The organism is Aeromicrobium sp. S22 (assembly GCF_009661045.1).
In the GTDB taxonomy this organism is placed as follows: Bacteria; Actinomycetota; Actinomycetes; order Propionibacteriales; family Nocardioidaceae; genus Aeromicrobium; species Aeromicrobium yanjiei.
The window spans coordinates 452,149-682,834 of the sequence record NZ_WJWV01000002.1 but is presented as its reverse complement, the minus strand read 5'-3'; the positions used below and the strand labels follow the sequence as shown (position 1 = coordinate 682,834).

The window sequence follows — 230,686 nt, the reverse complement described above, 5'->3', positions numbered from 1 at the left end:
GCTGCGGTGCAGGCCGAACGCGTGCGCATCGCCCGCGACCTGCACGACGTGGTCGCGCACCACGTCAGCGGCATCGGCGTCCAGGCGGCCGGCATCAGCCGGATCCTGCAGAAGCAGCCCGACGACGCCCGCGCGGCTCTTGGTGTCATCGAGCGCTCGTCGCGGCAGGCGGTGCAGCAGATGCACCAGCTGGTCGGGCTGTTGCGCTCGGACCGCGACCAGGACGAGCGTGGCCCCCAGCCGGGTCTGGACGAGCTCCACATGCTCGCGACGACCGAATCGGGGCAGGGATCGACGCCGGCGATCACGTTCCGTCAGGTGGGGGAGTCGTTCGCGGTGCCACCCACTGTCGGCCTCTCGCTCTTTCGGATCGCCCAGGAGGCGGTCGCGAACATCCGTCGTCATGCCCGCGCCGTCAGAGGCGAGGTGGTGATGCGCTTCGGGCCGGCCCAGGACGAGCGGCCGGCGTGGGTCGAGGTCGAGGTGATCGACGACGGGGACGGTGCCGAGTGGCCCGAGCCGGTTGCGGCCTCCGGGGGATTCGGCCTGACCGGGATCCGCGAACGGGCGGCCATGCACGGCGGGCTGTGCGAGATCGGGCCGCGGCCCGAGGGTGGGTTCAGGGTGCGGGTCCGCATCCCGGTGACCGCATGAGCACGATCCGTGTGCTGGTCGCCGACGACCAGGAGCTCGTACGCACCGGGTTCCGGATGATCCTCGGGGTCGAGGACGATCTGGAGGTCGTGGGGGAGGCCGCCGACGGCGCAGCCGCGGTCGAGCGTGCGCGGGAGCTGTCGCCCGACGTGGTCCTCATGGACGTCCAGATGCCTCGCATGGACGGCATCGAGGCGACGCGCCGCGTCGTCGCCCAGATGCCCGGCTGTCGCGTGCTCATCCTGACGACGTTCGACGACGACGAGTATCTCTTCGCCGCCCTGCAGGCGGGGGCGAGCGGGTTCCTGCTCAAGAACTGCCCGCCTGACGATCTCGTCTCGGCGATCCGGGTCGTGGCGCAGGGCCACTCGCTGCTCGCGCCCGAGGTGACCCAGCGCGTCATCGCGAGGTCGACCGAGCGTGAGCGCGGGCCACGTCCGTCCGGCCTGGACGAGCTGACCGAGCGCGAGCGGGGGGTGCTGGTCGCGATGGGCCGCGGGCTCAGCAACGGCGAGATCGCCGCCGAGCTCTACGTGAGCGAGGCGACGGTCAAGTCGCACGTCTCACGCGTGCTGGCCAAGCTCGCCGTCCGTGACCGGGTCCAGGCCGTCATCGTCGCCCACGAGTCGGGACTGATGGAGTCGCCGGACGTCTGAGCCCTCCGTCTCGAGGACGAGCCGGGTTCATCCTCGCGGCCGATGCGTGCGGGAGCCGTCCGCTCATAGCGTGGAGTCATGTTGGACATCTCGCACCTCAGTCGGTCGTACGGCGATGCGCTCGTCGTCGACGACGTGACCTTTTCCGTCCGGCCGGGCCGCACGACAGGCTTCGTCGGGGCCAACGGCGCCGGGAAGACCACGACGATGCGCATGATCCTCGGCGTCCTGGCGCCGACGTCGGGGGAGGTGCTGTGGAACGGCGAGCCCATCTCGACCGGCCAGCGCCGCCGCTTCGGCTACATGCCCGAGGAGCGCGGGCTCTATCCCCGCATGAGGCTGACCGACCAGCTCGTGTTCCTTGCCCGGCTGCACGGCATCGAGCGGGCGGAGGCACGGCGTCGCGCACTGGAGCTGCTGGAGCACTTCGACCTGGCGGACCGCGCCGACGACATGCTCGACACCTTGTCCCTGGGCAACCAGCAGCGCGTGCAGATCGCCGCCGCCCTGATCCACCGCCCGGAGGCGCTGGTGCTCGACGAGCCGTTCAGCGGGCTCGACCCGGTCGCCGTCGATGCCATGGCAGAGCTGCTCGCGAAGGAGGCGGGCGACAAGCCGATGCTGTTCTCCAGCCACCAGCTCGACCTGGTCGAGCGCTTGTGCGACGACCTGGTGATCCTGTCCCACGGGCGCGTCGTCGCGGCGGGTCCGGTCGACGAGCTGCGCGGCAAGGGTGCCGATCGCTATCGCGTCGTCCTCGACGGGACCGATGCCGCCTGGATCCGGGACCTGCGCGGCATCCAGGTGCGTGACGTCGCCGGTCCGGTCGCTCTGGTCGACCTCGACGGGACCACCCCGGCAGACCTGCTCGCAACGGTCATCGCCCGCGAGCCGGTCGTCGAGTTCAGCCCCGTCCGCCAACCCCTCTCCGCGATCTTCAAGGAGGTCATCCGATGAGCACGCTGACCCGAGAGCCCGACCGCGGAGCGCGCGGCGCCTGGCGCGTCGTCGCCGAGCGCGAGGTCATGACCCGCGTGCGCGAGAAGTCGTTCCTGTACGGGGTGCTCGCGATGGCAGCCGGCATCGTCGCGCTGGTGGTGCTGACCTCGATCCTCGGCGGACGGCCCACCGATCACACCGTGGCGGTCGTGGACCGGCAGGGCGCGGACCTGGTGTCGTCCGCCTCCGATCTCGTGGACCGCGCGGACGACGGCTCGAACGCGACGGCACGCTCGTACGAGTCGGTGTCCGCGGCCGAGAAGGCCGTCCGCGACGACGACGTCGACGCCGCCCTGATCGCCACCGACGAGGGCTACGAGATCGTCGGCGACCGGGAGGTGGACCCCACGCTGTCGAGCGCTCTCACAGCCGTCGCGTCCGCCTCCGCACTGGCCGACAACGCTGCGGCCCAGGGCGTCGACCTCGACGAGCTGCAGCGCGGCTCGGCGGTCGCCGAGCGGTTGCTGGACCCCGACGGCGAGGACGCGGGGCCTCGCCAGGCGACTGCGTTCGTCTTCGTGCTGCTGTTCTACCTCACCGCCGTCATCTTCGGCATGAACATCGCGCAGAGCGTCGTGCAGGAGAAGGAGAGCCGGGTCGTGGAGATCCTGGCCGCCGCCGTGCCGATCCGGGCGATGCTGTGGGGCAAGATCGTCGGCAACACGGCCCTGGCCCTCGGGCAGATCGTGGTGCTCGCGGTCGTGGGCGTCGCGTCCCTCGCGCTGACAGGCGAGACCTCGGTCCTCTCCGCGATCGGCCCTGCCGTGGCCTGGTACGTGCTGTTCTTCGTGCTGGGGTTCGTCGCACTGGCGGGCCTGTGGGCGGTTGCCGGCTCGCTGGCGTCCCGGCAGGAGGACCTGCAGTCGACCACGATGCCCGGCCAGGTGATCTTGTTCGCGCCCTACATCCTGGCCGTGACGGCCGGCGCGAGCGTCAAGACAGTCGTGTCGATGCTGCCGGTGGTCTCCGCGATGATGATGCCCTCCCGGATGGCCGAGGGCGGCGTGCCCGCCTGGCAGGTCGGGGTGGCCCTTGCGGTCAATGTCCTCGGCGCCGTCGTGCTCGTACGCTTCGCGGCCCGACTCTACGAGCGCACGCTCATGCGCACCGATCGCAAGATCGGCTTCGGGGAGGCGCTGCGGCTCAGCGAATGACGGGGGAGCCCACGGGGACCCGTGGCCCGATCTCGACCTGCTCGGCGAGGTCGGGCGACGGCGAGTAGGGCTCCCACGCCAGCAGCTCGGCCAGGTGGGGGGCCACGGCGCGCGCGGTCTCGCGGACCGTGACGTCGCGGCCCACCTCTGCTGACAGCGAGGTGACGCCGGCGTCGGCGATGCCGCACGGCACGAATCGCTCGTAGAACGCGAGGTCGACGTCGGCGTTGAGCGAGAAGCCGTGCATCGTGACGCCGCGCGAGACCCGGATGCCGATCGCGCCGACCTTGCGCTCGGGTCGGACCCCAGAGGCCGCGACCCAGACGCCCGAGCGTCCCTGCACGCGCCCGGTCGTGACGCCCAGGTCGGCGGCAGCGCGGATCATGGCTTCCTCGACGCGCCGGACGTAGTCGACCACCAGGACGTGCGAGGGCAGCTTGGTGATCGGATAGCCCACGAGCTGGCCGGGGCCGTGGAAGGTGATCTTGCCGCCCCGATCGACGTCGACGACCGGGGTGCCGTCGAACGGCCGCTCGTGCGGCTCGGTGCGGCGTCCCGCGGTGTAGACCGGGGGGTGCTCGAGGAACATCGCGGTGTCGCCGATCTCGTCCGCGACGCGCTGCGCGTGGAGGCTGCGCTGGATCTCCCAGGCATCCTCGTAGTCGATCGCGTTGGCGCCGTACCAGTCGTCGAGGATCTCGATCGTCGTCACCCGCCCAGACTATCCCCGCCGTCCACCACGGGCTGTGGACACGCGGACGCACGAACGGGTGGAGGCCGCGACAGTGGGGGCATGGACTGGATCTGGGTGATCGTGATGGCGCTGCGCCAGACCTCTCCCGCACCGGCCGACCAATGGGCCGTGCGGCTCGCGACGCTCGATGCGGATCGGGCTGCGGCGTTCGCGGAGGCAGACCCCACGAGGCTCGCCACGGTGTACGTCGCCGGGAGCCGGGCGATGGCCGCCGACGCAGCGACGATCCGCTCGTACGCGGATCGCGACGGCCGGGTGGTGGGCGCCCGGCTGCGCGTGCTCACGTGCCGGGTCGTGAGCACGGGTGCCGACAGGGCGACGCTCGACGTGGTCGACGTCCTGGCACCGGCCCAGGTCGAGTGGGGCGACGGCTCCGTGACCGACCTGCCCCGCGACCGGCCCTCACGGCACCGCGTGACGCTGCATCGCACACGCGACGGCTGGCGGATCGCGGGCAGTCGGCTCAGGTGACGGGTGAGGCCTCGTCAGCGCCGGCGTCGATCAGCTCGCGCACGATGTCGAGGTGACCCGCGTGGCGGGCGTGCTCCTGCATGACGTGGAACAAGATGCCGAGCAGCGTGGGCAGCTCATCGTCCGGGCCGAACATCCCTCCCTCACGCGCGCGTTCGTACGGACCGTGCTCGCCGACGATCTCCGCCGTCCGTCGGCCCACCTCGTCGAGGGCGTCGAGCAGCACGTCGATCGAGCGGTCGGTCACCCAGCGGCCGTCGGCGTCGCGATCGGCGCGCGGGGACGGGACGTCCTCGCCGAGGAAACCCCAGACCACCCACCTGCGCTCCATGTGCACCAGGTGCTCGACGAGCTGGGGGATCGTCCACCCGGACGGGACGAGCGTGGTGCCGAGGACGTCGGGGGAGAGCCCCGAGACCTGGCGGCGCACCTCCGAGCGGAAGAAGTCGAGATACTCCACGATCCGCGCTGCGGGGTCGGTGAGCGGCTCGTGCGGCTGGGGCGCGCTCACGACAGCGCAGTGGCCAGGGCAGCGGGGAGATCGGGCTCGGCGAAGGCGAAGCCCGCATCGGTCAGCGCGCTCGGGACGAGGCGCAGCGAGCCGAGCAGGTCCTCGGAGAGCCCGCCCAGCGCGGCCTTGACCGCGAACGACGGCACCGCCAGGAACGTCGGCCGGTGGACCGCGTCGCCCAGGGCGTCGGTGAACTCGGCGTTGGTCACCGGCACCGGCATCGCGAAGTTGAAGGGGCCGGAGAGCTCGTCGTTCACCAGCAGGTGCTCGACGCCGCGGACCCAGTCGTGCCGGGAGATGAAGGACATGTACTGCCGGCCGTTGCCGAGCTTGGCGCCACCGCCGAGCTTCCAGACGGGAAGCATGAGCGCGAGCATGCCGCCGTTGCCGTCCAGCACGAGGGACGTCCGGACGATGCAGGTGCGGGCGCCGGCCTCGACCGCGGGGGCCGCCGCGGCCTCCCACTGGTGGGAGACGTCGGCGAGGAAGCCGGTACCGGGAGTGCTGGACTCGGTCAGGACCTCCGCGCCCCGGTCGGTGCCGTACCAGGACATGCCCGAGCCGGAGACGAAGACCGTGGGCGTCGAGGAGGCGGCGACCGCCTTCGCGAGAGTGCTCGTCGCGGTCAGCCGTGAGTGCAGGATCTCCTGCTTGCGGGAGCTCGTGCGGGGCCACTGCGAGATCGAGGATCCTGACAGGTTGACCACCGCGTCGGCCCGGTCGACCAGGACCTGGTCGATCCGGCCGGCGGCCGGGTCCCACACCGACGTGTCGTCACCGGGGGGGCCGGTGCGGACGAGCCGTGTCACCCGGTGGCCCCGACCACGCAGGTGCGTGGTCAGGGCCGTGCCGAGGAAGCCGGACGCCCCACCGATGACGACATGCACGGGTCAGGATCCCAGCTCGGCCTCGAACGACCCGGCCTGGAGGCGCTGCTTGACCGCCGTCAGGAACCGACCTGCGTCGGCGCCGTCGATGACCCGGTGATCGTAGGTCAGCGCGAGGTAGGCCATGCTCCGCACGGAGATGCTGTCGTTGCCGTGGTCGTCGGTGATGACGACCGGGCGCTTCACGACGGCGCCGACACCCAGGATCGCGACCTGCGGCTGGTTGATGATCGGCGTGTCGAAAAGGGCGCCGTTGCTGCCGAGGTTGGTGATCGAGAACGTCGCACCGGAGAGCTCGTCGGGCGAGATCTTGTTGGTGCGGGTGCGCTCGGCCGAGTCGGCGATCTTGCGGGCCAGCCCGGCGATGGACAGGTCGCCCGCGTCCTTGATCGTCGGGACCAGCAGGCCGCGCTCGGTGTCGACCGCGATGCCGAGGTGCTCGCCGGCCGGGTACGTGATCGTGCCCGCCTCGAGGTCCAGCGCCGAGTTGAGCTGCGGGTAGGACTTCAGCGCCTCGACCGCGGCCTTGGCGAAGAAGGGCAGGAACGTCAGCTTGACGCCCTCGCGCTCGAGGAACGCGTCCTTGTGGCGGGCACGGAGACGTGCGACCTCGGTGACGTCGACCTCGTGGACCTGCGTCAGCTGGGCCGAGGTCTGCAGGGACTCGACGAGGCGGGCCGCGATGATCTTGCGCAGGCGGGTGACCTTCTCGGTCTTGCCACGCAGCTCGGACGGTGCAGCCGCGGGAGCGGAGGCCGCCGGAGCGGCCGGCTCGGCCGGCTTGGACGCAGCAGCAGCGGCGTCCAGCACGTCCTGCTTGCGGATGCGGCCGCCGACGCCGGTGCCGGTGATACCGGCGAGGTCGACGTCGTGCTGCTTGGCCAGCTTGCGAACGATCGGCGTGACGTACGAGTCGCCGTTGCTCTCGGCCGGGGCGGCCGGGGCGGGAGCGGACTCGGGGGCAGCCTGCGTCTCGGGCTGGGCCGGGGTGGGCTCAGGCGCGGCGGCGGGCTCGGGCTCGGGCGTCGGCTCGGGCTCGGGCTCGGGCGTCGGCTCGGGAGCCGGCGGCGGCGGGGGAGCCTGCTCCTTCTTCGGCTCGGGCTCCTTCGGCTCGGGTGCGTCGCCTTCGGCACCGATCACGGCGAGCACGGCACCGACCTCGACGGTCTCGTCCTCCTCGGCGCGGATCTCGAGCAGCTTGCCGGCCACGGGCGAGGGGATCTCGGTGTCGACCTTGTCGGTCGAGATCTCCAGGAGCGGCTCGTCGACCGCGACGTCGTCCCCGACGGCCTTGAGCCACTGGGTGACCGTGCCCTCGGTGACGCTCTCGCCGAGTGCAGGCAGGGTCACCTCGGTGCCGCCGCCGGATGCAGGGGCGGTCTCCGCCTGGGGTGCAGCAGCCGTCTCGGCCACGTCGTGGGCCTGCTCGGCGCTGTCGTCGGGGGTGACGGTGCGCTCCTCGGCCTCGGGCGCCGGCTCGGGTGCCTCGGCCGCAGGCTCCTCGGAGCCCTCGGACTCGGGGGCGGTGTCGCCTCCGGCGCTCTCGCCCTCCTCACCGATGATCGCGAGGACCGCACCGACCTCGACCGTGTCGTCCTCCTCGGCCTTGATCTCGAGCAGGACGCCCGCGACGGGGGAGGGGATCTCGGTGTCGACCTTGTCGGTCGAGATCTCCAGGAGCGGCTCGTCGACGGCGACGGTGTCGCCGACGGACTTCAGCCATTGCGTGACTGTGCCCTCGGTGACGCTTTCACCAAGAGCGGGAAGGGTGACAGACGTGGCCATGATGTCCTCTGGATCTCGGTCAGGCGTGGGAGTGGAGCGGTTTGCCGGCGAGGGCGAGCGCAGCTTCGCCGAGCGCCTCGTTCTGGGTGGGGTGAGCGTGGATGAACTGCGCGACGTCCTCGGGGTAGGCCTCCCAGTTCACGATCAGCGAGGCCTCACCGACCTGCTCGCCGTAGCGGGCGCCGATCATGTGGACACCGACGATCGGCCCGTCCTTCTCGCGGACGAGCTTGATGCTGCCCGTCGTGCCGAGGATCTGGGACTTGCCGTTGCCGCCGAGGCTGTACTCGACCGTCTCGACGCCGTCGTCGCCGAACTTCTCCCGGGCCTGGGGCTCGGTGATGCCGACCGACGCGATCTCGGGGTCGCAGTACGTCACGCGGGGGATGCCGGCGTCGATGACGGGCTGCGGGTTGAGGCCCGCGATCTCCTCGGCGACGAAGATGCCGTGGGCGAAGCCGCGGTGCGCGAGCTGCAGGCCGGGGACGAGGTCACCGACCGCGAACACGCCGTCGACGTTGGTCGCGAGGCGCTCGTTGGTGGGCACCCAGCCGCGGTCGACCGTGATGCCGGCCTCCTCGTAGCCCATGCCGGCGGAGTTGGGACCGCGGCCGACAGCGACGAGCACCAGGTCGGTGTCGATCGTGGTGCCGTCCTCGAGGGTCACGGTCACGCCGTTCTCGGTCTGCTTGACCGAGTCGAACTTGACGCCGGTCTTGAAGTTGATCTTGCGCTTGCGGAACGCGCGCTCGAGCTGCTTGCTCAGCGAGGGGTCCTCCAGCGGGACGAGCGTCGGCAGGCCCTCGATGATCGTGACGTCGGCGCCGAAGGACTTCCACACGGACGCGAACTCGACGCCGATGACGCTGCCGCCGATGATGACGACCCGCTCGGGGACCTCGGACATCTTCAGCGCCTCGGTCGAGGTGATGACCCGTCCGCCGATCTCCAGGCCGAGGGTGCGGGAGACCGAACCGGTGGCCAGGACGACGTTGGTGCCGGTGTAGCGCTCGCCGTTGACCTCGACGGTCTTGGGGTCGACCAGCTTGCCCTCACCCTCGACGACCGTGATGCCGCCGGACTTGATGAGGCCCTGCAGGCCCTTGTAGAGACGGTCGATGACGCCGTCCTTGTAGGAGTTGACCGCCGCCATGTCGATGCCCTCGAAGGTCGACTTCACGCCGAACTTGGCGCCTTCGCGGGCGCCGTCGGCGACCTCGGCCGCGTGCAGCATGGCCTTGGTCGGGATGCAGCCCCAGTGCAGGCAGGTGCCGCCGAGCTTGGACTTCTCGATGAGGGCCACAGACTTGCCCAGCTGGACGGCGCGGAGCGCGCAGGCGTAGCCGCCACTTCCGCCGCCGAGAATTACGATGTCGAAGTTGTTGCCGGCGACGTCCGCCACGGTGTCCTCCCAAAGACGATGTGCATCCACATCTTGTCACTCAAGGCAAGAACTGTGCCACTGGGGTTCGACGGGCGGCGCCCGGCGATCGGGCACACTTGTCGCATGGGAATTTTCCGTGGCCGGAAGGCCAGGACCGCCGGCGGGGCGTCGGTGTCCGACCGCAACGCGAGCCGGGCCGACCTCGAGGCGTTGCGCGAGTTCGCCGCCACCCGGCGCGGCGTGGAGGCATGGATCGAGCCGCAGACCGCGGTCACGCAGGCGACGCTGCTCCTCGTCGCGGACGATGGTGAGTCGATCCGGCGCCGGGTGGCCTCACCGCAGGCCGGTCACGACTTCGCCCGCAAGAAGCTCCAGGTGCCGGTCTACGACTCCAACCTCGTCCCGATCCCGTCCCGCAAGCGCGAGTACGACCTGCGCAAGGCCAGGGCCTCCTCGACGTCCTCCACGTCGTCGACCACGACCACTGCCCCCGTCGCGAAGACCCAGACGCCCCGCGAGCTGCGCGCGATCATGACGCTGGAGTCGATCGCGGGATCGGACCCGTTGCCGAGCAACCCGTCGTTCGACGACCTGATGCGCGTCTACCGCAAGGCCCGCAAGCAGGCCCACCCCGACCGCCTCGGCGGTCAGCGCGAGAAGTGGGACACCGTCGAGGACGCCGCCCGCGCCCTCGGCCTGCCGGACTGACCCCCGCCCCGATTTGCGCCCTCCTGCACGCTTTCGCGTGCGGATTCGGTGCAGGAGTCCGCACATCTGGGCGGGTTGCGGGGGAGGGCTAGTGCCAGCCCTGCGGGTCCACGCCGCCGGGGATCTCGACGGCGGGGTCGTACGGGGTGCGGGTGAACACGAAGCTGGCCAGGACGAGGCGCGCGGGGCGCCCCTGCTCGTCCCGCTCGACCGCCAGTGGCTCGCCGCGGTAGTAGCCCTCGAGCCCCGTCCAGCGGTCCCCGTCCCGGGTGAACCGGGCGCCCCGGCCCTGACCCGGCTCGCCGAGGCGCAGCCCGCCGTCGGCGCCGAGTGCGAGCGTGAACTCGTACGTGCCCCAGTACCAAGGCCCCACGAGATCGAGGGCGTCCGCCTGTGAGGCATCCGCGTGCCACGGCTTCGGCGCGACAGGCTCGCGGTCGCGGACGATCTCCAGCAGATCGGTCGTGGCCGTGCCCAGCCCGCTGGTGGCGTTCGTCATGAGGACGACGCCGTCACCGGTCTCCAGCTCGACGCGCAGGCCCGCGAGGAATCCGGGCATCGACCCGCCGTGGCCGGCGTACCGGCGTCCCTCCACGTTCCACATCTGCCACCCGAGTCCGTGCGCGCCGCCCCAAGTCGCACCGGGGACGTCGTTGACCGCGACGGGTCGCAGCATCTCCCGGAGCGTGGACTCCGCGAGGACGTCGTGGACACGGCCCGCGAGGAACGCCGCCCACGTCGCCAGGTCGTCGGCGGTGGACCACAGCTGCCCTGCGGGCGACATCGCGCCCGCATCGTGCTCGGGCTCGACGTGCAGCAGGTCCGCGAGCGGGTGGACCGCGAGGCCCGGCGCAGCTGCCCCCGTGGGGCGCGGCGTCGTGCGGTGCATGCCGAGGGGCTCAAGGATCTCGTCCCGGACGGCGTCCTGCCACGGGCGACCCCGCAGGCGGGCGACGAGCTCGCCCAGCACGCCATAGCCGAGGTTGGAGTAGTGGAACACGGTGCCCGGGGTGAAGCGCAGCGCGGTCCCGGACGCGAGCAGCTGGTCCCAGCTGCCGCCGGGTGTTCGCTCCCACCAGTCGCCGTCGGTCTCGGACTGCAGGCCCGACGTGTGGGTGAGCAGCTGGGCGATCGTCACCTGTCCGAAGGGGACCTCGGGCAGGTACGTCCCGATGGTGTCGCCGATCGCCAGCAGGCCCTCGTCGCGCAGCCGCATGACCTCCACGGCCACGAACGTCTTGGAGATCGAGCCGATCCGGTACTGGGTGTCCGTCGTCGCCGGCTCTCCTCCCGCGCGGCCGTCCACCGCGCCGACGGCGCCACTCCACGCGATCTCACCGGACCGGACGACGGCGGCCGCGACCGAGGGCAGGCGCCGCTCCGACTGCTCCTTGGCCAGTCGCCGGTCGAGAGCGGCGGTGGTCGCGACGTCGAACGTCATCGAGCCCCGGCCAGCTCCGTCGCGAGCCGCACGAGCGTCCGCACGCCGGTGCCGGTGCCGCCCACGGGGGTGTAGTCGAAGGCGCTGCCCTCGTTGAACGACGGACCCGCGATGTCCAGGTGCGCCCAGGGCACATCGCCCACGAACTCCCGCAGGAACGCCGCCGCGAACAGCGTGCCGCCGTACGGCTTGGGGTTGTGCTGGCGCAGGTCGCCGATGCTGGAGGACGTCACGACGCCCTTCATCTCCTCGGTGATCGGCAGTCGCCACATGGACTCGCCGGCGTCCCGGGACACGGCCAGCACGGTCTCGGAGAACTCCTCGTCGTTGCCCAGGATGCCAGTCGTGTGCTGGCCGAGCGCGACCATGCACGCGCCGGTCAGGGTCGCGACGTCGACGATGTGGTCGGGTGCGGTCTCGGCCGCGAGCGAGAGGCCGTCGGCCAGGACGAGGCGGCCCTCGGCATCGGTGTTGTGCACCTCGACGGTCGCCCCGCTGCGCATGCGCAGCACGTCACCGGGCCGGGTGGCCCGGCCGCTCGGCATGTTCTCGGCGACGCACGCGTAGGCGGTGACCTTGATCGGCAGGCCGAGGCGTGCGATCGCGACGGTCGCGGCGACGACGGCGGCCGCGCCGGCCATGTCGAGCTTCATGGTCTGCATCGAGGCGCCGGGCTTGATCGAGAGTCCTCCCGAGTCGAACGTGATGCCCTTGCCCACGAGCGCCAGGTGCGAGACGGCGTCCTCGGGCTCGTACGACAGGGTCAGCAGACGCGGAGGGCTGTCGGACCCCTGGCCGACGCCGAGGATGCCGCCACACCGCTCCTTCGCGAGCCGCTTCTCGTCCCAGACGGTCACCTTGACGTCGGTGCCCGCGTGCTGCGTGAACGCCTCGACGAGATCGGCAGGTCGCTTGTCGCCCGGCGGGGTGTTGACCCAGTCGCGCGCGGCGTTGACCGCGGCCGCGACGGTGGCGGCGCGCTCGAGCGCCCGGGTCGCGGTGCCTTGACGGGCGAAGGGGGTCAGGATGGCCGCCGAGGTGACCTCGCGAGCCTTCTTGTCGTTCTTCTTCGTCTTGTACGCCTCGTAGCGGTACGTGCCGAGCTCGATCCCCTCGGCGATGGCCTCGACCTCGTCGACGCCGGCCGGGTGGAGGGCGACCGCGACACTGGTCGCGTTCTTCGCGGCGCGTACGCCGTTGGCGGCGGCGCGGCGCAGGTCCTCGGCGGTGGGCTCGGCGGGCAGCGCGACCGCCACCACGACCGGCGCCTTGGCCAGTCCGCCCGACGGGAATCTCACGGTCTGGCCCTTCTCGCCGGAGAACCCCATCAGGTCGAGGGCCTCGGCGAGCTCGCCCTTGTCGTCGTCGTTGCGGATCCCGAGGACCAGGACGTCGGCGCGGGCGGTGGTCGGCTTCGATGTGCTGAGGGTGACGGTGGGCATGCCAGCCACTCTAAGGTCGCACCGGCGGACGTCGCGAGCCTGCTCTAGGTTGAGGACCATGGATCTGCTGCACTCACCCCTGCACGACCGTCACGTGGCGCTCGGCGCCAAGCTCGCCGAGTTCGGCGGCTGGGACATGCCGCTGGAGTACGCCGGTGGGGGAGTGCTGGCCGAGCACAAGGCGGTCCGTGAGGGGGTCGGCCTGTTCGACGTCAGCCACCTGGGCAAGGCCCTGGTGCGGGGCACGGGCGCGGCCGACTTCGTCAACGCGTGCTTCACGAACGACCTGAGGCGCATCCGGCCCGGCAAGGCGCAGTACACGCTGTGCTGCGACGAGGACGGTGGCACGGTCGACGACCTCATCGCCTACCTGCGCAGCGACTTCGAGGTGTTCCTGATCCCCAACGCGGCCAACACCGCGGCGGTCGTGGCCCGTCTTCGGGACGCTGCGCCGGAGGGCATCGAGGTCACCGACCTGCACCGCGACTACGCGATCCTCGCGATCCAGGGCCCGTCCAGCGACGAGGTGCTGCAGGCGCTCGACCTGCCGGTCGACCACGACTACATGTCGTTCGCGGATGCCCGCATCGCCGACCACGACATCACGGTCTGCCGCACGGGCTACACCGGCGAGCGCGGCTACGAGCTCGTGGTCCCGGCCGGATCGGCCACCTCGGTGTGGGACGCCGTGATGGCCGCCGGCGAGGCGTACGGCATCCGCGCCTGCGGACTGGGCGCCCGTGACACCCTGCGCACCGAGATGGGCTACCCCCTGCACGGTCACGAGCTGTCGGCCGAGATCAGCCCGGTCATGGCCCGCGCGGGCTGGGCCGTCGGATGGGACAAGGAGACGTTCTGGGGCAAGGCGGCGCTCGAGCGCCAGCGCGCCGAGAAGACGGTCCCCACGCTGCGCGGTCTGCTCGCGCAGGGACGCGGCATCCCGCGTCCCGGCATGCGCGTGGCTGATGCGGAGGGCAGCGAGCTCGGAGAGGTCACGTCGGGCACGTTCTCGCCGACCCTGCGTCAGGGCATCGCACTTGCGCTCCTCGACCCCGCCGTCGAGGATGGCGCGACAGTGGTCGTGGACGTGCGCGGCCGCTCCGAGGCGTTCACGGTGACCAAGCCGCCGTTCGTGCAACCGTCGACGAAGGAGTCATGACCATGGCGTGGACCTGGACGTTCGAGAGCTCGACGGGCGAGGTGACCGGTCGCTCCGAGGAGTTCGACAACCGCGGCGACGCCGAGTCGTGGGTCGGCGAGGCGTTCGGCGAGCTCCTCGAGCAGGGCATCGATCAGGTGCGCCTGTTCGATGGCGAGAGCGAGATCTACGGACCGATGTCGCTGCACGCCGAGAACAACTGAGCGGGGACCCGCCAGACGGGCTCAGCGGTAGTTGGTGCCGAGCTTCTCGCGGCGCGCGACCTGCGGCTTGGGCAGACGGAAGCGGCGCAGCTGCGTGCTGCGCAGCACCGCGTACATCACCGAGCCCTTGACCGACTCGGGCCCGAACCGGGCCTTGAGCTCCCTGCGGAGACCGCGGGTCATGATGACCTCGTCGATGACGGTCGCGACGATGATGGCGGGGTAGGCGACCGCCGTGAGCACCGAGGTGAGCGCGGTGCTGTCGCTGCCGACCGCGAACAGGACCAGCAGGACGACCAGGATCGGGAGCAGGAACTCCGCGACGTTGTAGCGGCGGTCGACCCAGTCGCGGGAGAAGCGGCGGACCGGTCCCTGCTCGCGAGCCGGCAGATAGCGCTCGTCGCCGCTCTTGAGGGCCTCGCGCTGCTTGAGACGGACCTGCTCGCGTGCGGCCGCGTCCCGCTTGCGCTGCTCCTTGCGGGACATCGGGGTCTTCATCTGCTTCTTGCGAGCGGCTTCGGCCTCCTTGCGCGTGGGTGTCGCGCGGCCCTTGCCTGCTTCTGTCTCGTCTACCACCCTCGCAACCCTACCCGTACGCTTGTGAGCATGAGCATCGGTCAACGCGTCACCCGTTGGTGGAGATCGCGCCGCGCGGACAGTGACGACCCCGGGGCACTGAAGGACAGGCTGGACGAGACCTACCGCAACCAGACGGCCCTGCTCCGGCAGGTGCGCCGTGGTGTCGCGGACGTCGCGACGAGCCGCAAGCGCGTCGAGCTGCAGCTCGCGTCGATCGCCCAGCAGGCGTCCCAGCTCGACGACCAGGCCCGTCAGGCGGTCGACCAGGGCAATGACGACGTGGCTCGCGCGTTCCTGACGCGCAAGGTGATGCTGGAGAAGACGGCCGCCGACCTCGAGGAGCGTCGCGCCAGCCTGAAGGCCGAGGAGGACAAGCTCGAGCTCGCGGCCATGAAGGTCGAGCAGGAGGTCGAGGGCTTCCGGGTCCGCAAGGACACCCTCGCCGCCCGGCACACCGCGGCCTCGGCGCGCGCAGAGATCAACAGCGCGACGACCGGGATCGGCTCGGCCGTGAGCGACGTCAACCAGGCGATGGAGTCGGCCGAGCGGCGTACGCGCGAGCTCGAGGCCCAGTCGGACGCAGTCGACGAGCTCGTCGCGGAGGGCATCGTGACCAAGGCGGGGGAGTCTCCCGACGACGCGCTGCGCCGCCAGTTCGACGCTGCGCTCGACGACGCCGAGGTCGACCGGCAGCTCGACCAGATCACGCACCGGAAGGACGACAGTGGCACGCACCCGATTTCGGAGTGACCGCGGACTGACCCTGCGGATGGGCGGTGTCAGCCTCGGGCTGGGCGCGCTCTACATCCTGTTCGCGGCGGTGCTGTACTCCTTCACGGACCTCGGCGTCCTCGCCCTCGTGATCGTCCTCGCGCTCGCGTGGGGCCAGTGGTACTTCTCGGACACGCTCGCGCTCAAGTCGATGAACGCCCAGGTCGTCGAGCCGCAGCAGGCGCCCGAGCTGCACGCGATGATCGATCGCCTGTGCGCGCTGGCCGACATGCCCAAGCCGCGGGTCGCGGTGGCCGTCACCGACATGCCCAACGCGTTCGCGACCGGACGCTCGCCCCGGCACTCGTCGGTCTGCGTCACGACCGGCATCATGCAGCGGCTGGACGCCGACGAGCTCGAGGGCGTCCTCGCGCACGAGCTGTCCCACGTCGCCAACCGCGATGTCACCGTCATGACCGTCGCGTCGTCGATCGGCCTGCTCGCGGGGTTCATCACCCGATGGGGCCTGTACGCGGGCAACATCTTCGGCAGCCGTGACAACAGGAACAGCGGCGCGGTCTTCGCGGTCGTGTTCCTCGTCAGCATGCTGGTGTACGCGCTCAGCTTCGTGCTGACCCGGTCGCTGTCGCGCTACCGCGAGCTCAGCGCGGACCGCAGCGGGGCGTACATGACCGGCCGCCCGTCCAAGCTGTCGTCGGCACTGGTCAAGATCTCCGGAGAGATGGCCAGGATCCCCAACCGGGACCTGCGCGAGAGCCAGGCCATCAGCGCGTTCTTCTTCGCGCCGGCGATCAACCGTCAGTCGGTCGGGGCGATGTTCTCGACCCACCCGCCGCTGCAGCAGCGCCTTGACCAGCTGGCCCAGGTCAGCGCAGAGCTCTCCGAGCAGGGCTAGTCTCGGCGCGTGGGAATCTTCGACTCGATCCTCGGCCGCAGCAAGCCGCCGCCGGCCGACCTGGACGTGCTGTTCGCCGTCCCCCAAGCTGTCATCTCGTTGCAGACGCAGGGCTTCACCCCGACAGGCTCGGGATCGGTCTGCTTCCGCGACGTCGAGGGCACCGCCGACGACCAGGTCATGGCCGAGGCCGAGCAGCTCATCACGTCGAGCGTCGGCTCCACGGTCACGCGCTCGGAGGACCGGTTCGGCTTCCACTGGTTGACCGTCACCCGCGCCGACGGCGACATCTCCGGCTTGGTAACCGATCTGCACGCAGTCAACTCCTCACTCGTGGACGCGGGTTTCGGCTCGTCCCTGCTGTGCTCGACGGTCGTCTTCACGACGCCGGCCGGCAAGCCGTACGGGCTGGTCTACCTCTACAAGCAGGGCACGTTCTACCCGTTCGCGCCCGACACCGGCGAGCGTCGCGACAACGCGGTGGAGCTCCAGACCCGTGGCCTGATCGCCGACGACGTCCCCGTCGAGCCCGATCTCAGCAAGTGGCTCGCGATCTGGGGCGCGCCCGGTCTGGGCTGATGCCCGGGCGGCCGAGAGGCTAGATTGGACGGGTGAGCTTCGACGAACTGACCCGTGACCAGATCCAGGCCATCCTCGACGAGCAGACGGCCAAACATCGAGCGCTCAAGGACAGCGGGCTCAAGCTCGACCTGACGCGCGGCAAGCCGTCGCCCGCCCAGCTGGACCTGTCCAACGAGCTGCTCCACCTGCCCGGTGACGACTTCACCGATGCGCAGGGCACCGACACCCGCAACTACGGCGGGCTGACCGGTCTGCTCGAGCTGCGCGAGATCTTCGCGCCCATCATGCAGGTGCCGGTCGAGCAGGTCGTCGCAGGAGACAACGCGAGCCTTGCGATCATGCACGACAACCTCGTCTTCGCGCTCTTCCACGGCGTCCCGGGCTCCGAGCAGCCGTGGGGAGTGGAGGAGTCGGTCAAGTTCGTGTGCCCCGTGCCCGGCTACGACCGTCACTTCGCCCTGCTCGAGGAGTACGGCATCGAGATGATCCCGGTCGCGCTCAACGACGACGGTCCGGACATGGAGGCCGTCCGCGAGGTGGTCAAGGATCCCGCGGTCAAGGGCATGTGGCTCGTCCCGACCTACGGCAACCCGACCGGCTCGGTCGTCAGCGAGGCCGTCGCCGCCGAGCTCGCGGCCCTCGACACCGCGGCCCCCGACTTCCGCATCTTCTGGGACAACGCCTACGCGGTGCACCACCTGACCCCGGAGCGGACCAAGACCGCCGACATTCTCGGCCTCTGCGTCGCGTCCGGGCACCCGGACCGCGCGGTGATCTTCGCCTCGACGTCCAAGATCACCTTCGCGGGTGCGGGAGTCTCGTTCCTCGGCAGCTCCGCGGACAACATCCGCTGGTACCTCAGCCACCTCGGCAAGCGCACGATCGGCCCCGACAAGGTCAACCAGCTGCGGCACGCTCGCTACCTCGGCAGCACCGACGGCGTGCACGCGTTGATGGACCGTCACCGCGAGATCCTCGCGCCCAAGTTCGAGGCGGTCGTGCGCATCCTGCGCGAGCGGCTGGGCGACTACGGCGTGGCGTCGTGGACCGAGCCCAAGGGTGGCTACTTCGTGAGCCTCGACGTCGTCGACGGCACCGCGAGCCGGGTGGTGGAGCTCACCCGTGAGGCAGGGGTCGCGATGACCCCGGCCGGTGCCGCCTTCCCGTACGGCGACGACCCGCGTGACCGCAACATCCGCATCGCGCCGTCGTACCCGTCGCCCGACGAGCTCGCGGTCGCGATCGACGTCCTCGCGACGAGCGTGCTGATCGCCGCTGCCGAGCAGGCGCTCGCCTAGAGCATGAGGGTGCTCGTGGCGCCCGACGCCTTCGGCGGCACGCTGTCGGCGCCCGAGGCGGCCCGCGCGATCGCCGAGGGGTGGCACCGTCACGCGCCGGACGACGTGCTGACGGTCGCCGCGATGTCGGACGGCGGCCCGGGGTTCGTCGACGTGCTGCACGCCGCGCTCGGGGGCGAGCTCGCGGTGGTGACGGTGCGCGGCCCCGTCGGGACCGAGGTGCCGGTGACGGTGCTGCACGCTGACGGCACGGCCTACGTCGAGAGCGCCCAGGCATGTGGGCTGCACCTCCTGGACCCCCTCGACCCGCTGCACGCCTCGACGTACGGCGTGGGCCAGGTCGTCGCGGAGGCAGTCGCCGCCGGTGCCGGTCGCGTCGTCGTGGGGCTCGGCGGCAGCGCGACCAACGACGGGGGAGCAGGCCTGCTGGCCGCCCTCGGGGCCACCGCCGACGTCCCCCTGGACGCGGGACCGGATGCGCTGGCGGGCGTGACCCGGGTCGACGTGACGGCGGCCCGGGAACGCCTCGCCGGCGTCGATCTCGTGATCGCGTCCGACGTGGATCTCGCACTGCTCGGGATGTTCGGGGCCACGAAGACGTTCGGCCCGCAGAAGGGGCTCACGGAGGAGCAGATCCTGCGTGTCGACGGGATTCTCGACGGTTTCGTCGGTGCGGTCTGCGGGCCGACCCCCGCCGAGCGAAGGGTCGCGGACGCCAAGGGGGCCGGCGCCGCCGGTGGGCTCGGCTTCGCGCTCATGCTGCTGGGCGGCTCGGTGGTCTCGGGCATCGACCTCGTGGCGGAGGCGGTCGGGCTGACCCGTCAGGCCGTCGACCACGACCTCGTCGTGACGGGGGAGGGCACGTACGACTTCTCGTCGCGCGCGGGCAAGGTGGTCTTCGGTGTCGCATCCGTCGCCCGCGAGGCCGCGCGGCCCTGCATCGTCCTGGCCGGGCAGGTGCAGGTGGGATCGCGCGAGATGCGCGCGATGGGGGTCGAGTCGGCGTACTCGGTCGCCGAGCGCGTCGGTGTCGAGGCGTCGATGAGCAAGCCGTACGCCCACCTGGCCGATCTCTCGGCCCGTGTGGCCCGGACGTGGTCGCCCCGATCTCAGGCGTGACGGCGTACGATGGAATGGAATCGTCGCCGCGTAGGTTGACCAGGGCGACGAGTCCACCAGACCAGATCCATGGGGAGTACGCATGACAGTCGAGACCGACCAGACCGCCGGAGAGACCAAGACCGGTGTGAGCCTGTCCGAGGGCGCCGCGTCCAAGGTTGCCAGCCTGCTCGCCCAGGAGGGCCGTGACGACCTGGCCCTGCGCATCGCGGTGCAGCCGGGTGGCTGCTCGGGCCTGCGCTACCAGCTGTTCTTCGACGAGCGTTCGCTCGACGGCGACCAGATCTTCGCCTTCGGCGGCGTCAACGTCGTCGTCGACCGCATGAGCCTGCCGTACCTCGGCGGCGCGACGATCGACTTCGTCGACACGATCGAGAAGCAGGGCTTCACGATCGACAACCCCGCGGCCACCGGTTCGTGCGCCTGCGGCGACTCGTTCCACTGAGCCCAGTCAGCCGGGCATGACCCGGACGTGTGTCACACGACGCCCTCCTGCAGACGCAGGAGGGCGTTGACTATTGTGTGGGGGTGCACCTCGCCATCACCGGTTCGATCGCCACTGACCACCTCATGACCTTCCCGGGCAAGTTCGCCGATTCACTCGTGCCGGACCAGCTCGACAAGATCTCGCTGTCGTTCCTCGTGGAGGACCTCGACGTCCGCCGCGGCGGGTGCGCCGCGAACATCTCCTTCGCGCTCGCCCAGCTGGGCCACCGCTCCCTCCTCGTCGGCTCCGTCGGGCGCGACTTCGACATCGAGTACCGCGGCTGGCTCGAGGAGGCGGGCGTCGACACCTCGGGCGTCCGTGTCTCCGAGACGCGCCACACGGCCCGCTTCGTCTGCACGACCGACGCCGATCTGGCGCAGTTCGCGGCGTTCTACGCCGGAGCGATGTCCGAGTCCCGCGACATCGACCTGTTCGCCCTCGGCAGTGACTTCGACCTGGTGCTCATCGGTCCCGACGACCCCGAGGGCATGCTGCGCCACACGCGCGCGTGCCGCGAGAAGGGCGTCCCGTTCGCCGCGGACGTCTCCCAGCAGCTCGCGTGGGCCGACGGTGACGTCATCCGCGACCTGATCGACGGCGCCGCGTACCTGTTCAGCAACGACTACGAGGCCGCCCTCATCGAGCAGAAGACGGGCTGGTCCACCGCGGACGTGCGCGCGCACGTCGGCACGCAGGTCATCACCCGCGGCAAGCACGGCGCGTCGGTCTTCCCCGAGGGCGGCGACGTCATCGAGGTCGGCGCGATCGAGGGCGTCGTGGCCGTCGACCCGACCGGGGTCGGCGACAGCTTCCGCGCAGGCTTCCTGGCCGGCGTCGCTGCGGGCCTCGACTTCGAGCGCTCGGCCCAGATCGGCTGCACGATCGCCGCGAGCGTCGTGGAGACCAAGGGCACGCAGGAGTACGTCCTGGAGCGCGAGGGATTCCTCAAGCGCATCGGCACGGCGTACGGCGAGATTGCCCGCGCCGACATCGACGCAGCCCTCTCGCTCGCATGAGTGCATACCGCACCGGGTCGGCGCGACGGACGCCTACCTCAGCGCGGCGACGCAGGGTCGCTGGGTTAGAGTTCTTGAAGTCATCAAATGACAATCATGGTTCAGAAAGGCGCCTCGTGGGTCGGATGAAGTGGGCGGTTCTCGTAGGGGCCGCCGTCGTAATGAGTGGCTGCTCCCCGGACAGCGACTCAGATCTCCAGCGCCTCGCGCTCCCCAAGGGAAGCACCGATCGCACTGATGACATCTGGGAGCTGTGGCTGGGAGCTTGGATCGCGGTCCTGGTCGTCTTCCTGGTGGTCTTCGGGCTCATCATCTACTCGGCGATCCGCTACCGCCGTCGTCACGACGACGAGATCCCGCCGCAGATCCGCTACAACCTGCCGATCGAGGCGCTCTACACGTTCGCGCCGGTCGTCATCGTCGCGGTGTTCTTCTTCCACACCGTCACGTCGCAGAACCGGGTGCTGGAGCGGGTCGACGAGCCCGACCACACGATCGAGGTCGTCGGCAGCAAGTGGCAGTGGGCGTTCAACTACATGGACGAGGACGCCGCCGACAACGAGGCAGTCTTCGACATCGGCACCCCGCAGCAGCCCGCCGAGCTCTGGCTCCCGGTCAACGAGTCGGTCCGGTTCGAGCTCAAGTCGCCCGACGTCGTGCACTCGTTCTGGATCCCCGAGTTCTACTTCAAGCTGGACGTCGTCCCCGGCAAGATCAACAGCTTCGACCTCTCGCCGACGCGCGAGGGGACGTTCACGGGCCGTTGCGCCGAGCTGTGCGGTGTCTACCACTCGCGCATGATCTTCAAGGTCAACGTGGTGTCGCGGGCCGACTACGACAAGCACATCGCTGAGCTCAAGGCCGATGGGCAGATCGGGGCCCCCGTGGGCTCCAAGGAAGCCGACAACATCGCCGGCGTCAAGGGCAAGGACAAGACCGGCCGCGTGGACGAGGTCCAGAGCGGTGCTGGTGACTACAAGGACGGAGCTGGCGACTGATGGCCACCGCAACATTCGACGATGCGTCGACACAGTTGAGGGCGGGGGTGCGCGAGCGCACCCTGGGCCAGAAGATCGTGACGGTGCTGACGACGACCGATCACAAGATCATCGGCAACATGTACCTCATCACGTCGTTCGCCTTCTTCATCATCGGCGGCATCCTGGCGCTGCTGATCCGCGCCGAGCTCGCCCAGCCGGGCACCCAGCTGGTCGACGACGAGACGTACAACCAGCTGTTCACGATGCACGGCACGATCATGCTGCTGATGTTCGCGACGCCGCTGTTCTTCGGTTTCGGCAACGCGATCATGCCCCTGCAGATCGGTGCGCCCGACGTCGCGTTCCCGCGCCTCAACATGTTCAGCTACTGGCTGTACCTGTTCGGCAGCACGATCGTCGTCTCGGGCTTCTTCGTCCCCGGCGGAGCCGCCAGCTTCGGCTGGTTCGCGTACGCCCCACTGAGCGACGCGGTCAACTCACCAGGCGTCGGCGGTGACCTGTGGGTCATGGGCCTGTGGATGTCGGGCCTCGGCACGATCCTCGGTGCGGTCAACTTCATCACCACGATCTTCACGATGCGCGCACCGGGCATGACCATGTTCCGCATGCCGATCTTCGTGTGGAACACGCTGGTCACCGGCATGCTCGTGATCATCGCGTTCCCGATCTTCGCGGCCGCGCTGCTCGCGCTCGAGGCCGATCGTCGCCTCGGCGCCAACGTGTTCGACCCCGCCAACGGCGGCCCGATCCTGTGGCAGCACCTGTTCTGGTTCTTCGGGCACCCTGAGGTCTACATCATCGCGCTGCCGTTCTTCGGCATCGTGACCGAGATCCTCCCGGTGTTCGCACGCAAGCCGATCTTCGGCTACGTCGGCCTGGTCGGCGCGACCCTCATGATCGCGGCCCTGTCGGTCGCGGTGTGGGCGCACCACATGTTCGTCACCGGATCGGTCGATCTCGCGTTCTTCTCCTTCATGACGTTCTTGATCGCGGTGCCGACAGGAGTCAAGTTCTTCAACTGGATCGGCACGTTGTGGGGCGGATCTCTGTCCTTCGACACCCCGCTGATCTTCTCGCTGGGCTTCCTCACGACCTTCCTGTTCGGTGGTCTGACCGGCGTCATCCTGGCCTCGCCGACGCTGGACTTCCAGCTCTCCGACAGCTACTTCGTGGTGGCGCACTTCCACTACGTGGTCTTCGGCACGGTGGTGTTCGCAATGTTCGCGGGCTTCTACTACTGGTGGCCCAAGTTCACCGGGCGCATGCTCGACGAGAAGCTCGGCAAGATCCACTTCTGGCTGCTGTTCATCGGCTTCCACCTGACGTTCCTGGTGCAGCACTGGCTCGGCGTCGAGGGCTTCCCGCGCCGCTACGCCGACTACGCACCCGGAGACGGCTTCACGACGCTCAACGAGATCTCCTCGATCGGTGCCTTCCTGCTGGGCGCCTCGACGCTGCCGTTCTTCTACAACGTGTGGAAGTCGCGCAAGTCGCCGCTCGTGGGCCTCGACGACCCGTGGGGCTGGGGACGTTCGCTCGAGTGGGCGACATCCTCCCCGCCGCCGCGACACAACTTCACCTCGCTGCCGCGCATCCGTTCCGAGAGCCCTGCCTTCGACCTGCACCACCCAGAGGTCGCCGCACTCGAGCTCGAGGACAACCCTGGCGAGACCTCGGTCTTCGCCGACGCACCGGATGTCAGTGGCAAGCGCGCACAGGTAGACGATCGCCGCTCGGGCGACTCGCACGACGAAGAGGGCGGTCACTGATCCATGAAGTCCGAGACTTGGACCATCATCGCGGTCGGGATCTTCTTCGCCCTGATCGCTCCCGTCTACTGGGTCCTGACGAAGGACCCGACCGGTACCACGGCGCTCGTCATGACGATGCTGCTGTGCGTCCTGCTGGGCTTCTACCTCTCCGTGGTCGCTCGGCAGATCCCCGATCGTCCCGAGGACCGCAGCGACGGCGAGATCGCCGATGGCGCCGGTGAGCAGGGCTTCTTCCCGCCCTACAGCTGGTGGCCGCTGTTCTGCGCGCTCGCGCTGGCGGTCGTCGTGCTGGGTGTCGTCATCGGCTGGTGGCTCTTCATCATCGGTGCCGTGATCCTCGCTGCCACGACGTGGGGCTGGGTCTTCGAGTACTACCGCGGCATCCACGCGCACTGAGTCGCGTACGCGCACTGAGTCACACTCGTCAGTCGGCGGAGCTCTTCACCACACCCTCTAAACTGGGGTGGTGATGAAGCTCCGTCGACTGACTGCTGCCCTGGGCACTGCTGCCCTGCTCTGTGTGGCCGGCTGCTCCGCGGACGGCGTCAAGGACGCCATCACGGGGGAGGAGAAGGACACCCCACCCGTGCCGGTGACGTTGACACCGAACGTCGAGCAGAAGGCCTCCGACGTCAAGGTCAGCACGCGCGTCAAGGTGCGTGCCGACAACGGCGAGGTGTCGAGCGTCCGGCTGCGCTCGGCCGACGGCAAGACAGAGATCAAGGGACGCACGGGCAGCAACGGGTGGACCGCTGCCGAACGGCTCGAGCCCGGCACGACGTACCAGCTCAAGGCCACCGGCGTGGGCGAGGACGGCACCTACAAGACCGTCCGGCGTACGTTCACGACCCAGCAGCTGACCCTGGCGCAGCAGACCTATCCGTCCGTCGCACCGCTGCAGGGCGAGACCGTGGGCGTCGGGATGCCGGTGATCGTCACGTTCGACGTCCCGGTCAAGAACCGGGCGCTGTTCGAGAAGCACATGTCGGTCACGACCAACAAGGACGTCGAGGGCTCCTGGAACTGGATGAGTGATCGGGAGGCGCACTTCCGTCCTGAGAAGTTCTGGCCGGCCCACACCAAGGTCAAGGTCGACCTGTCCCTCAACAGCTTGCCGGCGGGCAACGGGGTCTACGGCCAGCAGGACCAGAAGGTCGAGTTCGCCGTCGGCAAGAAGGCAGTGTCGATCGTCAACGTCGCGAGGCACCGGCTGACGTACACGGTCGACGGCAAGGCCATCCGCAAGATCCCCGTCACGACGGGCGATGACGGCCACCGCACGCGTGAGGGCATCAAGGTCGTCATGGAGAAGTTCGACTCCGTCGACATGGATGCCGCGACCACCGGTGTGGACTCCGAGGACCCCGGCTACTACAACATCTCCGACGTGCGCTGGGCGATGCGTGTCACCAACTCCGGTGAGTTCCTGCACGCCGCCCCCTGGTCGGTCGGTGCACAGGGCAACGCCAACGTCAGCCACGGGTGCACGGGCATGAGCACCGCCAACGCGAAGTGGCTCTACGACCGCTCCCGCCGTGGAGACGTCATCAAGTACGTCAACAGCCCCCGCGGGCTCGAGGACCAGAACGGCTGGACCGACTGGAACGTCCCGTGGGACAAGTGGAAGCAGGGCTCCGCCCTCCAGGCCGACGGCACCGGCGCCTAGCGCCCGCGAGTCACGTACAACCGCTGACGAGTCACGTACGGCGACCGACGAGTCACGTACGGAGACCGACGAGTCACGTACGGCGACCGACGAGTCCCGTACGGCCGCCCAGGAACCGCGGAGAGTGAACCGCCTGTGTGACATGGCCTGACCGTTTCGCGCGTTCGAACCGCTCCAGTCCTTTCACGATTCGCTGTGCGTGACTCGTCGACGCTTCTAGGTGACTCGCGAGCGTTCGTGCGTGACTCGTCAGCGACCGTAGGTGACTCGTCGGCGGCCGTAGGTGACTCGTCAGCGTCCGTACGTGACTCGTCAGCGGATGGGGCGGGCGCGGGGGAGGGGAGGGGAGAGAACGCGGGAGAGATAGGTGGGGACAAGACGAGGCCCCCACCAGCGGCTGCTGGTGGGGGCCTCGAGGGTCGTACAGGCGGTCAGTGGACCCGGGGGACACCCGTCTCCGACACGCCCTGGAACTCGTCACCCAGCTCGACGGGGTGACCGTCGTGGTGAGCCAGGTGCTCCTCGGCGTGGTGCACGTCCTCGACCGTCGGCTTGTCGACGACGCCGTGGTAGTAGCGCTTGTGCAGCCAGGCCTGCAGCTTGGCCTTGCGACCGTGCGGAGCCGCGACACCGTTCTTGTCCGTCTCGGCCGGAGCCTCGATGGCAGGACGACGATCGCGAGCCGTGAGCGTGTACTGGTCGCCGACCGGCAGGGGAGCGTGGCGCTCCGAGAAGCCGCCGTCAGGCGACCGCTCGATGACACCGGTCTCGTAGCCGTGCAGGATCCGGTTGGCGTCGGCGCGCTGCAGTCCGATGCAGATGCGCTTGGTGATCATGAAGCAGATGACCGGCAGCACGAAGAAGCCGATGCGCACGAACCAGGTGATCGCGTTGAGGCTGAGGTGGAACTGCGTCGCGATGATGTCGTTGCCACCACCGATCCACAGGACGCCGTACGCAGCCATGGCGGCGACGATGAACGACGTGCGGAACGGCGCGTTGCGCGGACGCTCCAGCAGGTGGTGCTCACGCTTGTCGCCCGTAATCCACTGCTCCACGAACGGCCACATGATGCCCACGATGATGAACAGCGTCGGCAGGATCACGCCGGGGATGAACACGTTCCAGCTGAACGTCCAGCCGAAGATGTTGGTCTCCCAGTTCGGGAACACGCGGACGGCACCCTCGACGAAGCCCATGTACCAGTCAGGCTGCGATCCGGCCGTGACCTCGGACGGGTTGTACGGACCGTATGCCCAGATCGGGTTGATCTGGATCAGGGCACCCATCAGGGCCAGGAAGCCGAAGACGACGAAGAAGAATCCGCCCGCCTTGGCCGCGTAGACCGGGAGCATCGGGTAGCCGACGACGTTCTTCTCGGTACGTCCGGGGCCTGCCCACTGCGTGTGCTTGTGGTAGATCAGCAGCAGCATGTGAGCGCCGATCAGACCCAGCAGGAGCGCAGGGATGAGAAGGATGTGCACCATGTAGAGGCGCGGAATGATGACGTCGCCCGGGAACTCGCCGCCGAAGATGAAGAACTCGAGGTACGAGCCGACCAGCGGGATCGAGCGGACCAGGCCGTCGACGAACCGAAGACCGGTGCCCGAGAGCAGGTCGTCGGGAAGCGAGTAGCCCGCGAAGCCCTCGATGATGCCGAGCAGCAGGAGCCCGATGCCGATGAGCCAGTTGACCTCACGCGGCTTGCGGTACGCGCCGGTGAACATGACGCGCAGCATGTGCACCATCATCGCGGCGACGAATAGGGCGGCGGCCCAGTGGTGGATCTGCCGCATGAGCAGTCCGCCACGGATGTCGAACGAGATGTCGAGCGTCGACTTGTACGCGCTGGACATCTCCAGGCCGTTGAACGGCATGTACGAGCCCGTGTACTCGACCTCGGCCATGCTCGGCTGGTACCAGAACGTCAGGAAGACGCCGGTCAGCAGCAGGACGACGAAGCTCCACAGTGCGATCTCGCCCAGCATGAACGACCAGTGCTCGGGGAAGACCTTGCGGAGGTTCTTCTTCGCGACGCCGGCCAGACCGAGACGGTCATCGAGCCAGCCGACGGGACCGGCGGCTTTCTTGCCGACCCCAGTTTCCTGGATCGGTGTGTATTCCTGCTCGGTGGTGCTCATGCCTTATCATCCAACTTCTTCTGGTCCCGCGCGAGTTCGGGGTAGCTCGGTCCGACGATCTCGGGGAAGTCGCTCATGGCGATGATGTAGCCCTCGTCATCCAGCCCGAGCGGCAGCTGCGGCAGGGGGCGGTGGGCCGGGCCGAAGATGACCTTGCCGTTGTCAGCCAGGTCGAACGTCGACTGGTGGCACGGGCAGAGAAGGTGGTGCGTCTGCTGCTCCCACAGGCTGATCGGGCAACCGACGTGCGTGCAGATCTTGGAGTAGCACAGGATGCCGTCGATGCCCCAGTTCTCGCGACCCTTCGAGGGCGTGATGTCCTCGGGACGCATGCGGACGACGATGATGGCCGCCTTGGACTTGACCGCCAGGAGCTCCTCACCGTGCAGCACCGGGTGACCCTCGTCGTCGACCGCGTAGACGATCGCGGGCTCGCCGTTGACGAGCTGGCCCACCTCGAGGTCGGACGGCTTGATCGGCGTGCCGGTCACGTCGTTGACCAGGCGCATGCCCTTCTTCCAGACCGTGGTGCTCTGGCCGTAGGGGAGCGGACCGAGGTCGCGCAGCAGGAAGATCGTGGGCAGGCCCAGTGCGCCCATCGCGCCGAGCAGGCTGTTGCGGATCATCGGGCGGCGGCCGAAGCCGGACTCGTTGATGCCGTCGTTGATGTCCTTCATGACCGCGACGCGGTCCTCCTCGGAGGACGCGGACGGGTGACGCATCTCGACCATCTCGTGGTCGCCCATGAGCTTCTTGGCCCACTGGATGATGCCGACGCCCATGAGCAGCATCGCGCCGCCCAGCGTCACGCCGAAGGTGAAGTTCTGTGCGGACCAGCCGAGGAACGTGGAGTCCTCGTCAATCGCGACGTAGCCGACGCAGAAGCCGATCAGCAGGATGGTCGCGAGCACGAACATGGCCGAGATCTGGCGCTCGGTACGACGGGCCTGCGACTCGTCAACGTCCTGCGGGCGGTACAGGTGCTCGGGCAGACCCGGGTCCCTGATGGGCTCGGTGTCCGGCTGGGTCTCCAGCTCGTCGCTCATGACTTCTTCACCCTTGCTCCGTGTGCGCCGATCCAGATGGCCGCGATGACCAGTCCGCCGATGCCGATCACCCAGATGAACAGACCGTCCACGACGGGGCCGAGACCACCGCCGCCCAGGCCGCCGTAGTTGGGCTGACCCTCGACTTCCTTGACGTACGCGATGATGTTGCGCTTGTCCTCGGGAGTGATGACGTCGTCGGAGAACACCGGCATCTGCTGCGGGCCGGTGATCATGGCCTCGGCGATGTGCGTCGCCGTGACGTTCTTCAGCGAGGGGGCGTAGCGGCCGTCGGGCAGGGCGCCACCGGCACCCACCGAGTTGTGGCACGCCGTGCAGTTGGAGCGGAACAGCTCTCCACCCTCACGGATGTCTTCCGCCTTGGCGGCGTCGACGTCGGTGTACTCCTTGCCGGGGATGGCCGGGCCGGGCCCGAGCGAGGCGACGTACGCAGCCAGCTGACGAGTCTCCTCGGCGTTGTACTCCGGCTTCTTGCGCGGGGCCTGCGGTGCCATCTGCGCCAGCGGCATGCGACCCGTGCCGACCTGGAAGTCGACCGAGGCAGCGCCGACACCGATCAGCGAGGGTCCGTAGACGCCGCCGCGCTTGGTGTCGATGCCGGTGCCGTTGACACCGTGGCAGCTCGCGCAGCCGATGAGGAACAGCTCGCGGCCGGCCTCGACATCGTTGGTCGTGGCTGTCTCCGCAGTGGCAGCCTTCGGCGCGACCGCCGCGTAGACGCCCCCGACCGAGAGGAGGGCCATCAGGAGCACGACGAAACCGGCGAGTGGATGCCGGCGTCTCGTGGACAATTTCCGCACCGAGAACCTCATTCCTAAAAGTGGTGCCAGCGTACCTAGCGATACGCCGTCAAGCTGAAGTGGGCCAAGCCTTATTTGATGAGGTAGATCGTGGCGAAGAGCCCGACCCACACGATGTCCACGAAGTGCCAGTAGTAGGACACGACGATGGCGGAGATCGCCTGCTCATGGGTGAACTTGCGGGCCGCGAAGGTGCGACCGATGACAAGCAGGAAGGCGATGAGACCACCGACGACGTGGAGGCCATGGAAGCCGGTAGCCAGGTAGAACAGGCTGCCGTAGGGGGAGCCGGCGATCGTGATGTTCTCGTGGACGAGCTCGGCGTACTCGTACGCCTGCCCGCCGATGAAGATCGCGCCCATGATGTACGTCAGCACGAACCACTCGCGCATGCCCCACTTGCCGATCTGCAGGAGCGAGCCGCTGCGACCGGGCTTGCCGCGCTCGGCGGCGAAGACGCCGAACTGGCAGGTCACCGACGACAACACGAGGATCGTCGTGTTGGCGGTGGCGAACGGGACGTTCAGCAGCTCGGTCGACTGCTCCCAGAGCTGGGGGGAGATGTTGCGGATCGTGAAGTACGCGGCGAACAGTCCCGCGAAGAACATGAGCTCGCTCGAGAGCCAGACGATCGTCCCGACGGTCACCATCGAGGGACGGCCTTCTTGGCCGTGAAGTCGGGATGCAGGAATCACTGATGTAGTCGCCACCCCCTCATTATGTACGATCGACTCGTGAGCGAGCACAAGCCCCTACGTGTCCTGGTCTACAGCGACGATCGAGACGTCCGGAGCGCTGTGCTGTCAGCCCTCGGGTCCCGGCCGCATCCGGATCTTCCGCCCTTCGAGTACGTCGAGTGCGCCACCGAGCCGGTCGTCTTCCAGCACCTCGACGCGGGTGGGATCGACCTGGTGATCCTGGACGGGGAGGCCGCCCCCGCGGGTGGTCTCGGCATCGCCCGTCAGATGAAGGACGAGATCTTCCAGGCGCCTCCCGTGCTCGTCCTGACCGGACGCCCGCAGGACGTCTGGCTCGCCACCTGGTCGCGCGCCGACGCGGCGCTCGCGCACCCGATCGAGCCGATCCGACTGGCCGAGGTCGTCATCGATCTCGCCCGCGGCGTCCTGCAGCCCGGCTGAGGGGCGGCGCCATGACGCACACCTGGCCCGAGATCCTCACCGGACTCGTGGCGAGGAGGGACCTCGACGTCTCCTCCACGTCGTGGGCGATGGACGAGATCCTCAGCGGCAACGCGACCGCCGCCCAGATCGCCGGATTCGCGATGGCCCTGCGCAGCAAGGGCGAGACGCTCGCCGAGCTGCAGGGGCTGGTCGACTCGATGCTCCAGCACGCGACCCTGCTGTCGGTGCCGGGACGGGTCGTCGACATCGTCGGCACGGGCGGCGACATGGCCAAGACCGTCAACATCTCGAGCATGGCTGCCGTCGTGACGGCCGGCGCCGGGATCGGCGTGGTCAAGCACGGCAACCGTGCGGCGTCGAGCTCGAGCGGCACGGCGGACGTCTTCGAGGTGCTCGGCGTCCGGCTGGACGTCCCGGCAAGCCGCATCGTGGAGGTGCTGGAGCGGACGGGCATCACGTTCTGCTTCGCCCCCGTGTTCCACCCGTCGTTCCGCCACACGGCTCCCGTACGACGTGAGCTCGGCGTGCCGACGACGTTCAACTTCCTCGGCCCGCTCGTGAACCCCGCGCAGCCCGGCGCCTCGGCGATCGGCTGTGCGGACGTCCGCATGGCTCCGCTGATGGCGGGCATCTTCGCCGACCGAGGTGCGGACGCCTTCGTGTTCCGCGGCGACGACGGTCTCGACGAGATCACGACGACCACGACGACCCGGGTCTGGGAGGTCTTCGGCGGCACCGTCACGGAGGGCGTGCTCGATCCGCGTGAGCTGGGCATGAGCCTGTCCTCGGCGGACGCTCTCCGTGGCGGCGACCCGACGTACAACGCGGACGTGTTCCACCGCATCGTGGGCGGCGAGGTGTCGCCGGTACGCGACGCGGTGCTGCTCAACGCGGGGGCGGCGATCGCGGCGCACACGGCCACGGCAGGCGCGCTGGTCGAGCGGATCGCGGCCGGGGTCGAGCGGGCGCGGGAGTCGATCGACTCCGGCGCGGCGGCGCAGACCCTCCGCCAGTGGTCCGTCGTCACCCAGGAGCTCGCGCCCCCTCGCTGACGCACGGGAGGCGCGCGTCAGCGGACGGGAGGCGCGCGTCGGCGGACGGGAGGCGCGCGTCAGCGGTCAGAGGCCGATGCTGAAGGCGTCCTCGAGGTCGTGCTGGCTGTACGCGCGGTAGGCGATCTGGGTCTGGGTCGAGACGACGCCGGCGACCTTGTTGAGCCGGTCGGCGACGACCGCCGCCACGTCGTCGATCTGGCGCACCCGCACCATCGCGACGAGGTCGAGCTCGCCGGTCACCGAGTAGACCTCGCTGACGCCGTCGATGTCGGCGATCTGCTCGGCGATGTCGCTGAGCCGCGAGACCTCGGCCTGGATGAAGACGATGGCGGTGATCATGGTGCCAGCGTATGCCCCTCGGGTCGCTCGCCGTGCAGCGTCAGCCCGGCTGCTGCAGCTCCTGCCACGAGGCGCTGGCCTGCTCGAACGGGGTGAGGTGCCGGGCCGCGCTCTCGCGCGGGGTCTGCCAGGCGCCCCGCACCATCCGCAGCCCGGGCGAGTCGAGCCAACGACGCACGGTCTCGGTCTCCTCGACCGTCGCGGCCGGGGCAGGACCGTGGCCGACGACGACAGTCTCGGCGGTGGCCAGCAGGGCGTCGGTCCAGCCCGCGGGGTGCACCCCGTGAGGCAGGATGCCCGCTCCCGCGAGGCGTCCGTGGCGGATCACGTGCACCTCCCAGCCCTGGGGGTGCGGACCGGCCGCGACGATCTCCTCGATCGAGGTGAGCTCTCGCAGCTGTTGGGTGCGCACGACCGCCCGCAGGAACGCCGTCAGGCGGTCGCGCCACACCGCGGCGTCCTCGAACCGCTCGGTGCGGGCGAGGTCGAGCATGCGTGAGCGGATGGCGGCGACGAGGTCCGCAGGGTCGCCCGTCATGGCGAGGCGGACCCGCTCGACCTCCGCGGCGTACTCCGCGGGGTCGGCCGAGCCGTCGCACGGTGACAGGCAGTGGCCCATCTCCGCGAGCGCGCAGGGGGAGGAGCGGGACTTCGCCGCGAGCCGTGGGGTGCACTGGCGGATGCGGAACGAGTCGTGCAGCGCGGTCAGGGCACTCTCGGCGGCCGCCCGGTTGCGGAACGGGCCGATGTAGTCGGCGTCGTCGTCGAGGATCGCGCGCACGATCGAGAGGCGGGGCCACGGCTCGCGGGTCAGCTTGAGCCAGCTCAGCCGGTCGGGGAACTTCGAGCGGCGGTTGTAGGGCGGGCGGTGCTTGCCGATCAGGCGCAGCTCGCGGACCTGCGCCTCCAGCGGTGTCGCGCACACGATGCCCTCGATGCGCTGCGCGAGCATGACCATCTCGCCCATGCGGGTGCGGGTCTCGGCCTTGGTGAAGTAGGAGCGGGTGCGGGTGCGCAGGTTGCGGGACGTGCCGACGTAGAGGATGTCGTCGGCCGCGTCGCGGAAGAGGTAGACGCCGGGAGCCTCGGGCATGTGGTCGGCGAGGTGCCGCTTGCGACGCTGCTCGGGCTTGACCTTCGCGGTGTACGTCGACACCTCCTCCAGCGTCGTGACCCCGAGGGGACCGAGCCGTTCGAAGAGGGCGTGCATGACGTCGACGGTCGCGCGGGCGTCGGACAGCGCGCGGTGGTTGGGCGTGGTCGAGGCCGAGAACGCCGCGGCGAGGGTCGACAGCTTGCAGTTGGGCACCTCCTCGCGGGTCAGCACGCGACGGGCCAGCGTCGCGGTGTCGAGCGTCTCGAAGCCCGGCCACGGGATCGCGAGCGCCGAGCTGAAGTGCTTCAGGAAGCCGACGTCGAACGGGGCGTTGTGGGCGACCAGCACCGTGCCGCGGGCGAACTCCAGGAAGCTCGGCAGCACCTCGGCGATGCGGGGTGCGTCGATGACCATCTGGTTGGTGATGCCGGTCAGCACCGTGATGTACGCCGGGATGACCTCGTCGGGGTTGACCAGGCTCTGGAACTCCCCGAGCACCTCCCCGCCGCGCACCTTGACCGCGCCGACCTCGGTGATCTTGGATCCCTTGGCGGCCGATCCGCCTGTCGTCTCCAGGTCGACGACACAGAACGTGACGTCTGCGAGATGACGGCCCAGCTCGTCGAACGTTCCTTGCACGGCTTCCACGTCGCACAGGCTAGGTGCGGGCTCGGACAAAGTGCGCCCGTGCCCGTGGTCTGCGGCGTTTCTGTCGGCGGACGCCCCTAGCGTCGTCGACAAGCCCCACGGTTCGGGGCCGCCACTTGCTCAGGAGGTCCGGAATGCACGAGTCACACCCCACCGACTCGGTGGTCGTCGACTGCGATCGTTGTCTCGTCCGCAGCCCCAGCGCGTGCGGCGACTGCGTGGTCACCTTCCTGCTCGGGGCACCGCCGGCCGGCATCGAGATCGACGCCGCCGAGATGTCGGCCCTCGAGGTCCTGTCCGATGCGGGGCTGACCCCGCCGCTGCGCCTCGTGACGCCACTGGCAGGTCCCGAGACGCAGGCCGGGTGACCCCGCCGACATCTGCGCGATTGAGTTGAATTGCCCCATGCCTGCACCTACAGTGATCAACTGTGCGTCCGGTGAACGCCGTCCCTCCAGGATGGTGTCGGACGCGCCGTCGAGTCGTCGCAGCCATGGGGAAGATGTCTGAGGCGAACCGGGGAACCACGTCAGTGGGGTGAATCGGTCCGTGCGTGCACGGATCGTAGGGCAATCCGCGGCCCGAACCCGTCAGCTCACCCGGTAGACGTCGAGGATGTAGGAGTTCTGCGTGCGCATGCACACCACCGTTGTCCAGCGTCGTCGTCAGGTCCGCCGCCGGGGCATCGCCGTCGCGGCTGCCCTGACCGTCTCCGGAGCGCTGTTCGCGTTCCCGTCGGCCCAGGCCGATCCGGCCGTGACCGCCAAGGACGTCGAGAAGGCGTTCCACGAGGTCGAGCTCATCAACGAGCAGGTCAACGCCCTCGGCGAGCAGACCAAGAAGACGCAGGCCGAGATCGACGACCTCACCGACGACATCGAGCGCCAGCTCACGACGTATCGCCGCCAGAAGCAGGCGCTCGGCGATGCGATCGTCCAGCAGCAGATCGATGCGCCCCTCGGCCCGACCGCGAGCCTCCTGGGCAGTGACAACCCCGAGCAGTTCCTCGAGGGACTCGGCGCAGTCCAGGCACTCAACAGCACGCGCGCCGACGAGCTCGCGACGTTCGGTCGCACGAGCAAGCAGCTCAAGAACCGGCGCGCCCAGCTGGAGGACCGGCGCAAGACGCTGCAGGCGGCCAAGAAGGAGACGGCCGCCAAGCGTGCCAAGATCCGCACGAAGTACGAGGCGGCCAAGGCTGAGCTCAACCGCCTGGACGCTGCCGAGAAGAAGAAGATGAACACCAGCAACACCACGGTCGACCCCAAGGTCACCGCCAACCTGAAGGGCTCGGGCAAGGGCAAGCAGGCGCTGGCCTTCGCGATGGCGCAGATCGGCGACCCCTACGTCTACGGCGGCACCGGACCCGACAGCTGGGACTGCTCAGGACTCGTCATGAAGTCGTGGGCCGCGGCCGGGGTCTCGATCCCGCGAGTGGTCGGACCGCAGATCGCGGCGGGCCAGGCCGTGCCGATGGACCAGCTGCAGCCCGGCGACATCGTCGCGTATGGCGACATGTCGCACGACGGCCTCTACCTCGGAGACGGCCGCGTCGTGCACGCGCCGCGTCCGGGCAAGAGCGTCGAGATCACCTCGCTGAGCGGGTTCACCCGCGCCGCCCGGGTCGGCTGACACCCGATTGGCCGAGCGCAGCCTGCGGCCGTCGCCCAATGCGGCGGCCGCGCTGGTGCTCGTGCTCCTCGTCGGAGCGCTCGTCCTCTGGCAGCGTCCGTGGTCCGAGGGGACCGGACGCCCCGGGGTCGTGCCCATCCCCGCTGACGCCCCGGCCCGCCTGACGGCACAGCTGCGCGAGCTGTCGGCCGCGTCCACCGAGGCCGACTTCGTGGCCGCCGCGGGCGATCTCGACCGGGGACGTTCCTTCGGCCGGCGGACCTGGGCCTCCCTGCGGGCGCTCGACGCCCGGGACGTCTCGTGGCGCTACATCAGCGGGGGAGACGTCGCAGACCGCTCGAACGGCTCCGCCCGCATGGTGGCGGAGGTGTCGTGGCGGCCGGGGCCGGACTCGGGGCTCGACGGCGGCGAGCTCCATCGCGCCGCGGTGGCGTTCCGCGTGCAGCCGCAGGACGACGGTGGGCTGTCGATCGTCGACGCGGCTCCGCGGACGGGCCTCCTGCCGATCTGGCTGGCCGGTGCGGTGACGGTCGAGGAGGCACCCGGCAGCGTCGTCCTGGCCGTCGACGGGGGAGACCAGCGGCTGCCCATCGCAGACATGGTGGACACCGCGCGACAGGCCGTGGAGCGCACCGTTCCTCGTGGTCGCGACGACGTCGTGGTCGTGTCGCCGCGCACGCAGGCGCAGATGGCCGACATCGTGGGCCAGCGCGTCGCGGACGTGCGACAGATCGCTGCGGTGACGACGCGCCTCGACCGCAGCACGGGGTCGTCGGCGCCCGTGATCGTGCTGAACCCCGCGGTCTTCGCGACGATGGACCGGCGGGCCGCCCAGGTCGTGCTGAGCCACGAGGCGACGCACCAGCTCACCCGCGCGGTGGGCAGCCCGGCGCAGAGCTGGGTCGTCGAGGGCTTCGCCGACTACGTCGCGCTGCGAGACGACACCGCGCCGCTGTCGGTCAGCGCGGGGCAGATCCTGGCCCAGGTCCGGGCCGGCACGGTGCCCCGGTCCCTGCCGACCAGCGCCGACTTCGACGGGGCGAGCCACGGTCTCGGCGCGGTCTACGAGTCCGCCTGGATGATCTTCCGCCTGCTGGACCGGGACCACGGCCGTGCCGCGGTCGTCCGTTTCTACGGCTCCGTCCTGGCGGGCACGCCGGTCGACACCGCGCTGCGAGACGTCTTCGGGCTGACCGAGGACGAGCTCACCGCGCGGTGGCGGGACTACCTGACGAAGAGCGCCTCGACCGTGTCGTGAAAGTCGCGCAGGACCAGGCTGCGCTTGACCTTGAACGAGGGGGTCAGGTAGCCGTTGTCCTCGGTCCAGTCCTCCGGGAGGATCTGGAACTTGCGGATCGACTCGGCCTGCGAGACCTGCGTGTTGGCGTCGTCGATCGCCTTCTGCACCTCGGCCCGGAGGGTGGGGTCGTCCAGGCTGCCGGTCCAGGTCTCGGTGTCGATGGTCACGAGCGCGGCGACGAAGGGCTTGCCGTCGCCGACCACCAGGCACTGGCTCACCAGGGCGTGGGCGCGCACGCGATCCTCGAGCGCAGCGGGCGCGACGTTCTTGCCGCCCGCCGTGACGATGATCTCCTTCTTGCGGCCGGTGATGCGGATGTAGCCGTCCTCGTCGATCTCACCGAGGTCGCCGGTCGCGAACCAGCCGTCGGGATCGAGCGCCTCGGCGGTCGCCTCGGGGTTGCGCCAGTAGCCCTTGAACACCTGGGGACCGCGGAAGCTGAGCTCGCCGTCGTCCGCGATGCGCACCTCGGTGCCCTTGAACGGCTTGCCGACCGTGCCCAGTCGCAGATCGCTCGGGCGGTTGGCGCAGAGCGCCGCGGTCGTCTCGGTCAGGCCGTAGCCCTCGATGATCGTGACGCCGATGCCGCGGTAGAAGTGGGCCAGGCGCTCGCCGAGGGGAGCGCCGCCGGAGACGGCGAACTCGGTGCGGCCGCCGAGGGCGTCACGCAGCTTGCCGTAGACGAGGCGGTCGAACAGGGCGTGCCGGGCGCGCAGGGCGAGCCCCGGCTTGCCGGAGTCGAGAGCCCGGCTGTAGCTGATCGCGGTCTGCGCCGCACGGTCGAAGATCTTGCCCTTGCCGTCGGCGTACGCCTTGCCGCTCGCGGAGTTGAACACCTTCTCGAAGACGCGGGGCACGCCGAGCACGAACGTCGGCTGGAAGGACCCGAGGTGCGTCACGAGGTCCTTGACGTCGGCGGTGTGGCCGAGCTTGGCGCCGACGCGGATCGCGCCGACCTGGATGATGCGGGCGAACACGTGGGCCAGCGGCAGGAACAACAGCGTCGAGCTGCCCGGGACGAACATCTCGGGGAGCTCGTCGAGGACGACGCCGAGCTCGTAGCGGAAGTTGCCGTGGGTCAGCTGGCAGCCCTTGGGGCGTCCGGTCGTGCCGGAGGTGTAGATGAGGGTGGCGAGGGTGTCGCTGGTCAGGGCGGCCCGGCGCTCCTCGAGCGCGGCGTCGCTGACGTCGGTCCCGAGCGAGCGGATCGTGTCGAGACCGCCGGCGTCGATCGTCCACACGTGCTGGAGATCGGGAGCCTCCTCGGCTGCCTCCTTGACGCGGGCAGCATGACCGTCGCTCTCGACGATCGCGGCCACGGCACCGGAGTCGGACAGGATCCACGCGATCTGCGACGTCGAGGACGTCTCGTAGATCGGCACGGTCGCCGCGCCGATCCACCAGATCGCGTAGTCCGCGACCGTCCACTCGTAGCGGGTCTTGGACAGCAGGGCCACGCGGTCACCGGCGGACACGCCCGCACCGATCAGGCCCTTGGCCACCGTCGTCACGTCGCGGTGGAACTCGGCAAGGGTGATGTCGGTCCAGGTGTCGCCGTCCATCCGGGCCAGTGCTGCCTCGTCGGCGTGTTCGGGGAGGCGGTCGAGGATGTCTTCGGTGAGGTTGCCCAGATCGGGCTCAGGAGGCTGCATCACGTACGGCAGGCTACTCTCACGACCCTGGCCGAACCCAACGGGCTGCGGCCCAGGACCCATGACTCCCGGCGCGGGTGCCCACCGCCGGAACCACTAGCATGGACCCACACCACGAGCCGACCGAGGAGGGCTGATGGCGCGCACCACGAGTGACATCGTCATCGACGCCACCCCCGACAGCATCATGGGCGTCATCGCCGACTTCGCGTCCTACCCCGTGTGGGCGACGGGCGTGAAGACCGCCGACGTCGTGGTCGAGGGAGAGCCCGGACGGGCCAAGCAGGTCCACTTCGTCCTGGACGCCTCCCCGATCCGCGACGAGTACGACCTCGGATACGTGTGGGACGGCAGCCGCACGGTCTCGTGGAGCCTCGTCGAGCCCGGCAAGATGCTGACCTCGATGGACGGCGCCTACGTTCTCGAGCCGCTCGGTGACGCGCAGACGCGGGTCACCTACCAGCTGGCCGTGGACGTCTCCGTGCCGCTGCTCGGGATGCTCAAGCGCAAGGCCGAGAAGGTCATCATCGACACCGCCCTCAAGGGGTTGAAGAAACAGGTCGAGGCCCTGTGACCGGATCAGGCCCCGCCGCGGACCTCGGTCCGGACCGGGACGAGCCCGTCGGCACGATCGCCGAGGAGGCGTTCAAGCCGTTCCGCGCCGTGACCGGCGGCTCCGAGGAGTCCGCCTCCGGCGCAGGAGGCTCGGACGGCCACACGTGCTCGACGACGTGGTGCCCGATCTGCCAGGTCGCCGACGTACTGCGTGACCATCCCGAGGCAGTCGCCTCGGTGACCCAGTCGGCGGCCGCCCTCGCCCGGTCGCTGCGCGACCTCGTGGACACCGCCCTCGCCCCTCAGGAGAAGCAGTGACCCTCGCCATCGGCGTCGACATCGGCGGGACCAAGATCGCGGCCGGACTGGTGTCGGACACGGGGACGATCGTGGAGTCCGTGTCCGAGCCGACCCCTGACGACGCGACCAAGATCCCGGCGATCGTCGCAGACCTCGTCGAGCGGCTCGCAGGTGATGAGCGTCCGGTGGGCGTCGGCATCGGCGCCGCGGGATTCGTGGGGGAGGACCGCGCCACCGTGCGGTTCGCGCCCAACATCGACTGGCGCGAGGAGCCGCTGGCCGCTCACGTGCGGGCGCTGGTCGATCTGCCGATCGTCGTCGAGAACGACGCCAACGCCGCCGCGTGGGGAGAGTTCCGCTTCGGCGCGGGCGAGGACACCGACGACCTGCTGCTCATCACGATCGGCACGGGCATCGGCGGCGGCATCGTCCACCACGGTCAGCTGTTCCGTGGCGGGTTCGGAGTCGCGGCCGAGATCGGTCACATGCGGGTCGTCCCGGACGGCATCCTGTGCGGCTGCGGCCAGCGCGGCTGCTACGAGCAGTACGGCAGCGGCAGCGCGCTCGTCCGCGACGCCCGCGAGCGGGTCTCCAACGGTGACCCCCGCGCAGCGTCGATCGCGGCCCTGGCCGACGGAGACCTGTCCCGCATCACCGGTCCCGCGGTGACCAAGCTCGCGCAGGACGGTGACCCCCTCGCTGTGGAGCTGCTCACCGAGCTCGGTCGCTGGATCGGCGAGGGCGCGGCCGTCCTCGCCGCGATCCTCGATCCCAGCGTGATCGCGATCGGCGGAGGGGTGGCCGCCGCGGGCGATCTGCTCCTCGAGCCGGTCGTCGCCGCGTTCGAGACCCATCTTCCGGCGCGGGCACACCGCCCGGAGGCCGCCCTTCGCCTGGCCGCCCTCGGCAACGAGGCGGGCATCATCGGAGCGGCCGACCTCGCGAGAGTGGAGCCCGCCTAGTGGCAGACAAGCTGGCCGTCGGCATCGACATCGGTGGCACCAAGATCGCCGCCGGAGTCGTCGACGAGGACGGGCACGTCCTGGCCCGACTGAAGCGGGAGACCCCGACCACCGAGCCCCTCGAGGTGATCGACGCGATCGCGGAGATCACCCAGGAGTTCCGTCGTGAGCACCACATCCGGGCGATCGGCGTCGGCGCGGCAGGCTTCGTGGACGCCACGCAGTCCACGGTGCTGTTCGCCCCCCACCTCGCGTGGCGCCACGAGCCGCTGCGTGACTCGGTCGCGCGGCGCACAGGGCTGCCGGTCCTGGTCGACAACGACGCCAACGCCGCGGGCTGGGCCGAGTGGCGCTTCGGTGCCGCCCAGAACGAGGCCGATCTCGTCCTCATCACGTTGGGAACGGGCATCGGCGGTGCGATCGTCATCGACGGCCAGCCCTACCGCGGACAGTTCGGCATCGCCGGGGAGTTCGGCCACATGCAGGTCGTGCCCAACGGCAACCAGTGCGAGTGCGGCAACCAGGGGTGCTGGGAGCAGTACGCGAGCGGTCGCGTGCTGACCCGCCGGGCTCGTGCCGCGGCCACCGACGGCACCGAGATCGGCAAGCTGTTCCTCTCCGAGGCCGGCGGCTCGGTCCAGCGCATCGAGGGTCACCTGGTCACCAAGCACGCCAAGGCCGGCAACGAGGAGGCGATCCAGTGGATCGCCGACGTCGGTGACTGGCTCGGGGTCGGCATCGCCAACCTGGCCGCAGCGCTGGACCCGGGGATGTTCGTGATCGGCGGCGGCGTCAGCGACGCGGACCAGCTGCTGATCGGCCCCGCACGAGCCGGGTTCGCGCGGACGCTGACCGGTCGCGGCTACCGCGCCGAGGCCCGCATCGTCCGCGCACACCTGGGCCCTGAGGCCGGTCTGATCGGCGCCGCCGACATGGCCCGGCTCACAGCACGGCGCCGTCGTCCGGCCAATCCCTCTGCGAAGGCCCGTGTTCGGGCAGCTGCAAGAAAAGGTATGTCGCCGAAGCCACGAAGATGAGTGCGGCGCCGGCGACCACCGACCGGCCCAGGTACACGTGGGCCACGGTCGCCAGCACCAGGAGCAGCGGGGCACCGATCACGCCGATCCACGCCAGCAGGACCCCGCGGCGACGCGGCATCAGGCCCGCAGGCTCGACCTGCCGGTAGAACGGCTCCTCGGCCGGCTCGGGGTCCTCGTCGTGCCGGTCCGCGTGCTGGGTGGGGGACGGCTGCGGGGCCGGGTCCGCGGGCTCGTCGGGGAACGACAGGTCGAGGTGGAGGCCCTCGACGATGCGGTCGAAGTCGTCCTTCTCAGCCACGGCTCGCGCCCACGTGCTGATCGATGAACGCGGCCGTGTGGTCGAAGATCCTCGGCGCGTCGTTGTCGAGGGTCGCGACGTGGAAGCTGTCGTGAAGGGTGATGAGCTCCTTCACCGGGGAGGCGACGCCGTCGAGGATGATCGCCTGGGAGGTCTCGTCCACGACGTGGTCGTCGGCGGACCGGAACAGCAGGAGCGGCGCGGTGACGCGGTCGAGGCCCGCGCGGACGTCCTTCCACATCTTCAGCTGCGAGGCCAGCGCCTTGAGCGGGGTGCGGTCGTAGCCGACCTCGTCCTGCCCGGGCCTCTTGATGTCATTGCCGATGCCGGGCATCGAGGGGATGACCCGCTGCAGGACGGGGACGAGCTTGACGTCGAGACGCTTGACGCTGACGGCGGGATTCACGAGCACCAGGGCCGCGACGTCGGCCGGACGTTGCTCAGCGAGTCGCAGCGCGAGGCAGCCGCCCATCGACAGCCCCGCGACGACCACCCGGTCGCAGGTCTGGTGCAGCTGCGTCAGGGCCGTGTCGACCTCGGCGTACCAGTCCTCCCAGCGGGTGGTGTTCATGTCCTGCCAGGTCGTGCCGTGCCCGGGCAGACGAGGGACGCGGACCGAGTGACCCCGCTCCACCAGGTCCTGCGCCCACGGCGTCATGGACGCGGGGGAGCCGGTGAATCCGTGGCTGAGCAGCACACCGGTGCGACCGCCGTCAGCGGCGTACGGCTCGGCTCCGGGCAGGAGGGCGGACGTCATGTCGTCCATCATCCATCATCCGTGGGCATGACGGCTCGTCCTGTGCGAAAGCCGCCTCGTTCGGAGTAGTGTCCTGTCCGTGTTCTATTGGTTCCTGAAGTTCCTCGCACTGGGTCCGTTGCTCAAGCTGATCTTCAGGCCATGGGCCGAGGGCACCGAGAACGTGCCCAAGGAGGGCGCCGCGATCCTGGCCAGCAACCACCTGTCCTACAGCGACTGGTTGTTCATGCCCCTGGTGATCCCGCGCCGCGTGACGTTCGTGGCCAAGGCGGAGTACTTCGAGGGGTCCGGGGTCAAGGGCTGGCTGCAGAAGACGTTCTTCTCCGGCGCGGGTCAGGTGCCCATCGACCGCACGAGCGGTTCGGCCGCGGCCGGCGCGATCAAGACCCAGCTGCGGCTGCTCGCCGACGGCGAGGTCTGCGGCATCTATCCCGAGGGCACCCGCTCGCACGACGGAAAGCTCTACCGCGGCCGCACCGGCGTCGCGCGGCTCGCGCTCGAGGCGGGCGTCCCCGTCATCCCGCTCGCGGTCATCGGCACCAACGTCGTCGCCCCTCCGGGCAAGATCTTCGGCCGCTACGCCCGCCCGGGCGTGCGGTTCGGCAAGCCGCTGGACTTCAGCCGCTACGAGGGCATGCAGGACGACCGCTACATCCTGCGCGCGATCACCGACGAGATCATGTACGAGATCATGCGCCTGTCGGGTCAGGAGTACGTCGACCTGTACGCGCAGGAGGCCAAGAAGCGCGACCAGGCACGGGAGAAGGAGGCGGCGACCGCCGCCGCCCGTGCCGAGGCCGACGAGGTCTGGGAAGAGATCCGCCCCGACTGACACCGGCACCCGACACCCACAGCTGCACCCACACGAGGAGGCCCCATGAAGGTCGGCATGCTCACCGGGGGAGGCGACTGCCCCGGTCTCAACGCAGTCATCCGGGGCGCGGTGCGCAAGGGGGTGTCCACGTACGGCCACGAGTTCATCGGGTTCCGGGACGGCTGGCGGGGCCCCCTCGAGAACGACACGATGCGGCTCGACGTCGACGCGGTGCGCGGCATCCTGCCCCGCGGCGGCACGATCCTCGGCTCGTCGCGCACCAACCCGTTCGCGATCGACGACGGGGTCGAGCAGATCAAGGACAATCTCGCGGCCAACGGCTGTGACGCGCTGATCGCGATCGGCGGCGAGGACACGCTCGGCGTCGCGACCAGGCTCGCCGATCTCGGCGTCAACGTGGTCGGCGTGCCGAAGACGATCGACAACGACCTGTCGGGCACCGACTTCACCTTCGGCTTCGACACCGCGGTCAACGTGGCCACCGAGGCGATCGACCGGCTCCACACGACCGCCGAGTCGCACCACCGCGTGCTGGTGGTCGAGGTGATGGGTCGCCACGCCGGCTGGATCGCCCTGCACAGCGGACTGGCCGGCGGCGCCAACATCATCTTGATCCCCGAGCGCCCCTTCGACATCGAGAAGGTCTGCGCCCAGGTCGAGAGCCGGTTCGCGACGCACTACGCGCCGATCATCGTGGTGTCCGAGGGTGCGGTGCCGGCCGAGGGCGGCGACATGTCGCTGGTCAGTGGCGACAAGGACGCCTTCGGCCACGTACGCCTCGGCGGCATCGGCGACCGGCTGGCCTCGGAGATCGAGCACCGCACCGGCAAGGAGGCGCGGGCCGTGGTGCTCGGGCACGTCCAGCGAGGCGGCGTGCCGACCGCGTTCGACCGCTGGCTCGCGACCCGGTTCGGCCTGCACGCGATCACCGCCGTCCACGAGGGCGACTACGGGACGATGATGGCGCTGCGCGGCACCGACATCGTCCGGGTGCCGCTCTCCGAGGGCACCGAGACGCTCAAGACCGTGCGACCCGAGCTCTACTCAGAGGCGGAAGTCCTCTTCGGCTGAGGGCCCAGGCCCGTACGCTCGAGAGATGATCTCTTCGCGCCCGGTCGAGAACGTCTGGGACTATCCGCGCCCCCCTTCGGTGGAGCCGAGCGACGAGAACATCGTCATCGAGCTGGGCGGCATGCGCATCGCGTGGACGTCCTCGAGCTTCCGAATCTGCGAGACCAGCCACCCGCCGGCGTACTACCTGCCGATCGAGGCTTTCGCGGGCGACGTGCTGCACGCGCTCCCGGGCAGGACGTGGTGCGAGTGGAAGGGCGCGGCGTCCTACTTCGACGTCGTGACGCCGGCACGGACCGTTCCGGCCGGGGCCTGGACGTACCGCATGCCCAGCCCGGGCTATGCCGACATCATCGATCACATCGCGGTGTACCCGGGCAAGATGGACCGCTGCCTCCTCGACGGCGAGCGGGTCCGCGCCCAGCCCGGAGACTTCTACGGCGGCTGGGTCACGTCCCGGGTGAGGGGCCCGTTCAAGGGCGGACCGGGCACGTCGAGCTGGTGACCGCGCGGCCCGTCTCACGCTCTCGGGGCGGGTCGGAGCACTGCGGATCGCGGCGTATCCTTGGGGCGTGAGCATTCCGACCCTAGACGACCTCCATGCGATGGGCGCTGTCCAGCAGCCGACGTATGTCGATCAGTCCGCCCGCGACGCCGCGGTGCAGACCCTGCGCAAGATGCCCCCGCTTGTCTTTGCGGGCGAGTGCGATGCGCTGCGCGGACGTCTCGCCGACGTCGCCCAGGGCAAGGCCTTCCTCCTGCAGGGCGGCGACTGCGCCGAGACCTTCGAGGGCGTCACCGCCGAGAACGTCCGCAACAAGCTGCGGGTCCTGCTCTCGATGGCGGTCGTGCTGACGTACGCCGCGAGCGTCCCGGTCGTCAAGGTCGGCCGTCTGGCCGGCCAGTACGCCAAGCCCCGCTCGAGCGACACCGAGACCCGCGACGGCGTGACGCTGCCGGCCTACCGCGGCGACGCCGTCAACGGCTTCGACTTCACGCCCGAGGCACGCGCGCACGACCCGCAGCGCCTCGTCGACGTCTACAACGCCTCGGCCGCGACGCTCAACCTCGCTCGCGCGTTCACGACCGGCGGCTACGCCGACCTGCGTCAGATGCACGCGTGGAACACCGACTTCGTCAAGAACAGTCCCGTGGGCGAGCGCTACGAGCGCATCGGCGCCGACATCGACCGCGCGCTCGCGTTCATGGACGCGATCGGTGTCGATCCCGACGAGTTCCACACGGTCGACTTCTTCTCTTCGCACGAGGCGCTCATCCTGGAGTACGAGCACGCCCTCACGCGCATCGACTCGCGCACCCAGCTGCCGTACGACGTCTCCAGCCACTTCGTCTGGATCGGCGAGCGGACCCGTCAGCTCGACGGTGCCCATGTCGAGCTGCTGAGCCGCATCGCCAACCCCGTGGGCGTCAAGCTCGGCCCCACGTCGACCGCTGACGACGCGATCGGGCTGTACGAGAGGCTCAACCCCGACCGAATCCCGGGCAAGGTCACCTTCATCACCCGCTTCGGCGCGGGCAAGATCCGCGACGGGCTGCCCAACCTGGTCGAGAAGGTCACGGCTGCGGGCATCGAGGTCGCGTGGGTGTGCGATCCGATGCACGGCAACACCTTCGAGACCAGCAACGGCTACAAGACGCGCGAGTTCGACGACGTCATCGACGAGGTCCGAGGCTTCTTCGAGGTGCACCGTGCGCTCGGCACCTGGCCGGGCGGCGTGCACGTCGAGCTCACGGGTGACGACGTCACCGAGTGCGTCGGCGGCGGCGCCAAGCTGTCGGCCGCCGATCTGACGCACCGCTACGAGACGCTGTGCGATCCGCGGCTCAACCGGGCGCAGTCGCTCGAGCTGGCCTTCCTCGTCGCGGAGATGCTCGCAGGTCGCTGACGCTCGTGCCGGGCGCGGGGACACCCCGCGCCCGGGTCAGAGCGGGAAGACGATGATGCGCGTGCCCCGGCGCACCTCGTCGCCGGCCGACGGGCTCTGTCGGCGGACGATGAAGTTGCCCGATCCGGGGATGTAGGGGGCGAAGAACTCCAGCCCGGCCTCGCGGATGATGCGGCGGGCCTCGCTCTTCTTCTTGCCGCGCACATTGGGCACCGTGACCAGGTCAGGTCCCTTGGAGACCGTCAGGGTGATCCTGTCGTTCCTGAACCGGGTGCCGTCGCGCGGGTCCTGCGAGATGACGGTGCCCTTGTCGACGTCATCGCTGAACTCCTTGGTCGTGGTGACCTCGAAGCCGGCCTCGCGCAGCGCGGTGGTCGCCTCGGCGGCGGGCCTGCCTGTGTAGTCCTCGACCGGGATGGGCTGGCGACCGAGGCTCACGAGCACGTCGACGCGGTCACCCTTGCGCAACGGCGTCGCGGAGGTGATGTTGTCCTTGGGCCCGATGACGCGGCCCTTCTTGATCGTCTCGCTGTACTGCTCCTCCTGGTCACCCAGCTCGAGGTTCTGCGCCGCGAGGGCCGCCGCGGCGCCCTTGATCGTGGAGTTCTTGAGGTTGTTCTTGGGGATGTAGTAGCGCTCGGGTCCCTTGGAGACGACCGCCTTGATCGTGCTGCCCGGCAGGATCTTCGCCCCGGGCTCGGGATCGGTGCTGATCACGACACCGGACGTCACGTCCTCGGAGAACGCGCGGCGGGCGATCGTGAACTCGAAGCCCTCGGCCTCGGCGTTCTTGGCCGCAGTGGTGGCCGCGCTGCCGGTCAGGACGGGCGTGTCGGTGTAGCGCAGGTCGGTGACGTACCAGGTGCCGAGGGCCGCGAGCACCGCGAGGACCAGGACCAGGATGAGCAGATTGCGTCCGCGTCGGGAGTGGCGTCTGGGCGCGGCCTGCGCGTACTGCTCGCGGGAGATCGGCGGATCGAGGCCGAGGGGCCGGGCGGGGTCGCGCGGGCCCCGCGGCGGGGGAGGCGGCGCGCCGGTCGTGGCGTTGCTCCACTGCATCGTGCGTTCGGACGTGGAGACGGCCTCGGTGGGGGTGGACATCGAGGCCGGCGCGGCCAGGCCGAACGCGGAGCGGGGCACCGCGACGGTGGGGGAGTCCTCGTCGATGCGGCCGCCCGGCGCCAGGTCGGCGACGAGCTCGGGGTCGTCGTCGAGGCCCGCGGCGAGGGCTCGCTGGACCGAGCGGACCTGCTGCAGCATGACCCGCGCATCGGTCGAGCGCTGGTCACGGTCGCGGACCGTCGCCCGCGCCACGAGCGCGTCGACGTAGGGCGGGATGCCGGGCTGCACCTCGGACGGGGGACCGATGTCCTCGTGGACGTGCTTGTACGCGACCTGGATCGGGGACTCGGCCGAGTGCGGCTTGACCCCCGTGAGCATCTCGTAGAGCATCGCGCCGCACGCGTACACGTCGGAGCGGGCGTCGGCGCCGTCGTTCGTCACGATCTCGGGCGCGAGGTAGGACACCGTGCCGATGAGCGTGCCGCCGGTCGCGGTGGTCGCGGCGCTGACCGCGCGCGCCAGGCCGAAGTCGGCGACCTTGACGTCGCCGTCGGGAGTGATGAGGACGTTCTCGGGCTTGACGTCGCGGTGGATGATCTTCGCGGCGTGGGCCGCGGACAACGCCACGAGCACCTGCTCGAGCAGCTCCAGCGCGCGGTACGCGGGCATCGGGGCCTCGTCGCGCATCAGATCGCGCAGCGTGCGGCCCGGGACGTACTCCATGACGAGGTAGGTGACCTCGCCGTCGGTGCCCTGGTCGAAGACCGAGACGACGTTGCGGTGGTTGAGCTTGGCCGCGGACTTGGCCTCGCGCACGAAGCGCTCGGTGAACTGCTCGTCGTCGCCGAGGCCGTGGTGCATGACCTTGATCGCGACCTCGCGGTCGAGCCGCTCGTCCATGGCGCGGAAGACGCTGGCCATGCCGCCGCGGGCGATCCGCTCCCCGATGAGGTAGCGGTCGTTGAGGACACGCCCGACGAGGGCTTCGTCGCCCGTCACTGGCATCCAGCTCTCCCTTTTCACGTCAGGTCCCGGCCAGGACCTGAACGCATTCTAGTGACTCTTCCACACAGGTCCGTGACCAGCGGGGACGCGTGTTGCCCGCGGCAGGTGATGTCGCCCACGTCGGGGCCGGGGGCGCCGGCCGTGCCCTCAGCTGGCGCGGCGGGTCGCGAGAAGGGCCAGCGGGCCGAGCACGGTCCGTGCCTGCGGCCCCAGGGCGTCGATCGCGGCGTCGGCCTGCTCCTCGAGGCGGGTGATGTCCGCCTCGACCGCCGCGAGCGCACCGCACGTGCGAATGAGGTCGGCCACGGGCTCGACGCCGTCGGACGTGCCGAGCCGCTCGCGCAGGACCTCGTGCCCCGCCGCGTCCGTGAGCTCGTACGCCCGAGCGATCAGGACCGTCCGCTTGCCCTCGCGCAGGTCGTCGCCGGCGGGCTTGCCGGTGACAGCTGGGTCGCCGAACACGCCGAGCACGTCGTCGCGCAGCTGGAACGCCTCGCCGAGCGGCAGGGCCACGGCGCTCAGCGCCTCGATGAGGTCCGGTGACGCCCCGGCGAGTGCCGCCCCGATGTGCAGGGGCCGCTCGACCGTGTACTTGGCGGACTTGAACCGGACGATCGCCATGGCCTCGTCGACCAGGATGCGGTCCTTGGTCTGCGCCGCCACGTCGAGGAACTGGCCGGCGACCACCTCGGTCTTGCACAGGTCGAGGTAGTGGCGGGCCGCGGCGACCCGGGGCGCCATGGTGGGGGAGTCCAGGATCGCGGTCGTCATCATCTCGTCGCACCACGAGAGCATCAGGTCGCCCAGCAGCACCGCGGTCGAGAGGCCGAACCCGGTGGCGTCGCCGGCCCGGTCCTCGTCGCGGTGGAGCTGCTCGAAGGCCCGGTGGATGCTGGGCCTGCCGCGGCGCGTGTCCGAGCCGTCCATCAGGTCGTCGTGCACGAGCGCGCTGCCCTGCAGCCACTCCAGCGATGCCGCGGCGGTGACGAGGTGCCCGTCGAGCGGCGTCCCGCCGGCCACGAGCCACCCCGCGTGGCAGAACTGCGGGCGCAGGCGCTTGCCGCCGCGGACGAAGTCGAGGGCGGCGCGGGTCAGGTGGTCCAGGTCGGGGCCGAGCACGCTGAGCGAGCGGGCCTTGGCCTCGGCGAAGGCCGCGAGACTGTGATCGACTCGTGTCCGGAACTCGGGATCGTCTGCGCGTGTCGTCACGCCTCGAACGATATCGTTGGAAGCATGCGTTCCGAAGCCACGTCCCTCCTCGCGGCCCTTCGTGCGCCCACGCCCACGTGCTCTTTCGAGTTCTTCCCGCCCAAGGACGACGAGGGCGAAGCCGTGCTCTGGCAGACCATCGCCGACCTCGAGCCCCTGAGCCCGACGTTCGTCTCGGTCACCTACGGCGCGGGTGGCACGAGCCAGGAGCGGACCGTGCGCATCACCGGCCGCATCGCCGAGCAGACCTCGATGCGACCGGTCGGCCACCTGACGCTGGTCGGGCAGACCCGCGGCGAGATCGAGGCCGTGCTCAAGCAGTACGCCACGGCGGGCGTCGACAACGTCCTGGTCCTGCGGGGCGACCCCAAGGGTGGCCCGCGAGCGCCGTGGGAGCCCTGTCCCGACGGCATGACGTACGCGATCGAACTCGTCGAGCTCGCCGCCGGCATGGGCGGCTTCGAGATCGGTGTGGCGGCCTTCCCCGAGGGACATCCCGACGCCGAGAGCCTCGAGCGCGACGCCGAGGTGCTGGTGGCCAAGTCCGCGGCCGGCGCCGAGTACGCCATCACGCAGCTGTTCTTCCGCGCCGAGGACTACTTCGGCCTCGTCGAGCGGGTGCGCGCCCTGGGCTGTGACATGCCGATCGTCCCCGGCATCATGCCGATCCTCAACTTCGCGCAGGTCGCCCGCATGGCAGAGCTGTCCGGTGCGGAGATGCCGTCGGAGGTGCTCGAGCAGATCGAGCCCATCCAGGACGACAAGGCCGCGGTGCGTGCCAAGGGCATCGAGCTCGCGACCCAGCTGTGCCGCGACCTGCTGGCAGGTGGCGCCCCCGGTCTGCACTTCATCACGCTCAACCGGTCCAAGGCGACGCGGGAGATCTTCGAGGCGCTGCGCGCCGACGGCCTGGTCTGACCCTCAGCGAGGGGCCGGGCCGACGTCCGCGGCGATCGCGGCCGTCGCCGTGCCGATCGCCTCGAGCGTGCCGCCCGGGTGCGCGTGCGCGCCGGCGAAGTACAGCCCGCCCGAGGGCGCGACGCCGGGCAGGTCCAGCGCGGTGGTCCAGGTGTTCCAGGCCCAGCCCCAGTGGCCCAGGACCACGAGATCGCTCGGCGCCAGGTCGGTGCGGTCGACGACGAACGCCCGCAGGTCGAGTCCGGTGCGGGCGAGCGCGCGCAGGGGATCCTCCCCGCTGCGGTGCTCGATCGTCCAGCGGCCCTCCCCGCCCGACCAGAGCCGGATCGGCGGGTTCGCGTGCACCAGCACCTCCTCGGGCATCGGCGGCGCCTCGGACGAGAGGGTCAGGAGGGTCCGGGACGCGGGGATGACGGGCAGCGCCCTCGGTGCGGGCAGGGGAGCGGGCCACGTGGGCGCCGCCCACACCACGATGTCGGCGGGGAGGGTGCGGCGCTCGGTCACGACACCCGTCACCTGTCCTGCCTCCAGGACCACCTCGTGGGCGGACTCGCCGAGCTCGAGCGTGACCCTGCGCTCGGCCAGTCGCCGTTCCAGCGCGGCAGCCAGGCCGGGCAGCCCACCCTCGAACCGCCAGCGGCCGAACGACCTCTCGACGTAGTGGACGACTGCGGTGAAGGCCGGCGTCGTCCGCCAGTCCTGGCCCGCGAGGCGGACGGGATCGAGGACGATCTTGGCGAGTCGCTCGTCGGCCAGCTCCTTGTCGAGGGCCCTGATGGTCCGGCGCGGCCTGAGCACCTTGCGCATGGGCCGGTCGACCGCCGGACGCCCGGGGAAGACCTGGTCGAGAGCGGTGCGGCGGATGACGTCCCAGGGCTCGGCGAACCGGTCGACCCAGGGGGACCACTCGTCCTCGCCGAGTGCCGCCGTGACGGCCTCGTGCTGGTCGCCCCGGTTGCCCAGGGGCAGGTCCAGGACCGTGCCGTCCTTGAAGACGTGGCGCCGGCCCTCGGTCTTGGTCAGCTCGAGCACGCGCTCGAGCGGTCGGCCGGACTTGCGGAACAGGTCGCGGAAGACGCCGGGCAACGTCACGGTGTCGACGTCCAACTGCCAGGTCGCCCCGTTCACGGTGTGCCCGTGCAGGCGGCCACCGAGCCGCTCGCTCGCCTCGACCAGCGTCACGTCGTGCCGCAGCTTGGCCAGCCGTGCCGCGGCGGTCAGACCGGCGAATCCACCACCCACGACCACCACGTTCGCCATGCGCGCAGACTACGCGGTGCGCTCGAGGGAGCAGCGACGGATCCGTCGACGTGACGCGCTCGCGACTGTGGCACAGTGTCCGCATGGGTCCGGTCCGCTCCGAGCTGATGTGGCAGGCGGTCGTCGACGCAGTCGAGATCGCCGGTTCCGGCGATCCGCTGGACGTCCTCGACCTGGGTGGCGGCACGGGCGGTGACGCGGTGCGCCTTGCGCAGCTGGGTCACCGTGTGACGGTGGTCGACCCGAGCCCGGACGCGCTCGCGTCCCTGCACCGCCGCGGGGTCGAGGCCGGTCTGGCCCGTCCCGTCCGCGCCGTGCAGGGCGACACCAACGACCTGCTGGACCACGTCGAGCCCGCGTCGTTCGACCTCGTGGTGTGCCACGGGGTGCTCGAGCACGTCGACGATCCCGGATTCGCGCTCTCGACCGTCGGCACAGTGCTGCGACCCGGCGGCCACGTCAGCGTCGTCGTCGCGGGACGCAATGCCGCCGTCGCGGCGCGTGCGCTCGCGGGCGACTTCGTCACGGCCCGCACGCTGCTCGGCCGCACGGCCGACACGTGGGACGTGCGCTCGATGGGCCCCCGCCGGTTCGTCCTGGACGAGCTCGAGGGGCTGCTCGCGGCAGGCGGGTTCAGGCCTCTCGCGGCCAACGGCCTGCGCGTCTTTGCCGACCTCGTGCCGAGCGCGATCGTCGACACCGAGCCCGGCGCGCGGGATGCGCTGTACGCGCTGGAGCGACTAGTGCGTACGTCCCCCGAGTTCTCAGGACTTTCGGCTGGTCTGCAATCGATCGCCCACCTAGACTCTGAAGAAGCACCACCGAATCCAGGAGGCAACAGTGCCACTCTCTGACGAAGAGGCCCGTCTGCTCCACCAGCTCGAGCAGTCCCTGGCCGCAGAGGACCCGGACTTCGCCTCGACCCTGCGTGGATCCAAGCTCATGGCGCACAACCGCCGTGTCGCACTGCTCGCGGTCCTGGGCTTCATCGCAGGCATCGCGATCCTGTTCGGGGGAGCGGTCAGCAAGCAGACCTGGCTGGGCGTCTTCGGCTTCGTCGCGATGCTCGCCTCCGCGTACGTGTTCACGATCGCCTGGCGACGCGGCATCGGCGGCCCCGAGGACCAGCACGGCACGCCGGCCGGCGGCGGCAGCCGCGGAGGTCGACCCGGACGCCAGAGCAAGCGCTCGGGCTCGTTCGTGGACCGCATGGAGGAGCGCTGGCAGCGCCGTCGTGACGGAGACGGCCTCTAGGGCGCTGCGGGAGGGGCCATTGCGCCCCACTTCGCTCCACCTCCACACCCACCGCCCCTTCGGGGGCGGTTTTTCTTTGCCCTGACAGGGGTTGTCGCGCTTCCCACACCGTGGGGAGCGCGCCTTCGTCTGCCCTCGAACACGCCGAATGTGTGGTTGATGTGGGGGATAGTGGAGTATGGTGGTGAGAAATGGAGCGATTGGCCGTCGACGAGGAGGAGCGAGGTGAACCCGGATGTCTCGAACTTCTTCGGCACCTACACCCCGCGTCTTGACGACAAGGGCCGGCTGTTCCTCCCGGCCAAGTTCCGTCCTCGCCTCGAGACCGGCATCGTCCTCACCCGCGGCCAGGAGAACTGCATCTACGGGTGGACGACCGAGTCGTTCAACGCCTTCACCGATCGCATCCGCAACACGCCCTTCACCAACCAGGCGGCGCGCAACTTCAACCGGATGTTCTTCTCCGGTGCGTCCTCGGAGGTGCCCGACAAGCAGGGGCGCATCTCGATCCCGCCCGTGCTGCGCACCTGGGCACAGCTCGACAAGGAGTGCACGGTCGTCGGCGCGATGGATCGCATCGAGATCTGGGACTCGCGCCGCTGGGACGAGTTCTCCGCAGCGCAGGAAGGTCCGTTCGCGGACATGTCGGAAGAAGTGATGCCCGGGATCTTCTGACGGCTCGTGCGGCGAGATCTGCGCCCGCATGGTTCTGACATCACTTCCCCGGTGTCAGACCCAGCGGTCGCGGATCTGGTCACACGAGCAGCAGCCGGGCACACGAGACAGGACGAGGGGACACGAGGGACATGAGGATCGACGACAGCACACGACGCGTACGCCACGAGGTGGCGGACGGGGTCCGCGTGATGGCGTTCTCGCTCGCCTCGTCGATCGTGCTGGCCACGCTGATCGCGATCGGGCTGGGCCAGCTGTGACGACTCCGAGCCACGTCCCGGTCCTCCTGGAGCGCGTCCTCGACCTCCTCGCGCCGGCGATCGTGGGGGACCGCCCCGTCGTCGTCGACGCGACCCTGGGGCTCGGCGGCCACACCGAGGCGATGCTCAACCGATTCCCCACGGTGCACGTCATCGGCATCGACCGCGATCCCGACGCCCTGGAGCGGGCCCGCACCCGCCTCGCCGGATTCGGCGACCGCGTCACGTACGCCCATGCGGTCTACGACGAGATCGCCGACGTGGTCCGCGAGGCCGGGTTCCGCTCGGTGTCCGGGGTGCTGTTCGACCTCGGCGTCTCCTCGATGCAGCTCGACGTCGCGGACCGCGGCTTCGCGTACGCGCAGGACGCGCCGCTCGACATGCGCATGAACCCCGAGGACGAGCTGACCGCCGCGGACATCCTCAACACGTACACCTCGAGGGACCTCGCCAGGGTGCTGCGCGAGTACGGCGAGGAGAAGTTCGCCAAGCGCATCGCCGACACCGTCGTGGCCGAGCGCGCCAAGGAGCCGTTCACCACGAGCGCCCGCCTGGTCGACCTGGTCCGCGACTGCATCCCGCAGGCTGCACGCCGCACCGGCGGCAACCCCGCCAAGCGCACGTTCCAGGCGCTGCGCATCGAGGTCAACGACGAGCTCGGCGTCTACCGCCGGGCCCTGCCGGCCGCGCTCGAGGTGCTGGCGCCCGGCGGCCGGGTGGTCGTGCTCTCGTACCACTCGCTCGAGGACCGCATCACCAAGCGGGCGTTCACCGAGGTCACCACGACCGACGTGCCGCGTGACCTGCCGTTCGTGCCCGAGGGCCACGAGGCGAAGTACCGCCTCGTCACCCGCGGTGCCGAGATGGCGACCGAAGCAGAGATCGACGACAACTCCCGGGCCCGCTCCGTGCGGCTCCGCGTGGCAGAACGGATCGCCGCATGAGCACACCGCTGACCCGGTCCTTCGCCCCCTCGCCGCGGCGCATCGAGGAGGCCAAGGCGGCCGGCCTCCGGCTCGTCCACCCGGTGCGCAGCCGCGCGAAGCGGGCACCGTTCGTCGTGATCGTCATGACGATCCTGTCGATCGGGCTCGTGGGTCTCATCCTCATGAGCACGGTCCTGCAGGCGCAGTCCTTCGAGGCCGCCCGGCTGCAGAGCGAGGCGACGACGCTGAAGACGCAGAAGCAGGCCCTCGCCCGCGACGTCGACCGGCTGCGGAGCCCCGCCCACGTCGCCCGTGAGGCGATCGCGATCGGCATGGTCCCCAACGCCAACCCCGCCTTCCTGCGCCTCTCCGACGGCCGGATCCTCGGTGTGCCCGAGGCCGCCAAGGCCGGCAGCAACATCCGGAGCGTGAACTGATGACCGCCAACCAGCTGCTGACGCGTCGCCGTCTGCGCGCGTGCCTCGTGCTGGTGATCGCCGTCTTCACGCTGTTCGGCGCCCGCCTGTTCCAGATCCAGGGACTCGACGCCAGCGCGTACGCCGCGCAGGCCGTCGCGTCCGGCACCCAGAAGAAGGTCGACCCCGCCCCGCGTGGCGCGATCCTGGACCGCAACGGCGAGCAGCTCGCGACGAGCGTGGACGGCTTGACGCTCATCGCGGACCCCAAGATGACCGTCGACAACGCACCGCAGATCGCCCGCATCCTGCGCGAGAAGCTCGGCGACGAGATCGACTACTTCGACATGATCGACAAGCTGCGCACGCCCAAGTCGCGCTACGTCCAGCTCGTCCGCGACCTGCCCAAGTGGACCGCGGACAAGGCAGTCACGGCGCTCGACAAGGCACGGCTGCCGGGAGTCTTCACCGAGAAGGAGACGCTGCGCACGTACCCGGGCGGCCGCCTCGCAGCGAACCTGCTGGGCTACACGAACGCCGCCGGAGAGGGCGTCGCGGGCATCGAGCAGCAGTACGACAAGATCCTCACCGGCACCGACGGCTCCAGCACGTACGAGGTGTCGCCGACGGGCCAGCGCATCCCGATGGCCGACAGCACCGTCAAGGAGATGGTGCCCGGCCGCGACGTGAAGACGACGATCGACCGCGACCTGCAGTGGTACGCCGATCAGCGCCTCGCCGACGCGGTGCGCGACTCCAGCGCTGACTGGGGCCTCGCGGTCACGATGGACGTCAAGACGTGCCAGATCGTGCAGATGTCGCAGGCGCCGACGTTCGACCCCGACACCCGCACCGGGATGACGGACGACCGGACGGTGTCGCGCGGCGTCCAGCACGTCTACGAGCCCGGCAGCGTCATGAAGACCGTGACGATGGCCGCACTCGCGGACCAGGGCAAGATCGCGGCCGACACCCCGATCGTGGTCCCGCCGAAGATGGTCATCGACAAGTACCCGATCGGCGACTACTGGCAGCACGGCACCCTGCGCCTCACCGCTGCCGGCGTCATCGCGAAGTCCTCCAACCTCGGCACGATCGTCGCTGCGCAGCAGATGAGCAACAAGACGATGCACGCGTACCTCAGCAAGTTCGGCTTCGGTGACAAGACCGGCGTCAACCTGCCGGGCGAGTCCAAGGGCATCCTGACCGACGGCGCGGGCTGGACCAAGGCCAACCACGCGACGATCTCGTTCGGCCAGGGCATCTCGGTCACCGCGATGCAGATGATGCGGGCGGTGGGCGCGATCGCGAACGCCGGCAAGATGTGCGAGCCGTCGGTCGTGACCGCCACGGTCGACGAGGACGGCACCACGACCCCCGTCGAGGCGACCGAGACGAAGCGGATCGTCTCCAAGGACGCCGCCGCGTCGGTCACCCGCATGATGGAGGCCGTCACGGCGCCCGACGGCACCGCCCCGGCAGCCGCGATCAAGGGCTACCGCGTCGCAGGCAAGACCGGCACGGCCTGGCGCGTGGACCCCACCACGGGGCGCTACATCCGCGGCCAGAACACGGTGTCGTTCATGGGCTTCGCGCCTGCGGACAACCCCCGCTTCCTGACCTACATCGTGCTCGACAAGCCCTACAGCAACGCAGGCGGCGGCTCGACCGCGGCGCCGGTGTTCCACGACGTCATGTCGATGGCGCTCGAGCGCTTCGGGGTCGCGCCGAGCGGCTCCAAGAGTCCGAAGGTGGCGCAGTCTTGGTAACCGGGGCGGCTTCGCCGCCTCGGTCGCTCGTTCCTCGCGACCTTTCCCCGTGCTCGCTGGCGCTCGCACGGGGCCGCTTGTCTCGCTTCGCTCGACCTGCTGATTGCGTTCTGGGGCCGCCGCCTCGCTTCGCTTGCGGCTCGAGGGGCTTTGGGGTTGGTCGACATGGGTGGGAGATAGGGTTGTTGGGTGAGTGACGTGATGCGGGTACGGCCTTCCACGACACCCCGATGGAGCCTCGGCGAGCTCGCCGCCCTGGTCGGGTCCGAGGCCTCCGACGAGGCCGTGGTCACGGGCATCGCCCTCAACACCGCGCAGATCGTCCCGGGCGACCTGTACGCCGCGCTGCCGGGTGCGAACACGCACGGCGCGACCTACGCGAGCGTGGCCCGCGACCACGGGGCGACCGCCGTGCTGACCGACGCCGAGGGCGCCGCGCTCGTCGGCGACGTGCTGCCTGTCGTCGTCGTCGACGAGCCGCGCCGGCGTCTCGCGGACCTCAGCGCCGCGTTCTACGAGCACCCGTCGGAGTCCTTCACGACCGTCGGCATCACGGGCACGCAGGGCAAGACCACCACCACGTACCTCGCCGAGGCCGCGATGGGCGAGCGTCGCTCCGCAGTCGTCGGCACGATCGGCACCCGCATCAACAAGGTGCCCGCCCCGTCGGCCCTCACCACGCCCGAGGCGCCCCAGCTGCAGGCCCTGTTCGCGGTCATGCGCGAGGAAGGCGTCGAGCTCTGCGCGATGGAGGTCTCGAGCCACTCGCTGGTCCAGGGCCGGGTCGACGGCTTCACGTTCGACGTCGCGGTGTTCCTCAACCTCGGCCGCGACCACCTCGACTTCCACCGCGACCTCGACGACTACTTCCTGGCCAAGGCCGCGTTGTTCACGCCCGAGCACGCGCGCCACGCCGTCATCAACATCGACGACGCCCACGGGCGGCGCCTGCGCGATCTGACGCCCCTGCCCGTCACGACGTTCTCGACCACGGGCGAGCCGGCCGACTGGCGCGCGGTCAACATCCGTCCCCACCGGCTCGGGACGGACCTGGAGGTGCTCGGCCCGGACGATCTCGCGATCGACCTGTCCGTGCCGCTCCCGGGCGTCTTCAACGTCTCCAACGCGCTGGCAGTCATGGCGGCCCTCACGACCGCGGGCCGCGACCCGCACGAGCTCGCCGCCGGGATCGCCGCGAGCCCGGGAGTGCCGGGACGCATGGAGCGCGTCGACGTGGGACAGCCGTTCACCGCGATCGTGGACTACGCCCACAAGCCCGACGCGGTCGCCGCGGTGCTCACCGCGCTGCGCCCCGTCACGGCGGGTCGCCTGATCGTCGTGATCGGCGCAGGTGGCGACCGCGACCACGGCAAGCGTCCGCTCATGGGCGAGATCGCCGCACGTCACGCGGACGTCGTGATCGTCACGGACGACAACCCCCGTACCGAGCCGCCCGCCGCGATCCGCGCTGCCGTGCTGGAGGGCGCCGCCGCCGGACCCGGCGTGGCCGTCGAGGTGCCAGGCCGCCGTGAGGCCATCGCCCACGCGGTCGCGATGGCACACCGCGGCGACACCCTCGTGGTGGCGGGCAAGGGCCACGAGCGCGGCCAGGAGATCGCGGGCGTCGTGCACCCCTTCGACGACCGGGACGTGCTGGCCGAGCTGATGGGTGCCCTGTCGTGATCCCCATGAGCCTGGAGGAGATCGCGGCGGTCACCGGCGGTGTCGTGAGCGGGGACGCCTCGATCGTCGTGGACGCGCCTGCGTCCGTCGACTCGCGCACGATCGAGGCCGGCGGGCTGTTCGCGGCGATCGCCGGTGAGCGCGTCGACGGGCACGCGTACGCCGAGACGGCCATCGCGTCGGGTGCCGCGGCCGTGCTGGGCTCGCGGGAGACCGGTGTGCCCACCGTGGTGGTCCCCGACGTGACCCGTGCGCTGGCCGACCTCGCCCGCCACGTGCTCGCACAGCTCGAGGACGTCGTGGTCGTGGCGATGACCGGGTCCAGCGGGAAGACCAGCGTCAAGGACCTGCTGGCCCATGCGCTCGCCCCCGACGGGGTGACGGTCGCGACCGCCGGCAACTTCAACAACGAGCTGGGCGTCCCGCTCACGGTGCTGCGTGCGGACGAGCTGACCCGCTATCTCGTCGTCGAGATGGGCGCCCGGCGCATCGGTGACATCACGGCGCTGTGCTCGATCGCCCCCCCGGACGTCGGGATGGTGCTGAACGTCGGTCACGCACACGTGGGGGAGTTCGGGTCCGTCGAGCGGATCGCCGTCGCGAAGGGGGAGATGGCCGAGTCGGTCGGCGCCGACGGAGTCGTGGTGCTCAACGCCGACGACCCACTGGTTGCGGCGATGGCGGCCTGCACCGAGGCGTCCGTGACGACGTTCGGTCGCGCAGGCGATGTCGCCCTCGGCGAGGTCACGATCGACGCGGACGGCTTCCCGCACTTCACCCTGACCCACGACGGGCGCACGGTCGAGGCGTCCGTCCCCCTGATCGGCGCCTATCAGGCGCTCAACGCGGCCGCGGTCGCGGCGGCCGCCCTGGCCCTCGGTGTCGACCTGACGACGACTGCCGCCCGGCTGGCGACTGCGCGATCCGCGTCCCCGATGCGGATGGACCGCCGGGTGCGCGCCGACGGTCTCGTCGTGATCAACGACGCGTACAACGCGAACCCCGAGTCGATGGAGGCGGCCCTCCGTGCGGTCGCTGCCGTCGGGCAGGGACGCGCCGTCGCGGTGCTGGGCGCGATGCTCGAGCTCGGCGACGACAGCGAGTCCGAGCACGCCCGCATCGGGCAGGTCGCGGCCGAGCTGGGCTTTCGGCGCGTCGTCGTCGTGGGGGAGGGGGCCGCGGGCATCGCGCACGGTGCAGGTGCCGTGGCCGAGCGCGTCGACGACGTCGATGTGGCAGTTCGCACACTCTCCGCGAGCCTGTCGGGGGACGAGGTCGTACTTGTGAAAGCATCGAGGGGCGAGCGACTCGAACGGGTCGCCCACGCACTGCTGCAGCCCTGACGTCACCCTCGTCGGCCCACTGAGGCACCCCTGGAACCTGGACCCTGGAAAGGACCCACGACGCGATGAAGGCAATCCTGATCGCGGGAGCGCTGTCGCTGCTGATCACCCTCATCGGGACCAGGTTCGCGATCTCCGTCCTCGTCAAGCAGGGCTACGGCCAGCTCATCCGCGACGACGGCCCGACCTCCCACCACACCAAGCGGGGGACGCCCACGATGGGCGGGCTCGTGGTGATCATCGCAGTCGTGATCGGCTACTTCGTGGCCAAGCTCGCCACCCAGACCGCGCCCAGCGCGTCGGCGCTGCTGCTGCTCTTCCTGTTCGTGGGGCTCGGGGCCATCGGCTTCCTCGACGACTTCATCAAGGTCTCCAAGCAGCGCAACCTCGGGCTGCGGAGCAAGGCCAAGCTCATCGGCCAGACCGTGGTCGGCCTGATCTTCGCGGTGCTCGCGATCGGCTGGGAGGACGACGCGGGCCGCACGCCGATCACCCACTACTTCTCGTTCACCCGCGACTTCGACTCCTGGCGCCTGCCGACCATCCTGCTGGTGCTGTGGGTGCTCGTGCTCGTGGCCGGGGCCAGCAACGGCGTCAACCTCACCGACGGCCTCGACGGCCTCGCGACCGGCGCCGCGATGATGGTCTTCGGCGCCTACGTCTTCATCAACATCTGGCAGAGCAACCAGAACTGCGCGACCAACCCCGGCATCAAGTGCTACGAGGTCCGTGATCCGCTCGACCTGGCGGTCGTCGCCGCCGCGCTGACCGGAGCGTGCTTCGGCTTCCTGTGGTGGAACGCGTCCCCGGCCAAGATCTTCATGGGCGACACCGGCTCGCTGTCGCTCGGCGGTGCGATGGCCGGCTTCGCGTTGATGACCCGCACCGAGCTGCTGCTGGTCATCATCGGTGGGCTGTTCGTCGCGATCACGATGTCGGTGATCCTGCAGGTCGGCTGGTTCAAGATCTCCGGCGGCAAGCGCATCTTCCGGATGGCACCGCTGCAGCATCACTTCGAGCTCCTCGGCTGGGCCGAGATCACGATCGTCGTCCGGTTCTGGATCATCAGCGGCCTGTGCGTCGCGACCGGGCTCGGCATCTTCTACAGCGAGTGGGTCACGGGCGTATGAGTGTGGATCTGGGTGCCCTCGGGCGCGAGACGTCCTGGCAGGGCGTACGGGCCGCGGTCGGCGGGCTCGGCGTGAGCGGCTTCGCGGCCGCCGACACGCTGCAGCACCTGGGCGCCGACGTGATCGTGCTCGACGACGGCGACGGCGACACCCTGCGCGAGAAGGCGACGCTGCTGGAGATCCTCGGCGTCGACGTCCGCCTCGGACCCGGCTCGACGGCGACGTTCCCCGAAGGCATCGACCTGTTCGTCACCTCGCCGGGGTGGGCGCCGACCACGCCGATGCTCGCCGACGCCGCAGCCCGGGGCATCCCGGTCTGGGGAGAGGTCGAGCTCGCGTGGCGTCTGCGCGGCGAGGGCGGCGCCCCGTGGCTCGCGGTCACCGGCACCAACGGCAAGACCACGACGGTCCAGATGCTCGAGTCGATCCTGCGTGCGCAGGGGCTCAACGCGCTCGCGGTCGGCAACGTGGGCACCCCCGTGCTCGAGGCCGTCATGAACCCCGAGCCGTTCGACGTCCTGGCCGTCGAGCTGTCGAGCTATCAGCTGCACTGGAGCCAGTCCATCTCGGCGCGGGCGAGCGCGGTGCTCAACCTGGCCCCCGACCACATCGACTGGCACGGCGGGATCGACGCCTACACGGCCGACAAGGGCCGCATCTACCAGAACACGCAGGTCGCCTGCGTCTACAACGTCGAGGACCCGGTGACCGAGCGGCTCGTCGAGGAGGCCGACGTCATCGAGGGGTGCCGCGCGATCGGGTTCACCCTCGGCATCCCCGCCCCGGGGATGATCGGACTGGTCGACGACGCGATCGCCGACCGCGCGTTCATCGCAGGCCGGGTCTCCAGCGCCGCCGAGCTCGGCACGATCCACGACATCGGGCTCGACGCCCACGGAGACCGTGACCGGGTGCCCGCCCCCCACATGGTCGCCAACGCCCTTGCCGCCGCTGCGCTCGCCCGCGCCCACGGGGTCGAGCCCCGCGCGGTCCGCGACGGCCTGCGAGCGTTCACCCCCGACGCGCACCGCATCGCCGAGGCCGGCGAGGTCGCCGGGGTCCGCTACGTCGACGACTCCAAGGCCACCAACCCCCACGCGGCGCAGGCGTCGCTGCGGGGCTTCGAGCACGTCGTGTGGATCGCGGGAGGCCTGGCCAAGGGTGCGACGTTCGACGAGCTCGTGAGCGGCGCCCGCGACCGCCTCCGAGGGGTCGTCCTGATCGGCGCCGACCGGGCGCTCATCGCCGAGGCGCTGCGCCGACACGCGCCCGACGTCCCCGTGGTCGAGGTCGACTCGGGCGAGACTGATCCCATGGATCGCGTCGTCGAGGTCGCGGCATCGCTCGCCCAGCCGGGTGACACGGTGCTGCTGGCTCCGGGGTGCGCGTCCATGGACCAGTTCGCCAACTACGCCGCACGCGGTGACAGCTTCGTCGCCGCGGTCCGTCGTCTGCGCGACCGGTCCTGACCAGCACGCACGGGCTGCAGAGTCCCCCAGGCAGAGGACGAGAATGAGCACGACGGAGGATCGGCGGACCCCGGCCATCGTCGAGGCCGCGCGGCGTACGCTCGAGCGGCCGCTCGCGTCCTATCAGCTGGTCCTCGGCGCGACGACGCTCCTGCTCGGCCTCGGCCTGATCATGGTGCTGAGCGCGAGCTCGATCTTCGCCCTGGTCAACTACGGCAACTCGTTCTCGATCGTCCTGCGCCAGATGATCTTCGCGGTGCTCGGCGTCATCGGCGCGATCATCGTGTCGCGCATGCCGCTGGCGACGCTGCGCCGGTTCATCACACCGTTCCTGGTCGTCTCGGTCCTGCTCGTCATGGCCACGTTCGTGCCCGGCGTGGGCCTGGAGCGCAACGGCAACCGCAACTGGCTGCCCTTGTTCGGCGGCTTCCAGCTGCAGCCCTCGGAGTTCGCGAAGCTGGCCCTGGTGCTCTGGATCGCCGACATCTACGCCCGCCGGCAGAAGTACCTCAACATCCCCCGCTACGTCATCACCCCCATGGTCCCGGTGGCCGGCAGCGTCGCGCTGCTCGTCGTGGGCCAGCACGACCTCGGCACCGCGCTGGTGCTGTTCGCCCTCATCATCGGCATGCTCTGGGTCGCCGGACTGCCGCGCAAGCAGATGGGCGCGCTGCTGGCGATGCTGTTCGTCGGCCTGGTGCTCGCGGTCGCGCAGTCGCCGCACCGCGTGCAGCGCCTGCTCAACTTCACCAACCCCGAGGCCGATCCCGACAGCGCCGGGTTCCAGGCCATCCACGGCATGATGGCGCTCGCGCGCGGCGGCTTCTGGGGCGTCGGTCTCGGCGGCAGCCGGCAGAAGTGGGGCTCCCTGCCCGAGGCCCACACCGACTTCATCCTGGCGGTGATCGGCGAGGAGATCGGCCTGGTCGGGGCGCTGGTCGTGCTCGTGCTGTTCATCGTGCTCGGCTTCGCCGGCCTGCGGATCGCGACCCGCACGCGCGAGCCCTTCGTGCGCTACACCGCCGCGGGCATCACGATCTGGATCATGATCCAGGCAGTCATCAACATCGGCATGGTGCTGGGCATGCTGCCGGTCATCGGCATCCCGTTGCCGCTCATCTCGTACGGTGGGTCGAGCCTGCTCGTCACGCTCGTGGCGCTGGGCATCCTGCTGAACTGCGCCAAGTCCGAGCCCGGCGCCCGCCGGGCCCTCGAGGCCGGGCGCGCCAACCGCAAGAAGAGGAAGTAATCCGTGCGCGTGCTGCTCGCCGGCGGGGGGACCGCCGGTCACACCTCGCCGCTCCTGGCCACCGCGGCCGTGCTGGCCGACGCCGGTGCCGAGATCACCTGTCTCGGGACCCCGCGAGGCCTCGAGGTGACCCTGATCCCGCAGGCCGGCTATCCGCTCGAGCTGGTCCCGCCCGTGCCGCTGCCGCGGCGTCCCGGCAAGGCCATGGTCCAGGTCCCCGGCAAGCTGCGGGCAGCGGTCAGGGCGACCCGCGAGGTCGTCGACCGCGTCCGTCCTGACGTCATCGTCGGCTTCGGCGGCTACGTCTCGGTGCCGGCCTATCTCGTGGCCCGTCGCCGCCACGTGCCGTTGGTCGTGCACGAGGGCAATGCGATCCCCGGCATCGCCAACAAGCTCGGTGCACGACTCACCACGCACGTCGCCACGAGCTTCCCCGACACCGACCTGCGCCACGCGCGCTACGTCGGGCTGCCGATCCGCCGGGAGATCTCCGCGGTGGACCGCGCCGCGCTGCGCGCCGAGGCACGGCAGTTCTTCGGCCTCGACGCCGACCGCCCGACGCTGCTGGTCACGGGCGGCTCGCAGGGCGCCCGACGCATCAACCAGACCCTCTCGGCCTCGGCGCGCGACCTGGCCGACGCGGGCGTGCAGGTCCTGCACGCCGCAGGACGTCCCGACGAGGTGCCGGTGCAGCCGCGCCCGGGCGATCCGCCGTACGTCGTGGTGCCGTTCATCGACCGCATGGACCTCGCCTACGCCGCCGCCGACCTGATCGTCTGCCGCTCCGGCGCCAACACCGTGACCGAGGTCGCCGCGGTCGGCCTGCCCGCGGCGTTCGTCCCGCTGCCCATCGGCAACGGGGAGCAGGCCCACAATGCACATCCCGTCGTGCAGGCCGGTGGAGCGCTGCTCATCGACGACGCCGCGCTCACGCCCACGTGGATCGGCAACGTGGTCGTCCCCCTGGTGTCCGATCCCGAGCGGCTGTCCGCGATGTCGGCCGCGGCGACGGGCATCGTGCGGCGCGACGCAGACGTCCGGCTCGCGGAGATGATCCGGGAGGCTGCCGGCGCATGAAGATCCCCGTACCGGCCGAGATCCCTGCGGCCGACGCGCTCGGTGCCGTCTTCTTCATCGGCATCGGCGGAGCCGGCCTCTCCGCGATCGCCCGCCTGATGGCCCAGCAGGGCGTGCAGGTCTCCGGGAGCGACGCCGCGGACTCGGCCGTGCTCCAGGCGCTCCGGGCCGAGGGCATCACGTGCCACGTGGGGCACGATCCGTCCCACCTCGAGGGCGTCGACACCGTGATCGCCTCGACCGCAGTTCGGGACGACAACCCCGAGATCGTCGAGGCCCAGCGGCGCGGGCTGCGTCTGTGGCCGCGCTCGGCCGGTCTCCGCGCCGTCATGGAGGGCCGGCGGACGATCGCGGTCGCAGGTACGCACGGCAAGACCACGACCACCGCGATGCTCACGTGCGCGCTCATCGCCGCCGGTGCCGAGCCGTCCTTCGCGATCGGGGCCGAGGTCGCGAGCCTCGGTGCCAACGCCCGCCTCGGCTCGGGCGACCTGCTCGTCGCCGAGGCGGACGAGAGCGACGGCGCGTTCCTGGTCTACGCCCCCGAGGGGGCGATCGTGACCAACGTCGACGCGGACCACCTCGACAACTACGGGACCGTCGAGGCCTACGACGCCGCCTTCGACGAGTTCATCGGGCATGTCGCCTCCTTCGTCGTCCTCAACGCGGACGACCCGGGAGCACGGCGTCTCGCGGCCCTCGCCCGTGACAGGGGGGTCGAGGTCGTCCTGGCCGGATTCGCCGAGGACGCCGACCTGCGGGGAACCGACCTGGACGTGCAGGGAACAGCCACGACCTTCCGGGCCCGCCTGCGCGGCACCGATCTCGGACCTCTGCGGCTCGCGGTCCCGGGGGCGCACTACGCGCTGGACGCGCTGCTGGCGCTCGCGGCAGGCCTCCACCTCGGCCACGACGTCGATCGGCTGGTCGCCGGGCTCGGCGCGTACACCGGCGCCAACCGCCGCATGCAGCCGCTGGGGGAGGCCGGCGGCGTGCGCGTCTACGACTCGTACGCCCATCATCCCACCGAGATCCGGGCCGATCTCGCCGCCGCTCGCGCGATCGCGGGCGATGACCGCTTGGTCGTGGCCTACCAGCCGCACCTGGTCAGTCGTACGCGCATCCACGGGGTCGAGATGGGGCGTGAGCTCTCCACCGCCGACCGGGTGGTCGTCGCCGACATCTATCTCGCCCGCGAGGACGCCGACCCGGCCGTGACCGCCGCGATCGTCGCGGACGCCGTCGACGGACCCGAGGTCACCCTCGGTGGACCCGTCGCGGGGCTCGCCGACGTCCTGCTGCCCGAGCTGCGTCCCGGTGATCTGCTGCTGACCCTCGGGGCCGGCGACATCACGACCGTCGGCCCGGCGGTGCTCGCGGCCCTGGACGGCCGGGCGTGACGGATCCACGTTTCGTCGACCGGGCCCGCCAGGACCGCCGGCGCAAGATCAAGCGGATCGCCCTGGCCGTCCTGGCCGTCGTCGTGGCGGCCGCGGTGGTGTGGACGATCTGGTTCTCCAGCCTGCTCGCTGTGCACGACGTGAAGGTCGCGGGACAGGCGACCTACAAGCCGGCCAAGATCCTGCGCGTGGCCGACGTCCCGGCAGGTCGACCGCTCGCCCGGGTGGACCTCGCGGCGATCGAGTCGCGGATCGCGGGGCTGGAGCGGATCGAGTCCGTCGACGTCTCCCGGTCGTGGCCCCGGACGATCTCGATCGACGTGGTCGAGCGTAAGGCGATCATCTGGGCGACGGTCTCGGGCCGCATCCGAGGCATCGACAAGGAGGGGATCGACTTCCGCTCCTACGGCTCCGAGCCGTCCCAGCTCGTGGAGGCCACGATCACGGTCACCGATCCGGCGCAGCGGCTCGAGACGACCCGATCGGTCGCGACGGTCGTGGACCGCATCGGACGCGAGGACCCGAGCCTGCGTCGGCAGCTGCAGTCCGTCAGCGCGGCGAGCAAGGACTCGATCGAGCTCGACCTGACCCGGGGACGCACCGTGGTGTGGGGGAGCGATGCGAAGGGTGCGCGCAAGCTCGAGGTGCTGCGGTCCCTCCTGGCGCTCGATGCGACGCGTTACGACGTCAGCGCACCGGACCAGCCGACGACACGTCAGTAGTCGCGGCGTGTCGCACGAGGTCTCGTGCGCGGTCCGCGTACCGTTCTGTTTAGGTCAGAGGTTGACATAACTATAACCCTTCACCTGACGGTTAGAGTTTCGCCTCCTGATCTCTCGTACCACCCAGATCAGATCATCCAGATCTCCACCAGCTTGCAGCACCAGAGCTCCACAACATCCTCGGAAGGGACACACGATGGCGGTCCAGAACTACCTCGCCGTGATCAAGGTCGTCGGCATCGGCGGAGGCGGCGTCAACGCCGTCAACCGCATGATCGAGGTGGGGCTCAAGGGAGTCGAGTTCATCGCGATCAACACCGACGCCCAGGCGCTCCTCATGAGCGACGCGGACGTCAAGCTCGACGTCGGTCGCGACTCCACCCGCGGCCTCGGCGCCGGCGCGAACCCCGAGATCGGCAAGCGTGCCGCCGAGGACCACGCCGAGGAGATCGAGGCGGCCATCAAGGGCGCCGACATGGTCTTCGTCACGGCGGGCGAGGGCGGTGGCACCGGCACCGGTGGCGCCCCCGTGGTCGCCCGCATCGCCCGCTCGCTGGGCGCGCTGACGATCGGCGTCGTGACCCGACCGTTCAAGTTCGAGGGCCGCAACCGGTCCAACCAGGCCGATCACGGCATCCAGGCGCTGCGCGACGAGGTCGACACCCTCATCGTGATCCCGAACGATCGCCTGCTGTCGATCAGCGATCCCAACGTCAGCCTGCTGGACTCGTTCCGCCAGGCCGACCAGGTCCTGCACCAGGGCGTGTCGGGCATCACCGACCTGATCACGACCCCGGGCCTGATCAACCTCGACTTCGCCGACGTCAAGTCGGTCATGTCCGACGCCGGCTCGGCGCTCATGGGCATCGGCTCGGCCCGCGGCGAGCAGCGCGCGGCGGTGGCCGCGGAGAGCGCGGTCTCGAGCCCGCTGCTGGAGGCCTCCATCGAGGGCGCCCGCGGCGTCCTGCTGTCGATCGCCGGTGGCTCCGACCTCGGCCTGTTCGAGATCAACGAGGCAGCCGGGCTCGTCGCGGACGCGGTGCACCCCGAGGCCAACATCATCTTCGGTGCGGTCATCGACGACGCCCTCGGCGACGAGGTGCGGGTGACGGTCATCGCCGCGGGCTTCGACGGTGGGGAGCCGATGCTGCGCGACGCGACCAAGCCCGCGCTGCTCAGGGACTCCCAGCAGGCCGGTGCGGCCGCGCCCGCCGTGGCCGACCCGCCGCCCGCGCAGACGTACCTGAAGCCGGATCCGTTCCTCGACGGCAAGAACGCGCCGCCCGAGGACGGGGCAGGCAACTCCACGATCCCGGCGGACCTGCCGCCGGCCGGCTACGGCGACGACCTCGACGTGCCCGACTTCCTGCGCTGAGTTGATCTGGCAGGCAGGACGACTCGGCCGAGTCGAGCTGGCGTTCACCGACCGGCTCGGCGGGTCGAGCGAGGGCCCGTGGGCGTCCCTCAACCTCGGGACGTCCAACGGCGACGATCCCGAACGGGTCGCCGACAACCTCGACCGGCTCGCCCGTGAGTTGGACGTCGAGCAGATCGTCCGGATGACCCAGGTGCACGGCGCCGAGGTCGCGTGGACCGACGAGCTCGAGCCTGGCGCGATCCCGGTGGCCGACGCGCTGCTGACCGGGACGCCCGGGACCGCCGTCCTGGTGCGCGTGGCGGACTGCGTGCCGATCGTCCTGTCCGCGCCCGCGCAGCCGCTGGCCGGTGTCGTGCACTGTGGCCGTGAGGGTCTCGTGCGTGGTGTCGTCCCGGCGGCCGTCGAGGCGATGCGAGCGCGGGGCGCATCGACGATCGAGGCCTGGCTGGGCCCGCGCGCGTGCGGTCGCTGCTACGAGCTGCCGAAGGAGATGGTGGACGCGGTCGCCTCGACCGTGCCCGAGGCGCGGTCCACGACGTCGTGGGGGACCCCGGCGATCGACGTGGGCGCCGGCGTCATGGCGCAGCTGACCGCCCTCGGCGTACGAGGCAACGACCTCGGGGCCGATGAGTGCACGATCGAGCACGAGCGGTGGTTCTCCTACCGGCGGCAGGGTCAGGACTCGGGCCGTTTCGGCGCCGTGGCGGTGATCCGCCCGTGACCCGGCTCGACGAGCTGCGGGACAACCTCGCGGCGACCGAGCAGCGGATCGCGGCAGCCTGTGCCGACGCTGGACGCGACCGCAGCGAGATCACGCTCGTGGCCGTCACCAAGACGTACCCCGCCTCCGACGTCGAGCTGCTCGCGCAGCTGGGCGTCACCGACGTGGGGGAGAACCGCCACCCCGAGGCCGGTGACAAGGCCGCGGCGGTCGAGGCCGCGGTCCGCTGGCACTTCCTCGGCGGCCTGCAGACCAACAAGGCGGGCGCGGTCGCGCGCTACGCCGACGTCGTGCACAGCGTCGACCGGGCCAAGCTGGTCGCTGCGCTGTCGCGCGGGGCCGAGGCCGCGGGTCGGACCCTCACCTGCCTGGTGCAGGTCGACTTCGACGCAACGGATCCCGGCCGGGCCGGGGTCGTCCCTGACGGCGTCCCCGACCTGGCCGGCGCGATCGCGAACGCCCCCGGGCTCGTGCTCGGCGGCCTGATGACCGTGGCGCCCCTCGGTGACGACCCCGCGCCGCACTTCGACCACCTCGCGCGACTGTCGGCATCGCTGCGCGAGGACCACCCCGATGCCGGCATCATCTCGGCAGGCATGAGCGGCGACTTCGAGGCAGCCATCCGCGCAGGCGCGACACACCTGCGCATCGGGCGCTCGATACTCGGCGCACGGCCTTCCACCGGGTAATCTCAGTAATGTCATTTCCGATCACGCACACACGGAGCAACCATGGCTGGCGCAATGCGTAAGGTCGGCGAGTACCTCGGTCTCGTCGAACAGGCTGACTTCGACGACGAGCTCGACGAGGACTTCGACACGCCCGAGCAGGGCTCGCGTCAGCCGGTCGCCCGTCAGTCGGTGACCCACCAGCCCGCGACCCGCCAGCCCGCCGTCGTGCGTCCGGCCCCGGTGGCCAGCATCGACGAGCGCCGCCGGACCGAGCCGCGGCCCGAGCGCCGTGCGTCGACCCCCTCGGACCTGGCTCGCATCGAGACGGTGACCCCGCGCACGTACAACGACGCGCGCACCGTCGGCGAGCACTACCGCTCCGGCGTGCCCGTCATCATGAACCTCTCGGAGATCGACGACGACGACGCCAAGCGGCTCGTCGACTTCGCCGCCGGACTGGTGTTCGCCGTGCACGGCTCGATCAACCGCGTCACCGCGAAGGTCTTCCTGCTGTCGCCGGAGAACATCATGGTGACCGACGAGGACAAGCAGCGCATCGCCGCCGGCGGCTTCTTCAACCAGAGCTGAGCGCGCGTGGAAACAGTTGGATATGCCCTCAACCTGGTGTTGTGGATCGCGCTGGTCCTGCTCATCGCGCGCTTCGTGCTGGACTGGGTGCAGCTGCTCGCGCGCAACTGGCGACCCCGCGGAATCGTGCTCGTGATCTGTGAAGGGCTGTACTCGCTGACCGACCCGCCGCTGCGTGCGGTGAGGGGTGTGATCCCGCCTCTGAGGCTCGGTCAGGTCGTGCTCGATCTCTCCCCGATGATCCTCATCATCGCCATCTACATCCTCCAGGCCATCGTCCGCGCCGTTTTCTTCTAGTGCCTCATGCGGACGTGTCCACGGCCACGTGAACGCGTCGGTAGGGCTGTGGCAGAAGTGATCCGCTACGGAGTACGGTGGAGGCTCAGAGTCCCCAGGACTAACCCCCGCAACCCGAGGTGTACTCATGCCACTGACGCCAGAGGACGTGCGTAACAAGCGTTTCACGCCCGTCCGTCTTCGCGAAGGCTATGACATGGGCGAAGTTGACCAGTTCCTCGATGAGGTCGAGGCCGAGCTCGAGCGTCTCACGGTCGAGAACGAAGAACTTCGCGCCAAGGTAGCCGCCGCATCGACAGGTGAACCGACCGGGCTGATTCCGGCCGTCTCTTCGTCGTCGACCCCCGCCCAGCAGACGCCGCCCACCCCGGCGGTGCAGGAGCCGGCCAAGTACACGGCGCCGACTCCTGAGCCCGAGCCCACCCCCGAGCCCGAGCCGGAGCCGGCTCCCGCACCGGTGGCTCGCAAGTCGTCGATGGGCGATGCGTCGTCCGCGGCAGCGCGCCTGCTCGAGATCGCCTCCACCAACGCCGACCAGCTCATGGACGCGGCGAAGGAAGAGGCCGACCGCATCGTGGGTGAGGCTCGTGTGAAGGCAGAGCGTCTGACCAACGAGGCCCGCGGCAAGGCCGACCGACTCGAGACCGACGCCCGCATCCGCGCGCAGAAGCTCGACGAGGAGACCAACGAGCGTCGTACGCAGGCCGTCGCGACGATCGAGCGCGAGCGTTACGAGATCCAGCGCGAGGTCGAGCACCTGCGTGCGTACGAGCGTGAGTACCGGGCCCGGCTCAAGAACTACTTCCAGAGCCAGCTCGACCAGCTCGCGGCCAACGAGAGCACGACCAGCTCGACTCCCGTCCAGGCACCGTCGGATGCGGCCCCGCGCCGTCTCCGCTCGCTGCTCGGCGACGACGAGAGCTTCTGAGACACACCCGCTGCACCAGAACGGCCCGCCTCCTCGGAGGCGGGCCGTTCTGCGTCCGGCGGGGGACCGATCTTTCGACGTTCGCGCTGCCTGAGCAGCACGAACGCAGACACGTCCGTGCGCTGGCGGACCGATCTGTCGACGTTCGCGCCGCCTGAGCAGCACGAACGTCGAAAGATCGGTCCTCCTGCCCGCTGCGCGCGGGCGGGGCGGTCAGGCCTTGCTGAGCGAGAAGGCCAGGCCGAGGTCGTCGTCGGTGAACGACGGCGTGTCGACGCCCTCGGTGATGCTGGTCGCGAGGACCTCGTCGGCGATCAGGTCCGAGTGGGCGCGGATGGCCTCGCCCATCGGTCCGTCCGCGGTCCACGACAGCGTGATGCGGTCGGAGACCTCGAGCCCGGAGGACTTGCGGGCCTCCTGGATGACGCGGATGGCCTCACGGGCGAAGCCGGCGCGACGCAGCTCGTCGTCGAGCTCGAGGTCCAGCGCGACGGTCTCGCCCTGGTCGTTGACGACCGACCAGCCCTCGCGGGGGTGCTCGGCGATGATGACGTCGTCCGGACCGACCGAGACCTGCTCGCCGCCGACCTCGACCGTCGCGGTGCCGGTCGCGGAGAGATCGGCGGCCAGACGACCCGCGTCCGCAGCGGCGATCGCGCCGGCGACCTGGGGGGTCTGCTTGCCGAAGCGCTTGCCGAGGTTGCGGAAGTTGCCCTTGGCCGAGTGGTCGACCAGGTCGCCGGTCGTCTCGAACGACTCCAGCGCGCGGACGTTGAGCTCCTCGGCGATCTCGCTGCGAAGCTCCTCGCTGAGCAGGGCGTACGCCTGGGAGCCCACGACCGCCCGCCGCAGCGGCTGACGGGTCTTGGCCTTGGCCTCGGCCCGGGCCGCACGGCCGAGCTCGACGACACGACGCGCCAGGCGCATCTGCCGGTCGAGGTCGTCGTCGACCAGCGAGGCGTCCGCCTCGGGCCACGACGCGAGGTGCACCGACCGCGGCAGCTCGTCCGAGGTCGCGGCGAACATGTCCTGCCAGACCCGCTCGGTGATGAACGGGGTGAGCGGGGCCATCACGAGGGTCACCAGGTGCAGCACCTCGTGCAGGGTCGCGAGCGCCGAGGCGTCACCGGCCCAGAAGCGGCGGCGCGAACGACGGACGTACCAGTTGGAGAGCAGGTCGACGTACGCCGCGATCTGCGCGCCCGCACGCTGGGTGTCGAACTCCTCCAGTGCGTCGGTCACCTGCTGCGTGAGGCGGTGGGCCTCGCCGAGGATCCACCGGTCCATCGCCGGCCGGTCGGCGAACGCGGGGGCGGGGCTCGACGGCGTCCAGTCGTTCGCGCCGGCGTACAGGACGTGGAACGCCGTGGTGTTCCAGTAGGTCAGCAGCACCTTGCGGACGATCTCGGACAGGGCGGTGTGCCCGATGCGCCGCGGCGCCCAGGGCGAGCCCGAGCAGGCCATGAACCAGCGCAGCGCGTCGGCCCCGTGCTCGTCCATCAACGGCATCGGCAGCAAGATGTTGCCGAGGTGCTTGCTCATCTTCTTGCCGTCCTCGGCCAGGATGTGGCCGAGGCAGACGACGTTCTCGTACGAGCTCTGGTCGAAGACCAGCGTGCCGACCGCCATCAGCGAGTAGAACCACCCGCGGGTCTGGTCGATCGCCTCGCAGATGTACTGCGCGGGGTAGGCCTGCTCGAACTTCTCGACCGAGCCGGGCACGTGCGGGTAGCCCCACTGCGCGAACGGCATCGAGCCGGAGTCGAACCACGCGTCGATCACGTCGGGGACGCGGCGGTACGTGCCGGACTCGCCGTCCTTGGTGAACGTGACGTCGTCGATGAAGGGCCGGTGCGGGTCCAGGCCCGACAGATCGCGGCCGGTCAGCTTGGACAGCTCGGCCAGCGACTCGATGCACACGAGCTTGGTCGGGTCCTCGTCGTTGCGCCAGATCGGCAGCGGCGTGCCCCAGTAGCGGCTGCGCGAGAGGGACCAGTCGATGTTGTTGTTGAGCCAGTCGCCGAAGCGGCCGTTCTTGATCGTCTCGGGGAACCAGTTGGTGTCCTGGTTCTCGGCCAGCAGCCGGTCCTTGACCGCGGTGGTGCGGATGTACCACGCGGGCAGCGCGTAGTACATCAGCGGCGTGTGGCAACGCCAGCAGTGCGGGTAGGAGTGCTCGTACGCGAGCTCGTTGAACATCAGGCCGCGCGAGATCAGGTCGTCCGCCAGCGCCCGGTCGGCGGTCTTGAAGAACTGGCCGCCGACCAGCGGCACGTCGTCCTCGAAGTGGCCGTCGGGGCGGATCGGGTTGACGACGGGCAGGTCGTACGCCTTGCAGACCGCCATGTCGTCGGCGCCGAACGCGGGGGACTGGTGCACCAGGCCGGTGCCGTCCTCGATCGTGACGTAGTCGGCGAGGACCACGAAGTGCGCCTCGCTCGGGAACTCGATCAGCTCGAACGGGCGCTGGTACGTCCAGCGCTCCATGTCACGTCCGGAGACGGTCTCGCCGGTCAGCGTCCAACCCTCGCCGAGCGCCTTGCCGACCAGCGGCTCGGCGACGACGAGCGTCTCGGTGCCGTCGGTCGCCAGGACGTACGTGACCTCGGGGTTGACCGCGACCGCGGTGTTGGAGACGAGCGTCCACGGGGTGGTGGTCCACACGAGCAGCGAGGCCTGGCCGGCGTACGGGCCGGAGGTCAGGGGGAAGCGGACGTAGACCGACGGGTCGGTGATGGTCTCGTAGCCCTGCGCGAGCTCGTGGTCGGACAGCGTCGTGCCGCAGCGCGGGCAGTAGGGCGCGACCCGGAAGTCCTCGGTCAGCAGCCCCTTCTTGAAGATCGAGGACAGCGCCCACCAGACGCTCTCGACGTAGGAGGGCTCCATGGTCCGGTAGGGGTGGGCCATGTCGACCCAGTAGCCCATCCGGTCGGTCATCTCCTCGAAGAGGTCGACGTTGCGCACGACGGCCTCGCGGCACTTGGCGTTGAACTCCGCGATGCCGTACGCCTCGATGTCGGGCTTGCCGTTGAAGCCGAGCTCCTTCTCCACCGCGATCTCGACCGGGAGGCCGTGGCAGTCCCAGCCGGCCTTGCGGTCGACGTGGTAGCCCTGCATGGTCTTGAAGCGCGGGAAGACGTCCTTGAACACGCGCGCCTCGACGTGGTGGGTGCCGGGCGTCCCGTTGGCGGTGGGCGGGCCCTCGTAGAACGTCCAGCGAGGGGCGTCGTCGGGGGTCTGCAGGCTGGCCTCGAAGGTGCCCTGGTCGGCCCACAGCTGCAGAATCTCGCGCTCGAGCACGGGCAGATCGACGTGGGCGGGAACGGGGCGGTAGGACGCGTGCGAAGTCACACGCTCAATCCTACGGGTGAGCAGCGCGGAGGCCGCGGCGGTGCGAGTTGTCTCGACCGATTCTGGGGTCTACTCTCCACGCATGCCAAACACCAAGCTCGCCGTACGAGCTGACGAGACCCCCTGGACCGCTGCGGAGACCAAGGAGGTCCGGGCCGAGCTCGAGGCGGACCTCACCCGGCTGCGGGGCGAGCTCGACCACTCCGCCCGCGAGCTGCAGGACCTGCTGCGTGACGGCGTCGACGGTGCCGGCAACGACCAGGCCGACGTGGGCTCCAAGGGCCTCGAGCGCGACGCCGAGATGTCCCTCGCCGCCAACCAGCGCGAGCTGCTGCTGCAGACCGAGAAGGCGCTCGAGCGGCTCGAGCAGGGCTCCTACGGTCAGTGCGAGGTGTGCGGTGAGCCGATCGGCAAGAACCGTCTGATGGCGTTCCCCCGCGCCACGCTCTGCATGACGTGCAAGCAGCGCGAGGAGCGTCGCTGACCCTGCGGCTGCGACCGCGGGCGGGCACTCACCATCGCCATGGGATGATGGGCGGCGAGATGCGTACCCACCGAGATCCCTCCTTCGTCCGCGATGCCGCGGGAAGCAGGACGTACGTCCGACTGTTCACGGTCGTCGCGCTCGTGGTGCTGGTGATCGACCAGGTGACCAAGGTCATCGCCGTCGAGAAGCTGCAGGGCCGCGACTCGATCGAGCTGGTCCCCGGCCTGCTGTCGCTGACGTTCCTGCGCAATCCGGGCGCGGCCCTCAGCACGGGTGCGGGCTTCACGCTCGTGCTGAGCCTCATCGCGATCGCGGTCTGCATCGGGGTCATCCGCACCGCCTCACGCCTGCGCGACAAGGGCTGGGCCGTCGGCCTCGGCCTGCTGCTCGCCGGGGCGCTCGGCAATCTCGTGGACCGCATCTTCCGTGAGCCCGCTCCGCTGCGCGGCCACGTGGTCGACTTCATCGACTACGGCGTGTTCGTGGGCAATGTCGCCGACATCGCCCTGACGTTCGCCGCCATCATCATCGTCTGGCGCGCATGGCGCGGCATCCGCCTGGACGGCACCCGCGAGGAGAAGTCATGAGCACCGAAGGTGCCGAGCTGCAGCACAGGGTCATCCAGATCCCCGAAGGGCTCGCCGGCGAGCGGGTCGACAGCGCGATGGCGCGTCTGCTCGGCCTGTCCCGCACGCGGGCCAGCGAGCTCGTCGCCGAGGGGCACGTGACCCTCGACGGCGTCGCACCGGCGAAGTCGGACCGCGTCCTGCCCGGCTCGATCCTCGAGGCCTCGATCCCCGCACCCCGCACCGCGGTCGTCGTGGCGACCGAGGTCGAGGGCATGAAGATCGTCTTCCAGGACGACGACATCGTGGTCGTGGACAAGCCGATCGGCGTGGCTGCCCACCCGAGCGTCGGCTGGTCCGGCCCCACCGTGCTGGACCACCTCGCCGGGGTCGGCATCCGCATCTCGACCTCGGGAGCACCCGAGCGCCGGGGCATCGTGCACCGTCTCGACGTGGGCACCAGCGGGCTCATGGCGGTGGCCAAGTCCGAGCACGCCTACACCGTGCTGAAGCAGGCCTTCCGCGACCGGACGGTCGAGAAGACGTACCACGCGCTGGTGCAGGGGCACCCCGATCCGCACACCGGCACGATCGACGCGCCGATCGCGCGTCACCCCAAGCACGACTTCAAGTTCACGGTCAAGGACGGCGGCCGCGACAGCATCACCCACTACGACACGCTCGAGGCCCACCGGTTCGCCAGCCTGCTGACGATCCGCCTCGAGACAGGCCGCACGCACCAGATCCGCGTCCACATGAGCGCGATCCACCACCCGTGCGTGGGTGACCTGATGTACGGCGCCGACCCGACGCTCGCGAAGCGGGTCGGGCTCGACCGGCAGTGGCTCCACGCCAAAGGGCTCGCGTTCACCCACCCCCGCACGGGTGAGTGGGTCGAGTTCAGCTCGGACTATCCCGACGACCTGGTGCACGCGCTCGAGGTCGTCCGCACGATCGACGACAACCCGCTGCCCCGCTGATCCCGCGAGTGGCGCAACCCGGACAAAGTGAGACGGCGAGTCGGGCCAGAATGCGCCGCTCAGAGGATGCTTTGCGCCACTCGGCAGACGCGGGAGAGGCAGGTGGAACAATGGCGCCCATGTCTTCTGTCGTCCGCCAGTCCGAGAAGCTGAGGGATGTCCTCTACGACATCCGTGGACCCGTCAGCGCGCGAGCCGCGGCACTGGAGGCCGAGGGCCACCGCATCCTCAAGCTCAACATCGGCAACCCCCAGCCGTTCGGCTTCGACGCGCCCGCCGAGATCCTGCAGGACGTCATCGCGGCCCTCCCGGCCTCGGCCGGCTACTCGGACTCGCGCGGCATCCAGTCCGCGCGCCGGGCGGTCGTGCACAACTACCAGCTGCAGGACGGCTTCCCGACGATCGACGTCGACGACGTGTGGATCGGCAACGGGGTCTCCGAGCTGATCCAGATCGCCCTGCAGGCGCTGCTCGACAACGGCGACGAGGTGCTGATCCCCGTCCCGGACTACCCGCTGTGGACAGCCGTGACCAACCTCGCGGGCGGCGTGCCGGTGCACTACCGGTGCGACGAGGACAACGACTGGAACCCCGATCTGGCCGACCTCGAGTCCAAGATCACCGACCGCACCAAGGTCATCGTCGTCATCAACCCCAACAACCCGACCGGTGCGGTCTACTCGCGCGAGACCCTCGCGGGCATCGCGGACCTCGCGCGCAAGCACGACCTCGTGCTCATGGCCGACGAGATCTACGACAAGATCCTGTACGACGACGCGGTCCACGTCCCGATGGCCAGCGTCGCCCCGGACGTGCTGACCCTGACGTTCAACGGCCTGTCCAAGGCGTACCGGGTCTGCGGCTACCGGGCCGGCTGGCTCGTCGCGACCGGACCGCTGGAGCGGGCGCGCGATTATCTCGAGGGCATCACGCTGCTGTGCTCGATGCGGCTGTGCCCCAACGTCCCGGCGCAGAACGCGATCCAGGTCGCCCTCGGTGGATATCAGTCGATCAAGGAGCTCATCCTCCCCGGTGGGCGACTGCTCGAGCAGCGCGACACCGCGGTGGCCGAGCTGCGCAAGATCCCCGGCGTGAGCGTCGTGACCCCCAAGGGGGCCCTGTACGCGTTCCCGCGTCTCGATCCCGAGGTCTACCCGGTCAAGGACGATCAGCAGCTCGTCCTCGACCTGCTGCTGCAGGAGAAGATCCTGCTGACCCAGGGCACGGGGTTCAACTGGCCCGAGCCCGACCACCTGCGCATCGTGACCCTGCCGTGGGCCCGCGACCTCTCCGACGCGATCCAGCGGCTCGGCAACTTCCTCAGCAGCTACCAGCAGGTCTGATCTTCAGCCGGCCGTCACCCTGAGGTGGTGCGGTATCCATCATGGGTGCCTACGGTGGCCAGATGAACCCCATCAAGCTCGCTCTCGTTGCAGGACTGACCCTGGTCGCCGCAGCCCCCGCAGCAGTTGCGGGCGCAGGGACCCATGGACCGACCGACCACCGCTCGCGCGACTCGGCGCTGGTGAAGACCTTCGGTGCCGTCGACCGCGGCACGCAGTGGCGGCTGGTCGACAAGATGCGCCTCGACTTCCCGACGTTCCACACCGAGGGCATCGCCTTCGCGGGCGACCGCATCTTCCTCTCGGCGGTCGAGATCCTCGAGCCGACGGTGACGTACCCGACCCCCGTCGACGGCTACGACCGCTCGCCCGGCAAGGGCGTCGGGCACGTGTTCGTGATGGACCGCCAGGGCCGTCTCGAGAAGGACATCGTCCTGGGCGAGGGCGACGCGTATCACCCCGGCGGCATCGAGTTCGACGGCAAGGACGTGTGGGTGCCGGTCGCGGAGTACCGGCCGAACAGCCGCAGCATCGTCTACCGGGTGGACGCCGAGAGCCTGCGCGTCCGCAAGCAGTTCGAGGTCGACGACCACTTCGGCGGCATCGTGCTCGACAAGTCGACGGGCCACCTCGTGGGCAACACGTGGGGGTCGCGCCGGTTCGCTGAGTGGGACCGTCGGGGCCGCCAGCTCAGCACGTGGGCCAACACGAGCTTCTTCGTGGACTACCAGGACTGCCAGTACGTGCCGGCGGGCAAGATGCTGTGCGGCGGCGTGGCGAACCTGCCGCAGACACCGAGCGCCGGGGGACCGGCGGCGACGTACGAGCTCGGTGGCCTGGCGCTGATCGACCTGCGCTCGCACCGCGTCCTGCGTGAGGTGCCGCTGCAGCAGTGGTCGACGGCCGGCCACGTGGTGACCCGCAACCCCGTCAAGGTCACGGCCGACGGGGCATCGCTGACGATGCGCGTCGCCCCCGACAACGGCGAGGAAGGCAACGGGACCGAGATCCTCACGTACCGGGCCACCATCCAGAAGAAGTGAGGCGCATCACCATGCCATTTCGCTTCTGTCGGTGGCATGCGGCATGATTTACCTCACATGTTCCAACTAGGAATACGAGAGGTCTCGACGCATGGCTGACATGATCCGGGCGACCGGGCTGGTGAAGAAGTACAAAGGTGTCGACGCGCTGGCAGGGCTCGACCTGACGGTGCCCGAGGGCAAGGTGCTCGGTCTGCTCGGTCCCAACGGTGCCGGCAAGACGACGGCGGTGCGCATCCTGGCGACGCTGCTGAAGGCCGACGGCGGTACGGCCGAGGTGGCCGGCATCGACGTGGCCAAGGACCCCGACGGCGTCCGCGCACGTATCGGGCTGTCGGGCCAGTACGCCGCGGTCGACGAGCACCTCACGGGCTACGAGAACCTGCAGATGGTCGGGCGGCTCTACGGCATGCCCAAGGCGAAGGCCTCTGCGCGTGCCCGCGCCCTGCTGGAGCGCTTCGACCTCGCGGACGCGGGGGACCGGCCCTCCAAGACGTACTCAGGAGGCATGCGGCGCCGACTCGACCTCGCGGGCGCCCTCGTCGCCGAGCCGCCCGTCCTCATCCTCGACGAGCCCACGACGGGCCTGGACGTGCGCAGCCGCCAGCAGATGTGGGGTGTGATCCGCGATCTCGTGTCCTCGGGGGCGACGTTGCTGCTGACGACGCAGTACCTCGAGGAGGCAGATCTGCTCGCCGACGACATCGTCGTCATCGACCACGGCCGCGCGATCGCCCGCGGCACCGCCGACGAGCTGAAGGCGCAGACCGGCGGTGAACGCATCGAGGTGGTGCTGACCGATCCGGCGCGGCGCGATGAAGCGGCGCGCATCCTCGCGGAGGTTGCGGTCGGCGACGTGCAGCTCGGAGACAACGAGCGGGAGCTGACCGCACCCGTGAAGGGCGGCGTCCCGCAGCTGCGCACGGTGCTCGGGCAGCTCGAGTCCGCCGCGATCGACGTGCTCGACGTGGGGCTGCGACGGCCCACGCTCGACGACGTGTTCCTGAGCCTGACCGGGCGTGCCGCCGAGGACGCCGACGACGACAACGAGGAGGTGGCCCGATGACCACGCTCACCCGCCACGCGACGGACGGCTGGGTCGTCGCCAAGCGCAATCTCATCAAGATCATCCGCGTCCCGGAGATCCTGGTCTTCGTGCTGATCTCGCCGATCATGTTCGTGCTGCTGTTCGCGTACGTCTTCGGCGGCGCGATCGACCCCGGTGACGGGGTCAACTACCGCGAGTTCCTGATCGGCGGCATCTTCGCCCAGACGGTCGTCTTCGGCGCGACGTTCACCGGCGCCGGTCTGGCCGAGGACATGCAGAAGGGGATCATCGACCGCTTCCGCTCGCTGCCGATGTCCCGCTCGGCGGTGCTGGTGGGCCGGACGACGTCCGACATCGTCTACAACGTGCTCTCGTTGATCATCATGGCGTTGACGGGGCTGCTGGTCGGCTGGCGCATGCGCGAGGGCGTGCTCGACGCGCTGGCCGGGTTCCTGCTGCTGCTCGTGTTCGCCTACGCGATCAGCTGGGTCATGGCCTGGGTGGGCCTGCTGGTGCCGAGCGTCGAGGTGATCAACAACGCCTCCTTCATCGTCATCATGCCGCTGACCTTCGTCTCCAACGCCTTCGTGCCGCTCGACTCGTTCCCCAGTGCGTTGCGCACGATCGTGGAGTGGAATCCGGTCTCGGCGGTCACCCAGGCGACGCGGGAGCTGTTCGGCAACACCGGGGGGATCCCGCCGGACTCCGACGCGTGGTCGATCCAGAACCCGATCCTCTACACGCTGATCTGGGTCCTGATCATCCTGGTCGTCTTCGTGCCGCTGTCCGTCCGTCAGTACCGCTTGGCCAGCAGCCGCTGAGCGTGATGAGAAAGGGTGTCCAAAACGCCCCCGCGGCCTGATGGTTCCCGCTATCGTGTGGGCGACTTCGGGACGGGGGACCCATGACAGATCTGCAACGACGTACGCTCCTGCTCGGCTCGGCGGGGCTGCTCCTGGCCGGGTGCGGCGGTGGCAAGGATGGCTCGAAGACCAAGCCCACCGCGACGCCCACGGGTCCCAACATCGTCAAGCCGCGCACGGGGAACGTGGTCACGGAGGCCGACACGGCGGCGCTGCGTGACCGCCTCAACCAGGCGTTCCGCACCGGCGACGTCAACCGGCTGAAGGCCGTCATCGACCCCGGGGACTACGGTCTCAAGGACTTCGAGAAGCGCTGGCGTCGACGCTTCGACAACTTCGAGCGGCTCGGCTTCGTCGAGGGCGAGTGGTACGTCGGCGTGCCGAACGGGCGCACCCGCAATGCCTCCGGAGGGCTGGTCGAGTACACCGGTGACCTCGTGTTCGCCCACACCGTCATGGGATGCGACGGCCAGCAGGTGGTCGAGACGACCCGCGCCGGGTTCCGCAAGAAGACTGCGGACGCGCCGCTCGAGCTCATGAGCGTCGGCGACGTGGAGGAGAGCTACGACCCGTCGATCTGGGACGTCGCGGAGGTCGACGCGATCGAGACCAAGCACGCTTGGATCGTCTTTCGACTCCAGGATCGCAAGCGGGCTCGGGCGTACGCCGCGCAGATCGAGACCGGCGCCGCGCGGGCTTTCGCCACGATGCCGCGCCCTCGTGGCGTCGACAAGGTCCTGTACGCCCTGACCTGGCCGGCGGTGGACGGCAAGCTCTACGGAGGTGTCGGCATCAGCGATGCGGACGCGCACGCCTACTACCACCCGTTCGTGGACCCGGACGAGCTCGCGCGGGGTCAGAAGAAGCCGGTCAAGGACAATGGCCTGCCACGCGGCACGGGTCGCGTGGGTCTGCACGAGGCGTCGTTCAGCAGGTCGGACTTCACCGCAGTGGCATGCCATGAGGCGGTGCACGTCCTCGCCGAGCAGTGGTCCGGACCGGGAGACACCCCGACGTGGGCCGTCGAGGGGCTCGCGATGTGGGCGGCGGAGGGTGGCGCACGTCTGATGGCGCGGGAGGGCGCCTCGATCCGATCGACGTTCGCGGAGTTCGAGCGCGTGGCGCTGAAGGGGTACGAGGAGTTCCACGAGACGCCGCGTGAGCGCGAGTTCTACGCATGCGCCGGCGCCGTCTACGCGTCCATCGAGGACGAGAAGGGACGCGATGCCGTGTTCAAGACAGCCGAGACCTTCTACGCCAGCTCTCGTGAGGAGGCGGCCGACACGCTGGGACGCAGCGAGCCCGAGATCTTCGCGGCCACCCGCACGTGGTTGGGTCTGTGAGGCGTCTGGCGGCGTTGGTCGCCACCATCGCGGTGGGGCTGACGGCGTGCACGGGCGGGGACGAGCCGAAGAAGAAGGGCAAGGACGACACGGCGCGAGCGCTGCCGGTCCCGGCGAAGGCTCCGACCGCACGCGGGCCGGCGACCGGGCCGGCGCTGCAGCCCAAGGTGCTGCTCGCGGCCTCGGACGAGCTGGAGAAGATGGCCTCCGGCTCCTCGAGCGACGCCCTCGTCGAGCGCCGTTCCGGTGCCTTCGTGAGCGGGCGCACGATCGTCGGCTACTCCGTCGACGACCTCTCGGGGTATGACCTCGCATCCGGTGAGCAGAAGTGGACGGCCGATCTCGACATGGGCACCGGCGGAGTCTGTTTCGTCTCGCAGCCGGACCGCGCGGTGAAGAGCTTCACGGTCGCGTACGGCGCCGACTCGTACTGCTCGGATCTCGCGACCATATCGGTCGCGGACGGCAAGGTGCTGTCGACCTCCAAGCGGCTCAGCGATGTTCTCAACGCGCCCGCCGAGTTCGACGGACCTTCGGGCGGCGCAGTCGACCATCTGTTCACGGTCGGCGGACGCGACCACATCGTCGACACGTCCGGTGCCGTCTGGAAGATGGCCAAGGGCGAGCCCCAACCTGTCGTCCGCCTCGAGGCGGACTCCTACGACCAGCTCCACACAACCCCCGAGGGCGACGTCCTCATCGGGACGCGCAGCGACAATCGCGGTCGGTGCCACGTGGACGGCTACGCCCTGCCGTCGTTCAAGCACCTCTGGACCGCGGACAACGGTGCACTGTTCCCCGAGGTGCGGGACGACTGCCTGATCTCGGCCGCACCCGGGAACGCCGCGTGGCTCGTGCAGCAGGCCGATGGCCGGGTCCACATGGCGCAGGTGGACCCCCTGACGGGCAAGGTCCTGGGCCGCGACGATGCGGCGTCCGACAGCGGAGGACGTGCGCCCGAGGGACAGCTCGATGTCGCGAGCGCCGCGAACCAGCTCGACCGGGCCCTCGGACTGCCGGGAGGAGACACGATCTTCGCGCAGGTCCGCGGGCTGTCGCGCTACTCGCTGGAGACCGGGAAGATGGTGTGGGACCTGGATCTCAGCCAGCTCGAGCTCGACTCCGAGGAGGACTACCCGCTGACGACGGTCCTGCCGCAGGGCGTCACGCCGGACGGTCACGTCCTTGCGTCGGTCAGCAACAACACCGGGGTCGAGATCGTCGCGGCCGACGTCAAGACCGGCAAGCTCGCGGCACGGTGGCCCGTCCCCGCGGAGTACCGCAACGGTTTCCAGACCGAGCCGGGCATGACGTTGTTCGCGGAGGGTGTCGTGCTGACCCGCAACTTCGATGCTTGGCGGCGTGCCTTCACCGGCTATGCCGCTCCGAAGGAGCCGAAGGGCGGCAAGTACGACATCGGCGTCTTCACCTACCCGCAGCCCGACAGCTCGGCGGCTCGGGCGGTGCCAACCGCAGGGCCGACCGATACCGACGTCGAGGTCCTCGGCGGTGTCGAGACCCCACCACGTGCCGCGAACGAACGTCATGCCGGAGCGCTCAGCACCGGATCCACGGTCGTGACGTACGCCGGGAACGTCGTGACGGGTCTGGACCCCGCGTCGGGGAAGCAGAAGTGGACCCTGCAGGTGGACGACGCCAAGGACGCGCGCGTCTGCTCGGCGGCGGAGCCGGACCGGGACGTGAAGACGTTCACGATCGCCTATCGCTCGGGCGGGGAGCGGGCTGAGTGCGACGCGCTGCTGCGTGTGAACGCCGCGGACGGGACGGTGATCGATCGGCTGGACCTGCCGCGCGGGGCGAAGCGGGTGTCGCAGATGATCGTCCACGACGGCGTCGTGCTCATCGTGACCGGCGACTCGAGGGTGAGTCGCATCCAGGGCGGGCAGCTGGTGCCGGTTGCGAGGCTCGCACGTCAGCCGTACCAGGTGGAGCGGACGCCCGAGGACCCGTCGCTGCTGATCAGCACCTCGAAGCTCCAGGGGGGACGTGACTGGGCGATCGACGCCTATCGCATGCCGGGGTTCGAGCGGGTCTGGTCGACGAAGGCGAAGAAGGTGCTGTCCAAGGTCGACGTGAGGAACCCGATCTGGACGTGGCGCGGCAACGGCCTGTGGATCTCCACGACGTTCGGCGACATGTCCGATCCGGAGGGGACGGTCAAGGACGCTCTCGTGGCCCTCGACCCCGCCACGGGCCGGGTCGTCGGCCGATCAGGCTCGGTCAAGCGCGACTACCTCGCCGACGACCTGGCGACGTTCTCCCTGTGGAGTGCGGTCTCGTCCAGTCACGTCAGTGTCGGTTTCGACGACGGCGAGGTGATCGTCCTGCAGCCCCAAGGCGTCGTGCGCTACTCGCTGAGGGACCGCGAGGCCCGCTGGAGGACCAGCACCTCGTCGATCAAGGACTCGATGGAGCGGGACCGGCTGAACTCGCTGGCGACGGAGCGGATCGACCTCGTCGACGGGGGCAAGGCGGTGCTCGTGACCATGAGCAACGGCGTCTCGGTCGAGGTGATGACGCTCGACGCGGCCAGCGGCAAGATCACGGGGCGGTGGAACGTCCCCAAGGAGGCCCGCAACGGCCTGCAGGCGGGACCGGACGTCACTCCGTTCGACGGCGGGTTCGCGCTGACGCGCAACGACTACTCGTGGAGCTCGGCCTACGACGCGACCGGGCGCAGGGTCCCGGCGGACCCGCTGCACGACGCAGGGCTCTTCGCGCTGCCGAAGCCGAAGGAGCCCAAGAAGGAGTAGCTCATCCTCCTGAGCGCTTGCGAGCCGCGAACTGGGCCGCTTCCTCGAGCCGGAAGCGGGCGATGTCCCCGATCAGCTGGACGGGCAGCGGCTGGTCCAGCGGGAAGCGGATCGCCGACTTGGACGTCTTGTACGGCTTCAGCTCCTCGTCGAACCGGGCGAACGCCCCGGCGGTCGGGAAGAAGTTGAGCGAGGTGTGCTCGTCGTAGCCTGCGAACTGGACGATGACGACGCCGTGCTGCTTGTAGGCGGGGATGTTGTAGCTGATCGTCTCCTCGGCGTCGGGCAGCGCGGCGCGGATGACCGAGCGCATCTCCTGCAGCCGGGGCTCGACGTCGTACGTCGCCGCGGCGATGTAGTCCTCGACAGTCGTGTAGGTCTGCTTCTCGCGATCCGGGTGCTGGGCCATGCCTCCAGTATGGCCGCCGGGGACCGGACGGACGATGAGGGTTCCGGGTCGCTCGGGCTACCGCAAACCCTCATCGTCGGTCCCCACGGGGGCTTTTCCCTGGGGCGGCGGGGTGCGTACGGCGTGCCGTCGGTTCTCGTCGGGACCCTCGACTAGGCTGTAGATCTTCCCCCCAGACCGCGCCGAGGAGGCCTTTTTTCGATGTCGAGTGACTCGTCATTCGTGCACCTGCACGTCCACACGGAGTACTCGATGCTCGACGGCGCGGCTCTCCTCGACGGGCTCTTCGAACGCACCGCGGAGCTGGGCATGCCGTCGATCGCGATGACCGACCACGGCAACCTGCACGGCGCCTACGACTTCTACAGCAAGGCCAAGGCGCACGGGGTCAAGCCGATCATCGGCATGGAGGCCTATCTCACGCCCAACATCCCGCGGCACGAGAAGAAGGCCGTGCTGTGGAACAAGGGCGCCCGGGACGCCGACGTCGCGGGCCGCGGCGCGTACACGCACATGACGCTGCTCTCGGAGACCACCGAAGGCATGCACAACCTGTTCCGCATCGGCTCCTACGCGAGCCTCGAGGGCCAGTACCGCAAGCCCCGTGCCGACCGTGACCTGCTGCAGCGCTACGGCAAGGGCCTGATCGCGACGACTGGCTGCCCGTCCGGGGAGATCCAGACCTGGCTGCGCATCGGCAACTACGAGAAGGCGCGTGCCTCGGCCGCCGAGTTCCAGGACATCTTCGGCAAGGAGAACTTCTTCCTCGAGCTGATGGACCACGGCCTCGAGATCGAGCGCACGGTCCGCGACGGGCTGCTGCGACTCAAGGCCGATCTCGACCTGCCTGCCATCGCGACCAACGACTCGCACTACACGAGCCCCGAGGACGCCGAGGCGCACTCGGCCCTGCTGTGCGTCCAGTCCGGCAGCACCCTGACCGACCCCAACCGCTTCAAGTTCGACTCCAACGACTTCTACATCAAGTCCGCCGCCGAGATGCGCGACCTGTGGGAGGACCGGTTCGACCTCAAGGAGGCGTGCGACAACACGCTCCTGATCGCCGAGCGGTGCAATGTCGAGTTCACCGAGTCCAACGGTGGCTACATGGCTCGCGCCGACATCCCCGACGGGGAGACCGAGGAGAGCTGGTTCGTCAAGGAGGTCTGGCGGGGCATCGAGAGCCGCTACCCCGGCGACAAGCTGACCGACGAGGTTCGCGCCCGCACCGAGATGGAGCTCGACGTCGTCCGCACCAAGGGCTACTGCGGCTACTACCTCGTGGTCGCCGACTTCATCAACTGGGCCAAGGACAACGGCATCCGGGTCGGCCCGGGGCGTGGATCGGGTGCGGGCTCGATCGCCGCGTACGCGCTGCGCATCACCGACCTGTGCCCGCTCACGCACGGCCTGATCTTCGAGCGCTTCCTCAACCCCGAGCGCCCCTCGATGCCCGACTTCGACATCGACTTCGACGAGCGCCGCCGCAGCGAGGTCATCCGCTACGTCAGCAACAAGTACGGCGAGGAGCGCGTCGCGATGATCGCGACGTTCGGCCGGCTCAAGTCCAAGGCCGCGATCAAGGACGCCGCCCGCGTCATGGACTACCCGTTCTCGCACGGTGAGCGCATCACCAAGGCGCTCCCGGCCGACATCATGGGCAAGGGCGTGACCCTCAAGGGCCTGTTCGACAAGAACGACAAGCGCTACGGCGACGGCGGTGACTTCCGCAAGCTCCACGACGAGGACGCGGACGTTCGCAAGATCTACCAGACCGCCCTCGGCCTGGAGGGCCAGATCCGTCAGTGGGGCGTCCACGCCGCCGGCGTCATCATGTCCAGCGATCCCTTGATCGACATCGTGCCGATCATGAAGCGCGAGCAGGACGGCGCGATCATCACCCAGTTCGACTACCCGATGTGCGAGGCGCTCGGGCTGGTCAAGATGGACTTCCTGGGCCTGCGCAACCTCACGGTCCTCGACGACGCGCTGATCAACATCAAGCGCAACCGGGGCATCGACCTGGTCCTGGAGGACCTCGACTTCGAGGACCAGGCGACGTACGACCTGCTCGCCCGCGGTGACACGCTCGGGGTGTTCCAGCTCGACGGCGGGCCGATGCGTGCGCTCCTGCGCAGCATGAAGCCCGACAAGTTCGAGGACATCTCGGCCGTCGGCGCGCTCTACCGCCCCGGACCGATGGGCGCGGACTCGCACAACAAGTACGCCCGCCGCAAGAACGGCCGCGAGCCGATCGACCCGATCCACCCCGAGCTGGAGAAGCCGCTGGAGACGGTGCTGGGGGAGACCTACGGCCTGATCGTCTATCAGGAGCAGGTCATGGAGATCGCCCAGGTGCTCGCCGGGTTCTCCCTCGGACAGGCCGACAACCTGCGTCGCGCGATGGGCAAGAAGAAGAAGTCCGAGCTGGACAAGCAGTACGCAGGCTTCCAGCAGGGCATGCTCGAGCGGGGCTACTCGCAAAAGGCGATCACGACGCTGTGGGACATCCTGCTCCCGTTCTCGGACTACGCCTTCAACAAGGCGCACTCCGCGGCGTACGGCGTCATCTCCTACTGGACGGCCTATCTCAAGGCCAACTACCCGGCCGAGTACATGGCGGCGCTGCTGACCAGCACGCGCGTCGACAAGGACAAGTCGGCGATCTACCTCAACGAGTGCCGTCGCATGGGCATCAAGGTGCTCCCGCCCGACGTCAACGAGTCGGTCTCCAACTTCGCCTCCGTGGGCCCCGACATCCGCTTCGGCCTGGGCGCGATCCGCAACATCGGCGAGAACGTCGTCGCGGGCATCGTGGAGGGGCGCACGACGGGCGGCCCCTACGCGGACTTCAACGACTTCCTCGACAAGGTCCCGACGCTCGTGTGCAACAAGCGCGTGCTGGACTCGCTCATCAAGGCCGGGGCCTTCGACTCCCTCGGGCACCGTCGGCGCGCGCTGACGACCGTGGCGGAGGAGGGCGTCGACCTCTACATCGACCTCAAGCGGCAGGCCGCGATCGGCCAGGACTCGCTGTTCGGCGGCGGCGACGACGTCTTCACGGGCGGCCGGGTCGAGGTGCCCGAGACGATGCCGGAGTGGGAGAAGACGCAGCTGCTCGCCTTCGAGCGCGACATGCTCGGCCTCTACGTCTCGGACCACCCGCTGCAGGGCCTCGAGCACGTGCTCCGGGCGAGCAGCGACTCCACGATCGGCGACCTGCTCACCAACACCGATCTGCCCGACGGCAGCACGATCCGCATCTGCGGGCTCATCACCGGCGTGCAGCGGCGGATGAGCAAGAAGGGCGACCCCTGGGCCTCGATCACGATCGAGGACCTCGAGGGCGGCATCGAGGTCATGGTGTTCCCAGGTGCCTACCAGCTCGCGATGCCGGTGCTCGTGCCCGACACGATCGTCGTGGTCAAGGGCCGCGTGCGCCGCAAGGACGAGGGCATCGAGCTCAACGCCCTCGAGGTCACGATGCCCGCGATGGGGTCCGGCGGCCCCGAGCGTCCGCTCGTCGTGACCCTCCCGGTGGCCCGCTGCACCGCCGACACGATCGGCACCTTCAAGCAGGTGCTGTCGGCCCATCCCGGCATGTCCGAGGTGCACCTGCGGCTCGTCGGCAACGGGACGACCAAGGTCATGCGGCTCGACGACAGCCTGCGTGTGGCACAGTCGTCGTCGTTGATCGCCGACCTCAAAGAGCTGCTGGGTCCCCATTGCCTGTCCTGAGCCCGTGCCCGTCGTGAGCGAACCCTCGCTCCCCACCTCGAACCCGCCGCGGGTGACCCCGGCGGTGCCTCGGCGCGTCGTGCTCGCGGCCGTCGTCATGCTGCTGCTCGGTGTCGTGGGCGGTCTCGTGTGGGTCTGGCTGGCCGATCCGGCCCAGTGGCAGGTCACCTCCCGCGGGATCGTCATGTCCGAGTCCGAGTCGCAGGGGCAGTTCGGCGTGATCGTGGTGTTCGTGGCGATCGGTGCCGTGGTCTCGCTCGGATGGGGCTGGGTCACCGGCCGGCGGCTCGAGGAGCTCGGCTGGGTCCTCACCCCGTTCGTGGTGGTCGTGACGGTGCTCGCGGCGCTCCTGGCCTGGCGCATCGGGGTCGAGCTCGGTCCGCCCGACCCGGCCACGGTCGCGAGGCCGTCCGTCGGCGACCGCATCCCGGCCCAGCTGAAGATCGACGGGATCGTCCCGTTCCTCGTGTGGCCGATCTTCGGCCTGATCGGTCTGGTCGGTGCCGTCTGGTCGACCCGCCGGGAGCCGGACCCCGCGACGTACGCCTAGCGCGCGATGCGGGCGGTGACCGCTCCGGTCACCCGCACGAGATCCTCAGGTCGCACCTCGGCCTCGAGCCCACGACGTCCGCCCGAGACGAAGACCGTCTCCCACCGCGAGGCTGACCGGTCGACGACCGTGCGGTGCTGCTTCTTCTGCCCGACGGGGGAGATCCCGCCGATGACGTAGCCCGTGGCCCGCTGGGCCTGCGCCGCGTCGGCCATCTGCGCCCGTTTGCCGCCCAGGGCCTCCGCGAGGGCCTTGAGGTCCAGCGAGCCCATCACGGGGACGACGCCGACGCAGAGCTCTCCGTCGACGACCGCCATGAGGGTCTTGAAGACCCGGGCCGGCTCCACGCCGAGGGCGCGCGCCGCCTCCATGCCGAACGACTCCGCGCGCGGGTCGTGGACGTACGAGTGGGGGGTGAAGTCGATGCCGGCACGGTGGAGCATGACGAAGGCCGGTGTCGCGTCTGCGGGCTTCTGGTTGGCGGCCACAGCCTTACCGTAGTGCGTCCGTAGACTTGATGGTGTGATGAGACGTCTCGACCTTCGTGAGCTCGACCCCTCTGCCGACGAGGCCCCCGCGGTCTACAGCGCTGCCGTGCCACGTGCGGCCGTCGACGTCGAGCATGCGCTGGCGGCCGTCCGCCCGATCTGCGACGACGTGCGCAGGCGCGGCACCCAGGCGGTGCTGGACGCGGGCGAGAAGTTCGACGGCGTACGTCCGGAGCAGCTCCGGGTCCCGGCAGCCGCGCTGAGTGACGCGCTCGCAGACCTGGCGCCCGAGATCCGCGCCGCGCTGGAGGAGTCGATCCGCCGGTTGCGCCAGACCTGCGCCGCCGAGCTCGAGCAGTCGCTGGTCACCGACGTCGCCCCGGGTGCGACGGTCGAGCGGCGGATCGTGCCGATGCAGCGCGTCGGCCTCTACGTCCCGGGTGGCCTCGCGCCCCTCGTCAGCACCGTGATCATGAACGCGGTCCCCGCCCAGGTCGCGGGCGTGCCCGGCATCGCGTTGGCCAGCCCGCCGCAGTCCGAGTTCGGCGGACTGCCGCACCCCACGATCCTCGCGGCGTGCGCCCTGCTCGGCATCGACGAGGTCTACGCGGCCGGAGGCGCCCAGGCGCTCGCGATGTTCGCGTACGGCGCGTCGTCCGACGACGGTGTCGACTGCCGCCCGGTCAACCTCATCACGGGTCCCGGCAACATCTACGTCGCAGCGGCCAAGCGCCACCTGCAGGGCACCGTCAGCATCGACTCCGAGGCGGGCCCCACGGAGATCGCGATCATCGCCGACGACACCGCCGACCCCGCGTTCATCGCGGCCGACCTGATCAGCCAGGCCGAGCACGATCCCATGGCCGCGAGCGTCCTGATCACCGACAGCGAGGTGCTCGCGACGGCGGTCGAGGTGGAGGTGGACCTGCAGGTCGAGGACGCCAAGCACGCCGACCGCATCACCACGGCCCTCGACGGCCCGCAGTCGGCGACCGTCCTGGTCCGCGACCTCGACCAGGCCGTCGACGTCGCGAACGGCTACGCCGCCGAGCACCTGGAGATCCAGACCGCCGACGCGGGCCAGGTCGCGGCCCGGATCGTCAACGCCGGCGCGATCTTCGTGGGCTCGCACACCCCGGTGTCGCTCGGCGACTACGCGGCCGGCTCCAACCACGTCCTGCCGACGGCGGGCTGCGCGTGCCACTCCTCGGGTCTGTCGGTGCGGGCGTTCTGCAAGAACATGCACGTCGTGACCTACTCCGAGGCGGCGCTGCGTGAGGTGGGCGACCACGTCGTCACGCTGGCCGAGGCCGAGAACCTGCCCTCGCACGGCGCGGCCGTGTCGATCCGGACGTCGCGCTGATGCCCGTTCCCGACTGGGTCCCGATCCGCGAGGAGCTCCGGGACGACGAGCCGTACGGTGCGCCCCAGCTCGACGTGCCCGTCCAGCTCAACACCAACGAGAATCCCTACGGCCCGAGCGAGGAGACCGCCCGCGACATCGCGGACTCCGTGCTGCGCGTCGCGACGACGCTCAACCGCTATCCCGACCGCGAGGCGACCGAGCTGCGGACGTCGCTGGCGGCGTACCTGGGCCACGGGCTCACCGCCGACCGGGTGTGGGCCGCGAACGGCTCCAACGAGGTCATGCAGCAGGTGCTGCAGGCGTTCGGCGGGCCCGGCCGCACCGCGGTGTCGTTCGCGCCGACGTACTCGATGTATCCCGAGTACGCCCGCAACACGCACACCCGCTGGGTCGCGGGGCGTCGCCGCGACGACTTCGGGATCGACGTCGACGCGGCCCTCGAGCTGATCGCCGCCGAGAAGCCGGACGTCGTGATCCTGACGTCGCCCAACAACCCGACCGGCTCGGCGCTGGACCCCGCGCACACGCGGGCGGTGCTGGAAGCGGCCCCTGGCGTCGTCGTGGTCGACGAGGCGTACGCGGAGTTCCGCCGCGACGGGACGCCCAGCGCGCTCGAGCTGCTCGAGGAGTTCCCGCGGCTGCTGGTGACCCGCACGATGAGCAAGGCATTCGCGCTGGCCGGAGGCCGCCTCGGCTACGTCGCCGCGGACGCCGCGATCATCGACGCACTGCGCATCGTCCGGCTGCCGTACCACCTGTCCGCGGTCAGCCAGGCGGCCGCGACCGCCGCGCTGCGTCACCGGGACGAGCTGCTGGCCCAGGTCGACGCCCTGCGCACGACCCGCGACGAGACCGCCGACTGGCTGCGCGCCGAGGGCTTCGAGGTCGCTGACTCCGACGCCAACTTCATCTTGTTCGGCCGGTTCGAGGACCGGCACCAGGTCTGGCAAGGGCTGCTGGACCGCGGGGTGCTGATCCGTGAGGTCGGGCCCCTAGGATGGCTACGCGTGTCGATCGGCACGCCACAGGACATGCAGGCATTCAGGACGGCACTCCAGGAGGTGACCCGATGACGCTTCGCAAGACATCCCGCGAGGCCCGCACAGCGCGCATCGAGCGGAAGACCTCCGAGTCGCACGTCGTGGTCGAGGTCGACCTCGACGGCACCGGGGCCAACGACATCTCGACCGGTGTCGGCTTCTACGACCACATGCTCACGGCGTTCTCCCGGCACTCGTTGATCGACCTCACGGTCAGGACCGAGGGCGATCTGCACATCGACGCCCACCACACGGTCGAGGACACGGCGATCTGCCTCGGACAGGCGCTGCGCGAGGCGCTCGGCGACAAGGCAGGCATCAAGCGCTACGGCGATGCGCTCGTGCCGCTCGACGAGTCGCTCGCCCAGGCCGTCGTCGACGTGTCGGGCCGTCCCTATTTCGTGCACTCGGGTGAGCCCGAGCGCCAGATCACCGCGATCATCGGCGGGCAGTACTCCGGCTCGCTGACCGCGCACGTCCTGGAGTCGATCGCGCACCACGCGGCGGTCACGATGCACGTACGCCTGGTCGAGGGTCGCGATCCGCACCACATCGCCGAGGCGCAGTTCAAGGCTGTGGCGCGCGCGTTCCGGGAGGCGATCGCCCTCGACCCGCGTGAGTCCGGCGTGCCGTCGACGAAGGGTGCGTTGTGACCCGTCCCCGGGTGGCAGTGCTGGACTACGGATCGGGCAACCTCCGGTCGGCGGTGCGCGCGGTCGAGCGCGCCGGTGCCGAGGTCGAGCTGACCGCCGATGCCCGCGTGGCCGCGGAGGCGGACGGCCTGCTGGTCCCGGGCGTGGGGGCGTTCGAGTCCTGCATGAAGGGGCTCGAGGCGGTCGACGGCGTCCGCATCATCGAGCGTCGGCTGATCGCCGGTCGTCCGGTGCTGGGCATCTGTGTCGGCATGCAGATCCTGTTCGCGGAGGGCATCGAGCACGGCGTGCGGACCAAGGGCTGCGGCGAGTGGCCCGGGGTCATCGAGCGCTTGCAAGCCCCGATCGTGCCCCACATGGGCTGGAACACGGTCGAGCCGGGCGAGGGATCGCGCATGTTCGCGGGCCTGGAGGACGAACGGTTCTACTTCGTGCACTCCTACGGGCTGCGCGACTGGGTGCTGTCGCAGCCGCCGGCGTTCCCCGACCCTCAGGTGACCTGGACCGAGTACGCCGAGGAGCGCTTCGTCTCGGCGGTCGAGCACGGTCCGCTGTGGGCGACGCAGTTCCACCCCGAGAAGTCCGGCGACGCGGGCCTGCGCCTGCTGCAGAACTGGCTCGCGACGCTCTAGGCCCGCCGTCCGCCCGATCCGGGCGGGGCGGGGGACCGCTCGGGCGACAGATAGCATCGCCTGCGTGACCCTCGAACTCCTTCCCGCCGTCGACGTCGCCGATGGACAGGCCGTGCGCCTCGTCCAGGGCGAGCTCGGCAGCGAGACCGCCTACGGATCCCCGCTCGACGCCGCCCTGCAGTGGCAGACCGACGGAGCGGAGTGGATCCACCTCGTGGATCTCGACGCCGCATTCGGCAAGGGCTCCAACCGTGAGCTGCTGGCCGAGGTCGTCGGGCGCCTCGACGTCAAGGTCGAGCTGTCCGGCGGCATCCGCGACGACGCGTCCCTCGAGGCCGCGCTCGCGACCGGCTGCACCCGCGTGAACCTGGGCACCGCCGCGATCGAGAACCCCGACTGGTGCGCCAAGGCCATCGGCCAGTACGGCGATCGCATCGCCGTGGGCCTGGACGTGCGCGGCACGACCCTCGCGGCCCGCGGGTGGACCGAGGAGGGCGGCGACCTGTTCGAGGTGCTCGCCCGCCTCGAGCGCGACGGCTGCGCCCGCTACGTGGTCACCGACGTCACCAAGGACGGCACGCTGACCGGTCCCAACCTCGACCTGCTGCGCCAGGTCTGCGAGCAGACCGACAAGCCGGTCGTGGCGTCCGGCGGCGTCTCCAGCCTGCAGGACCTGCGGGACATCGCGACCCTGACGGGTGTCGGCGTCGAGGGCGCGATCGTCGGCAAGGCGCTGTACGCCGGTGCGTTCACCCTGCCCGAGGCCCTGGCCGCGGTCCGGGAGAGCTGACCCGTGGCGGCCGCCGACGTCTGGTTGACGTTCTCGGCCGACCCGCGCGAGTCCGCCTCGGCCGACCTGAAGGCGTCCGACGCCGACCGGGACGTCGCGGCCGCCGCCCTGCGCGAGGCCTACGCCGACGGCCGGCTCACCCGCGACGAGTACGACGACCGCAGCTCGACGGCGCTCGGCGTCCGCTCGATCGGCGGCTTCCTGCCGCTCCTCGTCGACCTCTTCCCGTCCGGGCCGGCGCCGGTCCCCGCCGTCTCGACCCAGCTGCGCTCCGAGGCGCTCGTGACGTACCGCCGCGATCTGCGGGACGCGCGCAACGGCTGGCTGTTCGTGTCGGGCCTGTGCACGGCCATCTGGGCTGCCACGAGCGCCGCCGCGGGCGAGCTCCTGTTCTTCTGGCCGGTGTTCCCGTCGCTCGGTGTCGGCATCGGCTACGCCTCGACGAGGCTCAACGCCGAGTCCCGGATCGAGGCGATCGAGGACAAGCTGGCCGAGTCCCGCCGAGCCCGCCGACGCGACGACGACTCGCCCAGCTGACCGCCCGTCGCGAGCGACCGATCTTTCGGCGTTTGCGTAGCCCTAGCACCGCGAACGCACAAAGATCGGTGACACCGGCGACGGACGTTTCGGCGTTTGCGTAGCCCCCGCACCGCGAACGCATAAAGATCGGTCGGCCCCGGTAGGCTCGTCCGGTGAGCCTCTCGGTCCGTGTCATCCCGTGCCTGGACGTCGACAACGGTCGCGTCGTCAAGGGCGTCAACTTCGTCGACCTGCGTGATGCGGGCGATCCCGTGGAGATGGCGAAGGTGTACGACGCCGAGGGCGCCGACGAGCTGACCTTCCTCGACATCACGGCCTCGTCGGGCAATCGCAGCACGACGTTCGACGTCGTGGGTCGCACCGCCGACCAGGTGTTCATCCCGCTCACGGTCGGCGGCGGTGTCCGCACCCCCGACGACGTGGACCGGCTGCTGAGGGCCGGCGCCGACAAGGTGGGCATCAACACCGCGGCGATCGACCGGCCCGAGGTCATCGCCGAGATCGCGCACCGCTTCGGCAGCCAGGTCCTGGTGCTGAGCGTGGACGCGCGCCGGTCCGACGAGCAGCCGAGCGGCTTCGAGGTCACGACCCACGGTGGGCGCAGGTCCGCGGGGATCGACGCGGTCGAGTGGGCCCGCCGGGCCACCGAGCTCGGCGCCGGCGAGGTGCTGCTCAACTCGATGGACGCCGACGGGACGAAGGACGGCTTCGACCTGGAAATGATTCGGGCGGTCCGTGACGTTACACAGGTGCCGCTCATCGCGAGTGGTGGCGCCGGACGCCTGGAGCACTTCCCCGAAGCGATCGAGGCCGGCGCCGACGCCGTGCTCGCCGCGAGTGTGTTCCACTTCGGCGACCTGACCATCGGACAGGTGAAAGAGACCTTGCGAGCTGCTGGACACCGTGTCCGTTAACGACACGACCAAGACGACCGACCCCACCGACCCCCTCGAGGCCGACCCGACCTCCGGGCCGCGCGACCGCGACCTCGGCGACGCCCGGACCGACAAGATCACCCGGCGCGGGTTCGCGCTGCTCGGGCGCGGCATCAAGGAGCAGCGGTTCCTGTTCTGGGTGTCGGTCATCGGCAGCGTGCTGTTCGGCTTCATGACCGTCGCGGACGCCCGCGTCCTCGGTTGGGCGACCGACAACGTGATCCGTCCGTCGTTCGCCCGCGGCGACGTCGCCGAGGGGGCGCTCGTCGCGGCCATCTCGCTGTTCATGGCGGTCGCGATCCTGCGGGCGCTCGGCATCGTGGCCCGCCGCCTCATCGGCGGGATCGTCTACTACCGCCTCGTCGCGGAGTACCGCCGGCGGGTCACCCGCCAGTACCTCTCCCTGCCGATGTCGTGGCACCACCGGCACCCGACCGGACAGCTGCTGTCCAACGCGAACGCCGATGTCGAGGGTGCGTGGGCGGTCTTCATGCCCCTGCCCATGGCGATCGGCGTCATCGCGATGCTCGTCGCGGCCATCGCCGAGATGGTCCGCGCCGACCTCGTCCTGACCCTCGTGGGGCTCGTCGTGTTCCCGGCCCTGTTCATCATCAACGTCTTCTACCAGCGCTGGCTCTCGCCCAAGGTCGCCCACGCGCAGTCGCTGCGGGGCTCGGTCAGCGCCGTCGCGCACGAGTCGTTCGACGGTGCGCTCGTCGTGAAGTCGCTCGGCCGCGAGACCGACGAGACCGACCGCTTCCGCGAGGTCTCGCACGAGCTGCGGGACGCCAACATCGCCGTGGGTCGCATCCGCAGCGTGTTCGACCCGTTGCTCGAGGCGCTGCCCAACATCGGCATCCTGATGGTCATCGTGCTCGGCGTCGGCCGGGTCGCGAGCGGCGCGGCCGACCCGGGCGACGTCGTGGCGGTGGCCTACCTGTTCACGGTCGTGGCCTTCCCGGTCCGCGCGATCGGCTGGGTGCTCGGCGAGCTGCCTCGCAGCGTCGTCAGCTGGGAGCGGGTCGAGGCGGTGCTGCAGGAGCGCGGCTCGATGCCGTACGGCACGCAGACCCTGCCGGGTGACGGGCCCGTGCGCCTTGACGTCGAGGACCTGACGTTCCGCTTCGACGACGCGGACCGCGACGTCCTGCGGCACATCTCGTTCGACGTCCAGCCCGGCCGGGTCGTCGCGGTCGTGGGTGCGACCGGCAGCGGCAAGAGCACGCTGACCTCGCTGCTCACCCGTCTGGTCGATCCGCAGGGCGGACGCATCGCGGTGGACGGCGTCGACATCCGCGAGCTGACGCACGACGAGCTGGCTCGGGTCATCGCGGTCGTCCCGCAGGGCACGTTCCTGTTCGACGACAGCGTGCGCGAGAACATCACGCTCGGCGCCGACTACTCCGACGACGAGGTCTGGGCAGCGCTCCGCACGGTCCAGGCCGCCGACTTCGTCGCCGCCCTGCCGCGCGGGCTCGACTCCGAGCTGGGGGAGCGCGGCACGACGCTGTCGGGCGGCCAGCGCCAGCGGCTCTCGCTCGCCCGCGCACTGGTCCGTCACCCGCGCCTGCTCGTGATGGACGACGCCACGAGCGCGGTCGACCCCGAGGTCGAGCAGCGCATCCTCAAGGCCCTCGCGGCCCACACGTCGGACGGTGAGGGCCCGACGGTCCTCGTGGTCGCCTACCGCAAGGCCACGATCGCGCTGGCCGACGAGGTGGTGTTCCTCGACGAGGGCGCGATCGCCGCGCGCGGCAGCCACGACGAGCTGGTCGAGGCCTCGCCCGACTACCGCAATCTCGTCAACGCCTACGACCAGGCGAGGGAGGCACAGTCATGAGCACGGTCGACGATCTCCCCGAGATCGAGTCCAGCCGCCTGAGCGGCACCGCGATCATCCGGCGGGGGCTCGCGCTGTCACCCGCGATCAAGGACGGGCTCGGCTTCACGATCGTGCTCGCGATCCTCAGCACCGTGGGCGGATCGGTCATCCCGATCCTGATCCAGCGCACGGTCGACTCCGGGCTCGGCGACGGCGCCGACACCGGCGTCGGCGACATCGCCGGCTTCCTGATGATCGCCGCGATCCTGGTCCTGTCCACCGCCGCGGTGGCCTACTGGATGCGCATCAGGCTGTTCAAGGCCAGCGAGACGGGCCTGGCCCAGATGCGCGTGGACGCCTTCCGCCACGTGCACGACCTGTCGATGCTGACGCAGAACTCCGAACGCCGGGGCGTGCTCGTCTCCCGCGTGACGTCCGACATCGACCAGGTGTCGCAGTTCCTGCAGTTCACGGGCATCCAGATCGTGGTGAGCATGGGCCAGATCCTCGTCGCGACGGCCATCATGGCGTACTACTCGTGGCAGCTCACGATCGTCGTGCTGGTCTGCTTCCTGCCGCTGGCGATCAGCCTCAAGTGGTTCGCGCAGCGCCTCAGCGACGCGTACGACATCGTGCGGCGCACGGTCGGCGAGATGATCGCCGTGATCGCCGAGCCCGTGGTCGGCGCCTCGGTCGTGCGTGCGTACGCGATCGAGAAGCGCACCCAGGACCGCGTCGACGAAGGCATCAAGGGCAACCTCGACGCCAACGTCAAGGCCCAGAAGCTCGTCGCGGTCACGTTCGCGGCGTCCGGCGTCGCGGGTGGGCTCGCGATCGGCGCGGTCGTCGCGTTCGGCGTGATCCTGGGCGTGGCCGGTGACCTGTCCATGGGCACGGTCATCGCGTTCGCGTTCCTCGTCGGCCTGTTCGTGGGTCCGGTGCAGACTGCGACGCAGGTGCTGACCGACGCCCAGAACGCGATCGCGTCGTGGCGCCGGGTGATCGACCTGCTCGACACCCCCGCCGACGTCGTCGACCCCGGTCCCGCGGGTCGTCCGCTGCCCGGCGGATCACTCAGCGCCCGCTTCGACGGTGTCACGTTCGCCTACCCGGGCGGTCCGCCGGTCCTCACGGGCGTCGACGTCGAGATCGCCCCGCGCCAGCGGGTCGCGGTCGTGGGGGAGACCGGCTCGGGCAAGACGACGTTCGCCAAGCTGCTGACCCGCCTGATGGACCCCACCGAGGGGGTCGTGAGCCTCGGCACGAGCGGCGGGACCTGGCAGGACATCAGCGACGTGTCGTTCGCCGACCTGCGACGGCACGTCCTGATGGTGCCGCAGGAGGGCTTCCTGTTCGACGCCACGCTGCGCGAGAACCTGCTCTACGGCCGCCAGGACGCGAGCGACCGCGAGCTCGTCGCCGTGATCGACGAGCTCGAGCTGACCGACTGGTTCGCGGGCCTGCCCCACGGCCTCGACACCCAGGTCGGGCAGCGCGGCGAGTCGCTGTCGGCGGGGGAGCGCCAGCTGGTCGCTCTCGTGCGCTCGGCCCTGGCCGATCCGCAGCTCATCGTGCTCGACGAGGCCACGAGCGCAGTCGACCCGCAGACCGAGCTCCGGGCGACCCGGGCGCTCGACAAGCTGCTGGACGGCCGTTCGAGCGTGACGATCGCCCACCGGTTGTCGACCGCGGAGAACGCGGACCGGGTGCTCGTCTTCGACGCGGGCCGGCTCGTCGAGGACGGCAGCCATGCCGAGCTCGTCGACGCGGGCGGGGTGTACGCCCGACTGCATGCGAGCTGGGTCGCGCAGGCCTCGATCTCGGGCTCGCAGGCCGTGACGGAGGCGTCATGACCTCACCTGAGACACTGGGTCCCGTGCCCAGCCTCGATCCCGCCATCGCCGACCGTCTCAAGCGTGACGCCGACGGGCTCGTGCCCGCGGTCGTCCAGGACGCGACCAGCCGCGACGTGCTGATGGTCGGCTGGATGGACGACGAGGCGCTGCACCGCACGCTCACCACCGGGCGCGGCACGTTCTGGAGCCGCAGCCGCCAGTCCTACTGGGTCAAGGGCGAGACCTCGGGGCACGTCCAGCACGTCCGCGAGGTCAGGCTCGACTGCGACGGCGACACCCTGCTCGTCGTCGTGGACCAGACCGGTCCCGCCTGCCACACCGGCGACCTCACCTGCTTCGACGCGGACCGCCTGCTGTGACCCCCCGGCGGCTCTACGGCCCGGTGGTCCTCGTGACGCTGGCCGCGGGCGGGCTCGCCTTCTTCGCCGCGGCGCGCACGTGGGCGGATGCGAAGCTGTCGTCCGAGGGACTGCCGCCCTCGACGGTCGGTGTGTCCGGCACGGACGCGGAGCCGCTCGTCTCGGCGCTCGCCCTGGTCGTCGTCACCGCTGCGCTGGCCGTCCTGGCGGCGGGGCCGCGCCTGCGCCGTGTGGTCGGCGCCCTGACGATGCTGGTGTCGGTCCTGGCCGTGGTGGTGGCCCCGCCGTCGGGCAGCGACGCCCTCGACCGGGCGCTGCGCAAGGCCGCGGAGGAGTCCCCGTCGTTCACCGGACCGGAGTCGATCGGCGACATCTCGTCCACCCCGTGGTACGCCGTCACGGTGCTTGCGTTCGTCGTGGCCTTCCTGCTGGGCGCAGCGACGATCCGGTGGGCCGGGGCCTGGCCCACGATGGGGCGGCGCTACGAGGCGCCCGCTGCCCGCGCTGCCGGGACCGAGGAGGTCTCCGACAGCGACATGTGGAAGGCGATGGACGAGGGGCAGGATCCCACCCAGTAGTCTGGGCCGCGAGTTCCATCACCGCCCGAGGAGAGTTGTCCCATGCACGGATCATCGCCAGCCGCCTGGACCGGAGTCATCTTGTGCCTCCTCGGCATCACGATCGGCGGCGTCGCTCTGATCCCCGAGCCCCGCTGGATCATGTTCTGGATCGGCGTGGGCATCACCCTCGCCTCCGGCATCGTGGGCTGGGCCATGGCCGCAGCGGGCTTCGGCGTCGACCGCGCCGAGCACTCCCACAACTGACCTTCGCTCGTTCACCCCCGCCGACGGATCTGAGGCCCTCCCATGACCGAATACCCGCAGTACCCCCAGTACCCCGGTGAGGACGGTCCCCAGGGCCAGCCGCAGCAGCCGCCGCAGCCGCCCAACGGCCCCGGGCAGGGTCAGGCCCCGCCGCCCCCGCCCGGGTACGGCCAGCAGCCGCCCGCGTACGGCCAGCCCCCCGCATACGGCCAGGCTCCGGGCTACGGCCAGCCGCCGACGTACGGTCAGCCGCCCCAGGGCTACGGTCCGCGTCCGTTCGCGAGCTGGGGCTCACGGGTGGGTGCCTACCTGCTCGACGGCCTCATCGGCGCGGCTGTCGCGCTCGTCCCGCTGATCGCGGGCTTCATCGTGATCGCCGCGACCGGCACCGAGCGCACCGACTACGCGGGCAACACGACCATCGAGGGTGCCAACCCCCTCGGCTACGTGCTGCTGGGCCTGGGCTACCTCGCCGCGTTCGTCTTCGCGCTGTGGAACTACGTGTTCCGGCAGGGACGCACCGGCCAGTCGCTGGGCAAGAAGATCGTGGGCATCAAGGTCGTCAAGGAGCAGACCGGCGAGCCCATGGGCGCCGGCCTGGCCCTCGGCCGCTACCTGCTGAACACGATCCTGACGACCATCACCTGCTACATCAACGTGCTGTGGCCGCTGTGGGACGACAAGAAGCAGGCCCTGCACGACAAGGTCGTGTCGACGGTCGTCGTCTCCGCGAACTGACCCATGGCGGTCCCGGTCCCAGCCGCCCGCGAGCCGGTCCACCCCCTGGTGGCACCGGTGGCGGTCGCGGCTGCCGGGACCGCCGCGGCAGTCCTGCTGCACCTGCGCGACCCGCACGACTCCGGCACGTACGGCTTCTGCCCGTTCCTGGCGCTGACCGGCCAGCCGTGCCCGGGGTGCGGCGGGCTCCGCGCGGTCAACGACCTCACCCGCGGCGACCTGGTCGGAGCGCTCAGCAGCAATGCGCTGGCCGTCGTCCTGGTCGCCGTGCTGGCGGTCGCCTGGGTGCTGTGGGTCGTGCGCCGGTCCACGGGGCGACGCGACCGCATGATCGTGCTCGGCAAGGGCTCGGGCGCGGCGGTGCTGGGCGTCCTCGCGGTGTTCACGGTCGTGCGGATGACCCCGTGGGGCAGCTGGCTCGCGCCCTGAGTGCGGTCTGTACACAACCCGGGGTCCATGGGAACCCGGGTCGGGATACCCTTGAACGACAGGACCATCGACCGCAGAGGAGGATCCATGTCAGTGCTCGACGAGATCCTGGTCGGTGTGGCCGAGGACCTGGAGACGCGCATGGCCGCGACCAGCCTCGAAGACCTCAAGCAACAGGCGTCGCGCCAGCCCCCTGCGCTGGACCCGATGCCGGCCTTCCGGTCGGACGGCGTCTCGGTGATCGCCGAGGTCAAGCGGTCGAGCCCCAGCGAGGGCAGACTCGCGACCATCAAGGATCCTGCCGCGCTGGCGACGGACTACGCCGCAGGCGGTGCCGCAGCGATCAGCGTGCTGACCGAGGAGCGCCGTTTCGGCGGCACGCTGGCCGACCTGCGCGCGGTCCGCGGCACGGTCGACGTCCCGCTGCTGCGCAAGGACTTCATCACGACCTCCTATCAGCTGTGGGAGGCGCGCGCGGCCGGCGCCGACATGGCGCTGCTCATCGTCGCGGCCCTCGAGCAGATCGCGCTGGAGAGCCTCATCGAGCGGGCGCGGTCGATCGGCCTGACCCCCCTGGTGGAGGTCAACGACGAGGCCGAGGTCAAGCGCGCGGTCGACGCCGGCGCCAACCTGATCGGCGTCAACGCCCGCAACCTCAAGACGCTCGAGGTCGACCGTGGCACGTTCGAGCGCCTCGCCCCCCTCATCCCCGACACCGCGGTCAAGGTCGCGGCCTCGGGTGTGCGCGGTCCGCGGGACGTCATCGACTACGCCAAGTCCGGCGCCAACGTCGTGCTGGTCGGCGAGACCCTCGTCCGCGGCGACGACCCCCGGGCCAGCGTCGCGGACCTCGTCGCGGCCGGCGCCCATCCCGCGCTTCAGCAGCACCGCTGGTAGTGGCGTCACCGTGCTGCGGTGACGCGCCTTCGTCCGCCCGCCGCTGCCCCTGACCCCTCTGAGGACACATGACCTACGCACAGCCCGACACCACCGGCCACTTCGGACGCTTCGGCGGCCGCTTCATGCCCGAGGCGCTCATCGCGCCGCTCGACGAGCTCGACCGGGCCTGGACCGAGGCGAAGGCGGATCCGGCCTTCATGACCGAGCTCGACCGGATGCTCCGCGAGTACGCCAACGTGCCGAGCCCGCTGTACGAGGCGCACCGCTTCTCCGAGGCCGCGGGCGCGCGCATCCTGCTCAAGCGCGAGGACCTCAACCACACCGGCGCCCACAAGATCCGCAACGTGATCGGGCAGGCGCTGCTCGCCAAGCGCATCGGCAAGCCGCGCGCGATCGCCGAGACCGGGGCCGGTCAGCACGGGGTCGCCTCCGCGACGGCCTGCGCGTACCTCGACCTGGAGTGCACGGTCTACATGGGCGAGGTCGACACCGAGCGGCAGGCCCTCAACGTCGCGCGCATGCGGATGCTGGGCGCCGAGGTCATCCCCGTCACGAGCGGCAGCCGCACGCTCAAGGACGCGATCAACGAGGCCCTGCGCGACTGGGTCGCGAGTGTCGACACCACGTCGTACCTGTTCGGCACGGCCGCGGGACCGCACCCGTTCCCCAGCATGGTGCGTGACCTGACCCGCGGCATCGGCGACGAGGCCCGGCGGCAGGTGCTGGCCCTCGACGGCCGGCTGCCCGACGCGGCCGTCGCGTGCGTCGGCGGCGGCTCCAACGCGATCGGCCTGTTCACCGCCTTCATCGACGACGCGGACGTCCGTCTGGTCGGCATCGAGGCCGGCGGCGACGGCGTCGAGTCCGGTCGTCACGCCGCGACGATCACGGGCGGCGACGTCGGCGTGCTGCACGGTGCGCGGTCGTTCCTGCTGCAGGACGAGGACGGCCAGACCGTCGAGTCGCACTCGATCTCCGCAGGCCTGGACTATCCGGGTGTCGGCCCCGAGCACTCGTTCCTGGCCGACACGGGCCGCGCGTCGTACGTGCCGGCGACCGACGCGGCCGCGATGTCGGCGTTCGACCTGCTGTGCAAGACCGAGGGCATCATCCCCGCGATCGAGTCGGCGCACGCACTGGCCGGCGCGCTCGACCTGGCCAAGGAGCTCGGGCCGGACGCGACGATCCTGGTCAACCTCTCGGGCCGCGGCGACAAGGACGTGCACACCGCCGCGGAGTACTTCGGGCTGATCGATGAGCCGGTCGTCCTGGAGCAGGGGGTCGAGGAATGAGCGCGATCGACGAGCTCTTCGCACGCACGCGCAGCGAGGACCGCGCCGCACTGGTCGGCTACCTCCCGGCCGGATTCCCGTCCAAGGAGCTGTCCGTCCGCGCGATCGAGGCCATGGTCGAGGGGGGAGTGGACCTCGTCGAGGTGGGCCTTCCCTACAGCGACCCCGTGATGGACGGCCCCGTCATCCAGGCCGCTGCCGACCAGGCGCTGCTCGGTGGCACCCGGCCCGCCGACGTCCTGGACGTCGTGCGCGCCAGCGCCGCGACCGGCGCACCGACCGTCGTCATGACCTACTGGAACCCCGTCGAGCGCTACGGGGTCGACCGCTTCGCCGCCGACCTCGCCGCCGCGGGAGGGTCGGGGCTCATCACGCCCGACCTGATCCCCGACGAGGGCGCCGAGTGGGTCGCAGCGTCGCACGCCCACGGCCTCGACCGGATCTTCCTGGTCGCGCCGTCGTCGACCGATGAGCGGCTGCAGATGACCGTCGAGGCCGCCAGTGGATTCGTCTACGCGACGGCCGTCATGGGCGTCACGGGCGCCCGCGACCAGACCAGCTCGCTCGGCGAGGAGCTCGTCGGCCGGGTCAAGAAGGTCACCGACAAGCCGGTCGGCGTGGGGCTGGGCGTCTCCAACGGCACCCAGGCGCACGAGATCGCGGCCTACGCAGATGCTGTCATCGTCGGGTCAGCCCTCGTACGCTGTCTGCTGGACGCCGAGACCGAGTCCGCCGGGCTCGAGGCGATCCGCGCCCTGGCGCAGGACCTGCGCGCCGGCGTCGAGAGGAGCTGACGATGCTCGCGTACATCCCGAGCCCCTCCGAGGGCGTGTGGCACCTCGGACCGCTGCCGCTCCGGGCGTACGCGCTGGGCATCATCATCGGCGCCCTCGTGGCGATCTGGATCGGCGAGCGCCGCTTCCAGGCGCGCGGGGGACGTGCGGGCATCATCGGCGACGTTGCGATCTGGGCGATCCCGTTCGGCATCGTCGGAGCGCGGATCTATCACGTCGCGACCGATCCCGAGCTCTACTTCGGCGAGGGCCGCAACGCCCTCGACGTCTTCCTCATCTGGAAGGGTGGCCTGGGCATCTGGGGCGCCGTCGCGGGAGGCGCGCTCGGGGCGTACATCGCGTGCCGCCGGTACGGCGTCTCGTTCTCGGCCGTCGCCGACGCGCTCGCCCCTGCGCTGCTCGTCGCCCAGGCGATCGGCCGGATCGGCAACTACTTCAACCAGGAGCTGTTCGGCAAGCCGACGGATCTGCCCTGGGCGCTGGAGATCTCCCCGGAGCACCGCCCGTCGGGCTACCTCGACCAGGCGACGTTCCACCCCACGTTCCTCTACGAGCTGTTGTGGAACCTTGCCGCAGCGGCGCTGATCATCGCGATCGATCGCAAGTTCAGGCTGACCAACGGTCGCGCGTTCGCGCTCTACGCGATGCTCTACACCGCTGGTCGGTTCTGGATCGAGCAGCTGCGCATCGACGAGGCCAACCACATCGCACTGTTCGGTGCGGACGTGCGGTTCAACGTCCTGACGTCGGTGGTCGTGTTCCTCCTCGCCCTCACGTGGTTCGTCGTGGCGCGCAAGCGGCCCGCCGCGCCCGCGGACGAGGGAGTCGTGCAGGACGTGCGTTCCGACCGGGACTGATGTCCGTCCCAGGGGCGCTGGTCCGCTCCAGCCACCCCGAGCCCGCGCTCGCCGTGACCCTCGTGGCGATGCTGCTCGCGACGACGTGGGACGCCTCGCCGGGCACGGCGCTGCTGATCGGCGTCGCAGCGCTCACGGGCCAGCTGACCGTGGGCTGGACCAACGACCTGGTGGACCTGGACCGCGACCGACGAGCGGGCCGACAGGACAAGCCGATCGCGACCGGCGAGCTGCGACCCGGGGTCGTGCTCGCCGCCGTGACGGTCGCGGTGGTCGCCACGGTCGTGGCCTCGCTGGCCCTCGGCGTCCTCCCCGGCACGCTGCACCTTGCTCTGGTGGCGGGGGGCTGGGCGTACAACCTCGGGCTCAAGCGCACGGTGCTGTCGTGGCTGCCGTACGCGGCGTGCTTCGGGGGGCTGCCGGTCGTGGTGTCGCTCGCATCGCGGGACGAGCCCGGCCCGTGGTGGACCGTCGCCGCCGGCGCGCTGCTGGGCACCGGCGCGCACCTCGTCAACGCGGTGCCGGACCTCGAGGACGACCGGCTCACCGGCGTCCGGGGGCTGCCCCACCGGCTCGGGGCCCGTCGCTCGATCGACGTCGCGACCGCCCTGCTCCTGATCGGCACGGTCGTGACGGTCGTGGTGCCAGTCCGTGGGCTCGATCCTGTGGCGGTCGTCGCGCTCGTCGCGGCCGGTGCCCTGGCGCTGGCGGGGCGGACGTCGTCCGGCCGCGGCCCCTTCCGGGCGGCCATCGGCATCGCGCTCGTGGACGTCGTGGCGCTCCTGCTCCGCACCTGAGGCGAGTAGCGTCGGACCATGACCGATGACCCAGCACCGCTGCCGGATCCCGGGCAGGTCGGGCACGAGCACCCCGACGTCAACGGCGGATGGCTGCGACCGGCGGTGTTCGGCGCGATGGACGGGCTGGTCTCCAACTTCGCCCTGATGATGGGCGTGGTGGGCGGCACCGCCGAGTCCGGCACCCAGCCCGTGGTCCTGGCCGGGCTCGCGGGACTGGCCGCCGGAGCGTTCTCGATGGCGGCGGGGGAGTACACCTCGGTCGCGAGCCAGCGTGAGCTCGCCCTCGCCCAGGTCGAGATCGAGCGCGACGAGATCCGGCTGAACCGGGCGGCGGAGGAGGCCGAGCTCGCGGCGGTGTTCGTCGACAACGGGGTCGACGAGGAGCTCGCCCGCGCGATCGCCAAGGAGATCCACGACGATCCCGAACGGGCCCTCAAGGTCCACGCACGGGAGGAGCTCGGGGTCGACACCGACGAGCTGGCCTCGCCGAGGCTCGCAGCCGTCTCGTCCTTCTTCGCCTTCGCGGTGGGCGCGCTCATCCCGCTGCTGTCCTATCTCGTCGGCATCGAGAGCGCCTGGCCCGCGATCGTGCTGTCGCTGCTCGGCCTGTTCGGGTGCGGCGCCCTCGTGACCCGGGTGACCTCGCGGACGTGGTGGTACGGCGGGCTCCGACAGCTCGTGCTCGGCGGCGCCGCTGCCGGACTGACGTACCTCATCGGCGAGGGGGTCGGTGCGTCGCTCGGCTGACCGATTGTCTCGATAGGGTGGGGTCCCACCCTGAGGAGGACCCATGCCGAAGACCATTCTCGTCGGAGTCGACGGAAGCGACAGCGCCCGTCAGGCCGCACAGACCGCCGCCGAGCTCGCTGCCGCCACCGGCGCCCGTCTCCACGTCGTGACCGCAGTCGACGAGAGGACCCGGACGGAGGACGAGGTCGTCATGGGCGACGTCCGTCTGCTGACGCCGGGCGAGCGTGCGGAGGCCATCGCGGCCGAGGTCGCGAGCTCGCTGTCGGGCATCACCGCCGAGGTCCACGTGGGCCTCGCTCACGGCAAGCCCGGCGACGCCCTGGTGCAGGTCGCCAAGGACATCGGCGCCGATCTCATCGTGGTCGGCAACCGGCGCGTGCAGGGGATCGGTCGCATCCTGGGAAGCGTCGCCACCGACGTGGCCCACCACGCGCCCTGCGACGTCTACATCGTCAAGACCGTCTGAGCCGGCGGCTGCCCCCGCCGGGGGCAGCCGCTTCGCGCGCACCCGGGCGGGTGTGTAATCTTGTGATGCTGTCCGAGGCCAATGTCGTCCCCGGTACGAACTTTTCGTGACCATCGATGACGTGAGAAAGGGCCCCAGCATGCGTGCCCAGCCCCAGTCCGTGCAGAAGCTGCCGTTCGCGCCGCTGTCGACGCTCCCCGCTGCGCAGGGTCTGTACGACCCCGCCAACGAGCACGACGCGTGCGGAGTCGCCTTCGTCGCGACGCTGACCGGCGTCCCGAGCAACGACATCGTCGACAAGGGACTGACCGCCCTGCGCAACCTCGACCACCGAGGTGCGGTCGGCGGTGAGCCCGACACCGGTGACGGCGCGGGCATCCTGATCCAGGTCCCCGACCGGTTCCTGCGCGCAGTCGGCGGCGTCGAGCTGCCCGAGCTCGGCTCGTACGCGTGCGGCATGGCCTTCCTGCCCGTCGACCCCGACACCGCCGCCGAGGCGCGCTCCGCGGTCGAGGCGATCGCCGTGGAGGAGAACCTCACGGTCCTCGGCTGGCGCGACGTCCCGGTCAACCCCGAGATCCTCGGCTCGATGTCGCGCGGCGCTATGCCCTCGTTCGCCCTGCTGTTCCTGGAGTCCGCGGGCGAGCCGCTCAGCGGCATCGCCCTCGACCGCGCGGCGTACGGGCTGCGCAAGCGCGTCGAGCACGAGCTGGGCGTCTACTTCCCGTCGCTGTCGAGCCGCACCCTGGTCTACAAGGGCATGCTCACGACCGATCAGCTCGAGGGCTTCTTCCCCGACCTGCTCGACAAGCGCATGGAGTCCGCGCTCGCGATCGTGCACAGCCGGTTCTCGACCAACACCTTCCCCAGCTGGCCGCTCGCGCACCCGTTCCGCTTCGTGGCCCACAACGGTGAGATCAACACCGCGCGCGGCAACCGCAACTGGATGCGCGCCCGCGAGGCGCTGCTGGAGAGCGACCTGATCCCCGGCGACATGCAGCGGCTGTTCCCGATCTGCGATCCCCACGGCAGCGACACCGCCTCGCTCGACGAGGTGCTCGAGCTGCTGCACCTGGGCGGGCGGTCCCTCCCGCACGCGGTCATGATGATGATCCCCGAGGCCTGGGAGAACGACACCGACATGGACCCGGCCCGCCGGGCGTTCTACGAGTTCCACTCCTCGGTCATGGAGGCCTGGGACGGCCCCGCCGCGGTGTGCTTCACCGACGGCACCCAGATCGGTGCGGTCCTCGACCGCAACGGCCTGCGCCCGGGCCGCTACTGGGTCACCGACGACGGCCTGGTCGTGCTCGCGTCCGAGGCGGGCGTCCTCGACATCGACCAGAAGACGATCGTCCGCAAGGGTCGCCTCGAGCCGGGCAAGATGTTCCTGCTCGACCTCGACGAGCACCGCATCATCGAGGACGAGGAGATCAAGGGCGCGCTCGCGTCCGAGCACCCGTACGACGAGTGGCTCTACTCCGGACTGGTCCGCTTCGAGGACCTGCCCGATCTCGAGCACATCGTCCACACGCACGCCTCCGTCACCCGTCGTCAGCAGGTCTTCGGGTACACCGAGGAGGAGCTGCGCATCCTCATCGCGCCGATGGCCCGCACCGGTGCCGAGGCGATCGGCTCGATGGGCACCGACACGCCCATCGCGGCGATCTCGGACCGCCCCCGCCAGCTGTTCGACTACTTCTCGCAGCTCTTCGCGCAGGTGACGAACCCGCCGCTGGACGCGATCCGCGAGGAGGTCGTCACGTCGCTCGCGGGCACGATCGGCCCCGAGCGCAACCTGCTCGCGCCGAGCCCCGCGTCGTGCCGCATGTTGCAGCTGCCGTTCCCGGTGCTCGACAACGACGAGCTGGCCAAGATCCGGCACATGAACAAGGACGGCGACATGCCGGGCTTCTCGGTCCACGTCGTCCGCGGCCTGTACGACGTGCACGGCGGGGGAGAGGCGCTGCGCGCCAAGCTCGCCGAGATCTGCGACGAGGTCTCCCGCGCGATCGCCGACGGTGCCCGCATCATCGTGCTGTCCGACCGGCACTCCAACGCCGATCTCGCCCCGATCCCGTCGCTGCTGCTGACCGGCGCGGTGCACCACCACATGGTGCGCGAGAAGCTCCGCACCCAGGCCGGCCTGATCATCGAGGCCGGTGACGTCCGCGAGGTGCACCACGTCGCGCTGCTCATCGGCTACGGCGCGACCGCGGTCAACCCCTACCTCGTGCTCGAGACCGCCGAGGACCTCGCCCGCGAGAAGGTCTTCGTCGAGGGCGTCGCCCCGGGCCAGGCCCTGCGCAACGTCGTCTACGGCCTGGGCAAGGGCGTCCTGAAGGTCATGAGCAAGATCGGCGTCTCGACGGTCGCGTCCTACACCGGCGCGCAGATCTTCGAGGCCGTCGGCCTGTCGCACGACGTCATCGAGGCCTACTTCACCGGCACGTCCTCCAAGCTCGGTGGCGTCGGCCTGGACGTCCTCGCGCAGGAGGTCCGTGCACGCCACCTCACGGCGTACCCGGTCAGCGGCATCTCCGGCACGCGTCGCCACCTCGAGGTGGGCGGCGAGTACCAGTGGCGCCGGCAGGGTCCTGAGCACCTGTTCGACCCCGAGACGGTCTTCCGCCTGCAGCACTCGACACGCACGGGCTCGTACGAGATCTTCAAGCAGTACACCTCCCGCGTCGACGACCAGTCCGAGCGGCTCATGACGCTGCGCGGTCTGTTCGCCCTGCCGCACGAGCAGGGCCGCGCCGGGCTCCGTCCGCCGATCCCGATCGACGAGGTCGAGCCGGTCTCGGAGATCGTCAAGCGCTTCTCCACCGGTGCGATGTCCTACGGGTCGATCAGCCAGGAGGCGCACGAGACCCTCGCGATCGCGATGAACCGCCTCGGCGCCAAGTCCAACACGGGCGAGGGCGGCGAGGACCCCGAGCGCCTGTACGACCCCGAGCGTCGCTCGGCGATCAAGCAGGTCGCGTCGGGACGGTTCGGCGTGACGTCGGAGTACCTGACGAACGCCGACGACATCCAGATCAAGATGGCGCAGGGCGCCAAGCCCGGCGAGGGCGGCCAGCTGCCCGGACCCAAGGTCTACCCGTGGGTCGCCCGGACCCGTCACTCGACGCCCGGCGTCGGCCTCATCTCGCCGCCGCCGCACCACGACATCTACTCCATTGAGGACCTCAAGCAGCTCATCCACGACCTCAAGAACGCCAACCCGTCGGCACGCGTGCACGTCAAGCTCGTGTCCGAGGTCGGCGTCGGCACGGTCGCGGCCGGCGTCTCGAAGGCCAAGGCGGACGTCGTGCTGGTCTCGGGACACGACGGCGGCACGGGCGCGTCCCCGCTGACGTCGCTCAAGCACGCGGGCGGACCGTGGGAGCTCGGCCTCGCCGAGACGCAGCAGACGCTGCTGCTCAACGGACTGCGTGACCGTATCGTCGTGCAGGCCGACGGCCAGCTCAAGACCGGTCGGGACGTCGTCATCGCGGCGCTGCTCGGTGCCGAGGAGTTCGGCTTCGCGACCGCCCCGCTGGTCGTCAGCGGCTGCATCATGATGCGGGTCTGCCACCTCGACACCTGCCCCGTGGGCGTCGCGACGCAGAACAAGGCGCTGCGCGAGAAGTACTCCGGCAAGGCCGAGTACCTCGTCAACTTCTTCACGTACATCGCGCAGGAGGTGCGCGAGCACCTCGCCGCACTGGGCTTCCGCTCGATCGAGGAGGCCGTCGGTCACGCCGAGGTCATCGACACCAACCGCGCGGTGCACCACTGGAAGGCCGAGGGCCTGGACCTGACGCCGATCTTCCACGTGCCGGAGCTGCCCGAGGGTGCGTCGCGGCACTGCACGACGAGCCAGGACCACGCCCTGGACCGTGCGCTCGACAATGAGCTCATCGCGCTCAGCGCCGATGCGCTCGAGCGGGGCGAGCCGGTCCGCGCGCAGGTCGAGATCCGCAACGTCAACCGCACGGTCGGCACGATGCTGGGCCATGAGGTGACCAAGCGCTACCGCGGCGAGGGCCTGCCCGAGAACACGATCGACCTCACGTTCCTCGGCTCGGCGGGCCAGTCCTTCGGTGCGTTCGTGCCCAAGGGCATCACGCTGCGCCTCGAGGGCGACGGCAACGACTACGTCGGCAAGGGCCTGTCGGGCGGACGCATCGTGGTGCGGCCCCCGCGCGACGTCCAGTTCACCGCCGAGGCACAGATCGTGGCCGGCAACGTCATCGGCTTCGGCGCGACGGGGGGCGAGATCTTCCTGCGCGGACGGGTCGGCGAGCGCTTCTGCGTCCGCAACTCCGGCGCCAGCGCGGTCGTGGAGGGCGTGGGCGACCACGCGCTCGAGTACATGACGGGTGGCCGGGTCGTCATCCTCGGCCCGACCGGACGCAACGTCGCGGCCGGCATGAGCGGCGGATCGGCGTACGTGCTCGATCTCGACGAGGACCTGGTCAACCGCGACATGGTCGAGACCCGGCCCGTGCCCGAGGCCACGGCGGTCGAGCTCGAACGCTTGGTGCGCAAGCATCAGGAGGAGACCGGCTCGGTCGTGGCCGAGCAGCTGCTCGCCCACTGGGAGCAGTCATTGACGAGATTCACCGAGATCATGCCGGTCAACTACCGGCTGGTCCTGGAGGCGCGCGCCGCCGCAGAGGCCGAGGGCCTGTCCGAGGAAGACACCACAGCACGCATGATGGAGGTGGCCGCACGTGGCTGATCCCAGAGGTTTCATCACGACTCCGCGCCAGGTCGCGCAGCGCCGTCCCGTCGAGGAGCGGGTCAAGGACTGGAACGAGGTCTATCCGGGCGGTCCGGGCCGGGCACTGCTCCCGATCATCACCGAGCAGGCCGGGCGCTGCATGGACTGCGGCATCCCGTTCTGCCACTCGGGCTGCCCCTTGGGCAACCTGATCCCGGAGTGGAACGACCTGGTGTGGCGCGACGACTGGGACGAGGCGCTGGATCGTCTGCACGCGACCAACAACTTCCCGGAGTTCACCGGACGGCTGTGCCCCGCGCCGTGCGAGACCGCGTGCGTCGTGGGCATCAACCGCGACGCTGTGACGATCAAGAACGTCGAGGTCTCGATCATCGACAAGGCGTGGGACGACCGTCGGGTCCGCCCCGAGGCTCCTGAGTGGCTGACCGGCAAGACCGTGGCCGTGGTGGGCTCCGGCCCCGCGGGTCTCGCGGCCGCCCAGCAGCTGACCCGGGCCGGGCACACCGTCGCGGTCTACGAGCGTGACGACAAGCCCGGCGGGCTGCTGCGCTACGGCATCCCCGAGTTCAAGATGGAGAAGGTCCACGTCGACCGTCGCATCAACCAGATGGAGCGCGAGGGAACGGTCTTCCGCACGGGCGTGCAGGTCGGCGACACGCTGACCGGCTCGCAGCTGCGCGATCGTTACGACGCGGTCGTGCTGGCGATCGGCTCGACCGTGCGCCGCGACCTCCCGGCCCCGGGCCGCGAGCTGGCCGGCATCCACCAGGCCATGGAGTTCCTGCCCCAGGCCAACCGGGTTGCCCTCGGCGAGGAGGTCGAGGACCAGATCGTCGCGACCGGCAAGGACGTCGTCATCATCGGTGGCGGCGACACCGGAGCCGACTGCCTCGGCACGTCGGTGCGCCAGGGCGCCCGGTCGATCACGCAGCTCGAGATCATGCCCAACCCGGGCACCGAGCGTCCGGGCCACCAGCCGTGGCCGACCTACCCGATGACGTACCGGGTGTCCTCCGCGCACGAGGAGGCGGGCGACCGCGTCTATTCGGTGTCGACCAAGGAGTTCGTCGGCGACGAGAACGGCCACGTGAGCGCCCTGCGTCTGGTCGAGGTCGAGTTCGTCGACGGCAAGCTCACCGAGATCGAGGGCACCGAGCGTGACCTGCCCGCGCAGCTCGTGCTGTTCGCGATGGGCTTCACCGGCCCGCAGACCGAGGGTCTGGTCGACCAGCTCGGCTGCGAGCTCGACGAGCGGGGCAACGTCAAGCGCGACAAGCGCTACATGTCCAGCGTGGACGGCGTGTTCGTCGCAGGAGACGCGGGACGCGGCCAGTCGCTCATCGTGTGGGCCATCGCTGAGGGACGTTCGGCCGCCTCGGGCGTCGACGCGTACCTGTCGGGGTCGACCAACCTGCCGGCGCCGATCCCCCCGAACGCACGTCCCCTGGCGGTCTGAGACGGGCGGTTGCCGGCTTTTCTGAGTTTGTTGTGTGAAACGACAAAATTGACTCGCCGGTAACCGCTCGGCATGTCTACTGTGGAGATGTGAGAAGAGCAAAGATCGTCTGCACCCTTGGTCCTGCTGTCGGCAACGCCTTCAAGATCCTCAAGCTGGCCGAGGCCGGGATGGACGTCGCACGGCTCAACATGAGCCACGGCGACCAGTCCGACCACGAGCAGAACTTCGGCTGGGTCCGTGAGGCCGCCGAGACCACGGGCAAGGCGATCGCGATCCTCGCGGACCTGCAGGGTCCCAAGATCCGTCTGGGCCGGTTCGCCGACGGTCCGGTCCACCTCGAGGTCGGCTCGACGTTCACGATCACGACCGACGACATCCTGGGCGACCACTCGCGGTGCTCCACGACGTACAAGGGCCTGCCGGGCGACGTGAAGGCCGGCGACGAGATCCTCATCGACGACGGGCGCATGCGCCTGCGTGCCACGGCGGTCACCGCGACCGACGTGACCTGCGAGGTCGAGACCGCCGGGCCGGTCAGCAACAACAAGGGCATCAACCTGCCCGGCGTCATGGTCAGCGTCCCGGCGATGAGCGAGAAGGACGTCGACGACCTGCGGTTCGCGCTGCGACTCGGTGTCGACTTCATCGCGCTGTCGTTCGTGCGCTCGGCGGACGACTACGAGGACGTCCGCAAGATCATGATCGAGGAGGGCATCCACCGCCCCGTCATCGCCAAGATCGAGAAGCCCCAGGCGGTCGACAACCTCGACGGCATCATGGACGCCTTCGACGGCGTGATGGTCGCGCGCGGCGACCTCGGCGTCGAGCTGCCGCTCGAGGACGTCCCGATCGTGCAGAAGCTCATCGTGGAGAAGGCCCGCCGCAACGCCAAGCCGGTCATCGTGGCGACCCAGATGCTCGAGTCGATGATCTCCGCGCCCCGCCCGACCCGCGCCGAGGCCTCCGACGTCGCCAACGCGGTGCTCGACGGCGCCGACGCGGTGATGCTGTCCGGTGAGACCAGCGTGGGGGAGTACCCCATCCACACGGTGCACACGATGGCCCGCATCATCGAGTCGACCGAAGACCACGGGCTGCCGCGCATGGCGGCGTTCACGTGGCGTCCCCGCACCAAGAGCGGGATCATCTGCCGGGCCGCGTCCGACGTCGCCGAGGCCGTGGACGCCCGGTTCGTGGTCGCGTTCACGACCACGGGCGACTCCGCCCGGCGCATGACGCGCTACCGCTCGCGGGTGCCGGTGATCGCGTTCACGCCCGATCCGCTCGTGCGCCGCCAGCTCGCGATGAGCTGGGGCATCGAGACGTTCACGGTGCCCGAGGTCAAGCACACCGATGACATGGTCCTGCAGGTCGACAAGGCGCTGCTGGCGATCCAGCGCTGCACCGAGGGACAGCAGGTCGTCATCGTGGCCGGTGCGCCTCCGGGAATCCCCGGCTCGACCAACGCGCTGCGCATCCACAACATGGGCGATGCGATCAACGGGGTCACACCTGCATACTCCGAGCGCATGACGCAGTAGGTCCGGACAACTGTGCCGAGTGCGGGACTCGAACCCGCACGCCCTTTCGGACAACGGTTTTTGAGACCGTCGCGTCTACCATTCCGCCAACTCGGCTTGCCTCCGACGAGGCCGTATAACCTTCTCATGTGACCGTCATGCCACCCCCATCGGGATCGTCCCCGCAGCCACGTGTCGTGATCGCCGAGGACGAGGCGCTGATCCGCCTCGATCTTGCCGAGATGCTCGCCGAGGAGGGCTACGAGGTCGTCGGCCAGGCCGGTGACGGTGAGGCCGCGGTCGAGCTCGTCCTGCGGCACCGGCCCGATCTCGTCGTGATGGACGTCAAGATGCCCAAGCTCGACGGGATCGCGGCGGCGGCGCAGATCGCCCAGGAGCGGATCGCGCCGGTCGTCATGCTGACCGCGTTCAGCCAGCGCGAGCTGGTGGAGCGCGCGCGGGAGGCGGGCGCGATGGCGTACCTCGTCAAGCCCTTCACGAAGTCCGACCTGGTCCCCGCGATCGAGATGGCCCGCAGCCGTTTCGCCGAGATCCGCCAGCTCGAGAGCGAGGTCGGCGACCTGACCGATCAGCTGGCCACCCGCAAGGCGGTCGAGCGGGCCAAGGGCCTGCTGCAGGAGGCCCTGGACATCAGCGAGCCCGAGGCGTTCCGCTGGATCCAGCGCACCGCGATGGACCTGCGTCTGACGATGATGCAGGTCGCTCAGGGTGTCATCGACCACGGCCCGGCACTCGGGAAGACGGCCGACTGAGCGGTCCCCGGACGGATTGGTCCGCGTGGGTTACAAAACGGTGACTTAACCAACCGGCTACAGAACCTTGACCCAAAGAGGCGTCAACAAGACTAGGTTCTGTCGTACGAGTACGCACCCTGGCGCGGGCCACGGGCTTTCTACACATCCGGAGGATTGATGAAACGCAGTACCACAACGATTCGCCTGGCTGCAGTTGCAGTCACGAGCGCTCTCGTTCTCGCTGCCTGTGGCGGTAGCGACAGCGACGGTGGCGGCGACAAGAAGACCGAGTCCGCTCCTGCCAACAAGGGTGACGGCACACTGACCATCGGTCAGCTGCTCCCGCAGACCGGCAGCCTCGCGTACCTCGGCCCGCCGGAGTTCGCGGGTGTCGAGCTGGCCATCAAGGACATCAACGCCGCCGGTGGCGTCAACGGCAAGGACGTCGTCGGCGTCAAGGCCGACTCCGGTGACACCGACTCGGGCATCGCCCCGGCCGAGACCGACAAGCTGCTCAAGGCCAAGTCCGACGTCGTCGTCGGTGCTGCCTCCTCGGGTGTCTCGCTGACCGTCATCGACAAGATCATGTCGGCCGGCGTCGTGCAGTTCTCGCCCGCCAACACGTCGACCGACTTCGACGAGGGTGACTACTCCAAGCCCGACCTGTACTTCCGCACGGCACCGTCCGACATCCTGCAGGGTGCGGTTCTGGCCAACCTCCTCATCGAGGACGGAAAGCAGAACGTCGCGATCCTGGCCCGCCAGGACGCGTACGGCGAGACCCTCGCCAAGGAGGTCACCAAGAACCTCAAGGACGCCGGTTCGACCGTCGCCGCCAGCGTTCTCTACAGCGAGAAGACCGGTCCCGGCGACAGCCAGATCACCGAGATCGCCAACGCCAAGGCTGATGCCGTGCTCCTCATCGCGTTCGAGGAGACCACGACGATCATCCCGAAGCTCATCCAGGCCGGCGCCGGCCCGCAGGACGTCTCGACGTACTTCGTCGACGGCAACACGGCCAACTACGGCAAGGGTGACGCGGCTTCGCTGCCTGACGGCACGCTCAAGGGCACCAAGGGCACCATCCCGGGCGCTGAGGCCAAGACGGAGTTCCGTGACCGTCTCGCCACGGTCAACTCCAAGCTGAAGGATTACGCCTACTCGGCCGAGTCCTACGACGCGACCGTCGTGTCGGCTCTCGCGGCCATCGTCGCGGGCGACGACTCCGGCGAGGCGATCGCCAAGGAGATCCCGAACGTCACCAAGGGCGGCGAGAAGTGCGACTCGTTCGAGGCGTGCGCCGCGCTGCTGAAGGATGACCCGAAGACCGACATCGACTACGACGGTGTCTCCGGTCCGATCGAGCTCGGCGAGACGGGCAGCCCCACGGCCGCCTCGATCGGCATCTACGAGTACGACGGCAAGAACAAGATCGAGCCCATCAAGTACATCGCGGGCAACATCTGATCGACCGAGGTCGCTGACTCCTCAGCCACTTCAAGAGGGCCCCGGTGCTTCGGCACCGGGGCCCTCTGCCGTCCCCACCCGCCGACCCGCCCACGAGTCACGTACGGACGCCGGCGAGTCGCGTACGGACGCCGGCGAGTCGCGTACGGACGCCGGCGAGTCGCGTACGGGCGCCGGCGAGTCACGAAGCGGTGACCTGTGGACAGCCGGGGGACAACCGGGCGCAACAGGCGTTCGATGACCCCATGGAGACCACGACCCTCATCAACGCAGGCCAGCCCTTCCTCTACCGCGACCACGGCGCGGTTGGATTGTCCGACACCGCCTTCCGTGCAGCGTTCGCCGACGGCCACATCGTCCGGCTCATCGATCGGGTCTACGTTGATGCGCGCGCCGAGGACTCGCGCGAGCTACGCGTCGAGGCGGCCCGGCTGGTCGTCCCGGCACACGCAGTCGTGTCCGACGAGACGGCGGCGTGGATCTGGGGCGTCGACGCGTACAAACCGTCGGACCGGCACCGGTTCGAGCCGCAGTGGGTCGTCCCGCACGGGCGAGGCCGCACGCGCGTCGAAGGTCTCGCCTGCCGGCAAGCGCTGATCGACGACGAGGACGTGCTCGAGGTCGGCGGCCTCGCGGTGACCCACCCGCTGCGGACGACGTCCGATCTCCTGCGCAAGCAGTGGCGCCCGTACGCGATGGCCTCGGCCGACGCCATGGCGCACGCCGGACTGGTCCGTCCGATGGACGTCCGGGCGTACGTGGCGCGGCTCAAGGGATATCGCGGCATTCGCCAGGCACGCGTGCTGGCTCAGCTGATCGAGCCCAAGTCGGCCAGTCCGGGGGAGTCCTGGACCCGGCTCCGACTGACCGATGCGGGTTTCCCGCGGCCGCAGGCACAGGTCGAGGTGGCGGACGCAGCGGGGCTGCAGCGCTTCCTCGACCTGGCCTATGTCCGTCGCCGCATCGCCGTCGAGTACGACGGCCGCGAGTTCCACACCGCGGACCCCGACGACGTGCACGACGAGGAACGTCGCCGTCTGCTCATCGCCATGGGCTATCGGTTCGTGATCGTGCGGTACGAGCAGGTCTTCGGGGTCGACCCCGCGTTCGAGCGCGGGGTCGGCGAGCTGCTCGGCATGACGCCGATCGCCCGCTGGTGGTGACTTCTCAGCGTCCGTACGTGACTCCTGAGCGTCCGTGCGTGACTCGTCGGCGTCCGTGCGTGACTCGTGGGCGCTTGGGTCAGTCGGCGTTCTGGCCCAGGGTGCCGAGGTAGAGCTCGATGACCTTGGGGTCGTTGGCCAGCGAGCGTCCCGTGCCGGAGTACGCGTTGGTGCCGTGGTCGAGGACGTAGCCGCGGTCGCAGATCTGCAGGCAGCGGCGAGCGTTCTGCTCGACCATGACGATCGAGACGCCGGCCTTGTTGATGTTGCGCGTCTGCACGAACACCTCGTCCTGGAGCACCGGTGACAGACCTGCGGACGGCTCGTCGAGCAGCAGCACGGACGGGTCCATCATCAGGGCGCGTCCCATCGCCACCATCTGACGCTCACCACCGGACAGCTGCCCGGCGCGCTGCTTGCGACGCTCGCCGAGCCGCGGGAACAGGTCGGTCACGAATCCGAAGCGCTCGGTGAACCGCTTGGGGTCCTGGTAGCAGCCCATCTCGAGGTTCTCCTCGATCGTGAGGCTCGGGAAGACGTTCTCGGTCTGCGGGACGAAGCCGATGCCCTTGGTGACGAGCTGGTCGGCACGCTGGTTGGTGATGTCGTCACCCTTGAGCTTGACCGAGCCCTCGTGGACCTTGACCAGGCCGAACAGCGCCTTCAGCAGCGTCGACTTGCCGGCGCCGTTGGGGCCGATGATGCCGACGAGCTCGCCGGGCTGGCAGTACAGGTCCGCGCCGTTGAGGATGTTGACCCCCGGCAGGTAGCCCGCGATCAGGTTGTCCGCGCGCAGCACGGCCCCGTCGGCATTGGCGAGGTGCTTCTCGCGCTCGGACATGGTGGTGGGGGAGTCAGTCATGGCTTCTTCTCCTCGGCGGCCTCGGCCTCGAGCTCGGCCTCAGCCTCCTGCTCGAGCTCCGAGACGTCGATCTCGGTGATGTCGGTGTCGTGGTGGGCGCCCAGGTACGCGTCGATGACCCGCTGATCGGCCATGACCGACTGGGGGGTGCCCTCGGCGACGATCTGCCCCTGCGCCATGACGATGACCCAGTCGGAGATGTCGCGGACCATGTCCATGTCGTGCTCGACGAACAGGACGGTGCGTCCCTCGTCGCGCAGCGACTTCACGTGGCCGAGCAGCGACTGCTTGAGGGCCGGGTTCACGCCGGCCATGGGCTCGTCGAGCATGATCAGCTCGGGGTCGACCATGAGAGCGCGCGCCATCTCCAGCAGCTTGCGCTGGCCGCCCGACAGCGAGCCGGCGAAGTCCTCGCGCTTGGCGTCGAGCTTGAAGCGCTCGAGCAGCGCGTCGGCCCGCTTGGTGTTCTCGTCCTCCTGCGACTTCCACAGCGACTTGAACGCCGCGGAGAGGAACTTCTCGCCGCGCTGGCCCTTGGCGCCGAGCCGCATGTTCTCGATGACCGTGAGCTTGGCGAGCACCTTGGTCAGCTGGAACGTGCGGACCATGCCGAGGCGGGCGACCTTGTAGGCCGGCACCTTGCCGAGCGAGGTGCCGTTGAACGTCCACTCGCCGCTGTCGGGCTCGTCGAAGCCGGTCAGCAGGTTGAACAGCGTCGTCTTGCCGGCACCGTTGGGACCGATGAGAGCGGTGATGACGCCGCGCTGGATCTCGATCTTCTCGACGTCGACGGCCTTGAGGCCGCCGAACGTGCGGGTGATGTTGCTGCCCTTGATGATCGGGTCGGGCTTGGAGGCCCCGGGTTCGTTGGAGACACCAGCGAGCGATCCACTGGCCCCACTGAGTTCAGCGGCCATCGATTGCGATCTCCCTTCGGTCGCCGAAGATCCCCTGGGGTCGGAAGATCATCAGCAGCATGAGGCCCAGTCCAAGAAGGATGAGGCGGATGAGGCTGGCCTGGTCGGGCTCCATGATCCAGCTGGGGATCACGGGGTTGGTGCCCTTGGTCGCCTCGCTGAAGAACGAGCCGATGCCCGCGATGAGGAACCAGAAGAGCATCGAGCCGACGACCGGGCCGAGCACCCGCGCGGCGCCACCGATGAGCAGGGCAGCGTACGCGTAGAAGGTGAAGGTGGTGTTGAAGTCGGTCGGCACGGCCGAGCCCTGCTTGAGGATGTGGAAGATGCCGGCGATGCCGCCGAACACGCCACCGAGGACGAGCGCCTGCATCTTGTAGGCGAAGACGTTCTTGCCGAGCGAGCGCACGGCGTCCTCGTCCTCACGGATCGACTTGAGTACACGTCCCCACGGGCTGCGCATGAGCGCCCACACGATGAGGCACGAGATCGCGACGAGCGTCCACCCGACCGTGATCGACCAGAGGTCGTTGCGGCTGAACGACACGACGCCGAGGCTCAGCCCGTCGTCGTACGGGTTGAGCTTCTGGTAGGGGCCCACGAAGCCGTTGAGGCCGTTGGAGCCCCCGAACGTGCTCTTGAACTCGACCGCGCCGAAGATGAGCCGCAGGATCTCCGACGACGCGATCGTCACGATCGCGAGGTAGTCGGCCCGCAGGCGCAGGGTCGGCACGCCGAGGATGAGGGCGAGGACGACCGCGCCGAGCAGACCGATGACGATGCCCAGCAGGAACGGCAGATCCCAGGTGACGACGCTGACGGCGAGGCCGAAGGCGGCGATCGCCATGAAGCCGGCCTGGCCGAAGTTCAGCAGACCGGTGTAGCCGAAGTGGACGTTGAGGCCGATCGCGGCGAGTGCGAAGACGATGGCCTGCGGTCCGAATGCCGCCGAGAAGGCGGCGTCGATGATGGTTCCGAAATCCATGAGGGTGCCCTATCCGATCCGCTGGGCTTTGCCGAGGATGCCTTGAGGCCTGACGAGAAGGATCAGGATCAGCACGACGAGCGCGCCGACCTCCTTGATCGAGGCAGGCACACCGAAGACCGGTCCGAGCTCGACCATCAGGCCGATGATCAGCGAGCCGACCAGCGCTCCCCAGATCGTCCCGAGGCCGCCGAGGGTGACGCCCGCGAAGACGAGGAGCAGAAGGTCGAATCCCATCTGGAACTTGACCTGCTCCTGCACCGCGAGGAGCACGCCGGCCAGGCCGGTCAGTGCGGTGCCGAGCACCCACACCGCCGAGATGACCCCGTCGACGCGCATGCCCGAGGACGCCGACAGTGCCGGGTTGTCGGAGACCGCTCGCATCGCCTTGCCGAGGCGGGTACGCATCAGGGCGATGCAGGTGACCGCGATCGTCACGATCGTGACGATGAGGATCGCGATCTCCTTGTTCGACAGGTCGATCGGGCCGTAGCTCTGTCGGCCCTGCACGACGTACTCCGACAGCGTGCGGGTGGACCCGCCGAAGCCGTACTGGAAGATGCTGCGCATGAACACGGCGAGGCCGATCGACACGATCATCATGGCGATCAGTCCGGTGCCGCGATGCCGTAGTGGTCGCCACAGCCCCCTGTCCTGCAGGTAGCCGAAGATCGCACACACGATCACCGCGCACACGCCGGCCAGGATCACGGGTAGCCCGGCGCCCTGGTTGAAGATGTACGTCGTGATCGCACCGAGCGTGATGAGCTCGCCGTGCGCGAAGTTGGTCAGCCCGGTGGTGCCGAAGATGAGCGACAGGCCGAGGGCGGCGAGGGCGATCAGCAGGCCCTTGATGATGCCCGACCGGGTGCCGTCGATGATCTGGCTGGCCTTGGAGGCCTTCTCGACCACGAGGGCGCCGATCTGGAACTGCACGAAGTTGGACGAGGCGAGCTTGACCTGGACGGTCTTGGTCGTCTCGCCGGCACCGCTCAGCTTGACGCCCTGGGGCAGCGTCTGCGGGTCGAGCACGACGACGTAGGTGCCGTTGCCGGGGATGCCGATGCTGACCCGGCCGGTCTGGTCGGTGGTCTGGGTGCCCTGCTCCTCACCGGTCTTGCTGTCCTTGAACACCGTCAACGAGACGCCGGGGATCGGGGTGGGTTCACCATCGCCGCCCTTGAGGTCCTTCAGCGTCACCGTGATGTTGGCGCCCTCCACGATCGGGTTCTGATCGGGTGCGGCGCCGGTCGGTGCGGGGGTGGTGGGGGTGGGGGTCGTCTCGGCCGATGCCGAGGCGGGCACGAGGAGGAGAGACGTCCCCAGTGCTGCTGCTAGTAGGGCCGCGAGTCGCAATCGCACGCATGAACTCCTGTCGGCTTACCGGGGGTGGTGCTTGTCGGTCTCTGGACTATAGCCACAACAAGGCGTCACCCGCGGGGTCAAAGTGGGGAATGAGGTAACAGTTGGGTTTCGTTACGGGCGGGTGCTGTCTCAGTGCACTGCGCGGGTGCTGTCTCAGTGAACTGCGATAGCAATCTGGCACAGAATCGGCGCCACCACGAGTGCAGGCAGCAGGTCAGCCACCGCGATGGCCTTGATGTCCAGCAACCGCAGGGCGACGCCGATCAGGATCAGGCCTCCGGTCGCGGTCAGGGCGACGAGGTGCGCGTCGGGCAGGAACGAGCCGAGGACTGCGCCCAGCACGGTCAGCGATCCCTGGATCACCAGGACCGACACGGCCGAGGCCATGACCCCGATGCCGAACGAGGCCGCGAACGCGAGCGCCGCGAACGCGTCCAGCGTCGACTTGAGCAGGAGCTGGTCGGCGCCGTTGCCGAGACCCTCGTTGATCGAGCCGAGGATCGTCAGCGGGCCCACGCAGAAGACCAGCGAGCTGATCACGAAGCCCTCGATGAACCGCTCGCGCCCCTCGCCGGCGTCCCCGCGGGTCAGTCGTCGCTGCAGGACGCCGCCGAATGCCTCGAGGCGGTCCTCGAGGCGCAGGAACGATCCGGCGATCCCGCCGAGCACCAATGCGCCCAGGACGATGAGCATCGGGGCGCTGGTGCCGACGGCGTCGCTCAGGTCGGAGGAGGACACCTCCATCGCGGCCTGCGCGGCGATGAGCAGGGTCACCAGGCCGAGGGCGGCCGTGACCGTCGTACGCACGTGAGGGCTGAGCCGGTGGCCGATCAGGAGACCGAGACCCGAGCCTGCGAGCACGGCCACGACATTGGTGGCGGTGCCGTACCCGACGAACATGTAGGGTCTCCCTCGACGATTGAGTGTTCAACCGGACACGATGTTCCAGCCCAGCGCGTAGTGTGTCAGTTTGGCCCGCTGGGGGCGCAGGACGTCCAGGACGAGAGGCAGGAACGGCATATGTCGGCCCGACCGCACATCATCCTGAGGGACGCCGACCGCGAGGACGCGGCAGCGCTCATCGACCTGTGGACCGAGTGCGCGGGCGCGAGCGTCGACGAGGGCTCCGAGGCGTTCACCCAGCAGTCCTTGTGGCGACAGCCGGGCATTGCCGAGGCCTCGGCCGCCCTCGACCTGTCGTTCACGCGACCTGACAAGCGCATCATCGTCGCGCTGGTCGAGGGCGAGATCGTCGGCGCCACGGTGTGCGACATCGGCACCTTGACCCCGATCAACCTCACCCGCGTCCTTGTCGTGACGGAGATCCAGGTCTCGCCCCGCTTCCGGCGCAAGTCGGTCGCCTCGACGCTGCTGTCGGCGGCCGCGAGCTACGGCGAGGACAACAACTGCGAGATCGTCGTGGCGGCGATCCCGGTCCACTCGCGCGAGCCGCACCGTTATCTGACCAAGATCGGCTTCAACCAGATCGCGGTCCTGCGGGCCATCCAGTCCAGCAAGCTGCGCTCGCGCCTGACGACCAAGGCCACGAACTCCCGTGACACCGGCAAGCTCATCGCGGTGCGCCGTACGCTGCGCCGCCGCCAGGGTGACGTGCGCGGGGCCCGCCCGCGCCCGTAGGTCCGGTTCGTCACCGCCTCCGACTAGAGTCGGTGCGGTGGACCGCCTCCTGCTGATCGACGGCCATTCCGTCGCCTACCGTGCCTTCTTCGCCCTCCCCGTCGACAACTTCTCGACGACCACGGGCCAACACACCAATGCCGTCTTCGGCTTCACGTCGATGCTCATCAACGTGCTGCGCGACGAGGCGCCGACACACGTCGCGGTGGCCTTCGACGTCTCCCGCAAGACGTTCCGGCTCGAGCAGTACCCCGACTACAAGGGCAACCGGTCCAAGTCGCCGCAGGAGTTCACCGGCCAGATCCCACTGATCAAGCAGGTGCTCGACGCGCTGCACATCACGACGTTCGAGAAGGACGGCTTCGAGGCCGACGACATCATCGGCACCCTCGCGACCCGGGCCGAGTCCGCGGGCATGGAGGTGCTGATCTGCACGGGTGACCGCGACGCCCTGCAGCTGGTGACCGACACGACCACCGTGCTCTATCCCCGCAAGGGCGTCTCCGACCTCGCGCGGATGACCCCCGAGGCGGTGCAGGAGAAGTACGGCGTCGCGCCGGTCAACTATCCCGACATCGCCGCGATGGTGGGCGAGACGAGCGACAACCTGCCCGGCGTCCCCGGCGTCGGCCCCAAGACGGCGGCCAAGTGGCTCGCGCAGTTCGGCTCCCTCGACGAGATCATCGCGAAGGCCGACCAGATCCCCGGCAAGGCCGGCGCCTCGCTGCGTGAGCACCTCGACGACGTCATCCGCAACCGCAGCATCAACGCGCTGATCCGCGACCTCGACCTCCCCGCGGGGCCGGCCGACCTGGCGTTCGACACGGTGTGGGACCGCGAGGCGATCCACACCGTGTTCGACGCGCTGGAGTTCAACGCGCTGCGGGTGCGGCTGTTCGAGGCGTTCGGCGAGACCCCGCCGCAGGCCGAGGACGGCTTCGACCTCGACGGCAGGACGCTCGAGCCCGGCGCGGTGGCCGCGTGGCTCGACGCGCAGGAGCCCGGTGGGCGGCTCGGCCTGCACGTGCAGGGGTCGTGGGGCCGCGGCACGGGCGACGTGGTGGCCCTTGCGATCGCCTCGGACGAGTCCGCGGTCTGGATCAACACCGACGACATCACCCCCGAGGACGACGCCGCGATCGCCGCGTGGCTGGCCGATCCCGAGCGTCCCAAGGTGCTGCACGACGCCAAGGGGCCGCTGCTGGCTCTCGCCGCACGGGGCTGGACGGTGGCCGGCCTCGTCGCCGACACCGCACTGTCCGCGTACGTCGTGCGGCCCGATCAGCGTTCCTACGACCTGGGCGATCTGTCGGTGCGCTACCTGAAGCGCGAGCTCCGCGACGACTCCGACGACGCCGGCCAGCTGACGCTCGACACCGACACCCTCGGCGGCGAGGCCGGCATGCTGCGCGCCCGGGCCACCCTCGACCTGGCCAGGGTGCTGGACGAGGAGGTCGAGCAGCACGGAGGCACTGCACTGATCACCGACGTCGAGCTGCCGCTGGTCGCGACGCTGGCGCGCATGGAGCGCACCGGCATCGCGGTCGACGACGACCACCTGGTGGGGCTCGAGTCCGAGTTCGCGGCGCGCGCGCAGAACGCGGCAGCCGAGGCCTTCGCCGCGATCGGCGGCAAGGAGATCAACCTGGGCTCGCCCAAGCAGCTGCAGGTCGTGCTCTTCGACGAGCTCGGCATGCCCAAGACCAAGAAGACCAAGACCGGCTACACGACCGACGCGGACTCGCTCCAGCAGCTCTACGCCAAGACCGGGCACCCGTTCCTGCAGCACCTGCTCGACCACCGCGACGTGACCCGGCTGCGGCAGACGGTCGAGGGGCTGCGCAAGTCGATCTCGGACGACGGACGCATCCACACGACATACGCCCAGACCATCGCGGCGACGGGCCGGCTGAGCTCCAACGACCCCAATCTGCAGAACATCCCGATCCGCACCGCGTCGGGACGTCGCATCCGCGAGGCGTTCTGCGTCGGGGACGGCTTCGAGACGCTGCTGACCGCCGACTACAGCCAGATCGAGATGCGCATCATGGCGCACCTGTCCGAGGACGCCGATCTCATCGCGGCGTTCAACTCCGGCGAGGACTTCCACACGATCATGGCGGCCAAGGTGTTCGCCAAGGATCCGGCCGACATCGACACCGAGCTGCGCGCCAAGATCAAGGCGATGAACTACGGCCTGGCCTACGGCCTGTCGTCGTACGGGCTCAGCCAGCAGCTCAGCATCTCGACCGGCGAGGCGCAGGGCCTGATGGACGACTACTTCCAGCGGTTCGGTGGGGTGCGCGACTACCTGCGCGGGCTCGTCGACGAGGCGCGTCGCACCGGCTACACCGAGACGATCATGGGCCGGCGCCGCTATCTGCCGGATCTGCAGAGCGACAACCGCCAGCGTCGCGAGATGGCCGAGCGCATGGCGCTCAACGCCCCGATCCAGGGATCGGCGGCCGACATCATCAAGGTCGCGATGCTCGGGGTCGAGCGCGCTCTCGACGCGGCCGGGCTGACGTCGCGGATGCTGCTGCAGGTGCACGACGAGCTCGTGCTGGAGGTGGCGCCGGGGGAGCAGGCCCAGGTCGAGCAGCTGGTCCGCGAGCAGATGGCCTCCGCCGCATCCCTCTCGGTCCCGCTGGACGTCTCGGTCGGCATCGGCCGCACCTGGCACGAGGCCGGCCACTGACCCACCCGGCCCAGATTTGCGTACTCCTGCACCTTCCGCGGAGCGGATTCCGTGCAGAAGTCCGCAAATCTGGGCTGGGTGGGGGTCAGTGCTGCGGGGGCTCGCGGGACGGCAGCGGCGCGAGGTAGACCACGAGGGCGAGGACCGCGGAGACCGTCGCCATCGTGATCACGAGGCCTGTGATGCCCACGCCCAGGCCGTACGCCGAGGCGAGCACCGCGGCGACCGCGGCCCAGATCATCACCACGATGCCGTGCGCGTGCCGTGCGAGCGCGTCGAAGACCAGCAGGTGCACGACCGCGAGCGAGGAGCCGGCCACCGCGAACAGCCAGAGGCGGTCGGTGATCTCGGCGTACTGGTCGCCGCCGACGAGGATCAGCGCGACCTTGGGCAGGACGGCCGTGGCGGCGACCGCGACGGAGCCGAACGCCACGACCAGGGACACCGCACGCAGCCGGGCGTGGTGCGTCGTGGCGCGGGCCAGGTTGGGGAACAGCACGACGCTGACGAACTGCGGGAAGAACAGCGCGGCCTTCGCGAGGATCAGCCCCGAGGCGTACAGGCCGCTGTCGTGCTCGTCGAAGCGGTTGCGGGCGATGAGGGAGTCCATGTTGCTCAGCACGAAGTACGCGAGCAGGGCGTGGGTCGACAGGAGCGCCTCGCGCAGCAACGGGCGCCTGCTGATCACGGCTGTCCCGGGGCTGCGGCCCATCATCAGCCGGGCACCTGCCAGCACCGGGAGCCAGGAGCCGACGGCCAGGCCCACCATCGCGCCGGTCGGCGTGGCCGAGACGGCGAGACCGATCGTTCCACCGACGAGCCGACCGATGCCGTTGCCGAGATAGATCGCCGTCAGTGCGCCCCACCGCTCCAGTCCCTGCGCGATCCCGCACTGCGCGCCCATGATCGTCAGGGGGACGAGGGCGGCTCCGCACAGCACGACGGGCCAGTAGGAGCCCAGCTTGAGGGCGGGCGTCAGACCCAGGGTCGCGACCGCGACGACCAGGCCGACCATCCCCGCGACCATGAGCGTCACCCGCAGCGTCGCGCTGATGATCTCGTCGGCGTGGTCGGGATCGACCGCGATCCGTCGCGCGGTGACCGCCTGGAGGCCGAGCGCGCTCACGGTGCCGACCAGGATGATGCCGAACAGGGCCGTGAGGGCGCCGAACTCCTTGGGCACCAGCAAGCGGGCCGAGACGACGTTGAACCCGTAGACGGCGATGTTCATGCCCATCATCCCGGCGGCCACGAGGGTTCCGCCGGTCATCGTCGTACGCGCGGACCTCACCACGGCACAATAGCCGGGGGACGGTCCGACCAGGAGCAGGGGCGAACATGCGGTGGTGGCGAGGCGTCGACCTGCGTGCTGCGGTCGTGCCTGCGTGGTGCGCGCTGCTGACCCTCGCGATCGCGGCGCCCTGGCTGCGTGCGGGGCACATCCTCTCGTACGACATGGTGTGGGTGCCGGAGCTGGACCTGGACCGTCCCGAGGTGTGGGGGCTCGGATCCGGCCTCCCGCGGGCGGTCCCGTCCGACGCGGTCGCAGCACTCCTCGGCGCCGTGCTCCCCGCAGCGCTGGTCCAGCGGCTGTTCCTCATGGGGTCGTTGTTCCTGCTGGCGCTCGGCATGGCGCGCCTCCTACGTCATCGGCACCTGGTGGGGCAGCTCGCCGCGGCGACCTTCGCGGTGTGGAATCCGTACGTGGCCGAGCGGCTCGTGCTCGGGCAGTGGCCGGTCATCGTCGCGCTCGCGGCGTTCCCGTGGCTCATCGGCACCCTGGTCTCCAGGGACGGGCCGCGGTGGTCCGTGGTCACGATCGCCCTCGCAGCGGCCGCGCTCTCTCCGGTCACCGGCGTGATGGGCCTGGTCCTGGCCCTCGCGGTCGGCCGACGCAACGGTGTCGTCCGCATCGTGGGGCTGGCCGCACTCGTGAACGCTCCGTGGATCGTCTCGGGCCTGCTCCACGCCTCGATCGCACGGACGGACCCCGCGGCCGTACGCCTCTTCGACGTCCAGGGGGAGGGATCGTTCGGCCGGCTGGGGTCGGCCCTCACGCTCGGCGGCATCTGGAACACCGAGGTGGTCCCGACGTCACGGACGCTGCTGCTCGCGGTGCTGATCGGCCTCGTGCTGGCCGCGGTGATGGTGGTCGGCCTGGTCACGATGTGGCGCGACGACCGGGCCCTGCTCGGCGGGCTCGCCGCCGCGGGTGCGATCGGCATCGTCGTGGCGTTGTCGGGCTGGCTGGCCCCCGGCACCGTGGCCCGGATCGTGGGCGACGTCCCCGGTGGGGGGATCGTGCGCGACGGGACGCGGTGGCTGGCCCTGCTGGTGCCGCTCGAGGCCGTGGCGCTCGGCGTGGGAGCCCACACCGCGCTCGGCCGGGCCCGGCACACGTCCTGGGAGGTCCCGACGATCGTGCTGGCCCTGCTGGTGCCCCTCGCGGCCCTGCCCGACATCGCGTGGGGCGTGGGCGGGAGGCTCGAGCCCACGACGTACCCGGCCGCATGGAGCGACGCCCGGCGCGTGATCGACAAGACCTCGACGTCGGGGGACGTGATGGTGCTGCCGTTCACCGCCTATCGTGCCCCGGCGTGGAACGACCGGACGCCGGTGCTCGACCCGGCGGGGCGCTTCTTCGGACGTACGACCGTGACCAACGACGAGCTCGACGTCTCCGGACGGCTGATCGCGGGGGAGGACCCCCGTGCTCGTCGCATCGGCCGGATCCTGGCGGATGGCCACGACGTCCCGCGCCGCCTCGCCCGTGCGGGGATCGGCATCGTCGTGATCGAGACCGACGTGCCGGGTGCAGAGGCGGCCGCGAAGCCGTTCGCCGACTCGCGCACGATCCCCGTCGGCGGGACGGGCCTGCGGGTCGTGGCCCTCGACGGTGCCCGACCCGCGACGATCGACCCGCGGGACCGCACGATCATGACCGTGACCTGGTCGCTCGCGGGCCTGACGATCCTGCTCGCGCTGATCGGCCTGCTGCGCTCGCTGGCGGGCCGTCTAGATCGGAAGCCGGCGGAACACCGTCCGCGGCAGGTGACGCAGCCCTGACATGACGACGCGCATCGTGCCGGGGACCCAGATCTGCTCCTTGCCGTCGCGCACGGCCTCGACGACGGCCTCGGCCACGCCCTCGGGCGTCGTGGCGAGCGGGGCCGCCTCGAGCCCTGTGGTCATCTTGGAGTGCACGAAGCCCGGACGGACGACGAGCACGTGCCCGCCCAGCTCGCGCAGGGCCTCGCCGAGACCGGTGTAGAACGCGTCCATGCCGGCTTTGGTGGAGCCGTAGACGAAGTTGGAGCGGCGCGGTCGCTCGCCGGCGACGCTGGACAGGGCGACGATGACACCGTGACCCTGCGTCCGGATGCGCGCACCCAGCGCGACGCCCGCCGTGACCGCACCCACGTAGTTGACCTCCGCGAGCTCGCGTGCCGCGTCCACGTCGGTCCACGCCTGCTCGGGGTCGCCCAGCAGGCCGAAGGCGACCACCGCGATGTCGATGTCGTCCTCGATGCTCTCGACGATGGCGCGGTGCGCGGCAGTGTCCACCGCGTCGAAGTCGACCGCCTCCACGACGCAGCCGGCCGCGGTCAGCTCGGTGACAGCGGCGTCGCGGCGCTCGCCCGGTCGCGCGGCGAGGGTGACGCGCAGACCCGGGGCGAGCCCCGCGTACCGTCGGGCGATCGCCAGGGCGATGTCGGACGTGCCGCCGAGCAGGAGCACGTGCTGGGGGTTGCCGAGGGCGTTGATCATGCAGACCTCACAGGTCGAGTCGTCGGGACAGGTCGGAGCGCAGGACGCCGTGCGGATCGACGCGGTGGCGCACCGCGAGGAACTCGTCGAGCCGGGGATACATCTGGCGGAGGGTGGTCGGCGTCGTCCGGGAGTCCTTGGCGAGGTAGACCCGGCCGCCGGCCTCGACGACCAGCGCGTCGAGATGGTCCAGCAGCGCGCCGAGGCCCGGCCGGACCGGCAGGTCGACGGCCAGCGTCCACCCCGGGACCGGGAACGACAGCGGCGCCGGACTGGCCTCGCCGAACCTCTTCAGCACGTTGAGCGACGAGACGTGCCCGGACGCGGCGATCCGCTCGACCGCCTCGGTGAACGCCGCGACCTCGGCGTCGGGCACCACGAACTGGTACTGGCAGAAGCCGCGTGGACCGTACAGCCGGTTCCAGTCGCCTACCACGTCGAGCGGGTGGAAGAACTGCGTGATGTCCTGCACCTCGCCGGTGCGGTGCCGGGGGGCCTTGGCGTACCAGAGGGCGTTGAACGCCTTGGCGCTCACGCGGTTGACCATGCTGATCGGCGGACGGACCGGCACCCGCCCGCGCTGGGGCGCGGCGAACTCGAGGGCGCGGCTGCGCAGATCGGGGTCGAGGTCGTCCAGGCGGGCCGAGTTGCCGCGGGTGATGACCGAGCGGCCCAGCGACGAGCCGGTCGTGGAGGTGTCGAACCAGGCGACCGAGTAGTCGTAGGCCGCGTCACCTGTCACGAGCCGGTCGAGCAGCGTCCCGAGATCCGGTGTGCGCTCGGTGTCGACGAGGAAGTACGAGGTCTGGACGCGCTTGAGCTGGATCGTCGCCTCCAGGACGATGCCGGTCAGTCCCATGCCGCCCACCGTGGCCCAGAACAGCTCGGGGTCGTCGCCCGAGGGGGAGAGGGTCAGGACGTCGCCCGAGGGCACGAGCAGCTCGATCGAGAGCAGATGATGCCCGAAGCTGCCGTCGACGTGGTGGTTCTTGCCGTGGACGTCGGCGGCGATCGCCCCGCCGACCGTGACCTGGCGGGTGCCCGGGACCACGGGCAGCCACAGGCCGAGGGGCAGCATCGCGCGGAGCAGGCGGTCCAGGCTGATGCCGGCCTGCACGCGTACCGAGCGGGCACGGGTGTCGACGTCGAGGATGCCGTTCCAGCCCGTGAGGTCCAGGACAGTGCCGCCGGCGTTCTGCGCGGGGTCTCCGTAGCTGCGCCCGAGCCCGCGGGTGATCACTCCCCGCGAGCCGGCCTGCGCGATCGCCGACCGGAGATCGTCCAGCTGCCGGGGCTGCTCCACCTGCGAGACCGTGGGGCTCGTGCCGCCCCAGCCCGTGAGCGTCGTCCGGGTCATGAGGCGTACACCCCGGTCGCGAAGATGATGAGCCAGACGGCTCCGAGGACCTGCAGGGCCGGATCGCGCAGGACGGCCTCCTCCGGCTCGCCGGCCAGGCCGCGGTCGACGTCGACCGCGTAGCGCAGCAGCCCGACCACGAACGGTGCGATCGAGATCGCCTGCCAGTTGATCTCGGCATGCGAAGAGATCTCGAACGCCCACAGGCTGTAGGCCGTGATGGTCACCGCTGCAGCCAGGCTCCATACGAACCGCAGGTACGACTCCGAGTACGTCTCGAGGGTCTTGCGCGTGCCGGCCGCAGAGCCCAGGCTCCGCAGCTCGGAGTAGCGCTTGCCCGCGACCATGAAGAGGGAGCCGAATGCGGCCACGAGCAGGAACCACTGCGACAGGGGCACGTCGACGGCCACGCCGCCGGCGATGGCGCGGAGCAGGAAGCCCGCAGCCACGATCGACAGGTCGATGACCGGCTGGCGCTTGAGCCCCACGGCGTAGGCGATCTGCAGCAGCGCGTAGAGGATGAGCGTCGCCGCGAGCTGCGGCGCGACGGCGTACCCGATGCCGATGCCCAGCGCCGCGCAGACGCCCGAGCAGGCGAGCGCGAGCGTCGAGGAGAGCTCACCGGAGGCGACGGGACGGTTCCGCTTGGTCGGGTGGCGGCGGTCGTCCTCGGCGTCGATGACGTCGTTGAGCAGGTAGATGCCGGCCGCGGCCAGCGTGAACGCCACGAACGTCGCGACGACGTCGAGCACGATGCCGGTGGTCCAGGTGAGTCCTGCGGCGAGAGGGGCCGCGAGGACGAGGGTGTTCTTGGTCCACTGCCGGGGCCGCATCGTCCTGATGACAGCGGACGCGGTCCGCGCGGGGGTGTTCATGGTGCGCCCAGACTAGCCGCGCAGGGGTCTTCCGTCCGTCCGCGCAGAATGCATGTCGCAAGCGCGCGCAATGAGCCCGACTCGCTGGTAACATAGGTCACAGATTGAGGGAGGGACTCATCGTGGGAACAATCACAGGCGGCATCGTCGCTTTCATCGCAGGTCTCGGTCTGGCCACGGCCACCGTCGTGGGCGTCGTCCAGACACAGCAGTCCGCCGGCGAGAAGCCGGTCGAGTCGACGAACGTGAGCTACGGCTCGAACAACTGACGTCGGGCGTCCAGCGCCCGGATCGACATGGGGCGGGCTCCTTCGGGAGACCGCCCTTCGTCATGCCCGGATGCGGGCGGGTCTGCGGCCGGCTGCCGCGGCTGTGACGACGCGGGAGAAGGCCTGCTGCGAGGACTCCCACGAGAACGTGAACGACTTCGCCAGCGCTCCGCGCCCGAGGAACTCCCGCAGCTCGCGGTCCTCGATCAGGTCGCGCAGGGCAGCGGTGAGCTGAGCGGGCGTGTCGACCAGGAGGCCGGTGTCCTTGTGGTCGATCGACTCGGTCGTGCCGCCCGCGGTGCTGTAGGCGACGGTCGGGGTCGCGTGGCCGCCGGCCTCGCCGACGACGATGCCCCAGCCCTCCTTGAGCGAGGGCAGCGCCATGACCCACGACTGGGCCAGCAGCTCGTGCTTGCGGGTGCCGTCGACGAACCCGTGGAAGACCACGCGGTCCAACACCCCGCGCGCCACGGCGTACGCGCGCAGCTCCTCGTCCCACCAGCCCGCGCCGATCACGTCCAGCACCAGATCGGGGTGATCGGCCGCCATCGCGGCGACGGCGTCGATCGCGTGCTCGACCTGCTTGTGGGGGACGAGTCGACCGACCACGCAGATGCGCGGCGTCGGTGAGCGGAGCACTCCGGCGACGGGTGCCGGGTCGTTGCCGTTGTGGATGATCGCGATGCGATCGCCGTCGACCCCGAGCTCGATGAGCTCGAGCTTGGTCGCGATCGACACCGCGACGTACTGGCAGTGCCGATACAGGACGGGCGCGAAGCGGCTCTCGATCCACCAGCCGATCGTGCCGATCAGGCCGGGATAGACCACTGGCCACTGCTCGCGGTGGACGTGGTGAACGAGCACGACGACCGGCTTGCGGGTCGCGAGCCGGGTGAAGAAGGGCAGCCCGTTCTGCACGTCGACCACCACGTCGACCTTGCCGTAGCGTCCGAGCAGGAGGGCCAGGAACGTCCGCAGGTAGATGTCGAGCTTGGTGCCACGGCGGACGAACCGGATGCCGTCGACGACCTCGTCGGGGGGAGCGTGGCCGTGGGCCGCGCAGGCGATCGTCACGCGGTGGCCCTCGGCGACGAGGCCGCGGGCCATGCTCTCGACATAGCGCTCGGAGCCGCCGCCCTCGGGGTTGCGGGTGTCTCGCCAGTTGCAGAAGAGTACGTGCATGCGTTGCCCGGCGCGAGCCGGTGCCTCCCTCATGGCCGGAAGCCTGCCCGGCGCGCCCTCGCGCACGTCCCTCAACGCACGGTGCAGGTCCCTCAACCCGACAACCGTCACCCTATCAGGACGTGGCCCACGTCTCACGTATGCTCATCCGGTGCCTGACCTGCTCTTTCGTCCGACGCTGCGACGATCCTGGCGGCTGTTCCAGGCCTTTCGGGTCGAGCAGACCGACCCCGACCACTTCTACGGGACGCTTGCACGCGACTCCGTCGACCAGGTGAGTGCCTACGTCGACCTGGACGGCCAGTGGACGCTCGACGTCGGCGGGGGACCGGGCTACTTCGCCGACGCCTTCCGCGCCGCCGGAGCCGACTACACCGCGCTCGACGCCGATCTCGGCGAGCTCTCGGGGCTGGGCGAGCCCATGCCCGGCACGGTGCTCGGCAGCGGGATGCAGCTGCCGTTCGCGGACGACAGCTTCGGCGTCACCTACTCCTCCAACGTGCTCGAGCACGTCCCCGAGCCCTGGACGATGGCCGACGAGATGGTGCGCGTCACCCGCCCCGGCGGCCTCGTGTTCATCTCCTACACGCTCTGGTACGGGCCGTGGGGTGGCCACGAGACCGCGCCGTGGCACTTCCTCGGTGGGCACCGGGCGGCCCGCCGCTACGAGAAGAAGCACGGGCACCCGCCCAAGAACGTCTTCGGGACGTCGCTGTTCGCGGTCACCGCCGCAGCCGGCCTGGACTGGGCCAGGCACCAGGCCGGCGCCGAGGTCGTCGCCGTCATCCCTCGCTACCTGCCGCGTTGGTCGTGGTGGGTGCTGCGCGTGCCCGGACTGCGTGAGGTGGTGACGTGGAACCTCGCCATAGTGCTGCGCAAGCCGTGACGGAGGTTTCCACCCGGCGGAGGTTCCGCCTCGCTGCGGTGTGCCTCGTGCTGACGGCACTCGCCTTCGTGCAGCAGCCGGGACGGATGGTCGCCGACACCAAGCTCGACCTGATCATCGACCCCGGAGGCTTCCTCGCTCGCTCGTTGAACCTGTGGGACGCGGAGGGCTTCTTCGGTCAGGTGCAGAACCAGGCCTACGGCTACCTGTTCCCGATGGGACCGTTCTTCTGGCTCGGCCACGCGATCGAGCTGCCGGCCTGGGCGATCCAGCGCATGTGGTGGGCGCTGCTGCTGTGCGTCGCCTTCCTCGGCATGGTCGCGCTCTGCCGCGCCCTCGGCATCCGCTCGCTCTGGGTGCAGGTTTTCGCCGGGCTGCTGTTCGCCCTGTCGCCGCGCATGCTCTCGGTGATCGGGCCCAGCTCGATCGAGGTGTGGCCGTCGGCGATCGCGCCGTGGGTCCTGGTGCCGCTCGTGATCGGGCTGAAGCGGGGCAGCCCTCGCCGGCAGGCCGCATTGAGCGCCCTTGCCGTGGCGTGCGTCGGTGGCGTCAACGCCGTCGCCACGTTCGCGGTGATCCCGTTGGGCGCGATCTGGCTGCTGACCTCACCGCGTGGCCCGCGCCGGCGCGCACTCATGCTGTGGTGGCCGCCCTTCGTCCTCCTGGGCACGTTGTGGTGGCTCGCGCCGTTGTTCCTGCTCGGATCGGTGAGTCCTCCGTTCCTCGACTTCATCGAGAGCTCCTCGGTGACGACCTCGGCCGCGACGGTCCTGGACGCCCTGCGCGGCACGACGAACTGGGTGCCCTACATCTCCTCCACGGCGGTGGCCGGCAGGGAGCTGGTGACCAATGCGTCGCTGATCCTCAACGGGGGCGTCGTCATGATCCTCGGCGTGATCGGTCTGGTGATCGCTCCGGTCCGCTACCGCCGGTTCCTGGTCTGGGGCGTGCTGAGCGGGCTCGTCCTGGTCACTCTCGGTCACACCGGCTCGGTGTCCGGGTGGTGGTCCGGAGGCTTCCAGACCGTGCTGGACGGCGTCCTCGCCCCGCTGCGGAACACCCACAAGTTCGACGTCGTCATCCGCATCCCGCTGGTCCTCGGCGCGGCGTTCGCGGTGTCCGCCGCGATCGAGCGTCGTCAGGACGACACGGACGGTGCCCGCCGAGTCGGAGTCGCCGTGCTCGTTGCGGCCGCCGTGGTGGGTGCGACCTCGCCGGCCTGGACGGGCCACCTCGCCAACCGCGGGACGTTCGAGGTCACGCCGACGTACTGGGAGCAGGCCGCCGACTTCCTGGACGAGAACGCCACGGGGACGTCCTTGCTGGTGCCCTCGTCGGGCTTCGGCGACTACCTGTGGGGGAGCACGGGCGATGAGCTGATGCAGTCGATCGCCCGGTCGCCGTGGGCGGTGCGCAACAGCATCCCGCTCACGCCCACCGGCACGATCCGCTACCTGGACTCGATCACCTCGGCGCTCGACCAGGCGCGTGGGTCCCGCCGGCTCGCGGAGACCCTCGGCCGTGCGGGCGTCGAGTACCTCGTGGTGCGCAACGACCTGCAGAACCAGGTCGTGGACGGCCGCACCGAGCTCGTCTACTCGACGCTGCGAGACACCCCCGGTCTCACGCAGGTCGCGACGTTCGGACCGCGGCTGGGCGGCAAGCCGGTCATCGACCTGGAGAGCCAGCGGTCGTTCTCCCAGGGAGGCTGGCAGTCGGCCCATCCCGCGATCGACATCTGGAAGGTCGATCCGACCGCTGCGACGGCCCCTCAGTCCCTCGACGAGACGCCGACCGTCGTCGGCGCCGCGGACAGCCTTGCCGTCCTCGACGAGCTGGGGGTCACGGCCGGCCGCTCGACGGTCCTGGCGGCGGACCAGGCCGCGGACGGACCTCGCGGTCCGCTCGTGGTGACGGACGGCCTGCGTCGTCAGGAGGCCGCCTTCGGCCGGGTGGACACGCTGCGGTCGGCGTCCATGACCCCGGACGAGCCGTACTCGCTCGACCGCAAGCTCCACGACTACGTGCAGGAGGGGGACGCTCGCTGGACCAGTGTCCGGGAGCTGCGCGGAGCGGCTGCGCTGTCGGCCTCGAGCGCGCGGTCGGCGGCCAACAGCCTGATGGGGCTGGACCCCGGCGCCCAGCCATGGTCGGCCTTCGACGGCGACCGGCGCACCGCCTGGACCGCGAACACCTCGGAGGCCTGGCTGCGTCTGGACCTGCGTCGCGTGCGCGACCTCGGCGCGGTCCGCATCGTCGCGGACGCGGCGCCGGGTGAGAAGACCTCGCTGGAGGTGGACACCGAGGACGGGGTGGTGCGCCGCGAGGCCGACGGACGCACGCCGGTGCTGATCGACGTCGGCGAGGTGGGGCACCTCGAGATCCGGGGTGCCACCGCGGATGGACGGAACCTGTCCATCGCCGAGGTGTCGTCGCCCGAGCTCCGGCTGTCGCGGCCGCTCGTGCTGCCCGCGACCCCGGGTGAGTGGGGAGCCGCCGACCAGGTCGTCCTCGGAGTGGACGCGGGCGCACGCCCGTCCTGCGTGACCGTCGAGGGCCTCGACCGCTGCCGGGCCGGCGAGGGACGCCAGAGCGAGGACGCCGTGCTCGTGGACCGGGAGATCCCGGTGTCGCTGAAGGGCGACTACGACCTCAAGATCAAGACCCGTCCGCTTGCGGGCGAGGCCGCCGACGAGCTGCTCCAGGAAGGCCTCCCGTTCACGGTGCAGGCGACCTCGACCGTCACGGACGACGTGCGGGCCAGCGTGGCCCGGGCGGTCGACGGCGACCTCCGCACCGGGTGGATCGCGGACCCGGGCGACACGGATCCCTCGCTCGAGGTCACGTGGGACTCGCCCAGACGGTTGTCCTCCCTCACCCTGCGCACCGCCTCAGGCCTTCCCGCCTCGAAGGTGAGCAGTGCGATCCTCGAGCTCGGCGACGGCACGCTGCGACGGGTCGCCCTCGAGAACGGCAGGGGGCGATTCCCGGCGGTGCGCACCGACCGTCTCGTCGTCCACCTGGACTCCGAGAAGGACGCCACGGACTTCGGTGCGGACGGCTTCGCGAGGCGCCTGCCCGTCGGGGTCAGCGAGCTGACGTTCAACGACCGTCCGGCCGCCCGTCCGGACCGGTCGACCGACCCCGTGGTGCTGCCGTGCGGCTCGGGTCCCACGGTGGTCGTGGACGGTGAGGAGCACCGGACGTCGGTGAGGACCACGGCTGCAGCGGTCGCCGCCGGGAAGTCGGCGACCGCGCGCCTGTGCGACGACGAGGGCATCACCCTGCCGGCAGGCACCAGCCGGGTCACGGTGCGCGCATCGGATCTCTACGGCGCTGGTCAGACCATCCTGACGCGGTCGGGAAGCACCTGGTCCGCCGGGAGCAGCGATCGCCTCGTCACGACGACGCAGAACGCCAACCCCGGATGGGCGGGCTCGGTCGACGGTGAGTCCGCCGAGGCCGTGACGGTCAACGGCTGGCAGCGGGGCTGGATCGTGCCGGAGACGGGCTCGTCGACGGTCGAGGAGACCTTCACGGCCGACGTCCCCTACCGCTCTGCGCTCGTGGCCGGTGCAGTCGGCGTCCTGGCCCTCGTGGCCATCACGCTCGTGCCGGGACGGGGCTCGCGCAGGCGCATGAAGCCGGATGCCGACGGTGCGGTCGCCCCGTGGGGCCCGATCACGTTCGTCGCGATGGTGGCGACGGTCGGGCTCGTGGCGGGGACGGCCGGAGTGGCGTGCGCCGCGGTGGGAGGGGCCGTCGCGGTCGCCCTGAGCGAGCGCCGCATGGCGGTGATCGCCTGGATCGGCGGACTGCTTCTCGTGGCCGTGGGCTGCTACGTCGGGTGGGCGCTGACCGACCAGGACGTCCCGGTCGTCTCCTGGCGGCTGCCTCAGCTCTGTGCGGCGGCCTCGCTCGGCGCCGTGGCGGCCGGCGTCGGCTGGAGTCGCGGACGCAGTGCCATGCCGGGCACCTCCACGAATCGGTAGAGGAGCTCCGACACGGCCAGGCTGATCCCCATGATCACGACGAACAGGACGACCGGGTTGCTGTCGAACACCGTGAAGCCGAGACGGGGGACCGCGATGGCCAGCACGATCACGTGGCAGCAGAACAGGGCGTACGAGATGTGACCGAGGTGGCGGACGGCGGGCAGCGACATCGCGCGCGCCACGGGGGAGTCGTCCGTGCCGAGCACGCAGGGAGCGATCAGCAGCAGGGCGATCGCCGCGTAGCAGACGTGCCGCATGATCGCCTGCGACGGCGTGGGCGCGATGAGCAGCGGTGAGCCGCCGAGTGGTGTCGAGACGAAGACGAGGATCGCCGCGGCGGACGTCCAGCACGCGACCCGGTCCTGGCCGAGCGTGGACAGCCAGGACGTCAGCCGACCCGGTGCCCCGGAGTCGACGGTGAGGACCGCCAGGCCGATGCCGAGGGCGAACCAGCTCAGGTAGGACGGCAGCCACTTCGCGGCCCAGGGAGCCCAGGAGGCGTCCATGACGTGGGTCGCGGCGACCCACGCCACGCTGAGGACGATCAGCCCGGCGACGAAGACGAGGAGGCGCACCGGACGCCAGCGGTCGCGGCACACGACCTTGACCAGCACGGCCCCCAGCAGCGGAAGGATGAGGTAGAAGGCGACCTCGATCGTCAGGCTCCACATCTGGGTCAGGCCCTGTGGCAGCTGCGTCTCGCGGTACAGATCGACCATCAACAGGTTCTGCACCCAGCGCAAGACGCCCATCGACCGGTTCTCCGCAAGGAGTGTCATCGCCGCCACGACCGTCACGACGTACACCGGGACGATGCGAAAGAACCGCTTCTGGAAGTACACCCGGGCGGGGTCGTGCGGAGCACGGTCGTGGGCCGCCACGAGGTAGGGCCGGCAGAGCAGGAATCCCGACAGGACGAAGAAGACCGCGACCCCTGCCTCGAGCCGCTGGACGAGCACACCGAGGAATCCGCTCGTGTAGAAGCCCGACCAGAACCCCACGTGGGTCACGACGACCGCGATGGACGCGGCGGCGCGCATGGCGTCCAGCTGCGGGAAGTCACGTCGGGCAGTCGTCATCTCGGCACCATCCGGGTTGCGATGTTCATGGAGTCGACGCACAGGCGCGACCCAGGCGGGAGCGTGAACCGGATGCGGTCGTTCGCCCCTTCGGTCCTCAGGCTCAGGGTATGCGCGCCCTCCAGGATGCGCGTGTCGTAGCTCGTGTCGCCCACGGTCACCGTGACGTCGGCGTCGCCGTCGGACCGATAGGACATCGACAGCCAGAATGGGAAGTCGAAGGTCCGGCTGCCGAACAGGATCTGCGGATTGCGGTCCGATCCGCTCAAGCAGGTGTCGAGTCGGTCCTCGGCCACGACGAAGTCCTCGCCCGCGAAGCCGGGGACGATCAGACCGTTGTCGTCCAGCACCTGGATGTCGTTCGCGATGTCGGGTGTCGTGAAGCGGTCACCTACCGGCGCCAGTGTCCGGCTCGCCAGGTTGGTGGGGAAGAACAGCTCGGGCATGACCACACCGGGGACGCTCTGGTCGGCGAGGGCCACCGGCTGCTTCTGGCTCTCCAGCTCGTTCACGGCCGTCGTGATGAACCGTCGCGCCTCGAACTCCTCGTGCCACGGCTTGACGTAACCGATCGTCGAGGCGACCGACCCGATCACGAACACCACGACGTACGCGACGCCGACCCGCACCATCCGTCGGTTGTCGAAGAGCGCGCCGTTCCTCGGGACCAGGACCCGGGGCAGGCCGACGATCGGCATGACGGCAAGTCCGATCCCCAGGGCCACGTACGGCACGAAGTCCGCCCAGTAGCGGACTTCGTAGGTGGTCGCCCCGCCGAAGGCGCCCGCGCGACCGTAGGCCAGGAGCCCGACGGTCGCGAGGGTGTACGGCACCAGGAACCACAGCGGCAGCAGGGCGCCGCGGTAGCGAAGCACCAGGAGCACCGCGGCGGCGGCGATCAGCATCGCGGAGATCACGACAGCGCCCTGCGGGGGGTCGGCGAGCTGCCGCGGGCCGGCACCGCCGGGCAGCTGGAGCCACTGCCAGGGGCCGCCGAGCGCTGCCGATGAGAGGTTGGACAGGACGAAGCGGTCGGCCAGCTGGCCGTAGTCGGGCTTGTCGCCGGGGGGCTTGGGCGGGGAGGACGAGAAGTATGCGACCAGGTAGATCACGAGGGGCAGCGCGTAGGCGGTCCACGCGAAGCGGTAACGGACCAGCGTCGACCACACGCGACGGGGCAGCGGCCCCTGCGCGGCGTAGACGAGGGTGATGATCGCCAGCATCGGGACGATGAGGGCGGCCTTCACGTACAGAAGGAGGGCCACCACGACACACGCTGCAGCCGCGAGGGCCCACCGGCGCCGGCCCGTCCGGAGCAGCAGCACGTGGCACCCGATCGCGCCGAACATGAACGGCTGGACGGCCAGGGAGTTCAGCCCCGCCGCCCACCACATCAGCGAGGTGACCGTGATCGAGGAGAACAGGTACACCGCCAGCGGGAGCAGGATGCGCGGACGGTTGCCGAACACCGTGCGCAGCATCCACCAGCACGCGAGCGCGGACGCCACCTGGAACACGATCAGCTCGGTGGCCGCCGCCCACCACGCGAAGGCACCCGCATGGGCGACGGGCAGCACCAGGGCGAAGCTGAGCGGCATGACGTGCAGGTTGTGACGGTGGAACAACCACGCCACGTCGGCGTCCCCACGGGCGACGTCGGACAGGAAGAGGAAGTCGTCGCCGAAGAACCAGCCGCCCGAGACCGCCCAGGCGCGAAGGGCCGTGCTCACGATGATCATCGCGAGGGCGGCGGCGGTCACGGCTCCACGCCGCGCAAGGGGCTCCTGACGTGCGCGCAGTGCATCGACGCCGTCCTGCAGCAGTGAGGTCACGAGCAGAATCATCGCACGCAGAGGGGCGCGGGCAGTGGTCAAAGGAGGGCTCAAACGACAAGGTGTGACCTGCGACGCTGTGACACCGATTACTGTTACCGTTCGGTAATCAAACTTGTGGAGGGAGCCCACAGTGGCAAAGAAGTTGGGGACAGTCGCCCTGTTCCTTGGAGCCTTCGTGCTCGCGCTGGCCGCGCTGTCGAAGTTCTACATGTACGACCAGCTGGCCCAGGTGCCACTGAACCAGGACACCACCAGCGAGGCCACGACCGCGCCGGGCGCGGATGGGGAGTACCTCGACGTCGCCGCCGGTCTGAAGGTGAGCAACGGCCCGCTCAAGAACGTCAAGGTCGTTCGCGGCGACATCGACGCGAGCAAGAAGGCGAGCAAGGAGCTCGGCCGGGACGTCGCCGTCTGGGACATCTACGACAGCACTGACACCGCCGACTTCGACTTCGGCAGCGGCGAGACCCCGCTGACCGGCACGAGCGACCGCGTCGCATTCGACCGCAACACCGGCGAGGCCGTGAAGTACGAGGACACCAAGTCCGAGGCCGACGGCGAGACGATCGAGCCCGCCGACATCAAGGGTCTGTACTTCAAGTTCCCGTTCGACGCGCAGAAGAAGACGTACCAGTTCTGGGACGGCACGCTGCGCGAGGCGACGCCGGCCAAGTACGTCGGCGAGGGCGAGGTCAAGGGCCTCAAGGTCTACAAGTACCGCCAGACGATCGAGCCCATCAAGACCGGCACGATCGACGTCCCGGGCGACCTGATCGGCGAGAAGGCGACCACCGTCACGGCCGACCAGATCTACTCGAGCGTCACCGACTACAGCATCGAGCCCGTCACGGGCGTCGTCATCTGGGGCCAGACCGCCCAGGACAACTACCTCGAGCTGGACGGCGAGCGGGTCCTCACCACGACGAAGGCCACGCTCGCGTACACCGACGCCAACGTGCAGAAGAACGTCGACGACTACAAGGGCAAGTCCACGCTGCTGTCGGCGGTCAAGACGACCGTCCCGGTCGGCGGACTGATCCTCGGCATCCTGCTGATCGGCGCGGGCCTGTTCCTGCGCCTGAAGGGCGACGGCTCCAAGGGAGCGCGTCACTCCGACAAGGACGAGCTCGTCCGCTCGCACTGACACACCTCGCACCCAGCCGAACGCCCCGACCACCGGTCGGGGCGTTCGTGCGTCCGCGGCCACTACGCTGGGGAGCATGACGATCGCTCCCGCTGCCGACCTGTGCGACTTCATCGATCGCTCGCCGACGCCGTTCCACGTGTGCCGCACCGTGGTGTCCGAGCTCGCGGCGGCGGGCTACGAGGAGCTGCGCGAGGCTGACGAGTGGCCGCAGCAGCCGGGCCGCTACCTCGTCGTCCGCGGCGGGTCGCTCGTCGCGTGGTCGACCGAGGCGGAGTCGTCGCCGCAGGACGCGTTCCGGGTGGTCGGTGGCCACACCGACAGCCCCAACCTGCGGGTCAAGCAGCACCACGACCTCGACCAGGAGGGCCTGGGCGTCGTGGCCCTGCACCCGTACGGCGGTGCGTGGCTCAACTCGTGGCTCGACCGCGATCTCGGTGTCGCGGGACGACTCGTCCTCCGGGACGGCAGCGAGCGCCTGGTCCACGTCGACGAGCCCGTGATCCGGGTGCCCCAGCTCGCGATCCACCTCTCCGCCGATCGCAAGATCGACCTCGACCCGCAGCGGCACCTCAACGGCATCTGGTCGACCTCGCCCGGCACCTTCCTCGACCTCGTCGCGGATCGGGCCGCGGTGTCCCGCGAGGACATCCTCGGCTTCGAGCTGATGACGCACGACACCGCGCCGAGCCGGCTGACGGTCAACGGCGAGCTGGTCAGCGCTCCGCGCCTGGACAACCAGACCACGTGCTTCACCGGAACCCGGGCGCTCCTCGCCGCGACGCCCGTCCCCGGCGTCCGTCCCGTGCTGGCGCTGTTCGACCACGAGGAGGTCGGCAGCACGTCCGAGCGTGGTGCGCAGTCGGACCTGCTCATCACGGTGCTCGAGCGCATCGTGCTGACCGCCGGCGGCACACGGGAGGACTTCCACCGCGCGATCGCCGCGTCGGTCTGCGCGTCCGGCGACATGGCGCACGCGACGCACCCGAGCCACGCCGAGCGCCACGAGCCGCTGCACCACGTCGAGATCGGCGGGGGACCGGTCCTCAAGGTCCATCCCAACCTGCGTTATGCCACCGACGCGGTCGGCACCGCCCACTTCGCCCGGGCCTGTGAGCAGGCCGGCGTCCCGCTGCAGCGCTACGAGCACCGGGCCGACCTGCCCTGCGGATCGACGATCGGGCCGCTGAGCGCCGCCCGGACCGGCATGCTCACGGTCGACGTGGGCGCCCCGCAGCTGGCGATGCACTCGGCGCGCGAGGTGATGGGAGCAGCGGACGTCGACCCGTACGCCGCAGCCCTGGCCGCCTTCCTGTCGCCCGCCTGACGAGACAGGCAGACCGCACGGACACCCCGTCTATCGTCCCGGTGGGGGTGTCGCGTACGATTGACAATGCGCTGATGGCCTGTGCGTACCTCGGACGTAGCAGGCCCGCACTCGTGCCCTGCCCAGTGATTCTTGCCCGGCATCCTCACGATCCAAGGGCTGTCAGACGTGCCCGACAATTCCACCCATCCATCGGAGCAACTCCTTTATGACTAGCAGCATCGCCCACGTGGCACCCCAGGTCGCGATCAACGACATCGGCTCTGAGGAAGACTTCCTCGCCGCCATCGACGCCACCATCAAGTACTTCAACGACGGTGACATCGTCGAAGGCATCATCGTCAAGGTCGACCGTGACGAGGTCCTCCTCGACATCGGTTACAAGACCGAAGGTGTCATCCCCTCCCGCGAGCTCTCCATCAAGCACGACGTCGACCCCAACGAGGTCGTTTCCGTCGGAGACAGCGTCGAGGCCCTGGTGCTCCAGAAGGAGGACAAGGAAGGCCGTCTGATCCTGTCGAAGAAGCGTGCGCAGTACGAGCGTGCGTGGGGCGACATCGAGAAGATCAAGGCCGAGGACGGAGTTGTCGAAGGCACCGTCATCGAGGTCGTCAAGGGCGGCCTCATCATGGACATCGGTCTGCGCGGCTTCCTGCCGGCGTCGCTGGTCGAGATGCGCCGCGTGCGCGACCTCGACCCGTACATCGGTCAGAAGATCGAGGCCAAGATCATCGAGCTCGACAAGAACCGCAACAACGTGGTCCTGTCGCGCCGTGCCTGGCTCGAGCAGACGCAGTCCGCAGTTCGCCAGAACTTCCTCACCGAGCTCCAGAAGGGGCAGGTCCGCAAGGGCGTCATCTCCTCGATCGTCAACTTCGGTGCGTTCGTGGACCTCGGCGGCGTCGACGGACTCGTCCACGTCTCGGAGCTGTCGTGGAAGCACATCGACCACCCGAACGAGGTCGTCCAGGTCGGCGACGAGGTCACCGTGGAGGTGCTCGACGTCGACATGGACCGCGAGCGCGTCTCGCTGTCCCTCAAGGCCACGCAGGAAGATCCCTGGCAGCACTTCGCCCGCACCCACCAGATCGGCCAGATCGTCCCGGGCAAGGCGACCAAGCTCGTCCCGTTCGGTGCGTTCGTCCGCGTCGAGGAGGGCATCGAGGGCCTGGTGCACATCTCCGAGCTCGCCGAGCGTCACGTCGAGATCCCCGAGCAGGTCGTCCAGATCGGCGACTCGGTCATGGTCAAGATCATCGACATCGATCTCGAGCGTCGTCGCATCTCGCTGTCGCTGAAGCAGGCCAACGAGACCGAGGCCTCGGCCACGGACGACTTCGACCCGACGCTGTACGGCATGACCTCGTCGTACGACGAGCAGGGCAACTACATCTACCCCGAAGGTTTCGATCCCGAGACCGGCGAGTGGCAGGAAGGCTTCGACGAGGCCCGCGCCGCATGGGAGAAGCAGTACGCCGAGGCTCACGAGCGCTGGGAAGCCCACAAGAAGCAGATCCAGGAGGCCGAGAAGGCCGGCATCGAGGCTGCTGCGGCATCCAACTACTCGTCGGACTCGTCCGCCGGGTCCGAGGACGCCCCGCAGGAGGGCTCGCTGGCCTCCGACGAGGCCCTGCAGGCTCTGCGCGAGAAGCTCACGGGCGGCGAGGCGTAACCAACCGCCACTCGTCCCCACACAGAACCCCCGGTCCTCGGACCGGGGGTTCTGTGCGTCCGCGACCTACAGCTCGGTCCGGCGCACCTTGCCGGTGGCGGTGCGGGGCAGGACGTCGACCCGCTCGTACGTCTTGGGCCGCTTGGGCGGGGCGAGGCGCGTCCGGGCCAGCTCCCGCAGGACCTGCTCGTCGACCGCGCCGACGTACGCCGCACAGACCCGCTGACCCCACCGCTCGTCGTCGCGTCCGAAGACGGCCACGTCGACCAGCCCCGGGGCGTCCTGGAGGGCGCCCTCGACCTCAGCGGGGTAGACGTTGACCCCGCCGCTGATGATGAGGTCCTCGCGCCGCGAGTCCAGGTAGACGTGGCCGTCCTCGACCCGGCCCAGGTCGCCGACCGAGAAGGCGGGACCGTCGGGGGTGTCCCGCCACGTGGCGGCGGTCTTCTCAGGGGCGTTCCAGTAGGTGAAGCGCGCCCACGGTGGCACTGCGCACCACAGCTGGTCGTCCTCGTCGACGCTGACGACGCGGCCGGGACGGGCCCGACCGAGGGTGCCGGGTCGTTCGACCCACTCGGCGGCCGGGCAGGCGGTGAACTGTCCCTCGGTCGACCCGTAGAACTCCCACACGGTGTCGAGGCCGAACAGCGCGTGGGTGCGGCGGCGGACCGGTTCGGGGCACGGGGCGCCGGCGTGGGCGACGAGGCGGAACGACGACAGGTCGGGGCGGACATGGTGCTCGTCGAGGTGCGAGAGGAGCCGTTGCAGGTGTGCCGGCACGCAGAACATCGACGTCGGCCGCAGCGCTGCCACGGCCTCGAGGAACGCGGCGGGATCGAACGCCGGCAGCACCGCGACCGATCCGCCGGCCAGGATCGTGCCCATCGCGAACCTCAGCGGCGCCGAGTGGTAGATCGGCGACACCACCAGATCGAGGTCGTCCGGGCAGAATCCCCACAGCTCCCGTTCCTCGCGCACCAGCGCGGCGGCGTCCTCGGGTGACAGCAGGCCCGACCACACTCCCTTGGGGCGGCCCGTGGTGCCCGACGTGAAGTGCATCGGCCGGCACCGCGGGGCGGGGTCGAGGACGCCCTCGGGACCGGTGAGGAGGGCCTCGAGTGCGGCCTCGTCGTCGATCATCAGGGCGGGGGAGACGTCGGCGACGATCCGGTCCCGCTCGTACGCGGTGAGCCGCGGGTCCAGCGGGACGGGGACGACGCCCGAGCGGGTCGCGCCGAGCACGGCGCTGACGTACGCCGTCGAGCCGGGGACGGACAGCACGACCCGGTCACCGGCCACGAGGCCCCGGGCGGCCAGCGCGCCGGCGACACGTCGTTGCTGCTGCTCGCTCGCGGTCGCGGTCAGGACAGGGGAGGGGCTCGTCGACGGGGAGGTGAGCACCGCGGACCTTTCAGATCGTGAGACGTCAGTCACCGCGCTGAGCGGTGGACGGACGGTTGGGGGTGAACCTTTGGGCCCAGTATGGTTCACTCGATCGTTGAGTCAGACGTCGTCGACGCACAAGGTGGTACCCCAGTGGCAGATTCTCGCCACAAGCACGCAGCACCGCGCCCCGCCAGGCGCACCCTCCGCACCTCCCGCTCCGCACGAGCAGCCGCCCTCCCCCTCGCAGGCCTCCTGGCCATCGGCGGGGTCGTGGGCGTGGCAGCTGCCCAGGAAGGCAGCTCGCCGGCCGCCGAGGCGGGCGCAACGATCCCCCAGCAGCCGCCCAAGAAGGACGTGTTCGCCGCCTCGGTGAGCAGCGGGCAAGCCCCCGCCACCGTGAGCCGCAGCGCCGAGCGTCCGCCGCTGCCCAACGCGGCCGCGGTCGAGGACAAGATCAAGGGTGAGCTGTACGCCAAGAGCGACCTCGACATCCACGCAGCCGCGAAGAAGTCCTCCCCGGTCCTGGCCGAGGTCGAGTCCGGCGACACCGTCGAGGTCACCGGCAAGCGGTCCGACGGCTGGGCCGAGATCATGCACAAGGGTCTCCCGCGCTGGGTCGACGCCTCGAGCATCACGACCCAGAAGCCGGTCGAGGAGACCTCGCCCGAGACGTCGGACGACGAGGCCCCCGAGGCGGCCACGTCCGGTGGACTCAGCACGGCGCCCTGTGCGGCCGGCTCCGGGCCCGAGAGCGGCCTGCAGCCCGACACGATCAAGGTCTACCGCGCGGTCTGCGCGAAGTTCCCGTCCATCGTCAGCTACGGCGGCGTGGCAGGCCGCGGAGAGCACGGCACCGGCCAGGCACTGGACATCATGATCTCGTCCGACCTCGGCAACCAGGTCGCCGCCTTCCTGCAGCAGAACCGCACCGCCCTCGGCGTGGACTACCTCATCTGGCGTCAGCGCATCTGGCGTCCCGCGACCTCGCCCGACTGGCGCGGCATGAGCGACCGGGGCAGCCCCACGGCCAACCACATGGACCACGTGCACGTCACGACCTATGGCAACGCTGCGACCGGCTAGGGCGCGGGCGTGCTGAAGGTCGGACTCACCGGCGGCATCGGCTCGGGCAAGAGCACCGTCAGCGCGCTGCTGGCCGCGCACGGCGCTGTCGTCATCGACTACGACCAGCTCGCCCGTGACGTGGTGGAGCCGGGGAGCCCTGCGCTCGACGAGATCGCCGCGCGCTTCGGCGCCGACGTCATCGCCGAGGACGGGACGCTCGATCGCCCGGCGCTCGGCGCGAAGGTCTTCGCGGACCCTGCGGAGCTGCAGGCCCTCAACGGCATCACCCACCCGGCGATCGGCCGGCTGGCCGACGAGCGGCAGGCCGCGGCCGGTCCCGACGCGATCGTCGTGCACGACAACCCGCTCCTGGTCGAGATGGGCGCCGCGGGGCTGTGCGACGTCGTGGTGGTCGTGGACGTGCCCGTGGACGTGCAGGTCGAGCGCCTGACGACCCAGCGGGGGATGACCGAGGCCGATGCGCGTGCCCGCATCGCCGCACAGGCGTCACGCGAAGAAAGGACCGGTGCCGCCGATCTGGTGATCGACAACACCGGTCCTCAGGACGAGCTCGCCCTCATCGTCGGGGGAACCTGGGACGAGCTCGTGTCCAGGGCGGCCGCTCGGGCCGTCTAGGCCGCCAGGTCCGGATCGGCGATCCGGCGCAGGGTGGCCAGGGCCTCCCGCTCGAGCTGGCGTACGCGCTCGGCGGAGATGCCGTGCCGCTTGCCGATGTCGGCGAGCTTCTGCTGGCGACCGTCGAGCAGGCCGTAGCGGGCCCGGACGATGTCCGCCTCGCGCGGACCGAGGTGGTCCACGAGCGTCGCGATCAGGTGACGCGTCTCGTCGTCCAGCACCGCGAAGTCGGGGCCGGGCTGGGTCTCCCGGGCGATGAGGTCGCCCAGCGACGTGTCGCCGTCCTCGTCGACGGGTGAGTCGAGGCTGACGTGGTCACGTCCCCAGGCCATCAGGTCGACGACCCGCTCGACGTCCATGCCGAGCTCGAGCGCGATCTCGGCCGGCTCCGGGTCGTATCCGAGCTGACGCTCGAGATTGCGACGTGCCGCGGTGACCTGGTTGAGCTCCTCGACCACGTGGACGGGGAGACGGACGACCCGGGCCTGCTGGGCGATGCCGCGGGTGATCGCCTGACGCACCCACCACGTGGCGTACGTCGAGAACTTGAACCCCTTGGCGTAGTCGAACTTCTCGACCGCGCGGATGAGGCCGGTGTTGCCCTCCTGGACGAGGTCGAGCATGGGCATGGCCGAGCGTCCGTACTTGCGCGCGATGGACACGACGAGGCGCAGGTTGGCCTGGATGAACTCCTGGATCGCGCGGTCGCCCTCCTCGGCGAGCCACGTCAGCTCCTCCTCGGTGGCCCACTTGGGTGCGCCACCCTTCTTGCGTCCGACGCGTCCCTCCTCGAGCAGATGACGCGCGAACAGGCCCGCCTCGACGGTCTTGCTCAGCTCGACCTCCCGCTCGGCATCGAGCAGGGGAGTGCGAGCGATCTCGGCGAGGTACATGCCGACGCTGTCCTTGCCCTCGGCGGTGGTGTTGCCGGTCCTGGTGCTCACGGTGCGACTCCCATTCAGTTGCTTGTACATACCAGAACGCGTTCAACCCCCGAAGGATTCCGCTCTCAGTCAAGTCTTAGGGTCACCGTGCTATACGCCACTCGCCCGGTGCCGGGACGGGGCGGGCGGGTGGGCGGGTCGGGACGGGCGATGAGGGTTTGCGGCAGCTCTAACTACCCCAAACCCTCATCGTGAGTCCGGGCCGGGACGGGTGATGAGGGTTTACGGCAGCTGTGGCTACCGCAAACCCTCATCGTGGGTCCGCGTCAGCGAGCGTGGCGGGTTGCGACGTCGATGATCCAGGCGAGCTCCCAGGCCCGCTCCTTCCAGGAGGCGTAGCGTCCGCTGACGCCGCCGTGGCCGGCGTGCATCTCGGTCTTGAGCAGGATCGGGGCGTCGCCGGTCGCCGTCGCGCGCAGCCTGGCCACCCACTTGGCCGGCTCGACGTACATGACCCGGGTGTCGTGCAGGCTCGTCACGGCGAGGATCGCGGGGTAGTCGTGGGCGCCGACGTTCTCGTACGGCGTGTACGACTTCATGTAGGCGTAGACCTCGGGGTCGTCCAGCGGGTTGCCCCACTCGTCCCACTCGATGACCGTCAGCGGGAGCGACGGGTCGAGGATCGTGGTGAGGGCGTCGACGAACGGCACCGCGGCGACGATGCCGGCGAACGCGTCGGGCGCGAGGTTCGCCACTGCGCCCATCAGCAGGCCGCCGGCGCTGCCGCCCTCCGCGATCAGCCGGTCCGCGGACGTCCAGCCCTCGGCCACCAGGTGGCGGGCGCTGGCGACGAAGTCGGTGAACGTGTTGCGCTTGTGCAGCTGCTTGCCGTCGTCGTACCAGTGCCGGCCCAGCTCGCCACCGCCTCGCACGTGGGCGATCGCGAAGACGAAGCCGCGGTCGAGCAGCGACAGCCGCATGACCGAGAAGCCCGGATCCATGCTGGCCTCGTACGAGCCGTAGCCGTAGAGGAGCGCCGGGGCCGTGCCGTCGCGCGGGGTGTCCTTGCGGCAGACGATCGAGACCGGCACGAGCGTCCCGTCGTCTGCGGTGGCCCAGCTGCGGTGCTGCTCGTAGTCGGCGGGGTCGTAGCCACCGAGCACGGGCGCCTGCTTGCGCAGGATCAGCTCGCGGGTCTCGGGGTCGAAGTCGTAGACCGACGACGGGGTCACGAACGAGCCGACGCCGACGCGGATCAGCGGCGGGTCCCACTCGGCGTTGGCGCCGACGCCACTCGTGAAGAGCTCCTCGCCGAAGTCGATCTCGGACAGCTCGCCCAGGCCGTCCGGGCCGATCGAGATGGTGCCGACGCGGGCCAGCGCACCGCTGCGGAACGACACGACGAGGTGCCGGGCGAACACGTCGACGTCCTCGAGGCGCACGGTGTCGCTGCCGGGGATCACGACGGTGCGGTCGGTCGGGTCGTCGACCGGCACCGTGACGAGCTCGAAGTTGAGCGCGCCGTCGTTGTGCAGGATGACGAAACGGTCCTCGCCCTGGATCACCGCGTGCTCGAGCGAGTACTCGACGCCTTCGCGGCGGGGGAGCACGACGCGGAACTCGCCCTCGGGGTCGTCGGCCTCCAGCACGCGGTACTCGCTCGTGATCTTGGAGCCGAGGCCGATCACGAGGTAGCGCTCGGAGTGGGTGCGTCCGACGCCGATGAAGTAGCGCTCGTCGGTCTCCTCGAGCACCAGGGCGTCGTCGCCGGTCGTGCCGACCTGGTGGCGCCACACCCGGTACGGACGCCAGGCGTCGTCGACGGTCGTGTAGAACAGGTGCGTCCCGCCGGCCGACCAGGTCGCTCCGCCGCTCGCGCCGGTGATCTCGTCGGGCAGGATCTCGCCCGTGCGCAGGTCCTTGATCCGGATCGTGTAGCGCTCGTCGCCCTGCGTGTCGACCGACCAGGCGAGGAAGTTCTCGTCGTCGCTGATGCTGAACGCGCCGAGCGAGAAGAACTCGTGTCCCTCGGCCTCCACGTTGGAGTCCAGCAAGATCTCCTCGCCGGGGATCTCGCTGCCGGCGTCGAGCACCGGCGGAGTCCAGTCGTCGGGATCCTGCACCGCGCAGCGGCACCGGATCGCGTACTGCTGGCCCTCGATCGTGCGGGCGTAGTACCACCACGCGCCGTGCCGCGTCGGGACGGAGAGATCGGTCTCGAGCGTGCGGGCCTTGATCTCGTCGAAGATCTGCTGGCGCAGCGGCTCGAGGTGGGCCGTCGCGGCATCCGTGTAGGCGTTCTCGGCCTCCAGGTACGCCAGCGTGGCCGGGTCCTCCTTGTCGCGCATCCACTCGTAGTCGTCGACGAAGTCGTCGCCGTGGTGCGACCGGGTGATGGGGCGTCGCTCGGCGACGGGGGGTGCGGGGAGGCTGGCGGTGGGCTCGGGCAGGACGGGCGAGGTCATGCCTGCAACGTACCGCTGTGTCCCGCACCCAGCGCGGGGTCGTCGGCGCGGAACGTGCGCACAGGACCCGGAGGCGTCCACCGGGTCTCGAAGCGCACCGTCACCCGTCCCAGGCCCGCGCCCCAGACCCAGCCGTCGCCGAGGTCAGCGTGGTGGACGTCCATGCCCGGGTACCAGCGGGTCGGCGAGGCCGTGTCGTCCTCGGTCGTGTCGTCCTCGTCCTCAGGCTCGGGATCGTCCTCGGCGAACAGGTCGTCCTGCACCCAGTCGGCCAGACCGCTCACGCCGACGCCGAGCAGGCGCAGCCCGTTGCTGATGTCCTCACCGGCCAGCAGGCCCCTCGCGGTGGTCGCCAGGACGCGCGCGCTGTCGGTCGGGTGGGCCAGCGTGGACGAGCGGGTGTGCGTCTCGAAGTCGTGGTGACGCATCTTCAGGGTCACGGTGCGGCCCGAGAGCCCGCTCTTGCGCAGCCGGGCCGAGACACCCCGCGCCATGCGCTCGATGATCGTCTCGAGCTGGAGACGGTCCGAGATGTCCCGCTCGAACGTGTCCTCGACGCTGACCGACTTGGCCTCGCGGGTGGCCACGACCGGCCGGTCGTCCTCAGCCCTCGCGAGGCGGTGCAGCGAGCGTCCGGAGGCCTGCCCCAGCAGCCGGACGAGCTCGTCCTCGGAGGGGGTGCGCAGGTCCTCGACGGTCAGGATCCCGACCCGCCGCAGGCGCTCGGCGGTGGCCGGGCCGACGCCCGGGATCGCGTTGACCTGCATCGGGCCGAGCACGTCGGCCTCGGTGCCCGGCTCCACGACGAACACCCCGTCGGGCTTGTTGATCTCGCTGGCGATCTTGGCCATCAGCTTGGACGACGCGACGCCGACCGAGGCGGTGAGCCCGCCGGTGATGTCGGTGATGTCGGTGCGGATCTTGTCGACGACCTCCTCGACGCGGTCCGGGTCGAAGCCCTCACCCGCCGCCAGGTCGACGAACGCCTCGTCGAGCGACAGGGGCTCGATCAGCTCGGACTCCTCGCGCAGCCGGGCCATCACGAGCCGGCTCGCCTCGCGGTAGGCCTCGAAGCGGCCGCCGAGGAAGGCCGCGTGGGGGCAGCGGGCGCGTGCCTCGGCGGTGCGCATCGCCGACCGTACGCCGTGGACCCGCGCCTCGTAGGAGGCCGTCGCGACGACTCCCCGCTGACCGGTGCCGCCCACGATCACCGGACGTCCGCGGAGCGAGGGCTTGTCGCGCTGCTCGACGGAGGCGAAGAAGGCGTCGAGGTCCAGGTGCATGATCGACGCCGTGGACCGCATGAGGACATTGTGTCCTGCTGCGCCCACACACCTTTGTGCACACCTGCGCCGGACGGCCGCCGTCGTCCACAGGCCATGAGCTGAGCCTGTCGGCGGCGGCCCCGGCTCGGCAGCGTGGACGGCATGACCCACACCCCGCCCGTGTTCACCGCCCACGACGTCCCTGACCTCATCAATGCCGTGCCCACGTTCTTCGGGTTCAGGGTCGAGGAGTCGATCGTCGCGGTCGCGACCTCGGGGCCGCGGCGCAGGCTCGGTTTTCGTCTCCGGATGGACCTGCCGAGGCCTGGCAAGGAGGAGGCCGTCGCTCGCAAGGTGGTGGGTCACCTGACCGATCACGGTGCCGAGGGAGCGATCGTCATCGTGCTGACGGAGCAGCAGGAGCTGGCGCTCGAGCTGCTCGACGCGATCCACGCCGCGCTCGACGACTTCTCGGGCATCGAGCTGATCGTGCGTGCCCGGGCCGACGGCGAGCGCTACTGGACCGACGAGCCCGGGTTCCCGCCCGAGGGCCTCGCCTACGTGACGTCGGAGCATCACCTCTCGATCGTGCAGGCGGTCGCCGCGGGCCAGCAGATCCTCCCGAGCCGCCAGGTGCTGGTCGACCGGTTCCGGCCGGTGACGGGGGTACGGCGCCGCTGGCTCGAGCACGCCACGGCGTCGATCCTCGAGGAGATCGTGCCCCAGGTCGCCCGCACCGTGCCGGGCGAGCTGGCCGCGACCGGCATGGCCGTGGTCGAGCCGATCCTCGATCGTGTCCGCGCGGGGGACCAGGTGTCCGACGGCGACCTGCTGCGGATCGCGGCCTGGGTGTCCACGATCTCGGTGCGCGACGAGGTCTGGGGGCTGATGACCCGCGACAACGCCCCCGAGATGCTCGCGGCGCTGACGCTGGTCTCGACCCGGGCCGTCCCGCCGCTGGAGCCGGCGGTCCTGAGCCTCGCGGCGTTCGCGGCGTGGCTCACCGGCGACGGTGCGCAGGCGCTGATCGCGGTCGACCGGGCCCTCGAGGCAGATCCCTGCTACTCGATGGCCGGCCTGATCCTCGAGATCCTCGAGCGGGGCGTCTCGCCGGCATCGTGGGTGGGCTGGCCGACACCGTGATCGATGACGCGCCGAGGTGCGCAGACCGCTCTACGCTGTCGCCATGGGACAGGACGTCGAAGCACGCGAGTTCAGCCGCGAGGACCGGACGCTCTACCGCACCAAGGTGCGCCGGTGCCTCGACGTGTTCGCCCGGATGCTGGGGGAGCGCGACTTCTCCTTCGAGCACCCGCACGTCGGGATCGAGATCGAGTTCAACCTCATCGACGCGCTCGGCGACCCGTCCCTGCGCAATGACGACGCGCTCGCCGCGATTGCCGATCCGGACTTCCAGACCGAGCTCGGGCTGTTCAACATCGAGATCAACGTCGCGCCCACCCGCATCGCCGGCAACGGCCTCGACGTGCTGGAGTCGGCGCTGCGCGACGACCTCAACGCCGCCCAGGCCAAGGCCACGTCCGTCGACACCAACCTGCTGATGATCGGCATCCTGCCGACCCTGCAGGACGGTCACCTGAGCCGTGAGGCCATCTCGGCCAATCCGCGCTACCACCTGCTGTCCGACCAGATCCTGTCCGCGCGCGGGGAGGACATCGAGATCGTGATCGACGGGGTCGACCGTCTGGACACCACGGCCGACACGATCATCCCCGAGGCCGCGTGCACCAGCACACAGCTGCACCTGCAGGTCGAGCCGGACGACTTCGCCCCGATGTGGAACGCCGCGCAGGCGATCGCCGGGGTCCAGGTCGCGATCGGTGCCAACTCGCCCTTCCTGCTCGGCCAGCAGCTGTGGCACGAGACCCGCATCGCGCTGTTCGAGCAGGCGACCGACACCCGCAGCGAGGAGCTGAAGACGCAAGGCGTACGTCCCCGGGTGTTCTTCGGCGAGCGCTGGATCACCTCGGTGTTCGACCTGTTCGAGGAGAACGTGCGCTACTTCCCCTCCCTGCTCCCGATCGTCGACGAGGAGGACCCGCTCGAGGAGCTCGAGGCGGGCCGCATCCCCCAGCTCGCCGAGCTGCGGCTGCACAACGGCACCGTCTACCGGTGGAACAGGCCGATCTACGACATCGCCGACGGGCGCCCGCACCTGCGCATCGAGAACCGGCTGCTGCCCGCGGGGCCGACCGTCGTCGACACCATGGCGAACGCCGCCCTGTTCTACGGGCTGGTGACGGTCCTCGGCACGAGTGAGCGCCCGGTGTGGTCCCAGCTGTCGTTCCGCGCTGCCGAGGACAACTTCCACCAGGCGGCCCGTGCGGGCATCGAGGCCGACGTCTACTGGCCGGGTGTCGGGACGGTCGCGGTCCGCGAGCTCGCGCTGCGGCAGCTGCTGCCGCTCGCCGACACCGGCCTCGAGCAGATGGGGGTCGACACCGCCGTACGGGACCGGCTGCTCGGGATCATCGAGCAGCGCTGCATCACCGGGCGCAACGGCGCGACCTGGCTGATCGAGGAGTTCGCCCACCGGACCCGCACGTCGGGCGACCGGGCCGAGGCGATGCGGGCGACCACGCTGGCGTACGAGGAGCACATGCACGCGGGGGACCCGGTCCACCTGTGGCCGACCCGTGGCTGAGAGGACCCTGAGATGGAATCGGTTGGCGGCCCGTGTCACACTTGCTGCAGAGGTTGACCACAGCCCTCTTTGTTGCGCCCATCTACCGTTTGTGAGGTTGACGTGCCGGTGAATCCCGCTTCAGGATCTCCCCTCGGCGTCGTCAAGAAGCTCCTCTCAGGAGCCTCAGAAGACGATTCCAGCAAGGCGCCCGACGTGAGCGCGGCTCCGGCCAAGAAGACCGCGGCCAAGAAGACCACATCCCCTGCGAAAACAGAAACGACCGTGACCAAGACTTCATCGAGCCCCGCCAAGAAGACCGCAGCCAAGAAGGCGCCGGCCAAGAAGGCGGCCGCCAAGGCCGCCGCAGCTGCCGAGGAGGGCACGGTCCCCGCGGCCGTCGACCTCGCCGAGGCTCTGGAGACGCCCGTCGTCGATGGCACCGTGCTGGTGGATGCCCAGGGCAAGAAGATCCTCCCCGACATCCCCGACGAGGAGTTCGAGAAGGACCTGGCGACCGATCCGACGCTGAAGGAGGACGAGAAGTCCTCCTACACGCTGTCGGCGGCCGATGAGTCCGACGAGCCCGTCCAGCAGGTCATGGTCGCCGGCGCGACGGCCGACCCGGTCAAGGACTACCTCAAGCAGATCGGCAAGGTCTCGCTGCTGACCGCCGGCCAGGAGGTCGAGCTGGCCAAGCGCATCGAGGCCGGACTCTTCAGCGAGGAGAAGCTCGCCAAGGGCGGCCGCCTCTCGGAGAAGAGCCGTGAAGAGCTCGAGTGGATCGTCGTCGACGGTCGCCGCGCCAAGAACCACCTGCTCGAGGCCAACCTGCGTCTTGTCGTCTCGCTGGCCAAGCGCTACACGGGTCGCGGCATGCTCTTCCTGGACCTGATCCAGGAGGGCAACCTCGGTCTGATCCGCGCGGTCGAGAAGTTCGACTACACCAAGGGCTTCAAGTTCTCGACGTACGCGACGTGGTGGATCCGCCAGGCGATCACCCGCGCGATGGCCGACCAGGCCCGCACGATCCGCATCCCGGTCCACATGGTCGAGGTCATCAACAAGCTCGCCCGTGTCCAGCGCCAGATGCTGCAGGACCTGGGCCGTGAGCCCACGCCCGAAGAGCTCGCGATCGAGCTGGACATGACGCCCGAGAAGGTCGTCGAGGTCCAGAAGTACGGCCGCGAGCCGATCAGCCTGCACACGCCGCTCGGCGAGGACGGCGACTCGGAGTTCGGTGACCTCATCGAGGACTCCGAGGCCATCGTCCCGGCCGACGCGGTGTCGTTCACGCTCCTGCAGGAGCAGCTGCACGCGGTCCTGGACACGCTCTCCGAGCGCGAGTCCGGTGTCGTCTCGATGCGCTTCGGCCTCACCGACGGCCAGCCCAAGACGCTCGACGAGATCGGCAAGGTCTACGGCGTGACGCGTGAGCGCATCCGCCAGATCGAGTCCAAGACCATGAGCAAGCTGCGTCACCCGTCGCGCTCGCAGGTCCTGCGCGACTACCTCGACTGAGCACACGCACGTGAACCGGTCCGCTTCCCGCACGGGAGGCGGACCGTTCTCGTTCTGGGCCGCGCACGGACCGTCCGGCACCCGGTTCGCCCGGGCAGATGGTTACATGCTGTCGCCCGCCGCGCCCTGATTCGCCGAGGAGGGCGGACCGGCGGGTCATCTGGGTTAGACTGCCACGACATCGACGAGCGTCTCGGAGACCAGACCTGTGCAAAAAACCGGCGGACCACAGCACGTAGTGCGCGTAATCGGGGTGGGCGTCCTGGCCGTGAGCCTCCTGCTGGGCTTCGGCTCGGTGGCCTCCAACGCCGAGAACGTCCAGGACGAGCCAGCAGCGGCAGCGACCCCCACGGCCGCTCCCACGACTCCGGCTCCCACGGCGACGGAGGAGCCGGCTGCTCCCGACGCGACGACGACACCGCCCCCGAAGGTCAGGGCGGCGGCTGCGTCCCCGTACGGCAGCAACTACCCGGTGACGCTCGAGACCAACTTCTCGCGTCCGTTCAAGGCGATCTCCAGCTCGGCCAACAGCGACTTCTCGCTGCTGAACGACCTGGAGCGGCTGATCCGCGGCTCCTACAAGGATCCGCGCACCGGCAAGATGCGCCCGGCGTCCGTCCGTCGCAGCAACTCGGTGTTCATGTCGATCTCGCGCATGGAGAACTCGCACCGCGTCGGTCGTGAGCTGATCCGCGCGGCCAAGGCCGGCGTCAAGGTCCGGGTGATCCACGGCAAGGCCTCGCAGTCCAAGGAGTCCCGCGCGCTGCAGCGTGCGCTCAAGAAGGGCTCGTTGCGCGACTCGAACTTCAAGATCTGCCAGAAGGGCAAGAGCCTCGCGTGCCTGTCGGGCCTCAACGGCGCGATCATGCACTCCAAGATCCTCCTGGTCAGCAACACGTTCACCCGTGACAACAAGCCCGCCAAGGCAGCGATCTGGTCGGGCTCGGCCAACCTCGGTGGCCCCAGCGGTGAGCGCACGTACAACAACGGCCTGACGATCTACAACGACAAGAAGCTCTGGTACGGCACCCGCCAGATGTGGGACGACATGTACGCCGAGCGCAACGTGGGCAACAACTACCTGCGCTACATCGACAAGCACGCGTCGCGCTACGGCATCAGCGAGTCCGAGCGCAAGAAGTTCGGCTACACCAAGGCCGACCCGGTCAACGGGATGTTCTACTCCAACCTGGCCAACGTGACGATCTACGCGACGCCGATCCTCGCGACGCCGACGAACGGCAAGGACCCGGTCCTCAACCTGCTCAACCGGGTCGTGCCGGACGACCAGTGCCGCATCCGTCTGCAGGAGAACCGGTTCAAGTACCGCCGCATCGCGGTCGCGCAGAAGCTCGTCCAGCTGGCCGACCAGGGCTGCAAGGTCTCCGGCGTCTACTTCGAGGACGACCTCAAGGTCAACCGGGTCGCGCACTGCCAGCTGCACATCCGTATCTGCCGCCCGATCCTGGACGTCTTCAAGACCTCGAGCCGCCGCATCGAGGCCGCATGGGCCAAGCCCCACGACAAGACGATCCTCGTCGAGGCCAAGCTGAAGAAGAACCGCCTCAACCCCGAGGAGGTCGCGATCGACGGGACCAAGTCGGGCAGCTGGCCGAGCGACGGCATCCGCACCAAGCTGGTCCAGGCCGGCTCGGCGGCGCTCACGGGGTCCAACCTCGTGGTCAGCGACGAGATCACGACCGAGACCACCGATCCGGCGGTCTACGAGGACTACCTCCAGCACTGGAAGTCGATCCTGAAGTCCAACGAGATCCACAGCTACCCGTACTGATCGCATGACGAAGGGCCGGCCAGTTTCCTGGCCGGCCCTTCGTCATGTCTGGGGGAGCGGGAGCTCAGTCCTCGTCCACGACCGTCCGCGAGGACGAGCCGAGACGCTCGCTCTCGTCGTGGATCTCGGCAGACATCTCACGCAGCTTCTCTTCGTGCTGACGAGCGTGGTGCGCGCAGAAGAGCAGCTCGCCGCCACCACCGAGGGTGACGCGAACGTACGCCTGTGCACCGCAGCGGTCGCAGCGGTCGAGGGAGCTCAGCTTGGGGGCTGTCAGTGTTGTCACGGTGACCTTCTCTCTGAGCCTGTGCGGATCTGACTGGATCAACATCCAACCACGGAGGCGTATTCCTCGTGGTCTTTGGTGACCTATGACATAGATCCTCCCTGACGGGGACAAACAACCCCGGCAGGCGCGCGGCGGCAGCGCGTGTCAGGAGCGTCGGCACTGGGACTGCTGGATATCCTTGCAGCACACGTCATCGCGAGAGGCACTGATCATCGACAACACGTACGACGCCCGAAATCTCCTGGTCCTCGAGGGTCTGGAGGCGGTGCGCAAGCGCCCCGGCATGTATGTCGGATCGACCGACACGCGCGGCCTCATGCACTGCTTGTGGGAGATCATCGACAACTCGGTCGACGAGGCCCTCGGCGGCCACGGCTCCCACATCCTGGTCGCCCTGCACGCGGACGGCTCGGTCGAGGTGCAGGACCAGGGCCGCGGCGTCCCGGTCGACATCGAGAAGAAGACCGGCCTGACCGGCGTCGAGGTCGTCTACACCAAGCTGCACGCGGGCGGGAAGTTCGGCGGCGGCTCGTACGTCGCCACCGGCGGCCTGCACGGCGTCGGTGCCTCCGTGGTCAACGCGCTGTCGTCGCGCCTGGACGTCGAGGTCGACAAGGGCGGTGCGACCTGGGCGATGTCGTTCCGGCGCGGTGTGCCCGGCGTCTTCGCGGGCGACGGACCCGATGCGGACTTCACCCCCACCAACGAGCTGCGCAAGATCGGCAAGGTCGCCAAGGCCCGCACCGGCACGCGCGTGCGCTACTGGGCCGATCCGCAGATCTTCATCAAGGGGGCCAAGTTCGCGTACGACGAGCTGGTCGCCCGCGCCCGTCAGACCTCCTTCCTGGTCCCGGGTCTCGAGCTGGTCATCCGCGACGAGCGCGGCGAGGTGCCCTCGGAGGAGAAGTTCCGCCACGACGGCGGCATCAGCGAGTTCTGCGAGTTCCTGGCCCCCGACGAGCCGGTCTCGGACGTGCTGCGGCTGCAGGGCGAGGACGTCTTCACCGAGACCGTCCCGCTGCTGGACGACAAGGGCCACATGACGCCGCAGGACATCGAGCGCAATCTTGGCGTCGACGTCGCGCTGCGCTGGGGGACGGGCTACGACACCGAGCTCAAGTCGTTCGTCAACATCATCGCGACGCCCAAGGGCGGCACGCACGTCAACGGCTTCGAGCGCGCGCTCACCAAGACCTTCAACGACGTGCTCAAGACCACGCGGCTGCTGAAGTCCGGCGATCCCGACGTCATCAAGGACGATGCGCTCGAGGGCATGACGGCCGTCGTGACGGTCCGCCTGGCCGAACCGCAGTTCGAGGGGCAGACCAAGGAGGTGCTCGGCACCCCCGCCGTCACCAAGATCGTCAACCAGGTCGTGAGCCGCGAGCTCAAGGCGTTCCTGACGTCCTCCAAGGCGGCGGAGAAGGCCAAGGCCCGCCTCGTGATGCAGAAGGTCGTCGACGCGTCCCGCACGCGTCTGGCGGCCCGTCAGCAGCGCGACACCCAGCGCCGCAAGAACGCGCTGGAGTCCAGCGCGCTGCCGGCCAAGCTCGCCGACTGCCGCAGCAACGACGTCGAGCGCTCCGAGCTGTTCATCGTCGAGGGCGACTCCGCGCTCGGCACGGCCAAGTCGGCCCGGGACTCGGAGTTCCAGGCCCTGCTGCCCATCCGCGGCAAGATCCTCAACGTCCAGAAGGCCAGCATCGGCGACATGCTCAAGAACGCCGAGTGCTCCTCGATCATCCAGGTCGTGGGGGCCGGCTCGGGTCGTACGTTTGACGTCGACGCCGCCCGCTACGGTCGCATCATCTTCATGGCCGACGCCGACTCCGACGGTGCGCACATCCGCTGCCTCCTGGCGACGCTGTTCTTCCGCTACATGCGCGAGCTCGTCGACGCGGGACGCGTCTACACCGCGGTGCCGCCGCTGCACCGCATCGAGCTGACGAACCCCAAGAAGGGGCAGGAGAAGTACGTCTACACCTACTCCGACCCCGAGCTGCAGCGCACGATGGCCGAGCTGAAGCGCAAGGGCATCAAGTGGAAGGACCCGGTGCAGCGCTACAAGGGCCTCGGCGAGATGGACGCCTCCCAGCTCGCGGAGACCACGATGGACCCGCGGCACCGCACCCTGCGCCGGCTCACGGTCGACGACGGCGAGGAGGCGGCCGAGGTGTTCGAGCTGCTGATGGGCAACGAGGTCCCGCCGCGCAAGGAGTTCATCGTCCAGGGCGCCTACGAGATCGACGCCGACAAGATCGACGCCTGACGCAGCCCGTCAGCCGTCCCGGCGGGCGGCCAGCAGGCCGTCCTCGTCGAGCCGCTGCTCGATGTACGGCTTCATGGTCGCCATGTACGTCTTGCTGACGTGGGTGCGGTCGCGGTAGACGTTGACGCCACCGATCACGGCCGGGCACTTCTCGTCGTCGCAGTAGAAGCGGGTGAAGTCGTACAGCCGGGCGCCCTTGACCTCCTTGGCGGCCCCCACCAACGGGTCGAAGTTGGGGAACGCCTTGTCGCGGGGGAGCGCGCAGCTGTCGGGCGTGATCGTCCCCTCCAGGGCCAGGCAGTCGTTGGTGTCGACGGGCTGCGCGGTGTTGTCGCGGAAGGCGACGATCGGGACGCCGCGCTCGGCCAGGGGGCGCCAGGTCGTGGCGAAGCCGGCGACCTGCTCCTTCGGCCCGGTCGCGGGCCGCGGGTGGGCGAGCGCCCCGGTGACGATCAGGTCGATGTCGTCGGCGTTCTTCAAGAGGTACGCGTTGACGTTGTCGCGCCACTCGTAGCAGCCCTCGGCGATCGTGCGGTCGGGGTTGGGGTGCGGATTGCTCGACCAGTTGCAGCCGGCCTTGACCTGGACCTCGAGGAAGAGCTTGCCCTCCTTCGCCATGGGCACGAACGCAGGCAGGAGCGCCCGGGCGTGCGAGTCACCGATCACGACCACGTGGGGCAGCGTGGGGTCCTTGGGGTCACCGAAGGTGCAGGTCGTGCGCACCTCGTTGTCCGAGGTCTGGCAGCCCGGGTAGTTGGGGTTGTCGCGCCGGATCGCGGTCGTGTCGGGCACCAGGAGCCCGTCCAGCTCGGGGTTGTCGCAGGGCTGGTCGGGGTCCATCGAGGCCGCACCGAAGCAGCGCGGGGTGTCCTTGGTGATGTTCTCCTTGAGCTGCTCGGCGCGATCGGCCTCGGCGTTGGCGTGCTGCACGCCGCCGAGGCAGGCGGCGGCGAGGCAGGCGGCGGCGACCGACGTGAACGCGAAGGTCACCGTGCTGCGCTGGATGCCGAGCTTGCGACCCGTGCGCACCGGGTCCTCGACGTAGCGCTTGGTGAGAGCGGCGGCCGCGAACGTCGCCACCAGGATCCCGACGCGCGGCCAGAAGCCGAGCTCGTGGCCGAGGATCACCGGGAGCAGGACGATCGGCGGCCAGTGCCACAGGTAGAGCGGGTAGGAGATGTCGCCGGTCCACTGCACGAAGCGGCGCTCGATGATCCACCGAGGGGAGAGGCGCGAGTCCGGCATGCCGGCCGCGATGACGGCGACCGTCGCGAGCACGGGCAGCAGGGCCGCCGTGCCGGGGAACGGGGTCGAGCCGGTCAGCTCGAGGCCGCAGTAGACCAGCACCGCGATGCCGGCCCACGACACGAGGGCCGCGACGTGCGGCGTGACGGGGTGCGTGCGGCGGCGGCCGGGTGCCGCGCGGAGCGTCAGGAGGGCCAGCAGGGCGCCGGCGCCGAACTCCCAGGCCCGGGTGAACGTGGAGAAGTACGCGAAGGACACGTTGTCGTACGTCATCCACCACGAGTAGCCGAAGCTGGCGATCGTGACGGCTGCGACGACCACGGTGACGGTGGTGAGGCGGCGTGCGCCGACGCGCGCGGCGAGCAGGATCGAGGCCAGCACGATGAGCGGCCACGCGACGTAGAACTGCTCCTCGACCGACAGCGTCCAGTAGTGCTGCGCCACGCTGGGCGCGTTCTCCGCCGCGAGATAGTCGACCGCGTCGAAGGCGAGGCGCCAGTTCTGGAAGTACAGGGCCGAGGCGAGGATCTCGCGGAAGTTCTGCCCCCAGTTGAGCAGCGGCATCCACAGGTAGACCGCGAGGGCCGAGGTCGCGAGCACGAGGTACGCAGCAGGCAGCAGGCGGCGGGCCCGGCGGGCCCAGAACCGGCCGAGCCGGATGCGCCCGGTCGTCTCCGCCTCGCGCGCAAGGTGGGCGGTGATGAGGAAGCCGGAGATGACGAAGAAGACGTCGACGCCCATGAAGCCGCCGGGCAGGCGCCCGGGCCACAGGTGGTACAGGACGACGAGCAGCGCGGCGCCGGCGCGCAGCGCCTGGATCTCGGGCCGGACCGGGCGAGGAGTGCGCTGGGTGGCGGGTGCGTCAGCGGGTGCGGACGGCACCGGCATCAGTCGACACGCTCGAGCAGACCTGTGTCGACGTCGTACACGAATCCACCGACCGCCACGTCCTCACGGATCAGCGGGTGCGAGCGGACCCGCATGACATCGGCCTTGACGGTGTTGCGCTGGTCGACGATCGCGCCGAGCGTCATCCAGGACGCGTCGGTGCCTGCGCTGTCGGCGATGCGGGCCTTGAGCTCGTCCTCGGTCGACGAGGCCATCGCGCAGCGCGTGTGCTCCACGATGAGGATCCGCTCGACCTGCAGCAGGTTGACGCCCAGCACGAGGGCGACCAGGGCCTGGTCGGTCACGCGCCCGCCCGGGTTGCGCAGGATCTTGGCGTCGCCGGGCTTGAGGCCGATCATCCGCAGCGGGTCGATGCGCGAGTCCATGCAGGTGACCATCGCGACCCCGGCACGGGCGATGCCGTCGAAGCCGGAGAGGTCGAAGCTGTTGGCGTAGGAAGTGTTGGCCTCGAGGAGGTCGTCGAAGTCGCGCATGGCACAAGGGTAACGAGCCGGGGGCGTCATCAGGCTGCAGGCTCGGCGGGTGACGTCGCCGCGGGGCGGAGCAGCACCAGCGCGAGCACGGCCGCGAGCGCTGCGCAGCCGGCTGCGCCCACGAACACCGCGTGCAGCTGGGTGATGCCGGCGTCGATCTGGGCGTCCTTGTACGCCTGGCAGAGCCGCGCCTCGCCGTTGCACAGCTGCGCGGCCGGGGGGATCTTCTCGGTCGCGGAGTAGAACGCGCGCAGGCCGATCGTGGTGAGGGCCGAGATGCCCAGCAGCATCCCGACCATGCGCGCGACGATCAGCAGGGCGGACGCGACGCCGTGGACCGCGTCGGCGGTGTGCGCGAGCAGGGCGGCGTTGACCGGTGCGATCGCCACGCCGAAGCCGAGACCGCCCAGCACGAGCGACCAGGTCTCGACCGGATGGTCCAGCGAGGTGCGGCCCCACGTGGTCATGTGCCAGAACGCGACTGCGCTCATCAGCATCGCGACGGCGGTCAGCACGTGCGCCGGCACCCGGCGCAGCAGCCAGCCGCCGATCAGGGCGCCGACCGGCAGGGCGACCAGGAAGCGTACGAGCACGAGCGCCGCGTCGAGCTGGGAGTCGCGGTGGACCGTGAGCCTGGCGAAGAACGGGATGTCGACCAGCGCGGCGATGAGGGAGGCGCCGACGAAGAACGACACGACCAGCGCACCCCATGCGGGCCGTGAGCTGAGCGCTCCCCGCGGGATCAGCGGCTGCGGTGCGCGGCGCTGGCGGATCGCGAAGCCGATGAACGCGGCGACCGCGATCGGCAGCAGCCACGGGGCATCGGGGGACACCGCGCCGCTCTCGGGCTCGGCGGAGGCGAACGTCACGATCACGGCGCCGAGACCGGTCGTCAGCAGCAGTGCCCCCCAGATGTCGGTCTCGCGGGCGAGCGCCGGCCAGCCGCGCCACGCGACGAGCGGGTGGCGGGCGGTCGCGAGTCGCAGCAGGAACAGCGCGATCACGGCGAACGTCGCGAGGGCGAGCGGGGTCAGCCAGCGGGAGTCGCCGGTCACGGGAAGGTACGCGCGGCCGATCTCGACGTCCTGCACCAGCCGCGTGGGCGCGAGCATCACCAGCGCGACGCCCGTCAGCGCGAGCACGCCCAGCACGGCCCCCAGGATGTCGAGGCGCTTGCCCGCCGTCGCGTCGTGCACGGCGTCCCGCAACGGGACCATCGCCGCCGCGAGGACCAGGCCGATCGCGCAGTTGAGCCAGAAGATCGTGCGCCAGTCGCCGAACGCCAGGACTGCGGCGCCGTACAGCGGTCCGAGGACGCTGCCGAGCTCCTGGACCGCGCCGACCACGCCGAGGGGCATCCCGCGGCGGTGGGGCGGCCAGAGATCAGCCACGAGCGCGAGCGTCGGCGGGATGAGTCCTCCGCCGCCGATGCCCTGGATGAGCCGCCCCGCGACCACGGTCTCGAGGTCGTACGCGGCCGCGGTCACGACGGAGCCGACCGCGAAGACGACCAGCGAGCCCAGCAGGACGGGCACCCGGCCCCGCAGGTCCGAGATGCGCCCGATCAGCGGCAGCACACCGACGTAGCCGAGCAGGAAGCCCGAGACGATCGGCGCCGCGCGCTGCAGGTCGTCCAGGTTGAGCCCGACCGTGCTCATCATGTCGGGCAGGGCCAGCACGACGACGTACGTGTCGGCGGCCGCGAACGCGATCGCGACGGCTGCCAGCGCCAGCAGGACCTTGGAGGCAGGCCTGATGGCCGGAGGCTGCGTCATGCCGCGGTCAGGGCTTGGTGATGCTGACCGGCGTGTCCGACGTGCTGAGGGAGACGGTGTAGGTGACCGCGCCGCCCCCGGGGTAGAACGCGCCGCTCAGCGTGGCGTCGCGCAGCTCGTCGTCGTCATCGAGGCGGTAGGTGACCTGGAACTCCTGGTCGGCCGTCGCGGACGGGATGATCGTGGCCACGACGTCGCCGGGCAGCGTGCCCTTGATCGTGGTGAGCACGTCCTTGCCGTCGCGGGACTGCCCGGCGTCGCGGAGCTTCGTGGTCTTGACGAGGATCTGCGAGATGCCCTTGTCGGCCGACACCAGCGCCGCGGGATCGGGAGCCTTGAGGTCCTGCGGGTCGATCACGGTGAAGTCGGGCAGGAACCCGGTCTTGGCCCAGACCTTGCCGTCCACCGCGACGACGTCCGCACCCAGGCTCGAACCGCCCGTGACGACGTTGACCTTGCCCGTGAACGCGGGGGAGTGGTTGCCCTTGCCGGTGGCCGACAGGAGCCCCGTGATGCCGTCGGGGAGTCGCTTGGTCGCGAGCGCGATGTTGATGGTCTCGGCGGTGTCGAGAGTCTTCTTGGCCGTGTCGAGACGGGCCTGGAGCTTGTCGGTGTCGCCGCCCTTCGGCTCGGAGGAGTCCGATCCTCCGGTGCAGCCGGTCAGGGCCAGGAGGGTCGCGAGCAGGACAGGGAGAAGGTGACGGGTGCGCACGCGCTCAGTCTCCCACGGCGGGGTCCGGCGAATCGGTGACATCGCTGACATCGATGCGGCCCGCGGGCGGTCCGGCCACCGCCAGGATCGGCTGCGCGACCGGCACGCCGGAGCCGTCCCGGCGATCGCTCACCGGGGGCAGGTCGACCGCGGAGCCGCTGGTCGCGCACGCCATCGGGGTGCCGTCGCCGACCCAGGCCAGCAGCAGCCCGTCCTCGCCCTTGAGCAGCCGCTGGCAGCGGACGCCGCCGGTGGCCCGGCCCTTGGGCGGGTAGATCGACAGCGGGCTGACCTTGACCGCACCGTTCTGGGTGCCGGGCAGCGCATTGGCCGAGCCCGCCACCGTCACGACGTACGCATCGTCCACGTCGGCGACCGCGCCGAACGAGACCACCCGCTGGCCGGCCGCGAGCTTGATGCCGGCGACGCCACCGCCGGAGCGTCCCTGCGGACGGACCAGGGAGGCCGAGAAGTACAGCAGCTGCGCATCGGACGTCACGAAGGCGAGCTGCTCCTCGCCCGACTCCAGCACCGCGGCCCCGACCACGGCGTCGCCGTCAGCCAGCGAGATGAGCTCCCACTGGTCGCGCGACAGGTGATCGGGCCGGACCCGCTTGACGACGCCCTGTCGGGTGCCGAGCGCAATGCCGGGACCGTCCTCGTCGAACGTCATGAGGGCGAGCGCGGCCGAGTCGAGCTCGGCGACCTCGCTGAGGGGCAGCCCGCCCTGCAGGTTGGGCGAGTGGGCGCTCGGCGGGAGGCCGGGCAGCTCCAGGACGCTGATGCGGTGCACCGTGCCGGCAGCGGTGATGACGCCCACCTCGCCGCGGGCCGTCGTACGGACGGCCGAGACGATCGTGTCGTGCTTGACCCGGCGGTCGACCGCTCCGAGGGGGGAGTCGTCGGACGTACGGGCGAGCAGCCCGGTCGCCGAGAGCAGCACCCAGCACGGGTCGTCGGCGACCTCCAGCGGGGACGCGGCCGTCGCGGTCTGGCCGGACGACTCCAGCAGGACCGTGCGGCGGGGCGTGCCGAAGGTCTGGGCCATCTCGTTGAGCTCGTCGCCGACGACCGTCCGCAGGAGGCTCTCGTCGCCGAGGATCGCGTCGAGCTGCTCGATCGTGCGGCGCAGCTCCTCGATCTCCTTCTCGACCTCGATGCGGTCGTAGCGGGTCAGGCGTCCCAGCGTCAGGTCGAGGATGTAGGTCGCCTGCGGATCGGACAGGTCGAACACCGACATCAGGCGTTCCTTGGCCTCCCCACGGTTCTCGCTGGAGCGCACGAGCTGGATGACCTCGTCGATGTCGAGCAGGGCCAGCAGCATGCCCTCGAGCAGGTGCAGGCGGTCGGCGGCCTTGCCGCGGCGGAACGTCGTGCGCCGGCGCACGACGTCGATGCGGTGCTCGAGGTAGACCTCCAGCATCTGCTTGAGGCCCAGCGTGCGGGGCTGGCCGTCGACCAGTGCGACCGCGTTGATGCCGAACGAGCTCTCCATCGGGGTGCTCTTGTAGAGCTGCTCGAGGATCGTCTCGGGGATGTAGCCGTTCTTGATCTCGATGACCAGCTGGAGGCCCTTGTGGCGGTCCGTGAGGTTCTTGAGGTCCGAGATGCCCTGCAGCTTCTTCGCCTGGACGAGCTTCTTGATCGCCTCGATGACCTTCTCGGGTCCCACGTTGTAGGGCAGCTCGGTGATCACGATGCCCTTCTTGCGGGGCGTGACGTTCTCGATGCGGGCCGAGGCGCGCATGCGGAATGAGCCGTTGCCCGTCGCGTACGCGTCGCGCACCCCCTCGAGACCCACGATCTTGCCGCCGGTGGGCAGATCGGGCCCGGGGATGAACCGCATGAGGTCGTCGAGATCGGCCTTGGGGTGCTTGATCAGGTGCCGCAGCGCCTGCACGACCTCGATGAGGTTGTGCGGGGCGATGTTGGTGGCCATGCCCACCGCGATGCCGCTCGCGCCGTTGACCAGGAGATTGGGCAGGGCGGCGGGCAGCACGACCGGCTCGAGCTCGCGGCCGTCGTAGTTGGGCCGGAAGTCGACCGTGTCCTCGTTGATCGAGGCGGTCATCGCCTCGGCGGCCGCGTCCATGCGGATCTCGGTGTAACGCATCGCGGCGGGCGGATCGTCCGGCGAGCCGAAGTTGCCGTGGCCGTCGGCCAGCGGGAGCCGCAGGGACCACGGCTGCACGAGACGGACCAGGGCGTCGTAGATCGCGCTGTCGCCGTGCGGGTGCAGCCGGCCCATGACCTCGCCGACCGGCCGGGCGCTCTTGACGTGCCCGCGGTCGCTGCGCAGGCCCATGTCGTCCATCGTGAAGAGGAGACGTCGCTGGACCGGCTTGAGGCCGTCGCGGGCGTCGGGGAGGGCGCGGGAGTAGATGACCGAGTAGGCGTACTCCAGGAAGCTGGATCGCATCTCGTCGCCGACGTCGGTGTCGAGGATGTGCTCCTCGAACTCCTCCTCGGGAGCCTGCTTGCTGGTGCGGGCCATGCCTTCCTCTCCTGGACGTGCGTGAGCAACCATTTTCCCCCGTGGCGCGCCTGCGGACTCCACCGCCACGCCGTGCGGCGACCCGATAGGTTGGGACCTGTGACCAACGAGGTGCATCCCGTCGAGCACTGGGAGGCTGACGTCCTGCTCCGGGACGGCCGCGTCGCCCAGCTCCGTCCCATCCTGGAGGCGGACGCCGACCGCTTCGTCGAGTTCTACTCCAGGGTCTCCGAGGAGTCCAAGTACTTCCGGTTCTTCGCGCCCTACCCGACGCTCTCGGACAAGGACGTCAAGCGCTTCACGATAGTCGACCACGATCGCCGGGTCGCGTTCGTGGTCACCCTGCACTCGGAGATCATCGGCGTCGGACGCTACGACGCCGTCAGCGACGACGAGGCCGAGGTCGCCTTCCTGGTCGAGGACGCGCACCAGGGCCGCGGCGTGGGCCAGCTGCTGCTCGAGCACCTCGCGCAGGCCGGACGTGAGCGCGGCATCCGACGGTTCGTGGCGGACGTGCTGCCCTCCAACGCCCGCATGCAGCAGATCTTCCGCGAGATGGGCTACAAGATCGAGGGCATGATCGAGGACGGCGTCCAGCGCCTGATCTTCGAGACCGAGCCGACCGACATGGCCATCGGCGTGATGCGGGCCCGCGAGCAGCGTGCCGAGGCCGCCTCGATCGAGCGCATCTTCAAGGCCCGCAGCATCGCGGTGATCGGCGCTAGCCGCCGCCAGGACTCGATCGGCCAGGCGATGGTGCGCAACCTCGTGCTCGGCGACTTCCTCGGCAGCGTCTACGCGGTGAACTCGCAGGCCGAGGCCGTGTCCGGCCTCCCGGCGTACAAGCGGGTCCAGGACATCCCCGGCGAGGTCGACGTCGCGATCGTCGCGGTCCCGGCCGAGTCGGTCAACGACGTCGTGCTCGACTGCGCCGCGAAGGGCGTCCACGGGCTCATCGTGATCTCGGCCGGCTTCGCCGAGGAGGGACCCGAGGGTCGCCAGCGCCAGCGTGCCCTGCTGGGGCTCAGCCGGTCGTACGGGCTGCGACTCGTCGGCCCCAACTGCCTGGGCCTGATCAACACCGCCCCCGACCTGCAGCTCAACGCCTCGCTGTCGCCCGCGATGCCGCCGCAGGGCCGTGTCGGCTTCTTCTGCCAGTCCGGAGCCCTCGGCACCGCGATCCTGGAGTCGGTGTCGCGACGCGGCCTCGGCCTCTCGACGTTCGTGTCCGCCGGCAACCGCGCCGACGTCTCGGGCAACGACCTGCTCCAGTACTGGCAGGAGGACGACGCGACCGAGGTCATCCTGCTCTACCTGGAGTCGATCGGTAACCCGCGCAAGTTCTCGCGCATCGCCCGGCGGGTCTCGCGCACCAAGCCGATCGTGGCGGTCAAGTCGGGCCGCTCGACGCAGGGCGTCCCCGTCGGCCACACCGTCGCGCGTACGTCCGCCCCGCAGTCGGCGGTCGACGCGATGTTCCGCCAGGCCGGGGTCATCCAGGTCGACACCCTCGACGAGATGTTCGACGTCGCCCAGCTGCTGGCGCACCAGCCGCTGCCGCGCGGCAACCGCATCTCGATCGTCGGAAACTCCGACGCGGTCGCGCTGATCGTCGCCGATGCCGCCGCCGCGGCAGGCCTCCGGGTCGCCGAGCCGGTGTCGCTGGGCGCCAACGCGAACGCCGACGACTTCGAGGTCGCGATCGAGACCGCGATCGCCAACCCCGACGTCGACGCTCTTGTCGCGGTCTACATCCCGCCGCTCAACACCAGCGGCGAGGAGGTCGCCAATGTGCTCGCCGCAGTGGGTGAGCAGTCCGACAAGCCCATCGTGTCGACGTTCCTCGGCACCGAGGGCGTCCCGGTGCTCCTGCGGGTGCCCGATCTGCTCGGCGGATCCGCCGGTCGCGGATCGGTGCCGTCGTACGCCGCCCCGGAGTCCGCGGTCCGCGCCCTGGCCCGGGTCGTCAACTACGCCGAGTGGGCCGCGCGCGACCACGGCGAGTTCCACCTCGCGATGGACCACCGCAGCGGCGACGCGCGGGCGCTGGTGCGGGACGTCCTCAAGGCCGCCCCGCGCGGTGCAGTGCTGTCGACCGACCAGGTCCACACCCTGCTGGCCTGTTACGGCATCGACCTGCTGACCTGGATCAACGTCCATGACCGGGACGAGGCGATCGCGGCCGGCGAGAAGCTCGGCTGGGACGTCGTCCTCAAGGCCGGCAGCGAGCACCTGCGCAGCCGACCCGACATCGACCACGTCTGGCGCGGCATCCGCGACGCCGAGGAGATGGCCGAGGCCTGGGACGAGCTCTCCGGCTGGACCGGCATGCGCAAGGACACCAAGTTCTTCGTCCAGCGAGTCGCGCCCGACGGCGTCCACGTGTCGTTCGGCGTCACCGAGGACCCGCTGTTCGGGCCTCTGGTCTCGTTCGGCCTCGCCGGGGCACCGAGCGAGCTGCTGGGCGACCGGTCGTACGGCATCCCGCCGCTCACCGACCTCGACGCCGAGGCGATGATCCGCGACCTGCGCTCCGCTCCGCTGCTCTACGGCTACCGCGGCTCCGAGAAGGTCGACGTGGACGCGCTGCAGGACATCATCGTGCGCCTCGCGGCGATGAAGGACGACCTCCCGGAGATCGCCGAGCTCGACCTCGAGCCGGTCGCAGTGCACCCCCACGGCTTCACGGCGCTCAGCGCCCGCGCCAAGGTCATGCCCACCGCGGACCGTCGCGGCGAGTGGTACGTCCGGCGGCTCAGCCAGCCGGCAGCGGCGGGAGATACGCTGACGTGATGACCACCGACCATACGAGAGCCCTCTTCGACGAGGTCTCCCGCAGCGGCTACTACCCCGAGATCGTGGCCGAGGGTCTGCGTGACGCACTCGCCGACGAGCTCGTCCGGGGATTCGTCCTGCACCACGAGCCGACGTTCGACCGTGACGAGATCCGCCGGCACATGACCGTCCTCGCGCTGACGCCCAGCCGCCTGGTCCTCGTGCACACCGACGAGCACCCCGGGGACGACCTGCTGCCCAAGCCCTACACGTCGACCACGTCCGAGGCCGTGGCGCTCGACCAGGTGCGCTCGGTGGTCGTGACCCGCATGGTCACCTCCAACTCCAAGCAGCTCGAGGAGGCCCTGCTGACGATCGGCTGGGGTGCCGTGTCCCGGGTCGAGCTCGAGCCCGCACGGTGCTCGGACCCCGAGTGCGAGGCCGATCACGGCTACTCCGGCAGCCTGACCGGTGACGACTTCTCGCTGCGCCTGGCCGCGGCCGGCGACGGCGGTGCCGCGGTCGAGCGGCTGCTGGCGTTCGCGCGCACGCTGTCGGCCGCGACGGCCGGTCGGAGCTCGTGACAGCGTCGGTGCCGGGGCTCGCAGGGCGTCGGACGATCGACCAGGTCATGCCCTCGGTGGGTGCGGCCCTCGGCGTGGACGGCTTCGCCAACACGCTCGAGCTGCCCGAGTCGGCGCGCTACGTCGTGTTCCTCGTCGACGGGATGGGCCTTGAGCTGCTGCGCGAGCACGCGCAGGCCGCACCGTTCCTGTCGTCCTTGCTCAACGTCGAGGACGTCGTGTGCGGCGTCCCGTCCACGACCGTCACGAGCCTGACGTCGCTGGGCACGGGTCTGCGTCCCGGCCAGCACGGCATGGTCGGCTACACCTCACGCGTGCCCGAGACGGGCCGGCGGATCAACGCCCTGAAGTGGGACCAGCCGATCGATCCCCGCGACTGGCAGCCGTACCCGACCGTGCTGCAGCGGCTCCAGGAGGCGGGCATCTCCGCGTCCTCGGTCAACGATGCGAAGTTCGAGGGCACGGGCCTCACGGTCTGCAGCCAGCGGGGCGTGCCCTTCCACGGCATCAACTCGGTCTATGAACGCCTCGACGTCGTGCTGGACGTCATCGAGTCGGCGCCGCGGTCGGTCACGTACGCGTACGAGTCCCGCCTCGACCACACCGGCCACGGCAGCGGCTGCACGTCCGCGGAGTGGCGCGAGATGCTGACCACGATCGACACCGAGCTCATGGAGCTGCGCGACGAGCTGCCGCGCGACACGACCCTCGTCGTGACGGCCGACCACGGGATGGTCGACCTGCCCATGGAAGGACGCTTCGACGTGGACTCCGAGCCCCGGCTGCTCGACGACGTGGACCTGCTCGCGGGCGAGGCGCGGTTCCGGCACCTCTACACGCGTCCGGGCGCCGCGGCGGACGTCGCCGCGCGGTGGAGCGAACGGCTGGGGGAGCGGGCGATCGTGCGCACCCAGGACGGGCTCGAGGACTGGTTCGGGCCCGTTTCCGACGACGTACGCGGCCGGATCGGCGACGTGGTCGTGGCCTCGCTCGGCGACTTCGCGGTGTTCTCGTCCCGCGAGTTCGGCATCGAGCTGAAGATGACCGGATTCCACGGCTCGGTCACCGACGCCGAGCTGCGCATCCCGGTGCTCGTCGCACCGTGACCCCGACAGGAGGGTGGCCGTGGCGGATCTGAACTTCTACAGCGGCACGATGGACTGCGGCAAGAGCACGCTCGCGCTGCAGATGGACCACAACCACCGGGCCCGTGGCCGGGTCGGGCGGGTGTTCACCTCGCACGACCGCGCGGGCACCGCGACGCTGTCGAGCCGGCTCGGCCTGTCGGTCGAGGCGATCGAGGTCGACGACGCGTTCGACTTCTGGCAGTTCACGGTCGGTGAGCTCACGCATGGCGGACGCATCGACTACTTCGTGTGCGACGAGGCGCAGTTCTACACGGTCCCGCAGATCGACCAGCTGGCCAAGATCACCGACGAGCTGTCGATCGACATCTTCGCATTCGGGATCCTGACCGACTTTCGCACCAAGATGTTCCCCGGATCGCTGCGGCTGACCGAGCTGGCGGACCGGGTGCACACCCTGCAGGTCGAGGCGTTGTGCTGGTGCGGCGAGCGTGCGACGCACAATGCGCGCACCGAGGACGGCGTCATGGTCACCGAGGGGGAGGTCATCGTCGTGGGCGACGTCGAGGACCCCGAGCGTCCCGCGCCCCAGGTGGGCTATGAGGTGCTCTGTCGTCGGCACCACCGCCGTCGCATGACGGCGGCGTCCGCGCAGGCCGCGGCCTTGTCGCCCGACGTCCTGCCGTTCGACTGAGCCGGTTCGACTGAGCCGGCCGGTCTCAGTCGTTCTTGTCGCCGAACATGATCTCGTCCCAGCTGGGGACGCGACGACGTTCCTGACGCTTCTTGCGGGGGCCCAGCGTGTCGGGCACCGCGACGTTGTGCTGCAGGGAGTCCTCGAAGTCGTCGGCCTCGACCTCGGCGGCCGGGCTGTCGGCGACGGCCTCGGTCTCCTCCAGCGCGAGCTGCTCGAGGGCGCGCCGGTCACGGGCCTCCTTGAGCGAGGAGACTGCGGAGAGTGCGGCCTGCTCGATCGGCTGCAGCGGCTCGGGGATCGGGACGACCGGGGCGGCGGGCGCCTCGACCTGGGGCAGCTCGTCCTGGATCGGCTCGGCCTCGGGTGCGGGGGCCGACGCGCGTACGGCATCGGCGATCGCCATGTCGGTGGAGTCGGGCAGCGCGACGTCACCGACGAGGTCGTGTGCGTGCTGGTCGGCCGGGACGACGTAGCGGCTCTTGACGTCGAACAGGAAGGTGGCGGGCTCGGCCTGGCCGTGGGGCGTCACGAGGACCGTCCAGCGACCGTCCTCACGCCGCCACGAGTCCCACTCGGCCTCTTCGGGGACACCGCCGTCGGCGGCGATGTTCTCCGCGATCAGGGTGCCCAGCAGGATGCCGGCGCCGCCGATGTGCTTGCGGCGGATCGCGGTCTTGCGGGCCTGCTCGCACATGAACTCGCGCTCGGCGAGGACCGGACCGGCGAAGCCGTCGATCTGCGCGACCGGCACACCGGCCGAGTCCGCGACGGACTGAGGTGACTCGCCGCGGCGGATGCGGCTCTGGATGTCGCGCGGGCTGAGTGAGCTTTCCATACGGATCTCCATCTGGCCGGGGGTGCTCCCAGAGCGGGATGACGTGCCGAGCATCGCGGTGAGGCGGTGGTCCGCGGGGATGCGGTACTGCTCTCCGGTGGTGACGTCTCGCGCGATGAGGAACCGTCCGTCCTCACTCAATCTCTGAAGATTGAGATCACGCATGTCATCGCCTCCGCTGTCGACGACTCCGCGTGGGCGTCACACGAAGCGTTCAACCTCAATCGTAGGCGCGCGGCGTTCGATTCTGCTGCGACGCGCCGGTACGCGCTAGCGTCGTTGCTGTGTCCACCACCTTGCTGCTGATCCTCGATCTCGCGGGGATCGCCGTCTTCGCCTCGACAGGCGCGCTGGTCGGTGTCCGCAAGGAGCTGGACGTCTTCGGTGTCGCAGTCCTCGCGGTCATGACAGGGCTGGGCGGTGGCGTGCTGCGCGATCTGCTGATCGGCTCGGTCCCGCCAGCGGCCTTGGAGGACTGGCGCTATCTGGTGGTGCCCTTCGTCACGTCCCTCGTGGTGTTCGCCTTCCACCCGACGTTCGGGCGGCGTGAGCGCGGCATCATGCTGCTGGACGCGGTGGGACTCGCGCTGTTCTGCGTGACGGGTGCCGTCACGGCGGAGGAGGCGGGGCTCAACGTGCTGTCGTCCTCGGCCCTCGGCATGCTCACCGGCATCGGCGGGGGGATGATGCGCGACATCGCGTCGGGGCGCGTGCCGGTCGTCTTCCGCGGTGAGCTCTACGCGACCCCGGCATTCGCGGGAGCGCTCGTGGCGAGCGTCGTGCACCACGAGGGCTGGTCCCAGTGGTGGTACATCGTCGCATTCGGGACCTGCCTGGTCTGGCGGGTCCTGGCCCTCAAGCGCGGGTGGTCGGCGCCCCTGCCGCCCGGCACCGCCCACGTCTGACCGCCCACGAGTCGCCCACGACCGCTGACGAGTCGCGTACGACCGCTGACGAGTCGCGTACGACCGCTGACGAGTCGCGTACGACCGCTGGCGAGTCGCGTACGACAGGCGAGGAGTCACTTCGCGACAACGCTGAGTGACTCCTCGGCATCCGTACGTGACTCGTCGGCGTCGGTGCGTGACTCGTGGGCGTCGGTGCGTGACTCGTCGGCGTCCGTACGTGACTCGTGGGCGGGGGTCAGCGGGGGAGGACGTGGGTGAACTCGGCGTCGGGGTTGCCGAAGCGGTGGTTGGTGATCGAGATGGCCTGCTCCTGCAGGAACGGCAGCGCCTCGACCCGTCCGGACGCCGTGACCGTGCCGGAGTGGATCGCGACGTCGGGGTCACCCTCGACGGCCACGGCCAGCGCGAGCGGGTCGCCGCCGATGAGACGTACGCGCGACGGTCGGCTCGCGGCGGCCCTCGCCAGCCACTGCTCCTGCGTCTCGATCCGGGCCTGCGGGACGAGCCCGTCCGGCAGCGGTGTCCCCGAGCTGACCTCGACCGGGGCTCCTGTGCGGGCCGCGACGAGCAGGACGCGGACCAGGTCGGCGAGGAGGCCGTCGAACCGGATCGTCACCGGCACCGGGACGTAGCGGAACACGTTGCGCTCCACCCCGAGCCCGGAGACGTCCTCGGCGACGCCGAACCCACCGGTCCAGGCGAGCTGGTCGGACGCCGCCGCGGCCTCGAGCTCGGCCACCTGCGCCGCGGTCAGTCCCGTGGCAGCTGCCTCGAGCACCGCGACCACCTCGGGTGCCAGGTCCGGCTCCGCCGCGGTGGATCGCAGCGGGCGAGGGCTCCACGTGCCCAGGTGGGTCAGGTAGTTGGGCCCGCCGGCCTTGGCCGTGGTGCCGACCGACGACCGCTTCCACCCACCGAACGGCTGGCGCTGCACGATCGCGCCGGTGATGCCGCGGTTGACGTAGAGGTTGCCGGCCTGGACGCTGTCGATCCACGCGTTGACCTCGTCGGCGTCGAGGGAGTGGATGCCGGCAGTGAGGCCGTAGTCCGTCGTGTTCTGCCACTGGATCGCCTCGTCGAGCGTCCGGGCGTGCATGATCCCGAGGATCGGCCCGAAGTACTCGGTCCGGTGGAACTCGCTGCCGGGACGTACGCCCGTGCGGACGCCGGGGGACCAGACCCGCTCGTCGTCGCCCACCTGGCGGGGCTCGACGAGCCACGACTCGCCCTCGCCGAGCCGGGTGAGACCGTCCGCTAGCTTGCCCTGCGGAGGCTCGATGACCGGTCCCATGGTCACCTGCGGATCCTGCGGATGACCGATCTTGAGCGACTGCACGGCGTCGACGAGCTGACGCTCGAACCGCTCGGACTGCGCGACCGAGCCGACCAGGATCGCGAGACTCGCGGCAGAGCACTTCTGCCCGGCGTGACCGAATGCGCTCTTGACGAGGTCGGCGACCGCGAGGTCGATGTCGGCGCTGGGGGTGATGACGATCGCGTTCTTGCCGCTGGTCTCGGCGAGCAACGGCAGATCGGGTCGCCACGAGCGGAACAGCTGGGCGGTCTCCCACCCGCCGGTGAGGATGACGCGGTCGACCTGCGGGTGGGCGATGAGCGACCTGCTCACCGGCCCCTCCTCGACCGTGACGAAGCGCAGCACCTCGCGCGGCACCCCGGCCTGCCACAGGGACTCGACCATGACTGCCGCACAGTGCTGGGTCTGCGGCGCCGGCTTGATGACGACACCGCTGCCGACCGCGAGCGCGGCCAGGACCGACCCGGCCGGGATCGCGACGGGGAAGTTCCACGGGGGAGTGACGACCGTGAGCGTGTCGGGCACGAACTCGGCGCCGTCCACCTCGTCGAGCCGGCGCGCGGCCTCCGCGTAGTAGTTGGCGAAGTCGATCGCCTCGCTGACCTCGACGTCGGCCTCCGCGACGGTCTTGCCCGCCTCGGCCGCCATGACGGAGATCAGGTCGCCCCGGCGGTCGGCGAGGGCAGCGGCCGCTTGGTGCAGCACCTGCGCGCGGACGTCGGTGCCGCGTGCCTCCCATGCCTTCGCGGCCTTGCGCGTGTCGAGCACCAGGGCCTCGAGATCGTCCTCGCCGTCGAGCGTGCTGGTGCGGACGGTCTCGTCGCCCAGCTCGGTGTCGCTCGAGCGCTCCAGCGCCAGCCGGGCCCACGCCCGGTTGGCGGCGGTGGACGGGTCGGTGTCGGGTGTGTTGGCGAAGCGGTCGGCGACCGGGGTCAGGCTCTCGTTCGAGCGGTCCTGCACGCGGTGCGGCCCGGGCACGGACTCGTCGAGGGCCTCGACGGACTCCAGGAACCGCCGGGTCTCCCGCTCCAGCAGGTCGGCGCTGGTCGACAGCTCGAACGCGGCCGACATGAAGTTGTCGCTGCTCGCGTTCTCCTCGAGGCGTCGCACGAGGTAGGAGATCGCGACGTCGAACTCGGCGGGGTGGACGACGGGCGTGTAGAGCAGCAGCTGGCCGATGTCGGCGCGCACCGCGTCAGCCGGCCCGCCGTCCATCCCCAGCAGCATCTCGAAGTCGACGCCGTCGCGGACGCCGCGATCGCCCGCGAGCAGCCACGCGTACGCGATGTCGAACAGGTTCTGGCCTGCGACGCCGATGCGTACGGCCTCGGTGCGCTCGGGGGTGAGGGCCCAGTGCAGGACGCGCTTGTAGTTGGTGTCGGTCTCGCGCTTGGAGTGCCAGGTCGCGAGTGGCCAGCCGTGAACGGTCGCGTCGACGCGCTCCATCGCGAGGTTGGCGCCCTTGACGACGCGGACCTTGATCGCCGCACCGCCGTCGGCCCGTCGCCGGGCCGCCCAGGCCTGCAGCTCCTGCATCGCGCCGAGCGCATCGGGCAGGTACGCCTGCAGGACGATGCCCGCCTCGAGCGCCGGGAAGCGCTCGAGGATGCGGGTGAAGACCGCGACGGTCAGGTCGAGGTCCTTGTACTCCTCCATGTCGAGGTTGATGAACGTCGGCTCGCCCGCGGCCGCTCGCTCGTAGAGCGGCATCAGCTGCTCCACGACGCGGGCGACGGACTCGTCGAAGGCCCACATCGACAGCTGGCTGGCGACCGAGGACACCTTGATCGAGACGTAGTCGACGTCCTCACGCTCGAGCAGCGCGAGGGTGCCGTCGCGGCGCCGCGCTGCCTCCCCGTCACCGAGCACCGCCTCGCCCAGGAGGTTGAGGTTGAGCCGGTCACCGCCCGCGCGGAGCTTGCGGATCGCTCGGCCGAGCTGCTGGGGGCGGGCGTCCACCACGAGGTGGCCGACCATGCTGCGCAGCGTCCTGCGGGCGACGGAGACGACCAGCCCGGGCAGGACGAGGGAGGTCACCCCGCCGAGCTTGAGCAGCAGCCTCTGGCTCACCGGCAGGAACGCCGGGGTGCTTCGCGCGAGCGTCCGCAGGTTGCGCGCCGCGATCCGGTGGTCGTCCGGGCGGACGACGCGGTCGACGAAGCCGATCGTGAACTCCAGCCCCTGGGGGTCCTTGAGAAGCTGGGCGAGGCGTGCGGCGGCGGCGTCCGGGCGGCGGGCGTGCGAGCGGTTCGGGTCGATCCAGGCGTGGACCAGCTCGACGCTGCGCTCGGCGAGAGTGAGGTGGGTCATATTGCTCTCCACCTTAGTGACCCGGTGGGCCGATTTCACCCGCCGTCAGGGCTGCGTCGACGTCCGGATGGACCACGCGACGACCGCGCCGGCCACGCCCGCGGCGAGGGGGACCAGGAAGCCGGCCGAGGCACCCTGCCCGTCGATCACCGCGCCGGCGACCGCGGCCCCCGGCGCGACCCCCACCGACATGCCGGTCGTCGACCAGGTCAGCGCCTCGGTGAGCCGGGTGTGTGGTACCTCGCGCTCGATCAGGTTGACCATCGCGATGAGTGTCGGCGAGATCATGAACCCGCCGAGGAACACGCCGATCGCGACCGCGGGGATGCTCGTGACGAAGTACAGCGGGGCGAACAGCGCACCCAGCACGAGGATCGCGCGGCGCAGCCGGACCAGCGGTCGCGCGGGCTGGGGGAGCGCGCCTACGGCGACGCCCGCGAGCAGGCTCCCGGCCGCCCACACCGCCAGCACGAAGCCTGCGGCACCAGGCCGGCCCTGCTCGTCGGTGAACGCCGCGATGATCACCTCGGCCGAGCCGAACACGATCCCGAGGGCGCCGGAGACCAGCACGATGGGCCCGAGGAAGGCCCAGTTCAGGGCCGGCCCGACGTGGGTGTCGCGAGGCGTCGCGGGTGGCTGGGTCGACCGCTGCAGGGCCAGGGCCCAGCTGCCGATCAGCGCGGCGGCGGCGGCGCAGATCAGGCCTGTCACGTCGGGTGCCTGCAGCGTCAGGAACGTCACTAGCACGGGCCCGACGATGAACACGACCTCGTCGGCTATCGCCTCGATCGAGAACGCGGTGTTGAGCTGGGTGCGGTCGGTGATGACGTGGTTCCAGCGGGCGCGGACCATGCTGCCGGTCTGCGGCGTGGCGAGGCCCGCCAGCACCGCGCACGCATGCGGCCACGGCGTGGACCAGTCCTGGTCGACCGCGTAGAGGAACGCGCCGATCCCCGTCGCGTACAGGCCGCCCACGACCCACAGCACCGTGGCCTGACCGACCCGGTCGGCGAGGCGCCCCTGCAGCGGGCCGAACGCGGCCGCCGCGAGGACGTACGCCGCGGACATGATGCCGGCGTCCTTGTACGACCCACCGCGCTCGTGGACGAGCAGCACGATGCCGAGCCCCGCCATCGACAGCGGGAGCCGCGACCACAGGGCCGTGAACGAGAACAGGGCAGCACCCGGTCGCGACAGAACGTCGCGGTACGTCGTCAGCATCTCGCCTCCCAGCCCGAGCACCCTACCCAGTCCGGTGAGAGGATGAACGCATGGATGTCCGACCCTTTGATGCGCTGCTGCTGGTGTCGTTCGGAGGGCCCGAGAAGCCCGACGACGTCGTGCCCTTCCTGGAGAACGTGACCGCGGGGCGAGGCATCCCCCGCGAACGCCTGGAGGAGGTCGGCCAGCACTACTTCCAGTTCGGCGGCAAGTCGCCGATCAACGCGCTCAACGTCGAGCTGCTGGAGGCGCTGCGCGCCGACTTCGCCGAGCACGGCATCGACGTGCCGATCTACTGGGGCAACCGCAACTGGGACCCCTACCTTCGCGACGCGGCCGAGCAGATGGCGGCCGACGGCGTCAAGCGTGCCGCGTGCTTCGTCACCAGCGCGTACTCGTCGTACTCCGGGTGCCGGCAGTACCGCGAGAACCTGTACGACGCGGTGAGCGGTCTCGAGATCGGCCTGAGCCGCCTGCGCCACTACTTCAACCACCCCGGTTTCGTCGGGCCGTTCACCGAGGCGACCCGGGCCTCGCTCGAGGCGGCGCCCGCGGGCACGCACGTCGTGTTCGTGACCCACTCGATCCCCACCTCCATGAACGAGGCCAGCGGCGGGCCGGGACAGCGGATGTACAAGCGCCAGCACGAGAGCGTCGCGGCCCAGGTCGCGGAGGGCGCAGGTGCCGAGAACTGGTCGCTGGTCTACTGCTCGCGATCGGGATCGCCCCACGTGCCGTGGCTCGAGCCCGACGTCAACGACCACCTCGAGGAGCTGCACGCGAACGGCGTCGAGTCCGTCGTCGTGGTGCCGATCGGCTTCATCTCCGACCACATGGAGGTCATCTACGACCTCGACACCGAGGCCAGGGCGACGGCCGAGCGGCTCGGCCTGCAGTACGACCGGGTCGACACCCCCGGCGCGCACCCGGAGTTCGTCGCGATGGTCCGCGACCTGCTGGTCGAGCGCGCCGCGGTCGAGCGGGGCGAGACCGTCGAGCGCAAGGCGTGCGGCGAGCTCCCGGCCTCGCACGACGTCTGCCCGGCCGACTGCTGCCTGAACCCGCGGGCCTCGCTGCCCACGATCGGCGGCGTGGGGGACGTGACGGCATGAGCCAGGCGCTGTTCGACGTCGCGCGCCGCGTGGGACTGGAGGCCGCGGACTTCGTCCGTCGCAGTCGTCCCGAAGGACGCGTCGACGTCGCGGCGACCAAGAGCAGCGACACCGATGTCGTCACCGAGATCGACCAGGCGTGCGAGCGGCTGATCCGCGAGCGCATCCTGGCGGCCCGACCGGACGACGGTTTCGTCGGCGAGGAGGGCGACGACCTGGCCGGCTCGTCGGGCGTCGACTGGGTCGTGGACCCGATCGACGGCACGGTCAACTTCGTCCACGGCATCCCCGCGTACGCGGTGTCGATCGCCGCCCGTCGCGACGGGGTCGTCGTCGCGGGGCACGTGGTCAACATCGCCTCCGGCGAGGAGCACGGTGCCGTACGCGGCGAGGGTGCCTGGCGCCACGACGGCGACGAGCGACGCCCGTTGGTCGCGACGCAGGGAGTGCCCCCGGCGCGCGGTCTGGTCGCCACCGGCTTCCACTACGTCCCGGAGATCCGCGCCAAGCAGGCCGCCGCGATGGGGGCGTTCCTCCCGCAGGTCGCGGACATCCGCCGCACCGGGTCCGCCGCTCTCAACCTGTGCGCCCTCGCCGAGGGCCACTACGACGCGTACTTCGAGCAGGGCCTGCACGTGTGGGACCACGCGGCGGCCGGGCTCGTGGCGGTCGAGTCGGGACTGGTCGTGACCGGTCTCGACGGGGTGCCGGACGAGCGCATGGTGATGGCCGCCCATCCTGCGGTTGCAGAGGAATATTTCGATCTCGTCCGGTCTTGTGGGTTCTGACAACGGAGGATTAGGAGCGGTGTGGAACAATCACGCCGGTTGTTCCGCACAAAGGGAGATTTGATGGCTACCGACTACGACGCACCACGCAAGACCGAAGAAGAGCAGTCCGAGGACAGCATCGAAGAGCTCAAGGCGCGTCGGCACGAGAAGAACTCGGGCAAGGTCGACGAGGACGAGACCGAGGCGGCGGAGTCATTCGAGCTGCCCGGAGCAGACCTCTCCCACGAGGAGCTGGCGGTCCAGGTCGTGCCCAAGCAGGTGGACGAGTTCACCTGCTCGTCGTGCTTCCTGGTGCATCACCGCAGCCAGCTCGCCTCGGAGAAGAACGGCGTGCTCATCTGCCGCGACTGCGCCGACTGACCTTCCTGGTCGACGAGTGAGTGGGAGCCGGTTCCGCAAGGACCGGCTCCTTTGTCGTGCTCGGGGCTGTGTCGCCCTGGGCCCGCATGAGCGGCTTCATCCCGGGCGGCAGCTGACCGGTCGACTTGACCCAGTACGTCGCGGTGCCGCGTCGCACGCCGACCTTGACCAGCTCGATGATGCCGCCACCGACCATCGCCCACGCGACGGCTTCACGGGTGCTGACCTCAGGGTGCCGCCCGCTGGTCGGGGGACGCTTGCCGGTGACGGTGCGCCACGCGAGGCTCGACGCCCGCTGCGCGAGCAGGCCGGCGACGACCGACGAGCCCTTGTCCATGACCTTCCACGTGCCGCGGCCGGGGGCCTTGGTGTTGGGGGTCTTCGCCGCTTCCTGGGCGAGGGACGCCTTCTTACGCTTCTTCGCCACGGGGCGGGTCTCCGATCGGGTCGTGGGCCGGCTTCTGCGGCGCCTGGGTGGGGGTGCCCAGCGCCGTGGCCAGAGCCTCGGGGTGCCGGGTCGAGATGAGCCAGTAGGGCGTGGGGTCGGCCGGGTCGGACACGGCCACGGCCACCCCGTGGTCGAGGTAGGGCCGGGTGACGAGGTACGCCCGGGCGTCGGCCCCGGTGCCGAGGCGGGTGCGGTACGCCGCGCGGTCCAGTGCCGTCGCCGGTCCGACGTGGGCGGCCTCCAGGTGGGCCGATCCGGCCCGGAGGCCCTCGGGAGTCACCGAGATGACCAGGGAGCCGTAGCGCCACACGGCGTACAGGGAGACGGCAGCGACCACGACAGCCGCGACGATCGCGATGGTCCAGGTGGTGATCACGAGGAAGAGCCATCCCCACACCACGCCGAATCCGAGCGCGGTGAGCCACCAGGAGATCGGGGCGGTCAGGCGTTCACGGTAGGTCGTCACGGTTCAACCTTGCCTCATGCCGGTCGTGGACGCGACGCAGGTAGGGTCGCACCCATGTTCGAGGTGACCGTCACGCGGCTCGACCCGGGGGTGCCGCTCCCCGCGTACGCCCATCCCGGCGATGCCGGGGCCGACCTGGTCACGACGGTCGACGTCGAGCTCGGCCCGGGGGAGCGCGCGCTGGTCCCGACGGGCATCGCACTGGCCCTGCCCGAGGGCCTCGCGGCGTTCGTCCACCCCCGATCCGGCCTCGCGCTGCGCCTCGGGTTGTCGATCGTCAACACTCCCGGCACGATCGACGCGGGCTACCGCGGCGAGATCAAGGTCCTGCTCGTCAACCACGACCCGGCGCAGCCGATCAGGCTGAGCCGGGGCGACCGGATCGCCCAGCTCGTGATCCAGCGGGTCGAGCAGGTCACGTTCGCCGAGGTGGACGCTCTCCCGGAGTCGGTCCGCGGCTCGGGGGGTTACGGTTCAACAGGGGGTCATGCGACCGCCGACATCCAACGAGAGAGCAGCTGATGGCACTCCGCCGCCGCAAGAAGCAGTCCGACGAGACGCCCGACGAGCAGGTCGCCGACGTCGAGGTCGAGGGCGTACGTCACTCGGGTCCGTGGGACGCCAGCGAGAGATCGCCGGGCGACGACCCCGCGTACATCGACCTCGGTGCCCTGCAGGTCCGGGTCCGGGTCGGGCTGAACCTCGAGATGCCCGTCGACGAGAGCGACGACATCGGCTCGGTCGTGTTCGTCACCGACGACTCGGCGCTCGAGCTGCGGGCGTTCGCGGCCAACAAGTCCGGCGGCCTCTGGGACGAGGTGCGCGACGACCTGATCCTCGAGGTCGAGCGGCTCAACGGCGAGTGCGAGCAGGTCGACGGCCCGTTCGGCCCCGAGCTGCACGTACGCGTCCCGGTCCAGGTCGAGGGCGAGGACGGCTTCCAGCCCAGCAGGATCGTCGGCATCGAGGGCCCGCGCTGGCTGCTGCGCGCGACGTTCCTCGGCGATGCGGGCCTCAACCCGAGCGACGAGGGCATCTTGATGGACGCCCTGCGCGACGTCATCGTGGTGCGCGGCGACGAGCCCCGGCTGCTGCGCGAGGCGCTGCTGCTGACGCCTCCGTCGACCAACACCGTCGTGCTGGACGACGAGTAGGATCTGGTCATGGGACGCATCAGCAGGACGCTCGAGCGGTTGTCCTCGGAGCACCAGGAGGCCGGGGAGCTCAAGACCGGCTCCGCCAAGGCCGGTTGCAAGCTCATCGCGTCGGTGCCGGACCGTGCAGTGGTCACGATCCACGGCGTCCTGCGCTCGGTGACGCTGCGTCCGGTCGACGGCGTCACGGCCCTCGAGGCCGAGCTCTACGACGGCTCTGACAGCGTGACCCTCATCTGGCTCGGACGTCGCAAGATCGAGGGCGTCCGAGCGGGACGCCACCTCAAGGCCTCGGGCCGGGTCGGCATGCGCGGCACGACGCGCGTCCTCTACAACCCGCGGTACGAGCTCGACGCGTGAGCCCGATGAGGCGATCCCAGCGATGACCAGCACGCAGGCCACCGTCGAGCAGGTCGTCCGCGCCCAGCTCGCCCGGGCGCTCGGCGGCCCCCGCGGCATCATCGAGGGAGCCGTGCCGACTGCGCTGTTCACGATCTGCTTCCTGATCACCGACGAGATCAAGCTGTCGCTCATCGTGAGCGTCTCGGTGACTGCCGTTCTGCTGCTCATCCGGCTGCTGCAGCGCTCGACGACCCAGTTCGTCCTCAACGCGCTGGTCGGCATCGGCATCGGTGCGGCCTTCGCCTACCGGGCCTCGCGGTCCGGGGGATCGGAGGAGGACGTCGCCCGCGCGGTGTTCACGCCTGGCCTCATCTACAACAGCGTCTACGCCGTCGTCATCATCGTGACGATCCTGGTCGGCTGGCCGATCGTGGGCTTCCTGGTCGGCTCCGTCACGGGCGATCCCACCGCGTGGCACGCCGACAAGGCGATGGTGCGGCTCTGCTCGAGCCTGACCTGGATCCTCGCGATCCCGTGCGTCGTGCGTGTGGCCGTGCAGCTGCCGTTGTGGCTGGATCACCAGATCGGTCTGCTGGGGGCGAGCAAGATCATCCTCGGCTGGCCCCTGCAGCTGGCCGCATTCGCCGCGATGGCCTGGCTGCTGACCCGCAACCGCACCCCCATCAAGCTCGACGGCTGACCCCCCGCCCAGATTTGCGCCCTCCTGCACGTTTTCCCGGGGCAAAACGGTGCAGGAGTCCGCAAATCTGGGTGGGGTCAGTGCTTGGGGGAGAGCAGCTCGCCGAGGTGGTCCTCGGCCTCCTCGGGCGTCACGAACAGCAGCTCGTCGCCGGACTCGAGCGAACGGTCGCCGTCCGGAGTCTCGATCGAGTTGTCGCGCAGGATCGCCACGAGCACGACGTCGGAGGGCCACGGGACCTCGGCGACCCGCTTGCCGACGTACGGCGAGTTGGCCGGCATGGTCAGCTCGACCAACGTCGTGTTGCTCTGGCGGAACGTGAACAGCCGCACCAGGTCGCCGACCGTCACGGCCTCCTCGACCAGCGCCGACATCAGGCGCGGTGTCGAGACCGAGACGTCCACGCCCCAGGACTCGCTGAACAGCCACTCGTTGCTCGGGTGGTTGACGCGGCCGACCGTGCGGGGGACTGCGAACTCGGTCTTGGCCAGCAGCGAGATGACCAGGTTGGCCTTGTCGTCACCGGTCGCAGCGATGACGACGTCGGACGACTCGAGCTGGGCCTCCGTCAGCGAGGAGAGCTCGCACGCATCGGCGAGCAGCCACTGAGCCTCGGGCACGAGCTCGGCTCGGATCGACGCGGGGGACTTGTCGATCAGGAGCACCGAGTGCCCGTTGCCGATGAGCTCCTGGGCGATCGAGCGCCCGACGGCGCCCGCTCCCGCGATCACGACGCGCATCATCCGGCCTCCGGTCCTGCGTCGAGTGCGGCGTGGGAGCTCTCGGCGGTCGACTCGAGCATGAACAGGCTCAAGTAGTCGCCCTCCTGGATCACCGTGTCAGGCTGCGCGATCAGGCCCGCGCCGAGCCGGGTGAGGTAGGCGACGCGGACGCTCGCGGTGGCCTCCAGCTCGGCGATGCGGTGGCCGACCCAGCTGAACGGGGCGTAGACCGTGTCGAGGCGGACGTCGCCGGACTGGTCGCGCCAGGCCGGCTCGGATCCCGCGGGCACGAGCCGGCGGAGCACCTGGTCGGCTGCCCACGGCACGGTGGCGACGGTCGGCACGCCGAGCCGCTCGTAGACCTCGGCTCGTCCCGGGTCGTAGATGCGCGCGACCACGTTCTCGATCTTGAACTGCTCACGGGCCACCCGCGCGGAGATGATGTTGGAGTTGTCACCGCTCGAGACGGCCGCGAAGGCGTCGGCACGCTCGATGCCCGCCTTCTTCAGCACCTCGCGGTCGAAGCCCATCCCGGTGACGGTGATGCCGCTGAAACCCGGACCCAGACGACGGAACGCGTCGGGGTTCGTGTCGATGACGGCGGTGGTGTGGCCGCGCTGCTCGAGGCTGCGCGTGAGAGTCGATCCGACCCGTCCGCAACCCATGATCACGATGTGCACGGAGGCGACGCTACACCGGCAAAGGGCTCCCCGTGTGCGCCAGTCGGTGAGATGCCCACCGCAGGTCTAGCATCGACTCTCGTGGGAGTCACCGAGGTCACCAAACGGGCGCTGGTCGGCCGCAAGCTCCGCAGCACCCAGCTGGGGGAGACCCTCCTGCCGAAGCGGATCGCGCTGCCGGTCTTCGCCAGCGATGCGCTGTCCTCGGTCGCGTACGCCCCGGACGAGATCTTCTTGACGTTGTCGCTCGGCGGGCTGTCCGCGTACGCGTTCAACTGGAAGATCGGCATCGCCGTGACCCTGGTGCTGCTGACCGTCGTCGCGTCGTACCGCCAGAACGTCCACGCGTACCCCAGCGGCGGCGGCGACTACGAGGTCGCGACGGTCAACCTCGGCCCCACGGCCGGGCTCACCGTGGGCAGCGCGCTGCTGGTGGACTACGTGCTCACGGTCGCGGTCTCGATCTCCTCGGGGGTGCAGAACGCGACCTCGGCCCTGCCCTGGCTGAACGGGCACGAGGCCACGGCTGCGTCGGTGCTCGTCATCGTGCTGATGGCGATGAACCTGCGCGGGACGAAGGAGTCGGGCAAGGCGTTCGCGGTGCCCACGTATCTGTTCATGGCCGCGATCTTGATGATGGGCCTGTGGGGCTACTCCCGCTACCTGTTCGGCGACCTGCCGGAGGCGCCGAGCGCAGGCTTCGACATCGCGCCCGAGGGGCAGTTCGAGCAGGGGCTCACGGGCGTCGCGATGGTGTTCCTGCTGGCGCGCGCGTTCTCGTCGGGCTGCGCGGCGCTGACGGGGGTCGAGGCGATCAGCAACGGCGTCCCGGCGTTCAAGAAGCCCAAGAGCAAGAACGCCGCCACGACCCTGCTGCTGCTGGGATCGCTCGCGATCGCGATGCTGATGAGCATCATCGTGCTGGCCGACCTGATGAAGCTGCGCTTCGTGGAGGACCCCGCGACCCAGCTGCTGCGTCCCGATGGCAGCCCCGCCGGGGACAGCTACACGCAGGACACCGTGATCGGTCAGCTCGCCAAGACCCTCTACAGCGACTTCACGCCGCTGTTCTACTTCACGATCGCGTGCACCGGCATCATCCTCATCCTGGCCGCCAACACCGCGTTCAACGGCTTCCCGGTGCTCGGGTCGATCCTCGCGCGCGACGGCTTCCTGCCGCGCCAGCTCGACACCCGCGGCGACCGCCTCACGTTCAGCAACGGCATCATCGTGCTCGCCCTCGCGGCGATCGTGCTGATCCAGGCGTTCGACGCCGAGGTCACCAAGCTCATCCAGCTCTACATCGTGGGCGTCTTCGTCTCGTTCAACCTCAGCCAGCTCGGCATGATCAGGCACTGGAACAGGCACCTCGCGGCCGAGACGGATCCTCACGAGCGCACGCGCATGAAGCGGTCGCGGGCGGTCAACACGATCGGGCTGGCGATGACCGCGACGGTGCTCGTCATCGTGCTGCTGACCAAGTTCCTCGCCGGTGCCTGGATCGCGATCGTGGCGATGATCGGGGTCTTCGTGCTGATGCGCGCGATCAACCGGCACTACACCCGCGTCGCCGGCGAGCTCGCAATCGACGACTCCGACGTGACCCTGCCGTCGCGAGTCCACGCGATCGTCCTGGTCAGCAGGCTGCACAAGCCCACGATGCGTGCGCTCACGTACGCCCGCGTGTCCCGTCCGAACACGCTCGAGGCGCTGACCGTCGGCTTCGACCCCGACCAGACCGCTAACCTGATGAAGCAGTGGGAGGACCTCAAGATCCCCGTGCCGCTCAAGGTCGTCGACTCGCCCTACCGCGAGCTGGTGCGTCCCGTGGTGCGCTACGTCAAGGAGCTGCGCAAGTCCGGCCCCCGCGACATCATCACGGTCTACATCCCCGAGTACGTGGTCGGCCACTGGTGGGAGCAGCTGCTGCACAACCAGACCGCCCTGCGATTGAAAGGACGTTTGTTGTTCGTGCCCGGAGTCATGGTGACCAGCGTTCCCTACCAGCTGAGCTCGGCCCGTCACGCGAGGAAGAAGCTGGCGCAGGAACGTCCGGCACCGGGTGACGTCCGACGCGGGTTCCGGAGCCGATGATGGCGATCGAAGCCGTCGTCGACATCGGCCCGATCGCCCACGGCGGCCACTGCGTCGCACGCCTGGACGGCCAGGTCGTGTTCGTCCGGCACACCCTGCCGGGCGAGAAGGTGCGCATCCGGGTGACCGAGGAGACCAAGACGTTCCTGCGCGCCGACGCGATCGAGGTCATCGAGGCCGCCCCGGGACGGGTCGTGCCGCCGTGCCCGTGGGCCGGGCCCGGAAAGTGCGGAGGATGCGACTTCCAGCACGTCGACCCCGCGGTCCAGCGTGAGCTGCTCGGCGACGTCGTCCGCGAGCAGCTGCGCCGCCTGGCGGGCCTGCAGTGGGACGGTGCGGTCGAGGCGGTCGACCCCGACGCCCTCGGCTGGCGTACGCGCGTGCAGTTCGCGGTCGACGAGGACGGGCGCCCCGGACTGCGCCGCCACCGCTCGCACGAGATCGTGCCCGTGGACCGCTGCCTCATCGCCCACCCCGACCTGCCGCAGGTGCTGGGGCGCACGTGGGACGCGGAGGCGGTCGAGGCGATCGTGTCCTCGACGGGTGACCGGCTGCTCGTGACCGACGCCAGCATCAGCGACGAGGTCGAGGCCGAGGTGGACGGCGTCGTCGCGATGGACGGCACGACCCGCGGCGGCCGAGGCGCGGTCACCGAGCGGGTGCGCACCGCTGACTTCCGGGTCAGCGGCTCGGGCTTCTGGCAGGTGCACCCGCAGGCGGCGGCCACCTTGGTCGACGCGGTGCTCGCGGCCGCCGACGTGCGGCCCGGCGACACGGTTCTCGATCTCTACGCGGGCGTCGGCCTGTTCACGACCTTCCTCGCCGAGCAGACGGGGGAGGGCGGCACCGTCCTCAGCGTCGAGTCCGATCCGGGCGCGTCCCGCGACGCCCGCCGCAATCTGCACGACCTCGCGCAGGTGAGGCTCGTGGGGGAGACCGTCGAGCGGGCGCTGCGCCAGCACGCCCTCGGTGATCGCGCGGACGTCGTGGTCCTCGACCCGCCGCGCACGGGCGCGAAGAAGGCCGTGGCCGACATCGCTGCCCTGGAGCCGCGCCGCATCGTCTACGTCGCGTGCGACCCGGCCGCGCTGGCGCGCGACCTCGCGTCATTCGCGAGCAAGGGCTACGTCCTCACCGACCTGCGCGCGTTCGACCTGTTCCCGATGACCCAGCACGTCGAGTGCGTCGCGCTGCTGGAGAGGGTCGATTCCGACCTGGGGTGATCCGAGCCGTCGTCAGGCGGAACGATGCTGGTGACCGTTGACTTCGTGTCATGCCGGTTTTACCGTGATCTCAAGGTCGCGGTGCCTCAGCGACGTTCCGCCCAGCGAAACATCGGAGTCCCTCGTGCGACACGCCCTACGTCTTCTCAGCGGGATGGCCGTCGCGGCCGGTCTGGTCGTCGCCGGGTCACCCGGTCCCGCCGTCGCCCATGATCGTCCCGCGACACGAACCGACTGCTCCACCGCCGCGATCGGCAACCTGAGTCGCGCCGTCGGACACCGGACGGTGGTCACGTCCGCGACCGCTGGCCGCACCGCCGCCGGCACGCCCTACTGCGACGTACGCGCGAGCGTCACGGTCCGCGCCGGCGACGCCAGCACCTCCGTGATCCAGCTGCGCCTGGCCGCGCCGACCGACTGGAACCGCCGCTACGTCCAGCAGGGTGGCGGCGGCTTCTGCGGCAGCATCCCGACCGCTGGCACGTCAGGCGACGCCAGCGTCGACCTCGGGTACGCGGTCGCCTCCGACGACACCGGCCACGTCGGGAGCGGGTCCGACGCCTCGTTCGCGTTCAACAACACTGCGGCCCAGAAGACCTGGGGCTACCTCTCGGAACACCTGACCGCGCTGGCCGCCAAGGCTGCGCTCACAAAGCTGACCCGCCATGCACCCGCGTACTCCTACTTCGTGGGTTGCTCGACCGGTGGCCGGCAGGCCCTGATCGAGGCGCAGCGCTGGCCGCACGACTTCGACGGGATCGTGGCCGGTGCGCCGGCCAACCGGCAGAACTACCTGGCTCCTCTCTCCCAGGGGGTGAGGGAGTTGCAGAACCGGGACGCGAGCTTCCGGCAGATCGTCGACGCGGACGCCGCCGCGTTGGTCGCCCGAGGCGTGCAGGAGGCCTGCGACGGGCCGGTCGCCGACGGTGTGGTCGACGATCCGCGCACCTGCCGGTTCAACCCGGCGACGCTGCTCTGCCCGGATGGCGGGGCCGCGACGGGGTGTCTCAGTGCTGCGCAGGTCGCTGTGGTGAAGAAGTGGTACGACAGCCCGCGCGACGACCGGGGCCGCGAGCTGTACCCCGGTGGGCTTCCTCGGGGCTCGGAGGGCGGCTGGGTCGGTGCCGACATCAGCACCTCGCCGACCGGCCTCAGCGGTGGCGGTGCGTTCGCCGAGCAAGCCCTGCGCTATCTGGCGTTCCCGTCCGACCCCGGGCCGGACTACTCGCTGCGGGACTTCGATCCGAACCGGGACGCAGCCCGGCTGAGCACGCTGGCGAACGTCTACAACGCCGACACCACCAACCTCGATGCGTTCCGCCGCTCGGGCGGAAAGTTGATGATCTACCACGGCCTCGCCGACCCGCTGATCACTCCGTTCGGCACCATCCAGTACTACGAGGACGTGGTTCGACGCTACGGCTCGCTGGCCCGCACCCAGCAGTTCGCGCGGTTGTACCTGCTGCCCGGCGTGTACCACTGCGGCGGCGGGCCCGGTGCCGACCAGGTCGACTGGCTCCGCGACATCCGCGCCTGGACCGAGCGGGGCAAGGCGCCCACCTCGGTGCTGGCCAGCAAGGTCGCCACCGGGAGCACCACGATGGAACGTCCGGTGTACGCATACCCCCTGCGAGCGCGCTACGACGGCACGGGTGACCCGGACACGGCGGCCAGCTGGCGGCCGGTGCTCGGCCCGCGCGGCCGGCACTGACGCCGTCGCTGGACCTAGTGCCCGACGACCTGGGGTGACGGCTCCTCGACGTCGGCAGGCCTGCGCACGAACAGGGTGAGCGCGACGGCCACGGTGGCGATGACCGCCCCGACGAGGAATGCGCTGTGCACCCCGGCAGCCAGCGCCTCGGCGGGGCCGTCACCGGCATCCTCGGCCCGCCTGGTGCCGAGCGACATGAGCGTGATGAACAGCGCGGTGCCGGCGGCGCCCGCGACCTGCTGGAGGGTGCTCATGACCGCGCTGCCGTGGGAGTACAGGGCGCGGGGGAGGGAGCCGAGTGCCGAGGTGAGGAGCGGGGTGAAGACGAAGCCGAGTCCGAGGTTGAGGACCATGTAGACGAGCACGATCCACCAGATCTCGGTGTCCATGTCGAACGTGGTCATGCCCCACAGGGCAACGGCGGCGACGCTCATCCCGGGCAGCACCAACGGCCGGGGTCCGAAGCGATCGAAGAGCGCGCCGACGATCGGCGCGATCACGCCCATGAGGACGCCGCCGGGCAGCATCATCAGGCCCACCTCGAGGGTGTCGAGCCCAAGAGCGTCCTGCAGGAACAGCGGCAGGAGGATGAGGGAGCCGAACAGTGCCGCCATCACGACGACGACGAGCGCGACGGCGAGGCTGAAGGAGCGCGAGGCGAAGGTGCGCAGGTCGAGGAAGGCGGTGTCGGTCTTCTGCAGAGACAGCTGGCGCAGCACGAACACGCCGAGCGCGACGGCGCCGACGACGAGCGGAACCCAGAACGAGACGGGCGTGTCGCCCGAGGCTGACTCGCCGATGAGGCTGAGGCCGTAGATGGAACCGCCGAAGCCGATCGCGGCGAGCACGGCCGACAGCGGGTCGAACGTGGCGTGCGAGGTCTCGGTGACGTTGCGCACCCACACCGCACCGAGCGCGATGGCGAGCAGCGCGATGGGCAGCACCAGCCAGAACATCCAGCGCCAGTCCAGGGCCGACAGGACGACCCCGGCCACCGTCGGTCCGATCGCCGGGGCCACGGCGATGACGATCGTGATGACGCCCATCATGCGGCCGCGCCGCTCGGGCGCCACGACGTTGAGCACGGTGGTGAACAGCAGGGGGATCATGATCGCGGTGCCGGAGGCCTGGACCACACGCCCGGCGAGCAGCATTTCGAAGCCGGGGGAGAGCGCCGCGATCAGGGTCCCGGTGGCGAACAGGGACATCGCCGTGAAGAACAGCCCTCGCAGCGGGAACCGAGCCAGCAGGTAGCCGGTGCACGGGATCACGATCGCCATGGTGAGCAGGAATCCGGTGGTCAACCACTGCGCGGTGGCCGCGGTGATGTCGAGGTCGGTCATGAGCCGGGGCAGGGCTACGCCCATGATCGTCTCGTTCAGGATGACGACGAAGGCCGACCCCACGAGCAGGGCGATCACCGGGCCGGTGCGGTGAGTGAGGGCGCCGGTGGAGGGCGAGGTGGTCTGGTGGTTCTGCTCGAGCGTCACGAAGGGCTTTCTGTCGACCGGGCTGGCGAAGGGGCGCATGGCGCGTCGGAAAATCGGCCAGAGCGCCGTCGCCACTATATGGCAGCGACTGCCACTTTTCTCGGCAGGGTGCGAGGATGGGCGGGTGAGCGACTTCGACACCCACGGCGGTCTGCGCGAGCTGCGACGTCGCGAGACCCGTCGCGACATCTGCGATGCTGCGATCGAGCTCTTCGAGCGCCAGGGGGTGTCGGCCACGACGGTGGAGGAGATCTCCGAGGCGGCCGGCATCGCTCCACGCACCTTCTATCGCCACGCAGTGACGAAGGAGAACGCCTTGTTCGTCGACGACGACTCGATGGAGCGACTCGTGGCGAGCGTGCGGGCCGTCGATCAGACGGCGCCCGCCGTGATCCGGGCGATCGAGCAGGCCTGCCTCGCAAGCATCGATGCCCTGGATGCGGAGTCCCCCGAGGGCCACGCCCGCATCCTGCGGGCGCGCCGCCTCGTTCTCGCCGACCCGGGCCTGCTCGCGCGCGCTCTCACCCGTGAGGACGAGCAGGTGCAGGAGCTCACGACCATGGTGCTGCGCGCCAACTGCGACCCCGACGTCGACGAGATCCACGCCCGCGCCGTCGTCACTGCGATCAGCACCACTCTGCGCTTGGCCTACGACGAGTGGGCGCGCCGCGCCGAGCGCGGCGAGACGGTGTCGATGCGGTCTCTCTACCTGCAGGTGCGCACGGTGCTCATCGACCATTTCGCGGGCGCGGACTCAACGACAGGGGCCGACACGCTGGGCGCAACTTGAGTCTGGCTGTCACACACGCCATGGTGTGGCCATGCGCTTCGCCGACCCTCACGCCTGCCCGGACTGCCGAGGAGTGATCGCCGGTGAACCGGCGTGCCCTCACTGCGGCCTCGACCTGAGCTCGCTCGAGGTGCGCCAGCTGTGGCAGGTGCTCCTTCAGGCGGACGACCTGCTGGCACGGGCGGGCCGGCGTCGGGTGGCGCGACAGCCGGTCCCTCAGGGTGCTCCCACGCCGCCGTTCCAGCCCTCGCCGGTCCAGCCCTCGCCGGTCCAACCGCCGCCGGTCCAGCAGCAGCCGTTCACCCCGCCGCCGGGCGGCCCCGGTTTCCCGTCCTACCCGGCGCCCCCGCAGCCGTCCGTGGCATCGTCCAAGCCGTGGCCGGTCGGGACCATCCTGCTCGTGCTGGGCGCCTTCGGCCTCGTCGTCGCGGGCACGATCTTCGTGACCCGGTCGTGGGAGGACCTCGGCCTGGCCGGTCGGACGCTGATCCTCATCGCCGTGACCGCCGTGATGGGCGCCCTCGGCGTCTGGGTCACGCGTCGTCCTCTGCGCGCATCCGCCGAAGCCGTCTGGTCGGTGTTCCTGGCGTTGCTCACGCTCGACTTCTTCGCGGCCCGCCACGAGGGCCTGGTCGGTCTCGGGTCGCTCGACGTCGCCGCTGCCTGGCTCGTGTGGGGCGTCGTCCTGCTGGCGCTGGCCGTGGCGATCGCACTCTGGGCGCGACCCCACCTCTCCGTGGTCCTGGCGACTGCGGTGGTCGCGGGTGGCGCCGGGATCGTCGGCGCCGGCTTCGGCGCCGGGGGGGTCGTCGACGACATCGGCTTTGCTTGGCGAGCGGTCATCGCCCTGGTCGTCGTCGGAGTGCTGGCCCTGCTGACGCGGCCGGCCGATCTCGCGGCCCTGACCATCGTGGCGCGCCTGGTCGTGGCGGCGTTCTTCGTCTATGCCTACATCGCGGCACTCGTGGAGCTGGGGGCACACCCGGCGATCGGCGACGTGCTGGCGGGCGGACACGGGGTCCCGATGATGCTCATGGCGGTCGCGGCATTCGTGATCGCCGCGGTGGTCCCGATCGTGCGCTTCCCTGCCACGGCGCTGGCCGTGCTGGCTGTCGTCGCCCTCGTCGTGGTGCCGACTGCGGACGGCGCGAGCGACGAGGTCATCGCCTCCACCGTTGCCCTCCTTGCCGCTGTGCTCGCGGCGTTCGGGATCCGCGGGACCGACGACTGGATGCGCGGGGTACGAGTGGCTGCGCTGCCCGTGATCGTCGCCGTCGCGCTGATGCACCTGGCCTTGCTGGGCGAGGTCGGTGGCGTCATCGGCCTGATCCTGCAGGATCCCTGGGCTCTGCAGTGGAACAACCGCCTCGACGTCGCGAGCGTCGAGAACCACGAGCTGTGGGCGGTGCCCGTCGTCCTCGCCGGTCTCCTCGTCGTCGCGTGGGCGCTCCCGCGGTGGCCGGAGGCGTCGGGCCTGCGTCGCCACGCGACGTCGATCATGACGGTCGTGGCCGCGCTGGGCGCGATCGAGGCCGTCGTGGCACTGCGCCTGCCCGTGTGGGCGGTCGCTGCCGTGCTGCTGGCGCTGGCCCTGGTCGCCCTGGCCCTGCGGGTGCGCGAGGCCGTGATCGCGGCCGGACCGGTCGCCCTGCTCCTGGTCCTGACCGCCTCGACCCTCGCCGGGGCCTCGCACGGGGTGTCGAGCGCGACGTGGCTCGCGGGCGCGGCGATCCTGGCCCCCCTCGCGATCATGAAGGGCCCCGACGTCATGCGCGTGCTGAGCGGTGTCGTCGCCGGATGGCTGGCGGTCGCCGGAGTCGGGTCGCTGGTGGGTCAGATCGACCTGGACGAGACGATCACGGCGCTCGTGGTGCTCGGTGTGGGCCTCACACTGGTGGCCGTCGCGAACCTGCGCCTCCCGGAGCACCCCGCCCGCGTGCCGCTCGAGCTCGCCGGCGCCGCAGGCGTCGTGGTGGGTCTGGCCGTCCCCGGGTCGACGGGGGAGATGGCGGTGCGCTGGACCTTGGTCGGTGCCGTCCTCGTCGCCCTCGGCCTCAGCGTGGCCGGTCGACGTTGGTACGTCTGGCCGGGTGGTGTCTCGCTGCTGATCGCGTACGTGCTGCTCATCGTCGAGAGTGGCTCCTCGTTCGTGGAGGCCTACACGCTCCCGCTCGGCGTTGTCGCCCTCGCGATCGGCGTGCACCAGACCCTCCGGGGCTCCGGGACGAGCACGTGGGCGACCCTCGGCCCGGGACTGGCGCTCGCGCTGCTGCCGAGCGTCCCGCAGGCGCTGGCCGACCCGACCGATCTGCGCGCGCTGCTCCTCGGAGCGGGCGCGGTGGTCGCGCTGGCTGCCGGCGTGCGACTGAGCTGGCAGGCGCCGTTCGTCGCCGGCACCTCGATCCTGGCGCTGCTGGTGCTGTGCAACATCGGTCCGTACGCGAACGCGGCGCCGCGCGTGCTCCTGATCGCCGCCGTCAGTGCGGTGCTCCTGGGCGTCGGCATCACGTGGGAGGACCGGGTCCGGGACGGCCGCAGGGTCGTCGGTTACGTGCGCTCGATGCGGTAGCGGCGGCGCGTCGCGGTGCTCGGCCTCTCGACATCATGTATCTTGATATCAAGACAAATCCGAACACGAGGTTTCTGACCCCGGGTTAGGCGAGCCTGACCGTGCGACTCACGTCGTCTCTGGGCAGGATGGAAGCCGACCCGCGAAGGAGAATGACGATGGCCGTCGACAGCTTCAACTCAAAGGACTCCCTCACTGTCGGGGATGCCTCCTATGACTACTACCGCCTGGGCGCGGTGGAGGGCGACGGACTCGATGTCGCGTCGCTCCCGTTCAGCCTCAAGGTCCTCCTCGAGTCGCTGCTGCGCACCGAGGACGGCTCTGACATCACCAAGGCCGACATCGAGGCACTCGCCTCCTGGGACGCGAACGCCGAGCCCAGCAAGGAGATCCAGTTCACGCCCGCCCGCGTGATCATGCAGGACTTCACCGGCGTGCCCTGTGTCGTCGACCTCGCCACGATGCGCGAGGCCATGGCCGACCTCGGCGGCGACGCGACCAAGATCAACCCGCTCGCTCCCGCCGAGCTGGTCATCGACCACTCGGTCATCGCCGACGTCTTCGGCACGCCCGAGGCGTTCGAGCGCAACGTCGAGATCGAGTACGAGCGCAACCGTGAGCGCTACCAGTTCCTGCGCTGGGGCCAGGGCGCGTTCGCGGACTTCAAGGTCGTCCCCCCGGGCACCGGCATCGTCCACCAGGTCAACATCGAGAAGCTCGCGCGCGTCGTGTTCGACAAGAACGGCACGGTCTACCCGGACTCCTGCGTCGGCACCGACTCGCACACCACGATGGTCAACGGTCTGGGCGTCGTCGGCTGGGGCGTCGGCGGCATCGAGGCCGAGGCGGCCATGCTCGGCCAGCCGATCAGCATGCTGATCCCGCGCGTCGTGGGCTTCAAGCTCTCCGGCGAGCTGCCGCAGGGTGCCACCGCGACCGACCTCGTGCTCGTCATCACCGAGATGCTGCGCCAGCACGGCGTGGTCGGCAAGTTCGTGGAGTTCTACGGCTCCGGCGTCGGCGCCGTCCCGCTGGCCAACCGCGCCACGATCGGCAACATGAGCCCCGAGTACGGCTCGACCATCGCGGTCTTCCCGATCGACGACGAGACCACCAAGTACATGCGCCTCACCGGCCGCGACGAGCAGCAGATCGCGCTGGTCGAGGAGTACGCCAAGGCGCAGGGCCTGTGGCACGACCCCGAGCACGAGGCTCGCTACTCCGAGTACCTCGAGCTCGACCTGGGTGACGTCGTCCCGTCGATCGCCGGCCCGAAGCGTCCCCAGGACCGCGTCTCGCTGACCGAGAGCAAGGGCTCGTTCCGCACCGCGCTGGCCGACTACACCGAGCAGGACCTCAACGGCTACGACGAGGCCGTCGACGAGTCCTTCCCGGCCTCCGACGTGCCCAGCAGCACCGACGACGGCCAGGGCGGCGACAAGCCGAACGCCCCCGCCCCGTCGGGCGCCGGACGTCCGAGCAACCCGCAGATGGTGACGCTCGAGGACGGCACGTCGTTCGAGGTCGACCACGGCGCCGTCACGATCGCCGCGATCACGTCGTGCACCAACACGTCCAACCCGTCGGTCATGATCGGCGCGGGCCTGCTGGCCAAGAAGGCCGTCGAGAAGGGCCTGCAGCGCAAGCCGTGGGTCAAGACGACGCTGGCACCGGGCTCGAAGGTCGTCACCGAGTACTACGAGAAGTCCGGCCTGAACGTCTACCTGGACAAGCTCGGCTTCAACCTCGTCGGCTACGGCTGCACGACCTGCATCGGCAACTCCGGTCCGCTGATCCCCGAGGTCAGCAAGGCCGTCAACGACGGCGACCTCGCGGTCACCGCCGTGCTGTCGGGCAACCGCAACTTCGAGGGTCGCATCAACCCCGACATCAAGATGAACTACCTCGCGTCCCCGCCCCTGGTCATCGCGTACGCGCTGGCCGGCTCGATGGACGTCGACCTGTTCAACGAGCCGCTGGGCCAGGACCAGGACGGCAACGACGTCTTCATGAAGGACATCTGGCCGTCGCCGCAGGAGGTCGAGGACGTCATCGCGTCGTCGATCGACTCCGACACGTTCAGCCGTGAGTACGCCGACGTGTTCGCCGGCGACGAGCGCTGGCAGAACCTGCCGACGCCCGACGGCGACGTGTTCGCCTGGGACCCCGAGTCCACCTACGTCCGCAAGGCGCCCTACTTCGACGGGATGGCCCTCGAGCCGTCGCCGGTCGAGGAGGTCACCGGTGCGCGCGTGCTGCTCAAGCTCGGCGACTCGGTCACGACCGACCACATCAGCCCCGCCGGTGCGATCAAGAAGGACAGCCCGGCCGGCAAGTACCTGTCGGAGCACGGCATCGAGCCGCGCGACTTCAACTCGTACGGCTCGCGTCGTGGCAACCACGAGGTCATGATCCGCGGCACCTTCGCCAACATCCGTCTGCGCAACCAGATGGCTCCCGGCACCGAGGGCGGCTACACCCGCAACCTCATCAACGGTGGCGAGGTCACCTCGGTCTTCGAGGCGTCCGAGGCCTACCAGGAGGCCGGCGTCCCGCTGGTCGTCCTGTCGGGCAAGGAGTACGGCTCGGGCTCGTCGCGTGACTGGGCGGCCAAGGGCACCGCGCTCCTGGGCGTCAAGGTCGTCATCGCCGAGTCGTACGAGCGCATCCACCGCTCCAACCTCATCGGCATGGGCGTCCTGCCCCTGCAGTACCCCGAGGGACAGAGCGCCGAGTCGCTCGGCCTGACGGGCGAGGAGACGTTCGACTTCACCGGCATCACCGAGCTCAACGAGGGTCGTACGCCCAAGACGATCCACGTCACGGCGCGCTCCGAGGACGGCTCGACGGTCGAGTTCGACGCGGTCGTGCGCATCGACACGCCGGGCGAGGCGAACTACTACCGCAACGGCGGCATCATGCCGTACGTGCTGCGCAGCCTGCTCGCCTGATCAGTTCTCGCAGGTCAGGGGCATCGCCGACACGGCGGTGCCCCTGATTTTTTCTCACCGCGCCACAAAATGCTGTCCGCGACAACAATTTGTTGTCGCAAGTGCTGGACGTGACCTCTCTCACGCTATACGTTGTGTCGAACAACAAACGCGTTACGTGGACGAAACACGTCGGCCGCGACGCACAACTGGAGGAATTGGAGGCGGTCTGTGTGAAGCGGACACGCAATCTCATGCTGGCGACGGTCATGGGTGCGGCTCTCGCGCTCAGTGCGTGCGGCGGCAGTGACAGTGACAGTGGCGGAGGCGACGGCGGCGGCAGCGGCGACAAGGCCGAGGGAAAGATCGGCGTCATCCTGCCCGACACGAAGTCGTCGGTCCGCTGGGAGAGCGCCGACAAGCCGGCGCTGGAGAAGGCCTTCAAGGCCGCCAACGTGGACTTCGACATCCAGAACGCCGAGGGCGACGCGGACAAGATGCAGACCATCGCCGACGGCATGATCACCGATGGTGTGACCGTCCTCGCGATCGTCAACCTGGACTCCGACTCGGGTGCGGCCATCGAGGAGAAGGCCAAGAGCCAGGGCGTCAAGACCATCGACTACGACCGCCTGACGCTGGGCGGCTCGGCTGACGTCTACATCTCGTACGACAACAGCAAGGTCGGCGCGCTGCAGGGCGAGGGCCTCCAGAAGTGCCTGGGCGACAAGGACGCGAACCTGATCTACCTCAACGGTTCGCCGACGGACAACAACGCGACGCTCTTCTCGCAGGGCGCCCACAGCGTCCTCGACAAGAACACCAAGTACAAGAAGGTCGGCGAGCAGGCTGTCCCGGACTGGGACAACGAGCAGGCCGTCACGATCTTCGAGCAGCTCTACACCAAGGTCGACGGCAAGGTCGAGGGCGTCTACGCGGCCAACGACGGCCTCGCCGGCGCGGTCATCTCGATCCTGGACAAGAACGGTCAGGCCGGCAAGGTCGCGGTCACGGGCCAGGACGCCACGGTCGAGGGCCTGCAGAACATCCTCGCGGGTGACCAGTGCATGACGATCCAGAAGTCGGCGACCGGCCAGGCCGGCGCGCTGGCCGAGGTCGCCATCGCGATGGTCAAGGGCGAAGATCCCGAGACCACGGGAACCGTCACGGACGACCAGGGCAAGCGTGACGTCCCGGCTGTCTTGCTGGACCCGGTGGCGATCGACAAGACCAACGTGAAGGCCGTCATCGACGCGGGCGACATGAAGGCCTCGGAGCTCTGCACCGGCAACTTCACCAAGCTGTGCGCTGACGCTGGCATCAGCTGACACACACAGGTGGCGGCTCCCCGGGGACGACCCGGGGAGCCGCAGCCCGCAACGCCCCGTCATCACCGCACCGCCGCACACAGCGCCCCATCGGAGGCCCAGCAATGAGCACGTCCCCGCTCCTCGAGCTGCGAGGAATCAACAAGAGCTTCGGTGTCGTCCACGTCCTGCACGACGTCGACCTCACCATCTACCCGGGCCAGGTCACGGCACTCGTCGGCGACAACGGCGCCGGCAAGTCCACCCTCGTCAAGGCCGTCGCAGGCATCTACCCGATCGACAGCGGCGAGTACCGCTTCGCGGGCGAGGACGTCACGGTCCACGGCCCCAAGGACGCCTCCGCCCTCGGCATCGAGGTGGTCTACCAGGACCTCGCCCTGTGCGAGAACCTCGACATCGTCGAGAACATGTTCCTCGGCCGCGAGGTCAAGAAGGGCCCCGTGCTCGACGAGACCACGATGGAGTCGAAGGCCCGTGAGGTCCTGGCCTCGCTGTCGGTGCGCACCGTGAAGTCGGTGCGCCAGAGCGTCTCGAGCCTCTCCGGTGGCCAGCGCCAGACCGTGGCGATCGCCAAGGCGGCGCTGTGGAACTCCAAGGTCGTCCTGCTGGACGAGCCGACCGCGGCGCTCGGCGTGGCACAGACCCGCCAGGTGCTCGACCTGGTGCGGCGTCTCGCCGACTCCGGCGTGGGCGTGCTGCTGATCTCGCACAACCTCTCGGACGTGTTCGAGGTCGCGGACCGCATCACCGCTCTCTATCTCGGCCGGGTGGCAGCCGACGTCGCGACGAAGGACGTCACGTCCCGTCAGATCGTCGAGCTCATCACGACCGGTACATCTTCCGACATCGACGGGGCTGCCGCCCCGTCCGCGAACGCCTGAGGGACCAGACATGACTGACATCATCTCGGACGCGGAAGAGGCGGGCTTCGCCAACGACCGCACGCAGTCCAACACGCTCGGCGAGGCCGCCCGGGCGTACGTCAACCGCGTGCGCGGCGGCGACATGGGCGCCCTCCCGGCGATCCTGGGCCTCATCGTCTTGTTCATCGTGTTCGGCTTCGCCAACGACCGCTTCTTCTCCGCGCTCAACATGGCCAACCTGATCACCCAGGCCGGCGCCATCATCGTGCTCGCGATGGGCCTGGTCCTGGTGCTGCTGCTCGGCGACATCGACCTGTCGGCGGGCGTCACCGGCGGTGTCTCGGCCTGTGTGATGGGCCTGCTCATCGCCAAGCACGATCAACCGTGGGGCGTCGCAGTGCTGCTCGCCCTCGTCACGGGTGCCGTCATCGGCCTCGTGATCGGCGTGCTGGTCGCCAAGCTCGGCATCCCGTCGTTCGTGGTGACCCTGGCGTTCTTCCTCGGTCTGCAGGGCGTGACGCTCAAGCTGATCGGCGACGGCGGCTCGGTCCGCGTCGACCAGGAGGTCATCAAGGGCATCACCAAGAGCAACGTCCCCGTGGTGTGGGGCTGGGTGCTTGCGATCGTCATCATCGTGGCGTTCGCGGCGCTCTCGCTGCGCAGCCACCGCGCCAAGGTCACCAAGGGCCTGCAGCACCAGCCGCTCGCGGTCGTCGTGGCGCAGATCGTGGCCTTGGCCGTGATCGTTCTCGTCGTCACTGCCGTGCTCAACGTCAACCGTGCGCCCAACCCGGGCTTCACGATCGAGGGCGTCCCGTACGTCCTGCTGCTCGTCGCGGCGCTGCTGATCTTCTGGACGTTCGTGCTCAGCCGCACCTCCTACGGCCGCCACGTCTACGCGGTCGGCGGCAACGCCGAGGCCGCACGGCGCGCCGGCATCAGCGTCGACCGCATCCGCATCTCGGTGTTCGTGTTCTCCTCGAGCATGGCTGCGCTGAGCGGCATCATCGCAGCGTCCAACCTCGGCAAGGTCTCGACCTCGTCGGGCGGCAGCAACACGCTGCTGTACGCCGTGGGTGCGGCGGTCATCGGCGGCACGAGCCTGTTCGGCGGCAAGGGCAAGGCGCGCGACGCGGTCATCGGTGGTCTGGTCATCGCGACGATCGCGAACGGCCTGGGTCTGCTCGACCAGGCGTCGTACATCAACTTCATCGTCACCGGTGGCGTGCTGCTCCTCGCTGCCAGCGTCGACGCGATCTCCCGCCGGCGGCGCTCCGCGACAGGCCTGTAGGCATGGCCTCCGCCGGACGCGCTGGAGTCGGCACCAACCAGGAGGACGTCCGCCGGCACAATCTCGGGACCGTTCTCGGTCACGTGCATCGTGCCGGCAGGCTCTCCCGGGCCGAGCTGACCGCGCGCATGGGACTCAACCGCAGCACGATCGCAGGACTGGTCACCGAGCTGGAGTCGTTGGGCCTGGCCGAGCAGGCCAAGCCCTCAGGGGCTCGCATCGGCGCCGGACGCCCCTCCGTGGACGTCAAGGCACGCACCGGGGCGTACGTCCTGGCCGTCGACCTGCGGGTCGACGGCCTGACGGTCGCCCGGGTCGGGCTCGGGGGAGTCGTGCAGGCCCGGGCCACCGGCCCGGTGCCCACCGGCCACGACCCCGACGCCACAGCGTCCTCGGTCGTCGAGCTCATGCGGCTGGTCGTCAAGGACGTCGAACCCGGCTCGGCGCTCGTGGGGGTCGGCGTGGGGGTGCCGGGCATCATCCGGGCCGATGACGGCCTGGTGCGCCTGGCCCCCAACCTCGGCTGGCGCGACGTCCCGTTCGCCAAGATCCTCGCGGACCGCATCGGCACGTTCGCGGTGCCGGTCCTGGGCAACGACGCAGACCTGGGTGCCCTCGCAGAGCACCTCAGGGGAGCCGGCGTCGGTGTCGAAGACCTGGTCTACCTCTCCGGCGAGGTCGGCGTGGGTGCTGGCGTCATCGTCAACGGGCACAAGCTCGAGGGAGCGGGAGGCTACGCGGGCGAGATCGGGCACATGCCGTTCGTGCCGCAGGGCAAGCTCTGCCACTGCGGCGCGCACGGCTGCTGGGAGACCGTCATCGGCGCGGACGCGATCGCCCTCGCGATCGGCTGCCCCGCCGAGCGGGTGGGGGCGCTGGGTGAGTTCCTCGAGGGCGTGCACGAGGCACCCGACGACCTGCGTCTGGTCGGCCGGCACCTCGGGCGGGGGCTCGCGGGGATGGTCAACATGCTCAACCCGCGGGTGATCGTGCTCGGCGGCTACCTGCGCTCGTTGTTCCCCCTGGTCCACGAGGACGTGGAGCGCGAGCTGGAGGTGCATGCCCTCATCGCACCGCGTGAGCTGGTCCGGGTCACGCTGCCCGGGCTGGGCGGCGACTCGGTGCTCCACGGGGCGGCAGAGCTCGCGTTCGAGCCTTTGCTCGCCGACCCGGTCGGGCGCCTGGCCTCGGCCTGTCTCGACGCCGACGCCGCGCTCGCGGTCTGAGGGGCTACGGCGCTGCCCTCCGGGGCGACGGCATGAAGAGTCGGGCCCGGACGGGGTTGTGGTCCGAGGCGCGGGCGCCGACGTACCGCCCGCGCCTGAGGTCGGCCATGACTTCCCAGCCGGTGACCCCGAAGCCTCCGCGGACGAAGATCCGGTCGATGTGCCCACCCCACCGTGTGTTGCGGTTCGGCGTGCGGCGATAGCCGTTGTAGCTGTTGAGATAGGGACGGGTGTAGGTCGCCGAGCGCTGGTACGCGTCGCCGAGGCCGGCCTTGCCCAGCAGTCTGCCGACGACGTCGTCGGAGCGGGTGCGGTCGGAGTTGAAGTCGCCAGTGAGGACGACAGGCATCTTCTTCGCGGTCCGGTCGATGTGGCGGACCAGTGCGGCCGTCTCGCTCTTGCGCCGACGGGTGGCCCCTGCCGTGCGTCCCGGCGTCAGGTGCACGTTGACGGCGAGGAGCTCATCGCCCGTGAGCCTGTCACGCAGGCCGATCCAGTCGGCCGGGCGTCCGTGGGGCAGTCGGAAGGAGCTCTCGAAGGGCGCAGGGATGCCCACGCCGGGGCACTCGTCCCCGGCGTAGTACCAGGTCCCCTTGTACAGCCGGTACGGCTTGTCGGTGACCATGTCCCAGTGGTAGTCGTCGATCCAGGTGTAGTCGATGGCCCCGGTGTACGGCTTGCTGAGGCAGATCGGGATCGGCACGTCGCGCTTGACCTGGACGAGGCGGGCGGCGCGGTAGTACATGACGTTGCGCCGGCTGAGGTGCGCCTGCCGGTAGCCGAGCTGCTCCAGCCGCGGCCGCAGCTCCTTGCGCTTGAGCCCGCTCTCCTGCAGGGAGACGATGTCCGCGTCGGCCTGCTTGATCTTGGCGAAGATCGCTTCACGGCGGAGGGACCACCTGCCACAACCCTGCGCGGTGCTGCAGAGATTGTAGGTGACGACCGAGATCGAGGGGTGCGAAGTCTTGTTGGCTCGCGGCATCGTCGCGTGGCAGTGGGCGCTGGAGCGTGCACCCGATCCGCCACGTCCGATCGCGCGGACGGTCAGGCAGTACGTCGTGCCGGGGCGCAGCCCGCCCACGGTCAGCCTGGTCGACCGCCCCGTCGTCGAGCGGGTGGTCGCGGACGAGGTGGATGCCCGCGCGTGCGACCGTGAGTAGGCCACGCGGTAGCGCTTCGCGCCCTTGGCCGCGGGCCAGGTGACGGTGAGGGAGTGCGGCGATGACGCGACGACGTACGGGGCGCTCGGTCGGGCAGGTGCCGCCGACGCCGGGACGACCGGCACGACGAGCGCGAGAGCCAGCGTGACGAGGAGGACCAGTCCTCGGGGAGTGCGCATCCGACGATGCTAGGGCGAGTGGGGCAGCGCCGTGGCCGAATCGGCACTCTCTAGCTGCGGGTGATGATCCGCTTCCACGGCCCCGGTGGGACCTGCGCGTAGTCGACGAAGCGCCAGTCCACGCGGTCGCTGTCACCGTTGAGCTCGGAGAAGTGCAGGCAGCCGTTCAGTGCGGGGGAGACGTCCATGCCCGCCCGGTTGTAGCGCTTGTTGGCCGGACGGGCGTCCTTGGTTCCGAACACGTACTTCTTGTCGTGGTACTTGCCCGGCCCCGCGTCCTGGATCTGGCCGTAGCAGTGGTGGCCCCGGCGGCTGATCTTGACCCAGCGGTTCTTCATGATGCTGCGGTCCGGGTCGCGGACGATCCTCCTCCACGGGGACTTGTCCGCCCACGGGACGACCTTGCGGCGCTGCGCGAAGCCGGCGCGGTCGTTGAGGTCGTCGTAGGGCAGGTCGAGGTAGAACGGGTTCTCCCGCGGCTTCATCTTCGTGGGGAAGTAGCCGTTGCGGGCCGTGCGCCTCTCGGTCTCGCAGCCTCGCGCGGTCACCACGCCGTCACACCCGCCGTAGCTCTCGAACCAGTGGTCGTCGTACGTCGAGAACATCTGGCTGCCGTCCTCGGCGCTCGGGTCGAAGATCTCGCCGACCCAGAACGTGGTCGCGACGATGTCCGTGTGCCCCGGGTAGCGGGTCCCGCGCTGCTCGGCGTGGGACGGCAGCGCCGTCGCGACGAGCATCGCGACCAGGCCCAGGGGGAGCAGGATCGTGCGGAGGGTGCGCATCCCCCGAGGGTAGGGGGCTTCCGGGTCGCCTAGATGACCCCGAGCGCCAGCATCGCGTCGGCGACGTGCGTGAAGCCGGCGATGTTGGCTCCCGCGACGTAGTCGCCCGGCACCCCGTACTCGTCGGCGGTGGCGAGGCACCGGTCGTGGATGCCGCGCATGATCTCGTCGAGGCGGCGCTCGGTGTGCTCGAACGACCACGAGTCGCGCGACGCGTTCTGCTGCATCTCGAGGGCACTGGTCGCGACGCCGCCGGCGTTCGCGGCCTTGCCGGGAGCGAACAGCACGCCCGCATCGGCGAGGACCTTGGTGGCCGCTGCGGTGGTGGGCATGTTGGCGCCCTCGGCGACGATGCGGCAGCCGTTGCGCACGAGCGTCGCGGCGTGGTCCTCGTCGAGCTCGTTCTGCGTCGCGCACGGCAGGGCGATGTCGGTCGGCACGTCCCAGATCGATCCGCTCGAGCCCAGCAGGGCTCGGCCTCCGCGGCGCTCGACGTAGTCGGCGATCCGGCCTCGCTCGACCTCCTTGACCTGCTTGAGGGTCTCGACGTCCACGCCGTCCTCCTCGACGACGTAGCCGCTGGAGTCGGAGAACGCGACCACGGTGCCGCCGAGCTGGACGACCTTCTCCATCGCGTAGATAGCGACGTTGCCCGAGCCCGAGACCACGACGCGCTTGCCCTCGAACGTCTCGCGCTGCTGCTTGAGCATCTCCTCGACGAAGAAGACCGTGCCGTAGCCGGTCGCCTCCTTGCGCACCTGCGAGCCGCCCCAGGTGATGCCCTTGCCGGTGAGCATCCCGGACTCGTAGCGGTTGGTGATGCGCTTGTACTGGCCGAACAGGTAGCCGATCTCGCGGCCGCCGACGCCGATGTCACCCGCGGGCACGTCCGTGTACTCGCCGATGTGGCGGTAGAGCTCGGTCATGAACGACTGGCAGAAGCGCATGACCTCGCCCTCGCTGCAGCCCTTGGGGTCGAAGTCGCTGCCGCCCTTGCCGCCGCCGATCGGCAGCCCGGTCAGCGCGTTCTTGAAGATCTGCTCGAAGCCGAGGAACTTCACGATGCCGACGTTGACCGTCGGGTGGAACCGCAGTCCGCCCTTGTACGGGCCCAACGCGGAGTTGAACTCGACCCGGAAGCCCCGGTTGATGCGCACGTTGCCCGCGTCGTCGACCCACGGCACCCGGAAGATGATCTGCCGCTCCGGCTCGCACAGGCGCTCGATCACCGCGGCCTGCGTGTACGACGGGTGCTTGGCCACGACCGGACCCAGGCTGTCCAGGACCTCGCGGACGGCTTGGTGGAACTCGGCCTCGCCCGGGTTGCGGGCGATGACCTGGTCGAAGACGGCCTGCAGGGTCGAGTCGGTCATGTCCTACCACTTCCTGGTCGTGCTGACGGGCGGGGTCCCCGAGAGGGGGAACCCGTCGAGGCTATCCGGCGTGCGCGCTGCGCCGTCGTGGCACCTGCTGCAGAGCCGCGCGAGGCCGTGTGGCAGGGTCGCGACGCCGGGTCAGTCGAACAGCCCGGCCTTCAGCCCGTTCTTGACGATCTCGGACGCGACGCGGTGGACCTTGACGTTGCGGGCCTGGGAGACGCGGACCATCGCGGCGAAGGCCTGCTCGGCCGTGATCTGCAGGGCCTGCATCATCATTCCTTCGGCCTGTCCGATCAGCGTGCGGTTGATCAGTGCCGAGCTCAGGTTCTCCTGGTCCGTTGCTGCGGTCATCGCGACGGCGATGTGGGCCGCGAGCGCGTGAGCCGACACGCGCTCGTCCGGTCCGAACGCGTGCGGTTGGTCGGAGTAGAGGTTGAGGCAGCCCATCGCATCGGGACCGATGAACAGCTGCAGGCTGAGAGCGGTGCGGATGCCGAGCGATGACGAGGCCGCAGGGGCCCAGGAGGGCCAGCGATCGTCGCTGCGCAGGTCGCTGGAGTAGACGGTCTCCTGGTCGTGGATCGCCTGCAGGCAGGGCCCCTCGCCGGTCTCGTACTGGAGGTCGTCCGCGCGGGTCACGACGTCGTCGGTGGGGGCGACGCTCTTGATCTTGCGATTCCTCATCACCAGCGAGATGCCGGCGTGATCGCAGCCGTCGACGATCGACAGGGCCGTCGCGGTCGCGGACTCGTGCGTCGCCGTGACACCGAGCTCGCCGGCCAGCGCGCGAGCCATGCGGGCGTACTGATCTCCGGAGTAGTCATGATGCACGGTTGAAGTTTGTCATGGATCGGCCCGGTCGGCTCAGGCCAGACCAAGCGCACCGATCGCGATCTGCGTGGCGTCGGCGATGACCGCGTCGTCGTACTCATCGCCGATCTGGTCGCGCCTCGACATGACTGCGATCAGGACGGGGGAGCGTCCGGGAGGGAACGCGACCGCGACCGCCGTGCGCACGCCGTGGCTCGCACCGCCCGTCCGGTCGGCGACGACCCACCCTTTGGGCACGCCCGCGCGGATGAGCGCATCGCCGGTCGTGTTGTCGACCATCGTGGTGCGCAAGAAGTCGCGGTCGTGGCGCGGCAGCGCCTTGCCCACGACGTACTCGCCGACCGTCGTCGCCAGGGCCTGAGGCGTCGTGGTGTCGCGGACATCCCCCGGGACGGCGGAGTTGAGGTCCGGCTCGGTGCGCTCGGGATTGGTGACGCGGTCACCGATGCGGTCCAGCTCGCGATCCAGCTGGGCCGGCCCGCCGATCTGCTCGAACAGCAGGTTGGCTGCCGTGTTGTCGCTGAATCGCAGCGCAGCGTCGATGAGGTCGCGCAGGGGCAACCCGTCGGCCAGGTGCTTCTCGGTGACAGGTGAGCCCGGCAGCAGATCGGACGCGTCGTAACGGATGGTGCGGGCGAGGCCCCGGCGTGAGGTGCGATCGAGCACGACCGCCGCCAGCGGTGCCTTGATCGTGGAGGCGAACGGGAACCGTTCGGTGCCGCGCCAGGTCACCCGACGGCCGGTGCCCGTGTCCACCGCGAAGACGCCCAGCCGGGTGTCGTACGACGTCTCGAGCGCGGCGAAGCCGTCACGGACGTCGGGTGTCGCACTGGCGCGGGCGGGCGGCGCATCCGCGCTGCTGGGGCCGCAGGCGGCCGCGACGAGAACGGTCGCCGCGGCGAGCCAGGTGGATCCTTGCACGGTGTCTGCCGACCCCGCTCAGCCGACGTGCCAGTAGCGCCGCACGAGCTCCTCTCGGGTCTCGTCGTTCCTGGCGGCCTTCTTCAAGAGCTTGGCGTCGTCGTGAGCTCGCAGTCCCTCGATCACCGCGTCGACGAGGTCGGGCGGGAAGACGCCGTCGGCCTCCAAGGCCGCCCGGTCGCGCTTGAGGGCATCGGCCGACTCGGCGCACGACTCCGGCAGCTGCTCGAATTTGCTGTGGTCCTCGGTGCTGAGACGTGCGGCCAGCTTCAGGCTCTTGGGGTCGCGCAGCCCGCGCCTGGCCGCGACGGCCATGCCGGCGAGGAGCAGGTGGACGTCGGCCGAGCCGTCGCCGAGCCGCAGCTCGACCGTCTGCGGGTGGATGTCCTGCTCGGGGATCGGCTCGGAGCTGCCGGGGTTGGCGTGGGCAACCATTCCGGGCAGCACGCCGCCTCCCCAGGCGAGCGGCACTCGGACCAGACCGGTGCGGTCGGTCTCTCCCCAGCAGATGCCCTCGGGCGACTCGCCGCCCTCGGTGAAGCGCAGGTACGACGTCGGGACGGTGTTGCCGAACGCCGTCAGCGCCTTCGCCATCGACAGGTAGCCCGCGATCAGCTGACGTCCGGTGTCGTTGACACCGCCGTCGTCCGTGATCGCGCTGGCACCGTCACGCACGAGCCTGCTGTGCACGTGCAGTCCGCTGCCGGCGCCCTCACCGCTGACGGACGGGGCGAACGTCACCTCCAGGCCGTGCTGGTAGGCGACCTCTCGCACGACCCACTTGGCGATGACGAGTGCGTCCGCGGCCTGCTCGATCGGCACGGGCCAGAACTCGATCTCGTGCTGCACCAGCTGGCGGTCCTCCTCGAGGATGTTGCCGACCTCCCCGTGGGCGTACTTGAGCTTGATGCCCATGCTCGCCAGATGCCCCAGGACCTCCTCGCGTACCCACTCTCCCTTGGAGAAGGGCGAGGACTCCTGGTAGCCGTGCTCCTCCTCCACCGGGAACACCCGCTCGGGCTCGTCGACGAGGTAGTACTCGAGCTCGCCGAACGCTTCGAGCACCATCCCGGTGTCCTCGGTGAGCACCTCGGACGCCCGGCGGACGACCTGCTCACGCGCGTACGACAAGGGCTTGCCGTCCTCGTCGTAGAACGAGCACAGCACGTCGAGCGAAGGACGCTCTCCGAACGGGTTGACGAACGCGGTGCGGTGACGCGGCACGATGTAGACGTCGCTGGCCTGGCTGCCGACGCCCGGGAAGATGCTCGAGCCGTCGACCCGCTCACCCTGCATGAGCACCTCGGTGAGGTGGTCCTGCGAGTCGATCGGGAAGGCGATCGTCTTGAGCCGCCCGTCGCCGCCGACATAACGCAGGTTGACCTGGCGCAGCTCCAGCTGTTCCGCGGCGTGGACGAGATCGTTGCAGGTGAACTCGGCAGCAGGCTTCTCGAGCAGTCGGACGATCGGGTGGGGTTCGAAGGCGTAGTTGACCATGACGTGGTCGTACCCCTTGGTCGTCGCGCGACGCTCCTGGGCGTAGTCGCATCGCGCAACGGTCCGCGGGCTGATCACCCCGCGGCGACCTGCCGGTTGGCTGGTCCCGGTCTAGTATCTGGCAGGTGTCCTCTGCCACCTCCTGCCCGAAGGCGATGACCTTCGGCCCGTGCGGTGGCGTACGCGACGACGCGTCGTGCGAGATCGACCCGCGTCCCTGCCCGTTCGCCGGCCCTGCCGCGGACACCGTGCGGTGGGAGCGGGAGCTGCTGCCGTCGACGACCCCGGGCAGCGCCCTGCTGGAGGCTGCGGAGCACCGGCCCGTGGTGCTCACGGACCTGACCATCCCGGCGTACGACCCGGACGGCCTGGCCGAGGTCACGCGGACGCTCGCCGACTCGTGCGACGCCGTGCTGGTCGGGGAGCACCAGAACCGACCCGACTTCCCGCCGACACTGATGGCGGCGCTGATCGCCCAGGCCGGGGGAGTGCCGTGGGTGACCCTCGCGTGCCGCGATCGCAACCGCGTCGTGCTTGAGCAGGAGCTGGCCGGCCTCGCGGTCGCGGGCGTCGACGGCGTCCTGTGCGTGACCGGGGACGGCCGGGCCCAGGGCGTACGCCCGGACGTCACCCAGGTGTTCGATCTCGACGGCACGCAGCTCGCCGCGCTCGCGGCCCGGGCCGGCCACGCCGTCGCCGTGCCGGAGGCGCCGTCGGCAGTCCCACAGCGCCTTCGCCCCGCACGCCTGGTGCAGAAGCAGCACGCGGGCGCCCACCTGGCAGTCCTCAACCACGTGGGGACCGCCGAGGAGGTCGCCACCTTCGTGGCTGCGTCCCGCGACCTCGGCCTGACGATCCCGGTCATCGCCGCGGTGGCCCTCTACACCGACGAGCGCTCGGCCCGCGTGCTGCAGAACTTCCCCGGGCTCCACCTCGATCCCGGTCAGGTCGCGCAGGTGCTCGGCGCCGCGGACGTACGGTCGGCGGGCATCGAGACGGCCCTGGACGAGGCGCGGGCCTTGTTGGCCATCGACGGTGTGGCCGGGGTCAACCTCTCCGGGCTGGCCTCCGGCGACGGGGCGCTGGCCGGGGCGCAGGTCAAGGCTGAGACAGGTCATCTGATCCGGGAGGGTGCATGAGCGAGGCAGAACCCATGGTCGACGAGTTCGACACCGTCGCGTGGTGGACGGCGTCCGCGGTCGAGGAGCTGGGTGAGGACCACGCCCTGCCGGCCGCGTGCCGGGGCAGCGGCAGCCCGGCCGGGCTCGACTGGCTGGCCACCTCGATGGGGCTGGAGCCGGGCATGCGCCTGCTCGACTCCGGCGCGGGCGTCGGCGGCCCGGCCGAGTACGTCGCCCGTGGCTACGGGGTGCGTCCCGTCCTGGCGGAGCCGATGGAGGGCGCCTGCCGCGCCGCGGTGCGCCTGTTCGACCACCCCACCACGGTCGCCGACGGCCTCAGGCTGCCGTTCGCGGACGAGACGTTCGACGCGGCCTGGTCCCTCGGCGTGCTGTGCACGATCGAGGACAAGCGGACCTACCTCGAGGAGCTGCGGCGCTCTGTGGTCCCCGGCGGTGCGGTCGGCCTGCTCGTCTACACCCGGGGGGTCGAGTCCCTGCCTGACCAGCCGGAGGGCAACTCGTTCCCGAGCCGGTCCGAGCTCCTCGACCACCTGGCGGCGACCGGACTCACGGTCGTCGCGGAGACGCCGCTCGCCGACGTCCCGGCGACCCCGGATGACTGGGACCAGGCTGCGACGGAGGTCGAGCAGGTCGTCGAGCGCGACCACCGCGACGACGAACGCTGGCAGCGCGCCGAGTCCCAGCAGGAGACGATCGTGGGGCTGATCCGTGACGAGCTGGTCGTCGGTCTGCTCCTCACCTGCAGAAGGAGCGACACCGCGACGCCCCGGTGATCAGTTCTGCCGGCAGAGGACGGGGCATGAACGCCACCCGGGCGCGGGGACACGTCACCACAGGGTTCGTCGCCGCGCTGGCAGCGATCATGATCCCGACGTTGGCGCGGAGCATCCGCGCTCAGGCGGCGACGTACTCCATCACGAAGTCGGTCCGGGGTGGGTAGAGCTCGATGACGAGGGGCTCGGGTGGCGGTTGGGGTGGGCTGGTCGACCAGTGCAGCAGGCCGTGGCCCTTGAGGTTGTGATGTCGTCGGCACAGCGGTCCCATGTTGTCTCCGTTGGTGGGCCCGGCGGGGTGGGGTATTCGGTGGTCGAGATCGCACCGCTCCGAGGGCACCATGCAGCCGGGTGCTTGGCACACACCGTGGAGGAACTGCAGCGCAAGAGCGAGGGTGTCGGGGGCGAACCTGCCCACATATTCGTGGGCCAGGACGTCGTCGGTGATCGGGTCGACGACGATGCGGTGCCAAAACGTGCTCCCGCTCGCAATCACCTCGGCGAGCCAGGGGGCGGGCACAGCCCAGGCGCCGTCGGTGGACTCCGCGAACCCCGGTGTCGCACCGGCAAGGACGTCCGCTCCGACGGTCACGGCGATGTTCGCGTCCACAGCTGAGGTGACGGAGTCGGAGCTGGTGCACCAGGCGACCAGCAGGTCGGCCTCACGCTGGGCCACGGTGCGGTCGTCGTCAGGGTCTGCGGACTTGCGAGCCTCCTTGCGAAGACGCGCCTCGATGGCCGCAGCCTGGTGGGAGGGCAGGTAGGCGTTCAACCAGGACATCGAGTCGTCCCCGTGGGTTACGGAGACGTGCCGCTGGTCCCGTTGGGCGTCGGCTCGTTCGGTGGCGAGGTCGGACTCGACCCGCTGGACGAATCGGCGCAGCCACTGCTGCAGCTCGGCCCCGGTGTGGCTGGTCGCGTAGCCGATGACGCGGTCGTCGAGCCGGTCGACGGATTCCTGACGGTGCAGCTTCTCGATGGTCGCGCTGATGTCGCGGACCCGGGAGAAGTCGATCAGCCCGTCGACGAATGCCTCCCACACGAGGGGGGTTTTCTCGCGCACGCGGTCGGCGATCGACAGGCGCAGGTGGATCTGTGCCTCGGACATGCCGGTGGCCTCCCCGATCGTCAATGCGATCGCGGATCGTTCGATCTTGCGCCGCAGAGACGACTCGATCGAGGCGGTGCGGGCGATCTCGGCGTCCCGGTAGTCGAGCATCGTCTGGACGGTGTGAGCCTCAGCCCGGGCCTGGCGTCGTACGGCATCCGACAGCGACTCAGTGGTCGGAGCTGTCGTGATGGCCATACCTCAAAACTAGTGGTGGCCACCGACACTTTCTCCCGCGCTCGCAGCCCATTCCGGGCATGTGGATTCCGGTGATCGCGACAGACTGGCCGGTAGACCCTTTGCGGGGAAAGACGCGGGCGCGCGGTCTGCGGATCCGGCCCGATTACACCGCCGGCACCTGCGTCGAGTGCAGGCAGACGTTGGACTCGACGACGATTTGTTTGCTCGCCGACCACATCCGCGCCGAGAACCACGAGGACGAGGAAAGTGGCAGCGAGGAGAGTAACGTCGATCGCACCACCCGTGAGAGAGGCGACCCATGGACGTGATCACAGATGAGCACGAGGGCGACCTCATCGTGGACGACGGAAGCGACGTCGACGTCCAAGGCACGGTCGCTGGCTCGTGCGAAGTCCGCGGCGGAAAACTGGAGGTACACGGCACAGTGACCGGAGACGTGACGGTCCTGGCAGGCTCGGTCACGGTGGCCGGCACGATCGCCGGTGACCTCGTGGTCAGCGACGGCACGGTCGACGTGCACGGCACGATCGTGGGCCGACTCATCGATGATGGCGACAACCAAATCACGGTTCATCCCGGGGCGCACGTCAACGGCACCGAGGCACCCACGGTAGGGGCATGACTGCGGGTCACCCCATCTATGACCGTCACGGACCGTTCGCGGTCCCTCGAGGAGAACATCAACGCACCGAGACACCGAGGATCCAGTACTTGCTTCCTGGCGGTCCGCCCCGCGCGATGGCCACGACGAGAGAAGTGGTCCCACAGCCAGAAGCCCGCACGGGATCGGTGAGGGCTTTCGTCGTGTCAGGACTCAGCCGTTGCTGACGTGAGCCGAACCGCTGGTTCACTCGCGGGGAAATGACGTGAGTTTTCGACATCCGCACGTGCCGACAGCCGGTGGCCAGCACGCAGCGGGCGTAAAGCCACCGCCGTCACCGCACATCCGGACCACCACCCACCCTTGGTCAACAGGGGCCACGTCGCGGTCAGCTCAGCAAGAACGCGATCAGGACAATCACCATCAGGAGGAAAGCAACAGAGCCGAAGCCGACCGCCAACGCGAACGTCAAGGGACGCAGTTCGCGGAAGCTCATGGCTCCCGGTATCGCCTCGTTCACCTGCCGCGCCGTGCTGACGCCTTCGGCGGCGTGCCCGTTCGTAGCCTCCGTCACGGACCTGAGGTCGTCCGTCTCCCAGTCACTTCCGGCGACTCGGACCTGTCGGGTGCTGTCGGCGATGAACAGCAGCTGCGTCTTCGGCGGGAACACTCCGCCGTACGGGAGCGCGGTCGGCTCGACCCACGTCAGCAGCGAGGTCAGCGTGGGGTCGCTACGGTCGAACGTGGTCGGCCTGCCCCGACGGTCGACGTGTGTCACTGCCTCGGGCGTCACGGTGAGGGAGCTGTTGGCGAACAGCATCCTGTTGCGGGCCGACAGCACCACGATGATCGGCGCGGCGATGAGGCCGGCCACGGCGAGCAGCCCGCCGTACGTCAGCAGGGCCGCACGGCGGTCGTCGGCAGACAGCACCCCGACGGTGACTCCGCCGATCAGCAGCAGCGAGGGCAGGACCGCGATGTACCGGAGCCTCGTGTTCTCCTGCTGCTGGCTGGCGCGCGACGGACGGAACGTCGCCACGCGTGGTGGGTGATCGTGTCGCTTGCGGCGGAAGAACATCGTGCACCTCGTCGTTCGTCGAAGGACCAGCGCTCACCGTTCGGCGGAAGGCCGACATGGATGCTAGTGCCCGTCGCGGCAGCCAGGGGAGCCCACGATGAGGGTTTGACGCTGCTCCGGCAACCGTTAGCCCTCATCGGCGCGACCACCGCGACCCGAGCCCCCGCAGTACAGCCTGCTGCACCGAGAGTGGGTAGTTGACGGGATCGAACGGCCAGCGCTGCCGCCATAGCGTCGATGGCATGACCACATCGACGAAGTACCGCAAGCTGACCATCGGGCTCACCGCCGCCTTCCTGCTCGCAGGAGGTGTGGGTGCGGCCAGCGCAGGCGTGACGGAGAAGGCGCCGCACCACGGGCCATCCGCCTCCTCATCGAAGGCATCCGGTTGGGAGGGCGTCACCCGCAAGCAGGTCAGGATCGACCTCGGCAAGGGGTGGGTCACGAAGGCCGAGCTCACGTATCCGACCCATGCGAAGAAGCGCCTGCCCTTGGTCGTCATGCTGCACGGGAGCGGCCACAACGACATGAACCAGACGCTGCCCGGCGGCAAGGGTGCGACGTTCCTGCCGCTGGCCCAGGGCGCCTCGCGGGAGGGTTTCGCGACCCTGCGCTTCAACAAGCGCGGCGTCACCGGCATCGGGCCGGTCGAGAGCAAGGAACAGAACCAGCTGAACCCCGAGAACCCCTACGCGCAGATCCAGAAGGACGCCGCGTCGGTGATCCGGTTCGGCGCCGCCTCGTCGAAGGTGGACGCCTCGAAGATCTTCCTGCTGGGGCACAGCGAGGGGACGAACGTGGCGGCCAACCTGGCGTCCGACCCGAAGACGTACGGCATCCCGAAGCCGGCGGGCGTCATCGCGATGGGGGTCGTCGGGCAGGACATCAAGGAGCTGCTCACCCTGCAGCTCTACGGTCGCTTGCTGCTGCAGATGCATGACGAGTTCGACGTCGACGCCGACGGGCAGCTGACCAGGACGGAGGCCGTGGACGGCTTGGGCGGCCAGCCGAAGGACCTCGCCGACCAGATCCGCCCCGTCCTGCTCGACGGCGACAGGATCCAAGCCAGCACGGACACTAATAAGGACGGCAAGATCGCGATCGACGGGGAGGCCGGCGCGGTCCTGCGCAAGGCCACGGGGATCGACAACTACCCGGACGTCCCGGGCCTGGAGGACCTGCAGGAGTACGTCGCGGACATCGCACGATTCCCGACGGTGACCGAGGCGCTGCCGAAGTTCTCCGGACCGACGCTGCTGCTCAACGGTGAGAACGATCTGCAGACGCCGGCGCGGGTCGCCCTGACTGCCGATGCCGCGATCGGCGCGGCCGGCAACAACGAGGACCACGAGGTCATCATCTATCCGGGCATGGCGCACACCATGAACCTCACGCGCAAGTTCGTACCCGAGTTCGGTGACCCCGACCGCCAGGTCGTCAAGGACGTCCGGACCTGGTTGAGGTCCCACCGCTGACCCTGCTCGAGCCCCCCGGGCGGACCAGCGATGAGGGTTTTGGGCAGCCACGGCTACCCGAAGCCCTCATCGTGCTTCCCGGGGCGGACGGACGATGAGGGTTTGAGGCAGCCACGGCTACCCGAAGCCCTCATCGTCGGTCCCAGCGGGCCTCGCGCGGGGCCCGTACGCTGGACGAGGTGACGACCACTCCCGTGACGTTCCCCCTGACCCACCGATTCGCGACCGAGCTGCCCGAGCTGGCGCTGCCTTGGCAGGCCGAGCAGACGCCGGCCCCTCAGTTGTTGGCCTTGAACGATCCCCTGGCCGCCGAGCTCGGCCTCGACCCGGACGCTCTGCGGGCCCCGGACGGCCTGGGCCTGCTCACCGGGACCGTCGTGCCCATCGGCGCCGCCCCGGTCGCGCAGGGGTACGCGGGTCACCAGTTCGGCGGCTACTCGCCGCGACTCGGTGACGGCCGGGCGCTGCTGATGGGCGAGCTGACCGATCGTGAGGGACGTCCGCGCGATCTCCACCTGAAGGGGTCGGGGCGCACACCGTTCTCTCGCGGCGGCGACGGACTGGCCGCGGTCGGGCCGATGCTGCGCGAGTACGTCGTGAGCGAGGCGATGCACGCCCTCGGTGTGCCGACGACCCGCGCCCTGGCCGTGGTCGCCACCGGCAGGCGCGTCCGACGCGAGACCCTGCTCCCGGGTGCCGTCCTGGCCCGGGTCGCGAGCAGCCACCTGCGGGTGGGCACCTTCCAGTACGTCGCCTCGGCCCGTGACGTCGAGCTGCTCCGGCGCCTGGCCGATCACGCGATCGAGCGCCATCACCCCGATGCCGCCTCCGCCGAGAACCCGTACCGCGCCCTGTTCGAGGCGGTGGTCGCGGCACAGGCCGACCTCGTGGCGCGCTGGATGCTCGTCGGCTTCGTCCACGGCGTCATGAACACCGACAACGTGACGATCTCCGGCGAGACCATCGACTACGGGCCGTGCGCGTTCCTGGAGACGTACGACCCCGCGACGGTCTTCAGCTCGATCGACGTCGACGGCCGCTACGCGTACGGCAACCAGCCGGCCGTCGCGCAGTGGAATCTCGCCCGGTTCGCCGAGACGCTCCTGCCTCTGCTCGCGGAGGACCAGGACACTGCCGTCGCGATGGCGATGGAGTCGCTCGGCACCTTCGGATCGAGGTACGCGGCCACGTACGCCGCGGGTCTCCGGGCGAAGATCGGGCTTGCGCCGAGCGGGCAGGACGCCGTTGCAGCACAGCTGGGGGAGGAGCTGCTCGGGATCCTTCGGGGCGGCCACGTCGACTGGACCACGGGTTTTCGAGCTCTCGGCGCAGCGGCCCGCGGTGACGCCGAGCCGGTTCGTGGCCTCGTGGTCGACCTGGCCTCGATCGACGACTGGCTCGTCCGCTGGCGGGCCCTGGGGCCCGACCCAGACCTGATGGACCGCACCAACCCGGTCTACGTCCCGCGCAACCACCTGGTCGAGGAGGCGCTCGACGCCGCGACGGCCGGCGACCTCGAGCCGTTCGAACGGCTCGTCGAGGCCGTCCGGCAGCCCTTCGACGAGCGTCCCGGCCTGGAACGCTTCGCGGCTCCGGCACCGCAGGACTTCGGCCGCTACACGACCTATTGCGGCACCTGAGACGGTCACAGCGAAGAAAGTTCGTGGTTCGATGTCGAAAGACCTGGCGGTGGTTCGACGTCTGTGCGAGAAGCAACGCCAGCAACCACAAGGAGTGATCGGCATGCCACGTTTCATGGGATTGGTGAGGATGGAAGAGGGCGTCGGCACACCGCCCCAGGCGCTGTTCGAGGCGATGGACGCCTACATCGGCAAGCAGGCCGCCAACGGGGTCTTCCTCGACGGCGGAGGGCTGTACGGCACCGAGGACGCGGTGAACTTCGTGTCGCACAAGGGCGAGGTCAGCCGGGTCGACGGGCCGTATGCGGAGGCCAAGGAGGTCGTCGGCGGGTGGGCCATCCTGGACTACGAGTCCCTCGAGGACGCTGTGGCCGATCAGCAGGAGTTCGCCGAGCTGCACGCGAAGCACTGGCCCGAGGTCACCGTGATCTCGACCCTGCGTCAGATCTCGACCGGCCCGGAGGCGCCCGGCGAGTGAGCGAGGCCATCGTCACCGCGTGGCGGGCCGAGTCGGCCCGCCTCGTGGGGGCACTTGCGCGCATGACCCGCGACGTCCAGCTCGCCGAGGACCTCGCACAGGACGCGCTGGTCGCTGCGCTCGAGCAGTGGCCCACCGACGGTGTGCCGGACAACCCGAGCGCGTGGCTGATGACCACCGCCAAGCGGCGCGGCATCGACCACTTCAGGCGTGCGGAGGTCCTTCGGCGCAAGGTCACCGAGGTCGGCCGTGCCAGGGGAGAGGAGCAGGCCATGCCTGATCTCGACGCCCAGGTCGACCACATCGAGGACGACGTCCTGCGGCTCATCTTCCTGACCTGCCACCCCGCGCTGACCGCCGAGTCCCGCGCCGCGCTGACGCTGCGACTGGTCGGCGGCCTCACCACCGTCGAGATCGCGCGCGGCTTCCTCACCACCGAGTCGGCGATGGGCCAGCGGATCTCCCGGGCCAAGAAGACCCTGGCCACGGCGCGGGTCGAGCTCGAGCTGCCCACGGGGGAGGAGCGCACCCGACGGCTGGACGACGTCATGGCCGTGATCTACCTGATCTTCAACGAGGGCTACACCGCCACGGCCGGCCAGGACTGGATGCGTCCCGAGCTGTCGAACGAGGCGACGCGGCTCGCGCGGATGCTCGCCGCGCTCGCGCCGGACGAGCCCGAGGTGCTCGGGCTGCAGGCACTGCTGGAGCTCCAGGGCTCGCGGACGGCCGCCCGCCTGGACGAGTCGGGGATGCCGGTGCTGCTGGAGGCCCAGGACCGGACGCGCTGGGACCACCTGCTCATCCGGCGCGGCCTGGCCGCGCTGCAGCGGGCTGAGGCCTTCGCGCGGCGCGGGAAACCGGTCGGCACGTACTTCCTGCAGGCCTCGATCGCTGCGCAGCACGCCAGGGCGAAGCAGCCCGAGCACACGAGCTGGCGACGGATCGCGGCCCTCTACGACGTCCTGGCCGAGGTTGCGCCGGGGCCGGTCGTCGAGCTCAACCGAGCCGTCGCCCACGGACGGGCCCACGGCCCGACTGCCGGGCTGGCCGTGCTGGACGCCCTCGGACCCGACGCGCTCGCCGGCTCACCCCTCGTGCCGAGCGTCCGGGGCGATCTGCTCGAGCGGGCCGGCCTGCACGAGCGGGCGAGCGAGGCCTTCGCCGAGGCGGCCTCGCGCACCAGCAACGGCAGCGAGCGGGCGCTGCTGCGCAGGCGAGCCCAGGCGAACGCCGAGCGGGCGCCGGGCTGAGCAAGGCCGGACCCGCTACGTCGGGCTACCAGGCGAGGACACCCGACTCGTCCTGGAGCGTGCCGGTGGGCCCGTCCGGGCCGATGGTTGCCCACTGCACGACGACGCGTGCGCTCTCGTCGGCGGGTCGGCCGGCGCTCTGGTCGGCCGTCAGGTCGGTGCCGGTGTAGCCCGGCTCCACGGCGTTGAACCTGATGTCCGGCTCGGCCTTGGCATATTGGACGGTCAGCATCGTGACCGCCGACTTGGACGCGGCGTAGAGCGCGGCCGGGATCGTGAACTCGGGACGGTCCGGGTCGGTGACGGCCCAGAACGAGCCGAGGCTGCTGGAGACGTTGACCACGACCGGCCGCTCGGACCTGCGCAGCAGTGGGAGCGCTGCCTCGGTGACGCGGACGATGCCGACGACGTTGGTGTCGAACACGCGCAGCGCGGTCGGGCCGTTTGGGGTCCAGCTGCCGAAGATGCCGGCATTGTTGACCAGGGCGTCCAGCCTGCCCTCGGCCGCCTCGATGGTGGCGAGCGCGGACGTGACCGAGTCCTCGTCGGTCACGTCCAGCTGCACGAACGTGCCGCCTGACTCCGCCGCGGCCTTCTCGCCGCGCTCGCGGTCGCGCGCCCCCAGATAGACGGTGTGCCCGAGGGCGATGAGCTGTTTGGCGGTCTCCAGGCCGATGCCCTTGTTGGCGCCGGTGATGAGGGTGATGGTCATGCGATCTCCTTGTGTCGGTGGTCCACGAGGGCCGTCCACGACGTTAGGGACGGCGGGGGACGTCAGGCAGTACTGCCGCGCTCCAGGGGTGTGACAGGACCTCCCGCGATCCCACCGGCGGGCCTACCGTGGACCCATGACGAACCGGCCCAACACCCTGGGTGAATTCCTGCAGGCCCGCCGCGGACTGGTGACGCCTCAGGCCGCGGGAATCCCCGACTCCGGGACGAGGCGTGTGGCCGGCCTGCGCCGCGAGGAGGTGGCGATGCTGGCGGGCGTCAGCGTCGACTACTACCTGCGCCTCGAGCGCGGCCGCGACCGCAATCCGTCCGTGCAGGTCCTGGAGTCCATCGCACGGGTGCTGCAGCTCGACGACGACCACCTCGCGTACCTCATGACCTTGGTGGGGGACAGGCCTCGGCGCAGTCCGCGCCGGTCCCGGACCGAGACCGTGCCGCCGGGGATGGCCACGCTCGTCGCCTCGATGCCGCACCCCGCGTACGTCGAGGGACGCTATTTCGACGTCCTGGTCTCGAATCCGGTGGCGGTCGCCCTGTCACCGCGCTTCGCGGTCGGCGGCAACCAGCTCCGCGACATGTTCCTGGACCCCCAGCAGCAGGAGCTCTACCCCGACTGGCGCGGTTCCACCGAGTGCCTGGTCGCGAACCTGCGCCACTCGGTGGGCCCGGACATCGAGGACCCGCGCTTCATCGAGCTCGTCGGTGAGCTGTCGCTCGCGAGCCCGCGGTTCCGTGAGCTCTGGGCCCGCCACGACATCAAGAAGCAGTTCGGTGCGCCCATGCGCTTCGACCATCCGCAGGTCGGGGGGATGACGCTGAACCGTGAGTGGCTCACGATCGGCGGCACCGAGGGCCTGCACCTGGTCGTCTACCACCCGGACCCCGGCAGCGAGGCGGCCGACAAGATCGGCCTCTTGGCCTCTGCCGCACTGCCGACCAAGGACGCCATGTCGCAAAGGGGTTGCGCAGGACGCGCGCGGGACTAGCGTGGGCCCATGGTGAGCGACGCGGACGTGGACGCCAGGACCGTCACGGATTTCCTCGCTGATCTGTCCGCGCGGACGCCGACCCCGGCAGGCGGCGCGGTCGCGGCATTGTGCGCCGCCCAGGCCGCGGCACTCGTGGCGATGGTCGCGCGCTACTGCGAGGACGCCGCGCTGGTCGAGCGGGCCGAGGCGCTCCTCCTCCGGGCCCAGCAGCTCGTGGTCGACGACGAGCGGGCCTTCGGCGCCGTGGCCGTTGCGTGGGGCGCCCCGGCCGACGACGAGGGCCGACGCGCGGCGATCGACGCGGCCCTGCTGGCAGCCTCCGAGCCGCAGGCGCAGGTCGTCGAGACCGTGATCGAGGTGCTGGTCCTGATCGACCAGCTGCGGCCGGCCGCCAGGCCCGGGCTGCGGTCGGACCTGGTCGCGGCCGGCGAGGTCGCCAGGGCCGGGGCCGCCGTCGCCCGGATGAACGTGGAGTCGAACGTCCGCGAGCTGCCCGACTCCGAGGGCCGTTCTCAGCTGCTGCGCCGCATGGGCGTCACGAAGGAGAGGAACTGAATGCTCTCGGACATCGAGATCGCGAACGCGGCTGAGCTTCGCCCGATCGCCCAGGTCGCCCAGGACGAGCTGGGGATCGACCCGGCCCACCTGGTGCCGTACGGGCACCACAAGGCCAAGGTCGATCTCGGCTTCCTGGAGTCCCTGCAGGACCGGCCGCTCGGCAAGCTCGTGCTGATGACGGCGATGTCGCCGACACCGGCGGGGGAGGGCAAGACCACGACGACGGTCGGGCTGGCGGACGCCTTGCGCGGCTTGGGGCTGACGACGATGGCATGCCTTCGCGAGCCGTCGATGGGTCCGGTCTTCGGCATGAAGGGCGGGGCCGCAGGGGGCGGCTGGGCCCAGGTGGTGCCGATGAGCGACATCAACTTGCACTTCACTGGTGACTTCGCGGCGATCGCCGCGGCGAACAACCTGCTCGCGGCACTGATCGACAACCACATCCACCACGGCAACGCACTGGGCATCGACGTGCGGTCGGTCGACTGGAAGCGGGTGGTCGACCTCAACGACCGCGCGCTGCGCGATGTCACGGTGGGGCTCGGCGGCCCTGCGAACGGCTACCCCCGCGAGGAGGGTTTCGACATCGTGGTCGCCTCTGAGCTCATGGCCATCTTCTGCCTGACCGAGTCGTGGGCCGATCTCAAGCGTCGCATCGGCGACATCGTGGTCGCCCACACCCGGGACAAGCGGCCCATCACCGCCCGTGATCTCGAGGCCGCCGGGGCGATGGCGGTGCTGCTGCGGGACGCGTTGGCCCCCAATCTCGTGCAGACCCTGGAGCACACACCGGCGTTCGTGCACGGCGGACCGTTCGCAAACATCGCGCACGGCTGCAGCTCGGTCGTCGCGACCAGGGCGGCTCTGCGGCTGGCCGACTACGTCGTCACGGAGGCCGGCTTCGGGGCGGATCTCGGCGCGGAGAAGTTCGTCGACATCAAGTGCCGCAAGTCGGGTCTCCGTCCGGACGCCGCCGTGGTGGTGGCCACGGTCCGGGCGCTCAAGTTCCACGGCGGCGTGGCCGCTGCAGATCTCCACGTCGAGGACCTCGATGCCGTCGAGCGCGGCATGGAGAATCTCGCCCGGCACCTGCGCAACGTGCGGGAGGTCTACGGGATCCCGTGCGTGGTGGCGCTCAACCGCTTCCCGACCGACACCGACGCAGAGGTGGCCCGCGTGGTCGAGCTGGTCGGCGAGCTGGGGGTCCAGGCCCATCCCGCCACCCACTTCGTCGACGGCGGCGTCGGCGCGACCGATCTGGCCAAGGGGGTGCTCGACCTGATCGAGACGTCCGGTCCGTCGACCTTCTCCTTCACGTACCCCGACGGGCTGCCGCTCAAGGAGAAGGCCGAGACGATCGCCCATCGGCTGTACGGGGCCTCGAGCGTGACCTGGGACGGCAAGGCCCGGAGGCGGCTGGATCGTCTCGAGGCGGACGGGTACGGCGGGCTGCCGGTCTGCGTGGCCAAGACCCAGTACTCGTTCTCGACCGATCCGGCCTCGCTCGGGGCGCCGACCGGCCACGATCTCCACGTCCGCGAGGTCCGCCTCTCGGCCGGGGCGGGGTTCGTGGTGCTCGTGTGCGGGGACGTGATGACGATGCCAGGCCTGCCGGCCGTCCCCGCCGCCTCGCGCATCGATCTCCTCGACGACGGGACGATCGTCGGCCTGTCCTGACCGCGTCAGGACGAAACGGCGATCCGAGGACGGTGAACACCCACATGGCCGTCGGTGCCGGCGACGACGACCTCATGGTCCACGTCGGCACGGACGGTGTCGAACAGGCACTCGCGCTGGGCGCCCGACGGGCCACGATGGGCGCGCGGACGATGGGCGGCGTGGTGCTGGTCGCCGGAGCGGACCTGCCGGACGCAGCAGCACTCGTCGCGTGGGTCGTCCCGGCGGTCGAACGGGCGAGGGTTAGACCCGCCAAGCGTCCGGCCGGTCCCTGAGGGCGAGCCACGCCTCCCGCGTCTGGGCGATCCAGAAGACCATGAACAGCAGAAGCAGCGCGGTCTCGACGAACAGCAACCAGCCGGGCTCCTCGACGGTCAGGAAGAGCACGACGGCAATGATCTCGATGAGGAGCATCGACGTCGCCACCACCGTGTAGAGGGCATCGAAGCGCTTCAGCGGGACCGCGGAGCCGGGGCTCGGTGAGAGGCGCATCGAGGTGAGGGACCGCTCTGTCGGGATGTCGCCGATGCGCCGGAGGACGTGCGCGCCGCGGGTGGTACGCAACATCGCCACGAGGCCGAGCAGCGCGAACATCGCGACGGCCGCCGGGCTGTGGGCGTGCCTGGCGAGGGCGTCGCCGTCGAGGACGAATGCCACGACGCCGACCACGAGCAGCGCAGGGAGCGCGCCGGTCAGGATGCGGCGAGGCCACCCGTCGACCCGCCAGTCCGGGCCCCTCATCGCCGCGGGGAGCAGCGCGCCGACCGCCCACACCAGGAGCCCGATGGTGAGCAGACCGATCAGGGCGAACCGGTTGAGCTGCACGACGTCGGGGTCGTAGACGGCGAGCGGTGCGCCGTTCTCGTCCCGAGGGACGCACGCAACCGACGCGACGACGAAGCCGAGAGCGCCGGCGAGGTTGAGCAGGGTCTGCTCGGTGAGGCTGTCGCCGCGAACCACCACGAGCAGGCACGACGCGGCCGAGACCCCCACGACGAAGATCGTGCGAGCGTCCGTCCACCAGGAGTCCGAGATCGTCGGCGGCAGCTCGCCCTGCACGACCAGGAGCAGGACCGGTGCGAGCAGCACGAACACTGCGGCGACGACCAGGCCCACCCGCAGCGCGAAGAACGTCGCGGTGAGCTCACGCTCGTCATGTCCCGAGGCTGCCATGGGACGACATCCTGCCGTACCGCGCCCGCCGGCTCAGCGCCGCAGGACCTCGCGCACGAGGTCCGCGACCAGCTCGGGCTGCTCGAGCCCGGGCAGGTGGGCCACGCCCGGGAGCACCCGCCCCGGGCCCTGCGCGAGGCGCCGGGCCGTCTCCTCGTAGAACGGCAGGTCGGGCAGGAGATCGAGATCCCCCCACGCGCACAGCGTCGGGACGGACACCTCGCCGAGGCGGGTCCAGGCGTCCACGCCGGCATCGCCCGCGTCTTCGGATGCCCCGATCTCGAGGATGCGTCGGTTCATCGTCGCGAACAGCTCACGCGGCTGCCCGCCCACTCGCCCCGCCGGGGCGCCGGACCCGTCGAGCCAGAGGTGGGCGAGGGCGGCGATCCGGGCCTCGGTGTCGGCGTCGGGGTCTTCGGCGGGCTCGAGGAGTGCCGCCGTGAGGGGGTCGAGCTGCCAGTCGAAGGGGGTGTCGTCGTCGGTCATGCCGGAGACCGCCGCACCGATGAGCACGAGCCCGGCGATCCGCGAGGGATGCAGCAAGGCCGCGTCGAGCGCGAGCGCGCCGCCCATCGAGTTGCCCACCACCACCGCACGACCGATGCCGAGCCCGTCGAGCACCGCGACGAGATCGTCGACGTGCGTGAACGTCGTCGACTCGTCGGCAGCCGGTGTGTCGCCATGGCCGCGCCGGTCGTACGCGACGATGTCGAGCCCGTCGGCCTCCAGCGACTCGCCCACCGCCTCCCATGCGCGACGATCGGCGACGCCGGCGTGCAGCAGGACGACTGTCTGCCCGACCCCCCGGCGTCGCGTCGCGGCGATCCCGGTGCCGTCGGCCATCGGTACGGTGAGCTGCTCCACGGTCATGACTGCGAACGTACTCGCGAGCGGCCCGGATGCCCAGACGTCCCGTCTCCCCGCCGGTTTCGACATGTCGCGTCGACCGGTCCGTGTGACCATGAAAACCTCGGCACTGCGTCGCGGCGCCCTCGACGGAAGGGAACGCGCGTGCAGATTCTCTCGGTGCGTGGCGCACTGCCCGACCACTGCTACCAACAGGACGACATCACCGACGCCTTCGTGAACATCGTCGGCGACGGGAGACTCGACCGTGAGCAGCTGCAGAGCTTCCACAGTCACGCGGGAGTGCGGCAGCGTCACCTCGTGCTGCCGTTGGAGGACTACGCGGCCGTCGAGGACTTCGGACACTCGAACGACCTGTTCATCGAGCATGCGGTCGCCCTGGGGTCCCGCGCGCTCCTCGACGCGTTGAAGGCGGTGGGTCTGACGCCGTCCGACGTCGACCTGATCGTGACCACGACCGTCACCGGTGTGGCGGTCCCGTCGCTGGACGCACGCATCGCGTCCGCGATCGGACTCCGCCCGGACGTGAAGCGGGTCCCGATCTTCGGCCTCGGCTGCGTGGCCGGGGCGGCCGGCATCGCCCGCCTCCACGACCACCTCGTCGGGCATCCCCGGGACGTGGCGGTGCTGGTCTCGGTGGAGCTGTGCTCGCTCACGGTGCAGCGCTCGGACGTGTCGGTCGCCAACCTCGTGTCGAGCGGCCTCTTCGCTGACGGCGCCGCCGCCGTCGTCGCGCGTGGGTCTGCGTCCGGACGACCTGAGAACGTCCCCTCGGGCTCCGCGACGATCGAGGTGCTCGACTCGCGCAGCAGGCTCTACCCGGACTCCGAACGCGTCATGGGCTTCGACGTGGGGTCGACCGGGCTGCGCATCGTGCTGGACGCCGGGGTGCCGGCCGTCGTCGAGAAGTACGTCGGCGGCGACGTCGACCAGTTCCTGGACGCGCACGGACTGACGAGGGCGGACATCGACTTCTGGGTGTGCCACCCGGGCGGGCCGAAGGTCATCGAGGCGCTCGAACGGACGCTCGGCCTCAGCCACGAGGACGTCGCCCTGACGTGGGAGTCCCTGGCCACGATCGGCAATCTGTCGTCCGTGTCGGTGCTGCACGTCCTGATGCACACGCTGGACGAGCGGCCCCCGAAACCGGGCGCGTACGGGATCCTCATGGCCATGGGCCCGGGGTTCTGCTCCGAGCTGGTGCTGGTGC

Annotated in this window: 207 protein-coding genes, 1 tRNA gene and 1 riboswitch (2 of these 209 running past the window's edge); of the genes, 143 read left to right on the top strand and 65 right to left on the bottom strand. The window is 70.0% G+C overall.

Going from position 1 to position 230,686, the window contains the following annotated elements:
- From GEV27_RS11910 to GEV27_RS11895, 4 genes are all read left to right on the top strand, one after another.
- Positions 1-654, top strand: partial view of a sensor histidine kinase gene (locus GEV27_RS11910; RefSeq protein WP_153911509.1) — the 3' portion only. The gene continues 621 nt to the left of window position 1, outside the view; only the last 654 of its 1,275 coding nucleotides appear in the window; its start codon lies beyond the left edge, outside the window; it ends in the stop codon at positions 652-654.
- The gene (locus GEV27_RS11905; protein WP_153934413.1) at positions 651-1,310 is read left to right on the top strand and encodes a response regulator transcription factor; all 660 of its coding nucleotides are present in this window, start codon (positions 651-653) and stop codon (positions 1,308-1,310) included. The genes GEV27_RS11910 and GEV27_RS11905 overlap by 4 nt, the downstream gene beginning before the upstream one ends.
- Before the next feature lie 78 nt (positions 1,311-1,388).
- Positions 1,389-2,267 (top strand): ABC transporter ATP-binding protein, encoded by an 879-nt coding sequence (locus tag GEV27_RS11900; protein WP_153934411.1) that lies wholly within the window; start codon positions 1,389-1,391, stop codon positions 2,265-2,267.
- Positions 2,264-3,463, top strand: a complete 1,200-nt coding sequence (locus tag GEV27_RS11895; protein ID WP_153911508.1) for an ABC transporter permease — start codon at positions 2,264-2,266, stop codon at positions 3,461-3,463. Before GEV27_RS11900 ends, GEV27_RS11895 begins: the two co-directional genes overlap by 4 nt.
- Here GEV27_RS11895 and lipB read toward each other — a convergent pair.
- The gene (gene lipB / locus GEV27_RS11890; protein WP_309222208.1) at positions 3,453-4,175 is read right to left on the bottom strand and encodes a lipoyl(octanoyl) transferase LipB; all 723 of its coding nucleotides are present in this window, start codon (positions 4,173-4,175) and stop codon (positions 3,453-3,455) included. The genes GEV27_RS11895 and lipB overlap by 11 nt on opposite strands.
- An 81-nt stretch (positions 4,176-4,256) precedes the next feature.
- Here lipB and GEV27_RS11885 point away from each other — a divergent pair, with 81 nt between their 5' ends.
- The gene (locus GEV27_RS11885; protein WP_153934410.1) at positions 4,257-4,688 is read left to right on the top strand and encodes a hypothetical protein; all 432 of its coding nucleotides are present in this window, start codon (positions 4,257-4,259) and stop codon (positions 4,686-4,688) included.
- Here the strand turns inward: GEV27_RS11885 and GEV27_RS11880 are convergent.
- From GEV27_RS11880 to lpdA, 4 genes are read right to left on the bottom strand one after another with little or no spacing between them, the layout of a single operon-like run.
- A complete protein-coding gene (locus GEV27_RS11880) occupies positions 4,681-5,199 on the bottom strand; it encodes a DUF664 domain-containing protein (RefSeq protein ID WP_309222207.1) in 519 nt (172 codons plus the stop codon). The two genes, GEV27_RS11885 and GEV27_RS11880, sit on opposite strands and share 8 nt — an antisense overlap.
- On the bottom strand, positions 5,196-6,086 hold the full coding sequence (locus tag GEV27_RS11875) for a TIGR01777 family oxidoreductase (RefSeq protein WP_153934408.1): 891 nt from the start codon (positions 6,084-6,086) through the stop codon (positions 5,196-5,198). Before GEV27_RS11875 ends, GEV27_RS11880 begins: the two co-directional genes overlap by 4 nt.
- 3 nt (positions 6,087-6,089) lie before the next feature.
- Positions 6,090-7,871, bottom strand: coding sequence for a 2-oxoglutarate dehydrogenase, E2 component, dihydrolipoamide succinyltransferase (gene sucB, locus GEV27_RS11870; protein ID WP_153934406.1), 1,782 nt, complete (start codon positions 7,869-7,871; stop codon positions 6,090-6,092).
- Positions 7,872-7,890: 19 nt separating this feature from the next.
- The gene (gene lpdA, locus GEV27_RS11865) at positions 7,891-9,273 is read right to left on the bottom strand and encodes a dihydrolipoyl dehydrogenase (protein ID WP_153652333.1); all 1,383 of its coding nucleotides are present in this window, start codon (positions 9,271-9,273) and stop codon (positions 7,891-7,893) included.
- Positions 9,274-9,378: 105 nt separating this feature from the next.
- Between lpdA and GEV27_RS17845 the strand changes: the two genes are divergently transcribed.
- Entirely contained in the window at positions 9,379-9,963 is a 585-nt protein-coding gene (locus GEV27_RS17845; protein WP_208430841.1) for a hypothetical protein, read from the top strand.
- Between the two features lie 88 nt (positions 9,964-10,051).
- On the opposite strand, the gene GEV27_RS11855 is transcribed toward GEV27_RS17845, so the two are convergent.
- Positions 10,052-11,404 carry a serine hydrolase gene (locus GEV27_RS11855; protein ID WP_153934404.1) on the bottom strand — a complete coding sequence of 451 codons (1,353 nt, stop codon included), beginning with the start codon at positions 11,402-11,404 and terminating at the stop codon, positions 10,052-10,054.
- On the bottom strand, positions 11,401-12,846 hold the full coding sequence (locus tag GEV27_RS11850; protein ID WP_153652335.1) for a leucyl aminopeptidase: 1,446 nt from the start codon (positions 12,844-12,846) through the stop codon (positions 11,401-11,403). The genes GEV27_RS11855 and GEV27_RS11850 overlap by 4 nt, the downstream gene beginning before the upstream one ends.
- 58 nt (positions 12,847-12,904) lie before the next feature.
- On the opposite strand from GEV27_RS11850, the gene gcvT reads away from it, so the two are divergent.
- Both gcvT and GEV27_RS11840 read left to right on the top strand, forming a co-directional pair.
- A complete protein-coding gene (gene gcvT / locus GEV27_RS11845) occupies positions 12,905-14,005 on the top strand; it encodes a glycine cleavage system aminomethyltransferase GcvT (RefSeq protein ID WP_228765155.1) in 1,101 nt (366 codons plus the stop codon).
- A gap of 2 nt (positions 14,006-14,007) precedes the next feature.
- On the top strand, positions 14,008-14,208 hold the full coding sequence (locus GEV27_RS11840; protein ID WP_194839986.1) for a hypothetical protein: 201 nt from the start codon (positions 14,008-14,010) through the stop codon (positions 14,206-14,208).
- A 21-nt stretch (positions 14,209-14,229) separates the two neighbouring features.
- Here GEV27_RS11840 and GEV27_RS11835 read toward each other — a convergent pair whose 3' ends face one another.
- A complete protein-coding gene (locus GEV27_RS11835; RefSeq protein ID WP_153652337.1) occupies positions 14,230-14,784 on the bottom strand; it encodes a DUF3043 domain-containing protein in 555 nt (184 codons plus the stop codon).
- Positions 14,785-14,814: 30 nt separating this feature from the next.
- On the opposite strand from GEV27_RS11835, the gene GEV27_RS11830 reads away from it, so the two are divergent.
- The 11 genes from GEV27_RS11830 to GEV27_RS11780 all read left to right on the top strand — a co-directional run bounded on the left by GEV27_RS11830 (position 14,815) and on the right by GEV27_RS11780 (position 25,355).
- Positions 14,815-15,537: a PspA/IM30 family protein gene (locus tag GEV27_RS11830; protein ID WP_153652338.1), complete on the top strand. Its 723-nt coding sequence runs from the start codon at positions 14,815-14,817 to the stop codon at positions 15,535-15,537.
- A complete protein-coding gene (htpX, locus tag GEV27_RS11825) occupies positions 15,512-16,414 on the top strand; it encodes a zinc metalloprotease HtpX (RefSeq protein ID WP_153652339.1) in 903 nt (300 codons plus the stop codon). Before GEV27_RS11830 ends, htpX begins: the two co-directional genes overlap by 26 nt.
- Positions 16,415-16,423: 9 nt before the next feature.
- Positions 16,424-16,993, top strand: a complete 570-nt coding sequence (locus GEV27_RS11820; RefSeq protein WP_153652340.1) for a hypothetical protein — start codon at positions 16,424-16,426, stop codon at positions 16,991-16,993.
- 32 nt (positions 16,994-17,025) lie between these two features.
- Positions 17,026-18,294: an aminotransferase class I/II-fold pyridoxal phosphate-dependent enzyme gene (locus GEV27_RS11815; protein ID WP_194839987.1), complete on the top strand. Its 1,269-nt coding sequence runs from the start codon at positions 17,026-17,028 to the stop codon at positions 18,292-18,294.
- Positions 18,295-18,297: 3 nt separating this feature from the next.
- Positions 18,298-19,413, top strand: coding sequence for a glycerate kinase (locus GEV27_RS11810; RefSeq protein ID WP_153934398.1), 1,116 nt, complete (start codon positions 18,298-18,300; stop codon positions 19,411-19,413).
- Positions 19,414-19,495: 82 nt separating this feature from the next.
- On the top strand, positions 19,496-19,858 hold the full coding sequence (locus GEV27_RS11805; protein ID WP_153652342.1) for an iron-sulfur cluster assembly accessory protein: 363 nt from the start codon (positions 19,496-19,498) through the stop codon (positions 19,856-19,858).
- A gap of 83 nt (positions 19,859-19,941) precedes the next feature.
- Positions 19,942-20,916 carry a carbohydrate kinase family protein gene (locus tag GEV27_RS11800; protein ID WP_153652343.1) on the top strand — a complete coding sequence of 325 codons (975 nt, stop codon included), beginning with the start codon at positions 19,942-19,944 and terminating at the stop codon, positions 20,914-20,916.
- Between the two features lie 161 nt (positions 20,917-21,077).
- Positions 21,078-21,914, top strand: a complete 837-nt coding sequence (coxB, locus tag GEV27_RS11795; protein ID WP_228765154.1) for a cytochrome c oxidase subunit II — start codon at positions 21,078-21,080, stop codon at positions 21,912-21,914.
- Positions 21,914-23,686, top strand: a complete 1,773-nt coding sequence (ctaD, locus tag GEV27_RS11790; RefSeq protein WP_153911498.1) for a cytochrome c oxidase subunit I — start codon at positions 21,914-21,916, stop codon at positions 23,684-23,686. The genes coxB and ctaD overlap by 1 nt, the downstream gene beginning before the upstream one ends.
- 3 nt (positions 23,687-23,689) lie before the next feature.
- Positions 23,690-24,085 (top strand): cytochrome c oxidase subunit 4, encoded by a 396-nt coding sequence (locus GEV27_RS11785; RefSeq protein WP_153911497.1) that lies wholly within the window; start codon positions 23,690-23,692, stop codon positions 24,083-24,085.
- 73 nt (positions 24,086-24,158) lie between these two features.
- Positions 24,159-25,355, top strand: coding sequence for an Ig-like domain-containing protein (locus tag GEV27_RS11780; protein ID WP_228765242.1), 1,197 nt, complete (start codon positions 24,159-24,161; stop codon positions 25,353-25,355).
- Between the two features lie 431 nt (positions 25,356-25,786).
- On the opposite strand, the gene GEV27_RS11775 is transcribed toward GEV27_RS11780, so the two are convergent.
- The 4 genes from GEV27_RS11775 to GEV27_RS11760 form a co-directional block, all read right to left on the bottom strand.
- Positions 25,787-27,496: a cytochrome bc complex cytochrome b subunit gene (locus tag GEV27_RS11775; protein WP_153934395.1), complete on the bottom strand. Its 1,710-nt coding sequence runs from the start codon at positions 27,494-27,496 to the stop codon at positions 25,787-25,789.
- Positions 27,493-28,542: a ubiquinol-cytochrome c reductase iron-sulfur subunit gene (locus tag GEV27_RS11770; protein WP_153911495.1), complete on the bottom strand. Its 1,050-nt coding sequence runs from the start codon at positions 28,540-28,542 to the stop codon at positions 27,493-27,495. The genes GEV27_RS11775 and GEV27_RS11770 overlap by 4 nt, the downstream gene beginning before the upstream one ends.
- Positions 28,539-29,363, bottom strand: coding sequence for a c-type cytochrome (locus tag GEV27_RS11765; protein WP_153652349.1), 825 nt, complete (start codon positions 29,361-29,363; stop codon positions 28,539-28,541). Before GEV27_RS11765 ends, GEV27_RS11770 begins: the two co-directional genes overlap by 4 nt.
- 71 nt (positions 29,364-29,434) lie before the next feature.
- Positions 29,435-30,013 carry a heme-copper oxidase subunit III gene (locus GEV27_RS11760; RefSeq protein ID WP_153911493.1) on the bottom strand — a complete coding sequence of 193 codons (579 nt, stop codon included), beginning with the start codon at positions 30,011-30,013 and terminating at the stop codon, positions 29,435-29,437.
- Between the two features lie 84 nt (positions 30,014-30,097).
- On the opposite strand from GEV27_RS11760, the gene GEV27_RS11755 reads away from it, so the two are divergent.
- Both GEV27_RS11755 and trpD read left to right on the top strand, forming a co-directional pair.
- A complete protein-coding gene (locus tag GEV27_RS11755; RefSeq protein ID WP_309222206.1) occupies positions 30,098-30,502 on the top strand; it encodes a hypothetical protein in 405 nt (134 codons plus the stop codon).
- Between the two features lie 11 nt (positions 30,503-30,513).
- Complete coding sequence (gene trpD / locus GEV27_RS11750; protein WP_153911491.1) at positions 30,514-31,557, top strand: anthranilate phosphoribosyltransferase; 1,044 nt, start codon at positions 30,514-30,516, stop codon at positions 31,555-31,557.
- A 66-nt stretch (positions 31,558-31,623) separates the two neighbouring features.
- On the opposite strand, the gene GEV27_RS11745 is transcribed toward trpD, so the two are convergent.
- Both GEV27_RS11745 and GEV27_RS11740 read right to left on the bottom strand, forming a co-directional pair.
- Positions 31,624-31,899 (bottom strand): Lrp/AsnC family transcriptional regulator, encoded by a 276-nt coding sequence (locus GEV27_RS11745; RefSeq protein WP_153652353.1) that lies wholly within the window; start codon positions 31,897-31,899, stop codon positions 31,624-31,626.
- A 40-nt stretch (positions 31,900-31,939) separates the two neighbouring features.
- Positions 31,940-33,643 (bottom strand): DEDD exonuclease domain-containing protein, encoded by a 1,704-nt coding sequence (locus tag GEV27_RS11740; RefSeq protein ID WP_309222205.1) that lies wholly within the window; start codon positions 33,641-33,643, stop codon positions 31,940-31,942.
- A 134-nt stretch (positions 33,644-33,777) separates the two neighbouring features.
- Here GEV27_RS11740 and GEV27_RS11735 point away from each other — a divergent pair, with 134 nt between their 5' ends.
- The 3 genes from GEV27_RS11735 to GEV27_RS11725 all read left to right on the top strand — a co-directional run bounded on the left by GEV27_RS11735 (position 33,778) and on the right by GEV27_RS11725 (position 36,533).
- The gene (locus GEV27_RS11735) at positions 33,778-34,011 is read left to right on the top strand and encodes a hypothetical protein (RefSeq protein WP_153652355.1); all 234 of its coding nucleotides are present in this window, start codon (positions 33,778-33,780) and stop codon (positions 34,009-34,011) included.
- Between the two features lie 97 nt (positions 34,012-34,108).
- A riboswitch (cyclic di-AMP (ydaO/yuaA leader) is annotated at positions 34,109-34,266 on the top strand.
- A gap of 13 nt (positions 34,267-34,279) precedes the next feature.
- The gene (locus tag GEV27_RS11730) at positions 34,280-35,275 is read left to right on the top strand and encodes a C40 family peptidase (RefSeq protein WP_153911489.1); all 996 of its coding nucleotides are present in this window, start codon (positions 34,280-34,282) and stop codon (positions 35,273-35,275) included.
- A 7-nt stretch (positions 35,276-35,282) separates the two neighbouring features.
- On the top strand, positions 35,283-36,533 hold the full coding sequence (locus GEV27_RS11725) for a hypothetical protein (protein ID WP_153934391.1): 1,251 nt from the start codon (positions 35,283-35,285) through the stop codon (positions 36,531-36,533).
- Here the strand turns inward: GEV27_RS11725 and GEV27_RS11720 are convergent.
- Positions 36,500-38,227, bottom strand: coding sequence for a long-chain fatty acid--CoA ligase (locus tag GEV27_RS11720; RefSeq protein WP_153911887.1), 1,728 nt, complete (start codon positions 38,225-38,227; stop codon positions 36,500-36,502). The two genes, GEV27_RS11725 and GEV27_RS11720, sit on opposite strands and share 34 nt — an antisense overlap.
- Positions 38,228-38,363: 136 nt before the next feature.
- Between GEV27_RS11720 and GEV27_RS11715 the strand changes: the two genes are divergently transcribed.
- The 4 genes from GEV27_RS11715 to GEV27_RS11700 are packed head-to-tail and all read left to right on the top strand — an operon-like array spanning position 38,364 to position 41,081.
- Positions 38,364-38,801, top strand: a complete 438-nt coding sequence (locus GEV27_RS11715) for an SRPBCC family protein (RefSeq protein ID WP_208430840.1) — start codon at positions 38,364-38,366, stop codon at positions 38,799-38,801.
- Entirely contained in the window at positions 38,798-39,100 is a 303-nt protein-coding gene (locus GEV27_RS11710; protein WP_153934387.1) for a hypothetical protein, read from the top strand. The genes GEV27_RS11715 and GEV27_RS11710 overlap by 4 nt, the downstream gene beginning before the upstream one ends.
- On the top strand, positions 39,097-40,044 hold the full coding sequence (locus GEV27_RS11705) for an ROK family glucokinase (RefSeq protein WP_309222204.1): 948 nt from the start codon (positions 39,097-39,099) through the stop codon (positions 40,042-40,044). The genes GEV27_RS11710 and GEV27_RS11705 overlap by 4 nt, the downstream gene beginning before the upstream one ends.
- Positions 40,044-41,081 carry an ROK family glucokinase gene (locus tag GEV27_RS11700; RefSeq protein WP_153652362.1) on the top strand — a complete coding sequence of 346 codons (1,038 nt, stop codon included), beginning with the start codon at positions 40,044-40,046 and terminating at the stop codon, positions 41,079-41,081. The genes GEV27_RS11705 and GEV27_RS11700 overlap by 1 nt, the downstream gene beginning before the upstream one ends.
- On the opposite strand, the gene GEV27_RS11695 is transcribed toward GEV27_RS11700, so the two are convergent.
- Both GEV27_RS11695 and GEV27_RS11690 read right to left on the bottom strand, forming a co-directional pair.
- Positions 40,987-41,382 (bottom strand): hypothetical protein, encoded by a 396-nt coding sequence (locus GEV27_RS11695; RefSeq protein ID WP_153911486.1) that lies wholly within the window; start codon positions 41,380-41,382, stop codon positions 40,987-40,989. The genes GEV27_RS11700 and GEV27_RS11695 overlap by 95 nt on opposite strands.
- Positions 41,375-42,139 (bottom strand): carboxylesterase, encoded by a 765-nt coding sequence (locus GEV27_RS11690; protein WP_153652364.1) that lies wholly within the window; start codon positions 42,137-42,139, stop codon positions 41,375-41,377. Before GEV27_RS11690 ends, GEV27_RS11695 begins: the two co-directional genes overlap by 8 nt.
- Positions 42,140-42,218: 79 nt before the next feature.
- Here GEV27_RS11690 and GEV27_RS11685 point away from each other — a divergent pair, with 79 nt between their 5' ends.
- The 4 genes from GEV27_RS11685 (at position 42,219) to GEV27_RS11670 (ending at position 45,952) form a co-directional block, all read left to right on the top strand.
- Positions 42,219-42,971, top strand: a complete 753-nt coding sequence (locus GEV27_RS11685; RefSeq protein WP_153652365.1) for a 1-acyl-sn-glycerol-3-phosphate acyltransferase — start codon at positions 42,219-42,221, stop codon at positions 42,969-42,971.
- A 45-nt stretch (positions 42,972-43,016) separates the two neighbouring features.
- The gene (locus GEV27_RS11680) at positions 43,017-44,045 is read left to right on the top strand and encodes a 6-phosphofructokinase (RefSeq protein WP_153934385.1); all 1,029 of its coding nucleotides are present in this window, start codon (positions 43,017-43,019) and stop codon (positions 44,043-44,045) included.
- Positions 44,046-44,070: 25 nt separating this feature from the next.
- Positions 44,071-44,550, top strand: coding sequence for a DUF427 domain-containing protein (locus GEV27_RS11675; RefSeq protein ID WP_153652367.1), 480 nt, complete (start codon positions 44,071-44,073; stop codon positions 44,548-44,550).
- 67 nt (positions 44,551-44,617) lie between these two features.
- Positions 44,618-45,952, top strand: coding sequence for a class II 3-deoxy-7-phosphoheptulonate synthase (locus GEV27_RS11670; RefSeq protein WP_328596708.1), 1,335 nt, complete (start codon positions 44,618-44,620; stop codon positions 45,950-45,952).
- A gap of 36 nt (positions 45,953-45,988) precedes the next feature.
- On the opposite strand, the gene pknB is transcribed toward GEV27_RS11670, so the two are convergent.
- Positions 45,989-48,019 carry a Stk1 family PASTA domain-containing Ser/Thr kinase gene (pknB, locus tag GEV27_RS11665; RefSeq protein ID WP_153911483.1) on the bottom strand — a complete coding sequence of 677 codons (2,031 nt, stop codon included), beginning with the start codon at positions 48,017-48,019 and terminating at the stop codon, positions 45,989-45,991.
- A 147-nt stretch (positions 48,020-48,166) separates the two neighbouring features.
- Positions 48,167-49,228: a polyprenyl synthetase family protein gene (locus GEV27_RS11660; protein ID WP_309222203.1), complete on the bottom strand. Its 1,062-nt coding sequence runs from the start codon at positions 49,226-49,228 to the stop codon at positions 48,167-48,169.
- A gap of 24 nt (positions 49,229-49,252) precedes the next feature.
- Between GEV27_RS11660 and metF the strand changes: the two genes are divergently transcribed.
- Positions 49,253-50,146, top strand: a complete 894-nt coding sequence (metF, locus tag GEV27_RS11655; protein ID WP_153652370.1) for a methylenetetrahydrofolate reductase [NAD(P)H] — start codon at positions 49,253-49,255, stop codon at positions 50,144-50,146.
- 3 nt (positions 50,147-50,149) lie between these two features.
- Here the strand turns inward: metF and GEV27_RS11650 are convergent, their stop codons facing one another.
- Positions 50,150-51,406, bottom strand: coding sequence for an NAD(P)/FAD-dependent oxidoreductase (locus GEV27_RS11650; RefSeq protein ID WP_153934383.1), 1,257 nt, complete (start codon positions 51,404-51,406; stop codon positions 50,150-50,152).
- Between the two features lie 83 nt (positions 51,407-51,489).
- Between GEV27_RS11650 and GEV27_RS11645 the strand changes: the two genes are divergently transcribed.
- From GEV27_RS11645 to GEV27_RS18150, 21 genes are all read left to right on the top strand, one after another.
- Entirely contained in the window at positions 51,490-52,260 is a 771-nt protein-coding gene (locus GEV27_RS11645) for a bifunctional 2-polyprenyl-6-hydroxyphenol methylase/3-demethylubiquinol 3-O-methyltransferase UbiG (RefSeq protein WP_153652372.1), read from the top strand.
- Positions 52,247-52,660 (top strand): DUF3040 domain-containing protein, encoded by a 414-nt coding sequence (locus tag GEV27_RS11640; protein ID WP_153652373.1) that lies wholly within the window; start codon positions 52,247-52,249, stop codon positions 52,658-52,660. Before GEV27_RS11645 ends, GEV27_RS11640 begins: the two co-directional genes overlap by 14 nt.
- 225 nt (positions 52,661-52,885) lie before the next feature.
- Positions 52,886-53,335, top strand: a complete 450-nt coding sequence (gene mraZ / locus GEV27_RS11635) for a division/cell wall cluster transcriptional repressor MraZ (RefSeq protein ID WP_243838988.1) — start codon at positions 52,886-52,888, stop codon at positions 53,333-53,335.
- A gap of 131 nt (positions 53,336-53,466) precedes the next feature.
- Positions 53,467-53,595 carry a hypothetical protein gene (locus GEV27_RS18080; RefSeq protein ID WP_255489187.1) on the top strand — a complete coding sequence of 43 codons (129 nt, stop codon included), beginning with the start codon at positions 53,467-53,469 and terminating at the stop codon, positions 53,593-53,595.
- Entirely contained in the window at positions 53,592-54,539 is a 948-nt protein-coding gene (rsmH, locus tag GEV27_RS11630) for a 16S rRNA (cytosine(1402)-N(4))-methyltransferase RsmH (RefSeq protein WP_243838990.1), read from the top strand. Before GEV27_RS18080 ends, rsmH begins: the two co-directional genes overlap by 4 nt.
- The gene (locus GEV27_RS11625) at positions 54,536-54,958 is read left to right on the top strand and encodes a hypothetical protein (protein ID WP_153652376.1); all 423 of its coding nucleotides are present in this window, start codon (positions 54,536-54,538) and stop codon (positions 54,956-54,958) included. Before rsmH ends, GEV27_RS11625 begins: the two co-directional genes overlap by 4 nt.
- Positions 54,958-56,706, top strand: a complete 1,749-nt coding sequence (locus GEV27_RS11620) for a penicillin-binding protein 2 (protein ID WP_153652377.1) — start codon at positions 54,958-54,960, stop codon at positions 56,704-56,706. Before GEV27_RS11625 ends, GEV27_RS11620 begins: the two co-directional genes overlap by 1 nt.
- 201 nt (positions 56,707-56,907) lie before the next feature.
- The gene (locus GEV27_RS11615; RefSeq protein WP_153934700.1) at positions 56,908-58,389 is read left to right on the top strand and encodes a UDP-N-acetylmuramoyl-L-alanyl-D-glutamate--2,6-diaminopimelate ligase; all 1,482 of its coding nucleotides are present in this window, start codon (positions 56,908-56,910) and stop codon (positions 58,387-58,389) included.
- 5 nt (positions 58,390-58,394) lie between these two features.
- The gene (gene murF / locus GEV27_RS11610; RefSeq protein ID WP_153934698.1) at positions 58,395-59,732 is read left to right on the top strand and encodes a UDP-N-acetylmuramoyl-tripeptide--D-alanyl-D-alanine ligase; all 1,338 of its coding nucleotides are present in this window, start codon (positions 58,395-58,397) and stop codon (positions 59,730-59,732) included.
- A gap of 65 nt (positions 59,733-59,797) precedes the next feature.
- Positions 59,798-60,862: a phospho-N-acetylmuramoyl-pentapeptide-transferase gene (gene mraY / locus GEV27_RS11605; RefSeq protein ID WP_153934380.1), complete on the top strand. Its 1,065-nt coding sequence runs from the start codon at positions 59,798-59,800 to the stop codon at positions 60,860-60,862.
- Positions 60,859-62,331, top strand: coding sequence for a UDP-N-acetylmuramoyl-L-alanine--D-glutamate ligase (gene murD / locus GEV27_RS11600; protein WP_153934379.1), 1,473 nt, complete (start codon positions 60,859-60,861; stop codon positions 62,329-62,331). Before mraY ends, murD begins: the two co-directional genes overlap by 4 nt.
- A gap of 43 nt (positions 62,332-62,374) precedes the next feature.
- Positions 62,375-63,580 carry a putative lipid II flippase FtsW gene (gene ftsW, locus GEV27_RS11595; protein ID WP_153652381.1) on the top strand — a complete coding sequence of 402 codons (1,206 nt, stop codon included), beginning with the start codon at positions 62,375-62,377 and terminating at the stop codon, positions 63,578-63,580.
- A gap of 3 nt (positions 63,581-63,583) precedes the next feature.
- The gene (murG, locus tag GEV27_RS11590; RefSeq protein WP_309222201.1) at positions 63,584-64,657 is read left to right on the top strand and encodes an undecaprenyldiphospho-muramoylpentapeptide beta-N-acetylglucosaminyltransferase; all 1,074 of its coding nucleotides are present in this window, start codon (positions 63,584-63,586) and stop codon (positions 64,655-64,657) included.
- Positions 64,654-66,057, top strand: coding sequence for a UDP-N-acetylmuramate--L-alanine ligase (gene murC, locus GEV27_RS11585; RefSeq protein WP_153934377.1), 1,404 nt, complete (start codon positions 64,654-64,656; stop codon positions 66,055-66,057). The genes murG and murC overlap by 4 nt, the downstream gene beginning before the upstream one ends.
- A complete protein-coding gene (locus GEV27_RS11580) occupies positions 66,054-66,779 on the top strand; it encodes an FtsQ-type POTRA domain-containing protein (RefSeq protein WP_153934375.1) in 726 nt (241 codons plus the stop codon). Before murC ends, GEV27_RS11580 begins: the two co-directional genes overlap by 4 nt.
- 196 nt (positions 66,780-66,975) lie before the next feature.
- Entirely contained in the window at positions 66,976-68,154 is a 1,179-nt protein-coding gene (gene ftsZ / locus GEV27_RS11575) for a cell division protein FtsZ (protein WP_208430839.1), read from the top strand.
- A gap of 1 nt (position 68,155) precedes the next feature.
- A complete protein-coding gene (locus tag GEV27_RS11570) occupies positions 68,156-68,878 on the top strand; it encodes a polyphenol oxidase family protein (RefSeq protein ID WP_153934373.1) in 723 nt (240 codons plus the stop codon).
- A complete protein-coding gene (locus GEV27_RS11565; protein ID WP_309222200.1) occupies positions 68,875-69,567 on the top strand; it encodes a YggS family pyridoxal phosphate-dependent enzyme in 693 nt (230 codons plus the stop codon). The genes GEV27_RS11570 and GEV27_RS11565 overlap by 4 nt, the downstream gene beginning before the upstream one ends.
- Positions 69,568-69,609: 42 nt before the next feature.
- The gene (locus GEV27_RS11560) at positions 69,610-70,137 is read left to right on the top strand and encodes a cell division protein SepF (protein ID WP_153911471.1); all 528 of its coding nucleotides are present in this window, start codon (positions 69,610-69,612) and stop codon (positions 70,135-70,137) included.
- Positions 70,138-70,143: 6 nt separating this feature from the next.
- Positions 70,144-70,434: a YggT family protein gene (locus tag GEV27_RS11555; protein WP_153652388.1), complete on the top strand. Its 291-nt coding sequence runs from the start codon at positions 70,144-70,146 to the stop codon at positions 70,432-70,434.
- A 127-nt stretch (positions 70,435-70,561) separates the two neighbouring features.
- Positions 70,562-71,362: a DivIVA domain-containing protein gene (locus tag GEV27_RS18150; RefSeq protein ID WP_153652389.1), complete on the top strand. Its 801-nt coding sequence runs from the start codon at positions 70,562-70,564 to the stop codon at positions 71,360-71,362.
- Between the two features lie 213 nt (positions 71,363-71,575).
- On the opposite strand, the gene ileS is transcribed toward GEV27_RS18150, so the two are convergent.
- Positions 71,576-74,713 carry an isoleucine--tRNA ligase gene (gene ileS, locus GEV27_RS11545; RefSeq protein WP_153652390.1) on the bottom strand — a complete coding sequence of 1,046 codons (3,138 nt, stop codon included), beginning with the start codon at positions 74,711-74,713 and terminating at the stop codon, positions 71,576-71,578.
- An 82-nt stretch (positions 74,714-74,795) separates the two neighbouring features.
- Here ileS and GEV27_RS11540 point away from each other — a divergent pair, with 82 nt between their 5' ends.
- The 9 genes from GEV27_RS11540 to GEV27_RS11500 all read left to right on the top strand — a co-directional run bounded on the left by GEV27_RS11540 (position 74,796) and on the right by GEV27_RS11500 (position 85,160).
- Entirely contained in the window at positions 74,796-75,197 is a 402-nt protein-coding gene (locus tag GEV27_RS11540; protein ID WP_153652391.1) for a TraR/DksA family transcriptional regulator, read from the top strand.
- 59 nt (positions 75,198-75,256) lie between these two features.
- Positions 75,257-75,787 carry a signal peptidase II gene (gene lspA / locus GEV27_RS11535; protein ID WP_153934371.1) on the top strand — a complete coding sequence of 177 codons (531 nt, stop codon included), beginning with the start codon at positions 75,257-75,259 and terminating at the stop codon, positions 75,785-75,787.
- Positions 75,784-76,746, top strand: coding sequence for an RluA family pseudouridine synthase (locus GEV27_RS11530; protein ID WP_153652393.1), 963 nt, complete (start codon positions 75,784-75,786; stop codon positions 76,744-76,746). The genes lspA and GEV27_RS11530 overlap by 4 nt, the downstream gene beginning before the upstream one ends.
- A gap of 119 nt (positions 76,747-76,865) precedes the next feature.
- Complete coding sequence (locus tag GEV27_RS11525) at positions 76,866-78,089, top strand: pyridoxal phosphate-dependent aminotransferase (RefSeq protein WP_153652394.1); 1,224 nt, start codon at positions 76,866-76,868, stop codon at positions 78,087-78,089.
- A gap of 62 nt (positions 78,090-78,151) precedes the next feature.
- Positions 78,152-79,132: a DUF6454 family protein gene (locus GEV27_RS11520; RefSeq protein WP_153934369.1), complete on the top strand. Its 981-nt coding sequence runs from the start codon at positions 78,152-78,154 to the stop codon at positions 79,130-79,132.
- 91 nt (positions 79,133-79,223) lie between these two features.
- Positions 79,224-80,198, top strand: a complete 975-nt coding sequence (locus GEV27_RS11515) for an ATP-binding cassette domain-containing protein (RefSeq protein ID WP_153911469.1) — start codon at positions 79,224-79,226, stop codon at positions 80,196-80,198.
- Complete coding sequence (locus GEV27_RS11510) at positions 80,195-81,001, top strand: ABC transporter permease (protein ID WP_153652397.1); 807 nt, start codon at positions 80,195-80,197, stop codon at positions 80,999-81,001. Before GEV27_RS11515 ends, GEV27_RS11510 begins: the two co-directional genes overlap by 4 nt.
- Before the next feature lie 83 nt (positions 81,002-81,084).
- A complete protein-coding gene (locus GEV27_RS11505) occupies positions 81,085-82,386 on the top strand; it encodes a hypothetical protein (protein ID WP_153911467.1) in 1,302 nt (433 codons plus the stop codon).
- Entirely contained in the window at positions 82,383-85,160 is a 2,778-nt protein-coding gene (locus tag GEV27_RS11500) for a PQQ-binding-like beta-propeller repeat protein (RefSeq protein WP_153911466.1), read from the top strand. Before GEV27_RS11505 ends, GEV27_RS11500 begins: the two co-directional genes overlap by 4 nt.
- 1 nt (position 85,161) lies before the next feature.
- On the opposite strand, the gene GEV27_RS11495 is transcribed toward GEV27_RS11500, so the two are convergent.
- Positions 85,162-85,569: an iron chaperone gene (locus GEV27_RS11495; RefSeq protein WP_153652400.1), complete on the bottom strand. Its 408-nt coding sequence runs from the start codon at positions 85,567-85,569 to the stop codon at positions 85,162-85,164.
- Between the two features lie 201 nt (positions 85,570-85,770).
- On the opposite strand from GEV27_RS11495, the gene dnaE reads away from it, so the two are divergent.
- On the top strand, positions 85,771-89,307 hold the full coding sequence (dnaE, locus tag GEV27_RS11490) for a DNA polymerase III subunit alpha (RefSeq protein WP_153652401.1): 3,537 nt from the start codon (positions 85,771-85,773) through the stop codon (positions 89,305-89,307).
- Between the two features lie 13 nt (positions 89,308-89,320).
- A complete protein-coding gene (locus GEV27_RS11485) occupies positions 89,321-89,857 on the top strand; it encodes a hypothetical protein (protein WP_153652402.1) in 537 nt (178 codons plus the stop codon).
- Here the strand turns inward: GEV27_RS11485 and ybaK are convergent.
- A complete protein-coding gene (gene ybaK, locus GEV27_RS11480; RefSeq protein WP_279586768.1) occupies positions 89,854-90,345 on the bottom strand; it encodes a Cys-tRNA(Pro) deacylase in 492 nt (163 codons plus the stop codon). The two genes, GEV27_RS11485 and ybaK, sit on opposite strands and share 4 nt — an antisense overlap.
- Before the next feature lie 34 nt (positions 90,346-90,379).
- Here ybaK and hisD point away from each other — a divergent pair, with 34 nt between their 5' ends.
- From hisD to pyk, 24 genes are all read left to right on the top strand, one after another.
- Positions 90,380-91,708, top strand: coding sequence for a histidinol dehydrogenase (gene hisD / locus GEV27_RS11475; RefSeq protein ID WP_243838995.1), 1,329 nt, complete (start codon positions 90,380-90,382; stop codon positions 91,706-91,708).
- Positions 91,708-92,784, top strand: coding sequence for a histidinol-phosphate transaminase (locus GEV27_RS11470; protein ID WP_153911465.1), 1,077 nt, complete (start codon positions 91,708-91,710; stop codon positions 92,782-92,784). The genes hisD and GEV27_RS11470 overlap by 1 nt, the downstream gene beginning before the upstream one ends.
- On the top strand, positions 92,781-93,404 hold the full coding sequence (hisB, locus tag GEV27_RS11465) for an imidazoleglycerol-phosphate dehydratase HisB (RefSeq protein ID WP_153911464.1): 624 nt from the start codon (positions 92,781-92,783) through the stop codon (positions 93,402-93,404). Before GEV27_RS11470 ends, hisB begins: the two co-directional genes overlap by 4 nt.
- Positions 93,401-94,036, top strand: a complete 636-nt coding sequence (gene hisH / locus GEV27_RS11460; RefSeq protein WP_153652406.1) for an imidazole glycerol phosphate synthase subunit HisH — start codon at positions 93,401-93,403, stop codon at positions 94,034-94,036. Before hisB ends, hisH begins: the two co-directional genes overlap by 4 nt.
- Positions 94,037-94,100: 64 nt before the next feature.
- Positions 94,101-94,826: a bifunctional 1-(5-phosphoribosyl)-5-((5-phosphoribosylamino)methylideneamino)imidazole-4-carboxamide isomerase/phosphoribosylanthranilate isomerase PriA gene (gene priA / locus GEV27_RS11455; RefSeq protein WP_153652407.1), complete on the top strand. Its 726-nt coding sequence runs from the start codon at positions 94,101-94,103 to the stop codon at positions 94,824-94,826.
- A 3-nt stretch (positions 94,827-94,829) separates the two neighbouring features.
- Positions 94,830-95,363 carry a DUF1707 domain-containing protein gene (locus GEV27_RS11450; RefSeq protein WP_153934367.1) on the top strand — a complete coding sequence of 178 codons (534 nt, stop codon included), beginning with the start codon at positions 94,830-94,832 and terminating at the stop codon, positions 95,361-95,363.
- A 155-nt stretch (positions 95,364-95,518) separates the two neighbouring features.
- Positions 95,519-96,280 (top strand): imidazole glycerol phosphate synthase subunit HisF, encoded by a 762-nt coding sequence (hisF, locus tag GEV27_RS11445; RefSeq protein ID WP_309222199.1) that lies wholly within the window; start codon positions 95,519-95,521, stop codon positions 96,278-96,280.
- Positions 96,270-98,141 (top strand): ABC transporter ATP-binding protein, encoded by a 1,872-nt coding sequence (locus GEV27_RS11440; protein WP_309222198.1) that lies wholly within the window; start codon positions 96,270-96,272, stop codon positions 98,139-98,141. The genes hisF and GEV27_RS11440 overlap by 11 nt, the downstream gene beginning before the upstream one ends.
- A complete protein-coding gene (locus tag GEV27_RS11435; protein ID WP_153911461.1) occupies positions 98,138-99,976 on the top strand; it encodes an ABC transporter ATP-binding protein in 1,839 nt (612 codons plus the stop codon). The genes GEV27_RS11440 and GEV27_RS11435 overlap by 4 nt, the downstream gene beginning before the upstream one ends.
- Positions 99,973-100,338: a phosphoribosyl-AMP cyclohydrolase gene (gene hisI, locus GEV27_RS11430; RefSeq protein WP_153911460.1), complete on the top strand. Its 366-nt coding sequence runs from the start codon at positions 99,973-99,975 to the stop codon at positions 100,336-100,338. The genes GEV27_RS11435 and hisI overlap by 4 nt, the downstream gene beginning before the upstream one ends.
- Entirely contained in the window at positions 100,335-100,916 is a 582-nt protein-coding gene (locus GEV27_RS11425) for a Trp biosynthesis-associated membrane protein (RefSeq protein WP_194944188.1), read from the top strand. The genes hisI and GEV27_RS11425 overlap by 4 nt, the downstream gene beginning before the upstream one ends.
- Positions 100,917-100,958: 42 nt before the next feature.
- Positions 100,959-101,162 (top strand): HGxxPAAW family protein, encoded by a 204-nt coding sequence (locus GEV27_RS11420; RefSeq protein ID WP_153652413.1) that lies wholly within the window; start codon positions 100,959-100,961, stop codon positions 101,160-101,162.
- 42 nt (positions 101,163-101,204) lie between these two features.
- Positions 101,205-101,900, top strand: coding sequence for an RDD family protein (locus tag GEV27_RS11415; protein ID WP_153934360.1), 696 nt, complete (start codon positions 101,205-101,207; stop codon positions 101,898-101,900).
- A gap of 3 nt (positions 101,901-101,903) precedes the next feature.
- Positions 101,904-102,329, top strand: coding sequence for a DUF2752 domain-containing protein (locus GEV27_RS11410; RefSeq protein WP_153934358.1), 426 nt, complete (start codon positions 101,904-101,906; stop codon positions 102,327-102,329).
- Between the two features lie 87 nt (positions 102,330-102,416).
- Positions 102,417-103,226: an indole-3-glycerol phosphate synthase TrpC gene (gene trpC / locus GEV27_RS11405; protein WP_153934356.1), complete on the top strand. Its 810-nt coding sequence runs from the start codon at positions 102,417-102,419 to the stop codon at positions 103,224-103,226.
- A gap of 68 nt (positions 103,227-103,294) precedes the next feature.
- Positions 103,295-104,521 carry a tryptophan synthase subunit beta gene (gene trpB, locus GEV27_RS11400; RefSeq protein WP_153911457.1) on the top strand — a complete coding sequence of 409 codons (1,227 nt, stop codon included), beginning with the start codon at positions 103,295-103,297 and terminating at the stop codon, positions 104,519-104,521.
- On the top strand, positions 104,518-105,315 hold the full coding sequence (gene trpA / locus GEV27_RS11395; protein WP_153934354.1) for a tryptophan synthase subunit alpha: 798 nt from the start codon (positions 104,518-104,520) through the stop codon (positions 105,313-105,315). The genes trpB and trpA overlap by 4 nt, the downstream gene beginning before the upstream one ends.
- Before the next feature lie 2 nt (positions 105,316-105,317).
- A complete protein-coding gene (gene lgt / locus GEV27_RS11390) occupies positions 105,318-106,172 on the top strand; it encodes a prolipoprotein diacylglyceryl transferase (protein ID WP_194944187.1) in 855 nt (284 codons plus the stop codon).
- Entirely contained in the window at positions 106,172-106,969 is a 798-nt protein-coding gene (locus tag GEV27_RS11385; protein WP_153934350.1) for a UbiA family prenyltransferase, read from the top strand. The genes lgt and GEV27_RS11385 overlap by 1 nt, the downstream gene beginning before the upstream one ends.
- Positions 106,970-106,987: 18 nt before the next feature.
- Entirely contained in the window at positions 106,988-107,719 is a 732-nt protein-coding gene (locus GEV27_RS11380) for a VIT1/CCC1 transporter family protein (protein WP_153911454.1), read from the top strand.
- A 43-nt stretch (positions 107,720-107,762) separates the two neighbouring features.
- Complete coding sequence (locus GEV27_RS11375; RefSeq protein ID WP_153652421.1) at positions 107,763-108,188, top strand: universal stress protein; 426 nt, start codon at positions 107,763-107,765, stop codon at positions 108,186-108,188.
- A 139-nt stretch (positions 108,189-108,327) separates the two neighbouring features.
- Positions 108,328-112,917: a glutamate synthase large subunit gene (gene gltB, locus GEV27_RS11370; RefSeq protein WP_153934348.1), complete on the top strand. Its 4,590-nt coding sequence runs from the start codon at positions 108,328-108,330 to the stop codon at positions 112,915-112,917.
- On the top strand, positions 112,910-114,376 hold the full coding sequence (locus tag GEV27_RS11365) for a glutamate synthase subunit beta (RefSeq protein ID WP_153652422.1): 1,467 nt from the start codon (positions 112,910-112,912) through the stop codon (positions 114,374-114,376). The genes gltB and GEV27_RS11365 overlap by 8 nt, the downstream gene beginning before the upstream one ends.
- A gap of 89 nt (positions 114,377-114,465) precedes the next feature.
- Positions 114,466-115,920, top strand: coding sequence for a pyruvate kinase (gene pyk / locus GEV27_RS11360; RefSeq protein ID WP_309222197.1), 1,455 nt, complete (start codon positions 114,466-114,468; stop codon positions 115,918-115,920).
- Positions 115,921-115,933: 13 nt separating this feature from the next.
- On the opposite strand, the gene GEV27_RS11355 is transcribed toward pyk, so the two are convergent.
- Positions 115,934-116,016, bottom strand: a tRNA-Leu gene (locus tag GEV27_RS11355).
- A gap of 41 nt (positions 116,017-116,057) precedes the next feature.
- Here GEV27_RS11355 and GEV27_RS11350 point away from each other — a divergent pair.
- The 3 genes from GEV27_RS11350 (at position 116,058) to GEV27_RS11340 (ending at position 119,284) form a co-directional block, all read left to right on the top strand.
- Positions 116,058-116,672 carry an ANTAR domain-containing response regulator gene (locus tag GEV27_RS11350; RefSeq protein ID WP_153655001.1) on the top strand — a complete coding sequence of 205 codons (615 nt, stop codon included), beginning with the start codon at positions 116,058-116,060 and terminating at the stop codon, positions 116,670-116,672.
- 159 nt (positions 116,673-116,831) lie between these two features.
- Entirely contained in the window at positions 116,832-118,121 is a 1,290-nt protein-coding gene (locus GEV27_RS11345; RefSeq protein ID WP_153911452.1) for an ABC transporter substrate-binding protein, read from the top strand.
- Between the two features lie 245 nt (positions 118,122-118,366).
- The gene (locus GEV27_RS11340) at positions 118,367-119,284 is read left to right on the top strand and encodes a hypothetical protein (RefSeq protein WP_153934346.1); all 918 of its coding nucleotides are present in this window, start codon (positions 118,367-118,369) and stop codon (positions 119,282-119,284) included.
- Positions 119,285-119,363: 79 nt separating this feature from the next.
- Here the strand turns inward: GEV27_RS11340 and GEV27_RS11335 are convergent, their stop codons facing one another.
- The 5 genes from GEV27_RS11335 to GEV27_RS11315 all read right to left on the bottom strand — a co-directional run bounded on the left by GEV27_RS11335 (position 119,364) and on the right by GEV27_RS11315 (position 124,313).
- On the bottom strand, positions 119,364-120,146 hold the full coding sequence (locus GEV27_RS11335; protein WP_153652426.1) for an ABC transporter ATP-binding protein: 783 nt from the start codon (positions 120,144-120,146) through the stop codon (positions 119,364-119,366).
- Positions 120,143-121,063, bottom strand: a complete 921-nt coding sequence (locus GEV27_RS11330; RefSeq protein WP_153934344.1) for an ABC transporter ATP-binding protein — start codon at positions 121,061-121,063, stop codon at positions 120,143-120,145. Before GEV27_RS11330 ends, GEV27_RS11335 begins: the two co-directional genes overlap by 4 nt.
- Positions 121,053-122,048 carry a branched-chain amino acid ABC transporter permease gene (locus GEV27_RS11325; RefSeq protein ID WP_153652428.1) on the bottom strand — a complete coding sequence of 332 codons (996 nt, stop codon included), beginning with the start codon at positions 122,046-122,048 and terminating at the stop codon, positions 121,053-121,055. Before GEV27_RS11325 ends, GEV27_RS11330 begins: the two co-directional genes overlap by 11 nt.
- Positions 122,049-122,057: 9 nt before the next feature.
- Entirely contained in the window at positions 122,058-123,353 is a 1,296-nt protein-coding gene (locus GEV27_RS11320; RefSeq protein WP_208430838.1) for a branched-chain amino acid ABC transporter permease, read from the bottom strand.
- Positions 123,354-123,566: 213 nt separating this feature from the next.
- Positions 123,567-124,313, bottom strand: a complete 747-nt coding sequence (locus GEV27_RS11315; protein ID WP_153652429.1) for a DUF554 domain-containing protein — start codon at positions 124,311-124,313, stop codon at positions 123,567-123,569.
- Between the two features lie 120 nt (positions 124,314-124,433).
- Here GEV27_RS11315 and GEV27_RS11310 point away from each other — a divergent pair, with 120 nt between their 5' ends.
- Positions 124,434-125,051, top strand: coding sequence for a GNAT family N-acetyltransferase (locus tag GEV27_RS11310; protein WP_153652430.1), 618 nt, complete (start codon positions 124,434-124,436; stop codon positions 125,049-125,051).
- 37 nt (positions 125,052-125,088) lie between these two features.
- Entirely contained in the window at positions 125,089-127,749 is a 2,661-nt protein-coding gene (gene polA, locus GEV27_RS11305) for a DNA polymerase I (protein ID WP_309222196.1), read from the top strand.
- Between the two features lie 85 nt (positions 127,750-127,834).
- Here the strand turns inward: polA and GEV27_RS11300 are convergent, their stop codons facing one another.
- The gene (locus GEV27_RS11300; RefSeq protein ID WP_153934342.1) at positions 127,835-129,040 is read right to left on the bottom strand and encodes a polysaccharide biosynthesis protein; all 1,206 of its coding nucleotides are present in this window, start codon (positions 129,038-129,040) and stop codon (positions 127,835-127,837) included.
- A 47-nt stretch (positions 129,041-129,087) separates the two neighbouring features.
- Between GEV27_RS11300 and GEV27_RS11295 the strand changes: the two genes are divergently transcribed.
- The gene (locus GEV27_RS11295; protein ID WP_153652433.1) at positions 129,088-130,815 is read left to right on the top strand and encodes a hypothetical protein; all 1,728 of its coding nucleotides are present in this window, start codon (positions 129,088-129,090) and stop codon (positions 130,813-130,815) included.
- On the opposite strand, the gene GEV27_RS11290 is transcribed toward GEV27_RS11295, so the two are convergent.
- From GEV27_RS11290 to GEV27_RS11280, 3 genes are read right to left on the bottom strand one after another with little or no spacing between them, the layout of a single operon-like run.
- On the bottom strand, positions 130,765-131,517 hold the full coding sequence (locus tag GEV27_RS11290) for a decaprenylphospho-beta-D-erythro-pentofuranosid-2-ulose 2-reductase (protein ID WP_153652434.1): 753 nt from the start codon (positions 131,515-131,517) through the stop codon (positions 130,765-130,767). The genes GEV27_RS11295 and GEV27_RS11290 overlap by 51 nt on opposite strands.
- A gap of 7 nt (positions 131,518-131,524) precedes the next feature.
- The gene (locus tag GEV27_RS11285; protein ID WP_153934340.1) at positions 131,525-132,874 is read right to left on the bottom strand and encodes an FAD-binding protein; all 1,350 of its coding nucleotides are present in this window, start codon (positions 132,872-132,874) and stop codon (positions 131,525-131,527) included.
- Positions 132,871-133,749: a decaprenyl-phosphate phosphoribosyltransferase gene (locus tag GEV27_RS11280; protein WP_153934338.1), complete on the bottom strand. Its 879-nt coding sequence runs from the start codon at positions 133,747-133,749 to the stop codon at positions 132,871-132,873. Before GEV27_RS11280 ends, GEV27_RS11285 begins: the two co-directional genes overlap by 4 nt.
- Before the next feature lie 122 nt (positions 133,750-133,871).
- Here GEV27_RS11280 and GEV27_RS11275 point away from each other — a divergent pair, with 122 nt between their 5' ends.
- Entirely contained in the window at positions 133,872-134,018 is a 147-nt protein-coding gene (locus GEV27_RS11275; protein ID WP_153652437.1) for a hypothetical protein, read from the top strand.
- 60 nt (positions 134,019-134,078) lie between these two features.
- Here the strand turns inward: GEV27_RS11275 and GEV27_RS11270 are convergent, their stop codons facing one another.
- The gene (locus GEV27_RS11270) at positions 134,079-135,233 is read right to left on the bottom strand and encodes a glycosyltransferase family 4 protein (RefSeq protein WP_228765153.1); all 1,155 of its coding nucleotides are present in this window, start codon (positions 135,231-135,233) and stop codon (positions 134,079-134,081) included.
- A gap of 118 nt (positions 135,234-135,351) precedes the next feature.
- Between GEV27_RS11270 and GEV27_RS11265 the strand changes: the two genes are divergently transcribed.
- Together GEV27_RS11265 and GEV27_RS11260 are read left to right on the top strand one after the other, a co-directional pair.
- Positions 135,352-136,086 (top strand): class I SAM-dependent methyltransferase, encoded by a 735-nt coding sequence (locus GEV27_RS11265; RefSeq protein WP_309222195.1) that lies wholly within the window; start codon positions 135,352-135,354, stop codon positions 136,084-136,086.
- Positions 136,083-140,078, top strand: a complete 3,996-nt coding sequence (locus GEV27_RS11260; RefSeq protein WP_153934334.1) for a DUF3367 domain-containing protein — start codon at positions 136,083-136,085, stop codon at positions 140,076-140,078. The genes GEV27_RS11265 and GEV27_RS11260 overlap by 4 nt, the downstream gene beginning before the upstream one ends.
- Here the strand turns inward: GEV27_RS11260 and GEV27_RS11255 are convergent.
- Positions 139,982-141,160, bottom strand: coding sequence for an acyltransferase (locus GEV27_RS11255; protein WP_153934332.1), 1,179 nt, complete (start codon positions 141,158-141,160; stop codon positions 139,982-139,984). The two genes, GEV27_RS11260 and GEV27_RS11255, sit on opposite strands and share 97 nt — an antisense overlap.
- Positions 141,157-142,992, bottom strand: coding sequence for a hypothetical protein (locus GEV27_RS11250; RefSeq protein WP_153911441.1), 1,836 nt, complete (start codon positions 142,990-142,992; stop codon positions 141,157-141,159). Before GEV27_RS11250 ends, GEV27_RS11255 begins: the two co-directional genes overlap by 4 nt.
- A 133-nt stretch (positions 142,993-143,125) precedes the next feature.
- Between GEV27_RS11250 and GEV27_RS11245 the strand changes: the two genes are divergently transcribed.
- From GEV27_RS11245 to rpsA, 3 genes are all read left to right on the top strand, one after another.
- Positions 143,126-144,139 carry a DUF3068 domain-containing protein gene (locus GEV27_RS11245; RefSeq protein WP_194944186.1) on the top strand — a complete coding sequence of 338 codons (1,014 nt, stop codon included), beginning with the start codon at positions 143,126-143,128 and terminating at the stop codon, positions 144,137-144,139.
- 76 nt (positions 144,140-144,215) lie between these two features.
- The gene (locus GEV27_RS11240; RefSeq protein ID WP_153934327.1) at positions 144,216-145,466 is read left to right on the top strand and encodes a M18 family aminopeptidase; all 1,251 of its coding nucleotides are present in this window, start codon (positions 144,216-144,218) and stop codon (positions 145,464-145,466) included.
- A gap of 208 nt (positions 145,467-145,674) precedes the next feature.
- Positions 145,675-147,138, top strand: coding sequence for a 30S ribosomal protein S1 (gene rpsA / locus GEV27_RS11235; RefSeq protein ID WP_153652445.1), 1,464 nt, complete (start codon positions 145,675-145,677; stop codon positions 147,136-147,138).
- Positions 147,139-147,204: 66 nt separating this feature from the next.
- Here rpsA and GEV27_RS11230 read toward each other — a convergent pair whose 3' ends face one another.
- Positions 147,205-148,539 (bottom strand): AMP-binding protein, encoded by a 1,335-nt coding sequence (locus GEV27_RS11230; protein ID WP_309222194.1) that lies wholly within the window; start codon positions 148,537-148,539, stop codon positions 147,205-147,207.
- A gap of 135 nt (positions 148,540-148,674) precedes the next feature.
- Here GEV27_RS11230 and GEV27_RS11225 point away from each other — a divergent pair, with 135 nt between their 5' ends.
- Together GEV27_RS11225 and coaE are read left to right on the top strand one after the other, a co-directional pair.
- Positions 148,675-149,607, top strand: a complete 933-nt coding sequence (locus tag GEV27_RS11225) for an SH3 domain-containing protein (protein ID WP_153934326.1) — start codon at positions 148,675-148,677, stop codon at positions 149,605-149,607.
- Between the two features lie 9 nt (positions 149,608-149,616).
- Positions 149,617-150,225, top strand: a complete 609-nt coding sequence (gene coaE, locus GEV27_RS11220) for a dephospho-CoA kinase (RefSeq protein ID WP_153652447.1) — start codon at positions 149,617-149,619, stop codon at positions 150,223-150,225.
- Here coaE and GEV27_RS11215 read toward each other — a convergent pair.
- From GEV27_RS11215 to GEV27_RS11205, 3 genes are all read right to left on the bottom strand, one after another.
- Positions 150,222-151,199 carry an RNA polymerase sigma factor RpoD/SigA gene (locus tag GEV27_RS11215; protein WP_153652448.1) on the bottom strand — a complete coding sequence of 326 codons (978 nt, stop codon included), beginning with the start codon at positions 151,197-151,199 and terminating at the stop codon, positions 150,222-150,224. The genes coaE and GEV27_RS11215 overlap by 4 nt on opposite strands.
- A 236-nt stretch (positions 151,200-151,435) precedes the next feature.
- Positions 151,436-153,574 carry a S9 family peptidase gene (locus tag GEV27_RS11210; protein WP_153652449.1) on the bottom strand — a complete coding sequence of 713 codons (2,139 nt, stop codon included), beginning with the start codon at positions 153,572-153,574 and terminating at the stop codon, positions 151,436-151,438.
- Positions 153,571-154,878, bottom strand: a complete 1,308-nt coding sequence (locus GEV27_RS11205; RefSeq protein WP_153934324.1) for a DNA polymerase IV — start codon at positions 154,876-154,878, stop codon at positions 153,571-153,573. Before GEV27_RS11205 ends, GEV27_RS11210 begins: the two co-directional genes overlap by 4 nt.
- 123 nt (positions 154,879-155,001) lie before the next feature.
- Here GEV27_RS11205 and GEV27_RS11200 point away from each other — a divergent pair, with 123 nt between their 5' ends.
- The 4 genes from GEV27_RS11200 to GEV27_RS11185 all read left to right on the top strand — a co-directional run bounded on the left by GEV27_RS11200 (position 155,002) and on the right by GEV27_RS11185 (position 160,796).
- On the top strand, positions 155,002-155,982 hold the full coding sequence (locus GEV27_RS11200; protein ID WP_153934322.1) for a DUF4192 domain-containing protein: 981 nt from the start codon (positions 155,002-155,004) through the stop codon (positions 155,980-155,982).
- A 43-nt stretch (positions 155,983-156,025) separates the two neighbouring features.
- Positions 156,026-157,504, top strand: coding sequence for a glutamate--cysteine ligase (locus tag GEV27_RS11195; protein ID WP_153934320.1), 1,479 nt, complete (start codon positions 156,026-156,028; stop codon positions 157,502-157,504).
- Between the two features lie 195 nt (positions 157,505-157,699).
- Positions 157,700-159,004, top strand: coding sequence for an RNA polymerase sigma factor (locus GEV27_RS11190; RefSeq protein WP_153652453.1), 1,305 nt, complete (start codon positions 157,700-157,702; stop codon positions 159,002-159,004).
- Between the two features lie 268 nt (positions 159,005-159,272).
- The gene (locus GEV27_RS11185) at positions 159,273-160,796 is read left to right on the top strand and encodes a phospholipase D-like domain-containing protein (protein WP_153934318.1); all 1,524 of its coding nucleotides are present in this window, start codon (positions 159,273-159,275) and stop codon (positions 160,794-160,796) included.
- A gap of 64 nt (positions 160,797-160,860) precedes the next feature.
- Here the strand turns inward: GEV27_RS11185 and GEV27_RS11180 are convergent, their stop codons facing one another.
- Positions 160,861-161,127 (bottom strand): hypothetical protein, encoded by a 267-nt coding sequence (locus GEV27_RS11180; RefSeq protein ID WP_153911432.1) that lies wholly within the window; start codon positions 161,125-161,127, stop codon positions 160,861-160,863.
- Between the two features lie 136 nt (positions 161,128-161,263).
- Here GEV27_RS11180 and GEV27_RS11175 point away from each other — a divergent pair, with 136 nt between their 5' ends.
- Positions 161,264-163,354, top strand: coding sequence for a type IIA DNA topoisomerase subunit B (locus tag GEV27_RS11175; protein ID WP_153911431.1), 2,091 nt, complete (start codon positions 161,264-161,266; stop codon positions 163,352-163,354).
- A 9-nt stretch (positions 163,355-163,363) separates the two neighbouring features.
- On the opposite strand, the gene GEV27_RS11170 is transcribed toward GEV27_RS11175, so the two are convergent.
- Genes GEV27_RS11170 through GEV27_RS11150 form a run of 5 tightly spaced genes read right to left on the bottom strand, consistent with a single transcriptional unit; the run spans position 163,364 to position 170,962 of the window.
- Positions 163,364-165,481, bottom strand: coding sequence for an acyltransferase family protein (locus GEV27_RS11170; protein ID WP_194944185.1), 2,118 nt, complete (start codon positions 165,479-165,481; stop codon positions 163,364-163,366).
- 5 nt (positions 165,482-165,486) lie between these two features.
- The gene (locus GEV27_RS11165; RefSeq protein WP_153652458.1) at positions 165,487-165,981 is read right to left on the bottom strand and encodes a carbonic anhydrase; all 495 of its coding nucleotides are present in this window, start codon (positions 165,979-165,981) and stop codon (positions 165,487-165,489) included.
- A gap of 29 nt (positions 165,982-166,010) precedes the next feature.
- Complete coding sequence (locus GEV27_RS11160; RefSeq protein WP_153911429.1) at positions 166,011-167,756, bottom strand: MFS transporter; 1,746 nt, start codon at positions 167,754-167,756, stop codon at positions 166,011-166,013.
- Positions 167,757-167,763: 7 nt separating this feature from the next.
- A complete protein-coding gene (locus GEV27_RS11155; RefSeq protein ID WP_194944184.1) occupies positions 167,764-168,468 on the bottom strand; it encodes an LppX_LprAFG lipoprotein in 705 nt (234 codons plus the stop codon).
- 4 nt (positions 168,469-168,472) lie between these two features.
- Complete coding sequence (locus GEV27_RS11150; protein WP_153934312.1) at positions 168,473-170,962, bottom strand: DNA topoisomerase (ATP-hydrolyzing) subunit A; 2,490 nt, start codon at positions 170,960-170,962, stop codon at positions 168,473-168,475.
- Between the two features lie 99 nt (positions 170,963-171,061).
- Between GEV27_RS11150 and GEV27_RS11145 the strand changes: the two genes are divergently transcribed.
- From GEV27_RS11145 to GEV27_RS11130, 4 genes are read left to right on the top strand one after another with little or no spacing between them, the layout of a single operon-like run.
- Positions 171,062-173,755, top strand: coding sequence for a bifunctional GNAT family N-acetyltransferase/acetate--CoA ligase family protein (locus tag GEV27_RS11145; RefSeq protein WP_194839994.1), 2,694 nt, complete (start codon positions 171,062-171,064; stop codon positions 173,753-173,755).
- The gene (locus tag GEV27_RS11140; RefSeq protein ID WP_153652463.1) at positions 173,755-174,321 is read left to right on the top strand and encodes a DUF5998 family protein; all 567 of its coding nucleotides are present in this window, start codon (positions 173,755-173,757) and stop codon (positions 174,319-174,321) included. Before GEV27_RS11145 ends, GEV27_RS11140 begins: the two co-directional genes overlap by 1 nt.
- Complete coding sequence (locus GEV27_RS11135; RefSeq protein WP_309222193.1) at positions 174,318-175,427, top strand: alkaline phosphatase family protein; 1,110 nt, start codon at positions 174,318-174,320, stop codon at positions 175,425-175,427. Before GEV27_RS11140 ends, GEV27_RS11135 begins: the two co-directional genes overlap by 4 nt.
- 13 nt (positions 175,428-175,440) lie before the next feature.
- Positions 175,441-176,100, top strand: a complete 660-nt coding sequence (locus GEV27_RS11130) for a thymidine kinase (RefSeq protein WP_243839005.1) — start codon at positions 175,441-175,443, stop codon at positions 176,098-176,100.
- A gap of 25 nt (positions 176,101-176,125) precedes the next feature.
- Here GEV27_RS11130 and sepH read toward each other — a convergent pair whose 3' ends face one another.
- Positions 176,126-177,103 (bottom strand): septation protein SepH, encoded by a 978-nt coding sequence (gene sepH / locus GEV27_RS11125; RefSeq protein ID WP_153652465.1) that lies wholly within the window; start codon positions 177,101-177,103, stop codon positions 176,126-176,128.
- Positions 177,104-177,222: 119 nt separating this feature from the next.
- Here sepH and GEV27_RS11120 point away from each other — a divergent pair, with 119 nt between their 5' ends.
- A complete protein-coding gene (locus GEV27_RS11120; RefSeq protein WP_309222192.1) occupies positions 177,223-177,843 on the top strand; it encodes a trimeric intracellular cation channel family protein in 621 nt (206 codons plus the stop codon).
- A gap of 238 nt (positions 177,844-178,081) precedes the next feature.
- Here the strand turns inward: GEV27_RS11120 and GEV27_RS11115 are convergent, their stop codons facing one another.
- Together GEV27_RS11115 and GEV27_RS11110 are read right to left on the bottom strand one after the other, a co-directional pair.
- Positions 178,082-181,471 carry a bifunctional proline dehydrogenase/L-glutamate gamma-semialdehyde dehydrogenase gene (locus GEV27_RS11115; RefSeq protein WP_153934310.1) on the bottom strand — a complete coding sequence of 1,130 codons (3,390 nt, stop codon included), beginning with the start codon at positions 181,469-181,471 and terminating at the stop codon, positions 178,082-178,084.
- A gap of 45 nt (positions 181,472-181,516) precedes the next feature.
- A complete protein-coding gene (locus GEV27_RS11110; RefSeq protein WP_153652468.1) occupies positions 181,517-182,692 on the bottom strand; it encodes an MFS transporter in 1,176 nt (391 codons plus the stop codon).
- Between the two features lie 50 nt (positions 182,693-182,742).
- On the opposite strand from GEV27_RS11110, the gene GEV27_RS11105 reads away from it, so the two are divergent.
- The 3 genes from GEV27_RS11105 to GEV27_RS11095 all read left to right on the top strand — a co-directional run bounded on the left by GEV27_RS11105 (position 182,743) and on the right by GEV27_RS11095 (position 184,955).
- Positions 182,743-183,804 carry a ferrochelatase gene (locus tag GEV27_RS11105; RefSeq protein ID WP_153934307.1) on the top strand — a complete coding sequence of 354 codons (1,062 nt, stop codon included), beginning with the start codon at positions 182,743-182,745 and terminating at the stop codon, positions 183,802-183,804.
- The gene (locus tag GEV27_RS11100) at positions 183,801-184,592 is read left to right on the top strand and encodes an inositol monophosphatase family protein (protein WP_153911422.1); all 792 of its coding nucleotides are present in this window, start codon (positions 183,801-183,803) and stop codon (positions 184,590-184,592) included. The genes GEV27_RS11105 and GEV27_RS11100 overlap by 4 nt, the downstream gene beginning before the upstream one ends.
- Before the next feature lie 63 nt (positions 184,593-184,655).
- Complete coding sequence (locus GEV27_RS11095; protein ID WP_153652471.1) at positions 184,656-184,955, top strand: DUF4193 domain-containing protein; 300 nt, start codon at positions 184,656-184,658, stop codon at positions 184,953-184,955.
- Here the strand turns inward: GEV27_RS11095 and GEV27_RS11090 are convergent.
- Together GEV27_RS11090 and GEV27_RS11085 are read right to left on the bottom strand one after the other, a co-directional pair.
- The gene (locus GEV27_RS11090; protein ID WP_153652472.1) at positions 184,930-185,382 is read right to left on the bottom strand and encodes a DUF4235 domain-containing protein; all 453 of its coding nucleotides are present in this window, start codon (positions 185,380-185,382) and stop codon (positions 184,930-184,932) included. The two genes, GEV27_RS11095 and GEV27_RS11090, sit on opposite strands and share 26 nt — an antisense overlap.
- A complete protein-coding gene (locus GEV27_RS11085; RefSeq protein WP_309222191.1) occupies positions 185,366-185,869 on the bottom strand; it encodes a DUF3093 domain-containing protein in 504 nt (167 codons plus the stop codon). The genes GEV27_RS11090 and GEV27_RS11085 overlap by 17 nt, the downstream gene beginning before the upstream one ends.
- A gap of 54 nt (positions 185,870-185,923) precedes the next feature.
- On the opposite strand from GEV27_RS11085, the gene dut reads away from it, so the two are divergent.
- From dut to GEV27_RS11065, 4 genes are read left to right on the top strand one after another with little or no spacing between them, the layout of a single operon-like run.
- Positions 185,924-186,391, top strand: coding sequence for a dUTP diphosphatase (gene dut / locus GEV27_RS11080; RefSeq protein WP_153911421.1), 468 nt, complete (start codon positions 185,924-185,926; stop codon positions 186,389-186,391).
- Positions 186,391-187,023 (top strand): DUF3710 domain-containing protein, encoded by a 633-nt coding sequence (locus GEV27_RS11075; protein WP_153934305.1) that lies wholly within the window; start codon positions 186,391-186,393, stop codon positions 187,021-187,023. Before dut ends, GEV27_RS11075 begins: the two co-directional genes overlap by 1 nt.
- Positions 187,024-187,032: 9 nt before the next feature.
- Positions 187,033-187,383, top strand: a complete 351-nt coding sequence (locus GEV27_RS11070) for an OB-fold nucleic acid binding domain-containing protein (protein WP_153652476.1) — start codon at positions 187,033-187,035, stop codon at positions 187,381-187,383.
- Between the two features lie 22 nt (positions 187,384-187,405).
- Positions 187,406-188,065 (top strand): DUF3159 domain-containing protein, encoded by a 660-nt coding sequence (locus GEV27_RS11065; RefSeq protein WP_153934303.1) that lies wholly within the window; start codon positions 187,406-187,408, stop codon positions 188,063-188,065.
- A 77-nt stretch (positions 188,066-188,142) separates the two neighbouring features.
- Here the strand turns inward: GEV27_RS11065 and GEV27_RS11060 are convergent, their stop codons facing one another.
- Both GEV27_RS11060 and GEV27_RS11055 read right to left on the bottom strand, forming a co-directional pair.
- A complete protein-coding gene (locus GEV27_RS11060; RefSeq protein ID WP_153652478.1) occupies positions 188,143-188,805 on the bottom strand; it encodes a TrkA family potassium uptake protein in 663 nt (220 codons plus the stop codon).
- Positions 188,805-189,452, bottom strand: a complete 648-nt coding sequence (locus tag GEV27_RS11055) for a TrkA family potassium uptake protein (protein ID WP_153911868.1) — start codon at positions 189,450-189,452, stop codon at positions 188,805-188,807. Before GEV27_RS11055 ends, GEV27_RS11060 begins: the two co-directional genes overlap by 1 nt.
- Positions 189,453-189,548: 96 nt before the next feature.
- Between GEV27_RS11055 and GEV27_RS11050 the strand changes: the two genes are divergently transcribed.
- From GEV27_RS11050 to GEV27_RS11040, 3 genes are all read left to right on the top strand, one after another.
- The gene (locus tag GEV27_RS11050) at positions 189,549-191,561 is read left to right on the top strand and encodes an APC family permease (RefSeq protein WP_375335590.1); all 2,013 of its coding nucleotides are present in this window, start codon (positions 189,549-189,551) and stop codon (positions 191,559-191,561) included.
- Positions 191,561-192,784 (top strand): class I SAM-dependent RNA methyltransferase, encoded by a 1,224-nt coding sequence (locus GEV27_RS11045; protein WP_153934298.1) that lies wholly within the window; start codon positions 191,561-191,563, stop codon positions 192,782-192,784. Before GEV27_RS11050 ends, GEV27_RS11045 begins: the two co-directional genes overlap by 1 nt.
- Before the next feature lie 124 nt (positions 192,785-192,908).
- A complete protein-coding gene (locus GEV27_RS11040; RefSeq protein ID WP_153934296.1) occupies positions 192,909-194,495 on the top strand; it encodes a tannase/feruloyl esterase family alpha/beta hydrolase in 1,587 nt (528 codons plus the stop codon).
- Positions 194,496-194,509: 14 nt separating this feature from the next.
- Here the strand turns inward: GEV27_RS11040 and GEV27_RS11035 are convergent, their stop codons facing one another.
- Positions 194,510-195,985 carry an MDR family MFS transporter gene (locus tag GEV27_RS11035; protein ID WP_309222190.1) on the bottom strand — a complete coding sequence of 492 codons (1,476 nt, stop codon included), beginning with the start codon at positions 195,983-195,985 and terminating at the stop codon, positions 194,510-194,512.
- Positions 195,986-196,109: 124 nt separating this feature from the next.
- Here GEV27_RS11035 and GEV27_RS11030 point away from each other — a divergent pair, with 124 nt between their 5' ends.
- From GEV27_RS11030 to GEV27_RS11000, 7 genes are all read left to right on the top strand, one after another.
- The gene (locus tag GEV27_RS11030; protein ID WP_153652484.1) at positions 196,110-196,775 is read left to right on the top strand and encodes a TetR/AcrR family transcriptional regulator; all 666 of its coding nucleotides are present in this window, start codon (positions 196,110-196,112) and stop codon (positions 196,773-196,775) included.
- 31 nt (positions 196,776-196,806) lie between these two features.
- The gene (locus GEV27_RS11025; RefSeq protein WP_153934292.1) at positions 196,807-199,344 is read left to right on the top strand and encodes an SCO7613 C-terminal domain-containing membrane protein; all 2,538 of its coding nucleotides are present in this window, start codon (positions 196,807-196,809) and stop codon (positions 199,342-199,344) included.
- Positions 199,345-199,502: 158 nt separating this feature from the next.
- Positions 199,503-202,295, top strand: a complete 2,793-nt coding sequence (locus GEV27_RS11020; protein ID WP_304518464.1) for an aconitate hydratase — start codon at positions 199,503-199,505, stop codon at positions 202,293-202,295.
- A gap of 212 nt (positions 202,296-202,507) precedes the next feature.
- The gene (locus tag GEV27_RS11015) at positions 202,508-203,602 is read left to right on the top strand and encodes a sugar ABC transporter substrate-binding protein (RefSeq protein WP_153652487.1); all 1,095 of its coding nucleotides are present in this window, start codon (positions 202,508-202,510) and stop codon (positions 203,600-203,602) included.
- 104 nt (positions 203,603-203,706) lie between these two features.
- Positions 203,707-204,483: an ATP-binding cassette domain-containing protein gene (locus tag GEV27_RS11010; protein ID WP_153652488.1), complete on the top strand. Its 777-nt coding sequence runs from the start codon at positions 203,707-203,709 to the stop codon at positions 204,481-204,483.
- 10 nt (positions 204,484-204,493) lie between these two features.
- Positions 204,494-205,756 (top strand): sugar ABC transporter permease, encoded by a 1,263-nt coding sequence (locus GEV27_RS11005; RefSeq protein WP_153652489.1) that lies wholly within the window; start codon positions 204,494-204,496, stop codon positions 205,754-205,756.
- A 2-nt stretch (positions 205,757-205,758) separates the two neighbouring features.
- A complete protein-coding gene (locus GEV27_RS11000; RefSeq protein WP_153652490.1) occupies positions 205,759-206,982 on the top strand; it encodes an ROK family transcriptional regulator in 1,224 nt (407 codons plus the stop codon).
- 4 nt (positions 206,983-206,986) lie between these two features.
- Here GEV27_RS11000 and GEV27_RS10995 read toward each other — a convergent pair whose 3' ends face one another.
- The 6 genes from GEV27_RS10995 to GEV27_RS10970 all read right to left on the bottom strand — a co-directional run bounded on the left by GEV27_RS10995 (position 206,987) and on the right by GEV27_RS10970 (position 213,809).
- The gene (locus tag GEV27_RS10995) at positions 206,987-208,321 is read right to left on the bottom strand and encodes an endonuclease/exonuclease/phosphatase family protein (RefSeq protein ID WP_153934288.1); all 1,335 of its coding nucleotides are present in this window, start codon (positions 208,319-208,321) and stop codon (positions 206,987-206,989) included.
- A 50-nt stretch (positions 208,322-208,371) separates the two neighbouring features.
- Positions 208,372-209,103 (bottom strand): hypothetical protein, encoded by a 732-nt coding sequence (locus tag GEV27_RS10990; RefSeq protein ID WP_153934286.1) that lies wholly within the window; start codon positions 209,101-209,103, stop codon positions 208,372-208,374.
- Between the two features lie 29 nt (positions 209,104-209,132).
- Positions 209,133-210,476 carry an NADP-specific glutamate dehydrogenase gene (gene gdhA, locus GEV27_RS10985; RefSeq protein WP_153652493.1) on the bottom strand — a complete coding sequence of 448 codons (1,344 nt, stop codon included), beginning with the start codon at positions 210,474-210,476 and terminating at the stop codon, positions 209,133-209,135.
- Between the two features lie 141 nt (positions 210,477-210,617).
- The gene (locus GEV27_RS10980; RefSeq protein ID WP_153652494.1) at positions 210,618-211,313 is read right to left on the bottom strand and encodes a GAF and ANTAR domain-containing protein; all 696 of its coding nucleotides are present in this window, start codon (positions 211,311-211,313) and stop codon (positions 210,618-210,620) included.
- A gap of 33 nt (positions 211,314-211,346) precedes the next feature.
- The gene (gene bla, locus GEV27_RS10975) at positions 211,347-212,234 is read right to left on the bottom strand and encodes a class A beta-lactamase (protein WP_309222189.1); all 888 of its coding nucleotides are present in this window, start codon (positions 212,232-212,234) and stop codon (positions 211,347-211,349) included.
- A gap of 18 nt (positions 212,235-212,252) precedes the next feature.
- Complete coding sequence (locus GEV27_RS10970) at positions 212,253-213,809, bottom strand: glutamine synthetase family protein (protein ID WP_309222188.1); 1,557 nt, start codon at positions 213,807-213,809, stop codon at positions 212,253-212,255.
- A 47-nt stretch (positions 213,810-213,856) separates the two neighbouring features.
- Here GEV27_RS10970 and GEV27_RS18075 point away from each other — a divergent pair, with 47 nt between their 5' ends.
- Complete coding sequence (locus GEV27_RS18075) at positions 213,857-214,870, top strand: methylenetetrahydrofolate reductase C-terminal domain-containing protein (protein WP_309222187.1); 1,014 nt, start codon at positions 213,857-213,859, stop codon at positions 214,868-214,870.
- Entirely contained in the window at positions 214,867-215,646 is a 780-nt protein-coding gene (locus GEV27_RS10960) for a class I SAM-dependent methyltransferase (RefSeq protein WP_153652497.1), read from the top strand. The genes GEV27_RS18075 and GEV27_RS10960 overlap by 4 nt, the downstream gene beginning before the upstream one ends.
- 121 nt (positions 215,647-215,767) lie before the next feature.
- On the opposite strand, the gene GEV27_RS10955 is transcribed toward GEV27_RS10960, so the two are convergent.
- Complete coding sequence (locus tag GEV27_RS10955) at positions 215,768-216,952, bottom strand: HNH endonuclease signature motif containing protein (RefSeq protein ID WP_153934284.1); 1,185 nt, start codon at positions 216,950-216,952, stop codon at positions 215,768-215,770.
- 59 nt (positions 216,953-217,011) lie between these two features.
- On the opposite strand from GEV27_RS10955, the gene GEV27_RS17575 reads away from it, so the two are divergent.
- A complete protein-coding gene (locus tag GEV27_RS17575; RefSeq protein WP_194944183.1) occupies positions 217,012-217,263 on the top strand; it encodes a hypothetical protein in 252 nt (83 codons plus the stop codon).
- Positions 217,254-217,577, top strand: a complete 324-nt coding sequence (locus GEV27_RS10950; protein WP_153934282.1) for a hypothetical protein — start codon at positions 217,254-217,256, stop codon at positions 217,575-217,577. Before GEV27_RS17575 ends, GEV27_RS10950 begins: the two co-directional genes overlap by 10 nt.
- Positions 217,578-217,944: 367 nt before the next feature.
- Here GEV27_RS10950 and GEV27_RS10945 read toward each other — a convergent pair whose 3' ends face one another.
- Positions 217,945-218,595, bottom strand: coding sequence for a hypothetical protein (locus GEV27_RS10945; RefSeq protein ID WP_153652500.1), 651 nt, complete (start codon positions 218,593-218,595; stop codon positions 217,945-217,947).
- A 281-nt stretch (positions 218,596-218,876) separates the two neighbouring features.
- Between GEV27_RS10945 and GEV27_RS10940 the strand changes: the two genes are divergently transcribed.
- The 4 genes from GEV27_RS10940 (at position 218,877) to GEV27_RS10925 (ending at position 223,480) form a co-directional block, all read left to right on the top strand.
- The gene (locus GEV27_RS10940) at positions 218,877-220,109 is read left to right on the top strand and encodes a S9 family peptidase (protein ID WP_153934280.1); all 1,233 of its coding nucleotides are present in this window, start codon (positions 218,877-218,879) and stop codon (positions 220,107-220,109) included.
- A gap of 179 nt (positions 220,110-220,288) precedes the next feature.
- Positions 220,289-221,749 (top strand): protein adenylyltransferase SelO family protein, encoded by a 1,461-nt coding sequence (locus tag GEV27_RS10935; RefSeq protein ID WP_309222186.1) that lies wholly within the window; start codon positions 220,289-220,291, stop codon positions 221,747-221,749.
- A 115-nt stretch (positions 221,750-221,864) separates the two neighbouring features.
- On the top strand, positions 221,865-222,227 hold the full coding sequence (locus GEV27_RS10930) for a YciI family protein (protein ID WP_279586779.1): 363 nt from the start codon (positions 221,865-221,867) through the stop codon (positions 222,225-222,227).
- Positions 222,224-223,480 (top strand): sigma-70 family RNA polymerase sigma factor, encoded by a 1,257-nt coding sequence (locus tag GEV27_RS10925; protein WP_309222185.1) that lies wholly within the window; start codon positions 222,224-222,226, stop codon positions 223,478-223,480. The genes GEV27_RS10930 and GEV27_RS10925 overlap by 4 nt, the downstream gene beginning before the upstream one ends.
- A 25-nt stretch (positions 223,481-223,505) precedes the next feature.
- On the opposite strand, the gene GEV27_RS10920 is transcribed toward GEV27_RS10925, so the two are convergent.
- Positions 223,506-224,192, bottom strand: a complete 687-nt coding sequence (locus tag GEV27_RS10920) for an SDR family NAD(P)-dependent oxidoreductase (RefSeq protein ID WP_153934278.1) — start codon at positions 224,190-224,192, stop codon at positions 223,506-223,508.
- Positions 224,193-224,328: 136 nt separating this feature from the next.
- Between GEV27_RS10920 and GEV27_RS10915 the strand changes: the two genes are divergently transcribed.
- Genes GEV27_RS10915 through GEV27_RS10900 form a run of 4 tightly spaced genes read left to right on the top strand, consistent with a single transcriptional unit; the run spans position 224,329 to position 227,711 of the window.
- Entirely contained in the window at positions 224,329-225,198 is an 870-nt protein-coding gene (locus tag GEV27_RS10915) for a helix-turn-helix domain-containing protein (RefSeq protein WP_153934277.1), read from the top strand.
- A gap of 9 nt (positions 225,199-225,207) precedes the next feature.
- Positions 225,208-225,756 carry a cyclodeaminase/cyclohydrolase family protein gene (locus tag GEV27_RS10910; RefSeq protein ID WP_153934276.1) on the top strand — a complete coding sequence of 183 codons (549 nt, stop codon included), beginning with the start codon at positions 225,208-225,210 and terminating at the stop codon, positions 225,754-225,756.
- Entirely contained in the window at positions 225,757-227,436 is a 1,680-nt protein-coding gene (locus GEV27_RS10905; protein ID WP_153934275.1) for a formate--tetrahydrofolate ligase, read from the top strand.
- 32 nt (positions 227,437-227,468) lie between these two features.
- On the top strand, positions 227,469-227,711 hold the full coding sequence (locus GEV27_RS10900; protein WP_153934273.1) for a hypothetical protein: 243 nt from the start codon (positions 227,469-227,471) through the stop codon (positions 227,709-227,711).
- On the opposite strand, the gene GEV27_RS10895 is transcribed toward GEV27_RS10900, so the two are convergent.
- A complete protein-coding gene (locus tag GEV27_RS10895) occupies positions 227,680-228,609 on the bottom strand; it encodes a hypothetical protein (RefSeq protein WP_153934271.1) in 930 nt (309 codons plus the stop codon). The two genes, GEV27_RS10900 and GEV27_RS10895, sit on opposite strands and share 32 nt — an antisense overlap.
- Before the next feature lie 33 nt (positions 228,610-228,642).
- Positions 228,643-229,479: an alpha/beta fold hydrolase gene (locus tag GEV27_RS10890; protein WP_194944182.1), complete on the bottom strand. Its 837-nt coding sequence runs from the start codon at positions 229,477-229,479 to the stop codon at positions 228,643-228,645.
- Here GEV27_RS10890 and GEV27_RS10885 point away from each other — a divergent pair.
- Positions 229,384-230,686: the 5' portion of a 3-oxoacyl-[acyl-carrier-protein] synthase III C-terminal domain-containing protein gene (locus tag GEV27_RS10885; protein WP_309222184.1), read on the top strand. Its footprint extends 17 nt past the window's final position; the window shows 1,303 of its 1,320 coding nt (coding positions 1-1,303); its start codon is at positions 229,384-229,386; its stop codon lies beyond the right edge, outside the window. The genes GEV27_RS10890 and GEV27_RS10885 overlap by 96 nt on opposite strands.

Excerpts from the sequence above, each read along its gene's own strand:
- GEV27_RS11690 (WP_153652364.1), bottom strand. The coding sequence starts at position 42,139 with ATGACGTCCGCCCTCCTGCCCGGAGCCGAGCCGTACGCCGCTGACGGC.
- GEV27_RS11330 (WP_153934344.1), bottom strand. The coding sequence starts at position 121,063 with ATGGCCGCTGAACTCAGTGGGGCCAGTGGATCGCTCGCTGGTGTCTCC.
- GEV27_RS11380 (WP_153911454.1), top strand. The coding sequence starts at position 106,988 with ATGACCGATGACCCAGCACCGCTGCCGGATCCCGGGCAGGTCGGGCAC.
- GEV27_RS11205 (WP_153934324.1), bottom strand. The coding sequence starts at position 154,878 with ATGCGGTCCACGGCGTCGATCATGCACCTGGACCTCGACGCCTTCTTC.
- GEV27_RS11830 (WP_153652338.1), top strand. The coding sequence starts at position 14,815 with ATGAGCATCGGTCAACGCGTCACCCGTTGGTGGAGATCGCGCCGCGCG.
- GEV27_RS11095 (WP_153652471.1), top strand. The coding sequence starts at position 184,656 with ATGGCTACCGACTACGACGCACCACGCAAGACCGAAGAAGAGCAGTCC.
- sepH (WP_153652465.1), bottom strand. The coding sequence starts at position 177,103 with ATGCGTGATCTCAATCTTCAGAGATTGAGTGAGGACGGACGGTTCCTC.
- GEV27_RS10940 (WP_153934280.1), top strand. The coding sequence starts at position 218,877 with ATGACCACATCGACGAAGTACCGCAAGCTGACCATCGGGCTCACCGCC.
- GEV27_RS11195 (WP_153934320.1), top strand. The coding sequence starts at position 156,026 with ATGGGACAGGACGTCGAAGCACGCGAGTTCAGCCGCGAGGACCGGACG.
- GEV27_RS11215 (WP_153652448.1), bottom strand. The coding sequence starts at position 151,199 with ATGTACAAGCAACTGAATGGGAGTCGCACCGTGAGCACCAGGACCGGC.
- dut (WP_153911421.1), top strand. The coding sequence starts at position 185,924 with ATGTTCGAGGTGACCGTCACGCGGCTCGACCCGGGGGTGCCGCTCCCC.
- GEV27_RS11180 (WP_153911432.1), bottom strand. The coding sequence starts at position 161,127 with ATGTTGATCCAGTCAGATCCGCACAGGCTCAGAGAGAAGGTCACCGTG.
- GEV27_RS11435 (WP_153911461.1), top strand. The coding sequence starts at position 98,138 with ATGAGCACGGTCGACGATCTCCCCGAGATCGAGTCCAGCCGCCTGAGC.
- GEV27_RS11905 (WP_153934413.1), top strand. The coding sequence starts at position 651 with ATGAGCACGATCCGTGTGCTGGTCGCCGACGACCAGGAGCTCGTACGC.
- GEV27_RS11560 (WP_153911471.1), top strand. The coding sequence starts at position 69,610 with ATGGCTGGCGCAATGCGTAAGGTCGGCGAGTACCTCGGTCTCGTCGAA.
- GEV27_RS11850 (WP_153652335.1), bottom strand. The coding sequence starts at position 12,846 with ATGCCCACCGTCACCCTCAGCACATCGAAGCCGACCACCGCCCGCGCC.
- hisB (WP_153911464.1), top strand. The coding sequence starts at position 92,781 with ATGACGCTTCGCAAGACATCCCGCGAGGCCCGCACAGCGCGCATCGAG.
- murD (WP_153934379.1), top strand. The coding sequence starts at position 60,859 with ATGAGTGTGGATCTGGGTGCCCTCGGGCGCGAGACGTCCTGGCAGGGC.
- GEV27_RS11065 (WP_153934303.1), top strand. The coding sequence starts at position 187,406 with ATGACCAGCACGCAGGCCACCGTCGAGCAGGTCGTCCGCGCCCAGCTC.
- GEV27_RS11210 (WP_153652449.1), bottom strand. The coding sequence starts at position 153,574 with ATGACCTCGCCCGTCCTGCCCGAGCCCACCGCCAGCCTCCCCGCACCC.
- trpB (WP_153911457.1), top strand. The coding sequence starts at position 103,295 with ATGACCTACGCACAGCCCGACACCACCGGCCACTTCGGACGCTTCGGC.
- trpA (WP_153934354.1), top strand. The coding sequence starts at position 104,518 with ATGAGCGCGATCGACGAGCTCTTCGCACGCACGCGCAGCGAGGACCGC.
- GEV27_RS11335 (WP_153652426.1), bottom strand. The coding sequence starts at position 120,146 with ATGACTGACTCCCCCACCACCATGTCCGAGCGCGAGAAGCACCTCGCC.
- GEV27_RS11420 (WP_153652413.1), top strand. The coding sequence starts at position 100,959 with ATGCACGGATCATCGCCAGCCGCCTGGACCGGAGTCATCTTGTGCCTC.
- GEV27_RS11615 (WP_153934700.1), top strand. The coding sequence starts at position 56,908 with ATGCGGGTACGGCCTTCCACGACACCCCGATGGAGCCTCGGCGAGCTC.
- GEV27_RS11855 (WP_153934404.1), bottom strand. The coding sequence starts at position 11,404 with ATGACGTTCGACGTCGCGACCACCGCCGCTCTCGACCGGCGACTGGCC.
- gcvT (WP_228765155.1), top strand. The coding sequence starts at position 12,905 with ATGGATCTGCTGCACTCACCCCTGCACGACCGTCACGTGGCGCTCGGC.
- GEV27_RS11530 (WP_153652393.1), top strand. The coding sequence starts at position 75,784 with ATGAGCACCGAAGGTGCCGAGCTGCAGCACAGGGTCATCCAGATCCCC.
- GEV27_RS10955 (WP_153934284.1), bottom strand. The coding sequence starts at position 216,952 with ATGGCCATCACGACAGCTCCGACCACTGAGTCGCTGTCGGATGCCGTA.
- GEV27_RS11345 (WP_153911452.1), top strand. The coding sequence starts at position 116,832 with ATGAAACGCAGTACCACAACGATTCGCCTGGCTGCAGTTGCAGTCACG.
- GEV27_RS10895 (WP_153934271.1), bottom strand. The coding sequence starts at position 228,609 with ATGGCAGCCTCGGGACATGACGAGCGTGAGCTCACCGCGACGTTCTTC.
- GEV27_RS11350 (WP_153655001.1), top strand. The coding sequence starts at position 116,058 with ATGCCACCCCCATCGGGATCGTCCCCGCAGCCACGTGTCGTGATCGCC.
- GEV27_RS18080 (WP_255489187.1), top strand. The coding sequence starts at position 53,467 with ATGAGGATCGACGACAGCACACGACGCGTACGCCACGAGGTGGCGGAC.
- gltB (WP_153934348.1), top strand. The coding sequence starts at position 108,328 with ATGCGTGCCCAGCCCCAGTCCGTGCAGAAGCTGCCGTTCGCGCCGCTG.
- hisI (WP_153911460.1), top strand. The coding sequence starts at position 99,973 with ATGACCTCACCTGAGACACTGGGTCCCGTGCCCAGCCTCGATCCCGCC.
- GEV27_RS11885 (WP_153934410.1), top strand. The coding sequence starts at position 4,257 with ATGGACTGGATCTGGGTGATCGTGATGGCGCTGCGCCAGACCTCTCCC.
- GEV27_RS11240 (WP_153934327.1), top strand. The coding sequence starts at position 144,216 with ATGACGATCGCTCCCGCTGCCGACCTGTGCGACTTCATCGATCGCTCG.
- GEV27_RS11055 (WP_153911868.1), bottom strand. The coding sequence starts at position 189,452 with ATGGGTTGCGGACGGGTCGGATCGACTCTCACGCGCAGCCTCGAGCAG.
- GEV27_RS18150 (WP_153652389.1), top strand. The coding sequence starts at position 70,562 with ATGCCACTGACGCCAGAGGACGTGCGTAACAAGCGTTTCACGCCCGTC.
- metF (WP_153652370.1), top strand. The coding sequence starts at position 49,253 with ATGCGTTCCGAAGCCACGTCCCTCCTCGCGGCCCTTCGTGCGCCCACG.
- GEV27_RS11385 (WP_153934350.1), top strand. The coding sequence starts at position 106,172 with ATGTCCGTCCCAGGGGCGCTGGTCCGCTCCAGCCACCCCGAGCCCGCG.
- GEV27_RS11045 (WP_153934298.1), top strand. The coding sequence starts at position 191,561 with ATGGCGATCGAAGCCGTCGTCGACATCGGCCCGATCGCCCACGGCGGC.
- GEV27_RS11715 (WP_208430840.1), top strand. The coding sequence starts at position 38,364 with ATGGCGCGCACCACGAGTGACATCGTCATCGACGCCACCCCCGACAGC.
- GEV27_RS17845 (WP_208430841.1), top strand. The coding sequence starts at position 9,379 with ATGGGAATTTTCCGTGGCCGGAAGGCCAGGACCGCCGGCGGGGCGTCG.
- GEV27_RS10995 (WP_153934288.1), bottom strand. The coding sequence starts at position 208,321 with ATGCGCACTCCCCGAGGACTGGTCCTCCTCGTCACGCTGGCTCTCGCG.
- GEV27_RS11020 (WP_304518464.1), top strand. The coding sequence starts at position 199,503 with ATGGCCGTCGACAGCTTCAACTCAAAGGACTCCCTCACTGTCGGGGAT.
- coxB (WP_228765154.1), top strand. The coding sequence starts at position 21,078 with ATGAGTGGCTGCTCCCCGGACAGCGACTCAGATCTCCAGCGCCTCGCG.
- mraY (WP_153934380.1), top strand. The coding sequence starts at position 59,798 with ATGAAGGCAATCCTGATCGCGGGAGCGCTGTCGCTGCTGATCACCCTC.
- murF (WP_153934698.1), top strand. The coding sequence starts at position 58,395 with ATGAGCCTGGAGGAGATCGCGGCGGTCACCGGCGGTGTCGTGAGCGGG.
- GEV27_RS11100 (WP_153911422.1), top strand. The coding sequence starts at position 183,801 with ATGAGCCAGGCGCTGTTCGACGTCGCGCGCCGCGTGGGACTGGAGGCC.
- GEV27_RS11340 (WP_153934346.1), top strand. The coding sequence starts at position 118,367 with ATGGAGACCACGACCCTCATCAACGCAGGCCAGCCCTTCCTCTACCGC.
- GEV27_RS11315 (WP_153652429.1), bottom strand. The coding sequence starts at position 124,313 with ATGTTCGTCGGGTACGGCACCGCCACCAATGTCGTGGCCGTGCTCGCA.
- GEV27_RS11520 (WP_153934369.1), top strand. The coding sequence starts at position 78,152 with ATGAACCCCATCAAGCTCGCTCTCGTTGCAGGACTGACCCTGGTCGCC.
- pknB (WP_153911483.1), bottom strand. The coding sequence starts at position 48,019 with ATGCCAGTGACGGGCGACGAAGCCCTCGTCGGGCGTGTCCTCAACGAC.
- GEV27_RS11070 (WP_153652476.1), top strand. The coding sequence starts at position 187,033 with ATGGGACGCATCAGCAGGACGCTCGAGCGGTTGTCCTCGGAGCACCAG.
- GEV27_RS11720 (WP_153911887.1), bottom strand. The coding sequence starts at position 38,227 with ATGCAGCCTCCTGAGCCCGATCTGGGCAACCTCACCGAAGACATCCTC.
- GEV27_RS11280 (WP_153934338.1), bottom strand. The coding sequence starts at position 133,749 with ATGAACACCCCCGCGCGGACCGCGTCCGCTGTCATCAGGACGATGCGG.
- GEV27_RS11505 (WP_153911467.1), top strand. The coding sequence starts at position 81,085 with ATGACAGATCTGCAACGACGTACGCTCCTGCTCGGCTCGGCGGGGCTG.
- GEV27_RS10915 (WP_153934277.1), top strand. The coding sequence starts at position 224,329 with ATGACGAACCGGCCCAACACCCTGGGTGAATTCCTGCAGGCCCGCCGC.
- GEV27_RS10910 (WP_153934276.1), top strand. The coding sequence starts at position 225,208 with ATGGTGAGCGACGCGGACGTGGACGCCAGGACCGTCACGGATTTCCTC.
- GEV27_RS11160 (WP_153911429.1), bottom strand. The coding sequence starts at position 167,756 with ATGACGCAGCCTCCGGCCATCAGGCCTGCCTCCAAGGTCCTGCTGGCG.
- GEV27_RS11650 (WP_153934383.1), bottom strand. The coding sequence starts at position 51,406 with ATGGCGAACGTGGTGGTCGTGGGTGGTGGATTCGCCGGTCTGACCGCC.
- GEV27_RS11200 (WP_153934322.1), top strand. The coding sequence starts at position 155,002 with ATGACCCACACCCCGCCCGTGTTCACCGCCCACGACGTCCCTGACCTC.
- GEV27_RS10960 (WP_153652497.1), top strand. The coding sequence starts at position 214,867 with ATGAGCGAGGCAGAACCCATGGTCGACGAGTTCGACACCGTCGCGTGG.
- GEV27_RS11780 (WP_228765242.1), top strand. The coding sequence starts at position 24,159 with ATGAAGCTCCGTCGACTGACTGCTGCCCTGGGCACTGCTGCCCTGCTC.
- GEV27_RS11325 (WP_153652428.1), bottom strand. The coding sequence starts at position 122,048 with ATGGATTTCGGAACCATCATCGACGCCGCCTTCTCGGCGGCATTCGGA.
- ftsZ (WP_208430839.1), top strand. The coding sequence starts at position 66,976 with ATGGCGGTCCAGAACTACCTCGCCGTGATCAAGGTCGTCGGCATCGGC.
- GEV27_RS11760 (WP_153911493.1), bottom strand. The coding sequence starts at position 30,013 with ATGGTGACCGTCGGGACGATCGTCTGGCTCTCGAGCGAGCTCATGTTC.
- GEV27_RS11295 (WP_153652433.1), top strand. The coding sequence starts at position 129,088 with ATGCGGTGGTGGCGAGGCGTCGACCTGCGTGCTGCGGTCGTGCCTGCG.
- GEV27_RS10990 (WP_153934286.1), bottom strand. The coding sequence starts at position 209,103 with ATGCGCACCCTCCGCACGATCCTGCTCCCCCTGGGCCTGGTCGCGATG.
- GEV27_RS11375 (WP_153652421.1), top strand. The coding sequence starts at position 107,763 with ATGCCGAAGACCATTCTCGTCGGAGTCGACGGAAGCGACAGCGCCCGT.
- GEV27_RS11165 (WP_153652458.1), bottom strand. The coding sequence starts at position 165,981 with ATGCGCGACTTCGACGACCTCCTCGAGGCCAACACTTCCTACGCCAAC.
- GEV27_RS11310 (WP_153652430.1), top strand. The coding sequence starts at position 124,434 with ATGTCGGCCCGACCGCACATCATCCTGAGGGACGCCGACCGCGAGGAC.
- GEV27_RS11745 (WP_153652353.1), bottom strand. The coding sequence starts at position 31,899 with ATGATCACCGCCATCGTCTTCATCCAGGCCGAGGTCTCGCGGCTCAGC.
- GEV27_RS11415 (WP_153934360.1), top strand. The coding sequence starts at position 101,205 with ATGACCGAATACCCGCAGTACCCCCAGTACCCCGGTGAGGACGGTCCC.
- ftsW (WP_153652381.1), top strand. The coding sequence starts at position 62,375 with ATGAGCACGACGGAGGATCGGCGGACCCCGGCCATCGTCGAGGCCGCG.
- GEV27_RS11270 (WP_228765153.1), bottom strand. The coding sequence starts at position 135,233 with ATGAGGGAGGCACCGGCTCGCGCCGGGCAACGCATGCACGTACTCTTC.
- GEV27_RS11540 (WP_153652391.1), top strand. The coding sequence starts at position 74,796 with ATGCCAAACACCAAGCTCGCCGTACGAGCTGACGAGACCCCCTGGACC.
- GEV27_RS11805 (WP_153652342.1), top strand. The coding sequence starts at position 19,496 with ATGACAGTCGAGACCGACCAGACCGCCGGAGAGACCAAGACCGGTGTG.
- GEV27_RS10890 (WP_194944182.1), bottom strand. The coding sequence starts at position 229,479 with ATGACCGTGGAGCAGCTCACCGTACCGATGGCCGACGGCACCGGGATC.
- murC (WP_153934377.1), top strand. The coding sequence starts at position 64,654 with ATGAAGATCCCCGTACCGGCCGAGATCCCTGCGGCCGACGCGCTCGGT.
- GEV27_RS11675 (WP_153652367.1), top strand. The coding sequence starts at position 44,071 with ATGATCTCTTCGCGCCCGGTCGAGAACGTCTGGGACTATCCGCGCCCC.
- trpD (WP_153911491.1), top strand. The coding sequence starts at position 30,514 with ATGACGCACACCTGGCCCGAGATCCTCACCGGACTCGTGGCGAGGAGG.
- GEV27_RS11840 (WP_194839986.1), top strand. The coding sequence starts at position 14,008 with ATGGCGTGGACCTGGACGTTCGAGAGCTCGACGGGCGAGGTGACCGGT.
- GEV27_RS11515 (WP_153911469.1), top strand. The coding sequence starts at position 79,224 with ATGGCTGACATGATCCGGGCGACCGGGCTGGTGAAGAAGTACAAAGGT.
- GEV27_RS11025 (WP_153934292.1), top strand. The coding sequence starts at position 196,807 with ATGCGCTTCGCCGACCCTCACGCCTGCCCGGACTGCCGAGGAGTGATC.
- GEV27_RS11645 (WP_153652372.1), top strand. The coding sequence starts at position 51,490 with ATGGGTCCGGTCCGCTCCGAGCTGATGTGGCAGGCGGTCGTCGACGCA.
- ctaD (WP_153911498.1), top strand. The coding sequence starts at position 21,914 with ATGGCCACCGCAACATTCGACGATGCGTCGACACAGTTGAGGGCGGGG.
- GEV27_RS11620 (WP_153652377.1), top strand. The coding sequence starts at position 54,958 with ATGACCGCCAACCAGCTGCTGACGCGTCGCCGTCTGCGCGCGTGCCTC.
- sucB (WP_153934406.1), bottom strand. The coding sequence starts at position 7,871 with ATGGCCACGTCTGTCACCCTTCCCGCTCTTGGTGAAAGCGTCACCGAG.
- GEV27_RS11000 (WP_153652490.1), top strand. The coding sequence starts at position 205,759 with ATGGCCTCCGCCGGACGCGCTGGAGTCGGCACCAACCAGGAGGACGTC.
- GEV27_RS11680 (WP_153934385.1), top strand. The coding sequence starts at position 43,017 with ATGAAGGTCGGCATGCTCACCGGGGGAGGCGACTGCCCCGGTCTCAAC.
- GEV27_RS11105 (WP_153934307.1), top strand. The coding sequence starts at position 182,743 with ATGGATGTCCGACCCTTTGATGCGCTGCTGCTGGTGTCGTTCGGAGGG.
- GEV27_RS17575 (WP_194944183.1), top strand. The coding sequence starts at position 217,012 with ATGTGGATTCCGGTGATCGCGACAGACTGGCCGGTAGACCCTTTGCGG.
- GEV27_RS11785 (WP_153911497.1), top strand. The coding sequence starts at position 23,690 with ATGAAGTCCGAGACTTGGACCATCATCGCGGTCGGGATCTTCTTCGCC.
- GEV27_RS11895 (WP_153911508.1), top strand. The coding sequence starts at position 2,264 with ATGAGCACGCTGACCCGAGAGCCCGACCGCGGAGCGCGCGGCGCCTGG.
- GEV27_RS11770 (WP_153911495.1), bottom strand. The coding sequence starts at position 28,542 with ATGAGCGACGAGCTGGAGACCCAGCCGGACACCGAGCCCATCAGGGAC.
- GEV27_RS11775 (WP_153934395.1), bottom strand. The coding sequence starts at position 27,496 with ATGAGCACCACCGAGCAGGAATACACACCGATCCAGGAAACTGGGGTC.
- GEV27_RS11010 (WP_153652488.1), top strand. The coding sequence starts at position 203,707 with ATGAGCACGTCCCCGCTCCTCGAGCTGCGAGGAATCAACAAGAGCTTC.
- GEV27_RS11115 (WP_153934310.1), bottom strand. The coding sequence starts at position 181,471 with ATGACCCACCTCACTCTCGCCGAGCGCAGCGTCGAGCTGGTCCACGCC.
- trpC (WP_153934356.1), top strand. The coding sequence starts at position 102,417 with ATGTCAGTGCTCGACGAGATCCTGGTCGGTGTGGCCGAGGACCTGGAG.
- GEV27_RS11525 (WP_153652394.1), top strand. The coding sequence starts at position 76,866 with ATGTCTTCTGTCGTCCGCCAGTCCGAGAAGCTGAGGGATGTCCTCTAC.
- GEV27_RS11735 (WP_153652355.1), top strand. The coding sequence starts at position 33,778 with ATGCACGAGTCACACCCCACCGACTCGGTGGTCGTCGACTGCGATCGT.
- GEV27_RS11075 (WP_153934305.1), top strand. The coding sequence starts at position 186,391 with ATGGCACTCCGCCGCCGCAAGAAGCAGTCCGACGAGACGCCCGACGAG.
- GEV27_RS11255 (WP_153934332.1), bottom strand. The coding sequence starts at position 141,160 with ATGACGACTGCCCGACGTGACTTCCCGCAGCTGGACGCCATGCGCGCC.
- GEV27_RS11290 (WP_153652434.1), bottom strand. The coding sequence starts at position 131,517 with ATGATCAACGCCCTCGGCAACCCCCAGCACGTGCTCCTGCTCGGCGGC.
- GEV27_RS11495 (WP_153652400.1), bottom strand. The coding sequence starts at position 85,569 with ATGGCCCAGCACCCGGATCGCGAGAAGCAGACCTACACGACTGTCGAG.
- GEV27_RS10950 (WP_153934282.1), top strand. The coding sequence starts at position 217,254 with ATGGACGTGATCACAGATGAGCACGAGGGCGACCTCATCGTGGACGAC.
- GEV27_RS11810 (WP_153934398.1), top strand. The coding sequence starts at position 18,298 with ATGAGGGTGCTCGTGGCGCCCGACGCCTTCGGCGGCACGCTGTCGGCG.
- GEV27_RS11510 (WP_153652397.1), top strand. The coding sequence starts at position 80,195 with ATGACCACGCTCACCCGCCACGCGACGGACGGCTGGGTCGTCGCCAAG.
- GEV27_RS10930 (WP_279586779.1), top strand. The coding sequence starts at position 221,865 with ATGGGATTGGTGAGGATGGAAGAGGGCGTCGGCACACCGCCCCAGGCG.
- rpsA (WP_153652445.1), top strand. The coding sequence starts at position 145,675 with ATGACTAGCAGCATCGCCCACGTGGCACCCCAGGTCGCGATCAACGAC.
- gdhA (WP_153652493.1), bottom strand. The coding sequence starts at position 210,476 with ATGACCGACTCGACCCTGCAGGCCGTCTTCGACCAGGTCATCGCCCGC.
- GEV27_RS11110 (WP_153652468.1), bottom strand. The coding sequence starts at position 182,692 with ATGCTGACGACGTACCGCGACGTTCTGTCGCGACCGGGTGCTGCCCTG.
- lspA (WP_153934371.1), top strand. The coding sequence starts at position 75,257 with ATGCGTACCCACCGAGATCCCTCCTTCGTCCGCGATGCCGCGGGAAGC.
- GEV27_RS11900 (WP_153934411.1), top strand. The coding sequence starts at position 1,389 with ATGTTGGACATCTCGCACCTCAGTCGGTCGTACGGCGATGCGCTCGTC.
- GEV27_RS10920 (WP_153934278.1), bottom strand. The coding sequence starts at position 224,192 with ATGACCATCACCCTCATCACCGGCGCCAACAAGGGCATCGGCCTGGAG.
- GEV27_RS11150 (WP_153934312.1), bottom strand. The coding sequence starts at position 170,962 with ATGGCCCGCACCAGCAAGCAGGCTCCCGAGGAGGAGTTCGAGGAGCAC.
- GEV27_RS11140 (WP_153652463.1), top strand. The coding sequence starts at position 173,755 with ATGACCACCGACCATACGAGAGCCCTCTTCGACGAGGTCTCCCGCAGC.
- GEV27_RS11410 (WP_153934358.1), top strand. The coding sequence starts at position 101,904 with ATGGCGGTCCCGGTCCCAGCCGCCCGCGAGCCGGTCCACCCCCTGGTG.
- lgt (WP_194944187.1), top strand. The coding sequence starts at position 105,318 with ATGCTCGCGTACATCCCGAGCCCCTCCGAGGGCGTGTGGCACCTCGGA.
- GEV27_RS11005 (WP_153652489.1), top strand. The coding sequence starts at position 204,494 with ATGACTGACATCATCTCGGACGCGGAAGAGGCGGGCTTCGCCAACGAC.
- GEV27_RS11730 (WP_153911489.1), top strand. The coding sequence starts at position 34,280 with ATGCACACCACCGTTGTCCAGCGTCGTCGTCAGGTCCGCCGCCGGGGC.
- GEV27_RS11285 (WP_153934340.1), bottom strand. The coding sequence starts at position 132,874 with ATGACCCGGACGACGCTCACGGGCTGGGGCGGCACGAGCCCCACGGTC.
- dnaE (WP_153652401.1), top strand. The coding sequence starts at position 85,771 with ATGTCGAGTGACTCGTCATTCGTGCACCTGCACGTCCACACGGAGTAC.
- GEV27_RS10905 (WP_153934275.1), top strand. The coding sequence starts at position 225,757 with ATGCTCTCGGACATCGAGATCGCGAACGCGGCTGAGCTTCGCCCGATC.
- GEV27_RS11060 (WP_153652478.1), bottom strand. The coding sequence starts at position 188,805 with ATGCGCGTCGTGATCGCGGGAGCGGGCGCCGTCGGGCGCTCGATCGCC.
- GEV27_RS11625 (WP_153652376.1), top strand. The coding sequence starts at position 54,536 with ATGAGCACACCGCTGACCCGGTCCTTCGCCCCCTCGCCGCGGCGCATC.
- GEV27_RS11470 (WP_153911465.1), top strand. The coding sequence starts at position 91,708 with ATGCCCGTTCCCGACTGGGTCCCGATCCGCGAGGAGCTCCGGGACGAC.